Genomic DNA, 230,686 nt, shown 5'->3' with positions numbered 1-230,686 from the left:
TACGGCATCATTAACCAGATGATAACCGCCTTCGGCGGAGAACCCGTGAACTGGTATTCCAAGCCGGAGGCTTGGCCGTCCATTCTGGTCGGGATGAAAGTATGGAAAGAGGCGGGCATGAGTTCGATCATCTATCTTGCGGCAATCGCCGGCATCGACCAGTCTCTGTACGAATCCGCCGATATCGACGGAGCTACCAGGTGGCAGAAAATGTTTCGGATTACACTCCCGCTCATCGCTCCCGCGATCGTTATTCTCACGCTGCTCAATCTAGGAAAAATCTTTTACGGCGACTTCGGGATGATCTACGCGATCATCGGGGATAACGGGGTGTTATATCCCACGACGGACGTTATCGATACTTATGTATTCCGCTCTTTGCGCCAGATCGGCGACCCGTCCAATGCCGCAGCGGTCGGTTTATTCCAGTCGACTGTCGGGCTCGTGCTCGTATTCACGGCGAACTGGATAACGCGGAGATATTTCAAAGAGGGGGCGCTGTATTGATGCGTAATCGTCATAGCTCCCGTGCGGGTACGATCGTTATTTATACCATTTTGACATTGTTCTCGGTGGCCTGCTTGCTTCCTGTCCTGCTTACGCTGATCGTGTCATTCTCGGCTGAGGAAAGCATTATGAAGAACGGGTACAGCCTGTTTCCGGAAAAATGGTCGCTCGACGGCTACCGCACGATTTTTGTGAACAGCGCGATTATTTTCAAAGGTTATCTGGTTTCTATCACGGTTACCGTCGTCGGCACCCTATTGGCGTTGATCATAACGGCGCTCGCCGCTTACCCGTTGTCCAATCCGAATGTGAGGTACCGCAATTTCCTCGCGCTCTATTTCTTCATCACGATGCTTTTCCAAGGGGGGATTGTTCCCTGGTACTTAATGAACGTGCAATTGGGGCTGAAAGATAACTTGCTTGCTCTCATTGTGCCTATGCTCATGTTTAACGCCTTTAATATGTTTCTCGTCAAAAATTTCATGGAGAGCCTGCCGGGCGCACTTCGCGAATCGGCTTACATAGACGGAGCCAACGATCTGCGGATTGCGTTCCAGATTTATATGCCGCTCAGCATGCCCGTTCTGGCAACGGTGTCGCTTTTCTACGCGCTCAGTTATTGGAACGATTGGTTTAACGCCATCATGCTGGTGGACAACAAAAACCTGTATCCGCTGCAGTATATCCTGTTCCAGCTCCGTTCGAACATTCAGATGCTGGAGATGCTGCCGACCGGAGCGAACTCCGGTTATACGATGCCGGCCGAATCGGCCAAGATGGCTACGGTCATAATGACGATCGGTCCGATTGTGTTCCTTTACCCGTATCTGCAAAGGTACTTCGTCAAAGGTCTGGTTGTAGGCTCAGTTAAAGGCTAGAAATCATTTCAATCCATTATAAGGAGAGGGTCCATTTGAAAAAAAATATCGGTGCTTGTATTGTCCAGTTTTATGTTGATTGCGATGCTTTCAGGCTGCTATGGAGCGGTCGGGGACAACGGGGGAGCGGCTTCGGGAACGAGCAGCAGCGGCAGCGGGGAAGTCGTCACGATCAAATATGTGCTTCCGGGGACACAGCCGAAGGAATGGCCTACGGTTCAAAAAGCGGTCAACGAGAAATTGGTCGCGGATGGACTGAATATTAACATCGAGAAAGAGTACATCGACTGGGGCGCATGGGAGCAAAAAATCAATCTGAAGCTCTCGACCAAAGAAGACTTCGATATGTTCCATGTCATGAATGACCTTGTCGGACTGGCGAACTACGCCGGCCGGGGCGCGCTGAAAGACATTACGGCAGAGGTCGACCAATACGGCCCGAATTTGAAAAAGGTGATACCGGATTCCGTCTGGAGCAGCGTGAAAAAAGAAGGCAAGATTTACGGTGTGCCGGCATACTGGTACGAATCCGCGGTGGACGGCTCGCTCACTATCAATAAGTACCTGCTTAATAAAGCGGGTGTGACCGGTGATATAAAAAATCGCGATGATCTGATGAACGCCATGGAGCAAGTGAACAGCAAGCTGAACATGAAGCTTACCGTTCCGATTCGCGGAGGAGTCGGCGGCCCGGCGGATATTTTCCAGCGCACGTACGATACTTATCCGTTCACCGTTCGCGACAACATCGCATACATCGGCCAGGACGGCGTGGTCAAAAACTGGGTGGAAACGGACGAGTTCAAGCAGGATGCCTCCTGGTTCAAACAAGCTTACCAGAAGAAATTGATTCATCCGGATGTGCTCACCGTGAAGCAGGAGCAAGTGAAGCAGCAGATCGACGAAGGTAAATTCGTATTCATGCTGGGCACGCCGAACAAGTTTACCGGTATCCAGAAAACCTATCCGGATATCAAAGATGAAGACATTGAGCTCATTCGCCTGAATCCGGAAAAACCTCGCTATCGCATGGTCAACGCCAAAAATATCAATGTCGTGGCAGCCAACAGCAAACACCCGGCAGAATCCGTGAAATTCCTGAACTGGCTCTATGATAACCAGGAAAACTATGATCTCTTCATGTATGGAATTGAAGGCAAGACTTACAAAAAGGTCGGGGACAAAGGCGTGGAATCGGTAATCGACCCGGCGACGAATATGCCTTTATATATACAGGATGATTGGATGATCGGAAATCTCAACTTCATCCGGGTAGACCAGACGCTCACCGGCGCCAGCAAAAAGCTCTATGTAGCGGACACGGAAGCGAAAAACTTCTTCGCCGCCGACTTCTTCTTCGATCCGACACCGGTGAAGGCGGAGATGGGGAATGTGCAGGCTGTGTATGTGTCTGACGTACTGCCGATCTATCGCGGAGTCAAGGACTATGACAGCAGTATAAAAGGCGCTCTGGATAAGCTGAAAGCTGCGGGAATCGATAAAGTAATCCAGGAATATCAAAAACAACTCGATGCATATAAGGAATCATCAAAATGAGGATTTATCGATATGAGGAAAATCCGATCGTAACACCGGCGGATGTCAAACCGTTTCATGAGGGATTTGAAGTGATCGGAACTTTTAATGCGGGCATCGCCAAATATAAGGACGAAGTGCTGATGTTTCTTCGGGTCGCGGAACGTCCGATCAGCGATGATCCGAATATCGTGCAAGCGCCGATCTATAATCCCGACACGGGAACGCTCGAATTGATCCGTCTTCGCAAGGACGATGTGCGATACGAGTTTGCCGATCCGCGAGTCGTGAAAGACGTTACGCAAAATGTCGGCTTTGCCTATTTGACTTCCATCTCCTATATCCGCATAGCGCGAAGTAAGGATGGCAGACGATTCACTGTCGATGATCAGCCGTTTATTTATCCGTCGGACAAGTCGGAGGTATTCGGAATTGAAGATCCGCGAGTTACGCAAATCGGGGATACCTATTATATTTACTTTTCCGTTGTTTCTCCGAACGGAATCGGGGTATCGATGGTTTCCACCAAGGATTTTGAAAGTGCCCGGCGTCACGGCATGATTTTCTGTCCCGACAACAAGGATGTGCTCATCTTCCCGGAGAAGGTGAACGGCAAATATTACGCTCTCCACCGCCCAACGATGAAGAGCATCGGCTCGCCGGAAATATGGATTGCGGAGTCGGAAAATCTGATCCACTGGGGCAATCATAAGCATTTGATCGGCCTGCGGGAAGCGATGTGGGACTGGGGCAGAATCGGCGGGGGCGCCGTGCCGATCCGTACGGATAAAGGGTGGCTGGAGCTGTACCATGGAGCCTCGAAAGAGCATCGATACTGTATGGGAGCCGTTCTGCTCGATCTCGACGACCCTTCCCATGTCGTTGCGCGATCTCTCAAGCCGATACTGGAGCCGGAAGCTGAATATGAGAGGAACGGTTTCTTCGGGGATGTCGTGTTCTCTTGCGGCGCTTTGGTAGAAGGGGACATCGTCAAAATGTACTACGGGGTGGCGGATACGTCCATGGCTTGTGCGGAGCTTAGTCTGCAGGAGATTTTGGACAGTTTGACGGAGATTTGACAAGCGCCGTGAGTTATCCATAAAAGAATCCGTGAGACACATTACAAATGGGTCCTCGCGGGCTTTTTTATTTGTAACCGTTGGAAAATTATGCTTTAATTTAGGTGTAAATTTCTTGTAAATCCGACATGTTGCGATATGCTCCCAGGGGGTGCGACACTTGTGGAAAGACACGATGCTCCAGATTCTCATCGCTTTGTTTCCTGTATTTTTGTTCCTGGTTTGGCACGACAGGGCTGAGCGGACCCGTTATGCAAACGTATTTCTGGCTGTTTTGTGCGCCCTCTCCATGGTGCTGACCATGCATTACTCCACAGTAACAGAGCAAGGCCAGCATATTGATTTCCGGTTTGTTCCCCTGCTGATCGGTTCTCTGTACGGCGGCATTCCTTCTGCCGCTGCCCTCTCGATCGTGTATGTCATCCTTCGCACCGGCGAACTGTCCACTGAATTGGACTATATTATCTTTTATATCGATACAGCTATTTTTCTGCCCGTTTTATTTTCCCGCATCGCCGCGTTCCGACGAAGCTCACGCAGCGGTCGTATCAAACTTACATATACCCTGTGCATAATGATGCTGCTGTTGGCGTTTTTCTCCTATTTGTACAGCATTGCCGATTCCGAATTCAACACCATTTTATTTCATATTTTTCTGACGATGGTCTATGGACTCGCTGTTCTATTTGTATCCGGCACCGCCGTCCATTTCACCGAAATGGCTTTCGAGAGGGTGCAGATGCAGGCGGAGGTTCGCGACGTTTCATTAAGCTACGGCAATGAAGTTCGCAGACTTCAGCAGTTTATCGACAATACCCCTTTAATAGTCGTGTTCCTGAATGATAAAGGGCTCGTCACACATGTCAACGATCTCACTCTGAAGCTGATGTCGCCGGTTAACCGGATTGATGTGATCAATGAAAGCTTCGGGTATCTGGTAGAAAAAATCGATATGCAGTTTGAATCTTGTCCGGTCGGCAGGGTTATGCAAGGGGAAGAGCGGGTGACCGAAATGGTCACGACGCGCGGGCGAAGCTTCTACACCGTATGTTGTCCTGTGAAGGATGCTGCTGCCGGCAGTTCGGAAGGTATTTTGTTTATCGGGCACGACGTGACGGAGCTGCAGCTGCTGAAAGACGAAATCGGCCGGATGGAGAGACTCAGCCTCGTCGGCCAAATGGCGGCTAGCATCACGCACGAAATTCGCAATCCGATGGCCGTCATACGCGGGTTCGTGCAGCTCCTGAATGAACGCGGCTCGGAAGATCAACAGTATTATTTTCGCATCGTATTGGAAGAACTGGACCGGGCAAATGCCATTATTAACGACTTCTTGTCACTCGCTCAGAATCGTATTATCGAAAAAGAGCCGGCGAACCTTCATAATCTGCTCAGTGAGCTTCTGCCGTTAATTTGGGCAGACGCGAACATGAGGGGTCAAACCATTGAACTGCAGATGTGTCAGAACATAGACTGGTTGGACTTTAACTGTAAGGAAATCAAACAGTTAATTCTTAATTTGGCCCGCAACGGCATGGAAGCGATGAACGATAAAGGCGGCGTTCTGCGCATTGAGACACGGAATTTGGCGGATTCCGTAGAGCTGCGTGTTATAGATAATGGTGTAGGCATGCCGGCAGAGACTCTTGAGCGCCTGTTCGAGCCTTTCTATACGACGAAAGCGAGCGGTACGGGGCTGGGTTTGGCATTGTGCCTCAGCATCGTGGAACGCCATAACGGCAAAATCCGCGTAGAGTCGATGGTGGGTAAGGGCACTACTTTTATCGTATCCTTCAATAAACCGGAGGCCATCGCTGTGTAATTGGCTGCGATCCGGTGCACACTATAGGAAGATCCAACCAGATAAGGAGGGTGTTCCATGCCAGCCCGTCTGATCCGCGGTCCCCGGCATACGATAAGAAACTCGACGGACCGGTTAGTCCGAGAACATAATGGACAGGCAGAGGATGCCGTGTGATGACTAACGATCCGAACAGGTATGATGCCGGCAATGAACCTGCCCAAGGCCGCGACGACCCGCAATTGGATCCGTTCGAGATCGACTTTCGAGCGGATTTCCGCGACAAGCCGGGACCGCGTGAGCCGTTCGTCAACGATTACGGTGTATGGATCGGCGATCACGATTACGCGTCGCCTGATTCGCCGTTGGAACAGTGGAGCCGAGATACGGATCCTTCCATCATGTCCGGCGATCAATGGGTGCATCCCTATAAGGACGTGGGCTTTCGCACACAGGAGAATCGCGATCTGTTCGAGCGTGGAATAGCTCCGGCCTCTGCGATATTCATGCATCCCGTCCGTCAGACATCGATAGACTCGGATCCGGACGACGATGAATTTTTCCCTGTGCCCGAAGTACATGACGAGCCATAGATGAATGCCCGGTGACGGCGGAGATGCAGGGGGTTAACTGCAGATGCTCCGAAGTCAATCGCCGGGCTTCCTTTTTTTGACGGAGCTTGCAGCGCGGCGTATAATAATAAGAAGCGGAAACACCGCGAATAAAGAACTCCTGAAAGCGAGGGCACTATATGTCGATGTCTTTCGAAAGATATATGCTGGACATGGTTCAACCGATGCGTGATGAACTGACCCGGCTGGGTATTAAAGAATTGAGAACTCCTGAGGAAGTGGAAGAGACTCTTCCTACGGCTTCGGGCACTTCGCTGCTTGTCGTCAACTCCGTATGCGGCTGCGCTGCAGGCCAAGCGCGCCCAGGCGTTGCACAAGCGCTGCAGCACGATGTATTGCCGGATCACGGGTTCACCGTATTCGCCGGACAAGATAAGGAAGCAACTGCCAAGGCCCGCGAATATCTCGCACCTTATCCTCCTTCCTCACCGTCCATTGCCTTGATCAAGGACGGCGAGCTTGTCCATTTTATCGAAAGACACCAGATCGAGAACCGCAGCGCTGCCGACATTGCCGCCGACCTCACGGCTGCTTTTGACCGCTTCTGCCGGTAAGACTCTCACATCCCGGACGTTCGGTCAGTATGACCGAGCCCACGGGATGTTTTTATAAGGCGGACAAGCCGGGTTGCTGCCAGGCCGGTGCGAATGCGCCTGCGGATTGCGCTGTAAAGCTGACGACCGGACTTACAGGGATGCAAACCGCTCGCGACCGAGCTGTAAGGCTAACTATCAGCCTTACAGGATGCAAACCGCTCGCGAACCGAGCTGTAAGGCTGCAAAACCGCCTTACATACGTAAATATAAGAGGGGCTCAACAGCATCTTGCCCCCGCAACCATAGGAGGAATGAGAGATGTCTTTGCAGCAGGAAATTATTGCAAAGCTGGGTGTCAAGCCGACGATCGATGTGGATGAGGAGATCAAGCGGCGGGTGGACTTCCTTAAGGATTATATCAAGCAATCAGGTACATCAGGGCTGCTGATTGCGATAAGCGGAGGCCTCGACAGCGCTGTGGCCACCGGATTATGCAAGCGGGCGACGGACGAGCTGTCGCAGGAAACCGGTAAGGAATATATGACGCTCGGTGTCTTCCAGCCCTATGAAGAGCAAGAGGATATCGAACATAGCTATGCCGTCGCGGATGCGTTCGATCTGAAATATAAAGTGGAAACGAACATCGCTGAAGCGGTGGATGAGATTGTGCTGGAAACGGAGTACGCATTCAAAGCAATGGATATGTCGCGCCACCTAAGCCGTGGAGGCAAGGGCAATGTAAAAGCGCGCACTCGGATGGTCGTTCAATATGCGCTGGCTTTTGACCTGAATCTGCTGGTAGTGGGCACCGACCATGCATCTGAAGCGTTGACCGGTTTCTTCACCAAATGGGGTGACGGAGCTGTCGACATCACGCCGCTGAGCAGCTTGAACAAACGTCAAATCAGCCAGATCGGCAAGCGCCTTGGCGTTCCCGAGTCAGTACTCAATAAAGCGCCGACTGCCGGGTTGTGGGAAGGCCAAACGGATGAAGGCGAATTGGGAGTCAGCTATGACGACAACAGCGATTATTTGGAAGGTAAAGAAATCGATCCGAAGGCGCGCGAAACTTTGGAGAAACATTACCGACGTACACAGCATAAGCGCGTGCCTATCCCCGGCATTTAAGACGGTATGATTGTCGGAGTCGGGTTGGACGTCGTCGAGTTGGAGCGCATCGCGGGCATAATGGCAGGGCCAAGCAAGGAACGCTTCGCGGCCAGAATACTGACGGTGCAGGAACGTTCCAGATGGTCGGCGCTGCCTGCGCGCCGCGCATTGGAGTTTATCGCCGGCAGGTTCGCCGCCAAAGAAGCTGCCGCTAAAGCTTTAGGATGCGGCATTGGCAGAGTCGTCGGTTTTCAAGACATTGAGTTGTTATCTGATCGTCAAGGTAAACCGCACTGCACCTTGTCCGAAGCAGCCGTCAGCAGGCTGCAATGGACGGACAAAACATTTCATATACACGTAGCCATCAGTCACGAACGCTCTTTGGCCGCGGCCACCGCGATCATCGAGTCATAGTCTCGCCAGCCCGCATAGAGAGCCAACCAATCGGGCTTTTTGTATATACATAATTTGGATAACAAAATATCTTTTTGCAAATTTACGCTTGTAGGTCTACTAACGTATAATGGATGGTATATGGGAAACGTTATTTCTCGCAAGAACACGGGGAGCACTCTACATGACGACGACTTATTTGACTATCATGATGAAACATTTGGAGCACATGCAGATTGAAGTTGCAGCTGCTTCTGAAACGCAGGTCAGCCGCTCCTCTCTGAAAGAACGCGAAATTACATATGATTGCGACCGGTTTCTTTTCGTCAGAGAAGGAGAAGGGCGCTTGATCGTGCAGGGTAAGGAGATTCCTCTCGTGAAGGGAATGTTCTGTATTCTGCTGTCCGGAATGTCACATCGAATTTCCGTAGAACCGGATGCTTCGCTGACGATACAATGGTGTCATTTTCGGGGAACATACGGGGATCGCGACTTGTACCGCACGCTGAAGATTCCATTTTACCTTCAGGTGTCCGATTTTCAATCAACTTCGGCGCTCTTCGACCAGTTAATCGAGCAGATGGCGCGGGATCACTTAACTTCAAGGCTGCGTATCAAAGCCTGCATGCTGGAGCTGGTCAGCGTGTTTTTGGAGCATTTGCCCGGTATTATTCAGGAAGGATCTCCGACCCAGGATTTGCAAAAGATTGATATTGTACTTAAATATATAGACGAGCATTTGGCGGATAACATTACGGTGGAAGATTTGGCTAAACAGGTTTTTCTGCATCCGAACTACTTCATCGTGTTCTTCAAGGGGATTTTGGGCTGCTCACCGATACAGTATGTGAACCAGCGGCGGATGGAAACAGCCAAGGCTCTGCTTTTGCAGCCGGAGTGTAATGTGTCTGACGTCGCGTGTCGGGTGGGTATGCAAATCTATTATTTTTCGCGCATGTTCAAAGCCCAGACCGGATTGACACCCAGCCGATACCGCAAACAGGCGGCAGCCGGCTCTTCCGGCGCTCAGCTTAAGGGAGGGAGCGGCCTTAAGTGAGTAACAACAAGCATTATTTCAGCAGCGAGCTCGTTCGTTGGTACGAGAAGGAGCGCCGGGATCTGCCTTGGCGGCGGACACGGGACCCATACCATATCTGGGTGTCCGAAATCATGCTGCAACAGACTCGTGTGGATACGGTCATTCCTTATTTCAACCGTTTTGTCGACCGGTTTCCTTCCGTCCGGCAATTGGCCGAAGCGCCCGAAGAAGAGGTGCTCAAGCATTGGGAAGGATTGGGCTACTACTCCCGGGCGCGCAACCTGCAATCTGCCGTGCGGGAAGTGGTGGACCGGTACGGAGGCGAAGTTCCCAGACTGAAAGAAGAAGTATCGGGTTTAAAAGGGGTCGGACCTTACACCGCGGGCGCGATTTTAAGCATTGCATTTGATCAGCCGGAGCCTGCGGTGGATGGGAATGTGATGCGGGTTCTTTCCAGGTTTTTTGGACTGGAAGATGACATCGCCCGCCCGGCCACGCGCGTCCGCATCGAGGGGGTGGCAAAAGAGCTTATTCCCCATGGCAAAGCTGCGGATTTCAACCAAGCCTTGATGGAACTAGGAGCCATGATCTGTACTCCGAAGTCTCCAGCATGCCCGACCTGCCCTGTACGGGAAATGTGCTCGGCGAGATTGCAGGGGCGCCAGTCGGAACTGCCGGTAAAAACAAAAGCGAAGCCGCCTAAATTCGTACTTAGACTAGCTGCGTTAGTGGAGGGAACGGGCATCCGATCCGGTAAAGTTCTTGTCAGGCAGCGTCCTAAGACCGGACTTTTAGCACGGATGTGGGAATTGCCTCATCTGGAAGCTCCCGGTCAGTCCGTGTGGGACTCGGTGGAATCCGGCTGTTCGTGGCTTGAGCAGGAATTCGCGCAGGAAGGCTTAATGATAAAGGCTGTGGATCATATAGGCGATGCGCAGCATACGTTCACTCACCTGCACTGGAACATCCGGGTGATGAGTGCCGTGCTTCAGGCTGAAGAGAGTGCGATCTTGCCGCCGCATTATCAATGGGTCGGACCGGATGATTTTGAAAACTATGTGTGGCCGAATGTTTTTCGCAAAGTGTTAACGCAATACTTTATTGGCATGTACAAGCCATCTAAACCGTGACAGTGCGCCGTTTTTTTTGCAGCCGCTGACGCGGTTTTTTATTTTGGAAAGACGGACAGCTAGAGGAGGGGGAGATAGGAGGGGCAGATGGCGGAAATAATACAAAAAATAGACTAACGCGGGTCTAGAGTAAGGGAAAATGGCGGAGATAGTCTAAAAAATAGACTAACTGAGGGCTAGAGGAGGGGCAGACGGCGGAGATAGTATGGAAAATAGACTAACTGAGGGCTAGAGTGGGAGCAAAAGGCGGAGATAGTACGGAAAGTAGACTAACGCGGGGCTGGAGTAGGCTTCGAATGGTTAGAGGGGGTCAATGTGCTGCAGGAGTGTCAAATGGCTAGAGAGAGCCACAAAAGTGTTACCACACACATAAAAAAACACCGCTCGCATCCCACGTTCGGGATTCGAGCGGTGTTTACAATTACTTCGCTGCTTCGAAACGTCTGCTTACTTCGTTCCAGTTGACGACGTTCCAGAACGCTGCGATGTAATCAGGGCGTTTGTTCTGATATTTCAGGTAGTAGGAATGTTCCCATACATCCAGACCCAGAAGCGGCGTGTCGCCTTCCATGATCGGGTTGTCTTGGTTCGGCAGGCTGTAAATCTTCAGCTTGCCGTTCTTGGCAGCCAGCCATCCCCAGCCGGAGCCGAAGCGGGTTGTCGCTGCTGCTGCGAATTGTTCCTTGAACTTATCAAAGCTTCCGAACTCGCTGTTAATCGCATCCGCCAAAGCGCCGGATGGCTGTCCGCCGCCGTTCGGGCTCATGATCTGCCAGAACAACGTGTGTTGGCATGACCGCCGCCGTTGTTGCGAACGGCAGTGCGGATGTTTTCAGGAACTGCGTTAAGGTCGGAAATGAGATCTTCAACGCTCTTGTCCAGCAAATTCGGAGCGGAATCCTGAAGTGCTTTGTTCAAGTTTGTTACGTAAGTGTTGTGGTGACGGTCGTGATGGATCTCCATCGTCTGAGCGTCGATGTGCGGCTCCAATGCATTGAACGGATACGGGAGCGCTGGTAATTCATGTGCCATTAAAGAAAACCTCCTAAATTGATTTTTCTTATGTAGCTCTCAATGTATTATCCCTTATTTTTTATAGTAAATCAACGAGGATGTTTCTAAAGTCGAATCGTGCGCCTGTTTCGACAAATCCACGTTTGGGTACAACTTTTTTATTATTACCCAAAAAGTTTTTGCGCTAAACGAATCGAAGGAGGAACAAGCCAAAATTCACGAAAAAAAGCGATAATCATCCATTAAGTATCAGGATCATGCCATAATCACCACTTTAAAGCGTTTTCATAGTAATATCTAATATTTACATAAAATAAATTTAGATTTTTGTTAAAAAAGAACTAGATATTTCAATAAATTGTCGTAAAATTAAACATACGTTAAGCGAATGTAAACTTTCTGCTTGGGGGACTTCTGACATGCAAATTCGTTCTTTTCAATTATCGGACTACCGGTCCGTTTCCGAACTTCTGAAAGAAGTGTTATCGGAGGAGTGCTGCGAGGAGACGATGGGTCCATTTGCGCGGCAGCTTTCTTGGGACAGTGATCTGGTCCTGGTCGCGGAACAGGCCGGTACACTTGCCGGCGTCCTAATCGGAACGATTGATCAGCAGAAGGGTTATGTATATCGCATTGCCGTGAAGGAGCAATTTCAGCGCCAAGGTGTTGGACGAGCATTGGTAGCCAACATGGACAACCGCTTCCGTCAACGCAATGTGCTGAAGGTCATGATCGCAGGGGACAAGCATAACGAATTGCTTCGTCCGTTCTATGAATCGCTCGGTTCAAGACAGCTCGATTTCGCTCGTATGTCGCAGCCGTTGTCGATTGTGGCAGGCTAAGCAATGCGATTGTAAGGACTCATTGAAGGCATATCTTGTGCGCCATTGCTTTTGGCGGGGAGATATGCTTTTCTTATAGTAAATGTGCACTGCCGCACGCCTTACGCGGCAACATCTTGAAGGATTACACCGGAGGCATGCCGTCATGGCCAATGCAGATCAGTCGTACCAGCGTTGTATAATCAAAAGCTTCAAGCATGACGGCTCTCTCCATCGGATGTGGCTGGAAAATTGGCAGGTGCCTGAGGGAAGGTTATACCCGCAGCATGCATCGGAATCGATGTGGGTTTTTTTGAACGACCAAACCACGATTGTTGAAGCAGACGGCAAGCAGTGGGTCAGCCGCATACCCGCCGTATCCTTTTTCATGCAGGATCAATGGTTTAATGTCGTTGCTTTGCTCGAAGACAAGGGTATCCGGTATTACTGTAACCTGGCGTCACCTCCGTACCGTTACGCAGATGTGTTGACTTATATCGATTATGACCTGGATGTCGTCCTCTTGCCGAACGGCACTGTGCTTGAACTTGACCGGGATGAGTTTCTCCGCCACAAGGACACGTATCGCTACAGCGAAGCCGTGCAGGCTCAAGTGGAAGCGGGTCTTGCGACCCTGCAGGACACGATAGCCAGACAGAGTTCTCCTTTCGGTGATGATGCCATAAGAAGCTATTATGAGCAGTGGAAACAACAGCTGAGCCGTGAAGGAGAGAGACAGCACCCATGATCAATCAAACGGATTCCTCCTCCCCTCCGAGGGGAAGAGCGCGCGGGACCGACAAACCGCGGATGACCGGTTGGCGCAAGGAATTGTGGGATTGGGCCATAGCGTTAATTGTGGCTCTCGTAATCGTACTGCTTTTAAGGGCGTTCGTATTCCAGCTGTCCACGGTGAAAAGCTACTCCATGGAACCTACGTTGTACGAGAAAGAATGGCTGTTCATTAATAAAATCGTATACGAATTCGGCAAGCCAGAGCGCGGAGACATTGTTATTTTCAAAGATCCGGGTCCTGACGACAAGCAATATCTCGTGAAAAGGATTATCGGAGTGCCCGGGGACACGCTGGAGATCCGGAACGGGCAGCTCTATCGCAATGGGCAGCTTACAATTGAGCCTTATACCGATTCGAAGATCGAATATGAAGATGTTCCGGCTTTCAAGGTAAGTCCCGGACACTATTTTGTAATGGGAGACAACCGCCGCCAAGGCGCGAGCAGGGACAGTCGCCATTTCAAAGAAATATCGGAAAATATCATCAAAGGCCGCGCGGATGTGATCTTATGGCCGATTACGCGCTGGGCATGGCTGTAGCTGGGAAAGAGGGAATCCGCAGTGAAAGAAGTTATCGTCTACACAGATGGAGCCTGCTCCGGTAATCCGGGTCCGGGCGGCTGGGGCGCGGTGCTCATGTTCGGAGATAAGCGCAAGGACATTTCAGGCGCCGAGACATTAACTACGAATAACCGCATGGAGCTTACGGCAGCGATCGAAGCGTTGAAGCGGCTGAAAGAACCTTGCAAGGTGAAGCTGCACAGCGACTCGGCTTACTTGGTCAACTGCTTTCAACAGGGCTGGATGAAAGGGTGGATCCGCAACGGATGGCGGAACAGCCAGAACAAGCCTGTCGAGAATCGGGATCTTTGGGAAAAACTCGCCGAGCTGATGAACATGCATCAAGTGGAATACATTAAAGTAAAAGGGCACAGCGACAACGAACTCAACAATCATTGCGACCTTATGGCGCGCGAAGCGATTGCCCGGTTGTCGTAATCGACAGCCCGGGAGGGATCTAATATGGCCGTTGCGGTGAATGAACGAGACACCGCTTATTGGCGGGAGTTAAAAGAAGAAATGATCGCCGCAGCACCGATGCTCGGCATTGACAAAATCAGAGTGACGACGGCGGACCCTTTCATGGAGCTGAAGGATCGCCTTATTCGTCATCGGGAGCTGGGACGCGAATCGGGCTTTGAAGAGCCGGATCTGGACAAAAGGACAGATCCGGCCTTGCTGTTCTCCGAGCCGCGTTCCATTATCGCCATTGCCGTCGCGTATCCTTCTAAATTGAAAGGCGCGCCGGTCTCCGAACCCGGCAAGCGGCGGGGGATTCTTTCGCGTTCCGCGTGGGGCCAGGATTACCATGATGCATTAAGGGCTCGTCTGGATAAGCTCGCCCGCTGGCTTTATGACAGGGTGCCGGATGCGCGGCTGTTATCCATGGTGGATACGGGAGCTCTATCCGACCGCGCAGTGGCGGAACGTGCGGGTATCGGCTGGAGCGGCAAGAACGCCGCAATCATCACGCCAGAATGGGGTTCATGGGTATACCTCGGCGAAATGATCACCAACCTGCCGCTGCCGGCGGACAAGCCGGTGGAAGAGGGCTGTGGAGACTGTACCATTTGCATCGATGCCTGTCCTACCGGGGCGTTGGTTGGTCCCGGGGAGCTGAATGCGCAAAGATGTATCTCTTACGTCACCCAGACCAAAGGTATCGTTGAAGACGAGCTGATGGTCAAAATCGGAAACCGTCTGTATGGCTGCGATACTTGTCAAATCGTATGTCCTCATAACCGGGGAGTCGATGTGAGACACCACGTGGAGCTGCTTCCAGATCCCGAAACGGCAAAGCCGCTTCTGCGGCCGCTTCTGACCATGGGAAATCGAGAATTCAAAGAGAAGTTCGGGGAAAGTTCAGCATCCTGGCGCGGGCGCAAACCCATTCAGCGAAATGCGCTCATTGCGCTCGGCAACTTCCGCGATACCGAATCCGTTCCGGATATAAACCGCATGCTGCGGGAGGATCCACGGCCGGTGTTGCGTGCAACCGCCGCGTGGGCGCTCGGACGGATCGGCGGTGAACAGGCAGAGCAATGTCTACAATCCGCATCGTTATCTGAAGAGGATGACGAGGTTAAAGCTGCGATTGAGCGCGCTCTATTATCGATTGCCGAGAAACGACAGCAAGGGGGAGGTCAATGAGGCACAATGAATCGCCTCTTCAAGCTCCGACGGAGCTGAAGTGGACGGAAATGGAAAGTGCTGTCGGCACCCTAAGCATTTGCCGAAGCCAGCGAGGGATCGCTCGAATTGATTTCGGCAGCTCGCAAGTTCGCGATACGGCACTTTTTAAATGGGGAAACAAATGGTGGCCCAAAGCCGGATTCGTAAGAGATGACAATGACGAATTGCTTATTGAGGCGGTGCGGCAGCTGAATGAGTATTTCCAAGGAAATACGACAACCTTCAGCCTTCCTCTGGAGCTAAAAGGAACGCCGTTTCAACTTAAGGTTTGGAAAGCGCTGCTGGATGTCCCTTACGGTCAGACAGCGGCGTACCAGGATATTGCTGTTGCAATCGGCGAACCTAAAGCGGCAAGAGCGGTCGGCGGGGCCAATAATAAAAACCCCGTTCCTATCGTTGTTCCATGTCATCGAGTGATCGGGGCAAATGGAAGTATGGTCGGTTACTCGCCCGGATTATCAAGGAAACGCTGCTGGCACTTGAAAGAACGCCTCTTTTGAGTAAATATGCCTAATCGGCTCGAATCTGCTATATTTTATTTATCTTCTCCGCTTCAATTGCATTCATTTCCACCTCATAATTTCCGAAATACTAGTAGGACAATGAGATGTTACTCGGGAGAGATCATATATGAAATTGGTAGACATAGAGACTGTGGAACCGGGACAAACGCTCGGCAGGACGATTTTTTCGGCGAACGGTACGGTTTTGTTGTCTATGGGAGTGCAGCTGACCGTTTATATGATCAGTACGTTAAAACGCCTTGGCGTTACTACAGTATATCTGGATGATCCGATGTTTCGCGATATCACAGTGGATGAAGTGCTCTCCGATGATACGAAGCGGGCGGTGATCCGCCAAATGTCCGAGACATTCGAAACCCTTCGCTCCGGCAAACAGTTCAGCACGAAGTCCATCGGTCAGACAATCGATCAACTGCTGGACGATGTTCTGAAAAACCAGGGCGTTCTCGTACAGCTGTCGGACATCCGTACTGAGGATAACGCCATGTTCATCCACGCGATGAACGTATGCATGATGTCTTCTCTTTTGGGTCTTGAGTTCGGCTTGAATATGGTTCAATTAAAAGAATTGGCCATCGGCACCTTGCTGCATGACATCGGGAAGCTGAACGCCCCGGAAATACAAGAAGGAAAGATGCATCACTCTTGGCGGGGATTCGAGCTTCTCAAGAACAAGCGGGAGTACAGCCTGCTCATCGCTCACATTGCGTTTCAACATCATGAGGCTGTAGATGGCTCGGGATTTCCCCGCGGACTGACCGGTGAAGAGATTCATCTCTATGCCAAAATCGCTGCGGCAGCAAACACCTATGACAATCTGCTGTTTAATGCTGAGGATCTTAAACCGTTATTGCCGCATGAGGCATGCGAACGAATGAATGCGATGTCCGGCAGGGAGCTGGATCACGAGGTGCTCGTTCATTTTATGCGTATCGTGTCGGTGTATCCTAACGGAATTTCCGTGCGTCTCTCCAACCGCCAGACCGGCGTTGTCGTCGGCCAGCACAGAGGGCTGCCGGGCCGCCCGATCGTTCGCGTAATCGACAAACAAGGCGAGGAAGTCGTGGCTGCCAAAGAAATCGATTTGGCGCAGCATCCTACTCTTTTCATCGATGCCGTTTTATCGTAGTCAGGGAGTGCGCGAAGCGGTTTGCGCCTCCATTTCGGTCATGCTATCATAGTACAACAGCCCTGTTCTAACGCACTGAGGCGTAGACAGGGTATTATTATGAAATTCTCGGAGGGACTTGCAGATGTGGAGTTGGTTAATTCCGATCCTGACGCTGATCGTCGGCCTGATTGTTGGTTTTATCGTCGGGGTATTTTACTTGCGTAATCAAATGACGAAAATGCAGAACGATCCTGACATGATGGCAAAGATGGCGAAGCAGATGGGCTACAACATGAACAAGCAGCAGCTGCAGCGCGCACAGCAAATGATGAAAAACCAAAATCCGGGCAATAAACCTAAATCTCGTAGATAATAATGCGACTGATTGCCGGCGATCTCTGATCGCGCACAGTCGTCATAGCAGGGTTTGAGCGAGGGGGCAATACGGTGGCGGGTACCAAGGATTACGTAAATACGCAGGTTGGACAGAATCGCGAAAAGATTGAGCATCATGTTCGGGAAATTCTTAAGCTGATCGGCGAAAATGTAGAGCGCGAAGGCTTGCTGGAAACGCCTGCCCGCGTGACACGGATGTACGAAGAAATATTCGGCGGGTATGACGTAGATCCGAGGTCGGTGCTGGGTGTAACCTTCGATGAGCAGCATGAAGAGCTCGTTATCGTTAAGGACATCGTTTACTATAGTCAGTGCGAGCACCATATGGCGCCTTTCTTCGGCAAGGCTCATGTCGGCTACATACCGAGCGGCAAAGTTGCCGGCTTGAGCAAGCTTGCCCGTCTTGTAGACGCGGTTACCCGGCGCTTGCAGGTGCAAGAGCGGATCACTTCGCAAATTGCCGACACTTTGGAAGAGGTGCTTCGGCCTCACGGAGTTATGGTGGTTGTCGAAGGAGAGCATCTCTGCATGTGCGCACGCGGAGTGAAGAAGTATGGCAGCAACACGGTCACGTCGGCCGTGCGGGGCCAATTCCGCCAAAACCCGGCATTGCGTTCGGAGTTTTTGGAGCTGCTGAACCGATAATTTCGATAATAGTTGCAGCCGATCCTTTCAAGGATGGCTGTTTTTTTATTTGCGACAAATATGCAGAGAAACTAGACTAGATCGGTCATCGTCTATCTATGGGTAATGAACTAATATAGCGTTATCAGTTAAATTCCAGGAGACGATGATTGGAGGTCTTTGAAATATGAGTTCCAAGGAGAAAATACGCATCGGTCTGATCGGCGCCGGCAATATCGGGAATGTTCACCTCCAAGAGTTCGGTGCGTTAAAGGATCAATGCGAATTCGTGGCGGTGACGGACGCTTATCTGCCTCTTGCCGAGCAGAGAGCGCAGCAGTACGGTATTCCGGTCGTTGCCGCGACACCCGATGAGCTGATCCGCCGAGAAGATGTGGATGCGGTAATCGTCGCAGTGCCGAATCAGGCGCACGCTTCATTGGCGATATTGGCTTTGGATCACGGCAAGCACGTGCTTGTGGAGAAACCGATGGGATTGAACTCCGAGGCTGCCAAAGAGATCGTAAGAGCGCAGCGGCGCACGGGTTTGACGGTTATGGTCGCCCATCAAATGCGGTGGGAGCCCTTGTCACTGCAAGTGAAAGAGCAGATTGACCGCGGCGAGCTCGGCAAGATCTACACGGCCAAAACAGGGTGGTACCGCCGTAAGGGATTCCGGCTGGGGAACGTGGTTCACCCAGCATGCGCAATCCGGGGGCGGCCCGCTGATCGATATCGGTGTGCATATGTTGGATTTGGCGTTCTTCCTCATGGGAGAGCCGAAGCCGGTGTCGGTATACGGATCGACCTATGCGGAATTCGGTCCCCGCAAGAAAGGGATCGGCACGTGGGGTAAACCCGATTGGAACGGCATCTATGACGTCGAGGATTTGGCTACGGCCATTATCAAGATGGAGGACGGCAGCTCTTTAACTCTGGAAGTCAGTTGGGCTGTCCATATGGACACCGACAGCGTGCCGTTCTTGCACCTGATGGGCTCGGACGGCGGTGCGGTGCTGCGCGGCGGACAGGGGAAATACCTGACTGAGCGCTTCGATCAGCCCGTTGACATCCCGTTGGAGGCTCCGGAGGATCCAGAAAACTCCCGCATCCGGCTAAGCCGTCATTTCCTGGAGTGTATCCGCGAAGGCAAAACTCCATGGACCTCTGCGGAAACCGGCCTGCGCAGCAACCTCATCATCGACGCAATCTATGAATCTTCCCGCATCGGCGGCGAAGTGAAGCTGGATTGGAGCTTGTAAAATGTATATGCAGCCAGCCATGCCCCCGTTGGGCTTGGCTGGCTGCTTTATTGTCTCAATGAGGTGCCCACTTCAGAGTACGGGCTTTGGCGAAGCGGTCAGCGACGTACGGCCAATTGACGACGTTCCACCAATCGCGCGTGTAGGCGGGGCGTTCGTTCTGATGCTTGAGATAATAGGCGTGTTCCCAAACGTCCAGCGGGAGCAGGGGCACGACGTCCCATTGCGACCAATTCTGGTGCTTCTCGGCCGTTAGAATTTCGAGACGATGGCTTCGAGGGGACCAGACCAATATCGCCCAGCCGCCGCCCTCGACGTTGTTGGCAGCCTCAGTAAACTGCTTCTTGAAAGCATTATAGCTCCCGAAGCTGCGGTTAATTTCATTCAGCAATCCGCCGCTTGTCTGACCGCCGCCTCTTGGGGACATAGCCTCCCAGAAAATCGTATGAAGGTAATGCCCCGCCCCGTGAAAAGCCAATTCCCGCTCCCAATGCTTCACCAGCTCGAAATCACCGGAGCGCCGGGCTTCCTCCAGCTTTTTTTCCGCTTTATTCAAGCCGTCTACATAGCTTTGGTGGTGTTTGTCGTGGTGAATGCGCATTGTTTTCTCATCTATCCAAGGTTCCAATGCTTTGTATGAGTATGGAAGCGGGGGAAGCCGATGACCTCCGATCGGGACGGCGCTTTGGGAAGCGGATCCCAACCATAAGTCGCCCATAGGCTCAGACCATGTTCCTTCCGGTCGAAGGGGTTGATCAGAATCCGATTCGCTGCCGGGATTATCCTGATCCTCTTGCACTTGATCCGAAGGAGCCCGATCCGCTTGAGGTTGGTTCCACTGTCCCTCATCGGCTGGATCCGGCTGCACTTTAAAGCTGTGCATCTGCCCCCATATCGTCGTCGTGTGCTCGCCTTGTTCGCGCCCCTGCTCCGCCTGCTGGGCAAGCTGAGGCTCAACAGGCAGCATCCCGCTTGTCGGCTGAACCTCGCTCGATTCAACCTCGTCCGACCGATCCTGCCGCATAGCCCCATCCGCCGGTTCGGGGCCGCCATAGCTTTCCGGGCTGTCATCCGGGTCCTCGGAGAGCCTCATCCAAGGTAATGCTGCGGAAGATTGCAGATCTTCGATCACCGATATGAAATACTCCGATTCCCGGCGGATGTGAGACAATACCATCGGCGCCGCCGAAAGGTCATGTACGGCCGGACTCTGTTCCTGCAAAAGCTGAAGCTGGCGAATGAATTCATGCGATTGCAACAGAGATTCATTGACCAGCCGCGGCATGAAAGCCGACCACTCCGGCGGCAGCGGGTATCCGGGAACGGTCGATGCTGCACGCATGCCGGCTTGCGCCAGCTCCGACGTTTTAACGAAAACATTTTGCCAATCCAGCATCAGCTGCACATAAGGCGGCTCTAATTGCGGAATCAAATCTCTAATGACAACGGTGTGCTCCATCTCTTGCGTTTTCCGGAATACGATTTCCTCTAACAATCTCAGCGGCATCATCGCACCATATACAGGCAGCATAATAAAAACCCTCCCGGTCGCTTGCATCAGGTAACCTTCGTACCCAACGTATGCGAGAGAGGGTTTGTTCTATAACCGCGATCAAATTTGAACCCATTCCGTTGATAAATTTTTTGCTGTAAAATCTTCGTCAACATGCTTAAGGAATGCTGTCGTGCGCTGTACGTATTCTTCCGGATGAGTGCGGAAAATCATTTCATGTATCGCGTCGGGTACGACCCAGAGATTAGATAAAGCATTCTTCTGTGATTTGGCGACATTCTCCGAGAGATAGGCCGGGGCTTTGTTGTCCGCAGTACCGTGGATTAGCAAGATCGGAAAGTCAAAGGATGTATGCTGCACTTTGGCAGAAGGAATCTGCTCCATCCGTGTGCCGCTCATCATAGGGAAAAACCAGCGAATGAGAGAGACGGAAGGGTATTTCGGAAGCTTCACCTGCTGGCTGATATTGTAATAGACAGTATTGTCATCCGGTAAAAAAGTGCTGTCCAGAATCATTGCGTCGATCGGCTCCGATTGTAAAGCGGCCTGCAGCGCCGTGCCCGCCCCCATGGAGAATCCCCATACGATAAGCTGCTCGCTGCCCTGCTGACGTGCAAACTTCAGCGCGCCGACAAGCTGCTTCGATTCGGTCCGGCCGCCGGTGGCAGGAACGGGGCGTTTGTTGTTGGCAAATCCATAATCAAACATAAGCACGTTATATTTGAGGCCGTGCAAGAGGTCTGCCAGATCATACATAGGAACCCAGGCTTCTTCGCGATTCGCTCCGTAACCGTGGCTGAGTACAACCGTCTTGTGACTTCCGATAGCGGGAATCCACCAGCCGTCCACTAATGTGCGGCGATCAGCGCTGGGAAAAGTGACTTCGGAGTAATCGAGATTTTTGGCGAGTTTCGGATTGGAGCTGAGCGCAGCGACTTTGGGATGAGAGAGCGACCAAGCGATATAGCCATGAAAGGCCAAGAAGATTGCGACGAGTAAGGAGGCGGCGGCTAGAGACAGATGCAGAACGAGCCGTCCGAGCGACTGGGCTGTGCTAGATTCAGAGTTTTCGACTGTTGTCGGAATTGTGCCTGAACCGCCGAGTGGAAGAGGGGTCGACAACGTTGTCAATCAATGATCGCCTCGCTTTTTTGCAACTCTGGTAAAGTATTGATTCTTATAGTAGAGCCCAAGACCTATAGCGTCAATGTTTCAAAACGAATTGTAAAGGGTATGTAATCGAATTGTAATAAAGCGCTTCCAAAGTTTACGAGAGAGACAGATTGCGTTATACTGTGTGTAACAGGGTTTCATGGAGTGAAACTTACACGCAAAGGGGGGACCGTTGATGGAAGAGGAGAAGCGGACGGTTCGAGCCGTGGAAAGAGCGCTCGATGTGCTGCTTTGTTTTGCCTCAGGAGGCGAGTGGGGCTTAACGGAATTGGCCGGGAGGGTCGGCTTGCACAAAAGCACAGTACACCGTCTTCTAGCCACGTTGGAAAATAAGGCTTTTGTCATACGGGATCCAGGAACGGACAAATACAGACTCGGACTCAGCGTGCTCGAACTGTCCGCACATCTGTCTCGCTCGGATGATCCCTCTGTTGCTCTGCTTCCTGAAATGGAACGGCTGCGCGACCAGTTGAGCGAAACGATTAGTTATATATAAGAGACCGCAGTGAGAGGGTTAGAATACAAGCGGTCCAAAGCACGCAGGCGATCCGAAGGGTAGCCGCCGTCGGAGCGCGAATGCCTTTGTTCGTCGGGGCGTCCAGCAAGGTGTTATTGGCTTTCGCGGATGCGGTTGAACGGGATGCTGTGATGAACGATCCGGAATGGCCGCAGACGGTGGACCGGGATGCCTTCCAAAGCCAGTTGGATGAGATCGTCGCCGCCGGTTACGCCACAAGCTTCGAAGAGCGCGAGCCGGGAGCCGCGGCAGTGTCCGCCCCAATCTTTAATCGGGCTGGGAAGCTTGTTGCCGCATTGTCGGTATCAGGCCCTTCCAATCGGCTGACGCCCGACCGCATGCATGAACATGCGCCCGCTATTGTGGAAGCCGCTCGCAGGATGGGCGCAATGCTAGGATAAATTGATGGTAGTAAATCTATCAAGGAAGCTGCTTCGGCGGCTTCTTTTTTTGTGGTAATTTATGCGCAAGGTTATAGTTCTAAAGACTTAAATTATACAAAATACAACAAAATTATGTAAAAATTGATTCTATTAGACTAGTCAATTGTTATAATAAGGAATATAAATTACATATTTTTCTTGATCGAACAAAAATAATACCGAAAAAGGCAAACCTATCGCGAGATAGGGGCGCAAAGTCATGGGTCCCACGTCGGATCGCCAGACCGCCGAAGTAGTGAGAAGCACGCAATTTTTTGCGTTGCCGCACGCTTAGGCGCTGCGGTTTTTTGCTTTTTTTTCGGGGGATATGGGGTGCATGATGAAAGGAAGAGTTTGGTCTAGAAGCTTGGCTTTCATGTTGTTGGGTTCTTTAATGCTCGGATTAGCCCCGGCTGCAGTATGGGCCGAGGCGGCAGACCGGGTAGGCACCGCTCTTGTTGAGGGTGGGAAAGCGTTGCAGGTGAAGGTGGCCGCAGCAGTACAAGATCTTAAGGAAGAACCATGGGTGGACGATCCCAATAAGACGGAGACTCCTCAATATTACTCTTTTTCAGGGGATCAGGTGCTAGAGGAGCGTCCCGATATGGGGGCTGACCGGCTTGGTTATGCCAGCTCTTATTTCAGCATGAATGAAACATCCAATATATTCCCTGTAGCTCAGAAGCAGATGACGCTGTCATGGACCGATATGCTGGCTACATGGATTAGCGAGCAAGAGGGAACGCCGAAGGCGGATCGCCGACCCGGTATTCCGTAACCGTGAAACTTAAGGAAGTCACTACGAAGAAAGAATATACGCTTCTTAGCGACTCGCACGCCAGCTCCTTTGTTTGGAAAGGTACGGATGGCAGCAACGCTCCATTGCCTGACGGCTTCTATTACTGGACATTAGAAGCGGACGCGCCGACTATTACTTTCATTGTGGAAGAGGGGAAGGAACCAGTACCGAAGACCGCACCTGCTTATAACGGACAATCCCAAATGGTGCTGCTCGACCGTACTGCGCCCGAAGTGCTGGGCGTTCACCCGCTGGGTAACAACCGGCTTGCGATAGAAACACGGGATATGGTGGGTGGATTGAAGAAAGTCACCACCATTGGCTCCGCACAAGGCTCGGAAAGCTGGACGACCAGCCCGATCAGGACTGCCGTTGCCGTTCCAGCCGGGTGAGGCGGAACAGTTAAACATAACGGTGGAAGACGTGGCAGGCAACAAGAAGGAAGAAACTCTCCCGCTGTACCCTTATATCACAGGAACGGGAGCTGAAGCTTACGTTCCCAACGCGGAAGCCGTAGTGGCCGGTCAAACAACGCGTATTAACTTAACGACCGGTAACGGGATGCAGTCGTTTAAAGCATTCACTCAAGAAGGGCCTGGTATCGACCTCGACATTTTCCTTACATATAACCACCAAAACCGGGTCAAGGGACAGCTCGGCTACGGATGGAACTTCAGCCTGGATTCCCGTTTGAACAAATGGGTTGACGGCAACATCACTTGGCAAGGCTTTGACGGCACGGTCTATTGGTTCAAACCGGAAGACGGCGGTTATGCCACCTATGCGAACGGACAGAGGCAGCACTTTCCGAAGCTCACTCTCGACCCCATAGAGGGGAATCCGGAAAATACCGACGTCTTCATCATGGAATGGCCGGACCAGCTTCTCTACCGGTTTTACGAGGATGGCCGTTTCTGGTTGGTTCAGGATCGCCATGTCAACGGACTCCATGTCAGATGGGAGCAATGGCGCAATTATCATGGCTTGGAATACCGCATCAAGAAGGCTGAAGACACCAACAATCATGAGGTGGAATTCGGCTACGACGAAGCGACGGGCGATTTGAAATCGACGATTATTACGGATTTGAACGGAATCGGCAGCCAAACGGGCAGTCCGAAACGAAAACTTTTCTTCATGTATAACCAGAAAGGCGATTTCGTCGGGTATCGGGAGCCATCCCAGAAAATGACTCGTTTTGTTTACGATGATCTGCACCGGATTACGAAAGTCATCGATAACGGCAATAACGAAAGGGAACAGGAAGGCGAAACCGACGAATCAGTCACGACTCTGTGGACGTATGACGACCATAATCGTGTGACTCGGATGAGTGCGATGCGCAAACAGGATCATGTCGAGGAGTTCGTTGGTGCTGAGTACGGAACGCGTCAAGCAACTGTGTTAAACCCCCTTGGCAAGTATACGCTGCGTTGGAATGATGCCGACCGTCTCACTGAAAAAGTGGAGCAGGTGGACACGCCGGACGGTACGGCAGAAGCGAAGACATCGTTCGAGTACAGCGCGAATAATCTGGTGCGATCGGTCGATGCGCTTAACCGTGAAGTACGCTATCGATATGACGACTTCGATAACATAATTGCTCAGCAGAGCGCCTCAGGTCGTATCATGCGATACACCTATAATGATTTACACGATTTAGTAAGCGAGACAGGCCCGTTGGGCTATAATGCCGAGTATGAGTATACGTACGATCCGGATCACCCACGCAGATTTTGGAGCAGAAAGACGACGCAAGTTGTGGTGCACCCTGCGGGAGTGAACGACGAACAGACTCTTATTACGGAGGAACATTTTAACGATAAAGGGCTGCTTGAAAAGAGGATCGATGCCAACGGGAACACGTTCGACTACACGTATGACGAAACAGGTTTTCTTACCTCTGACGGCACACGTGTGTCCTACGAGAACGATCTGCACGGCAACGTATTGAGGGAAACGACGGATGCGGGTACGCCGGATGAGGCAGTGACTTCATCGCAGTTTAATGAGGTTAGCTGGCTGCTGCACCGAGAAGGCCCGACAGGGCTTGTAGAAGATTATGAATATGATCCATGGGGCAGAGTGACCAAAGCCGTTCAGAAAGACAAGAATGACGAGTCCCAATCCATTACTCGTACCTACAAATATGACGATGGTGGGAACCTGATTGAAGAGTCGGATGGCTTGACCAAAACGACTTATAAGTTGGACGGTATGGGGAATGTCTTGTCCAAAGTCACGATTCCTCTTGAAGAAGACACAGCTGGAAAATTGGAAGAATCCTATCTTTACGACAGCCGTGGTCTTCTTGTCAAACAAACCGATTCTCGAGGAGAGACGAAAGAGACACAGTATAACAAAGCCGGGCAGCACGTGAAGACCATTGTAACGCCGGGCAACTATGCGACAACAATTGAGTACGATGATGCGGGCCGCCAGAAAGCTGTCATTGCAGCCGACGGCGGACGAACCGAGTATGTTTACGATCTGTTGGATCGCATCGTTGAACAAAAGCAGTTTGTTAAGCCGGTATTCCCAAGTAATATCTCGATAAGCGCCAATGGTATATCGGAGCAAGCGGCTGTCACCACCAATCGTTACGATAGTGCAGGGCGCCTCATTGAGGAGAAACGTCCGAACGATTCGTGGATGAGATATGTCTATGACGGCATCGGCCAAGTATTGGAAGCCTCAGTAGGCGGTCCGATCCCGCAGTGGAACGGGACCCCGCTGGCTTCGGGCAGCGCGGACAGCCTGTACGAAGGCCATGAGACGCTGCAGAAACAGCAATATTCGTTCGACAAGCTGGGGCGTATGCTTAGCTTCACCGACGGTAATGACGATAAGACAGAGTATCGCTATACCGGACGTACGGTTGAAACGATGACTCCTGCGTTGGATGAGACCGGGAAATCAGTGGTCTATACTCGCAAGGAATCTTTTGACCCTGCGGGGCATTTAATACTTGCTGTGTCAGAATCCGACGAGGAGAGTACGACGACCTATGACGCCTTCGGTCACGAAGTGAAATCGGTGAAAGAAGAAGGACAAGTCATCGAAACGAAAACCGATGCCTATGGCCGCGTCTCCGAGAGGATCGAAGCTGTAGACCAGTCTGGCGCCGTGCAAAAGTTCCTCTATAAAGTGGATGCTTGGGGCAATATGCTGGAAGAGCGGCGACAGTTAAACGACAGTGAATGGGCGACGACGACCTATCGCTATTCTCCGGAAGGTGATCTGGAACAGCAGACTTCTTCCACGGGGCTTGTGACGGAGTATGCATATGATGAGCATGGCCTTTTAAAGCAGATAACGGAACAAAACGCTCTCGGCAATGGCTCTATTGAGGTGCGGGTTACAGCTTACTCCTATGACTCTATGGGCCGCCAAATCAAGGTTGTGCAGCCGGATGGCGGTCAGCAGCAAACGGTGTACGACACGCTCGGAAACCAGGTGCTTTCTTTTGACGCGTTGAACAACATTACGGAATACCGTTACGATCTCGCGGGGCAGACAACCGATATCATCAATTACAAAGAAGGCACAGCCGACTTAAGCTCGGGCAATATCAGTGCCTTAATCCATTATGTTTACGACGGCTCGGGTAACGTTGTGCTGGAGAAAGATCCGAACGGAAACATCATTCGTTCCGTATTCGATGCCGGCAGCAATCTTCTTCAAGAGATTCATTACGCGAACCCATCCATGTCCGGCGATCAAATTGTGAATGACTACAAGTATGATCCGCGCGGGCTGATGGTGGCTTCCGTAGACGGCAATGGTCATGCAACGACGTATGCTTATGATACCGAAGGTCAGCAGACGATGCAGACCGATCCGGTCGGGCAGTGGGTGAAATTCGAGTACAGCGATGCAGGGTTCGTCACAGCCGAGCGCCGCCCGCTGGCCCGTGATACAGAGTGGCTCTATGACTATCGCGGCAATATGACGCAAGAGAAAGATGCGCTCGGGCACATTCAGCGTTTCAGCCTGGATCTGGATGGACGGATGGAGACCCAGTTTAACCGCTTAGGGGAAGCAACTCAATACGGTTACGATACCGTGGGACATATGACTCACAAGCAAACTCCGAGTGAAGGCATTTTCTCCTATCGCTATGATTCTGCAGGAAACAAACTGGAAGAAGATCGCCCGGTATATGGAGCTGTCAGATATGACTACGATACACGGGATAGTCTGACTTCCGTCATCGAACCACAGGCGGCCGTCGGTGAACTGAAGACGGATTACACCTACGATGCTGAACTGAATCGTACGAGCCAAAAGGACGGTAATTCGCAGACGACGAATTACGATTATGACGAACTCGGCCGCCGTCTTCAGAAAGTGGTGGTTCGCGGGGAGTCAGGACAAGATGTTTTCGAATATCAGTATGATCCGAATGGCAATGTTGTGTTCGAAAGCAAACCGGGCGGCCTGACGACGAGGTACCAATACGACTATATGAATCGCAAAACCCGTGAGGATTTCAATGACGGCACTTGGTATGCCTATACGTTTGACAATGCCGGCAACATGCTTACCCGCACGGACAAGAACGGCACGATTGAATACGACTACTACGACAACAACCAATTGAAGCAAACCACTTACCCGAACGGCGATACGGTGGTCGTTGAATATAACGAAAACGGGGAAAAAGTCGCTGAAACTATAAACGGCGAGCGTACCGAGTTTGAACTTGATGCGAGTGGCCGACCGAAGAGTTATACCGACAGCAAAGGGTATAAGTACGAGTATCAATACGATGCCGACGGTTATGTGAAGTCAATTCAGTATCCGAATGGTACTGTTACTTCGGTTGATTATAAACCGGGCCATCTGATCGGAACCCAAAAGACCACGAAAGTAGATGTACCGCTGCATTCCAGTGTGTACGACTATAATGCGCGGGAATTCATTACCGGCGTTCAAGATGAGGGCCATTCTTCCGGCTATGCCTATAACGATCGCGAGCAGCTCAGCCGGGTGGAGACAGTAGACGGCGATGTCATGCTCTACGAGTACGACGGGGCCGGCAACAGGATCGTTCGGAAGACCATTATCCAGGGCACGAAGGAAGATCTGCAGAAGGTGATCACGACGGACGAGCTGGTCGAGATGGTGCTGGCCTCTTTCGGTATGAAGAAACCGAAGCCTAAAGATCCATCCGAACCGGGTGAAGCACCGGTATGCGGACCGAAGGACAAAGGAAATAACGGCAACGCGAACGGACACGACAAAGATAATGGGAACGGAAATGGCAACGGCAAAGACAAGAGCGCAGCCACCCCCTCTGTTAAAGTAGCCGCACCTACAACGGATTTAATCGCCAAAAACGACAACAGTAATGGCGGTGGAAATGGTAACGACAACGCCGGAGGTAACGGCAATGGCGGTGGCAATGTAGGCGGTGCAGATAGTGGCAATGCCGGTGGCAATGGCGGTGACGGAAACGGAAATGGTCACGGCAATGGACATGACAAAGGAAATGGAAACGGCAATGGTAACGGCAACGGCGGCGCGTCAGGCGACTGCAGCAAAGGTTGGCAGAAGGCGCTGGAGAAAGGCAATGGCAAGAAACTCGGTTTGTGGAAGAAACTCGGTGAGCAATTCGGCGACATTGATATTGAAACGATGTTTGAGACGGGGCAAATCGAGCACATTCTTGCTGCCATCGACAATATCGTCAACGGTGAAGTCAACCTGCCGCCGGGCGGACATGACAAGCTTTTCGAGCGGATTCGCGAGGTCGGCAAAGGATATACGATTATCGGCACGAATTACAAATACAACGACCGTAACCAGCTCGTCCACCGGGAGAACTTGATCCGCTACGAGGACTACGATTACGAGTACGACGACCAAGGAAACTTGCTTACAGACGGACGCAGCAAGTTCGTATGGAATGCCCTTGGACAACTGACCAAAGTCACTTTCCCGGACGGCTTCGGCGAGCAATACACGTACGATATGCTCGGCCGCCGCAGCAGCAAAACGCAGATCAACCACAACGGCAATGCGCAGGACACGACGAACTACAAATACAAAGGCGACACCTGGGTCATCACCGAAGAAAGCAATGCAGCCGGCGAAGTAACGAAGTCGTATACCTACGATGCCAATGAACGCCCGCTTTCTATCACGTTCAAAGGCGAAACGTTCTGGTACGTATACAACGGTCACGGAGACGTCATGGCTCTCACGGACAAAGACGGCAACGTCGCAGCCCGCTATGAGTATGACGCATGGGGCGTTGTAACCCGCATGTACAACCGCTACGGCGAACGCGTCCGCGAAGGCATCGGCTGGATGGGCGATCTTGGCACAGGCAACGGCAGCCCCGGCTCCGTTCAAGGACCGGAAGACGACAGCGGCAACATCGTACCGGACTACCATCCGGGTAACGGCAAGGGCAATGGCAACGCAAAAGGTAAAGAGTCCAAAGGAGGAGCAACAACAGAAAGCACGGCTCCAATAGAAGAGGAATCTACTGAAACTGTAACCCTAGATCTCTCTACCGTCCTGACCGAAGAAACCGAACCAACCGAAGACATCACAACCGAACTCGTCAAAGAAAACCCAATCCGCTATGCAGGCTACTATTGGGATCGGAAGACGCAGTACTATTACTTGCAAGCTCGTTACTATGATCCGCGTCCTGCTCGGTTTATCTCTGAGGATACCTATGAGGGTGAGATTGAGCAGCCGCAGACGCTTAATCTGTATGCGTATGTCCAGAATAATCCCAATTCATATTCTGATCCTACTGGCCATTGTTTTTGGGATGCATGTATCTTAGAGGGGGTTGCTGTTGCTGCTTTATATTCGGCGGCAGCTGCGGCAACGGTCTACGTAGCAAGCAAAACTGCTGCGGCATTGAATGAAGGGGGCTACAACATTTGGGAAATGGGGGCACCTAAAAAAGCGCCTGTTGTCAATCCCAATGCTATCAGAACAAAACCATATGTCTTACAAAGTGAAAAAGGAAGTATTACTAATAAACCTAAAGAGAAACCAAAAGAAATACCTTGGCCATTACCAAATGAAGATAAAAACAGAAAGAAAAAACGACTAGTATTATTCCATTACACTAGTCAACAAGGATACCAAGGTATTCTTAGCTCAAAAGTAATTCGGCCATCATTAAAAGCAGTTAGACCTAAAGATGCAAGGGATGGTGATGGGCAATATTTTGTTGACATACCTCCGTTTTCAATGGATGCTAGAAAGTTATCTACAGTCTTGTTTGCAAGTCCAAATGAAACAAATAAGGTTCAATATTATTTTGCTATTGATCTTACGGGGCTTCCGGTAAAAAAAAAGCACTGATCCCAAACGTCCTCATAACTATGTAGTATTAAATAAAAATAATTTGTACGTCGGAAATCGAATACTAAGCCATGGGAAACAATATTAAACTTAGAGGTGAACCTATGAAGTACATTTGCATTGAGTGGTTGTGGTATAGGCTCCCAAAAGGTAAGTATAATATTTCGTTTGAGAGCCCAGTAAAAATTTATTCTGAAATTGATGAAAATCGTTACGAGACTCGGAAAATTGAATTTTTTCTGAATGGGAAAGTGGGATACGTCTCAGACAATTTGAATTATTGTGAAATGATACCGGGATTTACAGATTTATCTGATCAACCAACTCCTAGTTTTGAATTTATCAATGCTGATCCAGAATTTGTACTAAATGAAATTCCCAAAGAAAGTTTCGAGAAAATATGGAATATTGTTGTAGGCAGTGAATTATTAGAATAACTAAGTTTCATTTATGTAAAGTACTGTTGAATACCACATGCGAGTGTAGCAACTCCGTGTGGTTTTTCTTTTTTTACCCCCACCCAGTGCCGAATAAAGCGGGTGGCTAAGACAAAATGAACTTAAAGCTCACTATCCCAAATAGAAAAACCGTCCGAGATGGAAGGTTAAGGTTCTTCGATGAGATCGATGATGTCGCGAATGTCTTTAATATCAAGTGCCTCGGCGATTTTCTCTATATGCTGGAAGTTGATGTTCTGACGTTTTGAATTGGAAAGTTCACTAAGCGCGGCGTGGCGAATGTCGGTAAGCCGGGAAAGTTCTCTCAAGGACATTCCTCTGCGGCTCGTTTGTTCTTTTATCTTAATCTTTACTCTCTTCGATAGTGCTCCTTCGAGGAAAAAGGTATTGGTTGACTATACGCAAAAATGAACATGAACGGCTAACATGAAGTTATACGGGCTGTGACCAACGAGAAATGGGTGCGCTGACGTTCGCAGCGGTGAGCAGTACAAGTTAACCGAGACGGACAGAGAACGGTACAGAAGAAAGATTTGCCGACCTCGCGGATTTCGCTCGAAAAGCTTGTCATGTCCGCCCGGCCCCGGCTCCGTTCAAGGACCGGAAGACGACAGCGGCAACACCGAACCGGACTACCATCCGGGTAACGGCAAGGGAAATGGCAATGGAAAAGAAAAGGGGCCCAAGGGAGGAACAACGACAGAAAGCACGGCTCCAATAGAAGAGGAATCTACTGAAACTGTAACCCTAGATCTCTCTACCGTCCTGACCGAAGAAACCGAACCAACCGAAGACATCACAACCGAGCTTGTCAAAGAAAACCCAATCCGCTACGCCGGCTACTATTGGGATAGGAAGACGCAGTACTATTACTTGCAAGCACGATACTATGATCCGCGCCCTGCTCGGTTTATATCTGAGGATACGTATGAGGGTGAGATTGAGAATCCTCAGAGTTTAAACCAATATGTGTATGTGGAGAATAACCCGCTAATATATATGGATCCTACAGGGTTCGCTACAGGCTATATTAATGATGATGGTCATTTTGCTAGAGATGACTCTGAAAATGAAAAGTATAAGAACCTTGCGTTAGCTTACGCTAAACAATATCTTGATAGGATTGCAGGAGTAAGTCTTACCAAGAGAGAAAAAGAAGACATTTCTTCAGCATTGTATCTATTTGCATGTCTTGACAAAGTACCATGCAAAGCAGAACCTATTATCTTTCCCGAGGACCAAGATTTTGCACTACATTTAGCACAGACTCGGATTTACTACTCAAATCTTTTTGAAGAAGGCTTTAAACGAGAAGAAGGATTTAATGATCTTAAGGCAAGAGGAGATTGGATACTCAATTATTACGTTCAAGCTTTAGATATGAAGGGGAGAAATGGATCAGAATGTCTTTGTATATAAGCACAACGGTTGCAGCTACTCCGTCTTACAGTGGCCCTATAGGGGGCATTAAGGGGCCGTCCTTCAGAGGTAAGATTTCCACTTTTAGTTCAAAAATGCGACAAGCTATGATGAGACCGATTAAGGTATCGGGAAATCTCTCAACAAGGGATCAATTGCAGCAATTAGCTACAAAAGCAAGTAACTCTGTGGATGGAAGTGGAACTGTACCTGGAACACTAAAACACACTCAATTTGCTAACGATATAAGAAAACTAAACAATCCACTATTGCAAGCTGAAGTAACGTATAAAAATGGTCAAATTGTGCCATATGGAACAAAAGGTGGTGTTCGTTTAGACGCTGTCGAGTATAATTCAGATGGTACCATTAAAGCAGTATTTGATCTAAAAACAGGTAAGGCAGGATTGACGGATAAAAGGATTCAAGATATTAATAGTCATTTACCAAATTCCGCACCAGTATATGAACTAAGACCATGATGAAAGGAGATTAGAAGTGGAAAAAAAACAAATTATCACGTTGATTAAAAAAACATATGCAGAATTTGCAAAAGAGCATGGCTTTACGTTTTACAAACCGACTATACTTGTTCGAATTTCCGAAGATACACTGCATATAATTAACTTTGATGTTTATGCTCACGGATTTGATTGCAAAGTTGCCATTCAACCATTGTTCGTCCCGGGTGAAGCTATAAGTCTATCACTTGGGAACAGGCTAAGTCATCTTGGCGAGCACTCACCAGGAATCTGGGGACAAGGGAATGAAATCGAGGTTGCAGAGGATTTTGAACAGGTAAAGGTATTACTTGAAAATAATGCACTACCATGGTTCGAAAAGGTCGGTCATCCTGAAGGATTAATAAATTTCCTGAGCGATGGAAATTTTGAAAGAAACAAAGATATGATTGTAGGTCTTCCACCATTCATGAGACGGCTAATTTTGGCAATGGGTTATTTGAATTGTGGGAACACCAGAAAAGCAGCATCAGAAGTTGGGATTTTTCATGAATTAACCAAAGATGAGACGAAACCATGGATGTTAGAACTAAAAAAACTTGCTCACCAAATTAATGAATTAATTATCAAAGGTGATAGTGGTGAAATAGTCCAGCATTTGAATAGAATTATTCAAGAAACAAAAAGTAACTTAAAAATAAAGATCAGTTAACTTTTTATGAAACCTTGATCGAGTGTAATTCACTCAATCAAGGTTTTTCTTTTACCCTATATTCTCCTATTCCCTAATCATCAGAACGCGTTAAAATCGAAACTCGTGCGCTGAAAAGGCATACTGAATCAGGCGAACTGCGTGCAGTCTTATTTGAAATACTACTACCTCATGTACGTTATTTGGAACTGAAAAACGGACCTCATGTAAATAAATTGGAAACCCCTCTTGTCAGCAAACAACCGTTCTCATACAATCTCACAGAAGCAGATTTCAGAAGCTTAAATGCAAAAGTTACAGCAAGTAAAAACGCTGTAACCGGGAATGTATTATCGAAAATCAGAGCTAGAGTTCCAAAGAGCTTTTATTCCTTATTTGCAAACTTACTTAGATGTAATATTTGGGGATGAGTAACCTTCTAAGCATGCTGCACTGGCCGGCAAGCATTAAAAATGCCTTCACGAGATTTTGCTCGCAAGGGCATTTTGCTTTTTACAACCCGCTTAACGCTTAGGCTGCAGCTTCTCCAGAAACTCCATTGCCTGGGCAAGGTCGGCGACGGGGACCAGCTTGGGCTTGAGCTCCAGTTCCTTAACCGTCTCCTGTGCCTGCTTCCAATTGACTAACCCATTCTCCTCATCATAAGGGACGAGGAAATAATCCGCTTTCTCCCTGTCGGCTGCCATCAGCTTGTATTGGATACCGCCGATTTGGCCGACTTTGCCTTCGGCGTCGATGGTGCCGGTACCGGCGATACGGTAGCCTCGCGTTAGATCCTCGCCGGTCAATTGAGCGACAATCTCAAGTGTCATCATTAATCCGGCAGACGGGCCGCCTGTGTCCTCGAAATCAAATTTGACGGGATCAGGAGGTGTAACATTCAGTACGGTGTCATTCTGAAAACCGATTCCGGTCCGATTGGTCTGCGGCATCAATATGAGCGGGACGGTAGCGCTAAAAGATTCTTTTCCCCGCTTGCCTGCCACTTTGACTTTATCCCCCGGTTTTTTACTTGAAATAAAAGTGACAAGCTCTTGAACAGTCTTAGCTTGCTTACCGTCAATACTGGTAATGATGTCGCCTTCCTGCAAACCGCTCTCTCGCGCTTTGGTCTCAGGGAGGAAACGCACCACAATAACGCCTTGCTCTTTCACGTCAATCGGCCTCTTCATGGCGTTATAGGCGGCGATAAGCGCATTGGCTTCCGAACTGTCGCGCATCCAGGCCAAAAGGTTGCGATAAGCACCCAGATTGGTCGCACCGCCTGTTGCTTTCTCCTGCGTTTCGATATCCATTCGAGGGTCCCACCAGGCATATATGATGGCAAATAAGTTTGGCCGCGAGTAGGTGGATACCGTCGTAAACAATAACTGGCCTTTCTCATCCAGCTTATGGCCGGTTTCAACCCGCGGGTGCACCGGCTCGGCCGAACCGGGCCCGTACAAGACATAAGGCCAGGAAATGTAGTTCATAAACAAAAATACAAGGACCATGAACCCAATTAGGAGGGCCGTCCTGTAACGGCGGAACGTAAATTTGCGGGGCAAAGGCGGGTACCTCCATTTCATCGTGCAAGAACATTCGCTTACATTATAACCCATAGGCACAACTCTACCCAAGCGGCATTCGTACCGTTGAATGCACTGATGAGGCCGAGCTCTCATAAGCTAAGGAAAACGGATAAGGAGGGCAACAAGCTGTGGAAATTCCGATTTCCGGTTTCCTGTACGAGCCCGAGGGAGATGATCCGACTCATACTCATAAGCTGTATATTACTTCTTGGAATCGCCAACCGGTTCACTCCCATGACTTAGCAGGGACCACTTCCTTTGATGTCGGCCACGATCATCGATACGCGGGCAGGACGGCTCCGGCGCCGAGCGGTGTCCCGCACATTCATGCCTATGCTGCGGTGACAACATTTAATTCAGGTCATTTGCATTACATTCGCGGCGTCACAGGTCCTGCTATTCCTGTACCCGGAGGAGGCCATATTCATCAATTCGACGGCTATACGACGGTTAGCGGAGCTACTCCGCATCGGCATCATTACGGCGGAGAAACCGATAAGGCATTGTAATTGTGCAAAAACCCTTCATTCTCATTTGGCGAGAATGAAGGGTTTTTGAAGATGCGAAATGATTAGTTCTGTCCGGCCAGCATTTGGCGCAGTACAGTCTGCAGAATACCGCTGTTGCGGAAGTAATCAACATCAACCATAGAGTCGAGGCGGACGATTACCGGGAATTCGAAGGTAGTACCGTCTTCGCGTTTCGCCGTTACCGTAATCGTCTGGCCTGGGGTGACATCGTTGGACAAACCGCTGAATTCGAATGTTTCGCGGCCGGTAATTCCGAGAGTCTTCCAGCCTTGGCCCGGTTGGAATTGAAGCGGCAGGACGCCCATGCCGACCAGGTTGGAGCGGTGAATCCGTTCGAAGCTTTCTGCGATTACGGCTTTAACGCCGAGCAGATAAGTTCCTTTCGCCGCCCAGTCACGGGAGCTTCCCGTTCCGTATTCTTTACCGGCGATTACAACCAGGTTCGTACGGTTCTTCTGATATTTCATGGAAGCATCGTAGATGGACATCACTTCGTCGGTAGGGAGGTAAGTCGTAACGCCGCCTTCAGTGCCAGGAGCCACTTGGTTCCGGATACGGATGTTAGCGAACGTTCCTCTCATCATGACTTCGTGGTTACCACGGCGCGATCCGTAGGAGTTGAAGTCTTTCTTGTCTACGCCATGCTCGAGCAAGTATTTGCCTGCAGGGCTGTCGGTCTTGATGTTACCCGCCGGCGAGATGTGGTCCGTCGTAACGGAGTCGCTGAGCAGAGCCAGCACGCGGGCGTTCTTGATGTCGCCGATGTCGCCTGCATTTGGAGCAAGATCCGAGAAGAAAGGCGGGTTTTGGATGTAGGTCGAGTTATCATCCCACTCGTAAATCTCGCCTTGAGGGACATGAATCTTGTTCCACTGCTCGTTCTGCGTAAACACGTTCTCGTACTTATCGCGGAACTGGTTAGGCGACAGGGAAGTGGTGATTGCTTGATGAATCTCTTCGCTTGTCGGCCAAATGTCTTTCAAATATACAGGCTGGTTGTCATTATCAAAGCCGATCGGATCGTTCGCGAGGTCGATGTTGACCGTACCTGCCAGAGCGTAAGCAACGACCAGCGGCGGCGAAGCGAGATAGTTGGCTTTGACTTGAGCGTGAACGCGGCCTTCGAAGTTCCGGTTACCGGAAAGTACGGCAGCCACGGTCATGTCGTTGTCCGCAACCGCCAGGCTGACTTCATCCGGCAGCGGACCGGAGTTACCGATACAAGTCGCGCAGCCGTATCCGGCGACATAGAAGCCGAGCTTCTCAAGGTAAGGCAGCAGTCCGGATTTGGTCAAATAGTCGGTAACGACGAGCGAGCCCGGTGTGAGCGAGCTTTTCACGTAGCCCGGCTTTTTGAGTCCTTTTTCCACAGCTTTCTTGGCAACGAGACCTGCTCCCAGCATAACGCTTGGGTTGGAGGTGTTCGTGCAGCTCGTGATTGCTGCGATAACGACAGCGCCCGTGCCCATGCGGCTCATCGCGCCGTTCGGATGTTTAACTTCGACCGTTTGCTCGATTTTGGCGTCGGACAAGCCGTAGCCGCCTTTGTCGATCGGCGTGCGGATGATATCGTTGAAAGACTTTTTCATGGCGGTCAATTCGACGCGGTCTTGCGGACGCTTCGGACCGGCCAAGCTTGGAACGATGGTGGACAAGTCGAGCTCGATCACGTCGGTGAATACCGGGTCCTCCGTATCATCGGAGCGGAACATGCCTTGTGCTTTATAGTAAGCTTCTACAAGCTCGATTTGAGTGTCTTCGCGGCCGGTCAATCTCAAGTAGTTCAGCGTCTCGTTGTCTACAGGGAAGAAACCGACGGTTGCGCCGTACTCAGGAGCCATGTTGGCCACTGTTGCGCGGTCAGCCAAGCCGATGCTGGAAAGGCCGGGGCCGAAAAACTCGACGAATTTGCCGACGACGCCTTTTTTACGAAGAATTTCAGTTACAGTCAGAGCAAGGTCGGTTGCAGTCGCGCCTTCCGACAGGCTGCCCGTCAATTTGAAGCCGACAACTTCAGGCATGACAAAGTAAAGAGGCTGACCAAGCATACCGGCTTCGGCTTCGATCCCGCCTACGCCCCAGCCGACAACACCCAGACCGTTGATCATCGTCGTATGGGAGTCCGTACCGACGAGGGAATCCGGGAATACTTCGGTAACGCCGTCTTTGATTTTCGTAGCTGCAACGTTCGCAAGGTACTCCAGGTTAACTTGGTGAACGATACCTGTTCCCGGAGGCACAGCGCGGAAGTTATCAAACGCCGTTTGCGCCCAGCGCAGGAAGCGGTAACGCTCTTCATTCCGTTCAAATTCAATGTCCGTGTTAAATTTCAGCGCATCCGGCGTACCGAATGCATCTACCATTACGGAGTGATCGATAACCAAATCCACGGGGACGAGAGGGTTGATGCTTTTAGGGTCTCCGCCTGATTTCTTCACCGTATCACGCATTGCAGCCAGGTCGACTACAACAGGTACTCCGGTGAAATCCTGCAGTACGATACGTGCAGGGATGAACGGAATCTCTTTATCTACGCGGCCTTCTGTCCAGGTCGCTAATTGTTTAACATGTTCTTCCGTGATGGCACGGCCGTCAAACTGACGAATGGCGGCTTCGAGCAGCACCTTCATGGAGAACGGTAATTTGGATATGGGGCCCAAGCCTTGTTGTTCTAACGCCGGCAGACTGTAGTACCGGTAAGATAAACCGGACGACTGCAGGTCGGCTTGAACTTTGTACGGAAAAGTGGACAAGTGGGTCAGCCTCCTTGGCAAGTTTCGAGTTTCACTCTGTGAAACACGATTTCAAAAATGAAACCTATGCTCTAAGTATACTCTGTCACAGGCATTCCGTAAAGACGTGTAACGCCTCTGCAGAGCGGAAAAAAGTATTATTTTGCGAACAATTCATGATTAGAACTGAACTCCCCGGCATAGGATGAACCGACGCAATCTGTGCCCATTGGGGCGTGTGAAACCGTTCACTGGGGAGGGATGTCCCGTGCCGAGCACGAAGTCCGATTGGAAGGACGCCTTATTCGGTTATGTAAATATGATTAATGAAGCCGCGCTGCTTTTCGACGAGCGGAAGCTGAAGGAAATACCCGATGAAGAGCATCGGAGGCGCATGACCCGGCGGATTCATAACACAGCGCAAAGAGACCCTAAAATCCCACTGAAGCCGATCAGAAGCGAAATGCGTGCCCGCATTGAACGCCACAAGCTCAAAGGCGCAGAGGCTGTTGCAGATGTATCCATTCATCTCGTGCGCTCTTATGAACAACGCAGTCAGCCTTGGCTGGAGGAAAGGGTTGAACGGGAAAGGTTACGGTTCGTTCGAATCGGCAAAAGCTGGCGGTTGGATTCGGTGCAGCCGCTTGACCCGGAACGGGCCTCTGAGGTAGCTGTGCCGCTGGAAGAAGAGGTGACGAGTGATGATTACGGCAGAATATCGGTGATGCCCTCTATACCTTATATGAACCCGAAAGCCTTGTACAATGCCAAATCGAGGGTGTACCCAGGTTCGGCAACCGGATCTCATTACGGGTACGGCAGATTAAGCCGGGGGATCCCTTACCGGCGCGAGTCGGCGGTCGCCTATGCGGAACGATGGTGGAACGAAGGCAACCCGAACTATGAAACTTTTGACGTGAACTGTACGAATTACGTCTCCCAGTGTCTCTTTGCAGGGGGCGCGGCGATGAATTATACTGGGAGAAGGGAATCCGGCTGGTGGTATAAAGGCCGGAGCAAAGACCAGGAGCTGTGGAGTTACAGCTGGGCTGTGGCCAACGCCTTGCAGCACTATCTGGCCGCGCCGCGCGCTGCCGGTTTTCGTGCCGAAGCGGTGGACTCACCCGAACAGCTTCATCTGGGTGATCTCATCTGCTACGATTTTGACGGCAACGGGCGATTCCAGCATAACACAATCGTGACCGCCTTTACGCCTGATGGCATGCCTCTGGTTAACGCGAATACAGTCAGCTCCCGGCATCGGTATTGGGATTACCGCGATTCGTATGCCTGGACCGAGCAGACCCGCTACCGGTTTTTTCACATTGCCGATGAATTCTAAAAGCTTCGGACACAACATTGCGGAGGTACGTTATGGGAAACAAAATACGCGTCGGTCTCGTTTACGGCGGACGCTCCGGCGAACACGAGGTGTCGCTGCAGACTGCACTGGCTGTATCCAAGGCTTTCGATTATGACAAATATGAACTTATTCCTTTTTATATCACGCCTAAGGGTCAGTGGAGGTCCGGGCCGCTTCTGGCTGCGCCGCCTGCTTCGGTAGCCCAGCTTCAATATACGCCGCAATCCGACTCGGCATCTTCAACGGATAATGCGATTCTGCCGGTTTTGCAGGGGATTACCGAAAGTGAGCTGGTACAGACATCGGGCAACCGCGGTGATGCCGGCACGATCGACGTCATGTTTCCGCTGCTTCACGGCACGTTCGGTGAGGACGGCACCATTCAAGGCTTGTTCGAGATGGCGGGCCTGCCCTACGTCGGTGCGGGCGTTCTCGCCTCTTCCGTCGGAATGGACAAGGTCATGATGAAGAAGATGTTCGCTCAGGCGGGGCTGCCGCAAGTCGGGTATCGTTATTTTATTAAGCATCATTGGCAAAAGAACCGCGAGCAGTGTGTGGAAAATGTGGAGGAGCTGGGCTATCCGTGCTTCGTGAAGCCGGCGAATTTAGGATCCAGCGTCGGCGTGTCGAAGGCGCGCAACCGCGAGGAGCTCATTGCTGCAGTGGATGAGGCGCTTCGATATGACCGCAAAGTCATCGTGGAAGAGTTCATCGATGCGCGTGAAATTGAAGTCAGCGTACTCGGCAACGATGAACCTCGGGCTTCCGTTCCTGGCGAGGTTCGGACATCGAGTGAATTTTACGATTATAAAGCCAAATACACAGACGGCAAATCGGAGATGGTCATCCCTGCGGACATTCCGCCGGAGACGGCTGAAGCCGTGCGCTTCATGGCAGTGGAAGCTTTCCGGTCCATCGACGGGTCGGGGCTGTGCCGGGCGGACTTTTTCCTTCGCCGCAGCGACGGCGCGCTGTTCATTAATGAGGTCAATACGCTGCCGGGCTTTACGCCTTACAGTATGTATCCGCTCATGTGGAAGGAATCGGGGCTGTCTTATCGCGAGCTGCTCGATACGTTGATCCAGCTGGCGGTTGAACGCCATGCCGAACGGCAATCGCTTGAGTACGGCGGCGAGTAAAGATATTTGGGGCTGACGGAGTTGATGCTCCGCTGGTCCCATTTTTATATGATGTTAGAGGAGGAAAGGCTATGGGTTTTCAAACCGAATTCAATTCCGTATGCAAGTTCAAATCCGATCAAGAGCTGTACGAGCTGCTCGAATACGGACGCGGCAAAATGGTGAAGAAAAGCTTTCGCGTGTTCCCCACAGGCCAGAAGGTAATTGCTTACGATCCGAACAATCAGGCGGTGGCCATCGTGAAGATTGTGGCATCCATCGCTGAAATCAATTTTCAAGGCGAAGAAGTGACACAGGTCGAAATGGAACTCGTTCGCCGCTTGACCGACGAGGAGGCGCGAATCCAGACTTCGCTTGCGCATGAAATGTTTTTCGGCGCACAGGAGCAAACTACATAGTAATAAACCGTGTTCCGCTTCCAGGAGGTTAGCAGACAGCATGATTGTGCGGTTCGGTTATGTGGCGATGTCGATGGAGCTGCAGAATGCGTCCCCATCCAAGACGATGACCATGACGACGTTTTCCAAGCTGAACGACAGGGACGCCGCATTGCGCCGCCTCGAGCGCCTCGCGGCAGAAAATTTGCATAATACGCTCCGGCTGCTGAAGCATAACCGGTACATGGATGTAAAAGTGTACCGGTTCACCTCCAAGCTGATACCTTTAGTTACACATGAACTGCTGAATGACTGGGATCCTTACCCTGTGCTGGCTGAGGGGTTTGCGGATGTCGGTTCTTTTGTGCGCGAGCATCATATGCGGGTTTCTTTCCATCCGGATCATTTTACGGTGCTCAGCACCCCGAGGGCAGACGTTTTTCGCAAATCCGTCACGGACTTGCACCACCACGTCATGATGCTTGAAGCGATGGGCCTGGATGAGAGGGCCACGTGCAACATCCATGTAGGCGGCAGCTACGGCAATAAAGAAACGGCAGTAAGAAGGTTTATCGAAAATTTCGGTTCGTTGGAGAAACGAATTGCGCAGCGAATCACACTTGAAAATGACGACAAAACGTTCACAGCGGAGGAGACGCTGAACATCGCTGAAGAGGTCGGCGCTCCGATGGTGCTTGATCTTCACCATGATGCCGTGAACCCGAGCGACAAGCCGGCTGAACAGCTGTGGCCAAGGATCATGGACACGTGGAATAAATTTGGTTGGAATGGAATTGCTGAATCGTCCGATCGGCTGCCGCCCAAGATGCATATCTCCAGTCCCAAAAGCGAAAAAGACCCGAGAGGCCATGCCGATTACGTAGATCCGGAGCCGCTGCTGCGGTTTTTATATGCCATTGCGGGCTTGACGCCTGCGGTCGATATCATGATTGAAGCGAAGCAAAAGGATGCTGCGCTGCTGAAGCTAATGGAGGATATGCGCGCTGCGGAAGCATCGGGTCAACCGGTGCGTGTTATTGACGGCGCGACTGTTGAAGTGCTCGGATGACCGTTCAAATCTGTTGCAATCGTCGGGAAAATGGGTTACGTTGGACAAACAGGGGATACCGGCCAAATTTTGGGTATGCGCCTGTTTCCCAACGTGACGAGGAGGATTCCAACGATGGACGGATTGTTGCAAGGCAAGAATATTGTGGTCATGGGTGTCGCCAACGAGCGGAGCATCGCATGGGCCATCGCGCAATCTTTGGCGTCGCAAGGGGCGCGGCTGATTTTCACGTATGAGAGTGAGCGGGTCGAGGAACGGGTGCGCAAGCTCACCGATACGATTCCCGGTTCGGTCACCATGCTTTGCAACGTTGCCTCCGATGAGGATCTCGATGCTTTAGCTGCGCGTCTGAAAGATGAGGTCGGTGTTCTGCACGGACTGGCACATTGTATCGCTTTTGCGAAAGCTGAGGAGCTGGAAGGCATGTACGTGGATACGTCCAGGGCCGGCTTCGCGCTCGCGCATGACATCAGCGTCTACTCGCTTACCGCGGTAGCGCAGCGGTTGCATCCTCTCATGACCGAGGGCGGCAGCATCGTGACGATGACATATCTTGGTGCGGAAAAAGCGCTTAGAAACTACAACGTCATGGGAGTTGCCAAAGCGGCTTTGGAAGCATCGGTACGCTACCTCGCGAACGATTTGGGACCGCAGTCCATCCGCGTTAACGCGATTTCCGCCGGTCCGATCCGTACGCTTGCGGCTAAGGGCATTGCCGGGTTCAACTCGATCCTGAAGCAGGTGGAAGAGAGAGCGCCGCTGCGCCGCACCACAGAGGCTGCCGATGTAGGGGATACCGCGCTGTTCCTCATGAGCCCTTGGGCAAGAGGGATCACCGGAGAAGTTCTGCACGTGGACAACGGCTACAACATTGTAGGAGTTTGAGCATCTTATCGTCTTCGGCCTTTTAATGCGCGGAGCCGCCTTTGTCCACAAGGATGAAGGTCGGCTCCGTTTTCGCTGAATGGCGCGGCCGGTCGTGCATATGAAGGAGGCATCGCCATGTGGATTGCGTTGATCGTTTTATTGCTTGTCGGCATCATCTCGGCGGTATTCGGCAGCATTGTCGGTCTCGGCGGGGGGATTATTATCGTTCCCGTTCTCGTACTTATGGGAGAGCCGTTATTAGGTAACCCGGTTACTTCTCAAACCGCGGTGGGCACTTCGTTGGCTGTACTTATTTTCACGGCCTTATCCGCTACGATTACATATCGAAAACAAGGTAAAGTCGATTTTCGGACCGGCTGGCTGTTCTTCGCGACGAGCGGGCCCGCGGCCATGATCGGCGCTCAGTTGACGAACGGGATCGCGCGTGGGCCGTTTCAGCTTTCTTTCGGGTTGTTCATGTTGTTCATGTTCACGCTCATGGTGGCGAGAGAGCGAATGAAGCCGCTGGGTATCGACTGGCCGATAAAGCGCAGCTTCACAGACGGCCAAGGGAATGTTCACAACTACGGCTATAATCTGTGGCTTGCTCTTTTAATAGGCTGCGGCGTCGGATTATGTTCCGGATTGTTCGGTATCGGCGGAGGCTCGTTGTTCGTGCCGCTGATGGTATTGCTTTTTGCGTTTCCGCCGCATGTCGCCACCGCCACGTCGATGTTTGTCATTCTGCTATCATCCATTCTCGGGAGCGGAGTTCATCTCTGGCACGGCAACATTGACTGGCTGCTGTTTGCGGCTCTGGCGCCGGGGGCAATAATAGGTGGTCGTATCGGAGCGCTCATCGCGTCCCGATTGAGCGGGGGGCAGCTGCTATGGCTTTTACGGGCGACCTTGCTTGCGATGGCTGTCTACCTGATCATCCAAGGCGGGCGGGAAATGTGACGTATTTCGCAGCTCGCTGCGAAATCGTCGCAACCCGCGCAGCTCTGTTCGGAAATGTGACGTATTTCTGAGTCGTCCGGGAAATAGCCGCAACCCGCGCAGTTCCGTTATCGTATAGCTAAGAGTGAGGTTTTATACAGTTAGGTTGTACATAGATAACAAGGATTTGAGGGATGACTGATGGACTTGAATGAGCCGGACAACATAATCGGGGGCAAAAGCTTTACGGCGGTTGCCGTCAACAGCGCATCAAAGGCCGGGGAATGGATCAAAAGCAAACTCGGCAGCGTCACGCAGCTAAGTACCAAATATTCCATGCATGATCTCGTCACTGAAGTAGATAAAGGCTCGGAGCGCATGATCCGGAATCTGATCGCGACTCACTTTCCGGAGCACTCCTTTCTCGGGGAGGAAGGTGTGGAGCCGGGGCCGGAAGCGTCGGTCAAAGCACTTCAAGATATGAGCGATGCCGAGTACTTGTGGATAGTAGATCCGGTGGACGGTACAACCAACTATGTGCATGGATTTCCTTTTTTCTCGGTTTCAATTGCGCTCGCTCATCGCGGGGAAGTGATTGTCGGTGTCGTCTACGACCCGATGCGGGATGAATTGTTCGTCGCGGAACGGGGTAAAGGAGCATATGTGCACGGTCGTAAAATGCAAGTTGCCAAAGAGGCGAGCTTATGCCAGAGCTTGATTGCAACGGGCTTTCCAGCCGACCATCTGGTGGCCCTTCCGGCGAACTTGAAAGAGATCCAGGCGATCGCGCCGAAAGTCCGCAACTTGCGGGTAGCCGGGTCAGCCGCGCTGCATCTGGCTTATGTTGCGGCGGGGAGATTAAGTGGGTTTTGGGAGCATAACCTGAGCTCATGGGACATCGCCGCGGGCTCTTTGCTGATACAGGAGGCGGGCGGCACGATTTCCGATTTGTCGGGTGAAGCATACCATCTCGGAGTGCGTAACGTAACGGCCACTAACGGACTTATCCATAATGATCTTCTTGCAGATTTGCATGCTGCGCACTCGGCGCACTGAGTCACGACCTCCTGTCCATCTACGGCTTAGGACACAGGCACATGAGATACACGGCTTTCGATAATCCTATGGTAAAAGGGGGCGAGGACACTGGAACGCGAGCGTGACAACGACAACAAGACGGGAAAGCTGGAGGATATCCGGGACATTCCAGCTTCCGATGAATACGCCGGCGATGGCACCGGCTGGGCCGGCGTTGCGGAGAATGGCGATGGCACCGCTATCGAAGATCCAGACTTGCTGCTTACCGAGGCTGAGGAGCTGCTGATCCAGCGTTTAACTGAAGGAGATCCGGAATCATCGGATCCGGCCGAAGCAGCAGTACGCGCCTTGCCGCCCCGCTGGGAAATCCGCATCCAGACAGAATACGACCCGGTAGCCGAAGAAACCAAACTTTACCGCTCCATGGCCCGTGAGGTCGACGACCGATACGGTAAAGACGAATAAAAGGAGCTCCCACATCCAGATCCCTGGACTACGGGAGCTCCTTTTGACGGTATCCCGGTAACTCAGGCAGTGGCTGGTGAGCTCCATTTGTCGGTATCCCCGTAACTCAGGCATTGGCTGGTGAGCTCCTTTTCACGGTATCCCCGTTACTCAGGCGGACGATCCGAGCGTTCGAGAAAATTGCTGCCTAGGGGCTAATGGTTTCTGAGCGAACGGGGTATCGGCAAAAGGCGTGCTGACTGTGTGTGTGCTGAGCGAAGGGGATATCGAACAAAGGTACCAAGAGTGGTGTGTCTGAACGAAGGGGATACCGAGCAAAGGGTGCCGAGAGTTAAGCGAGTCTGAGCGAAGGGGATATTGGCAAAAGGCGCGCACGGCACCACAAATGAAAATTGAGGCCTCTAACGAGAGACCTCAATTTGAACAATTTATTTTCTAGCCATTTCGCGGAAAGATTCTTCTGCGGCCATTAATGTGGCGTCGATGTCGGCGTCGGTGTGAGCGGTGGTGAGGAACCAGGCTTCGTACTTTGACGGTGCGAGGTAGATGCCGCGCTCGAGCATGAGCCGGAAGAACTGAGCGAACTGCTCGCCGTCCGTGTCCTGTGCTTCTTCGTAGTTGGTGACCGGATGATCGCAAAAATGCGTTGAGAACGCGCCGACGATGCGATTAACCGTGAGCGGGACGCCGTAGCCGTCTGCCGATGCTTTGAGCCCGGCGGCCAGCTTGGCGGCCATGTCGTCCATGCGCTCATACGTCCCGGGCTGCCTCAGCACCTCCAAGCAGGCTAGGCCCGCCAACATGGAAGCGGGATTTCCGGCCATGGTGCCGGCCTGATAGGCCGGTCCGAGCGGAGCGACCTTACTCATTACGGCTGCGCTTCCGCCGTAGGCCCCGATGGGCAGTCCGCCGCCGATGATTTTGCCGAGCGCGGTCAGGTCCGGACGGATCGCGTTCTGATCTGGGAAAGCAGAGAAGGTCTGCGCGGATCCATAGTGGAAACGGAACGCGCTGATAACTTCATCATAGATAACAAGCGCTCCCGCGTCGCGTGCCATGCGGCAAAGCCCTTCAAGAAATCCCGGCTTAGGCATGACCATGCCGAAGTTGCCGACAATCGGCTCGACCATTACAGCCGCAACCTCATCACCCCAGCGTTCAAGCGCGAGCTTTAAACCATCCAGCTCGTTAAATGGCACTGTAATCACTTCGCTTGCGATACCTGCGGGAACCCCGGCGCTGTCTGGTATGCCCAATGTGGAGGGACCGGAGCCGGCTGCCACAAGTACGAGGTCGGAGTGTCCGTGGTAGCAACCCGCAAACTTGATGATTTTGTCGCGGCCGGTATAAGCGCGAGCCACCCGAATCGTCGTCATAACCGCTTCCGTGCCGGAATTTGTAAAGCGCACCTTATCCATCGACGGGATGGCGGCCTTCAATGCTTCTGCAAGCCGGATCTCATGCTCGGTGGCCGTGCCATAGAGCGTGCCTTCTTTAGCGGCTCGAATAATCGCTTCCGTCACATGCGGATGCGCATGCCCGGTGATGATAGGGCCGAACGCTGCCAAATAATCGATGTAACGGTTGCCGTCCACATCCCACATGTACGCGCCTTCGCCCCGCTTCATAAAAACAGGGGCGCCGCCCCCCACCGCCTTGAAAGAGCGGGAAGGGCTGTTCACCCCGCCGACAATGTGCTGCTGTGCTTCATCGTATAGCTGTGCTGATTTATTCCGTTGCATTTTATCGTTTATCCTCCCGGGATTTTACTTGTAGACTTAACAGTGTTGTCTCCGGCTAATGTCTCCGCCACATAATCACGGAGCGCATCAACGTCACGGATACCTAGTACGGAGGAGCCACCGACATTCTGATCATAGATCAGTTCCATAGGAGGAATCTGCGCGGAACCGGCCTGCTGGGACTGATATGCCAGCCACGCCAGCTTTCTCATATCCTCCGTCGACATATTCGTCTCCACATGAGGAGTTACCTTGCTGAGAATTTCGGGCAGCCGGATCAGGTTCCAGCCGGACTGCATTTTATCCGCGATAGCTTTCAAGAACGCACGCTGACGCTCGGTGCGCGTGAAATCGGACATTTTATCATGCCGGAAACGAACGTACTGCAACGCCTTTTCGCCGTCAAGATGCTGGTAGCCTTTTTTCAGATCGATATCGAACCGGTGACCGTCAGCGGCGTCCGTCCAGCGCATGTTTTTCTCAACAAAATAATCTACTCCGCCTATCGCGTCGACAAGGTTAATGAATCCTTGGAAATCAGCGTACACGTAATACTGAATGTCCAGACCGGTCAGGTTGCCGATCGTTTTCATCGCGACATTCGGTCCGTGCGTGATGGCGGTGTTGGCCCGATTGCTCCTGTACCCCGGAATTTCCACATATGTATCGCGGAGCACGGAAAATAAATGTGTTTTCTTACGCGCGGGATCGAACGAAACGACCAGCATCGTGTCCGACCGCGCAACCTCGCCTTCGCGTAACCCTCTCTCGTCCGCACCGAGCAGCAGAACATTCACCCGCTCCGAGCCTTGCCATTCCGGAGGCTTCTCTTCCGGCTTGTCTTTGAAATCGCCGAAACGAGACTCTTCCTTCGGCTTCTGGGCGTGAGCCAGCTCCTGTTCCACACCGTATGCCCACCAAGCGGTAAAACCCAAGAAGCCGGCTAAAACAACGAGAACGCCGAAAAGCGTCCACAACTTCCATCTTTTTTTTGCGCATAAATCCAAAATCCTCTCCGGTTGGTGTTTGGCGGGCCGAACGAAGAATGAAGGGGTTATTTTACGCAGATCGTTTGTTGAGGTAAGATTACATATTATAAAATTATAAAGTTTAAGCGCCTGTAATATCAAGTTTCTTTCGCATCATGGGAGGTTATTATGCTAGCTATTGATGTACATCAACTGCGCAAACAGTTCAAAGTGCAGAAAAACCGCGAAGGCCTCAAAGGCGCGCTTCAAGACTTGTTCAAGCGTGAACATACCGAAGTGGCGGCGGTCAAGGATATCAGCTTTCAAATTCCCCAAGGGGAAATATGCGGGTATATCGGTGAGAACGGCGCCGGCAAATCGACCACGATCAAGATGCTTACCGGAATTCTTGTGCCGACTTCAGGCAAGCTTGTGGTGAACGGCTTGGTGCCGTATCAGGATCGGGAACGGTTCGTAAAAGATATCGGAGTCGTATTCGGGCAGCGCAGCCAGCTTTGGTGGGATATCGGCGTCATTGAATCTTTCCGGCTGCTGAAAAAAGTGTACCGGGTGAGTGAAGCGGATTTCCGCAAAAGGCTCGATGATCTGGTGGAGACGCTCCAGCTTCAGGACCTGCTGAATCGTCCCGTACGAAAGCTTAGTTTAGGTCAGCGCATGCGCTGCGAGCTGGTGGCGGCATTGCTGCATAATCCGGCCATTTTGTTTTTGGACGAGCCGACCATCGGGCTGGATATTGTCGTCAAAACGGAAATACGCGAATTCCTAAAACGCCTCAATCGCGAGCAAGGCACCACCATACTGCTGACGACACATGATCTTCAAGACATTGAAGCGCTCTGTTCACGAGTGATCATGCTGGATGACGGCAGCATCATCTACGATGGCGGACTGGATGAACTGAAAGACCGTTGGGGCAAAGGGCGCGAGGTTCAGTTCCAATTTACCGAATCCGTTGCACTATCCGCTGTGTCAGCTCTAACACAGGGCCTGGATGTTCGCTGGACGTTGGAAAACGACATTACCGCCAAAGTCTGGATTCCCCGAGAAATGAACGTGTCCGAAGTGCTGTCGCGTGTCGTAGGGGCGCGGGATATTAGTGATATCAAGATTTTCGAGACGAACACCGACCAGATTGTGCGGGAAATCTATCAATCGGGAAGTGCCGAGTCTCCGCTCGCGGACGGACTTGCCGGTGAGCAAGGGACTGCGTCGGACGAAGCTGCCGCGACGGCCGTTGGAGCGGGGGCGGGCAACCGTGGCTAGCGCTTATCTGGAATTAATCCGCATGCGGTTTCTCATGATGCTTGCTTATCGGGTGAATTACTACAGCGGCATTATCATTTATGCGATCAACATCGGCGCGTACTACTTCATGTGGAAAGCGATCTACGGAGATGTGCCTTCATTGTCCGGCTTCACCGTGCTCCAAATGACCACGTATGTCGCGATCTCCTGGATGGCGCGCGCGTTTTTATTTTAACAATCTCGATCGTGAAATCTCCAATGAAATCCGCGACGGCAGCGTAGCGGTGCAGATGACCCGGCCTTATAATTATCTGCTTGTGAAAATGATGCAGGGGTTCGGCGAAGGCTTGTTCCGGCTCGTTCTGTTCATGGTTCCCGGGATGGTCGTGGTATCGTTTATTTTTCCCATATCTCTGCCGACTGACCCGGTACGCTGGGGTATATTTTTCGTCATGATCTGGTTCAGTTTTCTGATCAATTCACAGATCAATATTCTGACCGGTTTGTTTGCTTTTTTCGTGGAAAATAACGAGGGACTGATGCGGATGAAGCGCGTCACGATGGATTTGCTGTCGGGACTTATCGTGCCGATCGCCTTTTTTCCGTTATGGGCGAAGTCGGTCTTGGAGTGGACTCCGTTCCCGGCCATTACGTACTTGCCGAGCTCGGTGTTTACCGGACGACTCAACGGCACCGAGGTTGTACAAGCGGTGGCAGTTCAATTCATCTGGTTTGCGGTGCTGATTCTGCCGATCTGGGCCATGTGGCGGGCGGCGCGGCGACGGTTGTTCGTGCAGGGAGGGTGAACGGGCGATGAAATTTACACTATCTTTGTTTCGTGAATATATGGCTAACTATCTGAAAGTGAAACTGACTTATCGCGCGGACTTCTGGGTGGAAGTGGTGTCCGACTTGCTTTTCTCGGCCGTGAATCTGATTTTTATATTTGTCGTGTTTCAGCATACGAATTCGCTCGGGGACTGGAATCAAGCGGAGGTCATTTTCGTGTACGGCTATTTTATGATCCCGTCTGCGATATTCGGCACTTTCTTTAATTTGTGGAATTTCAGCGACCGGTACATCGTCAAAGGGGAAATGGACCGGGTGCTTACCCGCCCTGCTCATTCGCTGGCGCAAGTGATGCTGGAGAACGTGGATCCGCCGTCCTTGATCGGCGCTTTCGTCGGACTTGCGATCATGGGCTCGGCGTGGTCGACGCTGGGGCTGCCGTTTTCCTGGTACGATCCGCTTGTGCTGGTGGTGATGGTGATCGGCTCGGTGCTGATCTATGCCGGAATCTACACGGCGCTGGCGGCAATCTCGTTCTATTCGGATGCGCCGACGGGCATTGTGCCGCTCATGTTCAACATCCAGAATTATGGACGCTACCCTATTCAAATCTATAACAAGGGCATCCGCTTTCTGCTGACCTGGCTGCTGCCTTTTGCCTTCGTCGGCGTGTATCCGGCGTCGTTCTTCCTCGAGCGGCATAAAGATCTCGTCATGTCGCTGCTGACGCCGGTTGTCGGCATCGTCGTCGCGGGCATCGGCCTGCTCTTCTGGAACCACGGAGTCCGCCGATACCGGGGCGCGGGCTCTTGAGTAGCACAGAATCGGATCAGGAAGGGTTGTTACGCATGGAGAAAATTGAAGTGGGGAAGCCGGTGCCGGATTTTGAGCTGCCCGCGACGAACGGGGGAACCGTGCGGCTGGGTGATTTTCGCGGACGGAAGGTCGTATTGTACTTTTATCCGAAGGACATGACGCCGACGTGCACACAGCAATCGTGTGACTTCCGGGATGCGAATGACGCCATCACAGAAGCGAATGCCGTCATTCTCGGAATCAGCACGAACGATTTGAAATCCCATTATAAATTCATAGAAAAGTATGATCTGCCCTTCTTGCTGCTCGCCGATCCGGAACATCGGGTATGCGATCTGTACGGAGTATGGCAGGAAAAGAAGCTGTACGGCAGAACGTACATGGGCATCGTCCGCTCAACTTTCCTGATTGACGAGTCGGGCAAGCTGCTCAAGGAATGGCGCAACGTGAGAGTGAAGGGACATTCCCAGGACGTTCTAAACGCAGTCACCTCCTCCTAAACTTCAAATCTAGCAAAATAATAGTCATATAAACGGCCGGCCGCTCATATATTCATCGTATACGTCAATAGACGATACGGGGGATGCGACATGGGAGAACGGAGGCACACACGCAGACGCCGCACGAAAGTGCTGGTGTCTATTTTGTTGGCTGCGTTGATCGGCTGTGCGGGCGGGGAAAATGATGCGGCTGCGGCGGATACGCCTCGGAAGCCTACGGTTTACCTCACTTTCGACGATGGACCAAGTCCGGTGACGGACCGGGTTTTAGCTATTTTGCGTGAAGAGGAAGTTAAAGCGACTTTCTTCGTGGTCGGAGCACAAGCCGAGAAATATCCGGAACGGCTGCGCCAAATCGCAGAGCAAGGCCATGCGATCGGGAATCATAGCTATAACCATAAGTACGAAGAGCTTTATGGGGACTTCAAGTCTTTTGCGGCGCAGGTTGTAAGAACGAATCAGATTCTGCAAAAGAAGGCGAACGTGACGACGCGGCTCGTGAGAGCGCCGGGAGGGACTTTCGGCAACTTCGATTCCGTGTATTTCAATGCGCTGCAGGCTGCCGGCTACATCGTCTTTGATTGGCATGTGGACAGCGGCGATGCGAAAAGGCTGAACGTACCGGCCAAAGAAATTGCAGCGAACGTATTAAACGCCAAGCTGCTTCCGGAAATGATCGTGCTGCTGCATGACGGCGGCAGCCATAAGGAAACGGCCGCTGCACTGCCGCAAATTATCAAGCATTATAAAAAGCACGGATACCAATTCGCCGTACTTTCCGATAAGGTGAAGCCGCACACATTCCGCCTCGCGCCGACTTTGAAGTGGAAACGCGCCAAGCCTTCTCCGGAGCAGGCCGTCGCCTGGCTGGGCGGAAAGAACGCGGCTTTACCGAAACAAGCGGCGGGCACACAGCCGCAGCCCCCGAACGAGCCGGCACAGCCGACCGAGCCGGCACAGCCGACCGAGCCGGCACAACCGGAACCAGCCGAAGCCTCGACCAATATCACCTTGCGTGAATGGGTTACGGATACGGGCGGATCAGTCAGCTGGGATCCCAATCAAGGGATCGTATTTGCCTTCGTGCAAGGCTTCGAGCTTCATTTGATCCCGCAATCAACGCAAGTGGAGGTCATCGATCCGGATGGCGCAGCACGTATTTTGAACGTTCAGCTCACCTGGCAGAACGGCGTTGTAAAGCTTCCGGCGGACGCTCTTGACCAGCTGCTCGCCCCTTCCGCGGGGTAGCCGTTCGGCTGTCCGGCTTCCTTGACGCTGCCGCAGCGGGATGGCTATAATAGCCTCAATTGATTGAGGGAGGCTCGGCAAGCACAGTGAATAATAATCAACATGAGATGATTGTCGTATTGGATTTCGGCGGCCAATATAACCAATTGATCGCGCGCCGCATCCGCGATCTGGGCGTATACAGCGAGCTGCTGCCTTATAACACATCCGTAGAGAAGCTCCGCGAACTCAATCCCAAAGGGATTGTTTTCTCAGGCGGACCGGCAAGCGTGTATGCGGACAATGCGCCGACGGTAGATCCGGACATTTACTCCCTCGGCATCCCGATCCTGGGCATCTGCTACGGCATGCAGTTGATCACCCACCAGCAAGGCGGGAAAGTAGAACCGGCGAATAAACGCGAGTACGGGAAATCGGATGTGGATTTCGTCGACGGCTGCCGCCTGGTCTACGGATTGGATGCTCGTCAGACCGTATGGATGAGTCACGGTGACCATGTCACGGAGCTGCCGGAAGGGTTCACGATCGACGCCAGTACCGCGCACGCCCCGGTCGCGGCGATGAGCCACCCGGAGCGTAAAATTTTCGCAGTGCAGTTCCATCCCGAAGTCCGCCACTCGGTCTACGGCAATGATATGATCCGGAACTTCCTGTACCGCATCTGCGAATGCAAAGGCGACTGGAGCATGGAATCGTTCATCGAAGACACGGTTCGCGACATCCGTAACGAAGTCGGCGAAAAGAAGGTGCTGTGCGCTCTTTCGGGCGGCGTGGATTCCTCCGTTGTAGCGGCGCTCCTTCACCGTGCGATCGGCGATCAGCTGACATGCATGTTCATCGACCACGGGCTGCTTCGCAAAGACGAGGCGGAGAGCGTCACGGACACGTTCGTCGGCAAATTCGATATGAATGTGGTGAAAATCGACGCCAGCGAACGGTTTCTGAGCAAGCTTAAAGGTGTCGAAGATCCCGAGCAAAAGCGTAAAATCATCGGAACCGAGTTCATCCGGGTGTTCGAGGAGGAATCGGCGCGATTCGACGATTTTGCATTTTTGGCTCAAGGCACGCTGTACACCGATATCGTTGAGAGCGGCACGGCTACAGCGCAGACGATCAAGTCACACCACAATGTAGGCGGTCTTCCGAAGGATATCAAATTCAAGCTTATTGAGCCTCTGAAGGCTTTGTTCAAGGACGAGGTCCGCAAGGTTGGCGAAGAGTGCGGACTGCCCGACGCCATTGTGTGGCGGCAGCCTTTCCCCGGTCCGGGTCTAGCGATCCGGGTGCTGGGCGAGGTTACTGAAGAGAAGCTCACCATTGTACGCGAGTCCGACGCGATCCTGCGCGATGAAATCGCGAAAGCCGGACTCGACCGTGAAATTTGGCAGTATTTCACGGCGCTGCCCAACATGAAAAGCGTCGGTGTTATGGGTGACGGCCGTACCTACTCTTACACGGTAGGCCTTCGCGCAGTCACTTCCATCGATGGAATGACGGCCGACTGGGCGCGTATCCCTTATGACGTGCTCGAACGAATTTCTACTCGTATCGTCAACGAGGTCGACAACGTCAATCGGATCGTGTATGACATCACATCCAAGCCTCCCGCCACGATCGAGTGGGAGTAAGGGATTTGCCGATTTTCCGAACAATGCTTGCAGAAAAAACTCGAATATTCGCAAAAACCGTTGACACAGGGTGCCTCTAGTCCTAGAATGAGAAAGGACAAACAACTGAATAGCTCTTTTCGTATAATCCCGGGAATTGGCCCGGGAGTCTCTACGAGGTCACCGCAAATGATCTGTCTACGGAAAGTGAAAATACATACCGGGCGAGGTGCGCACCTCCGTCTCGCAGTATGAATTTTCCTTGAATAGCGGAACCTAGAAGAGATTTTTTCTTCTAGGTTTTTTGTATGTTTTGTCTTGTTTGACACTAATAACGAACAGACACTGAGGGGAGAGCTTGCTGAAATCATGGAAAGATTCTTTAAGCTGAAAGAACTGGGATCGAACGTCCGCACGGAGATTATGGCCGGTATCACCACTTTCATGACAATGGCCTACATCTTATCCGTAAATCCGAATACACTGACTGCGTTCGGATCGGGAGCCACCGGCGGAGAATGGTATCCCGTATTTCTCGCAACGGCTTTAGCGGCAGGTATTTTCACAATTGCAATGGGCCTTTTCGTTAATTTCCCTGTAGCACTTGCTCCAGGTATGGGCTTGAACGCTTACTTCGCATCCGTCATCTTGAGTTCATCCGCTACGGGTCATCCGGTAACGTTTGAAATTGCGCTGACTGCCGTCTTTATCTCAGGTCTGATCTTTATTCTCCTGACGGTCACGCACATCCGCCAAATGCTTCTTGTGGCCGTACCTGACGGCTTGAAGCATGCGATAACGGTCGGTATCGGATTGTTCATCACAATCATCGGTTTGAAGAACAGCGGTCTTCTTACGGTCGGAGTTGAGGCGCTAAACGATATTCCAAAAGGCAAGTTTACTGACGTAGCGTTTTTTGAAACGATTTTCCATATGGGTTCGCTCGACAATCCCGGTGTGCAGCTTGCGTTAATCGGACTGTTCCTGATCGGGGTGCTCATGGTTCTCCGTGTAAAAGGCGCGATTCTGTTCGGAATTTTGGGTACGACGCTGATCGGTATGCTGCTCGGATCTAACTATGTACCCACTACCATCAATACGGCCGATACGCCATGGATTCCGAACTTGAGCGAGCTTCAGTTCATGAATTTTGACTGGGAAGGCGTCTTATCAACGGGACTCATCTCCATTGTTGCTACTTTTACGTTCGTCGAACTATTCGACACGTTCGGGACACTCGTCGGAACTGCGAACCGTACAGGAGTCATGAAAGACGAGCAAAAAGGCAAAAAAATCGTCGGCAAGGCCATGCTTGTGGATGCGGTAGCTGTCACAGGCGGCGCAATGCTCGGAACCAGCACCACAACAGCTTACATTGAAAGTGCTGCAGGCGTTGCTGCAGGCGGCCGCAGCGGCTTAACTTCCGTAACGACCGGCGTATTGTTCCTGCTCGCTCTGTTCCTTGCTCCGATTGTCGCCTTGATTCCGGGATCCGCTACTGCGGCGGCCTTGATCATTGTCGGCCTGCTGATGATGCAAGCAGTCAAAGCAATTGATTTCGAAGACTACACGATCGCAATCCCGGCTTTCCTTACGATCGTCTTCATGCCTTTCACCTATAACATCGCCAATGGTATTTCGTTAGGAATCTTCTCGTATGTCATATTGGCTACGGCAGCGAATGTCTTCGGTAAAGGAAAATACAAAGTTCACTGGCTGATGTGGCTGCTCGCGATCTTAATCGTGCTGCGTTACGCTTTTATCGGCTCCCAAGGCTAATATCTTAGCGCAAACCCCCGTTCTATTTCCGCATGGCGGCGATGGAGCGGGGTTTTCTATTTTTGTCTAAATCCGAACATTATTATTTGTTTAATCAAAAAGTGTTCGTGTTTGTTTGACATTGCTCTTTCTGCTAAGGTAAACTTAAAGGCATGAAGAAGCTTGTTCTTGTCGAATGCTTGGCAAGTTGTCACGCGCGTATATACTCGGGAATCGGCCCGAACGTCTCTACCCGGAAACCTTAATTTCCGGACTACGCGGCAATCACCAATGACAGTGAGATAGGGAGCGCGAATGGTTCGCCAATTCGAGCTTTTCTATTGTGTGATCGGCTGATTCGCTGTCGCTGCAGAGAGATTATGGGTCGATTGGGGGATACTTACGGTACTCCCATCGGCCCTTTTTTGTTCTTTTTGCTTGAGAGAATCGGTTATCGGACAAAAGATTGTATCAGGGAAGGGTGGGGCTATGTCATCGCTCGTGGGCGTTATTATGGGCAGTACATCGGACTGGGAAACGATGAAAAAAGCTTGCGAGGTACTGGATGAGCTCGGCATCCCATACGAGAAAAAAGTCGTTTCCGCGCATCGGACGCCGGATCTGATGTTCGAATATGCAGCAACCGCTGCTTCCCGCGGATTGAAAGTCATTATCGCCGGAGCGGGCGGCGCAGCGCACCTCCCGGGAATGGTTGCGGCGAAGACTGTACTGCCCGTAATCGGCGTCCCCGTGAAGTCTGCCAGTTTGAACGGCCTGGATTCATTGCTGTCCATCGTGCAAATGCCGGGCGGCGTCCCCGTCGCAACTGTTGCAATCGGAGCGGCGGGCGCCACCAATGCAGGCCTGCTTGCGGCGCAGATCCTTGGAGCCTTTGATCATGACGTGCAAGCCCGGGTAACCGCCCGCCGGGATCGAATCACACAAGAAGTGTTGGACAACGGAGAACTGCCATGAGTGAGCAAATAAAGCTGGTGAGTTTGTTTGAAGAGGGGCTGTCCTGCGGTCCTCTGGGGTGCGAGTCCCCGGTTCCCGAAAGAACGATCTTGCCCGGAGCTACGATCGGTGTACTCGGCGGAGGTCAATTGGGCCGAATGCTGGCACATGCAGGTAACAGACTGGGGTACCGATTCATCACACTTGATCCGACTCCGGATTCACCCTGCGGTCAGACAGCTGAGCAAATTGTCGCGAAGTATGACGATCGTGAGGCTGCGAGGGAGCTTGCCAGGCGCTCGGATGTGATCACCTATGAGTTTGAAAATGTAGACGCGGGTGTGGCAGCAATGCTGGAGGCAGAATCGTATGTTCCGCAGGGAAGCAAACTCCTGCACACGACCCAGCACCGCCTGCGGGAAAAACGGGCGGTCGAGGCCGCCGGCGCACAGGTTGCTCCTTACATGGAGATCACCGGATTGGACGAGCTGCGTAACGCGGTGCGTTCACTCGGATTGCCTGCGGTATTGAAGACCGCGACCGGCGGCTATGACGGCAAAGGGCAATGGGTTTTGCGGACCGACGCCGAACTCGAGCCGGCCTGGAAAGAGGCGGGTGCTGCGGGCGCAGAGCTCGTGCTTGAGAAATTCATTCCATTCGAAAAAGAGATATCCGTTATTGCCGCGCGGCGGCCCTCCGGCGAGATTCGCACCTTCACTCCGGCAGAGAATGTGCACATTCATAATATATTGCATTTATCTATCGTTCCTGCACGTATCACCGAAGACGTTCGAGCTAAGGCCGAAAGGCTGGCGCTCTCCATTGCAGAGACGCTCGAAGTTGTCGGACTCATCGCCGTTGAGATGTTCGTCACGGCAGACGGAGAGCTATACGTCAATGAGCTCGCGCCAAGACCGCACAATTCCGGCCACTATACGATGGAAGCGTGCCGGACGTCACAGTTCGAGCAGCATATCCGCGCGATTTGCGATTTGCCGCTGGGCGATCCGGCGTTGCTGACGCCGGTTGTCATGGTTAACGTGCTGGGAGAGCACATGCCGGCGCTTCTGAGCTGGATGCGGTCAGCCGACGAAACGGCTGTGCGCCTCGGCGTGGAACCGAAGGTTCACCTTTACGGCAAAGCCGAAGTGAAACACAAACGTAAAATGGGTCACGTCAACGTGCTCGCCCCCACAGTGGAAGCGGCGCTTGAGTGGGTGTCCCAATCCGATATATGGAGGCCTTGAACAACCGATGATTGAACGCTACAGCCGGCCCGAGATGCGGGCGATCTGGACGGAAGAGAACAAATTCAAAGCTTGGCTGGAAGTGGAGTTGTGCGCTTGCGAAGCGTGGGCGGAGCTGGGGCACATCCCGCATGAAGACACGGCGGCGCTTCGTCGCAACGCGAAGTTCGATATCGATCGGATCTACGAGATCGAACAGGAGACACGCCATGACGTCATTGCGTTCACCCGCGCCGTCTCCGAAAGTCTCGGCCCCGAGCGCAAATGGGTGCACTACGGATTAACTTCCACCGATGTGGTCGATACGGCTATGGGCTATCTGCTGCTGCAAGCCAATCGAATTTTGAAAAAAGATATCGAGAACTTCATCGCCATCCTTCGCGAGCAAGCGATCCGCTATAAAGATACGCCGATGATGGGCCGCACGCATGGGGTGCACGCGGAACCGACGACCTTCGGCTTGAAGCTTGCCCTGTGGCATGAGGAAATGAAGCGCAATCTGGAGCGGTTTCTGCGTGCAGCGGATAACGTTCAATTCGGCAAAATGTCCGGAGCCGTCGGTACCTACGCCAACATCGATCCGGCGGTGGAGCAGTTCGTGTGCCGCAAGCTGGGCATCTCTCCGGCTCCGATCTCGACACAGACGCTGCAGCGTGACCGTCATGCGGAGTATATGGCAACACTCGCGTTGATCGCAACCTCGCTGGACAAGTTTGCGACGGAAATCCGAGCTCTGCAGAAGAGCGAGTTCCGCGAAGTGGAGGAGCCTTTCGGCAAAGGGCAAAAAGGCTCCTCCGCCATGCCGCATAAGCGGAATCCGATCGGCAGCGAGAACATCAGCGGCCTGTCCCGCGTCATTCGCGGGCATATGATCACCGCCTATGAGAACGTCACGCTGTGGCACGAACGCGATATCTCGCATTCTTCCGCCGAAAGAGTCATTTTGCCGGATGCCACCATGCTCCTCAACTATATGTTGAACCGTTTCGGCAATATCGTGAAGAACCTGACGGTATTCCCGGACAATATGAAGCGAAACATGAGCCGTACCTATAACGTGCCGTTTTCCGGCCGGGTCATGACGAAGCTGATCGACAAAGGCATGAGCCGCGAGCAAGCATACGACACGGTTCAACCGCGTGCCATGCAGGCATGGGAGGAACAGCGCGATTTCCGGGATATTGTGAGTGCCACGCCTGAAATCACTGCTCTGCTGTCTGCTGGTGAAATCGCCGATTGCTTTGATCCGACTTGGCATCTGAAGCACGTAAATACGATTTTCGATCGACTGGGATTGAAGTAAAAACCGGTCTGGTCCGAGGCGCCGGGAGAAGGAGACACAGATGACCACTCATGCATTGGCTACGGCCCAAGGGCTCGTTAACGCCCCGCTCATTCATAAAGGTAAAGTCCGGGAGCTGTACGATCTCGGCGACGAGCTGTTGATCGTCGTCACGGATCGGATCTCGGCATTCGATTATGTGCTGGATCCTCCCGTGCCGGGCAAAGGTACGGTGCTGAACGGGCTCAGTTCCTTTTGGTTCAAGCAGACGGCGGCACTTCAGCCGAACCATGTCATTCATACGGATGTCTCCAAGTTGGGAGATTTGATATCGGATCCCGAGAAGCTGGCCGGACGCGTCATGATCAGCCGTAAAGCGAAACGCATCGATGTCGAGTGCGTGGTACGCGGCTATATTACAGGCGGCGGATGGCGGCAATATGAAAAAAACGGACAGGTAAACGGGATAATGCTCCCGTCAGGCCTGCGCAAGAACGCCAAGCTGGCAAAACCCATTTTCACACCGGCAGGCAAAAACGACGTCGGCCATGACGAGGACATCTCGTTCGGGGAACTGGTGAGGCGGATCGGCCCTAAGCTGGCGGACGAGCTGTGGGACCGAAGCTTGAAGCTTTATCACTTCGGCCGGGACTTCTGCGCGAAACGCGGCATCATTCTCGCCGATTGCAAGTTTGAATTCGGACTCATTGGTTCAGAGATGATTCTAATAGACGAACTGTTCACCCCGGATTCCTCGCGATTCTGGGCACAGGAAAACTACGCGCTCGACATCGAAATCGACAGCATGGACAAGGAACCGGTGCGCGCATACCTGGCGGGTTCGGACTGGGACAAGAACAGCCCGCCGCCAACGCTTCCTCCGGAAGTCGTCGCCGCTGCCACGTCTAGATACCAGGAAATCTATCGCCGGTTGACCGGCCGGGAGGAGAACTCATGAAGGCAAAGGTTTTTGTGACGATCAAAGAAAACGTGCTGGACCCGCAGGGCAACGCGGTGCAAGGCGCGCTGCATACGATGGGCTTCGCTGAAGTCGGCAAAGTGAGAATCGGTAAATATATGGAAATCGAACTGGATACGGCCGATCGGAACGAAGGGGAACAACGCCTGATCGCCATGTGCGAGAAGCTGCTGGCGAACACGGTCATCGAAGACTATCGCTATGAATTGGAGGGCTGATGGCTGATGAATTTTGCGGTTCTGGTATTCCCGGCGTCCAACTGCGACATCGACTGCTTCAAAGCGGTGGAAGATACGATCGGACAGCCTGTTGACTATGTTTTTCACACGGCCACCGATTTGTCTCAATATGATGCGATTCTCATACCCGGGGGATTCTCCTATGGGGATTACTTGCGCTGCGGCGCGATCGCCCAGTTCGCTCCTGTGATGGCTGAAGTTAGGAAGGCGGCAGAGGCGGGCAAATTCATTCTCGGCATCTGCAACGGATTTCAGATTCTAACGGAAGCACGGCTCCTGCCTGGGGCGCTTATTCGTAACAACTCGCTCAAATTCCGGTGCCACTCCGCTGACTTGATCGTCGAGAACAATTCTACTGCGTTTACGCGCGCTTACCGTGCGGGTGAAATGATCGATATCCCCATCGCTCATGGCGAAGGCAGCTATTATGTAGATGATGAGACGCTGGCGCAGTTAAAAGCCGATAACCAGATCGTTTTCCGCTATGCAGGTGAAAATCCGAACGGTTCGGTCGATAACATCGCCGGTGTCTGCAATAAAGAGGGTAACGTGGTCGGCATGATGCCGCATCCGGAGCGGGCTGTGCATGAGCTGCTCGGTTCCGAGGACGGCGCGCGTATGTTCACGTCAGTACTCAATGCTTGGAGGGAACGTCATGGCGCAGCTAGTGTCCGCTAAAGAACCGACTGCAGAGCAGATTGCCGAGCAGAAGATATACAAGCAATTCGGCGTATCCGACAAAGAATACGAGCTGATCTGCGGCTTTATGGGACGTCTTCCGAACTACACGGAAATCGGAGTATTCAGCGTCATGTGGTCGGAGCATTGTGCGTACAAAAACTCGAAACCGCTGCTTAGACGTTTTCCGGTTACAGGTCCTCGCGTGTTGATGGGTCCCGGTGAGGGAGCAGGGATCGTCGATATCGGCGATAACCAAGCCGTTGTTTTCAAAATCGAATCTCACAACCACCCGTCGGCGGTAGAGCCGTACCAAGGCGCGGCAACCGGTGTAGGCGGCATCATTCGCGATATTTTCTCCATGGGTGCGCGCCCCGTGGCATTGCTCAATTCCCTGCGTTTCGGCCGTCTGGAAAATGAGCGGGTACGTTACTTGTTCGAGCATGTGGTCAGCGGGATCGCGGGCTACGGCAATTGTATCGGCATACCGACGGTTGCCGGCGAAGTGATGTTCGATGAGGCTTATGAGGGAAATCCTCTCGTTAACGCCATGTGCGTCGGGCTCATCGACCATGACAAAATCCAACGCGGCGTCGCCAAAGGTATCGGCAATCCGGTGTTCTACGTCGGTCCGGCAACGGGCCGAGACGGAATTCACGGTGCCACATTTGCATCTGAGGATTTAACCGCGGAATCGGAAGCCAGGCGCTCGGCTGTACAGGTCGGCGATGCGTTCATGGAGAAGCTTGTAATGGAAGCGACGCTGGAACTGATCGACTCCGGCATCGTTCTAGGCATTCAGGATATGGGAGCAGCGGGTCTTACGTGCTCCAGCGCCGAGATGGCGAGCAAAGCGGGCAACGGCATGGAGCTTTATCTCGACGAGGTTCCGCAGCGGGAAGAGGGCATGACGGCGTATGAGATGATGCTTTCCGAGTCGCAGGAGCGGATGCTGTTCGTTTGCGAACCGCAGCATGAAGCGCAAGCCAAGGCCATCTTTGAGCGATGGGGACTGCACTGTGCGAAGGTGGGCAAAGTGTCCGATGACGGACGGCTGAAGCTGTTCCACAAAGGCGAGATGGTCGGCGACATGCCGGTGCATGCGCTGGTCGACGACTGCCCGGTGTACCATAAACCTTCCCAAGTGCCGGAATACTATTTGAAAAATCGTTCGATCGATACGAACAGCTACGAGCAAGTGCTCGACTTGAACGATGCGCTGAAAAAAGTGCTCGGTTCACCGTCGCTTGCGAGCAAAGAGTGGGTTTACAACCAATATGACTACATGGTCCGGACATCAACGGCGGTGCGCCCGGGCTCCGATGCGGCCGTCGTTACGATTCGCGGAACCCGCAAAGCTTTGGCTATGACTACGGATTGCAACGGACGTTATGTGTACTTGGATCCCGAAGTGGGCGGCCGCATAGCGGTAGCTGAAGCGGGACGCAACATCGTCTGCTCCGGAGGCGAGCCTCTGGCGATCACGGACAATCTGAACTTCGGAAGTCCCGAGAAACCGGAAGTGTTCTGGCAAATGGAAAAAGCGGTAGACGGCATGGCTGAAGCGTGCCGCGTAATGGAAACTCCGGTCATCGGCGGCAACGTGTCCCTTTACAATGAGAATGCCAAAGGCGCCATCTATCCGACGCCGGTTGTCGGCATGGTCGGCCTTGTTCACGATATCGATCATATTACGACGCAAGAGTTCAAAGCCGAGGGAGACGTTATTTTCCTCCTTGGAGAAACAAAAGCGGAAATCGGTGGCAGTGAGCTGCAGCATGTGATGTTCCATGTTGCGGAAGGCCGGCCTCCGGAATTGGATCTTGAAACCGAGCTTCAGCTGCAAAAAACGGTCCTTAACGTAATCCAGCAGGGGCTCGCAGCCTCCGCGCACGATTTATCCGAAGGCGGCTTGGCGGCTGCGCTCGCCGAATCCTGTTTCGGACGTGGGCTTGGTGCGGATGTCAACTTTACGACCAATCTGCGCGCGGATCTCGCACTGTTCAGCGAATCGCAATCGCGTATCCTGCTGACAGCCAAGCCGGATCAAGCGGATGCGCTGTTCTCGGCGGTGTCTGCCGCAGGGGTTCCCGTACAGCGGATGGGCACGGTGGGCGGTGACCGGCTGAACATTACGGTCGGCGGGCACACCGAGATTGATGCTTCGGTTGCCGAGCTGCGCCATGAGTGGAAGAACGCAATTGCCAGCCGAATGAACGGTAACGGGTAATGACAGCGAGATCAGCGAACGGGGGGATGGCAGTGGAACGCTTCTGGACCGGAGACTATTACAACGAGGGCGCCGGCGGCCGCGACTCTATATTTGACAAATTAAAAGAGGAGTGCGGCGTGTTCGGCGTGTTCGGCCATCCCGATGCCGCCAGCTTGTCTTACTACGGTTTGCATGCGCTGCAGCATCGGGGTGAGGAAAGCTGCGGAATCTGCACGTCGGACAAGGAAGCGTTCCACTATCATCGCGGAATGGGCCTTGTGAAAGAAGTGTTCGAGCGCGACCGCCTGGAAGCATTGACGGGCGATCGGGCGATCGGCCACGTCCGGTATTCGACGTCCGGCGCAAGCCAGCTTGCGAATGCGCAGCCGCTCGTCTTCAAATACCGCGGCGGCGACCTGGCGGTTGCCACGAACGGCAATCTCGTGAACGAGCCTTCTATACGCAAGGAGCTGGAGGACAGCGGCTCGATTTTTTCAGACGAGCAGCGACACCGAAGTCATTGCGCATCTGATCGCGCGCTCGCCGAAGGATTTGGTCGAGGCGGTGAAGGATGCTTTCTCAAGGCTGATCGGGGGCTTCGCTTTTTTGATTCTGACCAAAGACCGGCTGATTGCAGCCTGTGACCCGCACGGCCTTCGTCCGCTTGTCATGGGCCGGCTGGGTGAAGCATACATTTTCGCATCCGAATCGTGCGCGCTTGAGACGATCGGTGCGCAATATGTGCGCGATGTACAGCCTGGCGAGCTGCTGGTGCTCGATCAGAACGGACTGCATGAAGAGAGGTTTGCGCAGATGGAACGCCGGGCTGTGTGCGCGATGGAATACATTTATTTTGCCCGCCCGGACAGCGACATCAACGGAATCAACCTGCACTCTTCGCGCAAAAGGATGGGCCAGCGACTGGCTCAGGAGTCTTTTATCGATGCGGATATTGTTACGGGTGTGCCGGATTCCAGCATCTCGGCCGCGATCGGCTACGCGGAGCAAACAGGCATTCCGTACGAGCTCGGACTTATTAAGAACAAGTATACTGGCCGTACTTTCATCCAGCCCTCCCAAGAGCTGCGTGAAAAAGGGGTCAAAATGAAGCTGTCCGCCGTGCGCAAAGTCGTGGAAGGGAAAAAAGTCGTCATGATCGACGATTCCATCGTGCGCGGAACGACTTCGCTGCGGATCGTGAATCTGCTACGCGAAGCCGGCGCCCTCGAGGTGCATGTGCGCATCACGTCGCCTCCGTTCATGAATCCCTGCTACTACGGCATCGACACGCCGAACACGGATGACCTGATTGCATCCAGCAAGACAGTCGAGCAAATCCGCCAAGCCATCAACGCGGACTCTCTCTACTTCCTGAGCAAGCCAGGTCTAGTCGAAGCAATCGGCGGTCACGATGGCGAAATCAACCGCGGCCTATGTATGGGCTGCTTCGACCGTGACTACCCGACCCCCGTAGATTTCCCAGACGCCAAAATCACCTGCGGCTGCGACTAACGAATATAAAATTAACGAGTTGCCAATCTTGGCGACGCCGTTTATGCGTGTGGTTTTACAATGAGATGATGTGCCAGCAAGCGGCGGAGGGAGCACCATCGGGTGGAAAGTGAAACGGCCGCCTTTGTATTCACGTGACCCCCTCCAGCCAATCAATCAGGTCACGTGAATACAACAGCGGTGGAAGCCGATGGTGCTCACGGAGCCGCATTTACAGCGCAACGGAAAAGGGAGTTGATCCGTAAAATGTCCGAAGCATACAAACAAGCCGGCGTCGACATAGCCGCAGGCAACGAAGCCGTCGACCGGATGAAAAAACACGTCCAAAAGACCTTCCGCCCCGAAGTGCTCACAGGGCTCGGCGGTTTCGGCGGGCTTTTCAGCCTGAACAAGGACAAGTATGAGGAGCCTGTGCTGGTCAGCGGCACGGACGGTGTCGGCACCAAGCTGAAGCTCGCGTTCGCCATGGACAAGCACGACACCATCGGCATCGACGCCGTCGCCATGTGCGTGAACGATGTCGTCGTAACCGGAGCCGAGCCGCTCTTTTTCCTCGACTATCTGGCTTGCGGCAAGCTCGTGCCTGAGAAAATCGAAGCCATCGTCAAAGGTGTGGCCGACGGGTGCGAACAAGCCGGCTGCGCGTTGATCGGCGGAGAAACGGCCGAGATGCCGGGCATGTACCAGGACGGTGAGTACGATATCGCCGGATTTACGGTAGGCATCGTAGACCGTCCCAAAGTGATCGACGGGTCCTCGATTCAGCGAGGAGATGCGGTTATCGGCTTGGCTTCAAGCGGCGTTCACTCCAATGGATTTTCCCTGGTGCGCAAGCTGCTGCTGGAACAGAAAGGGTATGCTTTGACGGAGACGCCTGCCGAGCTTAAAGGCAAGACATTAGGCGACACTTTGCTCGAGCCGACCCGCATCTATGTGAAGCAAATTCTCCGGCTTCTGGAGAAGGTTACGGTAAAAGGAATGGCGCATATTACAGGCGGCGGCTTTATCGAAAATATACCACGCGTGCTGCCCGAAGGCGTGAACGTGGACATCAAACGCGGCGCATGGCCGGTCCTTCCGATCTTCAGCCTGATGCAGCAAGCCGGCGGCATCTCCGATCGGGACATGTTTACGACTTTCAACATGGGCATCGGCATGGTGCTTGTCGTTCCTGAAGAGCAAGCTGAGCAAGTATTGACAGCAGCCCGGGAGCAGGGAGAGCAGGCATATCGGATCGGTACGGTTACAGACGGCAGCCGAGTTGTGACATTCGAGGGTGTGGAATTGCCATGACCGCATCTTTGCGGATTGCTGTGTTCGCTTCCGGCAGCGGAAGCAACTTTCAAGCGCTTGCCGAGGCCATACGAGATACGGGCATCAACGCGTCGATTGAACTCGTCGTGTGCGACAAACCGTCCGCGTACGTGCTGGAGCGTGCGAAACATTTTAACATCGAAACCTATACGTTCCGCCCCAAAGACTATTCATCGCGTGAAGACTATGAGCGGGAAATTGTCGCTAAGCTTGAACGTGAGCGAATCGATCTCATTGTTTTGGCAGGTTATATGCGAATTATCACCGACGTCCTGGTGGAGCCTTACTGCGGGCGCATGATTAATATTCATCCCTCATTACTTCCTGTTTTTCCGGGCATCAATGGTATCGGACAGGCTTTGGAATATGGTGTGAAAATAACCGGTGTCACCGTTCATTTCGTGGATGGAGGCATGGATACGGGACCGATTATCGCGCAACACGCTGTTGAAGTTGAGGAAAATGATTCAGAGGAAACATTGGCAGCACGCATTCATCGAGTGGAGCACGAGCTTTTGCCCAAGGTGGTAGGCTGGATTGCCGAAGGACAGGTGTCCGTCACCGGACGCAAGGTAACGATCACAAATTGATAGCGAACGGAGTGGGATTTGTGGCAATCAAAAGAGCTTTGGTCAGCGTATCGGACAAGACCGGGATTGTAGAGTTTTGCCGGGAGCTGGCGCAGCAGGGTGTACAAATCATTTCAACCGGCGGCACCAAGACGCTGCTGGAAAAGGAAAACGTGCCGGTCATCGGCATTTCCGAGGTTACCGGATTTCCAGAAATTCTCGATGGACGCGTCAAAACGCTGCATCCGGCCGTACACAGCGGCCTGCTCGCCGTTCGTAACGAACCCGAGCATGTGAAGCAAATGCAGCAACTTGGCCTTGACTATATCGACCTTGTGGTCGTGAACTTATATCCTTTTAAAGAAACGGTATCGAAACCGGATGTGAGCTATGAACATGCAATCGAGAATATCGACATCGGCGGGCCGACCATGCTCCGTTCCGCGGCCAAAAACCACGCGTTCGTAACTGTAGTGGTAGACGCGGGCGATTATGCCGGTGTGCTCGAAGAATTGCGGCGGGATGGGGATACCGGTTTGGACACCCGGAAACGGCTGGCCGCCAAAGTGTTCCGTCACACTTCCGCGTATGATGCGCTGATCTCGGATTATTTTGCCGAGCAGTTGGAGAACCCGCTGCCTGAGAGCTTGACCGTCACTTACGAGAAAGTGCAGGATCTCCGCTATGGAGAGAACCCGCATCAGAAAGCGGCGTTTTACCGGAAGCCTCTGGCCTCTGCGGGAAACATTACGACAGCGGAGCAGCTCCACGGCAAGGAGCTTTCCTACAATAACATCAATGACGCGAATGCGGCGCTGGCAATCGTTAAAGAGTTTGACGAGCCGGCGGTGGTCGCGGTCAAGCATATGAATCCCTGCGGCGTCGGCATTGGCCGGGACATTGACGAAGCGTATGTGAAAGCCTATGAGGCTGATCCCACTTCGATCTTCGGCGGCATCGTTGCTGCCAATCGGACGATCGGAGCGGAGACTGCCGCACGCTTGAACGATATTTTCCTCGAAATCGTCATTGCGCCGGACTTCGAGCCGGCTGCTTTGGAAATCTTGCAGCGCAAAAAGAATATCCGCCTGCTGCGTATCGGCGATCTGGCATCCGCGGGGCAGCGCCGTTCCGAGTGGCTGATCACCAGCGTTGAAGGCGGCATGCTCGTACAGCAAAGCGATGTGCACAGCTTGACCGCTGCCGACCTGAAGGTTGTAACGAACCGCGCTCCGAGCGAGGAAGAGCTGAAGCAGCTGCTGTTCAGCTGGAAGGTCGTTAAGCATGTGAAGTCAAACGCGATCCTTCTTGCCCGGGACAACATGACGATCGGCGTGGGTGCAGGACAGATGAACCGCGTCGGCGCAGCCCGCATCGCCATCGAGCAGGCGGGAGACAAAGCGCGAGGCGCAGTGCTCGCTTCCGACGCATTCTTCCCCATGGGCGACACGCTCGAGTTGGCCGCCAAAGCGGGCATCACGGCTGTCATTCAGCCGGGCGGCTCCATCAAAGACGAAGAATCCATCGCAGTCGCGAACGCCAACAACATCGCTATGGTGCTCACCGGTGTGCGCCACTTCAAACACTAACTCGTGTTTTTGCGGCCTTTGCTCGATATCCCCTTCGCTCAGCCGCGGCAGAGCGTGCGGGATTCTGAGCGACAGGGATATCGGCAAAAGAGCATCGGCAGAGTGTGCGGAATTCTGAGCGACTTAATTTTGTAAGCCATCAAGACAGTGAAAGCAAGGGAGGAAGCCATCTTGAACATACTCGTCATCGGGCGGGGCGGGCGCGAGCATGCGATTATCTGGGCGCTGAAACGGAGTGAGAAGGTGCGGCGGATTTATTGTGCGCCCGGCAATGCCGGAACGGCTCAGCTGGCTGAAAATGTAGATATCGGCGAGATGGAATTCGGCAGGTTGGTACAATTTGCGAAGGATACGGCGATCGATCTCGTGGTTGTAGGACCCGACGATCCGTTGGCGGCGGGTATTGTGGACGAGTTCGAGCTGCGCACATTCCCATCTATGGCCCGCGCAAGAATGCCGCGGAGATCGAAGGCAGCAAAATCTTCATGAAGAACCTGCTACGCAAATACAATATTCCGACTGCTCAATACGAGACGTTCACAGACTACCAAGCGGCGCAAAAGTATCTGGATCGGCAAACGCTGCCTATCGTCATTAAAGCGGACGGGTTGGCCGCCGGCAAAGGAGTAACGGTATGCTATACCCGGGAGGAAGCCAATAAGGCCTTGCAGGAAACAATGGTGGACAAGTCCTTTGGCGCCGCAGGGGATAAAGTGGTGATCGAACAATTCCTGGAGGGGCAGGAGATGTCCATTCTGGCCTTCGTTGATGGGGAAACGGTTCGGGCGATGGCACCGGCGCAGGATCATAAGCCGGTATTCGACGGAGACAAAGGCCCGAATACAGGCGGCATGGGCACCTATTCGCCGCTACCACACATTCCGCAATCGATCATCGACGAGTCCACAGAGAACATCATTAAACCGACGGCACGCGCAATGGTGGCCGAAGGCCGTCCGTTCCGCGGAGTGCTTTTTGCCGGGTTGATGATAACCAAAGAAGGACCGAGAACGATCGAATTCAATGCGCGTTTCGGAGATCCGGAAACCCAGGTGGTACTGCCGCGACTCAAGACGGACCTGCTGGATATCATCCTAGCCTCATTACACGGAACTCTTAACGAAATCGATATTACTTGGAGTGAGGAAGCTGCCGTGTGCGTGGTGCTCGCCTCCGAAGGCTATCCCGGTAGTTACCCTAAAGGCCGCGTAATCGAAGGGCTGCAACAAGTGAACGATGCTCTCATTTTCCACGCTGGAACGGCAGTGGCCAACGGGAACATCGTGACTAACGGCGGACGCGTGCTGGGAATTGTCGGCCTCGGTGCCGACCTGACCGAAGCTCGCAAGCAAGCCTATCGCGCCGCTGAACGCATCGTGTTCCTTGGAAAGCAAAATCGTACCGACATTGCCGCGAAGGCTCTGCAATAACCAATGCCCGCCCGGATCTAACCACCGATAATCCTGTCACTTACCAGGCAGGCACCCAAGTTGACAGAAGCCTCCCACCGATGTTATTCTTAATTCATACTAATTACATCGGAATTAATGGGAATAACATCTTGAGGGGGGCCTTGCCATGGAAAGACCATTCACGATCAGACACGAGGACTTAGCCCTTGCAGCCACCATTCACTATCCTTCGCAGGAAGGTCATACACCGGAACAAAAAATGCCGTTGATCGTCATTTGCCATGGGTTTGTGGGCAGCCGGGTCGGGGTTAATCGACTTTTTGTGCTTGCGGCCAGACAAATGGCAGAACAAGGCTATCTCGTGATCCGCTTCGACTACGCGGGTTGCGGCGAGAGTCAAGGGGTGTACGGCGATCATGGCATAGATTCGATGATGGCACAGACGCGTTCAGTGCTCGATTATGGATTGAGTCTGGACTGTGTTGATCCGTGCAGAGTTACGCTGCTGGGACACAGTTTGGGCGGGGCGGTTGCTCTGCTGACGGCGGCGAAGGATCGGCGGGTAAAATCGCTGGCGTTGTGGTCGCCGGTAGGGTATCCTTTTGCGGATCTCGTAAGAATTGTAGGCCGCGATATCTATGATGAGACGATTAGCAAAGGCGAGGCCGATTACCAGGGGTACCGGTTGAAGCCTCCGTTTTTCGAGTCTCTGCAAGAGCATCAGCCGTTCCAACAAGCTTCGAAGTTTCTTGGAGACGTGTTTATCGCTCACGGCACATCGGATGATGCGGTACCTCCGGATTACAGCTTCTTATTAGAAAAAACGTTCTGGCAGCGGGGCGAGGGACATTGTGATAAGAACATCATTTTTCAAGCGGACCATACCTACACCCACGGCAAACATAAAGAAGAATTGATACAATCGACGCTGGAGTGGCTGGGCAGCCACCGGCAACGGCAGCAAGACTGGCAGCATTGGAGCATCTAAATGCCGAATAAGCGCACAATAATCCGCTAGAGCCCGGGCTTTGGCGGTTTTTTGCTGTGTGCTTTTACATATGTCGAAGGTACCAAGACAAGCTGTACAACATGTGTTTTAATGGGAGAGAATATATGAAAGTTTACGGAGGGATTGTCGTATTGAAGCAATACTCGAGTTTTAAGAAGTTAGCTGTATTTACGTTAGCGCTCAGTTTAACCGCAGTGACCGCATGCGGTTCCGAATCTCAGAACAGGCCCGCTCAGGCATCTTCTAGTCCATCTTCCACTCCGAGCAGTTCCGCATCCCATAGTGAAACACCCGCGCCGACAGTATCTTTCCTCGCTCCATTAACCGGACAGCCCGTCGAGCAAGAAGTGAACAACCGGCCATTTTCCGTCATGATCAACAACTTTTCCAAAGCGCGCCCGCAGTCAGGCATGACGCAGGCCGATACCGTGTGGGAGCTGCTTGCCGAGGGCGGTATAACGCGTTTTGTCGCGGTTTTCCAGAGCAAGGAATTCACGGACCCGATCGGACCGATTCGCAGCATTCGTCCCTATTTCATTGAAGTAGGCGAGTTCTACAGCGGGGTGCTCGTTCATGCGGGTGCAAGCAACGACGCTTCGCCATCCTGCAGCGGCAGCACAAGGAAGACCTGGATGAAATCACGAATGCCGGGCAGTTTTTTTATAGAGACAAGTCGCGCAAGGCTCCGCACAATGTTTATTCCACTTTGGAGAAACTGCGGGCCGGAGCGGAGAAACGCAAATACGCGAACACAGCCGTCATGCCGGAGCTGAACTTTGACAAGCAGCCGCCGGAATTGATGAATGCGCCTGCGGCGACCCAAGTCGAAATCAAATTTTTGCAGGCCGATTACAAGGTATCCTACACGTACGACAGCTCCAAAGCCGTATACGCGAGATCCATCAACGGAAAGCCTCACATCGACAAGAACAATAACGAGCAGCTGACTGCCGCTAATCTCGTCGTTTTGTCGACCAAACACGTCATACAAGATGACAAGGGCCGTCTGGAAGTCGATATGAAGAGCGGCGGCGAAGCGGTTCTGATGCAGAACGGTAAAGCGATCCCATGTCAGTGGGAGCATCGTGAAGGCGACGTCGTCCGTCTGATGAAGAACGGGAAGGAACTGCCTTTCCTGCCGGGCGTCACTTACTATCATGTGGTGCCGGATTCGGAGCCGTTGACCGAGCATCTCACGTATCATTAACATCAATATTGGTTATCAAATATACGCTGCGGGTACATTAAAAAAATGTTGCATGTGAGATCTGGCACCTATACCATAGTTGTCCTGCCTGTGATAATATAGGATGGTTCGAAAGTCAGGGTTTTCTGTAAACAAGTCATCTAATCGGGAAAGAAGGGCTATCCGTGTTCCGAAAAAAAGACATTTTTTTTAAAACGCTCGAACAGATGGCAGATGTCATCACAGAAGCGGTAGACCGCTTTGCAACGGCTGTGAACGCCGACTTGCCGGATGTCGCTGCATTCACCAAAGAAATGAAGGAGTTCGAGCATCAGGGCGACAGGTTTACTCATGTTATTTTGACAGAGCTTAACAAAACTTTCATAACCCCGATCGAACGGGAAGATATAATGGATCTCATCAAGAAGCTGGATGACGTTCTGGACGGAATAGAGGCTTGTGCATCGCGGTTCGATATGTACCAACTTACAAAGACAGATCCTATTATCCGTAAATTCGGTGATGTGCTGCGCCGCAGTGCCATTGAAATCAAATCCGCGGTGTACTTGCTGACGCAGAAGAAGCTGCTCGCTATTCAGCCGCACTGCGTGAAGCTCAACGAGCTTGAGAACGAAGGCGACGATCTGCTGCGCCAAGGTATCAAGAGTTTGTTCCAGAACGTTAAGGATCCGATCGAGTTGATCAAATACAAAGAAGTGTATGAAAGACTTGAAGAAACGACAGACTCCTGTGAGGATGTCGCCAACACGCTGCAATCCATAATCATGCGCAATTCTTAATCGGCGCGGGCGGGGACTGAACAGAATACAATGGATTATATCATGTGGTTAGTTGTTGTTATCGTAGTGCTTGCGCTCGGCTTTGACTTCATTAACGGGTTTCACGATACGGCTAACGCCATCGCCACGTCGGTGTCGACGCGCGCGCTTACGCCTCGCAGAGCCATTATCCTTGCGGCGGTCATGAACCTGGTCGGAGCGCTTATGTTCACCGGCGTAGCCAAGACAGTCGGCGAGAAGATCGTGAATCCTTTCAAGCTTGAAGTGCCTGAACAAGGCTTGACGATCGTTATCGCGACTTTGTGTGCGGCCATTATTTGGAACCTGATCACGTGGTGGTTCGGGATTCCTTCTTCATCGTCCCATGCTCTCATTGGGGCGCTGGCAGGAGCAGGCGTTGCCGCTCTAGGCTGGGGAGGCATCGATCCTGAAGGTTTTACAAGTGTCGTTAAAGGGCTCATTCTTTCACCGTTTATCGCTTTTGCGATCGGCTTCGTTATCATGTTTATTCTCAAGCAGATATTTGCCAATGCAAGCCCCCATCAATTGAACAAAGCGTTCCGCGGCGGGCAGGTTCTGACGGCAGCTTTCCAAGCGTTCTCGCATGGAACGAACGACGCGCAAAAGGCGATGGGAATCATTACGCTCGCGCTGGTGGCGGCCAAGGTTCAGACGGACATGGATATTCCTCTCTGGGTTAAGATTGCTGCCGCTCTTGCAATGGCTTTGGGAACTTCCGTAGGCGGATGGAAAATCATTAAAACGATGGGAACCAAAATATTCAAAATAGAACCGATTAACGGCTTTTCCGCGGATTTGGGATCGGCTTCCGTTATTCTGGGCGCTACGCTCACCGGGCTTCCGGTTAGTACCACGCACGTCATCACATCGTCCATTCTCGGCGTGGGATCCGCCAAGAAATTTTCCGCTGTCAGGTGGGGTATGGCAGGAAGAATCGTTCTGACCTGGGTCATTACGATTCCCGCGGTTTCCATTCTGGCTGCGCTATGCTATTACGTCCTCAGTTTGTTCCTTCTCTAAAAAGGGTACATTTTTTTAAGGAAAAATGGTCGCTTGTACCTATAGTCATCACGGTCCGTGAAAGTTATTTTGGAGTAGCGGATTTGCGATTTTCTTTTTAGTTTGGAGGGCATACATGCTTACATTTTCGCAACAGGCGAAATCATGCGTCGATCTGTTGAAGGAATTTGAATTGTCGGACTACCGGTCCCGCGGAAAAAAAAATGATTTTCACAGGCGTCGGAACACGCGATGTTTATAATATTACGGCACCGTTCATGGATAATGGGGAATGGGTGATTGCCGGGCGAGTCGAAGACCGGGACAAGGAAGCTTCCGAAGTGATGTTCTTCGTCGAACGAGGCGGCAAATGGGTGCCAAGAGAAGGCGCACCGGTGTTCGAGCTCCAAGACCCTTTCTTCGCCTTCATCGGCGGAGAACTGGTATTCGGCGGCGTGCAAGTGTATTTCGACGAAGAAGACGTTCATTTCGTAACCGGCTGGAGCACGATATTCTATCGGGGCTCTTCGATTGCCGAGCTCAAGCCGTTCGCCAAAGGTCCCATGACGATGAAGGATATCCGGATGGTTGATCTTAAGAATGGGCGCATCGGGGTGTTCACCCGTCCGATGATGGTCGATGATGCCCGCGCCATGATCGGTTATGTGGAGATCGGGTCGCTGGATGAATTAACAGAGGACAAGATCGATTCGGCGCAGCTGTTACGGCATCAATTTCTGCCCGACGAATGGGGCGGCGCCAACGAAGCGCATATGCTCGCAGACGGCAGGATCGGCGTGTTGGGTCATATCGCCCGCATGGAAAACAATAATATCCGGCATTATTATCCGATGACATTCGCATATGACCCGGTGGAGCACCGTTACAGTCCGATCAAATTGATTGCGTCGCGGAGAATGTTTCCCGACGGCCCGGCCAAACGTCCCGACTTGGAGGATGTCATCTTCAGCGGAGGACTTGTCAGGCACAACGACGGAACGGCATCTATGTACGTCGGTGTGAGTGATGCGGAAGCGCATCTCATCCGCATACCGGACCCTTTTCTAGAGTACGAGAGATAAAAAGCGAGGCCTGAAGCGGAAAAACGTCCGCTTTCAGGCCTTTATTTTGTGTCAACGTCTCCTCCTCGATGCCGCTCCGTGGCTGCGCGAGCGTACCTTGGGGCTGACATGGGGTCTTGATTTGCGGTGCCGCACCTGCTTGGAGGGGGATTTGACCGAAGACACCTTGCTTTTGCCCTTGCTCATGAACAGCTTGATGATTGGTCCGAATTGCTGCATGGTCGTCACGAACTTGTGGAATTTTGTCATACCGGTTATTACTCCGTCGATACCGCCCATGCGGTCAATAAAAACTTTCACATCGGCGAGTTTGCCCGGCAGGGAGGCTGCGACACCTCCGGCTCCTCCGGCCCCCCCGGCTCCGGAAGCTGGTATTACGGTCGGGTTAACCAAAGCAGGGGGACCGGCGAACGAGCCCCCAAAGCCGGAAGGACCGCCTCCGAACGGATCCCCAAAGCCGGAAAACCCGCCGGGCCCGCCGCCGACTCCGGGGTAAGTACCCTGTCCGGGTCCCGGATTCCAGCCATGCAGCGCAGGAGAATGTTGTTCGTCCATGTAAAGTCACACCCTTTCTCCCAATAGGGTATGAGAGGAGCCTGCACGGAGTATGGACGAATGCCCTATATCAACACATTTTACCCCGGTGATGCGTGAATACGGTAATGCTTGAAGTATTCGCTGACTCGAAGTACAATAAAGTCACAGAGTTACGGAGTTAGGAAGGGATGGGAACCTCCATGCAGTTGAAGAAGCTGAACGATAAGTCGATCGATCAATTATTCCAAGCCATCCTTACTTTGAAAAATGTTGAAGAGTGCTACGTGTTTTTCGACGATCTGTGTACGGTGAATGAGATTCAATCTTTGTCGCAACGACTCGAGGTTGCCCGGATGCTGGGTAAGAACCAGACGTATAACCAGATCGAGACGGAGACGGGTGCGAGCACGGCAACAATCTCACGTGTGAAACGCTGCTTGAATTACGGTAATGACGGATACAAGCTTGCGTTGGAGCGGCTCGGTCGTTTCGGTAATGAAATTACGCAAAACGATAAGTAAGGCATTCATCATAGGGTAAGCGTCCGTGCCGTCAGGGGGGTACCCCGGCGGTTTTTGTTTTGCGGATATAGGTGGTTTCGCCGCCGTTGACATTGGCTTGCGGTTTCGCTAGCATGAATGATAAAGCGTGAACGGATGCACAAGACAGGAGGAACGGGTGTGCGGAAGCCAGGCATTCTGGTTATCAGCCACGGCTCGCGGGAACCGGGCTGGGTGTCACTCGTTGATGAGACGGTCGGCGCCGCTCATTCGGCATTGTCTGCTGCTAAACATATAGTGCCGGGTGCTGACAGCATCCCTGTTGAAGCTGCTTTCCTCGAGCTGGTTGAAGGCCGGCTAATCCAGGACGGGATCGACCGGCTTGAGGCCGCCGGTGTTACTCACATACTGGCAGTCCCGTTATTCTCGTCCTCAGGCAGCACTCATGTGGATGAAATCGGGTGGGCGCTGGGCGCTTCCGCGCGTTCGAATACGGATACGGATTTGCAGCGGTTCAGAGTGCAAGTGCCGTTAACCTACGGTAAGCCGATGGACGATTCGCCTGAAGTTGTGGATGTATTGTCGGAACGAATACAAGAGCTGTCGCGCAATCCTTCTGACGAGAGCTTGCTGCTCATCGGACACGGGAGCGAAGAACCGGGTTTTCATGAAGCTTGGAAGCAGGGAATGACTGTGCTTGCGGATAAGCTGCGGGAACGGGGAGGCTTCGCATTCGCTGAGACAGCAATGCTGCTGCCGAACCAGGTGCCGGAGCGTTGGCGGCAGTTGCGGGAAAAACGTCCACAGAGTGATATAATTGTCGTACCTTTGTTTTTGAGCGAAGGGTATTTTACTAAGGAAGTCATTCCCCGCCGGTTGCAAGGCTTGGATTGCAGATACAGCGGCAGAGCTTTCATGCCCCATCCGCGGGTGGCAGACTGGATTTGCAGGCAAGCTTCGGATTGGTTAAAGGGATTCGTGATATAGATACGCAGTGAAAGATAAAGAGGGGATCAGGTTTGGAAATAACAAGAGCCCGGCTTATATATAATCCCACTTCCGGCCGGGAGGAAGTGAAGCGCAGGCTTGCGGCGATATTGCAGCGGCTTGAGCGGGGCGGTATCGAGACGTCATGCCATGCGACGGAACAAGAAGGGGATGCCATCCGGGCAGCGTCCGAGGCCGTAGAGCGCGGATTCGATATGGTCATTTCCGCGGGCGGAGACGGCACGTTGAACGAAGTCGTGAACGGAATGTCCGTTCACGCGAACAGGCCTGCACTCGGAATATTGCCTTTGGGTACGACGAACGATTTTGCCCGGGCACATGGTATCCCGCGACGGTGGGAGGACGCTTGTGACCTGCTGATTCGGCGTTATACGGTACCCGTGGATGTCGGTCAGGCTAATAACCGGTATTTCATCAACATTGCCGGCGGCGGGTCAATGACGGAGCTCACCTACGAAGTGCCCAGCAAGCTTAAAACCATGGTCGGCCAGCTCGCTTATTATATGAAAGGTCTGGAGAAGATCACGAGTCTTCACCCAACCCGGATGAAGATCACCGCTGAGGGCATCGGAGAATTCGATGAGGAATTCATGCTGTTCCTGATCGCCAACAGCAACTCCGTTGCCGGCTTCGATCGTCTTGCTCCGAATGCGAGCACTAGCGACGGTCTATTCGATGTGCTTGCTCTGCGCAAATGCAATCTGGCGGAATTCATTCGCCTTGCAACAATGGTCATGCGCGGCGAGCCGATATTGGATGATCCGCATGTTATGCATTTCCTGTGCAGCAAGATTCACGTGGAAACCGACAGCCGTGTACAGTTGAACCTGGACGGCGAATTCGGCGGAACCTTGCCATGTACATTCGCTGTTCTGCCTTCGCATCTGCAGGTTATTGTGGATGAGCATGGGGAGTCGAGCTATCGACATGGCACCGGGAATGTCAGCAGCATTGCAAATGCGAACGGTCATAACGGCAACGGCAATGGGCGGGGCACGCCCTAATGAGCGGGCGCAGACCGAAACCGCAGTCGCGCCGTCCAAGTTCTTCAGCCGGTTCAGGCAAACAGCGGGGCGGCGGCTCGTCGTTAGCAGGCCTTCCTGTTGCACCCGGGCAGCGCGCGGTATGTGAGATCGTCGGATTAACACATGAGGGCGAAGGGGTAGGCCGGATAGAAGGCTATACCCTTTTTGTATGTGGTGCGCTTCCGGGAGAACGGGTTCATGTGGAAGTAATGAGTGTAGGCAAGTCGTTCGGACGCGCGCGGATGACGGAGCTGCTAAGCCCGAGTGCCGATCGGGTAGCTGCGCCTTGCCCCATCTATGAAGCATGCGGAGGCTGCCAGCTGCAGCATCTTGACTATGCGGCTCAGCTTAAGTGGAAAAGGCAACTGGTCGTGGACAACCTGGCTCGAATCGGCAAGCTGCCGGTGGCGGGCGAGAGCTCGGCTGATGAGAAGATGGAGGGGCATCCGGCGGTTGTCGTTCATCCCACTGTGGGAATGTCGGAGCCTTGGCGCTATCGCAATAAAGCACAGGTTCCGATCGGCTCCATGGAAGGCGGCTTGGTCGGCGGCTTCTACGAGCATGGGAGCCATAACATCGTTGAGATGGATGCCTGCCTTATTCAACAGGATGCGAACGATGAAACGGTGCGTGCGGTCAAAGATGCTGCACGCGCGTTGGGAATATCTGCGTATAATCGGGTGACCGGAAGAGGCCTGTTGCGCCATGTCGTCGTTCGACATGCGGAAGTGACCGGCCAGCGCATGGTTGTGCTCGTCACCAACGGGCGCGATATCCCTCACACCCAGGAGCTAGTGGGCTTGATACGAGAGAGTGTACCCGGTGTCACAAGTATCTGCCAGAACATTAACACTTCGGCGACTCCGGTTGTTTTCGGCGACGAAACCATGGTGTTATGTGGCGAAGAAGTAATCTATGACGAGATCGGCGACATCCGCTTTGCGATTTCACCGCGTTCTTTCTTCCAGGTGAATCCGGAGCAGACGAAACGACTGTATAGCGCCGCGGTTGATTATGCAGGTCTGACAGGCGAAGAGACAGTAATCGACGCCTACTGCGGCATCGGCACGATTTCACTGTTCCTGGCCCGTCACGCCGGCCGGGTCTATGGAGTGGAAATCGTGCCGGAAGCAATCGAGGATGCCCGCCGCAACGCTTTGCTTAACGGCATCCACAATGTGGAGTTCGCAGTCGGTGCTGCGGAGGTCGTTATGCCTCAATGGCAGAAGGACGGCATCTCACCGGACGTCATTGTGGTAGATCCTCCGCGCAAAGGCTGCGACGCCGCGTTGATCGCAACAATGCTGGAGCTGCGGCCGCCGAGGATTGTTTATGTATCGTGCAACCCATCTACGTTGGCAAGGGATTTAAGGCTGCTTGAGGATGGCGGCTACCGCACCGTTGAGGTGCAGCCGGTGGACATGTTCCCGCATACGGGGCATGTTGAATGTGTAGCAAGGATACAGAGGACTGAAGTTTAGCTTGTTTTCTGTTTGTACTATAGGTCTTTTAAGTGATTCAATGCGCTGTAACGGTGCTCCATACGGGGAGTGCCGTTTTGTTTTACCTCTAATCTCTTTTATTAGGATTGTTACTAGTCGTACGGTGAGTTCATGGCTCACTTAAACCCTCATTTTTTGTTGTTATGTAAATTTATATACAGTGTCAAATTATTATCAAGTGTTATAATAAAATGGTCATTCGTGAGTGTGAGAAAAGGTGAAAGGCGTCATTAGAGTTAGGACTTGGATGGTTATTGATAACCACAATTTAAGCAGCAACAAGGATGTGAAAACTTCATGTTTAATCCAGTAGCATTGGCTATCGGACCTCTACAGATCCATTGGTACGGCATTATCATCGGGGGTGGTGCCCTGCTTGGACTTATCCTTGCGATAAGTGAAGGCAAGCGCTTCGGTATTTCTTCGGATTTCTTCTTTGATCTGTTGTTGATTGGGCTGCCATCGGCTCTAGTCGGTGCTCGTATCTACTATGTGGCCTTTGAGTGGGAACAATACCGGCATAATCCTATAGAAATCTTTAAAATATGGCATGGTGGTATTGCGATCTACGGGGCGCTGATTGGAGCAATTGTGGCGGCAGTTATGTATACCCGCCGCAAAGGGTATCCGTTTCTGCGAATTGCTGATATCTGCGCACCTGGCCTCATTGTGGGGCAGATGATAGGACGATGGGGCAACTTTATGAATCAAGAAGCACACGGTGGGCCGGTATCGGAAACTTTTCTCCGCCAGACGCTTCACTTGCCCATTTTCATTGTGAATCAAATGAAAATACAGGGAGTGTATTATCACCCAACGTTTTTGTATGAGTCGTTGTGGAGTTTGTTGGGACTTGGTGTGCTGCTGATTCTAAGGAGACGGCCATTCCTTCGTGCCGGTGAATTATTTATGAGCTATTTCATCTGGTATTCATTAGGCCGATTCTATGTGGAGGGAGTCCGGACGGATAGTCTTGTCTTTTCAGGGCCAGACTGGCTTGCGGCTTTCTTGAAGACGGTTTGGTCGCCCATGTCGTCCTTTGGATGGGGTGCGATGGAGGTCGGGAAGAACATAAGAATTTCTCAGCTCTTGGCGGTATGTATCATTCTTGCGGCAATTGTGATCATTGTGGTGCGAAGGCGTAGCGCAAATCAAGCAGCGTATTATAAAGATCCTATCTCGAAAAATGAACGAATAAATGCACTTCCGCAAGAAGCTCAGGGCTAATAGATAAACGACAAAAACACTTTCCCCTTCTAGAGAAAGTGTTTTTGTCGTTTATGAAGCCGTTTGGCACTTATCGATTCTAAGGATCTGATTGACAGGGCAATAACGCAAAGAACCCGTGAGAAGAGGACCGAGACCAAGCAATCCCCACCAACTGCGATAAGCCAGACCAAGAAGAAGAATAGTTGTTCCAGCAGAAATCCTGATTGAAATGATCACCAACTACTCATTAAATCAACCGTAGAAATACGTGGGAATTCGGCTCAAGCCAATGATGGTTAAGTCTGAATAGTTTAGAAATTGTTTTGGGACATAGATGGCAACGTTGACAAGTTGTTCATTGTTATGTACTATACCCATAGGGGTATATGTATTTAACTTTATATATTAAAATAACAATCGATTGGAGGTCGAAGAATTGTCTACCCAAATCCAAGCGAACAAGACCTTGGACTGTAAAGGACTCGCATGCCCCATGCCCATTGTGAAAACCAAGAAGGCAATGGACCAAATGCATCCCGGTGAGGTCATAGAAGTTCAAGCGACCGATAAAGGATCGCTGGCTGATATTCAAGGCTGGGCCAAAAACACAGGACATCAATACCTTGGAACGATCACGGAAGGAGAGGTCTTGAAGCACTATCTTCGGAAATCCAGCCCGGATGAAACCAAAGAGGAAAAAAAGTACCCCATTACCGTAACAACTGACGAACTGGAGCAAAAGCTAAAGGCAGGCGACAAGACTACAGTCTTGGATGTTCGTGAACCTGCAGAGTACGCTTTTCAACGTATTCCCGGTGCCAAATCAATCCCGCTCAGCGAGTTGGAGAATCGACTCCACGAACTGAATCCGGAAGATGACATTCATGTGGTATGCCGCACTGGTAACCGCAGCGATATGGCTTGCCAACTGCTTGCCGACAAAGGGTTCAAAAACGTGAAAAATGTCGTATCCGGCATCTCGGGTTGGACCGGTCCGGTGGATAGAACCCATTAAATCTACTACAACATTAGGGAGGAACCATAATGTCCACAAAAGTAGCGATTATCGCAAGCAATGGCGGACTTTTCGATGCCTACAAAGTCTTTAATATTGCCACAGCTTCCGCTGCGACGGATGCAGAAGTAGGCATTTTCTTTACCTTTGAAGGACTCAATTTGATCCACAAACAAGCTCATCACCAATTGCCGTTGCCGGCAGGAAGAGAACATTTTGCCGAGGGCTTCAAGAACGCCAACATTCCATCGATTCCGGAACTGGTTGCGATGGCGCAGGAAATGGGCGTAAAAATCATCGCTTGCCAAATGACGATGGACGTGATGAATCTCACCAGAGAAGACTTTATTGAAGGCATCGAAGTGGGGGGCGCCGTAACTTTCCTCGACTTCGCCAAGGATGCCAATGTAACGTTAGCTTTCTAAACTAGGGGAGGAGAATGTATGGCTACAGCAACCAGATTATCACCGATGACCGCCGGGGAGTTAACCCGGCTGGTTCTGGGTCAAGAAGAGATGTTTATCCTGGACGTCCGCAACGAAAGCGATTTTAACGATTGGAAAATTGAAGGGAAACGGATGGAAGTCATCAATGTTCCGTACTTCGATTTACTTGATGGCGTTGACGCCGCTTTGGATCGAATCCCGGACGGAAAAAAAGTATTGGTGGTATGCGCCAAAGAAGGCTCTTCCAAGTTTGTTGCCGAACAATTGGTTCAAGCCGGTCAAACGAATGTATTTTACCTCGAAGGCGGCATGAGGTCGTGGAGCGAGCATTTGGAACCAGTTAAAATCGGCGATCTCCACGATGGCGGCTCCATTTATCAGTTCGTGCGGATTGGGAAAGGGTGTTTATCCTACATGATCATTTCGGGCGGGGAAGCGGCTGTCGTCGATGCCGTTCGAATGACGAATGTGTTTGAGGATTTCGCCAAACAACACGGGGCTCAAATCGTGCATACGATCGATACCCACCTGCATGCCGATCATATTTCGGGTGGTAGAAAACTAGCCGATGAAACAGGAGCGAATTACTGGCTACCGCCAAAAGATGCTCACGACGTTACTTTTGATTATTCAAAGTTGGAGAGTGGGCAGACGATCGCTATAGGCAATACAACGATTCAGATTCAACCGGTTTACTCACCCGGTCACACCATTGGAAGCACGTCACTGATCGTGAATGATCGTTATCTGCTCACGGGAGATATTTTGTTCATCGAGTCGATTGGGCGTCCCGATTTGGCCGGCAAAGCAGAGGATTGGGTTGGGGATCTGCGTGAGACCTTGTATAGCCGTTATAAAGAACTGTCGGAGGATCTGATTGCACTCCCGGCACACTTTGGGAAGTTGTCAGAACTGGGGGCTGGAGGCAAGGTTTCGGCTCGACTTTCTGATCTGTATGGCAGCAATCCGGGGTTAAACATCGAAGATGAAACCAAGTTCCGACGGGTAGTGACCGAAAAGCTGCCGCCACAGCCGAATGCTTATCAGGAAATTCGTCAGACGAATATGGGCAAGATCCAGCCCGCCGAGGAGGAGCAACGAGAGATGGAGATAGGTCCAAATCGTTGTGCGGTACATGATCGATAAAAGGCTCGGTCAACGACTTTCAAGCTTGGGGTGAAGCAAACGAAGCACGAATTAATCAAGTATGAAGAATCATGAAAAAGCGAACACGATATCATTATCGTGTTCGCCTATTTCATCGGTTGTATACAATTCTAACCCCTAGTGAACAGTAGCTTTCTTCTCTATAATGTCCTCGAGGACAAATTTTTATGCAGCACAGCGTATCGTTAGTAGCCGATAAGGGTCCATGACAGGTAGGACACTTATCTTCTAATAACTTTTTTATCACGCCGAACATGAATATCACCTATCTCCGATTAACTTACTAGGATTTATTATACCCACATCTCATTGCTTTAACAAGGAGGGATTTATGGATATCCTATATTTTATTGTCATGGTGGTCGTGGGGTTTGTCGGATCCTTCCTGTCGGGATTATTGGGTATAGGCGGAGCATCATCAACTATCCTCTGCTCCTTTTTGTTCCACCTGCTTTCAGGTTTACTCCGTTCACAGCACACGACGTGGCTGAAATCAGCATGTTTCAAGTACTTTTTTCATCGCTGGCCGGTGTACTGTCTTATCGGATAAAGGGTAAAAGCATGGGGCTTGTGAACAAGGCGTTGGTCACTTATATGGGAACGAGCATTTTGTTTGGTAGTTTGATCGGCGGACTCGGATCCGGTTATTTGCACGGCAACGTCATTAACATCTCCTATGGCGTGTTGGCGATTATCGCTGTCGTTTTGATGTTGATCCCAAACAGAGGGACAGAAGCGCAATGCTTTGGAGACCTCACGTTCAATAAATGGATTGCCGTCATATCTGCTTTCGTCGTCGGTTTGGTAGCGGGTGTGGTTGGCGCCGGCGGGGCATTTATTTTGATACCCATTATGTTGACAGTATTAAAAATTCCAACACGGGTGACAATCGCATCTTCACTAGCCATCGTATTCATATCTGCCATAGGCGGTGTCATGGGTAAGCTTGCGGCCGGGATATCCCCTATGTTCCGATTTTTTTTACGGTGTTGGGGGCATTGTTGGGAGCTCCTCTTGGATCCAAGGTTAGTGCAAAAATGAATCTCAGCGTGCTGCGGTATGCCTTGGTATTGCTGATTGCATTGACTGCGATAAAGGTATGGTCTTCGATTTTATGATTCGATCGTAATACGGCAAAGTTGAAAAAAGAACGCTGTTTAAGCGCGGTAAACCTGTTTAAATACACAGTTGCATTGTATAATATACCCATACACGTATGAGTTTAAATGAATGGGAGGTTGCCATAATGGCATACCACTATACCGACGAGATGAAGACACGTTTGCGAAGAATAGAGGGACAGATTCGGGGAGTTCTTAGACTGATGGACGAGGAAAAACCCTGTAAAGATGTGGTGAGTCAACTGTCAGCGGTTCGAAATGCAGCAGATAAGGCATTGGCACAAATCGTCGCAGAAAATTTACAGCAATGTATTTTGGAAGAGCAATCAGCAGGTGGAGATACGGAAAAACTTGTCCAAGAAGCCATTCAATTATTGGTTAAAAGCCGCTGATACAAGTTTGACGCAAACGGCGAGCAGCGAACCTCAGGAGTGGGCTGGCGGGCACATTCCCGCTGCCAAGCATATCCCGCTGGGACAGCTTTTTCAGCGATTGGACGAACTGGATTCCAAGCGAGAAATCATTATGGTCTGACGGAGCGGTAATCGCAGTTCGCTGGCATGCGAATTTCTCAGCGAGAAAGGTTTTAATGTGGTGAACATGACAGGCGGAATGAACGCATGGGAGAGAAATGGATGAGCATCAATACTCTAATCAATATTGCTTTTGTTGTGATTATTACTTGGTTTCTGTACAGTCGATTTCGGCCGATCAAGGGTTTAAAAAATTTAAAACCCTACGAATTTCAAAGCGAGTTTCAAACCGGAAAGAATGTTTTTCTCGTGGATGTCCGGGAACCGTCTGAGTTTCAAGGGGGCTATATTCCCGGTGCCAGGAACATCCCATTAAGCCAATTAAACGGCCGGATCTCGGAAATCCCCAAAGATAAACGCCTGATGCTTTATTGCCGAAGCGGCATGAAAAGCAAAACCGCAGCACGTCTCCTGCTCAAAAGCGGTTTTAAGAATCTTGCCCATTTGCAGGGTGGAATTGGAGCATGGCAGGGTAACATATCCAAGTGAGGATACCGCAACAAATCAAAGTGCAATGAGGTGAAGTGTATCATGCAGGAGCACGAGCGAAGATTCAATCCCGAGCATTTGGCCAAATTGGACAACCCGGAAAGAAGAGCGATGCTCCCGCCCGAACCCCTGATTGCCAAACTTGGTGTAAAAGGAGAGGTGGCGGTGTTGGATTTGGGAGCCGGTACAGGTTATTTCACACTGCCGATAGCCCAAATAACTGATGGAACCGTCTATGCTCTTGATGTGGAACCGAAAATGCTCGAAACGATTAAAAACAAGGCTGAAGAAAAAGGTATGGAGAATATCCGGTATGTTGAAGGTACACTTGAGCAAATCCCGATGGAGGATGCCACGATCGACCGGGTTGTTGCCTCTCTAGTGCTGCATGAAACCGAACCATAACAACAGGCGCTTCGAGAAATCTTTCGGCTATTACGCAGCGGAGGACGTTGCTTGTGTGTAGAGTGGGAAAAGAAAGAGTCGAGGCAAGGGCCCCTCTTCATCATCGTATCGATGCCGAATCAATGAAGAACGCTATGCTAGAGCTCGACTTTAAGCTGCTTTGGCTGGAGCATCCGACTGACTCACACTATACCATGATGGTTGAAAAATAAGCTGTGCGGAAGGAGAGAGCTCACGTGTTTCACTATACAGTGGAGACGGCCAAATCACCGGAGCAGGCCATTGCCGATTTGCAAGAAAATCTGAAGGAAAAGAAGTTTGGCGTCCTCTGGCACCTTAATTTACAAGAAAAGCTGGAGGAAAAGGGAGTGGACTTTCATGAGAAGTATCACATTCTGGAAGTGTGTAATCCGGTAGAAGCCAAACGGGTCCTTACCGAGAATTCGCTCGTCGGTTATTTCCTGCCTTGCAAAATTGTCGTCTTCGCTGAAAATGGCGGCACCAAAATAGGTCTTCCGAAACCAACCGCACTAATCGGGCTGCTTGAGAACGAAAACTTGATGGATATCGCCGAAGATATTGAGAAACGGTTGATCGCCTGCATAGAGAAAAGCCGTTGATGCATTAGCTAATGATAGCACTAGCGGGATACTATAGTTTGTGTGAATTCACTGACACAAAAGTGGGGAGATAATTCGACGCGCGGAAGCTTGAGAAATCAAGCTTTTTTTGTTTAATGTCGCAATGGTTGATGGTTGCTCTTTTACTCAGGAATAAAGCGAAGCAGACGTCACGGACGATCTAAGTTAACATCATTGTTGATGGCAGGAGGGCTGTGATTTCTTTTATAATCAATACATAAGACATGTCCGAAGGGAAGCGGCAAAAATAACGAAGCACATACTAATTGTGGATGACGATCCTTCCATCGTAAAAATAATGAAACTGTATTTGATTAAAAACGGTTATGAGGTCGATGAGGCGTTTGACGGGGAAAAAGCAGCGGAAAAAATGGAGCATTACGCTTATGATTTAGCGGTGCTTGATCTGATGCTTCCAAGGAAAGATGGTTTGGCCGTTTGTCGCGGGTTGAGGGAATCGGGCAATCAAACGCCAATCATTATGCTTACAGCGAGAGGAGAAGTAAACGAACGAGTCCAAGGGCTTAAGATGGGGGCGGATGATTACCTGGTCAAACCGTTCGATCCTAATGAGCTCTTGGCACGAATCGAGTCGGTGATAAGACGATCGGAGTTAGTATCCGCTTCCTCTAGGTCAACTGACCAACAAGAGACCTTAAATGATGCAATTATGATCGGAAACCTGTCTTTGTTACCGGCTTCTTACTCCCTTTTCTTAGATGGCAGAAGTATTTCAATAACCCGTCGAGAATTTGAACTTCTCGCCTTTTTTGTGCAGCGTCCAGGTAAAGTTTTTACAAGGGAAGATTTGATATCCCATGTTTGGGGTTGGGACTTCAATGGGGAGGATCGGGTGGTTGACCTGTATGTACAGCGGATCCGACGAAAATTAAAAGCTGGCAAAGGTTGGAGTCTGTCGACGGTTTGGGGCATCGGGTACAAATTTGAGGTGAATCCTTGATGTTTACCTCCATGTTCCGCAAATGGGTTGCCGCTTATCTTGTCATAATGTTCGCCGGAATCCTCATTCTAATCTCCGTCATCAGTTGGTTGGTGCAAAGAGATTTTTACCGGCAAGGGCTTAATCAATTAAACAATCGGGCCATAGCCGTGGAACATGAATTTATTCAATATCAACTTGGTGATATACCGTTTTCAGACTTCCGGAGATCATTAAAGAGAATCGAACAAGAGTATGGGGTCCAAATCAGCATTGTGGGACAAGCGGTCAAATATTTGCGAAAAGATCTCTTGGAAGTGGGAGTACGACCGGATGTCCGCGACTGGATCAATTCCGTAAGTGAAGGCGATCGGATAGAGCGAATCAAGAAATTCCATCAACAAGACAACGAAAAAATGCTGATCGTGGGTTTTCCTTTGAAATCGGAAGGGGAAGTCGTTGCAGCTGCTTTCGTCTACACCCCCATGACTAATATTGACCAATTAGCCAAGCCGGTTCTAAAAAGTATTTGGCTGGTTGCGCTTATAAGCGCCGGTCCATTCATCTTATTGCTATGGTTTGCCACAGGACGCTTTGTGAGGCCCATCAAAGAAATGAGCCAAGCAGCGGGGTTGGTCGCAGACGGGAATTTCTCAAGCCGAGTCAAAGTTTCCGGGAAAGATGAAATAGCCAACCTTGGCTCCTCATTCAATAGGATGGCGGAACGGATCCAACGGGTTGAAGTACAAAGGAGACAACTGATTACGGAACTTTCACACGAGTTAAGAACGCCTTTAACCAGCATTCGGGCGACTTTGCAAGCGTTGTCGGATGGCATCATCTCGCAAGAAGAGCAGAAGGAATATGCCGATCTCTCCTTGGTTGAAGCGATAAGGTTAGGCAAATTGATTGATAATCTTCAGGAATTGTCCGCCTTCGAGGAGCATCAAATTGAATATCACTTCAAACCGTTAGATCTAATAGAGCTAGTGGAATCGACCATTGCGCAATACCAGTTGCATGCAGAACAATTAGGAATGCATCTTCTCATGCACAAAACCCGAGATCGACAACCGGTTTGGGTGAATGGTGATCCCGAAAAATTAAAACAAGTGCTCATCAATGTAATCGGTAATGCTCTTCACCATAATGACAAAGATACTAGGGTTGTTATCCGGTTAAGCCGTGAGAAAGACAAAGTGATTATTATGGTAAAAGATGATGGGAAAGGAGTATCTCAAGACCATTTGCCTCATCTTTTTGAGCGGTTTTACAAAGCGGAGACGAGTCGATCTACCAAGGATCAGGTATTGGGCTTACCATCTCCCGATTAATCGTTAAAGCACATGGAGGTACGATTCGAGCGCTTTCGGTACTTGGTAAGGGCACAGAAATCCAAATTGAACTGCCGCCCATAGGCAAATGACAAACTTTTGATACATTTAACCTGTACACTTAGAAATGTAAGATCACTATATTAAGAGGAGGGAAAATATCATGTTCAACAAGAAAGTCGCCGCGGTAGTATTGGGAGTTGCTTTATCGGTTACTGCTGCACAATCGGTTTTTGCGGCATCGCCAGGGTCCGCAAGCAACGTTTCTGTGAAAAAGGCGCAGCACTCGGCTTGGACAGAGCAGACAACGGTACTTAAAACGCAATTGGAATCCTTGAGAACTCAGCAAAAGTCTTTGGCGGTAGACATTAAGGCGCTTCACGTATCGAACAAGTCAGCGCGTAAAGGGATAGCCAAGGAGCAAAAGGCAGCGATTAAGGCATCACTTCGTGATCTTGCCCAGCAAATGAAAACAATCCATGCCTCGATCGAATCGCTTCGTGCTCAAAAACAAGCGCAATGGCTGCAGTTGAAGGAAGCCAAAAAAGCCGGTCAGACAGAAGTGGGCGTTGCTGCCCTGGAACAAATTGTTTCCTTGAAGGGACAAATCATTCAGGCAAAACAGTCCGTTCTTTCGCTTCAACAAACTCTACAACAAGCTCTTCAAGCTAAAATATAATCGTCAGACGTCAAAAAGCAATCTGGAGGTCATATCCAGATTGCTTTTTTTTTCCTATTAATCAAACATTGTCGGAGGACAAGAAATCAGTTTTTGTCTCAATTATAACCGTTACATACACAGCGCGCGTAATTTTCATATTTCTATAACTTAAAGTCGCTCAGTTTCGATTTACTTCCTGAATTGAAAGGCGTATGCTTGTCTTGAAATAACGCGAATTCAATGGACAAGGGGAAGAATGAACGAATGTCAGACGCGGAAAAGGCGGGCTATAAATCCATAGCACTTGATATTGCCCAAAGAATCGTAAGCGGAGAGATGCCTGTTAACAGTAAGATTTCCGGACGATCTTTGTTAGCCGGACAGTACCATGTTTCTCCGGAAACAATCCGTAAAGCCATGGGACTTCTTAAAGAAGAGAAAATTGTCTCCGTATCGCAAGGCAAAGAGATCACAATCATATCTAGTAGTAAGGCCTACGAATATATCACCAAAAACAATTATCTAAAATCCGTTTATTCCCTTAAACAGGATTTGCAAATGTTATTGCATGAAAAACAAACAATTGACCGGCGTTTTGAGTCGCTGTTGGTAGAAATTATCGATGCATCTGACCGTTTGCAGAACCTGAGGCCATATAATCCTGTTGAATTAAAAAATTAAACCACAATCACACGTGATAGGTAATACGATTGGTAACCTTCAATTTTGGCAAAACACAGGAGCAACCATCATCGCTCTGCGTCGCGGAACGAACGTTTCAATTTCTCCAGGTCCACATGTTGTCATAAGAGAAGATGATGTCTTGGTTGTTGTGGGCGATGAGAAAGTATTCGATAAAACACAAGAATTTATAAACAAAGCACGTTCATAACGATAATTTATTCGAGCTGCTAAGGGTCCCCTTGGCGGCTTTCTTATTTTAGATACATTTTTATACAAACAATTTTATTATAATATTAGGTTGTTAGTCAGGTGCGAGTCTGATATACTAATAAAAATTAATAATTTTTTATCCGGTGGAGCCTGTCAACAAGGGCTCCATCTGTCTATTTTGGTCAAGATAAGGGGTTATGAAAAAGTGTCTTTAACAAAAGAATTCAGTTATCGTTACAACTTATATTTAAGTCATGCATGGAACGATAACAATGCTTACAAAGAGTTGGACTCTTTGTTGGGGTCGAGGGATGATTTTGACTATGTTTGGAATTCACTTTCCAGTCACCATCCTATAAATAAATCTAAGGATGAAAGAAAACTTTATGAAGCAATTAAAAACAAAATGAAGTTTTGCGACGCCGTGATCCTGATATGCGGAGTCTACTCCACATACAGCCGATGGGTCAATAAAGAGTTGATCGCATGTAAAGATGAGTTGAATAAACCGCTAATTGCCGTTGAGCGATTCGAGGCTGACCGAAGTTCCTTCATCGTCAAACAAAATGCTGACATCATCGTGGAGTGGAATGCAGAGGCCATTATTAACGCAGTAAAGAACTATGCAAAGATGAAATGATTTATAATACAATTATTTACAAACAACCTTATTAAAATTTTAAAGTTGTCAGATATTCGTTATTTTGTTATAGTTGCTATTAATAATGGTACTAAATAACTTGCTTGCTATACTTTGTATTAATCTTAAGGCTTAATTTCCGGTATAGCCGGAAAGCGGGGGAACCAAATTTCAGGGGCGAGTCGGTCCGAAAGGGCCATAGGGATCCATCTATCCCGAGCCCGTCAGCTAACCTCGTCAGTCGTTAGGTGGGTCAACTTGATTCAGGCGGAGCTGCGCTTCCGCTTGTCCTCGGACCCTTGTATGGGTCTTTTTTTATTTTTTTTGTATAAGTACAGGAGGATGACATGTCCATTATTGAAGTAAGACAGCTTACCAAAATATTTGGCCAAGAACCGAATCGCGCCGAGCAACTGCTAAGGGAAGGATGGTCCAAAGAGAAAATTTATAAGGAGACCAAATTGACGGTTGGCGTCAATAAGGCAAACTTTTCCATTCAACAGGGGGAAATATTCGTCATTATGGGGTTGTCCGGAAGCGGGAAGTCCACATTGGTTCGCTTGTTGAACCGGTTGATTGAACCGTCGTCGGGGCAAGTGCTGTTCAATGGTAAAGATATCGTGCAAATGAGCCCCAACGAGCTGCGTCAGCTTCGGAGAAAAAACATCGGCATGGTTTTTCAAAAGTTCGCTTTGTTTCCCCACCGAACTGTGCTTGGCAATGTGGAATACGGATTGGAAGTGCAGGATATCGACAAAAAGAACAGGCAAGAGCTTGCACAAAATGCACTCAAATTGGTCGGATTGGAAGGTTGGGAGAGCAGCCGCCCGGATCAACTGAGTGGCGGCATGCAGCAGAGAGTAGGATTGGCCCGAGGTCTCGCCAACGATCCTGACATCTTACTTATGGATGAAGCCTTTAGTGCACTGGACCCGCTTATACGGAAGGATATGCAGCAAGAACTTCTGTTGCTGCAAGCAAGGATGAAAAAGACGATCGTTTTCATCACACATGACCTGGACGAAGCATTGCGGATTGGAGATCGCATCGCACTAATGAAAGACGGTTCAATTGTCCAAATCGGAACGCCTGAAGAAATTCTGATCCAGCCGGCAGATAAATACGTCGAGCGTTTCGTTGAGGATGTGGATTTGTCTAAAGTGCTCACGGCTGCGCATGTCATGCTTCAACCGGAAACCATTACACCTGAGCGGGGTCCGCGGGTGGCCTTGCAGTTAATGAGAGACAATGGGGTTTCCAGTTTGTATGTAACGGACAAGGAAAAGAAACTTTTGGGCGTTGTTACGGCAGATGACGCACCTTGGCTGTTAGACAAAACAAAACTATCGAAGAAATCATGCAAGTCAATGTCCCGTGGGTGATGCCGGAAACGCTGCTGAACGAATTGTTTGAGATCATGGCTGAAGCGAGACTTCCTTTGGCGGTAGTGGATCAGCATGACAAATTGAAAGGTATTATTATCAAAGGCGCCGTTCTCTCGGCACTTGCCGGCAATACCGTTCCGGAAGCCGGTGCTGCGCGATGAACATACCCAAACTGCCTCTTGGCGATTGGATCGAAACATTAGAGGATTGGCTTACCGGAAATTTTGAACCGTTGTTTGACTTTATACGTGCCGTCATAGGTACGATGGTCGACGCAATAGAAACAGTACTGTTGTCTGTTCCAGCCATTGTGCTTATTATTCTATTTTCGATTTTGGCTTATTGGATCGGCAAGTGGAGAATTGCGCTGTTTGCATTTATAGGGTTGATGCTGATCGATAACCTGGGGTTGTGGGAACCCTCTATGCAATCGCTATCCTTGGTATTAACGGCGTCTATTCTTTCTGTTGTGGCAGGAGTGCCGATCGGAATCATGTGTGCACGCAGCAATAGTGTTCAAAATATATTTACCCCGGTCTTGGATTTCATGCAGACGATGCCGGCCTTTGTCTATTTGCTGCCAGCTGTTTCCTTCTTTTCTCTTGGAGTGGTGCCTGGCGTCATCGCCTCTATTATATTTGCTATCCCACCCACGATCCGGTTGACGAATCTCGGAATCCGGCAGGTTCCTTCTGATCTGGTGGAGGCCGCCGACGCTTTCGGATCTACGCCAATGCAAAAATTAGTGAAACTGCAGCTGCCGCTGGCGTTGCCAACTATTATGGCCGGCATTAATCAGACGATTATGCTCTCGCTGTCGATGGTTGTCATTTCCTCCATGATTGGCGCACAGGGTGTCGGCGCTTTAGTTTACCGTGCGGTGACCCAAGCCAAAACGGGAATCGGTTTCGAAGCAGGCATCGCAATCGTAATCATGGCAATTCTGCTTGATCGCTTGACGCAAAGTGCGTTCAAGAAAAAATAAGAGAGGGAGTGTATTTTTTTGAAGAAATGGAGTTTGTTCATATCGATTGTATTTGTGGTTGCGTTGCTTGCGGGCTGTTCCGATAAGGCGGGAGACAAAACGATTAAACTCGCTTACGTTGCATGGGACTCTGAGATAGCCAGCACCAATGTGGTTAAGGAAGTGCTTGAATCTAAACTCGGTTACAAGGTGGAGATGCTTCAAGTGGATGCCGGTCCTATGTGGACGGGAGTCGCGGATGGAAGCGCCGATGCCATGGTGGCCGCTTGGCTTCCGAGTACGCACGCCTCTTATCTGGAAAAATATAAGCCGGATATCGAAGACTTAGGCGCGAATCTGGACGGTACCAAGATTGGTCTTACAGTACCGGCCTATATGGATATTAAGTCCATCGAAGACTTGAATAATGCCGACATCGCTTCATCGCTTAAAAAACAGATTATCGGCATTGAACCTGGGGCTGGAATTATGATGGCTACGGAAAAGGCCATGACGGAATATGCATTAAAAGACTATACGCTTGTCGAGAGTTCTTCCGCCGCCATGGCCCAGGAGCTGCAAAATGCGTACGACAAAAAACTGCCGATCGTGATCACCGGATGGACACCTCACTGGATGTTCGCGAAGATGGAATTAAAATACTTGGACGATCCAAAGGCGATTTATGGCGGAGATGAGCAGATTCATACGTTGGTTCGCAAAGATTTGAAGGAGGACAAGAAGGACGCGTATACAGTCCTTGACCAGTTCCAGTGGTCCCCAGAGGAGATGGCAAATGTAATGATAGCCATCCAGGAAGGCAAAACCCCCGAAGACGCTGCCAAGGATTGGGTGCAGGCAAATGCGGATAAAGTCGATGCTTGGATCAAAGGTGCAAAATAAGTAATGGTACGAAATGATAAATGAAATATATTTAAAAAACCGTCAGGCGGGGTGTGCTTGACGGTCTTTTCACATAGCATTACGATTGCCAAGGTGAAACAGTTACGAGCAGAGGTGACGGTTCGCCTTCGCCTCCTGCGGTTTTCAGAGCCAAATCGGTGTCACTCAATTTGTAGTTATGAGAGTTCATTATGCCAAGCGGGAACTTGCCGGATGCAATGCATTGAATGGCCATTTCCACCGATTCGTAGCTGTGGCCGCGCACGCCTTTTATGTTTAAAGTTTTGTTAATCGCCATATCGATATCGAAGTCTGAAATCTTCTGGTATTTATGGGCTCCGAAGATGACGGTTGCTCCCATGCCTGCCGAAGCCATGGAGGACTGAACCGGCTCGCTGCCGCCGGAAGTTACGTCAATGACCAGATCCGCCATTTTGCCGCCGGTAATTTCGCGGACTCTCGTTTCCAGATCCTCGGTTTGCACATTGATTGTGTAATCCGCTCCCAGCTTTAGGGCAAGCTCCAATCGCTTTTCGCTGCTGGAGCGGCCGGTCACGATGACGCATTCGGCGCCCGCATATTTAGCGGCTAAGGCACAAGCAAGACCTTGCTGTCCGGGGCCTTGAATGACCACGGTTTTACCCGGTCCAACGCCCCCTTCGATACACATCCACTCGAAACCATTGGCGAGCGGCAAAGTTAAGGCTGCCTCAACGGCAGGTACATGATCCGGCATCTTATGGAATACAGCGTTCGGATGGAGGTACATATACTGGCTGAAACCGCCCCAAAGCGAAGGCGACACGGTGATCGGCGTAACGCCGTATCGCAGAGCTCCCTTGTTAGGGTCGGTCTGTTTGCACAAACGAAACAGTCCTGTACGGCACATTTGGCACAGTCCGCATGGAATATACTCTTCCATGGCCACACGGTCGCCGATTTTTACGCCCCACCGCTCCGCCGCGGCGTCTCCGATTTTTTCGATATGACCCACGATATGGTGGCCCAATACTCTTTGAATCGGTGATTTTTTGTAATAGGTGACATCCGTTCCGCATACACCGACTACTTCGACCTTCAATAATCCGGCGTCCGGATGTATTTCAGGCATATCGAATTCCCGCAGTTCCGTCTCACTAGGCTGAACTGCAACCGCTGCCAAAATTTTATTTCCCATGACCTCGACTCCCTTTAGTTTCGTTCTAAAACATTCCGAAAACATCGAATGGATGAACAATGTATGCTCATCCATTTCGATTTTGAGAAATTATATTGGTATTAAACGACTTCTTCCTCCGCCATACCGTGCTCCAGTTGTTCCATTGTGAAATGCAGATGTTTCTGCGCGCCCACTTGGAAAGCAACGTTATTCGGAAGGAGCACCGAGGCTGAGCGAACTCTATGAGTTTCCGGATTTAAGCCGGGAGGTTCTATGCCGTTCATCAGATTCTTGCAGGCATTCAGAACGACTCTTCGCGCTTTAATAATCGCCGCGTCACTAGTACCCAGACGCTCTGCCGAACGGTCGGCAATTGTGCCTTGGCTTTCTTGAACAGCCTGATCTTCCGCAGAAACTCCGATGATACCGGCGGTCGATAACCCATTCTTCTGCGCCTCGCGGTCAATCATATAGTCATTATCCTTATTAGCGATTGTACGTTTCGTTCCCTCAATCAGCTTCAGGTGCAATCCGAGGCCGGACAGTTCCCTCTTCATATCCTGTTCTGTAAGAGGCTGATCCGGACGCCAGCTCCAGCTCCAAGTCATACAACTATCATCATCTACCGGCACCCAGGCATGACCTCCTCTTGGAGCGCCTCCGAAAGGTGGAATCATGGTATACCAGGGCATCAGAAACTGGGTAATACGCCAGTAGTTTTCTTCTTCATTGGCTTTTCTTTTCGCGCCGATCAGCAAACCGTATTCCTCTTCCGCAACTTCAAACTTTGGTGAAGTGTCCTTGGCCAAAAGATCTTTACTTTTGCCCTTCGATACACCCAGTCCTAATACGGAGCCGGCGTGAAGGATGGAAACGTGGCTGGAATCGATGCCTCCTTCCAGAGCTTGAAAGTAGTTGCATTCCTGAAGTCTTCTGGAGACTAAGCGGTGGGAATCCGGTACCAGCATCCATTCCTGCTCAGGCAGCTCGGGTTTTAGTTCGGGGGGGCCCATGTAAGTCCATATAACCCCGCCGCGCTCTTCGCACGGATAGGACTTAATCGTTACTTTATCTTTAAAATTGCTTTCCGGCGGTTCGGACGGCATATCTACACAGTGTCCGGTAGTGTCGAATTTCCAGCCATGGTATGCGCAGCGTAAACCGCAATTTTCGTTGAGGCCGAAAAACAAGGAAACTTTACGGTGCGGGCAGAATTCATCGACCAGACCAATCGCGCCGTTCGTATCGCGAAACGCGAGAAGTTGTTCGCCAAGCAGCGTTACTCTTACAGGAGGGCAATCCGGTTCAGGCAGCTCTCCTGATTCTAAAGCCGGAATCCAGTATCTTCTGAACAAATCGCCCATCGGAGTTCCAGAACCCGTTCGTGTCAGCAATTCGTTATCTTCATGTGATAACATGAACGCATTTCCCCTTCCATCATAACCGGCATTCTAACTCAGATTTTAAATCGCTTACATATGTAAATACAAATTGTATGTTTCAATGCGACCCATATGTAAAGTTAATACGTTATTTAATTTTCCAAATTTGCAAATAGGGCTTTGGTCGATTCTATCGTGATCTCTTTAAGATGATCTGAGAACGACGATTTGAAGACGAGATAAATCGGAGTGGGCGGCAAAGGTTTGGCCAAGGGAAGCTCGATTAATTGTCCGCTTTTCAGTTCGTCGATTACGATCATCTTCTGTAAAAAGGCTACGCCCAGTTCTCTGCGGAGCATCAGTTTAATCCAGCCCAGATGATTGATCTCGGCATATTGGTAGTTGTGCAAGCCTTGTTTTTGCAAAGACTGCTCGACGATTTTGGTCGTCGGAAATATACGGTTATAAATAATGATTCGCTCATTTTTTAGATCCGCCAAGGATAGAGGGTCGCAGTTTGCCAAAGGATGGGCCGGACTGCAAACGAGTATATTTTTCTCCTTCGTGACTTGAACAGTATCGAGATCGTCGTAGTCATGCTGGCTGGAAAGATAGGCGAGTGCAATGTCGATCTCGCCGTTTCGCATTTTTTCAATGATATCGTCGGTAATCATCACTTTTACATCAAACTCGATGTCAGGCATGGCTTCGTATAATGTTTTGAGCAATTCGGGCAAAATTGCCTCTCCTATATAATTTGGACAGGATATGATTACTTTCTTTTGTACTTTCTGACCCGCCTGCAGAGCACCGGCGCCTTCTTGAATCAAGTCATACGCGTTCTTAAAATAGGGGAGAATGATTTCGCCGGCCTCGGTCAAGATGACTTTTTTTCCGCTGATCCTTTTAAACAGCTTTGCATTCAACGATTGTTCAAGATGTTGAATCCGCAGGCTGATCGTCGGTTGAGTGGTGTATAACGCTTCTGCTGCTAGCGAGAAGCTTTCTTTCTCTACGATCATCAAGAAAGCCTGGATATGTTTAAGTTCCATGCGAACAACCCGCCTTATTGTATTAAGATTTCATATGGGTCACATTGAATATATCTATTTGAAGGAACTTACAGCCATAAGTTAATATTAACGTAATTAACTTTTCAATACTACCGACAATTACTAGGGGGATAAGGATGAAGAAGAAATCAATACTTATACTGATGCTAATTTTTATTATTGCGGTTGTAAGCGCTTGCGGAAATAAACAGACCTCTGGCGTCAAAGGGGAAGCTAATGCGGCGTCTAAGAATACAGCAGCTAATGCATCGGACAAGCCAAGTTATACTTTTAAACTGACTACCATCGTACAAGCGGATCATCCGTGGGTGAAAACTGCCGAGAAGTTCAATGAGGAACTAAACCAGCGCTCTGGCGGAAGAATGAAGCTGGAAATCTTCCCGGCCAGCCAATTGGGCAAAGAGGCCGATATGATTCAGCAGATCGGTGCAGGTGTAGTTGATTTCGGTTATATCACAACTGCTTATATGTCAACTCGCGCTAAATCCTTGAATGCATGGTTCATGCCTATGTTGTTCCCCAATACAGAAGCGGCAAGCAAAATGAGAGGTACCGATTCAGCAACGAAAATGCTGGCGTTATTAGAGCCGCAAGGAATTATTGGTTTGGATTGGCTGCAAACGGGAAATCACAGCATTCTGATGAAGAGCGGTTCCATGGAAACGCCTGAAGCATTCGCAGGCAAGAAAATCCGTGCCCCGGGCGGAACTGTCATCAATGATTTCTATTCTGCTTTGAAAGCGAGCGCTGCTCCAATGCCTCTGCCTGAGGTTTATCCGGCACTGCAAACCGGAGTCGTTGACGGCGTTAATGCAAGCGTGGACTCTGCTTGGACAGAGAAATACTATGAGGTTGCAAAAGAATTCACGTTATTAAATCAATTTTCCTTTAACGCTATGGTTGTGGTGAGCAAGGCTAAACTTGACAAGCTTTCCCCAGAAGACCAACAAATTGTAAAAGACGCGTCGAAGGCTGCCATTGATTGGGGTAATAAGTATGTGCTCGACAACGAAAAAGAAGTATTGAAGAAGCTTCAGGATGGCGGCGTGAAAGTGTATGAAGCAGACAACAAGGATGCATTCAAAAGCGTGACGGATGAAATCTGGGCCAAATATTCAAGCGATCCGTTAATTAAAGCCTTCATTGATGATGCAACTAAGAAATAACAGCTAAGGAGGCAATTCTGTGAATTTGGTCGCCAAGTTAAGTGACGCCGTGTTCCGGATCGAGAAAGTAATTGTTTCTATTGCGGTGCTGATTATGAGTTTATCACTCATAGCTGGTGTGATATTTCGTTACTTTTTCAATTCCCCTTTGGTTTGGTCCGATGAGATTGCTATGTACAGTTTCATATGGATTTCCTTTGTAGGGGGGAGCATGGCTCTTAAGAAAGATCAGCTAGCGAGTGTGTCTATTCTGATGGATCGACTGAATGGTAAGATCCGCATGATATTGCTTTCCGTTGGGTTTGCTATCGTTTTAGGTTTTTTAATCTATTTCTTGGTCTACTCCATTCCGTGGATTTTATCGCCGGATATTTCGTTCCAACAATCGACGGCGATGATGCTGCCGATGATCTATCCCTATTTAAGCGTGCCTGTTGGAATTGCGGGTATGACAATCCATGCTTTGGATCTGTTCCTCAAGAGTTTGACGACGCGCGAAAAAGCGTGAACACATTTATTCCGATACCTAAACCATAAATTCCGGGTATCGGATTTCTTCTTTCAAATACAACTTAGATAAATTAAACAAAAAAGGAAATGGTAGAATGGTAGAGATAGTATTAATCGGATTTGTTGTTTTATTGTTCCTTCAGATACCGATTCCGCTTATTTTGGGGATTACCACAATCATTTATATTTTCGTAAGCCATAATATGGACTTGCTTCCAACCGCGCCTCAACGTCTTTATTCCGGTCTGGAAAATTTCGGGCTGCTGGCAATCCCGCTCTTCATGCTTGCGGGGGAATTAATGAATTCAAGCGGTTTAACAACCAGACTGATCCGGTTTGCGAAAGTGTTCGTGGGCCATTTTAGAGGCGGCTTGGCGTACGTTAATGTAGTCGCAAACATGTTTCTTGCTGCGATTTTAGGTTCGGCCATTGCGCAAACTGCGGTAATGAGCAAAGTCATGGTACCTGCCATGGAGGAAGAAGGATATAAGCGTGAATTTGCAGCGGCCACTACCGCTTCGGCTGCTTTATTGGGTCCTATCATTCCTCCAAGTATGTTATTTGTTATTTATGCTGTAGGTAGTGGAACCTCTGTTGGTAGAATGTTTCTAGCCGGGATTATGCCAGGTCTTTTGCTGGCAGGTGCCCTGATGGGTTTAATTGCGTACTTGGGTTATAAACATAACTTTCCAAGGTCAAAAAAGGAATCGTTCAGAACGAGAGCAACCGTATTTGTACAAGTGCTGCCCGCTTTATCCGTTCCAGTAATTATCATAGGCGGAATAACAAGTGGTGTGTTTACGGCTACTGAATCCGCTGCCATCGCCTGTGCGATAGCCGCGATAGCCGGATTTTTCATATACAAAGAGTTGAAAATCTCATACTTCCCCAAAATTTTAGTCAACACAGCCATTTCTACTGCTGCGGTAACCTTGTTAATCGCGATGGCCACTCTATTCGGTTGGGTTCTTACTTTTGAACAAATTCCGCAGCATATTGTGGAATGGATGGCATCCATTACGGATAGTCCTTGGGTATTTTTACTTTTAATCAATATCTTCCTTTTAATTAACGGCATTTGGATGGATGAATTGGCTACATTGGTCATTTTGCTTCCAATCTTCATGCCGCTGGTGGATAAATTCGGAATTGATCCGGTTCATTTCGGAATCATCGTATGTATAAACAGTACGATTGGATTGCTTACGCCGCCGGTTGGGGCCGGACTCTTCATAGCCTCGTCTGTGGGTAAAGTCAAACTTGAAACGCTCATTAAAGAAATATGGCCATTTGTCGCCGTTTCCATTGTAGTGCTTATGATTATCACGTACTGGCCGCAATTCGTGTTATGGATACCAAACATGTTCGGGCCGCTTTAATTTGTGCTCAACCCTCAGGGAAACCTGAGGGTTTCATTTTTAAGCCAAGGAGAGACACTCGATGGGATTCCTCTTTGCTTTTTTAACAGCGCTTTTTTTTTACGGTCAACAGTATGTTCCTGAAAAAAGGAATGCGCGCATCCGAGAAAGACAACGGCGTATTCATGTCGATTATCGTCAATGTAGCGGTGTTAGGTCTCGCATGGGCAATTTACCGGTTGGTTTCGGAAGATTTATCCTCGCCAACCGCTCTCGGTATTCTTTTTTTCGTGCTGGCGGGTATTTTCAGTACCTTTTTCGGCAGAGCTACGTTGTTTGCAGGCATCCGGAGAGTCGGCCCTTCCAGGGCAGTGGCCTTAAAAAACACCGCCCCTGTGTTTACCTTGTTATTTGCCGTCTTAGTATTGAATGAAGCCTACGGAGTTTGGCCGTGGGTCGGCCTTTTTTTAATTTTCGCGGGTCTCGGGCTGCAGGGACTTCAATTTTTCAGTAACTCGGAAAGTAACATAAATAAACTGGGTTTGATTTTCTCGATTTTGGCAGCGGTTGGTTTCGGAATTGGGCAAGGTTTAAGAAAACAGGCGATGTTCCATTATTCGGATCCATTTGCAGGGGCGTTTATCGGGGCGGCGGTCGCGTTTATCAGCTTTTCTATCAGTGAGGCCATTAAAGGAAATTTCACTGAACTTGTTAAAACAAACCTTCAATTTAAGAACAAATTTTACATATTGTCCGGGATCATGACAAGTATGGCGGTATTGTCTTTTTTTATTTCCATTCAATATATTCATGTTGCTTATGCGGGCGCAATTGCCGCAGTGGAACCGGTGCTTACGGTTATCTTCAGTAAAATATTTTTAAAAGAAGAAGAGGAGATATCGCCCGTTGTGATAGCCATAGCCTTGTTGATATTTTTGGGGGCGGGTGTAATCGCGTTTACGGCATAGGAAGGTGTGTACAATGGCGGATTCATGGATTTCGTCTTTGCGAACTTGGGTTTTTTCACTCTCCATTATATTTTTCTTAATTTATACCATCGGTCAAGTTGAACAACTGGACATCGTCATTTCCGCTCTATCCCTATTGTCTATTTTATTGGCTTTGCCGACGGTCGGCCCTGTTGTCAAAGGGATGACATTGTTTTTTCTGGCGGTAGGCACTTGGCTCGTTTGGAATCAAGGGACCACCATTTATGAATATATTTTGATTTATGGCGATATGCTCTACCTGCTCACATTGTTTGCGATGCTTCCTGTACTCGCGCTCCTATTCGAATAGGCGACTATACTCGGGCAATCGATCATGTGTTCAGCAATAACGTGCGGTCGACCATCAAATTTTATACTTTGGTCTCGTCCGTTTCCTATATCATGGGCGTACTGCTCAACTTGGCCGCAGTTCCGATGATGTATCACAGCATCAAGTCTTCCGTGGAACGGCTTTTGTCCAGCAACCGGTCAAAGTTTTTGTCAGTCGCCATCATCCATGGTTATGTTTTGCCCGTCATCTGGACCCCTCTTTCCGGTGTAGTCGGCGTGTTTATAGCTCTCACCAACGTGGACTGGCTGAGCATTGCCGCCGAGTTGTTCTTGATCAGCATCTGCGGGCTTTTGTTTAATTGGATCTTCTTTTATTTCACCGCGTTTAAATCGAATGTTTACCCGGTGCGGACGAACGACGAGAATCATGAAATGGCCGATGAGATCGCGGCTGCGGCAGAACCTATCACGAACCGGGAAACCAAAAAAAAGCTGACGCAAGTCGGAATCGCCGTCGTCTGTTTGATTTTACTCATTGTCGGCATAGATCATTTTTCTTCGATCGGACTCGTGCTCACCGCCACGTTAATAGCCGTACCATTCGCGTGGATATGGTCTCTCATGATCGGCAAGGGAAAAGAGTGTGCAAAGGGGACATCCGCCCACTTCAAGAAATTCATTCCTACGATGAGCGAGCAGTTCGCCATATTTTTAAGCGCCGCATTTTTTGCCCAGTCCATCAAATATTCGCATGTTGACGTTCAGATCAATGATTTTATACTGAGCTTTAACCACTGGATTGGCGAGGGTATCTTTCTGATGTTTCTGCCTTTAGTCCCGCTTGTGTTCTCTTTTCTGGGTTTTCATCCGATCGTCTCCGCCACATTACTGGCTCAGGCGCTGAATCCCGCTTTAATGGGGATATCACCTGAACATATGACCGTTGCGCTTCTAGGTGGAGCCGTATTAACGTTTTATATCGGACCTTTCAGCGGTACACTCGGCGTCATGTCGTCCTTGATTCGAGTTTCCTCGTTTAAGATTTTGACCTGGAACCTATGGCAATGCTTAGGGTTTTATTTGATTGTCGTATTTTTCTTGATCTGTGTATAAGTCCTGTTAGGCCTCGAATATGAGTATATAAAGCAACAGCAGGTCGTCGCGACCTGCTGTTTTTGGTGAAACTAACAAATATTTAGTTGAAAGCGGAATAGAAACATCTTACTACCATACTTGAACGACTTGCGATTTATCGACTGCTTCATAGATGGATACGATCTCAAAGCCTTCATCGGTCCACATGGTGGTGGGGGATTTGACGCCTTCCCGTAAAGACACCAACACAGGTATCCCGTTATTTCTAAGACGTTTCGCTTGCTCTAATCCCTCAATTCCAGTTCCGAAAATGGCCACTGTTTTACCTTTGAGATATGAGTAATCCGTATCTTGATAATTTGTCATTTTTGATTCTCCTCTCTGATGTCTTATTTGTCGCAAATACGTTAAGGAGTATATTAAAGCTGGTTCATTCAAGTTCAGTTGTTATATTAAAAAAATCTAGGCTTACTAAGACAATTTGTCAACTCATATGGATCTTATATAGGTAAGATTAAAAAAATCAATTTGATTTTTACTTAAATCCGTTCATTATTAATATATGATTCTATTCATTTTTATCCATATTATCCTTAAGAATGTAATGTGAGGTTTTAAATGGATAGATCAGTAGAACAGAGTAACTTTTATTTTATGTAATTTTGAAAAGGCTTTCAGAATAAGAGGAAAGGGTGTTATATAACTGAACCATACACGTATTCATTTGTTAATTAACAATCAGGACGTGCCCACAGATTCTTATGCTGAAGTAAGAGATCCGGGTCGTTTAACTGATGTAGTCGGGGAAGTGGCACAGGGTACTGCCCAGCATGTGGAACAAGCGGTCCAGGCAGCCCATCAGGCATACCAGACTTGGCATAAAACTGATCTTACAGAACGTTCCGAGCTTTTGTTGAAAGCGGCTTCATTGTTGGAAGCCGAGGCTTCCACATTTGCGCCCCTCATTGCGAGAGAGTCGGGGATGATTCCTTCTGTGACGCTTGCGGAGATTGGAGGGGCAGTAGCCGGAATAAGACATACGGTTGAAGCCGCGAAGGTATTTTTTGAGGAAAAACAATTTGAAGACGAACATAGCTGGGTGAGTGTCGAAAAAAGACCGATCGGTGTCATTGTAGGTATCGTGCCATGGAATGCGCCTGTCATTTTGACTATGCAAAAGTTGGCTCCGGCCTTGGTATGCGGGAATACGATTGTGTTTAAGCCTTCGCCAAATGCCCCGCTGGGCATCTCCTCTATATTGATGAAGATAGCGGAACTGTTTCCACCGGGAGTGATCAATGTGGTGCATGGCGGAGGGGATGTGGGTTCTGCATTAACTGCTCATCCGCTCGTGCGCAAAATATCATTTACCGGCGGCGGCACAGTAGCCAAGTACGTCATGCAAGATGCGGCGAATTCCTTGAAAAACGTGCATTTTGAATTAGGCGGCAACGATCCTGCCATCGTTTTGGATGATGCTGACATGCAGGAGGTGCTGCCCAAAATCGTAACTTCTGTTTTCCGCCGGTCAGGCCAGTACTGCTATGCCACTAAAAGAGTGTATGTGCCGCAAAATATGTATGAAAAGTTTTTTGATGAGATGTGCCAGATCGTGGATCAGTATCAGATTGGGCATCAAATGGATCCCAAGGTTACATTCGGACCTCTGAACAATAAGGTCCAATTCAATTATGTTAACGAACTGATTGAGCGAACTAAACAAAGCGGAGCTCAAACGGTGATATTGGGCGAAAAGGTTGAACCTGATAACTGGGATAACGGTTATTATTTGCAACCAGTGATTGTAAAGAACCCTCATCCGAATCAAGAGATCGTCACTTGCGAGCAGTTTGGGCCGATCATTCCTTTGATCCCGTACAGTACGGAAGAAGAAGTACTTCAAATGGCCAATAGTACGGATTACGGTCTTGGATCGACGATATGGTCTTCAGATTTTGATCGCGCTGTTCGTCTATCCAGGCAAATCGAAGCCGGCATGACATTTATCAACCAGAACGGTCAGTCACGGCTTGGCTTAAGGCACATTCCTTTCGGCGGTGTAAAACAGAGTGGAATTGGAAGAGAGAATTCCGAGATTGGTCTGGCGGAATATATCGAATATCATTCAATCAACTACCATAAGTAAACGACAACATGATGCCAGAGCACGTATGACTACTCGTGGTTCCTTTTTTGTAACATTCAAAATTAGTTAAAGGCGGCGCTATCATGTCAAAGAGGAAAATCGTATCTATTGTATTGTCATTTTGTCTTGTCGCTGCAGTCATTTCGGCTTGTGGTTCAAAACAAGGAAGCTCCGGAAATTCGACATTAAAAATTGGTACAAACAGCGTAGGTTCCGTATATTACACTTTGGCAGTAGGTATTTCCGAATTGTTGTTGAAGCATGCTGAAATTAATTCTTCCGTAGAAGCTGTGGGCGGCTCGGATGCAAATATGTTCGCTATGGCTGATAACGATATTGATCTAGCGGTTGCAGACTCTCCTTCTGCTTATAATGCGATGAACACGATCGCACCTTTTAAAGAGAAGGTGGATGTTTCTTTAGTTGCAGTCGGACAGACGAGTTTCCGCCCTATCGTTGTGCGTAAAAATTCCGGGATAAAGTCTGTTGAGGATTTGGCTGGGAAAAAATTAATTGGTATTCGTCCGGCACTATTTGAGTTTGAGTTAATCACGGATAACTTACTGCAGACCTACGGGATCGATAAAAGCAAAGTAAATATTATAAAAACAGTTGAGACGAATGAAACGGTTGAAGCTCTGAGAACAGGCACGGTCGATGCGGCTATATTCCCGGTGTCTCTCGGCAACGCGCTTCTGTCGGAACTCATGCGTGACAATGTCGTGGAATTTCTTCCTATGGAGGAAGCCAAGGTTGATCAAGTGATTTCATCATTACCGAAGTCTTTATATAAAAGCGTTATTCCAAAAGGAAGCTTCCCGAACCAGGATCAGGATGTCACCACATTCGCTCTTGCTACCTATTTCGTAGCGGACAGCTCTGTTCCGGAGGAGAAAATTTACCAAATTACTAAAACCTTCTTTGATAATAATAAGGAATTTGTATCTTTCCATAATGCTGCTAAAGAATGGACATTAGAACGTACAACGAAAAGCAAGCCGATCATTCCTTTTCACCCGGGTACAATAAAATACTTAAAGGAAACCGGAAACTGGAGTAGTGAACTTCAGTCTGCGCAAGATGCGCTTACTACGAAATAGGGGTGACCTCATGAAACGATCAACTTTTTTACTTTGGGTTACCTCTGCCGTAGCGCTCTTTCACATCATCGCAGCTGGCGGAATGCTGACTTGGTTCGGCTATTTTATGCCGGCCCAGGTCATCCGCGGAATTTCTTTGCTTGCAGGTTTGGTGCTGGTATTCTTCTTGCACCGTGCTCGTCCTGGAAAAGAGATTGGAGAAAAGGTACCTTGGTATGATTATTTACTTATGGCATCCGCTCTAACAGGAGCAGGCTACATCATCTTTTTTAATGATAATGTCGTTGCCTATGGTATGTTCGGCAGGCTGGATACAACAGGCATGATCTTGGCGATTTTACTGTGTATACCGCTGATCGAAGCTGTGAGACGCCAGACGGGATGGGCGCTTCCCATTATCACCCTGTTCTTTTTATGCATCACATTATTCCAAAATTATTTACCGGGCATTCTAAATGGTCAAGGATTTTCTCTTGAAAAACTGTTCTATGCTACGTATGTGGGCACGAGTGGAATTTTCGGCATGTCGCTTGGTGTCGCGTCCACCATACTCATTATCTATTTGATTTTTGGTGCTCTATTCCAACGTGCGGGAGCCGGTCAATGGTTTATGGACATTGCCATGTCCATAACCGGATGGACTCGAGGCGGTCCTGCCAAGGTTGCCGTTCTTTCCAGTGCTCTGTTTGGCTCTATTTCCGGGTCACCGGCCAGTAATGTGGCTACAACCGGTGCGGTTACGATTCCGTTAATGATCAAATCAGGTTATAGTCCCAAAACTGCGGCAGCTACGGAGGCGGTAGCGGCAACGGGCGGACAAATCTTGCCTCCCGTCATGGGAGCCATTGCCTTTGTTATGGCTGAGTGGATCGGCGTGCCCTATGCGGAAGTTGCCCTTGCGGCAATAATTCCAGCATTGCTGTACTATTTGACAGCATTCATCACCGTTCACCTGATTGCACACAAAGAAGGGATTGAACGCACGCCTTTGGCAGCTCTGCCCCGTTTCTGGAAGGTTATGAAGCAGGGTTGGTTTTACTTGATTCCTTTGTTCATGCTCATTTACTTCTTAATTATTAAAGCGCTTCCGGCGCATGTGGCAGGAATCTATTCTTTACCGTTCTTGATCGGATGCAGCTTCCTGTCAAAAGACCGTGCAAATTGGTTAACACCTAAGAATATCTTCCTTTCTTTCCAGAGTGCTGTTTTCAGTTGGCTGATGGTTGTGGTCATCACCGGAGCGGTCGGCATCATGACAGGAGCTCTTGAACTTAGCGGTCTTGGCATTAAATTTTCCCGCTTCATTACTGATGTTGCTGGAGGAGATTTGTTATTGACGTTGGTTCTGGTGGGGATTGCTAGTTTGATTCTGGGAACAGCTTTAGATGCCCTACCCTCGTATATTACCTTGGCTACTTTGCTGGTTCCAGCCCTTATCAGTTTAGGTATATCGGATATGGCGGCCCATTTGTTCGTCGTATATTGGGGATTAGCTTCTTTTCTAACACCACCTACCTGTGTCTCGGTCTTTGTGGCTATAGGTATTAGCGGCAGTAAAATATGGGAGACGGGTTGGGAAGCGATGCGGATTGGTATTGCCGCATATATCGTCCCTTTCGCCTTTGTGTACAGTCAAGGATTGCTCCTGCAAGGAGATATCTATGAAATCTCCTGGGCTGTGGTTACCGCTATAATAGGAGTTCTGTTGGTAGCTTGCGGTACGCAAGGGTTCTCTTTTGCGCCTATGAATATGCTCCAGCGAGCGGCCGTTATTGTAGCCGGATGTATGATTATAGCACCGGGAATTTTGATGCCGGCTATCGGGGCTGTCATTGCGATCATCGTATTATTTTCACAGAAAGTTATACAAAAAAGAGAGACTGCCACGGCTGTATCAAATAGGATACAGGAGGAATTGATATGAAGGATGAACTTATGATTGACAGTTTTCCGGAATTAATCGCGCGTCCCAGTATAAAAATAGAACGCTATACGGCCGCCGACGCATTCATGGAAGCTTTTGAAGAAGCGGGAGTCAACTTTATATTTTCAAATCTGGGCAGCGATCATCCGACTATAATCGAAAGTCTGGCAAAAGCCGAAGTTCTGGACCTTCCTATGCCTGAAATTATTCTTTGTCCTCATGAATCGGTAGCTTTATCAGCCGCTCAGGGTTATACGCAAGTTACAGGAAAGCCGCAGGCGGTATTTGTCCATCTGGATGTAGGAACGCAAAATCTCGGCGGCGCCGTGCATAATGTTTTTCGCGCCCGGATACCGGTGCTGATCTTCGCGGGTGATACTCCATACACCGTTGAAGGCGAATTGCAAGGCAGCCGTAATACACCGATTAACTTCCTGCAGGACATTTTTGATCAACGCAGCATCGTAAGGCCTTATGTGAAGTGGGAATACGAACTCCGCACAGGGCAAAATGTGAAGCAGCTTCTTTACAGAGCGTTGCAGATCGCTCAAAGTGACCCGAAGGGACCCGTCTATTTGATGGGAGCGAGAGAAGTATTAGAGGAAGAAATCTCACCTGCTGATATTCCATACAATGGATGGTCACCGATTGAACCGACAGCTCTATCTAACACTGATGTCAAACAGTTGGCCGAAGATTTAGTGAATGCGAACAATCCGATCATCATCACATCCTATCTCGGAAGAAATCATGAAGCGGTTGCGGAGCTCATCAAATTGTCCGATAAGCTGGGCATACCTGTACTCGAAGTTAACCGCAGCTATGTGAACTTCCCTTCAGACCACCCGCTTCATCTCGGCTTTGTACCGGATGCTTTTGTGAAGGATGCTGATCTGATATTGGTTCTGGACTGCGATGTACCGTGGATTCCTTCCAAGATCAGTCCGGCCGATAACAGTAAGATATACTACGTGGATATCGATCCGTTGAAAGAAAAAATACCGGTATGGTATACGCCGTCCGAAAAGTTTTTAAGAGTTGATTCCCTGGTCGCTTTACAGCAAATCAACGCCCAGATCAGTGAGGCGGATATCGATAAAAATAAGAAAGATGAACGTTATGGCCGTATACATCAGATTCATAAAAGCCAGCGTCTGGAGTGGAAGCAAAAGGAAACTCTCACCGATAAAGTGATCACTCCAGAGTGGCTGACGGCCTGTTTAAATGAAGTTATTGATGAAGATACGATTGTATTGAATGAGACAATTACGAATGACTTGGCCGTATTCCAGCACCTTCCAAGGTCCAAACCCGGAACGTTGTTTACCAGCGGAGCGACATCGTTGGGCTGGCATGGAGGAGCGGCAATTGGGGCTAAATTGGCAAAACCGGATAAGACAGTTGTAGCATTAACCGGGGACGGCACTTATTTATTCAGTGTTCCTGCTTCTGTGCATTGGATTGCCCAAAAATACAACACACCGTTTTTGACGATCATTTATGATAACCAAGGTTGGAACGCAACTAAGCAAAATGTGTTAAGGCTGCATCCGAATGGTGTCGCTAATCAAATTAACCGTTTCTGGGTGAACTTTGATTCGCCTTCAGATTTAGCTGGAATTGCCGCAGCCGCAGGCGGCGCGTATGCAAGAACAGTTAAGGAACCCGACGAGTTAAAAGAGGCATTACTTGAAGGGCTGAATGCCGTAAGTGAAGGGCGCTGTGCCGTTATTGATGTTCGTATTAAGCCGATTTCGCAAAAATAATAGATAATCGAGTGTACAATGTTACTTAAATAGGCGGGTGCCAGAGCAATAAGGCACCCGATTTTTGTTGTTTAATTCCGTTGCCCGATTTACTCCTTTGCAGCGCATGTTTTCGTAAAATGGAGTGCTGCCCTAGCTTGGTATAACAATTACAAGTACATTAGCTCGGCCCTGTTCTTTAATAGCACCGGCATACCGCTCAACAAAGCAGTTTACCTTTCCTCATATTGCACGGACCAGATCCGTTCTCCACCTTGGTGTACTGCCAAAGGACCGTCCTCGATCTCCTGGATCAGCCGATCAAGCCACGCTTTCTCTGCTTCCAAAAGTGCCAACTCATATTCTGTTTCGATTACGAACAGCCGGTCGATGCCCATCCGCAAAGTCTCATTCATCGATGCACGAGTCTCATCTATTCGCTTCGCTAACGTAATTTCGCGCTCGCGCAGCAAATGGCATGCTTCGCCGGGTGAAAGATGTGCCAGAAACGAGAGACTTGCGGCAAACTGCGGGTATTCCTTCAATGGCGTGCGCAGCAAGGATCGCAGCCAGTCGGAGAACTCATGACCGCCGGCCGCCGTCGGACGATAGATGGTCCGCTCCGGGTGTTTGCCCTCCTTCAATGTTTCTACCGGCTCGATCAGCCCGTTCTTCAGCAAGTGATCGATTACGGCATAGAGAGAACCCGTATTCAGCTTAATGGTATCCGACATGCCTCGCTGTTTCATTTTAACCCCGATCTCGTAAGGATGCATCGGCTTTTCGTGAAGTAAGGATAAGACTGCTAACGCCAGCAAGTTGCTTCGTTTCGGTTTGGGCATACGTTTCCGACTCCCTTCATTTCCATTATAGATAGTAAACCAAGCTTTTAAAATAATAGTTGACTAAATTTATTCGACTTAATATAGTTTAAATAAACTATATATTTACTTTATTTGGAACCTAGAAGAAATAACTAGTTCTGCATGATGAATGAGAGTTCATTAATTGAACCAGAAAGAGAATGAGCACATGAATCCCAAAAACTATACAACCAACTCCATCACCTCGAAAGACGGCACCAACATCAGCTACCGGCAGCTCGGCCGCGGCCCGGGTTTAGTGGTCGTTCATGGCACGATGGAGTCGGCTCAAAGCCATATGCAGCTTGCCGAAGCACTGGACGATACTTACACTGTCTATTTGCCCGACCGCCGCGGCCGCGGCCTAAGCGGCCCGTACAGCAAAGACCATAACCTACGCAAGGAAGTTGAGGATATGGACGCTCTCCTTACCCAAACGGGCGCCCGCTTATGTATTCGGTGTCAGCGCAGGCGCTATTATTTGCCTCCAAGCAGCACTCACTCTGCCCGCTATTCAGAAAGCCGCCTTCTTCGAACCGCCTTTGATCATTAACGGCTCTGTATCCACTGCATTCTTGGCGCGTTATGACAAGGAGATCACAGAGGGAAAGGTGGCCTCAGCACTTGTTACAGCTATGTTGGGAGCGCAGATGGGGCCGCCGATATTCAACGCTGTTCCCCGGTGGCTGCTGGAGCCGCTCACTAAAATGATGATGGCAGGAGAGGAAAAGAAGGCCGACGGTGACTACGTTACGATGAGGATGCTGGCTCCGACCATTCACTATGACCATCATTTGTCCGTCGAGACGGAAGGGATGCTGGAGAGCTTCGGGGGTATACGAGCCGAGGTGCTGTTGCTTGGGAGCAGCAAGAGTCCGTCTTATTTCAAAATTGCCCTCGATGGCCTGAACAAAGTCTTGCCGCATGTCGAACGTATCGAGTTCGCCGGACTCAACCATGGAGCCTCAGGCAATACCGACAGAGGCGGCAAGCCGGAACGGGTGGCCCAAGAGCTTCGCCGATTTTTTGGCTAACCGTGTATGGCGATTGGCAGGAGTATAAGAGACAGCCAAGAGGGTCAAGTTAAATATGCAAATTGGAAAATTTTCCACATGTATTATGGCGTCTGATATTGCATCGAGAGGCTGAAAATGCGCATGGAAGTTCATTTACAGCGAGTTGCTCAGGAAGAGAGAAAGATTCTTGAGAATGTGGCGGAATATTATGTGTATGATTTCAGCGAGTATCTGGATCTCGAGATTCGGCCGGATGGACGATTCGGATTTCATTCTTTAATTCCGTATTGGAATTGGAACGATCCGGCGCGGCACCATCCTTTTTTTCATCAAGATAGGCGGAAATATCGCAGGATTTGTGTTGGTGGAAAATATGGGATCGGAGACGTCAAGCTTACATTCTATAGCGGAGTTTTTCGTCACTAAAAAATACCGCCGACACGGCGTCGGCAAAGTGGCTGCGATGAAGGCTTTCGATTTGTTCGGCGGACGATGGGAAGTTATGCAGATCGAGAAAAACGCCCGTGCCCGGGCTTTTTGGCGCAATGTGATCGGAGAATACACCAATGGGCGATTCGAGGAAAGATTTTATGATGGCAAATATTATCAGCGATTTTTCGCTCGTGTGTAGAAAATGAAAAGCAGCGAAGGATTTATCCAAGTGCCCGGCGGCAGGGTGTGGTTCACGATGATGGGGGAAGGAGACAGAACGCCACTGCTCATACTCCACGGAGGACCGGGCAATACGCACGATCCGTTCAAGGCGGCATTGGGCATCATGGCGAACGAGAGGCCCGTCATTTTTTATGATCAGCTGGGATCCGGAAATTCCGACAGACCTCAGGATGTCTCGTTATGGCTGCTGGAGCGGTTTGTGGAAGAGCTGTCGTGTGTGCGGGAGGCGCTTCGTCTGAACCCGGTCCACATTTTAGGCCATTCCTGGGGAACGATGCTTGCTGCATCATACCTTATCGATCGCAAACCAGCGGGCGTACGGAGCGTCGTTTTTTCCAGTCCTTGCCTCGATGCCGAAAGGTGGAAACAAGACGCGGATCGTTTGCTGGTGCAGTTGCCTCATAGCGTGCAGCAGACGATAAAACGACACGAGGAAAAAGGAACTACGGATTCGGACGAGTATTGGGAAGCGATGATGGAATATTACAACAAGCATGTGTGCCGGCTCGACCCGAATCTGCCCGTCTTGAGCGTCAGCCGGGCGAAAGCGAATGACGACGTCTACCTGACGATGTGGGGATCTTCCGAATTTTTTCCGACGGGAAACCTGAAAAAGTACGACTGCACGCCTCATTTGCCTCACATCGCACTCCCGTCGCTTTTCCTGTGCGGCCGTTACGACGAGGCGTCTCCGGAGTCCACCCGATATTATCAGTCCCTCGTACCCGGCGCGCAGCTGCACGTTTTCGAGAACAGCTCGCACATGAGCTACTTGGAAGAAACGAATGCATATGTGGCGGTCGTTCGATCGTTTTTCAGCAGAGTGGAAGGCCGGTAATGCCTCTCAGGGTATGTTCGTGAACAAGAAACGACCGAGTCTAGCTGCCATTTGCCCTTTTCTTTCAGGCTTGGACAGACATACAGACCTTCAACTCCTTTTCTCCATATGCTGTAGGACAAACAATCGGTAACGCGTTTTGACTGCGTAGACTATAAAAAAATCCCCCATTAAGCCCGGATGCGCTTAATGAAGGATCGAGAAAACCGGTTCATTCGCAGATTACCAAATTCCGGCTCTCAAGATGATGACCAGAAGGATAAAAAGCACAAGAGCGAATGCGGCAGTGCTTCCATAGCCGCCGCAGCTGTAACCTACCCCTCCATAAGGATAGCCCATATTATCACCACCGATTACTAAAGTGTGTCATTTTGATTACCAGATCCCTGCCCTCAAAATGATTACCAGCAGGATAAAAAGCACAAGGGCGAACGCAGCCGTACGACCGCCGCCATAGCCTGCACAGGTGTAACCAACTCCAGCACTCACATTATCACCACCGTCAATTTGATTGTGATGAATCATCACCTTGCTAGTTTATGTGTAGTTGAATACTCGGTCAGTACATTAGCACAGCTTATGCAAAAATCCACATTCATCTAGTTACTGCCTCAGATTACAGCTTGAAACCGCCCATCAACGGCATGACAGCTCTGACGATATTCCAGCCGATCCGGATTCCGGGCAGAACCTGCTTCATAGCACCCATAAATCCTCCGAATCCTCCGAATCCTGCGTCCCCGCCGACCGGGGCTCCTGCACCAATCGGGGCTCCTTGTGCGATAGGAGAAAATCCGAATGGGTCCGGCCAACCTCCAACTCCCGCGACGTTAAAAGTTGGATTGCCGGGTAAAAAAGCGGATATTTTTGCCTTTCCCTTACGCGGAAGAGGTGATTTTTTCATTTTGCCTGATCCTTTTTGGCCAGATATAGTCAACGTTTCCTCATTCAAGTCTGTAACCCAACCTACATAAAAACTCCCGTCGTGCAGAACTACAGCTACCGGCTGACGACCCCATTTCATACGGCCTTCACTCAACACGGTCTTAGGCTTTGTTCGCATTTCGATCGCCCACCTCCCGTCTCAATTATTTAATAATCTATTCATCCATGAATGATCTGCCTGTACGGGTATCTCTAGCATTGTCCTGAATGTCACGATTTTTATGAATTGCCATATGATAAAAAGACTGAGGGAGTGGTTACATGCCTACCGTGAACAACATTTTTAACATTAAAATTTTGAATGTAGCCAACAACGGTTCAGTAAATTTTGGCAATACACTGCACAAAGGCCATACAGCTAACCAAAAACGAGTTGGGGGGAATTACCCCATTGGTGACGCTAACCTCAACTTGAGTAAACAAGTGAACCCGACCAGTGATCCTGACTTTAACGATCAGCCCACTAATCAAGTGTAAGGAGGGCAGCATGAACATAAGCATTGGAATCATAAAGGTAAACTATATAAATAATCTTGGATCCATGAATATCGGAAAACGATCATTTGCAGGAATCAAGTTATCCAGTCTTCGGAGCAGGTATCGGAAACAATTGATGATAACAAAACGAATGTTGAGGCTGCACAGCCGGGCGGGGAGTGATTAAGAGGTGCACAACTTCCATACTTATTTACAAATGATAGAGCAGCGAATCCGGAGACTTGAAGAACGGGCGATGATGCTGGAGAATGAAACGAGAGAATTCAAAGCCGCACTTCAAAATATCAAGCCGGTTCATATAGAAAACATTAATTACAAAGTACAGGAGCTGATCGTGCACGATCTTTCCGGAACTCTCCATGTCGGCTTGACCGCGTTAACGGATGCGGCCCAACTCGAAAAATGGACTCAACAGCAAGAATCCGGCGAGGAAATCAAGCTTGAAAATTTACAAAGTGAAGAGAGGGGAGTGTAAAAGTTGGCATCGGACAACAAAGAGAAACCTGGTAACTGCATTCGCTGTGGATACAGTTACAAGAAAGGCAGCCAATATTGTGCCGAATGCGGTGCGCCGGTCGTCAACAAATGCCTGGATGAAGGAGATCTGCTGAGGGACCCGTGCGGATGTGTGAACGGGGAGGATGCCGCCTTTTGTTCCCAATGCGGATGTGCCACTGCCTTTAATAGAGCCGGTTTAGTAACTTCTCCTTATCCGGAGAATAAAGTGCTTCAAACAGACGAGATGGGCGAAATGAAATGGTTTTATCATCCGTTTTTTTCAGGTTAAGTTAAAAGAATTGACGGCAACTTTGTTCGATTTTATTCGGGAGCAGAGTGCCGTTTACCTTAACCTTTACGTTGACGTTAAGGTTAAGGTAAAGGTATATTATTACATAGGATAATCATTGTGACGGGAGGTACAGATGAACCTTTTCAAAATTGAGGATGTGGCCAGGCAGTCCGGTTTAACCAAAAGGACGATCCGATACTACGAAGAGATCGGGCTGCTTTTTCCACCGGATAGAAGCGATGGAGGATACCGCCTGTATTCCGAGAAACATATCGAACGTCTTAAGCAGATCACCAACGCGCGGGATGTGCTGGGCATCTCGCTGCAAGAGCTGCAAGAGTATATTTCGATCAATGAACAATTCGAAGCGCAGCGGGAAGGCTTTCGGCAGATGGAGGACAAGCAATCGAAGCTGGTGAAAATAACTGAGATCGAGCAAACCATAGGCCGACAGCTGCTCATGATCGATCAAAAGCTTGAGAAATTAACCGAGATCCGAAGAGAGTTCAGCGAATTGTTCGATCGGATTCTCGAAGCGAAAAGCAAAATAAAATCAAATCAGGAGTGAACATACTTGGCAAAAACATCTCAGATTGAATTGGCAGCCGCTCCGGTTGACTCGGTCTCAGAAGCTAAGGCAAGTCTTCTGAATCAACCTCGGGCGGTGTGGGCGGTATTTTTCGCGGGCATCATCGCTTTTATGGGGATCGGCTTGGTTGATCCTATTTTGCCGGCTATCGGCGACAACCTGGGTGCGTCCCGAAGTGAGGTAAGCCTGTTGTTCTCGAGCTACAACGCCGTGATGGCGGTGGCTATGCTGGTGACCGGCGCAATATCATCCCGAATTGGGATCAAGGTAACTCTGCTGGTCGGTATTATAGTCATTGCCATATTTTCAGGTCTCGGAGGACTTTCCAACGGTATCTGGATATTGATCGGTCTGCGGGGCGGCTGGGGGCTTGGCAATGCGTTATTCGTCGCCACGGCTTTGACCGCTATCGTATCTCTATCGAAAAGCGGTGTGACCAAAGCGATCATTCTCTACGAAGCAGCCATCGGACTTGGGATATCCGTAGGTCCGCTGCTAGGCGGAGAGCTGGGCGCCATTTCGTGGAGAGGCCCCTTTCTTGGCGTCGCTGCACTCATGATCGTTGCGTTTATTGCCCTTATAACCCTCATGCCTAAACCCGATAGCCGTCAAGCAGCCAGGAGGAGCACTTCTTTACTCGACCCGTTTCGTGCGATGAGGCACCGTTCACTTCTCGTTTTCGGCCTCACAGCCGGCATGTATAATTTCGGGTTTTTCACTCTAATGGCGTATGCCCCTTTTGTTCTGGAACTTGACGAACATGGGCTGGGTTACGTTTTCCTCGGATGGGGGGTATTGCTCGCTCTCACTTCCGTGTTCATGGCACCGAAACTCCAGCAAAAATTCGGCACAGTCAAATCAATGTCCGTCATGCTGACCTTATTCGGTCTCGTGCTGCTCGCGATGGGAGTCTGGACCTCTACGCAATGGGTGATCATTGCCGCAGTCATTATTGCCGGCGCACTGCTTGGGAATAACAACACTTTAATAACCACCGCTGTTATGAACGCTGCTCCCATCGAGCGCTCAACGGCATCTGCGGCATACAGCTTCCTAAGATTCATTGGAGCGGCCATCGCCCCCTATCTGGCGTTAAAGCTCGCGGACTGGTTTAATCCACATGTTCCATTTATCGTCGGAGCGGCATTTGTGCTTCTCTCCGTGGTCTTCATTTTATTAAACCGAAACCATGTGAAGCATGTGGACCAGGTAGCAATCGGCCACTAATTACGGTGAGCGGATAACGTAACGCAATGAGACAGAGAGCGGACATTCGCGTCGGACTCTGTCTTTTTTGTTTGCACAAAATGAGGTTGACAATTAATTCCTGTTTCAGTAACATCTAATTTAACGATTATCTAATTAGATGTTTGTTAAATTAATGAAAGAGGTGATGATGACCTCATGCAGTTGGATAAAGTCGTCAATTATCATAAGGCTCTTGCAGACGCAACAAGAATAAAAATATTGATACTGCTCGCCGATGGAGAGCTTAACGGTCAGATTTTGGCGGAAAAACTGGGCGTAACGCCTGCGACCATAACTCACCATGCCGCGAAACTGCGGGAAGCGAGCCTCATTAACGAGCGAAGGGATAAGAATACGATCTATTTTTCGCTCAATCATTATTTCATCAAGAACAACGCTAACGCTGCAGAAAACCTTATTTACCGGAAAACCAAAGGAGATGTGGACATTTTGCAAGAAGAAAATAAACGTATGAAGGAATCCGTCATTAAAAACTTTTTTACAAACGAAGGCAAATTGAAAAGCGTTCCCGCTCAATATAAGAAGAAGCTTATTGTGTTAGAGCATCTGGTATCCAAGTTGGAATTGGGCCGCAAGTATAATGAGAAGGAAATCAATGAGTTCATCAAGAACTTCCATGAAGATTATGCAACGATTCGCCGGGAATTTATCATGCATCAATTCATGTTCCGGGAGAACGAAATCTACGAGCTGAATCCACGGGAAATGTGGACCCAATGGGAGGCTATATCGTGACAGTAAAGGCCGGACCGGTCAAAACGACGAAACGAGCGCTGCGGCGCTTTTTGCTGGAGACGCAGATGCTGCTTCATCCGCCGGAGGAATCTCCAAGCTCAGACGAGGCGATGCATCGGCATGTGATGGATATGATCCGGAAGTTGGAATGCGTTCAGATCGACCCGGTGAATGCCGTGCGTCCGAATCAGCATTTGACGCTGGCTGCGAGAATCCCCGGTTATCGGGCGGAGACTCTGAATGAGCTGCTGCGGGGCAATGAAATCTTCGAATATTTGGCGAATGCGGCATGTATTATTCCTATGCAGGATTACGCGATTTTCGAGCCGACCCGCCGGCGGTTCCGGCAGCATGTGCAATCCGGTATCGATGAGCTTGGCGAGATTGTCGGCCAAGTGCTGGAGAAGCTGGCAAGCGAAGGCCCGCTGCCGTCAAAGGCGTTCGAATCCGATCAGAAGGTACATGGGTATTGGGATAACGTAAACGCAAAGACGAAAGCGACATCCCATGCACTGAACTTGTTGACGGACGGGGCGCAAATTAGAATCGTCGGAAGACAAGGGAACCAACGGCTATTCGATCTTGTGGAGCGAACGGTCCCAGCCGAGCTGTTGGCATTGGCGGATCAGATCAGCACTGCCGATGCGCTTGAAGCGATGCTGCACAAGTATTTCCGCGCGTATCGGGTATTCGAGCCAAGCGATGCGCGTTTCGGCTGGCAGCGATTAGGCGCAGGCGAGCGGCGGGAGGCCATTGATCGGCATATGAAGTCAGGACACGTTGCTCAGGTGGAAGTTGAGGGCTTAACCAAGCCGTATTACATATTAGCTTCGGATGTTGGGCTTCTGGAGGGACAGACCGACGCAGACGAAATTGAACCGGGGCAGCCCGTTCGTTTCCTCCCGCCGCTGGACAATTTGTTATGGAGCCGCAAACGTTTGGAAGACTTATTCGATTTCGAATATCGCTGGGAGATTTACACTCCTGCAGTGAAGCGCAAGTACGGCTACTACGCCATGCCGATTCTTGCCGGCGACCGGCTGATCGGCCGAATGGATCCGCGTCTGGATACCAAGCGAAGCCACCTGACGGTGCAGCTGCTACAGATCGAACCGGAAATACAGTTAACGGACGGTCTTCACGAAAGTGTGCAGACTGCGCTCGAGTCGTTTGCGCGAACACATGGAGCGGAGACGGTATCGATTGAGAAAAGTACTGTCATTTAAACCATCAGTTGAGTTGGGACTCGCAGAACTCTACCAATAAGTGCTACCTTTGCAGAAGAATATTCCATACAATGAGCTCATCAGAGTATGAAGGGCGGTATGCGAATGATTAATGTCAATTACAGCAAAGGCCTATGCGAACGGATCGGTAAGCTTAGAAAACAAAAAGGTTTAACTCAAGAACAGCTGGCGAGCCGGTTAGGCGTAACTTCTCAGGCTGTGAGCAAGTGGGAGAATGAGCTTTCTTGCCCGGACGTGTCCCTGCTGCCGGCGCTGGCTGATGTGTTTCGAGTATCTATGGATGAGCTGTTCGGTTTAAGCAAGAAAGATGTTGAATTGCGGCGCGGACTAACGGCGGAGTATCGGTTTAACGGGAATGCTCAGGACAGCAGCGGAAACGATCGTCATGGCAAAGTAACTGGCGCGGTGCTGTGTGAGAATCGGTTCGGTCGTCCGAACAGCGCTTATTATTTCGACGGCAAAGACGATTACATCATCATCGAACCGGCTCCCTATGTGAATCAGAATGCATTCTCGTTGTCCATCTGGTGCAACTATGACGTTAACGCGGTATTGGATGGATGGAATCATGCTATCGTCTCCCAGGATGGACATTGCCGGCGTCGTGTCTTCCAACTAAGTACGATGGATGCTCATATCACCTTCCACCGTTTCCTTAGCGAGCGGGATCTTTATGTCGACTCACCGCTGCACAAAGGTTATTGGTACCACATTGTCGTCTCTTATGAAGAGGGGATGTCCAAGCTTTATCAGAACGGGCTGCTGGTTTGTGAACAACCGGGAAGTTTCACCCCGGATCCTGAAGAACCGCTGTATATCGGCAGAAAGTGTACGGATGAACCTTATTTCTTTTTCCACGGAATGATCGATGATTTAAGGATGTATGATTGTGCTTTGTCGGCCGATGAGGTGCAAGAGTTATTTCTGGAGGACGGCTGGCAGCCGCAAAATGTGCCCCATGTGCCGGTGAATGAAGAGAAGGATCTACCCGTGCTGGAGTGTGTGGACGATATCCAGATTGCCGTAGCGAAAGACAACATCCACGCGGCATCGTTGTGGTATATCAAGTACCTTGGTTTCAAGCTGCTTATGGAGCATCATCAAGAGTTTTATTTGTTGAGTTTGTACAAAGAGCCTAATCTGCTTCTGCGCAGTACATCGTCGGAGAACGTAGCTGATCATTTGCTCCCTCCCGTTATTTTCAAAACAAAACGAGCTGTTGAGGGATTAATAGAACATTTAAAGGCCGCTGGTGCTGTTGTCAAAAAAGTAGAGGATGAGGGCTTTGCGCATTTCATCAGCTTCCAAGATCCTTTTGGGCACAACTGGGTTGTTATGCGGGAAAAGCGATAAATAAAGATACAGAAGGTACTTTGAGAAACAACTGGAACATGACTTGAAATAGTGCAAATGGACAGGTTTGGCTATATTAAAAATTTGAAGTGAAGTTTCTACTGTAAAAGTCCTTATTCTCTGTATTCAGCTGAGATGAGGACTTTATTCTTCGTCTTTACAACGTAACAATGTTATGTTACGTTAGTATCCAACAGGGGGTATGCCTGATGGAAGAAGAGCTGATATCCAAAAAAAGAACTGCTGGAGCTTACCGGTATATCTTATGGGCAGTTGTACAGGTGGAAGCGCAAAAGCCTCGTACCCGAAGAGTGGTTTATCCGAAAATCGGCGTTTACGGGGCAGGAGACTTATTTTCCAAAACAGCGGATGCTCGCCCGAATCGATAAAATCAAGAATATGAAGGATGATTTATCTTTAGACGAATTGGCCGATATGTTCTCGCCTATGCCCACGGACGTGCGGATTAATAAAAATGAACTTGTGAAACGAAACATTGTTACGAAAATTGCGGCGGATTATGCGGAACAGTACTTAGGCCAGTCGGAAAGCTATACTTTTGAGCAGGCGCTGTACGTCTTCATGCTGGATCATTGTTTGCAGACAGGTGAAATGAATCTGGATGAAGGTAAATTTCTGCTTAAAACGTTTACCGAGCATTATAAAAAATTTGATGGGAAAAATTGCGATTTGATTTTCAGCCGTAAAATGGGTGTTTCCGCTTTTATGCTCCTATCGGCAGGCAGTGATATTTATTTCGAGCCCGCTGTGAAAATGATTCTTCGAGTGAGTGTGGCCAAGAGCATCGAGGAACTGAAGCTGAAAATAACGACAATGTGAGGTGAATGGATGGATGGAGGCACATAAAAAAGGCAATCTCACCATATCCGGTGTAGGCTCTTCCAGCGGGGGCACCGTGCGCATTGCCAAAATTGACGGAATCGGGAAACTGGACGGTGATGTCATCTGCTCTGAATTCATCGTGAACGGCAAAGCGGAGGTTCATGGCAACGTTAAAGCCTCGACGGCCGAGATTAACGGAACGGCTGTCGTTCAAGGAAACCTGCACTCCGAGCGGCTAAGAACGCAGGGAAAAACGATTGTTAACGGAGACTTGATCGGTGATCGCATAGATATAACCGGCCTGCTCTCGGTCGCGGGCAAGTGTGAAGCGGAAAGATTCAACGCCAACGGCAAATTGCAGATGGAGATGCTTAACGCGGGAAATATCCAAATCACGCTGCACGGCAACAGCAGCATTACTGAAATCGGCGGGGAGCTTATCAAGATCCGCAGAGAACCCGGCATCGATTTTGCCAAGTGGCTGAAGGTGCTTCCGATTGCTCTCGGCAATAAGCTGACCGCCCAAACGATCGAAGGCGATGACGTGTATGTGGAGTGTATAACAGCCGAGGTCGTAAGGGGGACGAATGTGGCGATCGGCCCTGGATGCGAGATTGGCTTGGTTGAATATAAGGAGAAGTTCGATCAAGATAAGGCTTCGAAAGTAAAAAGAATAGAACAAATGTAACCGGAGCAAGAAGGGAGGCGAGAAAACGATGGGAAACTTATCGATTAGAGGCAGCTCGGCAGCGACTGGCGGTATATATGATAAGGTACGCATTATCGGAGAAGGTACGATTGACGGAGATGTGGAATGCAGCGAGCTGAAGTGCATCGGTACGCTGGATATGGTCGGCCGTTTGAAGGCGAATCGGGCAATGGTTGTGGGAACTTCCTCATTTTCCGGAGATGTTCAAGCGAATTCAATGAAAGTGTCGGGCACGGCAGCTATCGGCGGTGATGCCAGACTCAAAGAACTCCGCTGCTCGGGTACAGTTGAAGTAAAGGGCAGCGTTTACGGTGAACAACTGGAGCTGAAAGGGCAGTTGAATACGAAAGGTGACTGCGAGGCGGAAGTTTTTACGGTCCGGGGAATTTTTGAGATCGGCGGCCTGCTCAATGCAGTTCACTGGACATGAAGCTTTACCGGGATTGTCATGCAAAGGAAATCGGCGGCGGAAAAATCAACGTAAGAAAAGCAAGCACGCTGAATCCTTTTAATCTCTTTTTCAAGCCGTCTGCATACGCTCAATTATTCGCTTCAGTGATTGAAGGGGATGAGGTATATTTGGAGAACACGAAAGCCGATATTGTACGCGGCAACCGTGTTACAATCGGCAAGGGATGCGATATCGGGATCGTGGAATACAAAGAAGATTTTAAACAACTGAAGGGCGCCGCTGTCATCGATAGCTGCAAATTATAGAGAGGAATTAACATCACATGAAATCAAAACAAACCCATATAGGCATGGTTTTGGCCGGTCTATTACTTAGTATCTTGATGTCGTCCATGGACAACACCATCGTGACTACGGCCATGGGGACAATCGTCAACAAGCTTGGTGATTTCGATAAATTCGTCTGGGTCACTTCCGCTTACATGGTGGCTGAAATGGCGGGCATGCCGATTTTCGGCAAGCTGTCCGATATGTTCGGGCGCAAAAGGTTTTTATCTTCGGCATGATCGTCTTCTTGCTTGGATCCATCTTGTGCGGTACGGCGGAAAGCATTGTGCAGCTCAGCATTTACCGTGCGATTCAGGGTATCGGCGGCGGGGCGCTTATTCCGATTGCGTTCACCATCATGTTCGACACCGTTCCGGTTGAACAAAGGGGCAAATTGGGCGGATTGTTCGGCGCCGTATTCGGACTGTCCAGCATATTCGGTCCATTGCTTGGCGCGTACATTACGGATTATATCGGCTGGCAATGGGTGTTCTACGTGAATATTCCGCTCGGCATATTGGCGTTTATCTTTATTGCCGTTTACTATAAGGAATCACCGGTGCACACGAAGCAAAAGATCGACTGGTGGGGTGCGACTGCGCTCGTTGGCGCCATCGTCAGCGTCATGTTTGCACTCGAACTTGGTGGCAATGAATATGCTTGGGATTCCGATGTGATCTTAGGTCTGTTCGCCATTTTCGCCGTATTGTTCTTTGCATTTATTTTCATTGAAAGAAGAGTGGCTGAGCCGATCATATCGTTCCCGATGTTCAACGTCCGGCTGTTCTCGACAAGCAATGTATTAGGGCTGTTCAGCGGCATGGGGTTCATTACGGCTTCCCTCTATATTCCGATCTACATTCAGGGAGTGCTTGGCGGTACCGCGACCAATTCCGGTCTTGTGCTGCTGCCGATGATGCTCGGTTCCGTTGTGTCGGCTACCGGCGGCGGTTTCCTAATGAGCAAATGGAACTACCGTCAAATCATGATTCTCGCTACCTCGGTTCTCACATTGGGCATGGTGTTACTCACAACATTAACGCCGGACTCAGGCCGGTTCCTGGTTACTGTCTATATGATAATTACGGGGCTGGGCATCGGCGCGAGCTTCTCTGTACTAAGCAACTCGGCGATCCATCACTTTAGTCCGTCGCAGCGAGGTTCCGTTAACTCTACCGTTGCTTTTATCCGTTCGCTTGGGATGACGCTGGGCATTACCATTTCGGAATCATTCAGCGGAATGATTTTACGGCTAAATTGAAGGAAATGTTCGCAACGTTCGGCGGAGGACAGGGGCAGAGCAGCACCGTGTTCAACGATCCTCGAGTACTGCTTGCGCCCGAAACTCGTGAAAACATTCCCGCACCCGTCCTGGATGAGATCACAAAGGTACTGTCCTCGTCCATCACGCATACGTTCATGTGGGCGCTGATTCCTACAATTCTCGCTTTCGTCGCGGCAATATGGATGTCCAAGGAACGGCTGAGTTCGTCCGTCGAGCATCAACAGGCGATGGGCGCATAATATCGCAAAAGACAATGTAAAAGCGGCCGGTCAGGAGCAGAACTCCTGACCGGCCGCTTTTTGTTTTCGCTATGAATAAAAAGAAACCGCAGTAAACATAATACGAGTTAACTAATTTGGGTTTATCTCCCAATTCGGTAAATCGGAGGTATATATGCGGTTTCTGCGCAAGCGATCGAATGACGGCAAGAAGTCCCCCGCATTACCCGATCAGTTATCGCCGGATAAGGTGTTGGAACAATATAAAGACCGCACGATCAGTACCAACCTTGAAGAAAACATTAAATTAATCAATTCATTGCTGGAAGCAAACCCGGATCTTGTTACCCGCAGATTTCATGTGTTCGGCAAGTATCCGGCAGTGATGTTCTATTTCTCCAATATGGTTGATCAGACGATGATTAATTTTGATATATTAAAGCCTTTTATATACATGCCCCCTCACCTTGAAGGACGGAAGATCGGAGATGGTCAATTAAAGAACATATTGATAAATGAGACGATCATTCATTCCGGAGCAAGGCTGCAATCCAATATTGTAAGGGTAATTGACGCCATATTGGAAGCTGACTCCGTTGTACTGATAGAGGGAGTTGACGAAGCTTTTTTATTCAGTACCCGCAATGTGGAATCTAGGGCTGTAGGTCAGCCGCAAACAGAGCAAGTCATCCGGGGACCTCGAGAGGGGTTTGTTGAATCACTAAGTACGAATACAGCATTAATGCGCTATCGTTTAAAGACACCAAGTTTTCAGATTAGGAACATGGTAATAGGCAAGTACACAAAGTCAAACATTTCTATTTGTTACATTAAGGGGATCGCGAACCCGGATCTAGTTAAAGAAGTTGAGAATCGTCTTTCCAAAATTAAAATTGACGGTGTGCTGGACACCGGATACCTTGAACAGTTTATTGAAGACAACCATATTTCTCCCTTTCCTCAGGTGCTGTATACGGAACGGCCGGATAAGGCTGTAGCGCAATTATTGGAGGGCAGGGTGGCGATCTTGATGGATGGATCACCTTTTGCTCTAATCGTACCCACGGTATTTACCCAATTTTATCAAGTTACTGAGGATTATTACGAACGACCCGTTATGGGGAGTTTCATACGGCTTTCCCGACTGTTAGCTTTGATATTTGCGCTAATCGTCCCGTCGCTGTATGTTGCCGTCATATCGTTTAACCCGGAGTTGCTTCCTACCGAGTTCGCTGTGGCGGTGGCAGGCGGAAGAGCCAGCGTTCCCTATCCGACAGTCGTTGAAGTCTTTATGATGGAAACCGCGATGGAGGTGCTTCGCGAAGCCACAGTACGCTTGCCGAAACAAGTCGGCGGCGCATTGTCTATCGTCGGCGTACTTATCATCGGACAAGCCGCAGTCGCAGCAGGGTTTGCAAGCCCAATCACTGTGGTCGTCATTGCACTCACGACAATAGGTTCTTTTGCCACACCGGCTTACAATGCAGCGCTTGCCCTAAGGCTTCTGAGGTTTTTTCTCATCATTATGGCCGGGATCTTCGGCTTATACGGAGTAATGATCGGTTTGATACTCATCTCCAATCATTTGCTTTCGTTAAGATCATTCGGAATACCTTATATGAGCCCGATCGCTCCCGGCAACTTGCAGGGGGTTAAGGATACATTAATCCGCGCTCCGTTGTGGTGGATGAAGAAAAGGCCGGAATCTTCACAACCTGTGAATGAAGATCGTGTGTCCGGCCAGACGGTCCAAGCGACGAAGGAACCTCCCGATAATCCATTGGGACCAAAACGCAGCAATTGAAAGGCAGGTCATCTGAATGGACAATACCCGAAAAATTACTGTCATCCAAGCCACGGCTGTACTCATCAGCACCATTATCGGGGTTGGGATTCTGGCTCTGCCAAGGTTCGCCGTCCAAACTGCTGAAACGGGAGCGCCGTTAGTTACTTTATTAGGCATTCTCGTGGCGTCAGCAGGGCTTTGGTTGATCACGGTTCTCGGTGTACGTTTTCCGAGCAAAACTATAGTCCAGTACAGTGAAGAGATTATCGGTAAATGGCTCGCTCGATTCGGCAGTTTGCTGATTATAGGCTTCTTTGCGATATTAACATCGCTGGCCGCTCGAGAATTTGGAGAAGTGGTTGTAACTACGGTGTTAAGGAACACACCCTTAGAGGTGACGGTTATCGTTATGCTGCTTTTGGCTGCGGTCTCCTCGCGCCATGGGTTAGAAACGTTTGTTTACATTCACTATTTTTATTTACCACTGATCCTGGCACCTGCGTTGATGATTGTCGTCCTGTCACTGAAAAATGCTGAATTGCTGAATTTGCTGCCGGTGATGGGAAATGAACACAAAGAGCTGTTAGGCGGTGTGCTCACAATTGCAGCCCTGTTCCAAGGTTCTTTCATTATTTCTATCGTCATCCCGCATATGCGCCGACCAGGCCAGGCGTATAAGGCCAGTTTTATGGGGATGTCTGTCGCCGGAGTTCTCTATTTTTTGATCGTGGTGGCGACTGTTGCCGTGTTTGGTCCGGAAGAAATTAAGCGCCTGCTTTGGCCGACACTGGAGTTAGCCAAGACGACAAGTTTGCCTGCGAATATTCTTGAGCGCTTAGATGCGGCTTTTCTTGCCGTCTGGGTTACAGCGGTGTTTACAACCCTGTATTCGAGTTACTTTTTGACAATCCATTGCATGAGCAAACTGTTTCGGTTACGTGACCATAAGCTTTTTTCTTTTTTTGTGATGCCGTTCGTGTTTTTTTATTGCGATGGTGCCGCAAAACATTCTGGAACTTTACCAAATCATTCGGATTGTAGGACAGATAGGTCTGATTGTGACCATTGGTTATCCGTCTCTGCTGTTGGTGGTTTCCATCATACGAAAAAAAAGGGGTACACCTGATGGGCAACAAAAAGTGCACCAAAACGGGTAATAAGGCCAAGCTTCTTATCCTCCTGTTGCTGATGCCTCTAATCGCCGGATGTTGGGACAGAAGTGAGCTTGATGAACGAGCCCTTGTTCTCGGGATATCGATTGATAAGGCCGATCCGGAAACCGAAAAGGAAGAACCCGATGTTTCCCACCTGCCAGGACAGGAACCTTTGCCGGCGAAAGATATGATCCGTCTCACAGCCCAGCTTGCGGTACCCGGCCGTATACCTCTAGGCCCTGGAGGTCAAGGCGGTGGTGCGAGTCCTGGTGGATCTCAAACGATATGGCCTCTATCTGTGGTGGGCCATTCCATGTCTGATGCGATCGCTAATCTTCAGCAGCAGATCTCCTCCCCTTTATTTCTAGGCCATTTACGAACCATTGTTGTATCGGAAGAGATTGCAAGAAAAGAACTCAAGGATATTAACGATTACTTTCGGCGCAACCCGGAAGTACGAAGAACCACTTGGATGATGGTTTCAAGCGGAAAGGCTGAACCCTTAATGAGATCGGCTCCGGAAATAGAGAGAGTTCCAACGCTGTATTTAATGATGACGCTCGAACAAGCCGTTAAATTGGGTAAATTTCCACAAGATTTTATCGGTGTTTTTTGGAGCCGGTCGGTGAAGAAGGGCCAGGAAGGATTTCTCCCTTATGTTGAGGTTCAGAAAAAAGACAACATCCTGATTCAAGGTATGGCTTATTTTAAAGGAACGAAAATGGTCGGCAAACCATCACCGCTTGAAATCGCCGCTTATATGGGCATTAAAGGAGAAAGCCCCGGGGGATACCAACTTGTCAAAATACCGGGCACCAAGTCACAAGCTGTTTTTGCCGCTACGCAGCGAAAGTCAAAGATTGATTTTAAAATCGTACACGGGCGTCCGGATTTTTCGGTTAAAGTATGGATTGAAGGAAATATAAACGAAATAAATGCGGATGCACATTTAAATGATGACAACATAAAAGATATTGAAAGAGCGGAAGCAAAACGGGTCCAAAAAATATATGGAGATCTTGTAAGCAATACACAGAAAGATGGCTCCGACATTTTTGGTTTTGGGGAATATGTGCGGGCTAAAGCGCCGAAATATTGGAACAGGGAGATTCGAACGGTAGAACAATGGCAAAATATGTACAAAGATGTTTCTGTACATATTCAAACGATGGTTAGGGTAAGGCGTGTCGGCATGACAACATCATGATCAAGGGGTACGGAGGTTAACACGGATGATCTATGGAACGTTTAGCGGCTACCTGTATTACGTTGTGGCAATTTCGATAGCATCCGGAATTTTGTTATTGATCTTTGATAGAACCGAGTATGATATCCAGAATCTTACAAAGGAAAAAAAGGCAGCCATTTATTTAGGGCGGTTCAATATCGCGCTTGGGGTGGTCAGCGGGGTAGGTATGTGGATTTACTCACGGTGGTTTATTTAAAATTTATTATTTATAGGACCGGAGCTTACCCATTTAAAAAACAGCAGCATCAGAAAACTAAAGGCGATATAACCGAAAAAAGAATAAATATGCTGCCATTGTTCACTGTAAGTGATCCATTCGAGTTTGCCTAGAAGCTTCTCCGTAATGGTCATAACTGCGCTAACGATGGTGATAAACAGGAGCTTGTACACGAATCCCATACTTTTCGTTATGTATAAAATAAATAGAGCAAACAAAGGGATGCCTAAAAGCGTAAACCGAATATCAATGGTAAAAATATCGGCAAAAGGCCTTTTTTCAAACGTATACAATTGTTTACCTGTCAGGAATAGTTCCAAGTAAGTGCCCAGCCATGAAGAGAAAACCATAGTTATCAAAGAAGGCCGCAAAGATTTCTTAGCGGTTCGAATGATGAAGCGCTTTTTTTGCGAAAAAGGCAAGCTCGAGTTTTTCGATACTTTTACAATACTCATCCCTGATCTCTCCATTTACACTCGTATAAGAATTTTGAAAGTAGTCAATTATTCTCCAATCTTCAAACCAGTCGCCTGTTTCCGCCTCGTTATGCTCAACGTTTTTCCAGGCATTTTCTAAGACGGGACTGTACAAACGACGGCCGTTTTTCGTCAATGTGCAGTCCTTGATCTGAGGTATGTATAAGCTGCCCGGCAGTGATTCTCTGATATTGTTAAATAAATGAGGCCAAAAATCTTTGCGAGACCCCGTATGCGGCGTTGAACCGGCCCATGCGCACAGCTTTTGTTCATGATCTAGGAGGAGTGAGAATAGTCGTTTTCCGAGGTTGATCCGTTCCTCAAGCGAGGCAAAATGACGAAGGGTTTGTCCCAGAAGTTTCGTATGTCCACTGGTTGTCATCTCATACGGAAATAGAATATGGCTTAAGCCCAGCAGGTCTTGAAGCTTGAAATGAATCGTATCCAGCACCGTCTGTTGATAGTACTTGTTCCGGATCACTCTTTTTTCAAGATAGCTTTGTTCATTAATAATAAGAGCAATCGTTATAATCCGCTGGTCTCCCGTCATCCAATAACGGTTCCATAAGGTTTCCATAAAAGTGGACACATGCAGGAAGCGGAGAAGGTGGAATAGGGGGGTTTTGGTTCTTAAGCTCTCCTCGTAAAGAAGAAATTGAGGGTATGCATCTTGAAAGATAAGCCAATTTCCTCTCTCTAAAAAGGTAAAAAATTGTTGTTGTTCCGCCAAGGACAGCAGCTTCGAAAGAAATTCCCCTTGCAAATCCGTCATATTCCATCCGCCGTTGCGTGAAACCATATGACCAAGCAGAGCCCACTTGATATCCGGGTGTTTCCGGTAGAATGCATAGTAGGCTTGGGTGCGTGTCACATTGTTGCGGTTAAGTTCGTTAGTGCGTGTTTGTATTTTTTGGACGAGTTGTTTTTCCGCAAATGTTAAATTTGCCTTTGGCCAGGAACCTTGTGAGCTGCTTTTCTTTTTCAACTCTTTTTTGATTTCAAGCAAATCTTCGGGAAAGTCTCTGTCCAAATCGCCGGTCACTCCCTCCGGAATTTGCTGCTGATTTATCATTTTATTAAATCCATGGGCGGTTCATGATAAATTGCTATAACTCCTATTAAATGGTACAATTTGTATGATTTTATAGGGTTTATTGTTGAAAGGAGGAGAGAATTTGACACTTTCATGGAAGCCCGAAGGATATTCGAATGTCTCGCCTTACTTAATCGTCACCGGTGCACAGAGCGTAGTCGATTTTCTAAAGCAGACGTTCGATGCAGCCGAACTCCGCCGTTACGACAGGCCGGACGGCTCAATCATGCACGGTGAACTGCGGATCGGCGACTCGGTCGTCATGATTGCCGAGGCTAACGAGGGATGGCCTGCGGTTACTACGAACGTGCATGTCTATGTGGAAGACGTAAATGTCGTCTATAAGCGTGCGCTTGCAGCGGGCGGCGAATCGGTGCAGGAGCCTCAGGTTCAAGAAGGCGATCCGGATCGACGCGGCGGAGTCAAAGACCCGTCGGGAAATTACTGGTGGATTTCAACTCAGATTGGGTAACTACATATTGGATCATCACGATAAAACTCAGGCTGGTTAGGCTTGAGTTTTATTTGTGTGTATGTCAGAACCGGAAGCCGAATAGGGATTCCAACGCCGAGCATACAATGGTTATCGAGTGAGCAAAACAGTTTATAAGAATTATGTAAAGGGGGGTTGTCATGAAAAAGATTCGGATTGGAGCGGGACAGGGGTTCTACGGGGATTCCATTATGCCGGCAATAGAGACTGCGAAGCGGGGCGGCGTTCAATACATATGCTTCGATTGTCTCGCGGAATTAACGTTAGCCATCCTTCAGAAGGACCGGAACAAGGACCCGTCCAAAGGATATGCGAAAGACATTTCCACAACGATGAGAGAACTGCTGCCCTACGTGAAAGAGAAAGGGCTTAAGATCCTGACGAACGCCGGCGGTATGAACCCGCTTGGAGCGCAGCAGGAGACGCTTCGAATCGCCGCGGAGCTCGGCATTGAAGGGCTTAAGGTGGCGGTGGTCACCGGGGACGATGTGATAGACAAACTGCAAGACTGGGACCGGCAAGGAATACCGCTGAATCACATGGAAGACGGAAGAAGCATCGAATCTATTAGGGATCACATTGTTTTTGCAAACGCATATGTAGGAATGGGGCCAATTGTGAAAGCGCTTCAACAAGAGGCCGACATCGTCATCACGGGACGAACGACGGATTCGGCCTTGTTCCTTGCACCGCTGGTCTATGAATTCGGCTGGCAACCGGATGACTGGGGCCGGCTGGCTCAAGGCATACTGATGGGTCATCTGATGGAATGCTCGGGGCAGGCGGCCGGCGGCAACTTCAGCGGCGATTGGCAATCCGTCGAAGACTTGCACAACATCGGCTTTCCCGTGGCGGAGGTGCAGGAAGACGGAGAGTTTGTTCTGACCAAGACGGAAGGAACCGGCGGGCTTGTGTCCGTAGACACGGTAAAAGAGCAGCTGCTTTACGAGATTCACGATCCTTCATCATATACGACCCCTGATGTGGTATTGGACGTCAGCGAAGTTCAGCTTCAGGATGCAGGTGCCAACCAGGTACGCGTTACCGGTGCCCGAGGATCGCAGCGTCCCGATACGCTGAAAGTGGTTATGGGGTATTCGGACGGCTGGCTCGGGCAAGGGATATGCGGATATTCATGGCCCGACGCATTAGCCAAGGTGAAAGCCGCCGACCGCATCATACGCAAGCAAATAGAGCGGATCGGACTACAATATGAAGAGATCCGCACGGATTACCTCGGCTACAATTCATTGCACGGTCCGCTCGCGACAGAGCCGGCGGATGACTTGAATGAAGTGTATTTGCGTATCGCCGTGCGCACACGCAGCAAAACGCAGGCAGAGAAGCTTGGCCGGCTGTTCCCGCCGCTGATGCTGAGCGGTCCCCCTGCGCTGGGCGGGTTCCTCGGCATGATGAAGCCGCGCGAGCTGCTCGGCATGTGGTCCTGTCTCGTACCGCGGGAAATCGTTGAGGACGGCCTTCAAGTGACCGTCGCGGAGGTGTGATCTATGGCTCGAGTACAGCTTAGGCATATCGCGCAAGCACGTTCGGGAGACAAAGGAAACACGGTCAATATTGCTTTATTTGCGCCTACAACCGAGATCTATGACGTATTCCTGAAAGAAGTAACTGCAGAGCGCGTGAAAGAGCATTTTACCGGAATGGTAGAGGGTGAAGTGACCCGTTATTTAGTCCCTAATCTCAAAGCTATGAATTTTGTGTGCAGGGGGGCATTAGGCGGGGGAGGCTCTAGAACTCTGAGAGTGGATAATCTCGGGAAGTGCTATGGGTCTAATTTAATGCGGATGGAAATTGAACTAGGGCGACACGGTTAATCTCTCCAAAAATTAAGCAGAGAGGTTGTGGATTATGCATTTCGATTTAACGCAAGAACAAACGATGATCAGAGATTTGATCCATGATTTCGCAGACTTTGAGGTTGCCCCGGGGGCGATTGATAGAGACCGAACCGGCACATTTCCCACTGAAATATTCGATAAAATGGCAAAGCTCGGACTGATGGGACTTCCTTTTTCGGAGCAATATGGCGGCGGTGGAGCGGATACGATCAGCTTCGCAATTGTTGTGGAAGAGTTGAGCCGGGTGTGCGCCTCTACAGGGATCACTTACTCTGCGCATATTTCGCTGGGCGGATCTCCTCTCGATCTATTCGGAACAGAGGAGCAGAAGCTGAAATACTTAGCCCCGCTGTGCAGAGGCGAATACTTGGGAGCTTTCGGGCTGACGGAACCGGACGCCGGCTCCGATGCGGGCGGAACCCGGACGACAGCTGTTCTGAACGGCGATCAATGGGTGATCAACGGCTCGAAATGTTTCATCACAAATGCGAGCTATGCGAAGAACCTCGTGCTGACGGCGGTAACGGATAAGGCCAAAGGAACGAACGGAATCAGCGCCTTTATCGTGCCAACGGATGCGCCGGGTTTTACCGTGCTCGACAACTACGAAAAAATGGGGCTGCACGCCTCCAACACGACAGAGCTTGTCATGGATCAGGTGGCCGTACCGAAAGAGAACCTCCTGGGCACGCAAGGCAACGGCTACAAACAGTTTCTGGCTGTGCTAGACGGCGGAAGAATCGGCATCGGCGCCATGGCTGTCGGAGTGGCTCATGGAGCATACGATAAGGCGCTCCAATATGCCAAGCAAAGAAAGCAGTTCGGCAATCCTCTCTCTACTTTTCAAGCGATTCAGTTCAAACTGGCCGACATGGCGATGAATATCGAACTGGCCCGGAACATGGTATATAAGGCGGCATGGCTGAAGGATCAAGGACGGAAGTTCAAGAAGGAAGCGGCTATGGCCAAGTTGTTCGCTTCGGAAATGTGCATGAAAGTATGCGACCAAGCGGTCCAGATTCACGGCGGCTACGGCTATATGAAAGAGTACGAGGTGGAGCGCTATATGCGTGACGCCAAGCTTTTGGAAATCGGGGAAGGGACCTCGGAGATTCAGCGGATGGTGATTGCAGGCCAAATCGGATGTTAGCCTTCAAAGGGGAGTACTAGAAGATGTCGAATGAATTCCAGCCGGAGCAAGATCTTCTCCAAGTACGGATTGACCAGATCAAAAGGGGAGGCGCCGCCAAATACCACGAGAAAAACGCGGAGCAGGAAAACTGTTCGTGCGTGATCGGTTAAAGCTGCTGTTCGATATCGGTTTCGAGCTGGAGGACGCCTTGTTCGCCAACAGTGCAGAGCCCGATCTGCCTGCGGATGGAGTCGTAACGGCCATAGGCAAAATACACGGACAGACGGTGTGTGTCATCGCCAACGATTCGACGGTCAAAGCGGGCTCATGGGGTGCGAGGACGGTAGAGAAAATCATTCGCATGCAGGAAAGCGCGGATAAAATGAGGGTGCCGCTGCTGTATCTGGTAGATTCGGCGGGCGCCCGTATTACCGACCAGGTATTGATGTATCCGGGACGGCGGGGCGCAGGGAGAATTTTTTACAATGAGGTGAAGCTTTCGGGTAAAATCCCGCAAGTCTGTATTCTTTTCGGTCCGTCCGCGGCAGGAGGGGCTTATATTCCTGCGTTCTGCGACATCGTCATTATGGTCGAGGGCAATGGCTCCATGTATCTCGGCTCGCCGAGGATTGTAGAGATGGTTACAGGGGAAAAAGCAACGTTGGAGCAGCTGGGCGGCGCGAAAATGCACTGCTCCATATCCGGCTGCGGTGACGTATTGGCGGCGAACGAGGAAGAAGCGATTGAGATGGCCAGAGATTATCTCGCTTATTTTCCCGCTAATTATACGGAGAAGCCTCCGGTTCGGGATCCACTGCTCCCTAAGCTGGCGGAACTAACGCTGGAGGAAATTATCCCCGACAATCAGTACACGCCATTCGATATGTATGAGCTCATCGATCGGATTATCGATGAGGATTCCTTTTTTGAAATCAAGAAGCTGTTCGCGAAGGAGCTCATTACCGGATTGGCGCGGTTCGACGGGAAGCCGGTCGGGATCATCGCCAATCAGCCTCGCGTAAAGGGCGGCATTCTGTTCCACGATTCCGCCGACAAAGCGGCCAAATTTATTAGTCTATGCGACGCCTTTCATATTCCTCTTCTGTTTCTGGCCGATGTTCCGGGCTTTATGGTCGGCACAGCTGTCGAACAGGCGGGGATTATCCGGCATGGCGCGAAAATGATTGCCGCCGTCTCCGAAGCGACGGTGACCAAAATCTCCATTATCGTGCGCAAAGCGTACGGAGCAGGCTTATATGCAATGGCCGGACCCGCGTTCGAGCCTGACTGCTGCTTGGCTTTACCTTCCGCACAAATCGCGGTGATGGGACCTGAAGCGGCGGTGAATGCCGTATATGCGAACAAAATCGCGGATCTTCCGGAATCGGAAAGGGCCGAGTTCATCACGAACAAGCGGGAAGAGTACGGCAAAGATATCGATCTCTACCATCTCGCCTCAGACATGGTGATCGACGGAATAGTGCCTCCTCATTCTCTGCGCGATGAATTGGTCAAACGGTTTGAAGCTTATTCCTCGAAAAACGTTGTTTTCACAGATCGGAAGCATCCGGTTTATCCGGTGTAGGGGAGGAGGCCGAAGATGAGCAAGCCGGTGCATTGGGAACAGAGCGGACATATCGGATATATCAGGTTTAATCGTCCGGAGGCGATGAACGCTCTTAATTATGAGACACTCACGGCTTTGGGTGAAATAATCGAAACGATAGAGCAAAATCCGCGCGACATTCGTGCGGTCATCGTGACAGGTGAAGGCCGGGCGTTCTGCGCGGGTGCGGACTTGAAGGAGCGCGGCTTGCTGAGCGAACAGCAGGTGCGCCGGAGCGTGAAGAAGATTCAACAAGTGTTCTCCGCGTTGGAGCGGCTCCCTCAGCCCACGATTGCAGCTATCAATGGCTTTGCTTTCGGCGGAGGGTTGGAGCTGGCGCTCGCTTGTGATTTCCGTTACGCGATCCGTGATGCGAAGATGGGGCTGACGGAAGTGAGCCTCGGCATCATTCCCGGCGCAGGAGGCACACAGCGATTGCCGCGCCTTATCGGGCAGGCCAAGGCGAAGGAGCTCATTCTAACCGCCCGGAAGATCAATGCGGCGCAGGCGTATGAGCTCGGTATGCTGAACGGAGTTGCTGACTATCAGGAACAGCTTAAACAAATGACCGAAGGCTTGGCGGGCGAAATACTCGCCAACGCGCCTTTGGCCGTCTATCAAGCCAAGTTTGCGATCAGCAAAGGATTGAACACGGATCTCCAAACCGGCATGGACATCGAGTCCAAAGCCTATGAAGTGATTATACCTACCAAAGATCGGCTGGAGGCGCTCCAGGCGTTCCGCGAAAAGCGTCCTCCTCAGTTCACCGGGGAATAACCCATAATATGAAGATTTTCAGCTCTGCCCAGATCGAGGAACCTTCCGTTGACGCGAACCAGCGGTCTGAAAGGATCTGAGGGGTTGAGCGCTACGATAACTGCGGTTTTCCCGTTGCTCAGCACGACTTCAGTACCGATCAAGGTTTCCATCATCTTAGACAGGAACACGAGTGTGAAATCAGGGTCAAATTGCCCGAAGGCGCTCGCATGCATTTCCCGAATGACGTGGTAGAACGGTATCCGGTCTTTGTACGATCTGTTCGAAGACATGGCATGGAAAACGTCTGTCACCGCGATCAATCTGCTGAACTTGTCGATGGCGTCGCCGGTGAGCCGGTTGGGATAACCGGTGCCGTTCAAACGTTCGTGATGCCTGAGCGCCGGCAAGGCGCAAAGCTCCTTAATGTCCGGGCTGTTGCGCAGCATCTCATAACCGTATACGGTATGCTTTTTGATTTCTTCGTACTCCCCCACCGTGAGTTTGCCCGGCTTGTTAAGCAAGTGTCGCTCAATTCGCAGCTTCCCTATATCATGCAGGAGGGCTGCGACGGCCAAATCGGTCAACTCTTCCGAAGACAGGTTCAGCCACCGGCCGAGCATAATGGATAACGCGGCGACACCGATGCTGTGAGTCAACGTTATGTCGTCCTTACGCCGCAAATGGACCAGAAACTGGATAAGGGAGCCTGTCGACAATGTCTCGATTAACATGGGCAAGGCGGTCTGTCTTAGATCTTTAATCATTACGCTGCCGGTCTCGCCAGCTTCGCGAAAAACAGTGTCCAGCTCGTCGAATGTCGCGTCGGCAGCCATTATCAAGGTATCACCGGCCGATTCGCAATCTTCTTTGGTTAAGCGAATGCCAAGATTTGAGGCTTGCTCCAGCAGCTTGGGCGTCACAGGCGTGTAGGCGGGCCAGATCAAGAGATTACGGCGGTCGTAAATGTTTTTTGTCAGACATGACCGCCGCTAATCATTGTTGTGTCAGAGTCAACTAGCAACACTTCGCTTCACCCCACTGATAGATTGATTGAATCGACCGACAACCGGTTTTCTTTAATCTCGAAGCAAGCCTGCTCGATCGGCGCAAGAACTTCCTGAGCGAAGGGGCCGACCTGTACTTTGCCTTCATATATCAGAGCAGCCATGACTTTCTTGCCTGCCTTAAGGGAAGTGCATCCACCGGACACCCCGCCTACGATCATTACCGATATCGTGTTACCTGCCTCGAGCTCCGAACCCCTGCACACTGCGTCATCTTGATAAAAAATGATATTTTCTTTCGAATACAATTTGCTCTGGAGAACCCCTTGCTTGCGAACGAAGATGTTACCGTTGGACATAATCTCCGTCAGATGGCATTGCTGGATGTCGGTAACGACACCACTCTCCTCGCTGAGCCGTATATTTTCGATCGTCGTCACCAGTTCAGACTGTAAATTGTGAAGAAACGCCTTAATGTCTGTCTCTACAAGAAAGGCCTTGTTCAGCATCATCTGCAGTTTGCTTTTGAGACTGCTCATAAGATGATTCTCAATGCTCTGGATATTTGCTATACAGGCAAGACTAGCATGACATAGCGGCGGTATGTCACGAAATTTGCTCTCCAGCAGTAATTGGTAAAGTTGGCGATCGGTAACCGACTGTCCCCGATCGTCCGCCATATGCGTCAGTTGTTCTGCAACTTGACGCAACAAGGCCAGCTGTTCGTTCAGCTTGGTGGAATGAGTGTACAATCTGTTGAACAGAACGCCGAAATGCCCGGAGTATAGTTGGCTGCCGACGGTGTTGCCCTTTATGTAAATGCTTCCGGTAGCTGAAATGGTGGCCCTGTACACATTACCGCTCACATATACGTCTCCGAGTGCTTCCACGATCATGCCGTCCGTCACGTTCCCGTATATGTGGACATCGCCTGAAAAGACAATGTTGCCGGTCTTCAAATCCACATCGCCGGTAAGAATGTGGGTTGTCGAAATGTCGATCATTTTGATCACATCTCCGGTAATCCTCGGCCGTCCATCATTCAATGCGAATACTTCGTTTTGCGCGACACGTACACCTTTCCTCGGCAATATGATAATATCTTTCGGCCGTGGCGCCGCGACGGGGTGACCGAAGACATCGATTCCCTGTTCGCTCTCTTTTAGCGGAATTTTGCGGGCAATCATCTCACCCTTGCGGACAGATGGAATTTTTAAATGGTTGCGGTAGTCAATAACCCCATCGATTTCTTCATAGGTGCTCTGGATTTGCTCGCTAAAAAATAGTTGCAAAGATGCGTCTTTCCCGTATACAGGTTTCTTTCCACTAGCGATCACAACGGGATTGAACGTTGGCTGCGACAATTCGGCGGCGATAGCCCCGAGATCATAGTTCACCAAACCCAGACGGCGAATCTCTTCCAGTATCGTTTGAAGAGAAGGAAGCTCAAGCGGCGAACACTGATCCTCCACAGCCTGCAAAATAAGACGGCTTGTTTTCTCCTGAGCCGCCGGCTTCAATACAAATTTGCCATCTGGCAGCAATAGCAGATGAACTTTCATTTTGTCCGACGAAACATCGATTCTTAGTTTTTGTTGCTCGGCCTTCCAGCCAACAATGTCATTCGGCTTAATCCGGTGTGCGCCCTTAACTTCTTTGCCTTTTAAGACCAGTTGCAGCGGCGGCATTGCTTCTGCTGTCGGCCAATCGCCGGTTGCTTCGGAGTCCGAATCAACGAGCGATATTTGACCGTCCTTTACCTGGAGCCAACCTTTCGGTGAGGATTCCGCATTGGAAACCGGTTGAAGCGGATCATTGTTGTGGTGGTCCAATTCTTTCATAAAGTTCAACAGTTGATGGTCCGACACCCAAGCAGACATGTTCATTCTCCTTTCTAAACAAAATAAAAGCCGTCCCAAAAAACAAGGGACGGCTTGTTAGGCTGTAGCACCCCTGTCTTCGGTAACTCGGCCGCCGTGGAATGATACCTCATTCTTTAGGCCCGGAGCTTTGCGTCCCCGCTTTCGCCGGGTTTGCCTTTATCGAACAGTATATAATTGTAATTATATCGACAAAAAACGACGAATATCTAAATAAAACGACATATTAAACGTGATTTGATTATAGTCCTCAGGTCTTAAAATTGTCAAGAACAGGTAAAAAAGATGCGTCTATTAGACTGTATGCTGTATGAGTCTATTAGACTGTATATGAAAGGCGAGATTGCATAACGCCTTTTCAGCATGTCGGAAAGGGTTATTGTTGGTGCTCATACTGCCGATAAAAAGAAGTGTAACTTCAAACATCGGGGAGAAAACATCGAATGAAATACATAAAACGTTTAAAAAACCGCAAGTGGATCGTTATTTTCGTATTATTCATTTTAGTAGAGTTGATCATAGAAGCCGCCTATACGCTGTCCGCGCTTAGCACAATAGACCGTCTGTTCCTGCAGGTCACTACGGGGTTCGCTGGCTTGGTGACACTGCTCATCATGCAGCGGGGCATGACTAACACGCAGCAGGAACTCGCGAAGAACAGACAGAGGCTGCAAAATATTTTCGAAACGCTGGATGTCGCAATCTGGTCCCACGATATGCTGTCGGATACTCTATTAGTTACTCCAGGCATTGAAAAGCTCTACGGCTATTCATTGGAAGAGTTCTACAAGGATAAAACCCTATGGAAAAAAATGATTCTCCCCGAGGATCTGCACATTATCGCCGAGAGAATGCAGACATTAGCTTTAGGCCAGCCGGCTACAAGCATATACCGGATTATACGTCCTGACGGGGAAGTGCGCTGGATCCAGGACCGGGGCTTTCCGACGTATGATGAGAGCGGCATTTTCGTTGATTTCACGAGCGTATTGTTCGATATCACGGACCGCAAAGAAAGTGAAGACCGCTATCGCACGTTAGTGGAGATGTCGCCGGATATCATCGCAGTGATCAGTAAAGGCAAGATCGACTATATCAATAAAGCGGGCTGGGACCTTGTCGGAGCCGCGAATCCGGAACAATTGGTCGGCCGCCCGATTCAGGAATTTTACCCGAGCCATGCGCTTGAGGATATGAAAATTCTCGAAACGACGATCATGGAAGATGAAGATGCCCTGAGAACTTTCGAGATTCAAGTGCTGCGTGTGGACGGCAATATTATCGATGTGGAAATGTCCGCCGCGCCTATTCTGTATGAAGGCCGGGTCGCGCAGCAGGTGGTCGGCAGAGATATTACCCAGCGCAAGAAAGCGGAGAGAACGATCCAATATATGGCCTATAACGATACGCTGACGGAGCTTCCGAACCGCTATAAGTTCAGGCAGCATCTGAACAAAGTGTTAGCGCATAGAGAGCATCAGATGGCGGCCGTGCTGTTCCTGGACCTCGACAGGTTCAAGATCATCAATGATACGAAAGGGCACACTGTCGGTGATCTGATTCTGCAAAAGGTGGCCAAACGGCTGCAGCAAACCGTTCAGCATCATGGGCTGGTATCGCGGCAAGGCGGAGACGAGTTTATTATTTCCCTGCAGGATACAGACAAGGATAAAGCGGCTGTGATCGCACAACAATTGCTTGATGGATTTGCCGATCCGATCGACGTCAACGGCCAGGAGTATTTCGTTACGCCGAGCATCGGCATCAGTCTCTATCCTGCGGACGGATCGGATGAGGACACGCTGATCAAGAACGCCGACACCGCGATGTACCTGGCCAAAGACCGGGGCAAAAACAATTTTCAATTCTACACACCCCATCTCCTTGGCGTTTCATCCCGTAAGATGGAATTGGAGAACGGCCTGAGAAAAGCAATGGAACAGAATGAAATGACGATATACTATCAGCCGCAAGTGGAGCTGGCTACAGGAAAGCTTGTCGGAATCGAAGCCTTGATCCGCTGGAAGCATCCTTCGTACGGCTTCGTTAGTCCTTGCGAATTCATTCCGCTGGCCGAGGAGACAGGCCTGATCCTGCCGCTGGGCAAATGGGTGCTGAGAACGGCTTGCGAGCAGAACAAAGCATGGCAGGATGCCGGGTTCCCAGCCGTACAGATGGCGGTCAATATCTCGGTTCGCCAGATGGATGACGACCTTTTCGTCGAGTCGGTGACGGAAGCTCTGAATGCGGCGGGGCTGGATCCGCAATACCTCGAGCTGGAAATTACGGAAAGCATTATGCAGAACATAACAAGATCCACATCCATCCTGAAACAATTGAAAGAGTTGGGCGTGAAATTATCGATTGACGATTTCGGAACAGGCTACTCATCCTTAAGCTATCTGACGCATCTGCCGATTGACAAAATCAAGATCGACAAGTCTTTCATTGACGATATTATCCATCATTCCAATCAAGGCGCCATGGTGAAGACGATTATCGATATGGGACATAATTTGAACTTCACGGTTATTGCGGAAGGGATCGAAAAAGAGGAGCAAGTGAACTTCTTGATCCGGAATGCCTGCACGATCGGACAAGGTTATTTCTTCAGCCGGCCGTTGGAGGCGGACAACATGGGGGAGTTTCTTAGAAAAGGAAATATTTTACCGATTTTGGGCGATTGCCCCAGTATGCTATTGGGTAAAGAATAGTAATAATTACTAGGGAGGGCAGAAAAAATGAATTTATATACGGCTGATGGCCCCGAAAAATCAGAGTCGCTGTCGCTCGCTGAAAGACTGGTGCTGAATGCTGTATTGAAGCAAAAGGCGAACTTTGACGATGTTCCGAGTATCGCCAAAGCTTGCAGTATGTCGGAAACTCAGGCCGGCGTGGCTGTGCAGCTTCTCACGCACAAGAAACTCTTTCCCCAACAATAATAACGGTGAACCAGCCGTGTGCCAAGTATAATAGATCGTGCTCAGGCACACTTGTTTATCGACAATCCGTTCAGGATTGTCTTTTTATTTGGATTCTGGCGGTTGTGCCTTTATCGACTTCCGATTCAACAATGATGCTGCCATTGTGATTTTCGATGATTTGCTTGCAGATGGCGAGACCGAGCCCGGTGCCGGTGACTTTGGTTGTGAAGAACGGGTCGAAGATCTTATCCATAATATCCTTGGGCACTCCGGTTCCATTATCGATAAATTGAATGATAACCTGCTGCTCCGAAGGGTCGGCTGCTGCAGCAATCGTTAAAGTGCCGCCACTCTTCAGCGCATCCACGCTATTTTTGACAATGTTTAAAAAAACTTGCTCCAGCTGAGAGGCTACCCCGTAAACATATAGGTCAGCTTGCGGTACTTCCGTGCGAAGGGTGATATTGCTCTCGATCATCATCTGTCTGGTCAGGGCTGAAACTTTGTCGATAATCGCTTTGAGGTCGACCCTGGATTCGATGTTTGCGGAGTTTTCATTCTTGCGGGCGAGAAGGAGAAAGTCGGATACGAGTCCGTTAATGGAATCGATCTCGTCGATGCTTAATTCCAGATATTGAATCAATTCGTTCACATTGATCTCGCGATCGTTTGCTTGCAATTTATTCTTGATAAGCTGAGCGAAGCCTTTGACGGTTGAGAGCGGATTTCGGATTTCGTGTGCCATTCCGGCAGCCATTTGGCCCATTACGGATATTTTTTGCGCATGCAGGTAGTCGATTTTCTCGTCTTTATGGGCAATATAACCGCTTACAAATCCCACGAAACGCGTCCAATCACACTCAACCACACGCTCGAACAGCGCCAGGCGAAACGCTCGATTCTCCTCGGTTTCTTCAATAATCCTGAACATCGTTTGCTGCATGCTCAGGTGCAAATTCTTACTGAGCTCCATAACGAAATGCACGTTCTGTCCCAGCAGATCTGCGGTGATTATTCCTTGGTGATAACCGCTCTGCTCATTTGTCATCAGATACTGACGGTAGTCTGACGAATCCAAGAACAAGGATTCAACCAGCTCTTTCAGAATAACCTCGAAGCCGGTATGAAGCAGTAATTTATTTTTCCCGACAAATTCCTCGTACTCTTTGCTTTGCTTCGAAATGGAACTAAAATGGGTTTCCAGGATTACAGGAACCGATTCCAGCAACTTCACACGTGATCGATCTCGCGAAGCCGACATCGTTGACCGCCTTATTAACCAGATTTCCGAATAAATTCGCTAAAAAAGTCGAAATACCTGCTAATTTTCTTCCAATAATCTACTAAACCATTTGATATATGTTACATGTTACAATCTTTTATAGACTTGTAGATATACGGATTTGATATCCGTTGTATAAATACACGAGCGTACATTTTGAAGAATCACTTCATCATCTTCAGCATTCGCATCCAAAACCCGCTCTCCCCTGCGTGCCAAGGCCACAGGCCGGCCGGCATGTAGGCCGCGTACACGTTTTGGTAATACGAGCTCGTTGCTGCCTTGTCGCCCATGAGGATCGACACATAACCTGCGGCCGCCCAAGGAAAGGAATCGGACGTGTCGAGGCGAGTCCATCCGGAATGGTGCTTGTTGAACCCCGACCAGAGCCGCTTTGCACGTACAGAGTCAGGCGCGATCACACCATTCGCAATCGGGAACAGTTGTGCCGTCGCGTCGGGATAAAAAACGTCCCATTGCGGCGGGTGCCCTTTGTGAGGCTGGTACGCGCCCGCCGCCTCATCCCACAGGCTTTCAATGCCGTCGCGTACGCGTGCGGCTTTTTCTTTGAAGCTGCGGCTCTTGAGGTCGTCGCCGAACACGGTCTGCTCCAACTCGGCCATATCCTTAAGACCTTCGTACACTTCGCAATTATCCATCAGATAAGCGATCGGATAATTGGGTTTGGCGCGCGTGAGGCCGTCTTTCCCTTGCGTGGCGACAACGGAGGCGGCGACTATTTCCAGGTCGGCGCGAATGCTTCGCAGAAAAGCTTCGCTGCCTCCGGCCTTATAGTATTTGGCGGCGACCGACAGAAACGTCGCCCCGTAGGAGTCGGAAGAATCGTAATCGTCGAGAGACTTCTCCAGTCCGGAGGCGTCAACCTCGTGAACGTAGACGGTGCCGGGCAGTCCGAACTTGTCCGGCTTGTTCAGATGCGAGACGTACCAGGACATCCACTTCTCGGCAGCGGCTTTGGCTGACGGTTCGGGGCTTTCCAGCAATCCGATCACCGCCAGATTCGCGAAGTACGGTTCGATCCTGCGCAGGCCGTCGCCTGGCGTCATTGGGATCGCGCCGCTGTCAAGCTGCAGGGATATGATGCGCTCGCTTTCCGTCTGCAAGCCTGCTTGCGCATTTTTGACGGTCAGGGACCAGGGAAGTGTAAGGAACAATGCAGATAGAACCAGTTGTTTGAACATGGGGCACCGCCATATGAGGAAAGTTGAAGACATCGGTCTTAGGCAGTTTATCGGTATTGCGCCGGGGAAAATGGAGAGCCGAACCCATTCTTGTTCCACATTTTGACCGTTGAACGAAACATAGCCGGGGCGTAACCTTAACAAAAGTTAAAAATGAATTTTTGCAGGAGGAAATAATGGACACTGTAGTGGATTTATCGACAGACCTCGCGACAATAATATTGCAAGTCATGTTTGTTATCGTCCAAGTGATCTCGCTTGTACTCATAATCTACCCGACTGTGATCGGTTTTCTGGGAATGGGAAGAAAGAAAGCTTCCACCCTCGCGGCACCGCAAAAGAGATTTGCCGTTCTGGTATGTGCGCATAACGAAGAACAGGTGGTCGGACAAATCGTCAGAAATATTCTGAAGCTCGATTATCCGAAAGAGTTGTACGACCTTTATGTGATTTGCGATAACTGCACCGATCACACGGCGGACGTTGTTCGTGAGAACGGCGGCATCGCGATGGAGCGGCACGACGTGACCAAAAAAGGCAAGGGTCATGGTCTGGAATGGATGTTCAGACAGCTGTGGAAGTTTGAAAAAGAAGGAACAGTCTATGATGCGGTAGTTATGTTCGATGCCGACAATCTCGTAAGCAAAAATTTCCTTCAGGTGATGAATTCGAAGCTGCTGGAAGGACATGAAGTCGTTCAAGGGTACTTGGATTCCAAAAACCCGGCAGACTCATGGATCACCAAAAGCTACGCATTCGCTTACTGGTCTACCAACAGGGTGTACCAACTGGCTAGAGACAACATGAATCTCAGTGCGCAAATCGGAGGAACGGGCGTCGTCGTCACGACAGACGTGCTCAAGACGATCGGATGGGGTGCGACGTCGCTGACGGAAGATCTGGAATTCACCCAGCGCTACATCATCCAGACCGGCAAGCGCGTGGCATGGGCTCACGAAGCCAAAATCTATGATGAAAAGCCGCTGGACATGAAAGCTTCTTGGAAGCAGCGTGTCAGATGGATGCAGGGGCATGCGGCCTGTATGATGAAATACGGCCTCCCGCTGCTGAAAGAAACATTAAGAACGAGAAGCCTGCTTCACTTTGACGCGCTCGTGTATCTGATATCTCCTTCACGCATCATTTTGACGGTGCTGTTGGTCGTGTTCATGGCCGCGTCGCTGTCGGGCATCAAGATTGCCGATTACGGACTGAATAATATATGGGTGTACGCCGCAACCACTTTTATGTATGTTGCGCTTCCCTTCGCGGGATTGCTTTACGAGAAAAAGGCGGGCAAAATGTTGTGGTTCTTCCCGACTTTCATATATTCCCTAACCTGGTATCCGATTATTCTGCTTGGCTTTATCAAAAGAAATCAAAATGTCTGGAGCCACACGGAGCACACCAGAGCGATATCAGAGGTCGATGTGGAACGCTTGGAAAAAGAAGCGATGGCATAACAGTTAACCGATCCCTTGGCCGCCGTGCCAGGGGATATTCTATGATGGAGGGAGGTGAAAGAGATGAAACAACCAAAACAGCTTTGGTTTGAAGCCGCGGAAATCATCGGCCTCAATGTGCTGCTGACGATCAAGCTGCTTATATTCAATGCGATCAACGGGTTCACGTCCGGCATGCTGTTTCCGTTAACGGCAACGCTGCCGCTGTTTATCGTAATTACAGCGTGGTTTTCGGCTTTCTCACGTAAAATGAAATATACACTGTACGTGATATTCAATCTGCTCATCACATTCGTATTGGTTGCCGATTCTCTCTTCTACTCTTTCTTCCACACGATCATACCGCTGCCCATCCTGTCCCAGATTGGACAAGTGGGCGGCGTGAAGAGCAGTGTCGGCTCAGCATTGTCACCGGCTTTGGGACTGCTTTTGATCGACTTGATCCCGCTTGCCGTATATTTGATAGTGCGGAAGAAAAAAGCCGAACAAAGCACAATGACTTTTAAAAGCCGCCTTGCAGTAAGCTTTGCCGTTGCGTTCATCGGCGTGATCGCCGTCACCGGTCAATTTGCCGTTGTACGGGCTTCCGCCGGAAGTGAAGCATTCAGCAATCTTTACGAGAACAATACGGTGTTAAAGAAGCTTGGGGTATTTAACTATCATGTCGTCGATGCTTACAATGTGAAAATAAGAAACGCGTCTGCCGAAATGCCCGTATCGGATTTCAAGACGTGGATGGAAGTCCATCGCCAGAGCGGTACCGAGCTGAATGGCGCGGTGCAAGGCAAAAACCTGATTATGATCCAAATGGAAGCTTTACAGCAAGCTTTCGTAAATCGTTCCGTCGACGGTCAGGAGATTACGCCGAACCTGAACCGGTTCATTGAACGCAGCCGTTATTTCGATAACATCTCTTCCCCGATCGGGCAGGGAAACACGGTTGACGCCGAGTTCATGACCATGAACTCCATGTACCCGCTGCCAGCGGGCGCGGTGTACAATCTGAAAAACCAAAATCATTTTCATTCGCTGCCGACGATCCTGAAAGAACAAGGCTACACGACAGCCGCTTTCCATGGATATGTTCCAACCTACTATCAAAGAGACAAGATGTATGTGAGTGAAGGCTTTGACAGCTTTACGAGTGCCTCTGATTATACGCTTGATGAGAGCATCGGCTTGGGTCTCTCAGACGAGTCGTTCTATAAACAAACGATGCCCAAGTTGATCGAGCTTAACAAATCCGGCAAGCCGTTCCTCAGCTTCCTGGTTACTCTGTCCGGACATCATCCTTATCAGATCCCGGAGAACAAGCAGTCGATGAAGATTCCGGCTTCTTACAGTAAAACGCTAGGCGATTACATTCAAGCCCAGCATTATGCCGACCAAGCGTTAGGCGAATTCCTGCAGCAGTTAGAAAATGAAGGAATTATGGATAAATCGCTTGTCGTCATTTACGGGGACCACTTCGCGCCAGGTGTTCAATTGTCGGATCTTAAGACGTTCCTTGGCTTGGATCACGATTTATCCATCTATGAAAGTGCCGAGCTGATGAAAGTACCGTTGGTAATGCACTTCCCAGGAGACGAGAATGCCGGAACCGACCATGTTCACGGCAGTCAGATGGATACTTTCCCGACATTACTCAATCTGTTCGGCGTCGACAAGTCCAACCTGTTCTATTTCGGACAGGATTTAATCAATCCGAATGATCACATGACGATCTACCGTTACTACCTGCCGAGCGGTTCTTTCGGTACGCAAGATTACTTCTACGTTGCGAGCGACGACGGTGTGTTCGATCACGGACATGCATTCGATCGTAAGAGCGGTAAAGAAGTGGCGCTGAGTAAGGTCGCAGCATCGCATAAGCAAGCCCGTTGGCAGCTTCAAGTGTCGGATTCGATTCTTAATCAGGACGGACTGCCTTCTCTCATGAAAAAATAAGATTTACCCGGTCACCTGTTCTCTAGAACAGGTGACTTTTCTATATTCCCTGCGATATATCCAGAGAATAGTTTTACGGATATAATGGTTCACAGACTGTATTATGACAAAAAGGCGGATAGCTCTGTGAACGTGAAAAGTTGGCATTGGTTCGATTATGTACTGATCGGGATTCGGACGATTTGGTTCATCAGTCGTCTTGCAGATGTACAAACCCATACCGGGAATTTGAATGTGGAGAATCGGTTCGCTGTATTCGGAATCATATGGCTGGATGTATTCCTGCTGTCGGTTGCTTTTGCTGTGCCTCTTATGGTGTTTGCGTTTAAAAAGGTACCTCGTACCGTCATGATTCTCACGGAAATCATCGTAAGCGGCGGTGTATTGCTTTATTTCCTTTCCGATTTCGGTTTGGAAGCTGGGTTCGCTTTCTACGGTGTGCCGATGTTTATGATCGGTTATCTAAGCTTCGGATGGGCCTCTGCCTGGAGCCTGCCGGTCGCCTTACTCCCGCTTATCGGTAAATTAATGTGGGATCAATCCTTTCCGGAATTTCTGCCGGCGCTGTCGTCCGATCTCGTGCTGCTATTCTTTTTAGGCTTTTGTTTTGGGAAAATGAAGGATTCTTTCATCAAAGTTAAACAGATGAACAGCATCATACAGCGGCAAAATCAGACTTTGGAGAACTATGCAGAACAGATTGAAAGGCTGACACTGGTGGAGGAGCGGAACCGGCTGTCACGTGATTTGCATGACACAGTGGGTCACACGTTGACAACATCGATTATCGGGATGAATGCCGCTCGTATTCTGATCGACGTGTCTCCGGAGGAAGCAAAGAAAAACCTTAATGAACTGGTGGAAGTGACGCGAAACGGCTTGCAGGAAGTGAGAAACCATATTCATCAGATCGCTCCTGAGAAAGAGGAACGGCCGCTGTCTATCATTCTTTCGGACATAGCCGATGAATTTGCGCTGCATACGGGAACTGAAGTGAACATGCGAGTCGAGGGCAAGGAAACCCATGTTTCTGAAAATATAAGAATGGCGCTTGTGCGGTGTTTACAGGAGTCAATGACCAATGCCAAAAAAGCATGGAGCCGCCGACAAGGTCGAAATCCTGCTTTCTTGCTCGCAGAGCGCGGTGACGTTGAAGGTGTGGAACAACGGGGAAGTGACGGAAGGCATTGTCCAAGGATTCGGGCTTCACGCGATGACGGAAAGAATGGCCAACGTGAACGGCACCTTGCATGTGGAATCGGATCAAGCCTCGGGGACAACGATTATGTGTACGGTTCCTTTGTTGAAGCTCACCGTGAACGCACCGTCGGCATTTGCTTCAGGGGGATATTCCATATGAAAGAAATAAAGATATTAATTGCGGAGGATCAAGAGTTAATTCGCAAAAGTCTGCGTATCATTCTTAACCTGACACCGGACATTGAGGTCGTCGGTACGGCCGAGAACGGTGAGGATGCGGTGCAGCAAGCAGGTGAGCTTCAGCCTGACCTCGTCCTGATGGATATACATATGCCGGTCATGAACGGCGTCCGCGCAACGGCTCAGATCAAACAGCGTTGGCCGGCGGTCAAGGTGATGATTCTAACAACTTTTCAGGAAGTTGAGTATGTCGTAGAAGCCTTGAATTCGGGGGCCGAAGGATACATTCTTAAGGATATCGATCCGGATGATCTTGCCAGCGCCATCCGATTAGTGCACCGCGGTGAGACGATGATTACCCAGGAGATAGCCAAAACGTTGTTTTCACGTTCCTTTCAGGGCGGGATCGCTTCTTCGGGCAATCCCAAGGAGACGGATTACGGTTTAACCGAGAAAGAAATCAAGGTGCTGCAACTCATTGCGGAGGGCTTGGCCAACCGTCAAATCGCGGAGCGACTGTTTTTGTCGGAAGGTACGGTTAAGAACCATGTATCCACGATTTACTCCAAGTTAAACGTAAATAATCGGGCATCTGCGATGAAGAAAGCGTCGGATGAACGGTTGTTGTAAAGCGAGCAGGGAAATCTTTGCGTTGACACATGGGTTGTCCCAAGTCATGTTTATGACTTGCCGGACAGCCCTTTTTTTGTCCGAAAGTCATGGTCACGATTACCCGAACGCCACTGCGTCACCATGACCTTTGTTTGTTACCTTTATCCCATAGGAAATAGCGACCACCAAATTTGAAGATAAAAGAGGTATGGCAAAATGAAGAACAAACGTCTGATGAACTATGTGCACGTGGCAATGGTGTGTGTGATCAATGTGGTCATTCTTTTTCTGCTGTTTGTTCCGTTCGGTGTCAAAAAATATTTAGAGTCTACCGACCTGTACACTTACGGAGTCACTTCGATCGCCGGCAGTGTGCTGCTTATCCTGGGAACCATGTTGTACTACAAATTCGTGAATAAGAAGCCGCTTAAGGGCATGGGCTTTGGGTTCAATCGTCGTGACATCGGGTTCTCCGTTGCCGCTATTGTACTTTTGCCCTCCGCTTTGATTGCTTATATGGCTCTGTTGTCGTCGCAGGGGTTGGTATCGGCCGAATTTAACGCCAACTTATTCTCGGATTTCCAGCTTATTCCCTTGTTTCTGATGATCGTGGTTGCGTGGATTTTAGCGGCATTTAGTGAAGAACTGTTGTACCGGGGTTACATGGTAGCCATGCTGAAACATCTCACAATAGGGCGGTTATTTGTGGTAACGAGTCTGTTCTTTATGTTGTCTCACGTGTTTAAAGGGATGAGCCCGGTATACAGCTTTTTTCTAGTCATTGGTGCAGTCACGCTTCTTTATGTGTACCTCAAAAGCGGATCGCTGCTGACGGCCACGCTTGTTCATGCGGTCTACAACTTGACCACCACCCATTTAATCGGTAAAAGCGAAATCGCGATCGTACAGCTTCATCAGGATCCGGAGCTGCAATATGTATTCATCGCAGATCTGTTAGTTTATATCGTTCTATTCCTGCTCACGACTGTTTTCTATCGTAATAATAGGGCGCGTAAGTCTCATTCTCGAAGCTCTATCCATGTCTAAAATTTCTGTTCTCCGCTCAATATTGAAGAGTCACCTGTTCTTTGAGCAGGTGGCTTTACTTTATTTTTAGAGGTAATATGTTTTTACATATAGGGCGGCATCTTTGCACTCGGGGGAAAAAAGGCATGCACTTTATGAAAAAATATATTCGCAAGTTCGGCAAGCTGTTTAGTCTATCGGTGTTTCTGGTAACGGTCGAAGCGCTGTGCGATTTGCTGCAACCAACCATTATGGCCCGGATTATCGATACCGGTGTTGCCGCGAATCGCATGGATGTCGTGCTCCGGCTGGGCGGCCTGATGCTGCTCGTTACGGCATTCGGAGCCGCAGCCGCGGCCGCCCGGAATATCGTGTCCAGCCGGGTGTCGCAGCAATTCGGTACGGAGCTGAGATCCGATCTGTTCACGAAAATCCAAAGCCTTTCTTTTGAAAATATAGATTCCTTCGAAAGAGCCTCTCTCGTCACCAGGCTGACCAACGATGTTACACAGGTGCAGTTCTTCTCGCTCGGGCTGATGCGGATTTTTGTGAAAGCGCCTTTGCTGTGTATCGGGAGCTTCATCATGGCTGTCCGCCTGAATCCGCACTTGGCACTGGTGCTTGCTATCGTGGTGCCGATTGTCGCACTGCTAATCTTCATTAACATGAAGGTCGGGTTTCCGCGGTTTATGAAGCTGCAGCAGATGCTCGACCGGATCAACGGAGCGACGAGGGAGTATTTGTCGGGAGTCAGAGTCGTTAAGGCGTTCAACCGTTATGATTACGAGACGGAAAAATTCGATAAGGCGAATATGGAATATCAAGGCCACTCGATCAAGGTCATGCGGGTCATGTCCTTCTTCAATCCCGCGATCATGCTGGCGGTCAACTTCGGCATCGTGGGGGTCATCTGGCTCGGAGGACTAGGCGTGAGTGAAGGACGGACGCCGGTGGGGCACATTATTGCATTCATCAACTACATGACCCAGATTCTGTTCGCGTTAATGGTCATTTCCTGGGTGATGACGTTATTTGTCCGCGCCAAAGCTTCAACGACACGGATCGGTGAAGTATTCGCGCAGAACAGCACGATGGAATGGAAGGAAGACGCGCAATTTCATCCGGGTACGAAAGGCAGGATCGATTTCGAAGGGGTTTCTTTCAGCTATAAAGGCTCTTCAGGCACCCCCGTCATTCGGCAAGTGACATTCAGCTGTCTGCCCGGCCAAACCGTCGGAATCATCGGCTCTACCGGTTCGGGAAAAAGCAGCCTGGTCGGATTGATTCCCCGTTATTATGACGCGGATTCCGGTGTTATCCGTGTAGACGGTGTCGATGTCAGAGATGTGGATCCTCGGAAGCTGAGGGAGAAGATCGCAGTGGTGCCTCAGAAAACGGTGCTTTTCACAGGAACGATCCTGGAAAATATCCGGTGGGGGAAAGACGGAGCTGCTGAGGAAGAGGTGCGGGAGGCGGCGCAGATTGCTCAGGCTGACGGCTTTATTTCCGGCTTGCCGGAAGGTTATCTGAGCGAACTGGGCCAGCGGGGCGTTAATTTGTCCGGGGGACAAAAGCAGCGCATCGCCATCGCGCGGGCGCTGGTGAGAAAACCGGAAATTCTTATTCTGGACGATTGCACAAGCGCGTTGGATGTCGACACGGAGGCTCGGATCAAGCAAGGGTTGAAGGCCTATGCGGCTGATCTCACCTGCATTCTGATCGCACAGCGGGTTATCTCCGTGATGGACACGGATCAAATCGTGGTACTCGATCACGGTGAAGTGGCAGGCATCGGAGACCATGACACTCTCTTGCAGGATTGCCGCGTATATCGTGAGATCTATCAATCCCAGGTCGGAAAGGAGCTGCAGCCGAATGTCGAGGTCAACTGAACCCATCGGCCGCAGAGGCCGGGGAGGCCAGGTTCGCAAGCCGAAAAACGTCAAGGGAACACTCGCCAAGCTGTGGAGCTACGTAGGAAAAGAGAAGAAGCTGCTGCTCACGATTTTCCTCTTTATTTTGATTGATGCCGGTGTGATCCTGCTTGGCCCTTATCTCATTGGCGCAGCCATCGATGCGATGGCAGGCGATTCGTTCAATTCCAGCTTGTTTCACATCATGATCGGCGTTCTCGCGGCGGCTTATCTGGCAGGCGGGCTGCTGACTTTTCTGCAAAACTGGTTGATGGCCGGTGTCGCCCAAAGGATCGTCTCGAAGCTCCGCAGCACGCTGTTCGACAAGCTGCACAAGCTGCCGCTCGCGTATTTCGATTCCCGTCCGAATGGCGAAACGATGAGCCGGATGTCCAACGATATCGACAATATCAGCAATACGATTTCGCAATCGACGGTGCAGCTCATGACCGGTGTGATCGCGATCGTCGGCTCGCTCGTGATGATGATCATTCTGAGCCCGTTGTTGACGCTGGCCACTCTCATTACGGTACCGATGGTTTATTTCTTGGCCCGCACGATTACGCGAAGAACGCAGGCGCTGTTCAGGGAGCAGCAGGCGGAGCTCGGAAGGCTGAACGGACATATCGAGGAAACGATTTCGGGGCTTCAGGTCGTGAAGTCGTTCAATCGCGAGGAGCGCGCAATCCAGGAATTCGACGCGGTGAACGCCAGGCTGTACGAGGTCGGATTGAAGGCGCAAATCTGGTCGGGCTTTCTCATGCCGCTGCTCGGCGTCATCAACAACATCGGCTTCACAGCGGTCGCGCTTGTCGGTGGAATCCTTGCGGTGAAAGGCTCGATTACCGTCGGGGTGATCGCCAGCTTTTTGAGCTATTCGCGTCAGTTTGTCCGGCCGTTGAACGATTTGGCTAACATCTACAACGTCCTCCAGTCTGGCCTCGCAGGCGCCGAAAGAGCATTGGAGGTCATCGACGAACCGGAGGAGGCGGCCGACCGGCCAGGTGCCGTCGACCTTGTCAATCCCAGGGGAGACATTGTGTTCGATCGCGTCAGTTTCGGATACCGCCCAGACGTTCCTATTTTACAAGAGATCAGCTTTACCTCTCCGCAAGGCAGCAGCACGGCGCTCATTGGCCCGACCGGAGCGGGTAAGACGACGATCGTCAATCTGCTGACCCGATTCTATGACGTCACTTCCGGAACGATCTTCATCGATGGCCGGGATATCCGGGACTACACTAGAGAGAGCTTGCGGCAATGCTTCGGGATCGTGCTCCAGGACACTTATCTGTTCAACGGCACGATCGCGGACAATATCAAGTACGGCAAACCGGAAGCGACGGATGAAGAAGTGAAGGCCGCCGCCGATCTGGCGAACGCGGCTGAATTTATCCAAAGTCTCCCGGACGGCTATGATACAATGCTCGCTGAGAACGGCGGCAATCTGAGCCAAGGGCAGCGGCAGCTGTTGGAGATCGCGCGGGTTCTGTTGGCCGATCCGGCAATCCTCATCTTGGACGAGGCGACCAGCAGCATCGACACGCGTACCGAGCTGCACATTCAAGACGCCCTGCTGAGGATGATGAAGGGACGCACCACTTTTATCATCGCTCATAGACTTAACACCATAAGGGACGCCGACACCATCATGGTCATCGATGATGGGCGAATCGTCGAACAAGGTAGCCATCATGAGCTGATCGGGGCCAAGGGAAGTTATCATAAAATGTTCTATAGTCAGTTTAAAAATTTGCAGCCTGCGGGGGATTCCATCTGAAATTAGACTCTGAACTGTTTAATCCAGGTTCAGGAAGTCTATATTGCCTTTAACTCCACCGGAATAAGTGCTGGCCGATTCTTGTCTGTAAAAATGGTTTTTTGTTGATGTGGAAATCCAGTTGAATATGGCAGAGGACCTCGTACAAGTCGAAAGAAGGTGTATACTTTAAGTAACTGGGAGATAAAACCAGCAAAGGTGGTCGAAAGACATGTCTAACGCGAATGACAACGGCAAAATGGATAAAGAGAAAATGATTTCTGCCCTTTCAATGCTAAATGAAAAACTCGGGAACAGCGATGAGACCGGGGAGATTATCCTGTTCGGAGGAGCGGTAATGTGTCTTGTATTCGGCAGTCGGGGTTATACGCGGGATATCGAAGCAGTGTTTGAGCCGAAAGGCAGTATTTACGCTTATGCCCGAGAAATTGCCGAAGAGGCCGGCTTACCGCTGAATTGGTTGAATGATGGCGTAAAGGTTTGGCTTTATACTGAACCCGAGACCGAGTTGGTTATGCAGCTTAACAATCTCAGAGTGCTTGCGGCTAAGCCCGAATATATTTTAGCGATGAAGTGTTATGCTGCGAGACTTGACACCGATGATCTCAATGATGCTAGGGTATTGGCTAATCATTTAGGACTTAAAGACCGAAATCAGGTATTGGATATTGTTGAGAAGTATATCCCATCAAAGTTGTTAAGCGTCAAAACTGCAGCATTTGCGGAGGCGTTGTTTGTATGACAATAAATGAGATTTTTGAAGAAGAATTCTCTGGGGGACGCGATTTTAGCTTCGCATGGCGTATTTTTTTGGATCGCTTTTATGCCTCCACGAAGGAACAAAGGAGCGATCTAATCAGGACCGCTCCTGAATGTCTTGATGATCCTCGTCATTTATCTTACTGTGCTGCAGGGATTCATAAGTTATGCAGAGAGTATAGCTTGGACTTGCCAGAATGGGTGAGCGACAAATCATTGATATTGGACGAGCCCTATTTTCCTGGGGCTAGTACGGATCTGCTTAAACTAGTTTGCCTGGTCGAAAGCCCACCTGAGTTTAAAATGCGAAATATTTTCACGACTGATAATGTTCTAACTAGAACATAAACAAGGAAACGGGCTTTCCAGCGCAGCCAAGTTTCTGATGGACCCTTATTTTTCGGGGTTATTGTATGGTTTATTGGTCAACTGAGTAAAGTGCATATATAAGTGCCGACGCAGAGGTCGGTGCTTTTTTTGATTTTATAACTAAGCCGCATTTTCCATATTTTGCTCACAGAGGTGTTGAAATTATGTGGAGGTGAATAGCAGCTAAGGAAAGGAACGACAATAAGCGCAAAATGTTGGAGGTGACCACGATGCCGCCAAGCAGTCCATCCAGTACTCCCGTGCCGCCCAGACCGACGTCACTTGTGTCCGACAACCCGGACACTTACACAACAGGTGAGGCAGCGCTCAACGCGCTCTCGACTCCAACTGTGCTCATTGTGACGCTTGTGGCTCTTATTGCCATTGTGGCGGTCATTTATTATGTGACGCTTCGGAAGCCCAATTAATCGCAATCCTATTGTCCGACAGAATGGCCGGGCATCTGTTGAAAATAATCTACAATAAACTGCTGAAGCCGCTGAGCAGCGAGCGATAAGTAGCGGCGTTTGGACCAGGCCATACCGATCGTTCGCTGACATACGGGAGATGTTATGCGCAGCCGTTCCGGTGAAGGTGTAACTCCCGAAGCGGACAAGGCCGGGACAAAGGCGACACCCAGTCCTTGTCTGACCAGGCTGCCGATAATATCGGGCTGGTCACCTTCGAATGCAATGTTCGGCGTGAATCCGGCTTCCCGGCAGAATCCGTCCGTTAAGTTACGGAACCCGTATCCCGCGTTCATGGTGATGAAGGGTTCGTCTTTCACCTCGCGCAGAGGAATGCTCTGAGATCCAGATAACCGGTGCCCTGGAGGAATCAGCAGAAATATTTCCTCTGTGATCAGCGGCTTCCATTCGATATCGGGTCCTTCGGGAGCGGCCGAGGAAATGCATAAATCGATGTTTCCGCTCTCTAGCTGCCGCGTCATTGAAGAGGTGGATTCAATCCGCTGACGGATCCGCACATTCGGATACTGAGCTAAAAACGAACCTAGCAGCTCCGGCAGAATACGTGGAATGGTGACAGCCAGTGTGATCGTTCCTTCATGGAGCCCTGCCAAGTCCTTAATCTCTCTTCTACCTTCGTTCAGTTCAAGGAACGCGCGTTCCACTCGGGCAAGAAAGGTTTTACCGAACGGGTTCAAGCGGATTTGGCGGCCATGCCGGTCGAACAGGGGGACACCTAAATCCTCTTCCAGGCGTGCGATCGTTTTGCTTAATGAGGGCTGAGCGATCTGAAGCTCCTCGGCTGCTTTCGTCATATGCTGCAATCGGGCCACCGTCTGAAAATACTGAAGCTGGAGCAACTCCATGAGTTCATCATTCCTTTTTCATAGATCAAAAGCTATCTACTTATAGTTAATTATATATTATACATTATGACTCCTTGTCGATAAAATGGAGGTTATGACAATACAGACAAGGAAGTGAATTGAAGAGTTTATGAAGGGGATCGGACTTGTTTTTAAGGATTGGAAAGCTCTGCTGCATCATAAGCACGGGCGTATCGCACTCGGATTTTTGGTTCTCGTCCCTTTGATTTACGCGGGTTTCTTCTTAGCGGGTTACTGGGATCCGTATGACCGATTGGATCAATTGCCTGTCGCAGTCGTCAATATGGACAAAGGATCCGCGCTTGAAGGTAAAGCCATTCATGCGGGGGAGGACTTTGTAGGGGAGCTTCAGAAGAATAGGGACTTGGATTTTCATTTCGTATCCGCTCAAGAAGCGGAAGATGGCTTACAGAACGGACGATATTACATGACGATCATCGTGCCTGAATCGTTCTCGCGAGAGGTCGGTACGCTGATGGATGAACATCCGACGCCGGCACAGCTCATCTATAAGACGAACGCGGGCAAAAATTTCGTCGCCTCCCAAGTCGGTGCTACTGCCGTCAAAGAGATGAGGGCGAGAATCGATGCCGGTATTACGAAGTCTTACGCGGACGGCGTGTTCAGTAAGATGCAGGAGCTGGCCCAAGGGTTCAGCGCTGCAGGTGATGGTGCGAAATCTCTTAATGAAGGAACCGTCGCGGCAAAAGATGGACTTTCCCAGCTGGCGAACGGGATTCACCGGGTTACCGGAGGAGCCTCGGAGCTGGAGTCGGGCGGCAGGAAGCTTGCGGCAGGTGAACATAAGCTTCAGCAAGCAGCAGGCACTCTTGCGGATGGCACGGCAAAGTTTGCGGGCAGCATGCAGCAGTTTGCCGCAGGGCATCAAAAGATTGAAGCAGGCTCTTCCCGCGTAGCTGAAGGCATGAAAGCCTGGGTAGACGGAAGCAAGCGAACTGCACAGGGTGAAGAGCAGGCAGCGCTGGCCGCCAAGAGCCTGAGTAAGGAGCTGGCAGCTTATGTGAATGAGCATCCGGATGCCGCTAACGACGAGAAGCTGCGAAGTCTTATAAAAGAATCTGAAGGTCTGGCCTCGGCGGTTGATGAGCTTGCCGCAGGTCAATCGAAACTGACCGCTAGTGCAGAAGCATTGAGCGACGGACAGAAGCAGGCGGTCGAAGGCATGCAAACCTTCGGCAGCCAATTGAAGCTGGCAGCTAATGGCGCGAAGCAGTTGTCAAGCGGTTCCACTGCGTTGAAAGATGGATTTGCCAAGTGGGACAACGGATTTCAACAGTTTGCCGGGGGAGTGGGAACGCTGGCAAACGGGGGCCAGCGGCTCGATAGCGGAGCCGAAGAGCTGATGAACGGTCTCGTCCGGTTGTCGGACGGCAGCGGCGAGCTTTCCGGTAAATTGAACGATGCCGCCAAGAAAACATCCGGCATTCATTCAAACGACAGCTTGACGAGCATGTTCGCGGAGCCGGTACAGCTGGTCGAGTCGAAGGTCACCGACGTGCCGAATTACGGCAGCGGGATTGCTCCGTATTTCCTTTGCCTCGCGTTCTGGGTCGGGGGCATCATGGCAGCCAATATCCTTCCTCTCGGCCGTAAGCCGGAGCTGCAAATCGGCGGAACAACTCATTTTGTCAACAAGCTGGGTTTGTTCTATTCGGTCGGATTGATTCAGACGGCGATCGTGGACACGATTGTTCTCTGCGTGTTTAAACTGCACGTCACTAGTGTGCCGCGATTTTTGTTATTCACTTTGCTGGTATCTTTCACTTTCCTGACCCTGGTTCATATGCTCGTGAGCGTACTTGGAATGGTCGGCAAATTCGCCGCGGTTACGCTGCTTATACTGCAGCTTGCGACATGCGGCGGAACATTCCCGATGGAGCTGAACGCACCGATCATGAGAGCCATCGGCGAATGCTTGCCTATGACTTACGCATTGCGAGGCCTTCAGCACGTGATTGCTCTGGGCAACGGCAGCGAAATTGGAGTCCATGCACTGATTCTGCTCGGATATCTGGCCGGTGCAGCAATGCTCGGACTGATCGCGAATTTGGTGCAAAGCCAGAAGCATGGAGTTGCGGCTGCTGCGCATTAAGCATTAAGCATTATGGAGGAAGGGACTATTGCCGAGGCAATAGTCCTTTTTGCATGTCGAACGTCCTTGTTTCGACGTAATTAATGTATCGATTAACTCATGCACAATAACTAACTGCGATGGTATTATTTAGTGGGCATTTTTGCAGCTTGTACATAACCGTATATGGGGGAATGGGAAAGTGAACTGGACAAAACGTTTGATGCTTACCGGAGGATTACTGTGCGTTATTTTACTCTTAACCGCGACTTTTGCAGCAGCAGAAGATCCGGGAAAAAGCATCGCACAGCGAGTATTGAAATTGGAGCAATTTGTGACGGATATTCAAGGAGTTTTCACAGGACAGCAGCAAGACATAGACTCTATCCATACCACAAACCAGCAGCAAACAGCTGAAATCACCGAAATAAAACGATTGTTAGCCGAGCAACAGGAATTGACGGCATCACTTCAATCTAAGGTTAATAATGACGTGGCTGCCCTGCAACAACAATTAGCCGAACAACAGGGCATCACGGGTGGTTTGCAAGCCCAAATAAGCGAACTGCAGGCGAGGATCAGCCAGCTGGAAAAGCCCAACGTTCCAGTAGAGAAGCACCGTGTATCGGGCACCATGGTGGACGTTAACGGGAAAACGTTTTTCTCGGGCTTTGAGTTAATTAGCAGCAACGGTACTCATTATCCCCGCACCACAGGCAATACCGAGACAGGCGCGTTTACATTTGAGCAGATACCGAACGGTACCTATGATGTGCACTTTTATTACAACGGTTACAAGGTAGATTCGCCTAAACAGATTACGATTAACGGTTCGGATATCACCGACTTACAAGTAAAATTATCTGTCCCGACATTCACTGTATCCGGGAAAGCGACCTTTGCCGATGGCACTGCGATGGCTCACCAAGGGATTTCGCTAATAGATCCGCATAATATCGGCGGTTACTGGCAGGGTACCAATGAGCAGGGCGAATTCACGATCTCCGGCATTGCTCCTGGGGAATATACACTGCAAATCGGCCAGTCTAATGGCGCAGTCGCTCAGACGACAATCAGAGTCACAGATAGCGATTTAACCGGAGTGGAACTGAAGTCCGATTCCAATAAACCGCAGTTGAACGTTCAAGGGGAAGTGACTCTCGAAAATGAGCTCATAGCGAATGCAACGGTTAGGCTGATGGATCGCGGCGGCTATTATGGCGATATGACCAACGCACAAGGCGCTTATAATATTGCCGTTAGAGAAGCTGGTTCGTATCCGTTAGTCGTAGCCGAACAAGGCTATAAATTTGGTTATAAGTCCAACTTAACCGTAACTAACGGAACGCCAACCATTGCCGACATCGTGATGGCAGAAGGCGGAATAATAGACGGCAGAATTCAGCGAGCAGACGGATCCGGTATACCTAATGTTTCCGCTAAAGTGCTGGATGGCAGCGGGAATATGATCAATCGGATTTATACCAATAACAATGGTACGTACCAACTCAATGCGCCTGCAGGTTCCTATACTCTATTGATAGAAGCCGACGGCAGGCAGCCAATTGACGAGACACTGAACGTCACGCCGGGACAGACGATAACGCGAGATTTTACTTTGTGATTACTTAAAAGGACGGTCCACCGACAACAGTCGGTCAGATCGTCTTTTTTTGAGCGCTGTTGTCGGAGCACGATGGCGGAACAAAGAGGAAATTGACGTTTTTCGTAGAATACCTTGTCGAACACTAGTCTCAGCTGACGAAGCCTGTCCCTCCAGGAGAAACGCTTGAGCCGGGTGTCTTTTTTGCTGGAGGGAAAAAACGATGTTAAACAGCAACCAAAGACGGTTCCGCAAAGAAATGATGAAAGCCCAAAAGGAAGCAAACAGGAAAAAGGCAAATCCGTATTATAGCTATGTGGAGGACCGGGTCATAACGGATTATTATTCGGTTCCTAATAAGAAGAAAGCAAGAGGATTTGTCCGAGCCACAATGCGGTGGCTGTTCACACTTGTGGTGTGCGGACTCATTGTAATCGGAGCAGTGACATACTTTTCGTCTCAGCCGACGAACTTGGATTTAAAGCAGGTTTCACCCAAGCAAAAAGCTGTCTTTGACTACCTATCCAGCTTTGACAGCAGCGACGCTGAGCTCCAAAAAATGATGAACTACGCGGTTACCTCCTTTCCCAAGAAGATGAAAAGGGATCCTAAGTATGAAGCCAATCTAAAACAATACCTCAACCGATTACACGAAATGGTGAAGGAGTTAAGCGGTCGTGACGTTCCGGAAGCCGTGGCAAAACTGCATGATATCAAGATTCAGGCTTTAACCGTTTATCATGAACAGCTCACGTACCTGCTATCAAGCGTAGAAAACAAGAATCCTGCACTCGTAGATAACTTTAATGTCCTGAATCAGAAGGTTAATCTGTTGAACACACAAAGCCGCGCCGAAATGATTCGTGCCATTACATCAGTAGGCATGCAATACAGTCTCTTGGAAGACGGCACGATACAATACCAAACGACCAAATAAAATTCCGCCTAATGACATTTGTCATGTCCTCGATGTGACGCTTATGACTACATTGAACAGTACGCTTCTTCTATAGTTAAGTTAGAAAGCTGCGTCTAAGTTCGACAACGTAGTCTGCGCGTCATTTTGAGGAGGAAACATCCAATGACCCACGCCAACAACATCTCAGAACTGAAAAAGAATGTCTCCCCTTATGAAAAAACCGACACCAAAGCGAGTATCAGACAGATTATCAACACTGTCGTACCGTTATTCGTATTATGGTATGCCGCCTATTTGAGCCTTGACGTATCCTACTGGCTGACAATCCCCATCTCGATCGTAACCGCAGGGTTTGTCGTGCGGACTTTTATCCTTTTCCATGACTGCTGTCATCAATCGTTCTTCCGAAGCCGCTTGGCTAACGATATACTGGGCACCATAACCGGCGTCCTGACACTCGTTCCTTACCGGCAGTGGAAATATAGCCATTCGGTTCATCATGCAACAAGCAGCAACCTCGACAAACGGGGCGTAGGAGATATGTGGGTTCTGACGGTGGACGAATACGCCGAGGCTTCCGTGTGGCGCCGACTCGCTTACCGCATTTACCGCAATCCGCTCATGATGTTCGGAGTGGGACCGATATTCGTATTTCTTTTCCAATACCGGTTCAACCGCAAAGGGGCGAAGCGCAAAGAGCGCATCAACACTTACATCACCAATGTCTCCATCGTCGCTCTGTATGCGGTAATGATTTGGGCAATCGGCTGGCAGGCTTTTCTGATGGTTCAAGGTCCGATCTTCTTCGTGTCCGGTCTGATGGGCATTTGGCTGTTCTATGTACAGCATCAGTTTGAGGATTCCTATTTTGAAAATGAAGACGAGTGGAGTTACGTAAAAGCGGCGGTCGACGGAAGTTCGTACTATAAGCTTCCCAAGCTGCTGCAGTGGATCACCGGCAATATCGGATTCCATCATGTGCATCACTTAAGCCCGAAGGTTCCGAATTATAACCTGGAGAAGGCGCACAACGCGACGCCGCCACTCCATCAAGCAACGACGATCACGATTCGCGGCAGCCTGAAGTCGCTTCGTTTCCGTCTGTGGGACGAGCGCAACAAAGCGTTTGTCGGCTTTAGAGACATCGAGCGTGTACCAGGCAAAGTAGAATCCAATATATAACGCACGCCGGCAGGGGGAAGAAACCCTGCCTTTTTCAATTATTTTCATATACAATGAAGGGTATCAGCGAGAAGGGTGGGCGGCTATGCAGAAGTGGTATCAGATTTTTCACAGAAGCACGGGCCTAAGCCCGTATGTATGGGTGGTTTTCTACATCCTTCCGTTCTATTTTATATTCCGGTCGTCGTCCACTAACGAGGTGGTTGTCGGCATTGTCATGATCATTACTTTCTTTATTTGCTATGTGCTGTCCTTTGTCTCCAAAGGGTGGCTGATCTACTTCTGGACGAGTCTGCAAATCGTGATCTCGATCGCCATGACCCTAATGTTCGGCTATGTGTACTTCGCTCTGTTCTTGGCGTTCTTCATCGGGAACATTCAGCATAAAGCCGGATTTATCACGTTGTATACCATTCATATTGTCGGCACGGTTGTGACGATTAACTGGGGCTTTATTTCCAAGAACCCGGTGTTCGTGTCGCAGCTGCCTTTTGTGCTGGTCAGCCTGATTGCGGTTATTCTCCTTCCCGTCACGACCTATAACCGGAACAAGAGAGAAAAGCTGCAGGGCCAGCTGGAGGATGCCAACAAAAAAAATTTCCGAGCTCGTCAAGCTCGAAGAACGCCAAAGAATTGCCCGGGATCTGCACGACACCCTCGGTCAGAAGCTGTCTTTAATCGGTTTAAAAAGCGATCTCGCCGGGAAATTAATCGGTAAAGATCCGGCACAAGCCAGATCGAGATAGACGAAGTCCGCCAGACCGCCAGAACCGCACTGAAGGAAGTTCGTGAACTGGTCACTGAAATGCGTGGCACGAGGCTGGAAGATGAAATGTTCCGTATCTCGCAGATCCTGAAAGCCGCTCAGATCGATTTCACCTTGGAAGGGGACCCTAAGCTGGCGGACACCTCCCTGATGACGGAAAATGTGCTGAGTATGTGCGTGAAGGAAGCTGTTACGAACATCGTCAAACACAGCAGCGCTACCGCCTGTTCGATTGTGATCGAGCCTTCTTCGACTGATCTTATTGTGACTGTGAAGGACAATGGGATCGGGATGGGCGGAGAATCCATGTACTCGAGAGGCCATGGGCTGAGGGGAATTAGAGAGCGTCTGGAATTCGTGAACGGGAGTATGCAAATTATTTCGGAGATTGGGACGATAATTAGGATGAAGGTACCGAACGTCTTCAGATCACAGGAAAAGGAGGCAGGGATATGATTCGAATCGTGATTGCAGAGGACCAGCGGATGCTGCTCGGCGCTCTTGCGTCCCTGCTTGACCTTGAAGAGGATATGAAGGTCGTCGGCACAGCAAGCAACGGCGAGGATGCTGTGAAATTGGTACACTTGCATAAGCCGGACATCGTCATCATGGATATCGAGATGCCGCGGAAGAGCGGACTGGATGCAGCCGAGGCGTTAAAAGGTTTCGGGTGCAAGGTCATGATATTGACGACATTTGCTCGGACGGGGTATTTTGAGCGGGCTGTGAAGGCAGGAGCACACGGATATTTGTTAAAAGACAGCCCGAGTGAGGAGCTAGCCGGGGCGATCCGCAGCATCATGGACGGCCGGCGCATCTATGCGTCGGAGCTGGTGGATGGCGCATACGGTGACGAAAATCCTCTGACGGAGCGGGAGACGGAAGTATTGGGACTCATCGCCGACGGCAAGAATACAAAGGAAATCGCCGGGCAATTGTATCTTACAACGGGCACAGTGAGGAATTATATCTCTGTTATCCTTGATAAGTTGGGTGTCAGCAACCGGATCGAAGCCATTACCCGTTTCAAAGACAAGGGATGGTTCAAGTAAAATTTTGGGGTGATTCATGATGGAAGATAACAATAAACCGGGCACCGAGGAACAACCAGTGCTCAAGAAAGTAAGCCTGGCGGATGCCATGAAAGCGATGCTGGAGAAGAAGAAGCAGGCGCAGAAGCAAGGTGGGGCAAGACAGGACCACTTCAGCACAGACACGAAAAAGATGAAAAGCCAGATCAAGAAGAAGCCGAACAATCAGAAGAAGCGGACTGGGGTTTGATCACTTCCTTTGTAAACCTGATGAAAATCGATTCTATCGATCACTTTGGACAGGGGTTCGACGCTCCTCGCCTCTACCATGAGAGACCATAACCACGTGAGGTTGTGGTTTTTCTTTATCTCCTGGAGCAGTGCTTTAAAAATTTAAGATGACTTCAATATGTTTGGAGTAAACAAGAATTTTTTCAACATAACTGCCAGTAACGCTTTTTACTCTAGTACGCTGTCGCGATGTCCGGATTGTAATAGTATAGCGGACCGTTGGTCCGATCCGAACCATGTATCAGCTAACCGTCCGTCGCCAGAAAAATTTATTTCAGCAGCCGGCCTAATAAAACATAGAATGAATCAGCAGCGCAGCGTAAATGCTTACCATAATATTGAAAACGGCGAAGCCGATATTCCAGCTTGATATTTTATAAGGATTTATCTTCAGCTCGTCGGAAAGTAAAGATACGGACAGATTAAAGGGGCTGTACATAACGGTCGACAAACTGCAAGTAATCAGCACAATCGTAAAGGGTACGATCGCTATTTCATTCAGCATGGAATAAATAATTTCGGAAAAAAGGGAAATGGCGATTAAAGGATGAAACCCGATTAAAGACATCAATAGAAAAAAGGCTGCCGTTAAAAGATAAAAAACCGAGGGCGCATTTATGTATTCACGGAAAAAGCTTTCCAGCATGAGGAGCCAGCCGGTTTCGGACAGCATATTCACAAAAAGTCCGGCGCTTAGAAACATAAAGAAGTAATTGGAAAGCCCCGATGTATGTTTTTTCCAACTTTTTGTCAATAACATAAAATATCGTTTTCTTTTTTTAAGTAATTGCGACCAGACGGCTGCGTAAAAGGGCAGAACCAGCACAACGGAAAGAAGAAAGCTTAAATGAAGCGCCATTTGCACCGCGGATAAAATCCCTATAAAAAACAACAAAAAAAAGAGCGAGCAGCATAATTTTCAGTTAGTGTTTTTCGCGTCGGACTCCTGCAGTTCAAATTTCGGCAAATAAGCAATCGTCCTATAACGAAAAGAAGATAGTTTAACGTCAACAAAAACCACAATCACCGTTAACCCGAGCATAATCGGGAAAATGACCAGAAACTTGGCGCCCGTGATATCAATGCTTTTGCTGACCATAACCTCCATCGGGCTCCAGGTCAGAGCGAGCGCATAGGACCGCAGCAAGCAGCGACTCAGGAACGGATGGATTTGCGGTTCCGAGAGCCCGTTGAGCGAAGCACGCAAAGCTTTGGCCAATAATGGTATTGTCGCGATGTTCAAAAAGTTGCCGAGCAGCTGCGATGCGGCCGTGCCCCGTCCATATAGTTGATCCCAACGGCTTACTTTCTTTTGGAACAATTGCTTGACGGTTTTATCGAAGCGTCCGATATAAATAAGCCAATTGATAGAAGGCAACACCATAAACAAACCCAGCAGTCCCAGCATCGATTGAAACTGAACCAAAAATTGAACCGGCGGCAGTCCGTTATATAAAAAAAGGACAACCCCGACTATTAAAAAAACAAGGCCCGTGTAAAAATACAAGCCCCTCGCCCGCAGCGAGGAAATAAGCAGCGCTGCAACCGCTAGCGTTCCCGATGCATAACTCAGAGGTTGTGCTGGCATAAAAACACTCAATAAATACAATACGGTCAGAGAGGTATAGACCACAGCGTACAGCATAGACTCTCACTCATTCTTTTAAGTTTTTGTCTTTTTTATTGTCATAGAAAAAAGCACCCCCAAAATAGATTAGAATTCCTATATCTATTTAAAGGGTGCATTCAATTTAGCGGCTTCTCAGCGCAAACAGCCCGTTTTTAAGCTTTTTATAAATAGGGGTTTGCGTAATGACGGATCACAATCACGAGAAGGGATAAGATAAGACTGATCGGATGCGTAAATAGGCTGGTAAAGAAGCCCGGTAAGCTTCCTTCCTCCGAAATAATCGCCCTTCTTAAATTCACGTCTATCTGCGGCCCCAAAATAATGCCCAGCACCATCGGGCCAAGCGGAAATTTATACAGCTTCAGGAAGTACCCGACCACCCCGAAGGCGATCATCCAATATACATCCGTCACGCTGTTGCTGGTTCCGTAAGAGCCTATAACGGTAAAGAAAATAATAATCGGCAGCAAAATGTGCTTCGGAATCGCGATCACCTTTGCAAAAAAGGAAAGCGCGGACAAGCCCCACAAGGCAACAAACAACAAGGAAACCATTCCTGTCCCGACAATGATCCAGAACAATTCGGGCGTTTCGACGAGCAGCATCGGGCCCGGAGTCAACCCGTGAATGGTCAACGCTCCGATAATGACCGCGGTAACCGCGTCTCCCGGTATGCCCAAGGTCAGCATAGGGATCATATCGCCGCCGATGGAGGACATAACCGCAGTTTCCGGAGCGACCAATCCTTCATAGGCCCCTTTGCCGAACGGACGCGTCGGTTTTTTCACCGTCCGTTTCGCATGATCGTAGGCCAGCAAGGAGCCCACCTCGCCGCCGGCTCCTGGAAGGGCACCGACGACGACGCCGATGATCGCGGTCCGGATGGTCAGCGGAAGAAATCTTATATAATAGTTTAATGGCGGCAACAGTTTTCCGATGACGACATCCACTTTTCTTTTCCCCAGATTATGCATTTGAATTAAAACTTCAGACAGCCCGAACAAACCCAATAAACAGGAAATGTAGTTTATTCCGCTCTTAAGCTCAAGATTTCCAAATGTAAACCGCTCTGCCGCAGTTAAGGTGTCAATTCCTACCAATCCGAGGATAATGCCCACTCCCGCGACAAAAAATCGATTTCGGCATATAATCGGTGCTCAAACTTCCCACCAGCAGAAGACCCAGAAACATGATCAGGAAGTAATCCCGCGGCGCGAAGCCTAGCGCAAGCGACGCCAAGTAAGGCGCGGTTGTCGACAATACCAACAGCCCAATGAGCCCGCCGATGATCGCATAAATCGTCGAGATCCCGATGGCCATTCCCGCCTCGCCTCTTTTGGTCAGCGGGTATCCGTCAAAAGTCGCCGCCAGGGAAGACGCAGAGCCCGGAATATTGAGCAAAATAGCGGATCGGGCTCCGCCGTAAACGCCGCCGAAATAAACGCTGATCATCAGTACAATGGCGGGAATAGTATCCCACGTGTAAGTAAAAGAAACGAGCAGTGTAACGGCCATGGTGACCGAAAGGCCGGGCAGCGCTCCTTTCAGTACACCGAAAAGCGTGCCGACGGCGACAAGCAGAAGCAGCTTTATGTCTAATAAGGGGGTTAAAATTTCATTTAACATTTTATTCTCTCCTTACGAAGGAAACACAATATGGAACACATGAGCAAAAACGTAGTAAAAAATTACGGAGAAAATGACCGATACGATCAGGCTCACGATCATTTTTTGCCTGCTCAGCAAAATCATCGAAACAAGCAAAAACAAAAAAGAAACGATCAAAAAATTCAGATAATTCATCAGAATGGCGAACAGCAAGACCGCCCCGATAAAAAGCATAATTCGTTGATTGATCTGCTTCTTTGAAATGATTTCCTTCTCCAGAACGTTGTCGTCGTCGGAATCAATTTCTGCTTCAGCGTGTTCGGCTGCAGGGCCCTTCCCATCGGCAGAGGCGTCATGAAGCCCTCTTATGGCGATTAAAATCGAGCAAATGATCATAATCACCGCAATGACTCCGGGAAAAAACGCTGCCGATGTAGGGTCCGTAACCTTCTGGTCCTTTATGTTAAGGGATAAGTAGAATACGGCAAGGCTTATCAAACAAGTGTTGGAGGTATGATTCTACCTAAAAGCATCTCGTTCACCTATTTCTTAATTAATAGCCCGAAAGAGAGGAAGAAACCTCTCTTTCGGCTTTGAAACTATACGTTTACTTCTTCCTCGGAATGTTTAACTGTTCAGGACTAGCTTTGGCAACACCGGCATCCTGGAGTAGCCAGGCGCTGGTTGATTGCCAGTCGCGCCAAAACTTATCGGCCTCATCGCCTGAAATTCCCAAGGATACCGCGCCCATTCTCGTTAAGAAGTCTTGGAATTCCGGCTCTTTTTGGGCTTCCGCGAACGCTTTGACCAAGGTTTTCTTGACATCGTCCGGCGCATCTTTTTTAACCCAGACGCCATAGAACGGTCCCCACGGAAGGAATTTTTTCACTTCAGGCAGTGCTTCCGTAATTGCAGGCACATCCGGAAAATCTTTTAACTTCTCGTCGTTGACTACGGCAAGAATACGGACTTTCCCGGCTTTCGCGTTTTCTGCGGCTGCCGTCAAACCGACAACAAGCACATCAACATGTTTTCCTAGCAAAGCTGTCATGCCCGGGCCTTCGCCGTCAAACGGCACCATGTTGAATTTGGTTTTGGCAACCGATTCGATCATCGTGGTCACCATGAACGGAAGGCCGCCGGGACCGGTGGAGCCCATCTTGATTTTACCCTGATTCGCTTGCGTATCCTTAATCAGATCGCTCATTGTTTGATATTTCGAGTCATTAGGAACAACGACCGTGGCAACGCCGCGGGCCATAATGTTAATCGGATAAAAATCCTCGAAGGATTGATTGGAAATTTGCAGCACACCGTACAACGCAGGATTCTCCGCCGAGAACAGCAGATTGTATCCATCCGCCTTTTTTTCATGGACATACTGCATGGCTATAGAACCGGTTGCACCAGGCTTGTTCGTGATAACGATTGACTGCCCTAAACTTTTTTCGGCAAGTGGAGCTATCGCTCTCGATACGTTATCCATCGCACCGCCCGCTCCCCACTGGACTACGCCTGTGATGGATTGCTCCGGATATTTTTTCTTGGAACCGCTTTCACCACAGGCGGCAAGCAAGACCAAACTTGCTGTAAGAGCAGCCGTAACGCCCCATTTCAAAAATTTCCCCTTGCTTCTCAACTTCATGCTTACAAGCCTCCCTTGAAATTACAATAGGTGGAATAAAAAAACTATTGTATGGAATATGATTACGATTTTAGAGTTGAAAAAATAGGTTGTCAACAATAATTTCCAAAGTGTTTCTTATTAGCGTTGCTCTAGATTACTCGTGGATTTATTTGAACTCGTTTAAAAATAGCTCTTGAAAACGCCGGAGGCCAAATGTAAGATAAAACCAAAATAAATACCATTAAACAAATACCAATTCCATTGAATGGAACTTATAGAGAGGTGGATCAAAGAATGCCGGGCACAAGTCATAAAGAAAATGAATCGTTACGTACAGTTCAGCGAGCTTTGGATATTTTGAACTGCTTTTCTCTTGAACAGCCCGAACTATCTCTTACCGAAATTTCCAATCAGATTAATTTAGCAAAATCCACGACAACGAGACTGCTCGCAACCCTGGAGCATAATCAGATGATTTCCAAAAATTCCAGCACCCTGAAGTATAAACTTGGACAGCGGCTTTATTATCTTGGCTATATTACCGGAAAATCGACCAAAATTCGGGAAGCGGCAAAACCTGTTATGGATCAATTGCGCGATCTGATAAAGGAAACGGTAAATCTCTATGTTTTGGAAAATGATTATCGCGTTTGCTTTGAACAAAGCGAAGGCTTGGAGTCCATTCGCCATTCGGCAAAAATAGGGGAGCCGATTCCATTATGGGACGGAGCCAGCGGCCATGTCTTGTTGGCTTACCAAGACGACGAGTTTAAAGACACCATATTCAAAAAAAATCGACGATAGCTTGAAATCCATGAGATTGATGAGCGAATTAACAGCGATTCGCGCGGAAGCGTTTGCAAGTACGCATGACGAGAAAGGAGTCGGCTGCGTCGCGTCGCCGATATTCGACGTTAACGGGGAAGTGAGAGCCGCCTTGTCCGTTTCCGGTCCTTCCATCCGGTTTACCGAGGAGAAAATTTCGCTGCTGAAGGACCACATCAAACGCGCAGCGTTGGAAATATCGTCATTGGTAGGATACATAAGACAGGCGAAATAAAGGGCCCGAACAAGGGGAGGATGCTTAAGTGAAATACATCACGATATCTAATCTTGACAAACCTTTATCCAACCTAATCTTTGGAACCTCAAGGCGAGACCAAAATGTGATGGATATGATCCCGCTGCTGGACGAATACGTTCGCCTTGGCGGCAATGTTCTGGACACAGCCATGTTTTACGGAAACGGAGAAAGCGAAAAGGCTGTAGGGATCTGGATGCAACAGCGTCGCAATCGCGATCAGGTTATTGTGCTGACGAAGGGCTGCCACCATACCGAACAGGAAAGCAGGCGGGTAAGCCCCGAGCATATCACCCGCGATTTTCTGGGCAGCTGGAACGGCTTGGCACCGATTATGTAGACATTTACATGCTGCACAGGGACGATCCTTCCCAGCCTGTCGGTCCGCTTATGGAAAAACTGAATGAATATATTGCCTCCGGCCACATCAAAACGATCGGAACTTCCAATTGGTCCTGGCAAAGAATTGAAGAGGCTAACGAATATGCGGACAAGCACGGGCTGCAAGGATTTGCCGCGAGCAGCATAAATTTAAGCCTGGCCAAGCCGCTTGAACCGTTATGGCCGGGCTGCGTCTCCGCAGACGAAAGCATTTCTTCTTGGCACCAGGGAACCGGCCATCCTCTCCTGTCCTGGTCTGCGCTGGCCCGCGGTTTTTTATCCGGCAGCTTCACGCAGGAGGATCGTTCCGATTCCTATATGGTAAAGGTTTATTACAGTGAAGAAAACTGGGATAGACTGCGCCGGGCCAAGTCGCTGTCCGCGAAGAAGGGCGTTACGCTTCCCCAGATCGCCCTGGCATATGTGTTAAATCAGCCGTTTCCCGCCTGCTGCGTTGTCGGTTCATTCGACGCGGAGGAGCTTAGAAGCAATATGGAAGCTGCGTCTATCCGGCTTACACCAGGTGAAATCAGCTGGCTTGACCTCAAGGACGACAAACCAACTACTTAGAAATGGCCAGGCTATCGATGGACAAGACACCATGCAGACCGGAATAGGATTCCCTATCGGACATTCCCTCTCTGCGCTCATTTAGATCAACTGGTGCCTGGGACGGCCCAAATTGGTTGACTAAATACATTCATAGTCGGACAAAGGAGGATCCAGTTGTGAAAACAAGCATATGCACATCCGGTTTTAAAGAGTGGTCCTTAGAGGAAGTATTCGACTGGGTGAAGCCGCTGGAATTAGACGGAATCGAGTTGTGGATGGGTCATATCGAAAGATTCCAGGAGGAACATGGCCCTTTAGACAAATTAAAAGCAAAACTGCAGGAATATGGGCTGGAAGTTCCCGCTATTAGCGGATATACAACATTTTCAGGCGGTTTTTCCGGTGAGCGGGATTTGCAGCAGGAATTCAAATCCTTGAACCACTTGCTGGATGTGGCCAGACAGCTCAATTGCCCTCTTATACGCACATTTGTAGGCCATAAATCCTCGAGACTCGCATCCCCCGAGCAGTGGGGGCAAGTCGTCAGCGACATGATGAAGGTTATGAGCAAGGCCGATCAATACGAAATCAACATTGCGATCGAAATTCATTACGATACATTTGTCGACAACACGGAATCGTTACAGGATCTTGTTCGTGAAGTGAATCATCCCCGTGTAAAGGTTGTTTTTGACGGAGCGAACCTGAATGTGGAGCGAATCGATCAGATGGAGGCATTGCCCACAGTCTATTCTTTGGTTGAGCATGTGCATCTTAAAAACTACAAATGGGACCACGACAATTTTTATAAAACTATACCGGTTCCCGTGTTCGATGGCGACATTGATAATCGGGCTCTGCTCCACGAGCTGCAAAAACGCAATTACAAGGGCTACATTTCCGTTGAATATTTCGGCGAAAAGAAGGAAGCGAATATTCTTCAATCCCTCAAAAGCTTGAAAGAGTTAATAAAGTAAGCGAGCTTTAACCTTAGCGGCAATCAAAAAATCCTCACTGTTTAGAAACCAGTGACTTTTTTCGGTTTCCACATCAGAAATAGATAATCGGCGAATTGTGGATTTGCTACACCCCGGTTCGCCTCCACCATGTAAATCCACAATCGCATGAGGTTGTGGATGTTTGCTTTCAAACTATAAAGTGATGTCTAATAGCCCAGTATGCCATAACACTACTGTAGCCAAGTTGCCGTCAAGGACAACTGGAACTTCGCTTGCACCTACAACAATCGGCAATTATGATACAAGTAGTAGATTTAGCAGGGGGACCATATGAAAAAAAACATCCATGTTGTCGGTGCTGTAATCGAGAAAAATGGGAAAATCCTATGCGCGCAAAGGGGCGAAAGTAAGTCCTTGCCCCTGAAGTGGGAGTTTCCTGGCGGGAAAATCGAATCAGGTGAAACGCCGCAAGAAGCGCTATATCGGGAAATAAAAGAGGAAATGCATTGTGAAATCGAAATTGGTGAATGGGTAGAGACTACCATACACGAATACGATTTCGGGATTGTTCACTTGACGACCTATTACTGCAACCTAATGGGGGGTAGTCCTTTGTTAACAGAACATGTTGCTATTCAATGGCTGCCCAGATCCGAATTAGGTTTACTGGACTGGGCACCTGCCGATATTCCGGCGGTTGAGAAGATTATTAAGTCAGTCCTATAATTCTAGACTAAAGAACTTCTTGCTTCGATTGCGGGCAGTTCTTTTTTTCTTGTCAAATGTTATTTTCTGCTTTTAATATTAAATAATCCTAGTCAATTGGAGTGAGTTCCTCACGTGTCCAACTCAGTGACTCATATTAACGAGACCTTTAACCTCACGGCTGTACCTCAGATTAACTCTGTTCTTGAGAAGTATTCTCCTAAATTATTAATCAATAATCCAATTACAAAGGAGAACGTATTATCTTCAGTGGTAGAAGGGTTAACATCCTGTCAAGCTTTTAGGTTTGTCGTCGCTTTTGTTACAGAAAGTGGATTAGCCATGTTGAAATCTCACTTGATCGATTTAAAGCGCAAAGGAATAGCAGGTAAATTGTTAACTTCTACGTATTTATTTTTTAATAATCCAAAAGTATTCCGTGAGTTGCTCAAAATTGACAATTTAGAAGTACGATTGACGGATCTCGAAGGGTTCCACTCCAAAGGTTATATTTTTGATTACAACGATGATTTCTTTTTAATCATTGGTAGTGCCAACCTTACAGCTCAAGCATTAAAAATAAACTATGAGTGGAATGTTAGCCTCACAGTAAATGCAAACACTAAGTTCATTCTAGAAGTCAATGATCAGTTTGAAGAGATATGGAATCGTTCCGAGTCATTAACGGAAACATGGATAAAGAACTACGAGATATTATATGTGCAACATACTGCTAAGCAAATTATGAAAGAAGAATTAACTAAAGTAGAGCCAATTGACTTGCCTAACCAGAGTGCTGGTAATTCAATTACCCCGAATAAAATGCAAAATTATGCTTTAGCTGGGATTCAAGAAGTAAGGGATGCAGGTCATCAGAGAGCGTTAATTGTTTCGGCTACAGGTACGGGAAAAACTTATCTATCTGCCTTTGACGTAAAAAATTTCAATCCTAAGAGAATGCTATTTATCGCACATAGGGAACAAATTCTCCTGAAAGCGAAATCGGACTTCGAAGGGCTGGTTAGCGGGAGTCCAGATGAATACGGATTGTTGTCGGGAACGGGCAAACACATAGGCGCCAAATATTTGTTTGCGACCGTACAAACGATATCCAAGCCTGAAGTACTATCTCAGTTTGATCCTCGTGATTTCGATTATATACTCATCGATGAGGTACATAAGGCAGGGGCGGCTTCATATCGCAGAGTCATCGATTACTTTGCCCCCGAATTTATGATGGGTATGACAGCGACCCCCGAACGTACGGACGACTTTAATATTTATGAATTATTCAATTATAATGTCGCCTACGAGATCCGACTGCAGGAAGCGCTGGAAGAGGATATGCTTTGTCCATTCCATTACTTTGGCGTTACGGATCTTGAATTGAATGGCGAAACTATAGATGATACAACGATCTTATCAAAGCTCGTGACGGAAGAACGGGTAAGCCATTTAATCGAAAAAATTGAATATTACGGGTACTCCGGGCAGAAGGTAAAGGGCTTAATTTTCTGCAGCCGTAAAGACGAGGCCATTGAGTTATCCGTGAAGATGAATGGAAGAGGCTACGAGACGGTTGCACTCACGGGGGAAGACTCCATCGAACAAAGAGAGTTGCAAGTGCAAAAACTTGAGCATGGCGATTTAGATTACATTATTACGGTCGACATCTTTAACGAAGGCATTGATATTCCGACGGTAAACCAAGTAGTCATGTTAAGACAAACGCAGTCGAGCATTGTTTTTATTCAACAGTTAGGTCGCGGATTACGAAAGCATAAGGCTAAAGAATTCGTCACGATTATCGACTTCATCGGGAATTATAAAAACAACTATTTAATTCCCATAGCCTTATCCGGGGATAGATCATTAAACAAAGATAATATTAGAAGAAAAATGAAGGATACAAGTTACATCAATGGCCTCTCATCCATTAACTTCGAAGAAGTGGCGAAAGAGCAAATCTATAAATCTATTAACAATACTAATTTGACAGAGCTAAAGAAGTTAAAAGAGGCGTATCAAGAATTAAAAAACAGAATCGGCCGGATGCCCTTCTTGATCGATTTCATTCAACATAATTTAATTGATCCTGGTGTAATTACTGATACACATAAGAGCTATCATCATTTTCTGCTTAGGATAAGAGAAGATGTACCTTCTTTGACGAATTACGAAGCACAAGTCATGGAGATGATATCAAAAGAGATTCTGAACGGCAAAAGAAGACACGAGATCGTATTACTTGATTTATTAATTAACCAAGGCGTTGTTTCTCATGACCGATACGTAACGAAGTTAATGGAATTGAATTGCCCAACGGACGAAAGAACAATCAGTTCGATAAGGAGAATAATGGATTTGTCCTTCTTCGTCGCGTCTGATCGGGAGAAATATGGTAATGTTCCAATTTGTACATTGGACGAGGACAACTACTATAGATTAAATGAAACAATGAAACACAGTTTGGCGACAAACCATTTTTTCAAAAAGCTATTTCGAGATGTTGTTGACAGCGCTGCTGAAAAATCGAGAATGTATGATCCTAAGCTGCCTTTGACTGTGTATCAAAAATATACACGAAAAGATTTCTGTAGGCTTCTTGGTTGGGAAAACGACGAAAAGGGGACAATATTCGGTTATGCGATAAAGAATGATATGTGTCCGATCTTTGTTACTTATCATAAAAAGGAAAGTGTTGCCTCAAGTACTAATTATGGGGACGAGTTTTTATCCCCGACGACATTGAAATGGTTTACCAGAAGTAAACGGACATTACGTTCTGAAGAAGTTCGAAAAATTGTTGAAGCAAATGAAAATGATTTACACATTCAAATCTTTGTTAAGAAGGACGATGATGAAGGTGGTAGTGATTTCTATTATTTAGGAAAGGCAAAACCTGATCCGAGTTCAGTACAGCAAACAACGATGTCGGACGATGGTTCCCCCGTTGTCTGCATGAACTTGATCTTGGAGCATGCAGTAGATCCAAAGCTGTACCGCTATATTATTACGGATTATAAGAATTAGTTTGTTGAGAATTGGTTTGCACAAAAAGTGGCTTGGGGATTGACCGCTTGATGCCTAGGAAATCCACAACTCGCCGCTATGGAGAAATTTATGAATGACGCTCCGTCAATACCGACGCTTCAACGGTGCCGTAAGCATAGTATTGTAATTATATGGAAATTAGTTTATGGAGGATTTCTGTCGATTGATAGCGAATCAACACACTTACTGAAAAAAAATTTTTACTTCTCTACTTTTATAAGTTCCTGGATCTTTCCATCCAGGAACTTTTTTGTGCTATAATTGTGTTAATAGGCGAATGTATATTCTCATTGTTACATGGAGGGCTGAATATGAAATATGGACAGCACGAGACATTTCATTTGCGATTGAATTGGCTTCGTAAGGGCATTAAGATGATACAACAAAATCCTCGTTTTTTCTTTGAAAAAGATGCCGCTGAAAAAATAGGCTCGGAAAAAACATGGTTCAGTCTTTACGTTTTTGGATCACTGCCACTAACATCGCTAAGGAAGAGAAAGATCAAACAAACAAAAGTGTACATATATTGACAAAAATCGGGGAGATAATTAACACCTACGATCCCTATCTCGATTTACCGGACTCGTTATCTTTGCTGCATTATTCACTAGTGAATATGGATGGCTCCAAAGAACGCTTAATAGTGTGGCATGGTTTCTTTAATATCATTACAAGGGGAGCAATTACAAAAGAGGAGATTGTTTCTGAAACCTCAGTTTGGGCTGCGAAGGAGGGACAGCTAACTTCAGACAAGTCCCTAAAACGTGATGTCGACTGCTTGTGCCGCCTTTACCTAAAAGATAACAGCATAAAGGACCCTGAAGACGTAACTCAAAGTCCCCTTGGAAAACTCGGTCTATTATCTACATCAAGCGAAAACTCAAACATTGTAATGAAAAATCAGCTGGCATATCAAACTGTAGGGCTTACATCCTTGTTGTACATTTTGCTGAAGTATGGGGAGCAGCATGAAACAGATAATGTTTCTGTAGAAGAGATAACGCTGAAGGCAGATTTATGGGGGAAACTTTTTTAATATGCAGCGTTCGGAAGTCGTAAATGCCCTAGAGAAACTTTCTGAACATCAGTTTTATCCTATTCATTTCAATAGAACGAATAGGTTAGACACTGTTCTGCTTCCTAAGGTAGCAGCGGATGATTTTCTTCAGGAAGAATATCACAGAAGGTTGGGAGAGAATCATTTTGAGCAAACAGTCGTCAGCTAATTTCCAGCCGAGCATAAATCTTCGTTTTGACTTTGGCAAAGCAGACTTTGTGGATAGGTTTATTCCTACTGCTGCTCACGTCAACCCATTTCAAGAGATTCTTAAAGGATTTATTGAGGACGGCCCAAAATCTCATATTATTTCAGGTCCTTATGGATCTGGGAAATCCCTGATGGGTGTTGTTATCGCTAGTCTCTTATCTAAAAAATTAGATCAATCTACGATAGATAAACTCTCTGCTAAATTTAATTTGGTTGATGCTAAGGTTAGTAATTTGATCAATAAAGTTGCTAATTCTAAAATCTCTTATATTCCTGTAATACTAGAAGGTAACGTGCATAATCTGCATCGTGCATTAATCTCATCAATATATAAAGCGTTGAAGAGCGACGGCACGAATATAATTATGCCAAATTTAATTTCGGAGATTTTAGGTACCATAAAGACGTGGGAGCTCAACTACCCAGCTACATATTCTCTTTTTGAAAAGAAACTGAGTGAGAATAAGCAGCATTTAAAGACTTGGATTAACCAAGTTGAAAGTTATGATGATCAGGCAATTACATGGTTTACGAATATATATCCAGAATTAACTTCAGGGGCACATTTTGTACCCAAGTATTCAGGAGAATTAGTTACACAAATACTGTACCTATTGAATGAGCTCAATAAACTCGGTAAGGGTTTATTTGTTGTGCATGACGAATTTGGTCGATTCCTTCAGTCAATGAATCCAAATGAAATTAATGAAGCTATGCAGGATTTACAGGACTTAGCGGAGTTAGCGAGTCATAATGATTATCACAATTTTAACTATTTATTGATCAGTCATAAAAACATGAGGCAGTATGCTTACCGCCTAAGTGAAGATATGCAGAAAGAGTTTCAACGAATTGAGAAAAGATTCGCGATACATCATATAGAAAGCGATCAATCAACCTTTGTTCGCATAGCTAATATAGTTACCGAAGACATGCGTGCCCAATGGAATCCAAATCAATTTCGCAACCATATACAAGATGGATTGCTTAAATACAATCTTTTTCCAGAGCTGTCGCACGCTGAACAGAGATCCTTGATCATAGAACAGGGGTATCCATTACATCCAAGTAGTCTATTTTCCATGCCAAAATTGGCCAATCTCGTAGCTCAGAACGAACGAACGCTATTTACTTTCTTAGAGAGTAATGATGCGGGTGGTTTAAGATATCATTTTGATAAGTTCAATGACTGGTACACTCCAGATAAATTGTTTGACTACTTCGAGCCTTCTTTTGATGAATTTGAGCATGAATCCAACGTTAAAAGAAGCTATCTACTCTATAAGAGACTTCAAAAACGTTTAGTTCCATCAGAGGATTTAGAGGATCAGTTAAAAATTTTAAAATTAATTACTTTATGGGATATAACAAATTTAAATACTAAGATAATTTTAAGCAGAGATTTCTTGGCATTTTCTTTGATGTTTACCGAAGAGAAAGTTCAGGGTTTGCTAGATCAATTGTATGAAACAAAAATCATTCGGTACCTTAACGATGAAGATAGGTTTATCTTATACGAAGGCAGTATAGTTGATGTCAACAAAGAGATAGAGCATCTATTGGTGACATCAAGTTTTTCGGTAAAACAAAAATTAGATCTAGCTGAACAGTTACTGGAGGTTAAGAGCTACTTACCTAAGTTATATAACGATGAAAAAAGTATAACTAGGTTTGCTCAAGTTAAGTTTATTGACGAATCTGAGATAGGCGAGGAAACATTATCAATTCAATCAAACAAGAACTTAGATTTTCAGATTGTATTTGTCATCTCAGATGATGCTTCAAAACATGGTGCGTTGACGGCACGGATAGATTCATATTCGAGGAGGCACGAGAAGGTTATATTTGTAGTCTATAACCAAACCTTCAACCACTTTTATAAAGATCTTGAAACACTGCTCGTAATTGAGAAACTACAACAAGACAAGGTATTTCTGATCCAGGACCGTTTTTTAATCGATGAACTGAACTTTATGAAACGATCCTTACATTACCGTGTTAAAGATGAGATAAGTCCCTTTATTAACTTCTCACCAGATGCTTCTTGGCTATACAAAGGCGAACAGTTAGTCGTAAGTGACGAACGAACATTAAGTAATAACTTGTCAAATATCATGTTTGATTTATATCCGGATACACCAGAAATCCGTAACGAGGCTTTTAACAGAAGATTCATAGCCAAAGTACAAGAAAAAAATGCTTATAAAGTGATTGATAAAATACTTGAAAAAATAAAAACTAACAGTGAGGAAATCAGCATTTCCGGCTTTGGGCCAGATTACTTGATCTACGCTACTGTTCTTAAAAACCATGAACTTGATCCGATAAGGCCACATCTCTTGAAGGATAAATCACTTCTTAATTTACGCAAATCTTTATTGAACGTACTAAAAAAAGAAAATGCCCCCTTGGCAGACTTAGTAGCCGTTTTCCGTGAGAGTCCTTTTGCTGTGAGATTGCCTGTAATACCAGTCCTATTACCAGCATTATTGGGCAAGGAATGGAAATACCTGCTTTTTTATAACAATGGGATGTTTATGCAATCTGTAGATGGCGCAACTCTTTGGAAAATGGTACATGATCCTGAGAACTACTCGTTCGCGTTTCAGTCTATAGAGGATAGATATGGACCATTGATAACGCTGATTGAGGAATGCTTCGCTTCCTACATTTACGACGAAGACAGAGGTCTACAAACGGCGGTTTACTTAAGTAAAGTGTTATTGCGTTGGTATAACTCTCTACCACGTTTGGCACGCGTAACCCACAAACAATCTGCTGCATCGAATATGTTTAGACAAATCGTTAGATCGAGTGAGATGAGACCTCTAGAGGCTATTCAACAGCTGTACAGTTTCACGAACATGGGTGAAGACAAATTGAAACTTGAAGCTGCCAAAAATGAAAGTGAAGATTATTTAGAGAAGCATAATGAATACCTAGAGTCAGTGGTTCTTTCTACTATGAACCTAGCTGCTTACTCTGATATTCAAAGCTGGACCGAGAGCCAAAGCAGCCTTCTTAAAAAGACATCTAAATTATTATCAAGTATTTTAGTATCAAATGACGATAATTATGTTGATAGCATCAGCCAAGCTATAGTTGGCGTAAGCAGAAATGATTGGTCTGATGCTACCGATGAAGTTTTTCAAACTGAGCTATGGAACGAACTTAGTCACCTGCAAAATCCTGATAATAACATGAATTACATTGAAATTAACGACGGAGGCGCTTCCTTAGTTTTGCCTAAAGTAGACCTCTCGTCGAAATCGAAGATAATTTATGATGATATAAGTAGAAAGCTCAAGTATACAGGGCGAACCGTCACTAAAGATGAGTTACTTATGGTGTTATGGAACTTAATACAAGACATTTCCGATACAAACAGTGCTAACGAAAATCAACAGACTCTAAGTAAAGAGGGATAATCTTATGACTAGAAAAACTGTACATGTATCGATGTTTAGTGGTGGCGCTGCTAGCGCTTATGTTGCATACCAAATGGTACAAACCTATGGTAAAGAGAATTGCTATCTATTCTTTACTAATACATTGTGGGAAGACGAAGACAATTATCGTTTTATGTATGAAATAGCCGACTATATAGGGGTTCCTATAACAGAGTACGTAGATGGTAGAACTCCGGAAGAAGTTTTTGAGCAAACACGCTTTTTGGGTAATTCGAGGCTTGCTAAGTGCTCGTCGGAGTTAAAGGTACGACAAACTGTAATTTTTATCGAAGATCTAAGAGATCAGGGGCTAGAGCCTATCTTATATTTTGGTATCGGAGCTCATGAAAAGCAACGTGCAGATAATCTTAAGGAATTTTACGGACATCAGGCTTTAGAGCCAGTAGAAACAAGATTTCCTCTGTTCGAATCAAATATTAAAGATGTCAATGCCAAGGAAATCATTGAGAAGCAATGGGGTATTAAACTTCCCCGAATGTATGAGTTAGGGTTTGCACACGCAAATTGCGGGGGGCGATGTGTAAGAGGTGGATTCAATCATTACAAGGATTTATATCGAATTTGGCCGGACAGATACATGGAGCAAGAAGAAATGGAAGAAAAAATGAGAGCAATGCTGGGCGATGTGAGTATTTTAAAGTTAAGAGATGACGGCAGCCCGTATACATTAAAAGAATATAGGAATTACCTCGATAGTTTAAATGATCAGATTTCAGAAGTGGCTGCTTCACTAGAAATACCTGCAGAAGATGACACCGTGCCATGTGTCTGTGTGTTTTGATCAAAAACTACAAGTATAATAAGCGCACCTGTTTGCTTGGTGCGCTTTTATTATCCCAGATAGATTTTATATACACGGGGTTATGGAGGAAATAGAGGCCACTTGTCGAATTTGTAGCTTAAGGTATATAACAATGTCAACATTTGTATTTATAATAGTACTTATGTCTCAGTTACTTTTGCTTTAGAATAGTGTGTAGATAACGCAATGCTGCGAGGAAGTGAAGCTGTGAGTTTTAAAGATCTTAGTATAAATAAAGAATATCGCTCATTTTCAGATGACATTGTTAACACTTTTTATTTACCATTATTAAAAAAATGCGGTGATTTATCAGAGGGCAGTAGGGTTTTTCTCTTCTTCTGCATTAATTGAGATCTCATACGGTATAACCGAATTATTGAAGAATGGGGGTAAGATTCAATTAATTGCCTCTCCCCGTCTTCAAAAAGAGGATATTGACGCTATTGAAAAAGGGTATGAAGAACGAAGCGCCATCATAGAACGAGCAATAATTCAATCATTTAGCGAACCTAAAAACTATTTTGAAGAACAACGACTTAATTTACTAGCTACTCTTGTTGCCCAAGGCCGTTTAGATATAAAGATTGCTTTTATTGAAGACAAGTCCGGTATAGGAATGTACCACGAAAAAGTCGGGCTGATACACGACGCAGATGGTAATGTAGTTGCCTTTACTGGCTCTATGAACGAAACAAGCACTGCTTTTTCCCATAACTATGAGACAATCGATGTCTTCTGTTCTTGGACAGAAGATTCCGAGCGAGTAAGTACAAAGCAGTCAGCATTTAATGCCTTATGGAATGACTATGAACCAAGAATGAAGACAATCGAGTTTCCTCGTTTGGCTCGTGAAAAGCTTCAATCATACAAAAACGATCAGTTGGACTTAAATATCGATATTCAAGAACGTAGGACAGAGTATGTCATAGCGACATCCCCTTCTGGGCCGCAAGTCCCGGAAGGTGTCGATCTACACTCTTATCAACTTGAAGCCATTGACCAATGGGCAAAGCAAGACTTTCGAGGGATTTTTGATATGGCAACAGGAACCGGTAAAACTTTTACTGGACTAGGTGCTATCTGCCGGTTGTTCAAAGCTTGTAAGAATGAGCTGGCTGTTATTATCGTCTGTCCTTACCAACATCTTGTTGAGCAATGGGTAGAAGACATAGTCAAGTTTAACATGAAGCCCATTATCGGTTATTCTGCTTCTACTCAAAAAGATTGGAAAAAAAGATTAAAAGAAACTACTATCGCTTTTAACCTTGGTGTGAAAAAACATTTCTGTTTTATAACAACAAATGCCACTTTCAGTTCCGAATATGTACGCCAACAAATAAATATGATGGATGGAAATGTTGTACTTGTTGTAGATGAAGCTCACAATTTTGGAGCTGCTAATCTTAGTAAAACAATGAACCCTAAAATACCTTATCGGCTAGCCTTGTCAGCTACATTAGAAAGGCATGGTGATGAAGACGGCACTGAAAAGCTGTTTCAGTATTTTGGTGAAAAATGCATTGAATATACATTGGAAATGGCCATCAAAGAGGAGAAACTTACCCCATACTATTATCATCCAGTGGTTGTTTACCTTTGTGACGAAGAGTTAGAAGAATATAAGAAGTTATCTAGAGAGCTGATCAAACATTGTAGCAAAAGTGCTAGCGGAAAACTAGTTATTGATGAATACGGGAAGATGATACTTATTAAGCGCGCAAGAATTGTAGCGGCAGCTCGTTATAAAATCTCTAAACTTGAAGAGTTTATTGAACCATACAAAGAAGACAAACATATATTAGTATATTGCGGGGCAGCTACAATTCGAGATCTAGGCTACGAAGAAGGAGTTGCTGACGAAGCCGAAATACGACAAATTGACGCAGTGTCTGATTTGTTAGGAAATAAAATGAATATTCGTATCTCGCAGTTTACCTCCGCAGAATCTGCTCAGGTAAGAGAGCAATTAAAGGAAGAGTTTTCCGAAGGAAAACATATCCAGGCCTTAGTCGCAATCCGATGCCTGGACGAAGGTGTAAACATTCCAAGTATAAAATTGGCTTTTATTCTTGCTAGTAGTACTAACCCGAAGGAATATGTGCAACGAAGGGGTAGGGTTTTACGAAAATCAATTGGAAAAACGCACGCTGTCATCTATGATTTCATTACATTGCCGAGACCATTAGATCAGGTGAAAAACCTGCCAACTGATGAGACAAGAATAGACATATCCCTCGTTAAAAAGGAAATAACGAGAATGAAAGATTTTGCCTCAATTGCTGAAAACCCTTCCGAAGCCGATAAATTAATAAACATGATTGAAGAGAGCTATGATCTTTTGACTATTGGAGGAGACGAATATGTCTAAAAATCTTGAGGATATTGATATCGATAAAAAAAAGCTGGATAGATTAAAATTTTATATATTAAAAGCCGAGAGAGAAAACTTACGAACTAGACAAGACACAAACGAACAAATGGTGGAAAAGGTTAGAAAGTTAATCGAGGAGGAAGTTAAGAAATGCTATTAAGGTCTATTAAACTTAAGAATTTTAGACAGTATAAGGGTATCCAAAATATGACCTTTTCTAGTGATAATCAACAGAATGTCACAGTAATCTTAGGAGATAATACAAGCGGCAAAACTACCTTAGTGCAAGCATTTAATTGGACTTTATATGGAACGTCGACATTTACTACAAAAGATTTCTTGTTAAATATGGACGTATCGAGAGAAATGGATATAGGTGACAATGAAACTGTTGAAGTTGAAATATGCCTTAATCACGACAATACGGAATATATAATCACTAGAACTCAGGAATATACGTGCGATTATAAAGGTGTCCGGCCTAACAAGTCTGATATAAAGGTTTCCTATAAGGAAAGCGATGGTCAAATAGAAACAATACGAAAATCAGTCATTGATAGTACGATAAATAAGATACTACCTAGTGATTTGTCTAACTATTTCTTCTTTGATGGTGAGCGAATAGGGAATATTAGTAGCAAACAGGATGTTGCAGAGTCGGTAAAAGGCTTATTAGGATTAGCGGCACTTGATAATACCATGAAACATTTAGATCCAAGCAAAAAAAAGCTCTGTTATCGGAAAATTTAATAGCAGCTTGGATACTGTAGGGAACAGAAAGGCTGCTGAGGCCGCTCAACGCATTCAAAGCGAACAGGATCGTCTCCAAGTTATTATTAGGGATTTGGAAAATGTTAGGAATGAGATTAGTCACTACGAGCAGCGTAAGGAGCAACTCGAAGATGTACTAAGAGATAATCAACCTACAGCTGAGTTGCAGAAGAATAAAGAACATTTAGAAAACTCTATCAAAGCAGAAGAAAAAGCAATGGAATTAGCTTACAGCAGATTAATGTCGGACTTTAACACAAACACCTCAGCTTTTTTTGCAAAGCCTCTCATGAACAGAGCAATTAGTTTTTTAAAGTCTGCAAAAATAGACGATAAAGGCGTACCCAACATGAACTCAACTTCTATTGATTTCATAATTGAGAGAGGTCATTGTATTTGCGGCGCAACAATATGTGAGGGTAATGAAGTTCATTTGAACCTTATTAAAGAACGGAATTATCTCCCCCCTCAATCAATTGGAACAATGATAAGAACTTTCATTGATCAGATAAACACATATAACAGCACAAATGAGAATTACTATACGAATATCAAAATGAGTTATGAAGATATCTATCGTTATAAAACTCGTATACAGGATTGGGCTGAAGAAGTTGATGAGATTAGTCAAAAGATAAAAGGTAAAGGTGACGTTAAGAAGTACGAAGAAGAGTTGGTCGATGTAAAGAAAAGACTAAAAGACTTCAATGTAAAAAAAAGATAAGCTAATAGCAGACGAAGGGGCATGTAGGAACGATCTTGATAGATTGCAGAAAGTCTATAGTGGCTCTATTACAGCGTCAGAAAAAAATAAACAAATTATGCTATACAACAAATATGCTGAGGCAATCTATTATTGGGTCAAAGATACCTACGAAGTGAAGGAAATTGAAATTAAAGACCAGCTCGAAAAAAAGGTTAACGATATTTTTTCAAGGATGTATCACGGTAAGAGACAAGTTGTGATCGACAGTAAATACAGGGTATCTTTACTTACCGCTTATGGGGATTCTTCTGTACAGACTGATGAATCTCGAGGTCTCGAAACAGTCAAGAATTTCGCGTTTATTGCTGGTTTAGTGGATCTTGCTCGGGGGAAAATCAACAGTAATACCGGCGATGAGGATCTAGCGTTGAGCTCTGAGCCTTATCCATTGGTTATGGATGCTCCCTTTTCTAATGCTGATGAAAAACACGTAAGTACAATTTCCAAAATTTTGCCTGAAATTGCTGAACAAGTAATTATGGTAGTTATGGCAAAAGATTGGGGTTATGCAGAAACAGTGATGGGTGGCAAAGTGGGGAAAAAGTACATGTTGGTAAAAGAGTCGGAAACTTTGACATACATCAAGGAGGTTGGCTAATGTTTGAAAGAGATTACGACTTAAAGGGTAAACACGCATCTTACGTTAAGTACCTTGTGAATAATGCGAAGGTTTTTAAACGATATATAGATGTTTATATGGTTGGTTCAGTCATGGGAATATTGCACGGAAGAAAAGCTACAAAGGATTCCTCAGTATCAGATGAAGCTAGCATCTTCGCAGGCGCTTTTAACACTGAAAGACTTAAATGCGAGTTTTTGTATCGTCTTATAATGCTATTAGATGAAACACCAGGATTGACTGAGGAACAAAGAGTAGATCGAGCTTTCAGAGTAGATGATTCAATGCCTGATGCTTTAAAAGAGAATATGGATTTATTTCATTCTTATGTGTTTGGCGGTATCGAAGTATTGTACGAGAAGTATGAGGATTGTACAACAACTGATGATATATAAATCGAATTTATGACATAGTTGCATCCTTTAACAATGATACTGAAGGTTCATCTTATGATGACCTAATTAAAGCTATTATATAGACGATAAAATCTCTACTAAGGATAAGAATAATGGAAAATGCGTTAAACATATTTGTTGATATTGATGATGCTCTGCAAACATTCAACCATCAAGATTTATATATGGCTGGCGTTACCTTGTTCAAATCATTGCGCTTTCCTGTTGAAGTAATTAAAGAAACTTTAAAAACAACAAATGTTGATGCCTGGAAGTTCATTAACGAATTTACTCCTAACCGTATACATCTCACAAATAACGAAGTTAATTATCTCCAACATGTACAGGGTATTTCATATTTGTTTAATCTCAGTAATGAATGTAAGGGACTTGATGCAATCAGGTCTTGCAAAATCAAAGGTAAAAGGATTAGCTCCTTAGTTTTTCTGGCAGTAGAATTAAACGGTTTCTTGAATGAACGAAGTTATTATGTACACTTTCTTACGCAAATATTAAGCAAGTGTTATACCTCGCCGGTGGTTTTACTTTGGAAATTTGATAACGATATAGCGATATCAGCCCTTGATAACTACCATGATGGACCAATGAGTGAAAATGTATTTTTATCTGATTGGCACTCTTGTGCAAGAACAGATATTGCTGTTATACAAAAACTATCAGAGTTGCGTTTTGATAACCTCAACGCACGTAATATACTTGATCTTTTTTACGACATTTTGTGGGCTTCTTCAAGAGATTATTATATCTACCCTGAATCGCAAGAATATTTAAAATTCGGTTTGTTATTGAACAGGTACATTAGTTACGATAAGTCGAAATATGGAACACCTATATATCTACTTGACGATAGGCTGGAGGAAGAGGTCAGTCAAAGGAGATCGTACTATCCAGATTTATATGGGGATGACTATATTGTAGAATATCAGCAACTAGAAATTAAAATTGATGAAGATATCGACGATATTTCAATAGATGAACTACTCATAATGGAGCAATACTATGATGATGTTTCCGATGAGGAGGACATTGAGGACAACTTTTATGATGATGAAGAGCATCAAAATGAAGAAGTTGACGAAATTGATGAGGTGTTTTTTGATGATCCTATTAAATTGCTAGAATTATTAAACCAAAAATAATATTCACGTTCATGCATCGTAAAACATTGCTTGAAAGTTCAAGTGGAGTGTATCTAATCTAAATGGGGTTGTTGTTATGAAATTAAGGGAATTATTTGAGAAGAATGATACAGATAAGCTGGTGCTTCCGGATTTCCAGAGAGAGTTTGAGTGGAAAGTTGATAAACAAAAAAAGTTTGATCGCTTCTTTTTTTAACATCGCTACCAATAGGCAGCATCCTCATTTTGCAGGGAACTAAGGATGATTTTGCAGCAAAGAAAATCGGGTTTCCAAGTGGTAATGTGGAGCCTAAGGACGAATGCCTATACTTATTGGATGGCCAACAAAGAATTTCGAGTCTAAAGGGTATTTTCTCAGACTTCTTTACTGACTCGGCCAAATGGGAAGAAACGTGGGGCAACTTGTACAGTGGACTAAGGCACAGATGGTTCTTACGGATTAAACCAAGTTCCGGTGACGAAGATGTCTTTGGTTATCTCGATATGCAGTTTAGGAATTTTAAGGAATTTGAGCCAAGCCAGGTTATAGAATTTATAGAGAGAAAACAAATTTTTAAGAAGAATATTAATGAATGGTACAATCCTGGGTTTTCTCCTAAAGATGATAACACCGGGAAAGTTTTTACAGGCTCCAAATTGCGGAATCATATCGCAAAAATGGCCTCTGATGACGGCCTTGTTCCTTTATACTCTATTTATAGAAGGTCAACAAATGCTAATGAAAAACAACTTCATGAGTATGTCATTAGAAGAATTGCTAATGAGCGAGTTGCCGATCTTAAGGCTGAGGTGGAAGATGGTACCAGAGATATTGTAGCTCTCCTAGCGCCTATTGAGCCGGATATCGTAGAGATTATAGACAGTGATGATGAAGACAGGTTAAGAGATGCTTGGTCTCAGTTAGCAGCTACTTGGAGTGAAAAGGTTATAAAATTTTTAAGTGACATCCTTGAACAAGATATCTCGATCATAGAACTTCCGGCAAGCGAGATCAACCGTGCCATCGCAATTTTTGAAAATATTAACTCAAATCCCACCGATCTTGATACTTTCGACTTAATTGTTGCCAAAGCAGCTAGAAACAGAGATGCGGGCTCACTTTCTCAGAGATTGATAAGCGAATTACAAACATCAATGGTATTACCTCCCTCATTGCAACATGGAATATTGGGAAATTGCCCTAGTACCTGGTGCGCAACGCAATTCGATGTTTTAGATGAAAACAAATTATCTAAACCAATCAAAGATCAATACTTAAGTATCTTATCAATGTTCTCTCATATTACATATGGGGCTGTTGATCACATTAAAGTTGATCATACCAAAAGAGCTAAATTTTTACACTTAACACACGCTCAGATAAATCATAATACAAATGCTGCGATAAATGCTTTGAAACGTGCATGTGCTTTCTTGCAATTTAGGTGTGGGTTAATAAATGTAAAATCATTACCTTATGATCTTATGCTTTTGCCTATAGCCTACGTACTTCACGATGAGGAAATTTGGAACAGTAAGGAGGCATTAAACAAGGTAGAGTATTGGTATTGGAGCGCATTATTTGGTGGTGCATATAGAGAAGGTCAAAACAACCAATGTGTCAGTGATGTTCAACACTTGTATACATGGATCAAGACAGGTAATAACCCATTTTTAAAGTGGTATGATAATATACTCAAAGAGGGCGGTTATTCCGACGAAGAAGTGTTACTTTTGAAAGACGACAAGTATGATATCCCTGGAGCTATACACAAAGCCTTATTGCAGTTTGTCCTAAGTAAGCAACCATTAGATTTTTTGGCTGCAGATGGAGAACAGGTTCGATTAAATACATGGGATATAAGTGATAAAAAGCAATTTACGTATAAGGGATCGACTTATGCACTCTCAATACAAGATCACCACATTGTGCCACTAGCTAGCGCAGCGACTATAGGCGATTCAACAAAAGATATCAGAAGGGACAAAAGACATATATTGAATAGTCCGTTAAATAGAACCTATATCTCTTCTTTGTCAAATTCAAAAATTAGTGACAAAAAACCAGTGGATTATTTACACTTTGTTGAAGAATCATCGCAATGGGGTCACTGTATACCGTCTCCTTTTAAAGATGTCTACACTAAAGGCGATAGTGAGAATATGGATGACTACTATGAAAGACTCCAAAAACGGCGATTTCAAGAGCTATATAAAGAAATAAAAAACGAGTTGATTAGTTTATTAAATTGAATATCTTAGCTGACACGATCTGATTATAAAAAAGAGATCGTGTCTTATTATTTGGAAACTATGAGTAGTACACTAGAGGTTTAAGGGGAGTATGGAAGGTATTGCAAACGCGAGACAGAGTGTAAGACTGTTCCGTTTTTATTTAACTTATTGATGATAAGTCTCAGGGGGTGATGAACTTGATCACGCAAGCGGAAGCAATTATCGAGGCTTTTGAGAGTCTGGGAAGAGAGATACCTAGAAGCATAAAAGAAGTCGAAGACTGGGTAGCTGAGAAATATCCTGGACGGTGGAAGGACTTCGGTACTCGAATGGCTGATATGGTACCCAGCTCTGAAGGTGGTAATCAATCATCTACGGTTCCTGAACATATGAAGGTATTCATTAGGACAGAAAAAGGCATTTATCGAATGAGGTAAAGGCCTAGGGGGGACCAGAGCATGTTGAAAAAATTGCTAGGCATATTCAGTTCCAACCAAAGCACCGTTACAACGAGCAAGAGTGCCAAAAAGGGAGAACATAAGAAACCCAAAATCGAGACTACCAGAATAGGGGAACTAGGAGAATACAAAATCAACATCCAGCTAGATCAACTTCCCAAGGGCTGCAAATACTTATCCGATATAATGGTGCGAAATGCAAAGTCGCGCTCAGGTTACTCACAAATAGATCACATCGTCATTTCTCCCTATGGCCTGTTTGTTATTGAGACAAAGAATTACAACGGTGAAATTAAGGGTGGCCGGAAGGATAGGAAGTGGCGGGTAAGTAATCGTTTTAATATGTATAACCCTTTGATGCAAAATTATGGTCATATTAAGGCAATCCAGAGTGTTCTAAATGGATTTCCTACATTGTCCTACATATCTATGGTTTCATTCACAATGCGCTGCCGATTCAGTATTGATCCTGACCTGCGAAAAATTGATTCAGATGAGTTGGTCGTATACGACACAGAGCTTTCTGAATTCATACAACGCAAAATCAACCGAATAAAAGCGACATCAGACAAGCCTTTACTTGGCGAAACAGAAATAAATCAGATCTACAATGTCATTGATTCCGCGAATATCAAAGACGTTGTCATACGAGCCGAACACAATAGAAATGCCAAAACAAAATAAGCACAATTAAGTGACCTGAAAAGAAGGGTTCTCATATGCCAATTTACAATAAATTAGTTCGTGATCGAATACCTGAGATCATCGCTCAATCAGGCAAATCCTCGAGCCTACGTACTTTGGAGCAAGATGAATACGTCCTAGAATTACAACGAAAACTCGGGGAAGAAACAACTGAGTATCTTGCGGCAGCCAACGACCAGGCGGCATTGGAGGAGTTGGCGGACATTCTAGAGGTGCTTCACTCGCTGACGGAGTCGCATGGCTTTACCGTTGAAGAACTTGAACGTGTACGAGCAGCAAAAGCGGAGCAACGAGGAAGATTTAATGATCGTATGTATTTAGTCGAAGTTCATGATGCATAAGATATTACATATTGAAGTGAGCCCTGGCCGTGCAAGGGCTTTTTGTTGTTCCTACCCGAACATAGCGCTATACTTAAGTTAGTATGTAACGAAAGCCCATTAGAAACAAAGGGGTCTTGGGAGTGGAACAAATCGGTCTAGTACTTGAGGGCGGAGGCATGCGCGGGATTTACACCGGGGGCGTGCTGGAGTATTTTGCTGAGCAGAATTTGTATTTCCCCTACAACATCGGTGTGTCGGCGGGGGCTTGTATGTCGGTGAGTTACTTGTCTAGGCAGAATGGCCGGAACAAGGTCGTCAATATCGATTATGTCAAAGATCCTCGCTATATATCGTGGAGGAATCTCATCCGCAAACGCGAAATGTTTGGGATGGACTTTATCTTCGATGAAATCCCGAATACCCTTGTTCCATTTGACTATAAAGCGTTCCAAGCAAGTCCGGAGGAGCTTGTGGTAGGCACAACGGACTTGCAAACCGGCGAGCCTTTATACTATTACAAGAGCGAGTCGGATTTTGATATGTTAAAAGTGTTGCGGGCGTCCAGTTCGCTGCCGGTCATTGCTCCGGTTATGGAGTATAAGGACAGGCTGCTGATGGACGGGGGCATCTCGGATCCGATCCCGCTGCGGAAAGCGGAGCAGGACGGGAATCAACGCAATGTCCTGATCCTGACGAGAAACCAAGAGTACAGAAAATCCCCAACCTCATTCTCTTGGCTCATCCGGCGTTCTTATCGCCGTTTTCCCGAGTTCGTGAACACGCTTCTGCGCCGGCACGAGGTCTACAATGAAACGATGAGCTATATCGACCGGCAGGAGAGTAACGGATCGGCATTTGTCATCCGGCCTCAAATCCCTTTAACGGTGGGACGGATGGAGCGGGACCCCAAAAAACTTGAAGCGTTGTACCGGCAAGGCTACGAGGATGCGCAACGGTTATACCCCGCATTAAAGGAATGGATTGGCAAATCATCAAAGTAGGAACAACCACGGATGGGACGAGAGGGAAGAAGGATTAGCCATGTTCTTTTATGTCATTGCTATATTCGTAGTAATTATCGATCAAATCTCTAAAAACCTGATCCGCGCCTACGTTGATATCGGCGAGACAACATCGTTTTGGGGAATACCCATCACCCACTACGAAAACAGCGGAATGGCCAGCAGCTTATTTCAAGGCTATGGACGACTTTTTGGTGTTGTTGCCGTCGTGTTTGTTATAGTTATCCATCATTACCGCAGAAAAGGCGACATCAAGGGACCCTTACTGGACATCAGCTTCGGCTTTCTTGTTGGCGGGGCGGTGGGAAACGGCATCGACAGGCTGTTATTTGGACAAGTGACGGACTTTCTCATTTCTTTTCCGAGTAAGGGCATTCTCAATTTATCAGATCACGCGATTCAGATCGGCGTATTACTCCTAATCCTCCATGGCGCCATCCGCCTATTAAAATCCCTAAACAACAAAGCAAAAGCGATCAAGGACGAGAGCCCTTGACCGCTTTTTTTATCACTGTACAGTATCTAACAAATGATGTTTCACATACTCTTGGATTACGTTGACAAAGGACGAGATAGCCGCATTCGTGTGTTTACGGCGTTTGTAAACCAGGAATGTCTCGCGGGTAAATTGGTGCTGTTCGCAAAAGGGTATTTCCACCAACTCCCCGGTTTTTATTTCACTCATCACCGCCATCTGCGGAAGAAATGTAACACCGACTTTCTTTGAGGCCAGCCGCTTCATTGCTTCAATATTATCCACCGAAATGTACTGTTTAGGGACGACCTGCTGATTCCGCAGCCATTCAGCTAAAGGACGGAAGTAGGCGGAGGGATTTTTGGCATTGATGATGGACACGCCATGCAGGGAGTCAATAGAAAATTGTTGATTACGGCAATATTGCCATATAGAGGATGATCGGGAGAAGATATAAGTAAGATGCGATCCCGAAACAGCAGGAGCTTGTCCCAGCGTTCGTCTTCTGGAGGATCATTAATCAAAGCAATATGAATGGTGTAATCGTGCAGCATTTCCAACACCTCTTCCGACAAACCCGTTTGAATGGAAATATCGACCTGAGGCATTACGTTTTGAAATTGTTCCAGAAGACTTGGCAGCAAATAAGTTGCGATTCGACTGGTCGTACCGATGTGTAAATGTAGTTTTTCTTCGTTCATTGCTTGATGGAGCATCATCTTCGATTCCTGCGTGAGCGCAAGAATGCGTTGAACAAAGGGTAGGTACAATTCCCCGTATTTAGACAATCGGATGGTGCGTCCGTCTCTTATGAATAGGTCGGTTTCGATTTCCGCTTCCAGCTTCGATATTCGGATGCTTAATGCGGATTGGGTCAAATGCATCATTTCCGCAGCTTTACTGAAGCTTTTCTCACGTACGATTACCGAAAACGCTTCCAATTGATCTAAGTTCAAGCCGCTCACGCTCCCCCTTAATCCATCCGACAATCAATGCATGTATAAAACTTATTTATGATTCGATTGATAACATGAATTTATTATACAGGAAACTTGAAATACAATGTCCCTATAATCCAAAAATACTGGAGGGGAAGCAGATGAGCCGCTACAGAGTAACAGTCGATACCGGTGGAACATTCTCAGATTTTGTGTACTACAACGAAGATTCCAAAGAAATCGCGATAACCAAAATCCCTTCCACGCCTGAAGATCCATCTGAGGCAATTATGAAGGGAATAGAAGTGTTGTTCTCACAAGGTGCTTCGTCTGCGGATATCAACTATTTCTGCCACGGCACGACTGTCGGCACCAACGCGCTCTTGGAAGGGAAGGGAGCCGTTACCGGTTTGCTGGTGACCAAAGGCTTCCGCGGTGTTTATGAAGTGATGGAGCAGGCAAGACCTTATGGTGCGGCGTTATTCGATGTCATGTATGACAAGCCTGCCATGCTCGTACCGCAAAGCCGTACCGGCGAAATACAAGAGCGTATCGATTTTCAAGGCCAAATTCTATTGCCTATGGATGAAAGCGCTCTCCGATCGACGTTAAGTGAATGGCGTGGAAAAGGGATCGAGTCGGTGGCCGTCTGTCTCCTTTTCTCCTTTCTGCATCCTGAACATGAACAGCGGGTCAAGCAAATCATTGAGGAAGAACTGCCGAACTGCAGCGTTTCCTTGTCATCGGAAGTTCTGCCGCAAATTCGCGAGTACTACCGCCTTAGCACCACAGTGATCAATGCTTATTTGCAGCCCATATTGGAGCACTACATTCGCAACCTGAAAGAAAGGTTTGAGCAATCCGAAATCACAACACGCCAAACCTATATCATGCAGTCGAACGGAGGAACTTCTACTTTTGAAGCCACCGCGAAAAAGGCCGTCACCACAGTACTTTCGGGTCCAGCCGGCGGAGTGACCGCTGGAGCCTGCCTCAGTCAAACGACGGGTTACAGCAACCTGATTACGTTTGATATGGGTGGCACTTCCTGCGATGTCGCTTTAATTAAGGATGGAAAGCCCGCCTTGTTCAACCGCAGCAAAATCGGAAACCGTGATATCGCCGTGCCGATGATGGATATTAACACGGTCAGCGCGGGTGGGGGTACGATTGCCCGGGTAGACGAGATGGGTATTTTGGAGGTTGGTCCGGATAGTGCAGGTGCGGTGCCAGGACCGGTAAGCTACCGGAAGGGTGGGACGCTTCCGACGGTCACGGACGCCAATTTAGTACTCAGATATCTAAGCGAGTCCAACTTTTTAGGGGGCAGGATGCTTCTTGACAGGGATCAAGCCGTGCAATCGATTAAGAGCAAAGTGGCTGAGCCTCTAGGTTTGGACCCGGTGGATGCTGCAGAGGGGATTATCAGCATCGTCAACGTCAAAATGGAAGAAGCGATCAAAGCGATTTCCACGGCAAGAGGCTACGACCTCCGTGATTTTATGCTGGTGGCGTTCGGCGGCGCGGGTCCTTTGCATGGAGCCAAGATGGCGCGCGATCTCGGAATGGCAGGTGTGATTGTCCCGTTTCACCCCGGTGTTTACTCGGCGATTGGCTTGCTGATGTCCAATGTTAAACACGATTATGTCCAATCGAAGCTGAGTCCATTGCACTTGCTTAGAGCAGATGAAGTCAACCATATCCTGTCCAAAATGGGCGTTCAGGCGAAACAGGAGCTACTGCACGAAGGGTTCAGCGAAGACGAAATCGTTTTGGAATATTCTTTGGATATGCGTTACGCCGGACAGGGGTACGAGATTAATATTCCTGCGGGGGAACGGCTGACATCGGATGATTTAACCGCAATTCGTGAAAAGTTTGATCAGACGCATCACCAGTTGTTTGCACATATGGCTCCTGAGGAGCCAGTGGAGGTCGTGTCTTACCGGGTAAGCGGCATCGGTTTAGTGCCCAAGGTTGAAGTGCCCTCATACGAACCGTCCGGAGGAACTCTGGAGGACGCTTTTCGGGAACAACGAGAAGCACGTTTCGACGGTAAGGATCTCTCTTGTCCCGTCTATCAAAGAGAGAAGTTGGATGTCGGGCTGGTCATACATGGTCCGGCTATTATCGAACAGTTGGATTCCACCACGATCGTCAATCCGGGGCAGCAGGCCCGAATTGACGGTTGGAAAAACATCATTATTACATAGAAAGGAGAGTGGAAGGGATGATTGCCAATCATCGCACGTTAACGCGTGAGTTGGATGCAGTTCTTTTTCAAGTAATCAAGGCCAGTCTCAGCGGAATCGTACAGGAAATGCAGAATTCGCTTTTCCGTACCGGTTTTTCTACCATCATTCGTGAATCGCAAGATGCCTCTTGCGCGATCATGAACGCAGGCGGCGATGTCGTTGCTCAACATGTTGTGCTTCCGCTGCACATCGGCTGCTTTCCGGCTTGCTGTAATGCCGTAATGAAAGCCTATGGCGGAAGCATCCGGGAAGGGGATGCGTTCCTCATCAATCATCCCTATGAAGGCGGCAGTCCGCATGCCCCGGATATTGCCGTCATCACCCCCATTTTTGCGGAACAGGAGCTGGTAGGCTTCTGTGGAAGTATCGCCCACAAAAGTGATATCGGCGGCCCGGTTCCGGGAAGCTGCTCCGGTCAAGCCAAGGAGATTTTCAATGAAGGCCTGCATTTGCCGGCAGTCCGCTATCAGCAAGGATTCGTAACCAATGAAGAAGTGGAAAAAATCATCGCTTCCAACAGCCGTACCCCGGAACTGGTTCTTGGCGATATACGTGGACAGCTGGGGGCCGATCGTCTGGGGGAAAACAGGTTGAAAAACCTCATCGTTAAATACGGCAAAGATGCGGTTTTGGCCTGTTACAGTCAATTGATGGACGTCGCAGAGAATCGCGTCAGACAAGCCATTTCCCAATGGAGAGACGGCACATATACAGCGGAACGTTTCGTGGATGACGACGGCATCGAATTGAACAAACCGGTGCGCATCTTCGTTACGGTGGAGAAAAAAGGAGAAATGCTGCACATTGATTTCACGGAATCGGCGGATCAAACGAAAGGTCCGGCGAATATCCGTTTTCCGCTCGTGCAAGCGGCATGCGCGTACTGCCTGATCTCCCTGATCGATCCGCAAATGTATGTGTGCAGCGGGCTGTTCCGGACTTTTGATCTTGCAGTCCGCGACGGAAGTGTATTGAGCCCCCGCTTTCCGGCTCCCGTCAATACCTACAACCCGACAGTACATGCCGTCATCGACGCTTTGTTTGATGCGCTGAGCCACATCGTGCCTGACAAAGTTCGGGCCGACGGCTGTGGAAGCCGTTCCATTGTGATCGGCGGGCGTAATACCCATACCGGCAAAAGCTATGTGCAGTATGAGATTGTCGGCGGAGGTACGGGTGCGCGATCCAACAAAGACGGCTTGTCCGGATCGACGAACAACCAGGGCAATGCCCGAATCGCACCGGTGGAGATCATCGAGAGCGAATTTCCGACGCGGATTCTTCGTATGGAGCTGATTAAGGACTCCGGAGGTGCCGGCCGATATCAGGGTGGACTGGGAATTTGCCGGGAGTATGTGAACTTGAAAGATGCTCGTTTCTCGTTAAGATCGGCCAAACATAACATTCCGGCGAATGGCATGCATGGCGGACTCCCTGGACGAACAGGAGCCTGATCATCAATCCGGGCACAGACGGGGAAGTACGATTGCCGAACCGATATGCCGATTATCCGCTGAAAGAGGGGGATGTTTTCCGTTTTGAGACACCCGGAGGAGGCGGTTATGGGGATCCATTAACCCGCGAACCACAGTCAGTGCTGCGTGACGTGCTGGAAGGGTATGTGTCGGTGGAAAGAGCAGAGTCGTGCTACGGTGTTGTTATTGACCGGTTTGAAGGAAAGTATCGGATCCATGAGATGCAAACGGACGAGAAGCGTAAAGAAATGAGGGAAACCAATGGAGACACAGCAATTGCAAAAAGTTGAAAGTGTCGTGGTTATCGGTTTAGGAGCGATGGGGCTGCCCATGGCCGGTCATTTGGTCAACGGCGGATTGAAAGTGTGGGGTTACGATGTCAATCCGGAAGCTTTGTCCAAGGCGGCTGACTTGGGTGTGTACGGATGCACGTCATTACAAGAAATCGCCGGGCAGGTTGATGGGGTACTCATTATGGTGCAGTCGGATCAGCAGGTGGACAACATCATCCGCCACAGCGGCCTCGTTCAGGCCATGAAGCCCGAATCGGTCATCTGCGTGGCCAGCTCAACTTCACCGTATACCTGCCGCGAATTGGCGGAATTCACGGATGCTCACGGCATCGGATTGCTGGACACTCCCGTTGTTTTGGGGCAGGAAGCCTGCAATAACGGGACACTGACGGTTTTCGTCGGCGGCGAGGAACGATGGCTGGAAAAAGCGATGCCCATGTTAACAGCCTTCGGCAAGCATGTCATCCATGTTGGTGATGTAGGAGCCGGGCAGATTGCCAAGACTGCTAACAATATGCTGCTGTGGGCTTGCATGACTGCGAATTTCGAGGTGCTGACATTAGCAAAAAGCCTCGGAATGGACGTGCAGCGTCTGGTTGACGCCCTGGCGTACAGCAGCGGGGCCAACTGGTCTCTATCGCGATGGGGTAAAAGCACGGGCAAGTGGTCCGAAAAAGATATGGACGTCGCGCTGGATCTCGCCCAACAGGTGAAGACGCCTGTACCGCTTTCCGGCTTGGTGGATCAACTTGTGAAAAACATCAACCAAGAAAAAAATGCGTGCACTTTTATCCTAATAAATACTTAACAAAATGGTATGACGCGTTGAAATCTAAATTCATGGAGGTGTCGATTTAGATGAAAACATCGGTGTTTCAAATGCAGACGAAAGTCGTACACGGCTTGGGAAGCCTGCAACAGCTGCCCAAGGAACTGAAAGCGCTCGCAGGTACTAGGCCGTGGATCGTCACTGACCCCGGGATCGCCGGCTCGGCATTCTGGATGAAGTGAGGGAAGTTTTGGAGGCTGCAGGCATGCCGACAGGCGTCTTTACTGACGTGACGCATATTGCCAAAGTGTCAGCCATTGACGAAAGCTGGCGTCAAGCCCAGGAGCATGGAGCCGACTGCATCGTGGCGTTGGGCGGCGGATCGGCGCTGGTGGTGGGAAAAGCGACAGGCGTGTTGGGTGGAGCGGCTAAGGAGGCGAAACTTACAGGCCAACGAACCCCTTCGATCCGCGAGTTTGCATTTAATCCGCCGGTGTATGTCATGCCTGTCGTGGCGATACCGACGACTGCCGGTTCCGGCGCGGAGGTTAGTCCCCACCAGCCGATGGTAGACGAAGAGAACAACCGCAAAATCACGGTCAGCAGCGCTGTGTGCTATCCGCGAGTAGCCATTCTAGACGCTAATTTGATGCGGACGCTGCCGTTCGTTCAGGCAACGCGTTCCGGGGTCGATGCGCTGACCCATGCGATTGAGGCTTGCCTGACGGACCAATCGACAGAGATCACGAACAGCCTTGCTTTACATGCCATGCAGATGCTGATACAGAACCTTCGTAAATCCTGCATGACGGATGATCTTCAAGCGAAGCAGGCTTGCCTTGAAGCCAGTTGTATTGCCAATATGGCATGCGGCAACGCTAAGCTGGGTTACGTACACGGGCTTGCACGCAACGTGCAGACGCTTTTCCCTGTGCCGTACGGAGAGACGATCGGTGTGTTTCTGCCACCCGTCATGGAGTTCAATATGCCGGCGGCACTGGACCGTTATGTAATGATGGCGCCTTACCTGGGTGTAGATTCGGCCGGAAAAAATAGTATTGAGATTGGTGAGGCGGTTATTTATCAAGTGAAAAAATTGCTCGCCGATCTGAATTTCCCCCGTAAATTCTCAGAAGAGGTCGTAGACCGCAAATCTATTCCAATTATGGCAAAGATGGTTTTCGTCCGGAAGCTGGAAAAAAATCTATCACTCGAAGAACTGGATAAAATGGAGCTGCCGCTGTATGGTCCCAATCCCAACATCCGTAAAGCGACTTACGATGACTTTGTCAAGCTATATGAGAAGTCATTCGAGGGGTGGGAACTATGATGAGCTATCGCCTGTTCCTGCGCTTAGGCTGCCTCATGGCTGCTTCCTTGATGCTCTGGGGATGCTCGTCTCAAGGTACAAGCACTTCTGCAGCCGAACCCTCTCAGGGAGCGACGACCATTGCCGAATTAGCCGCTAATGAAGGGAAAGATCGACTGCAAATTCTGACGGACGGAGCCCAGAAAGAAAAGACTCTCATTGTGTACACCTCCCGGACAAATGAAGATATTGAGCGGATAAAAGCCGGATTTGAAAAGAAATACGGCATCACAGTGACCGTCTGGCGTGCCGGATCCGATGTCGTGCTTCAGAAAGTGATCACGGAAGCGAAAGCCGGACGAAATGAGTTTGATATGGTGGATATCAGCGGAACGGAATTGGAAGCGCTTCATCAAGAGGGACTGCTACAGGCAGTCAAATCACCCTATCACGCCGATCTCATACCCCAAGCGCTTCCAGAGCATCGGGAATGGGTAACGACCAGTCTTAATCTGTTTGTTCAGACATACAACACGAATCTAGTAAAAAAAGAAGATTTGCCGAAGAAGTATGAGGACTTGCTGGATCCCAAATGGAAAGGCCGCCTGGGGATTGAGCTTGAAGACTCCGATTATTTTTCCATCATTGTCAAGAAGATGGGAGAAGAAAAGGGGCTCAAGTTCTGGCGGGACTTGGTGGCTGCCAACGGTTTGGACGTGCGCAAAGGACACACTTTGATAACGAATCTGGTTCGTTCCGGTGAAATTCCACTTGGGCTCACCGTCTACAATTTCACGGCCGAGCAGTATAAAAAGGAAGGTTCGCCGCTCGATTGGTTCGTAATCGATCCAGCGGTGGCTCGTCCAAACGGCATCGGTGTTTCCAAAAAAGCTCCTCATCCGTACGCCTCGCTGTTGTTTTACGATTACATGCTAAACGAAGGTCAGCAGGAAATGGCCAATCTAAGCTTTATACCGTCCAGCACAAAAGTGGAATCCCCCTACAGCAAGATCAAGATAGAAGTCATTGATCCGGCTGTCCTTTTAAAAGAGAGGAACAAGTGGGCCGACTTATACGATGAAATCATTATTAAGAGAGAGAAATGAGGAATTTGGGTGATACGAAAACTTTGGTTTCTCTTATTAATCGTAGCCTGCGCCTCCATGACAGCATGCGGAGCGACGGAAACTTCCGGCAGTCAGCAGACTGACAAAAATCCCGCCTTGACGAAGGTCAAGGTGGGGTATGACGGTTATTCGATGACCACGGCTCCGTTGTACTATGCCTATGAAAAAGGAATTTTCAAAAAGTATGGGCTGGATGTGGAATTGGTCTTCGTTAGCGGGGGATCCACACTAAGCCAGGCGGCTATTGGAGGAAGCGTCGATATCGCACAAAATGGCTACACACCTTCAATGGAGTCCATCGTATCCGGTGCTGATCTGGTATTGGTCGGCGGCATCTCGAACAAGCTGCCGTTTCAGTTGGTCGTGAAAGACAACATTACCACTGCGGAGCAGTTGAAAGGGAAATCAATCGCGATCAGCAAGTTTGGTTCTTCTTCCGCGAAAGCAGCTGACATGGCTTTACAGTCTTTAGGGATGACAACAACCGATGTCTCGCTCCTTCAGCTTGGAGGATCAAATGACCGAATCGCAGCTGCGTTAAGCGGCAATATCGACGGTACTATTGAGCAGTATCCGTCTACCGGACAACTTCTGAAGCAAGGATTCCGGGTTATGGTTGACTTGACGGATATTGCCGGTGAATATCCGAATACGGCTTATGCCGTCAAACGAGATTACGCCAAGAATAATGCCGAGGTGTTGAAAAATTTCTTCAGGGGAATTTCAGAAGGCGTTAAAGAATACAAGAAAAACAAAGATGAGGCTATCAAAATCACAGCGCAGTTTTTAAAAATGGATAATCCGGCCGAATTGACGGAAGCTTACGAATTTTATTCCACTAAAATTTTTCCGGACATTCCAAAACCGTCTATGACCGGTATCGATCTGGTACTCAAGGAAATTGCCAAGCAAAAACCGAAGGCAGCGCAGATGACGGCGGAGCAGATCGTCGACGTATCGGCCATCGAAGCGCTCGAGAAAGAGGGATTTTTCAAAAACCTCAAATAGGGGGCGGTGAAGATGAACGACAGACGTAAAGTGAAGCTGCAGGTTCAAAAGGTTTATATGGAGTATTACAACGAACGTCGGAGACAATATTTGCTGGCGCTAAGCGACATTAACCTGAACATATACGAAGGCGAACTCGTGTCCATTGTCGGTCCGAGCGGATGCGGTAAATCTACCTTTTTGAACGCGGTGGATGGCCTGCTCTCTATTAATTCGGGACGTATTTTATTGGACAATAAAGAAATTAAAAAACCCGGACCGGAAAGATCCATGGTATTTCAACACGATTCCTTATTTCCCTGGCGCACGGTGGAGCAGAATGTGATGTACGGAATGGAAATTCAGAAACGTTTTTCAAATAAGGAAATGAAAGAGCGGGCAGAACACTTCATACACTTGGTCGGATTAAAGGGGTTTGAACAACAATTTCCGAATGAATTGTCGGGGGGGATGAGGCAGCGGGTGAATATCGCCCGAGCACTTGTAACCGAGCCGGAGCTGCTGCTGCTGGATGAACCGTTTGCCGCTCTTGACGCCCAGACCCGGGAATTTATGCAAGTTGAATTGATGAAAATTTTAGAAAAAGCTCAAAAAACCGCACTGTTCATCACTCATCAAATTAACGAGGCCGTTTTTCTGTCTAATCGTGTAGTTGTATTTACAGCGCGACCTGGTTCGATTAAAGCGGATATTCCGATTGATCTGCCGGACGCCCGTACACTCAAGCTGAAGCATCATCCGCGTTTTATCGAATTGGAAGAACAAATTTGGAGATTGATTGAGGAAGAATCGGCCAATACGGGAATGGTTACCCTGGGAGGACAGTAACATGGAGACCATATACACGAACGTTTCCCGATTGGAACGTAAAGAGCAATCTAAGCTGAAGTTAGCTTACCTGAAAAACGAGAAATGGCTTCTCGGCACCATCGCCGTCATCATTTTTTTGGCTATCTTGGGAAATGGTGATCCGTTTAGGATATATAAACCCGCTGTTCACCAGTTCACCTACCCGGATTATATCGACGGGTATAGATCTATTCTCATCGGGCGCCATTTACAAAGATTTAAGAGTCAGTGGGATCGAATTCATATGGGGCTTTGGACTGGCCATCTTTGTTGGAGTACCCTTAGGCATTTTGATGGGATGGTATTATCGGGTAAACGCCATATTGGAACCTTTTGTATCCGCTTTGTATGCGACTCCTCGAATCGCGCTGCTTCCGTTGATTATCATTTGGTTCGGAATAGGGGTATTCAGTAAAATTGCGATTATCTTTTTAGGAGCGGTCTTTCCGATCTTGGTCAATACGATAACCGGGATGCGTACGGTGGATGCACATTTTATTAAAACCGCTCGTTCCTTCGGGGCGAGCGATCTGCAAATCTTCAGAACCGTTGCGCTCCCCGCCTCCGTTCCCTTAATCTTGACAGGTTTAAGACTTGGATTGGGTCATGCGCTCATTGGTATTGTGGTGGGTGAACTTTATGCGGCGACGGCGGGTATCGGCTTTTTCATCACCGTAGCCGGTGCCACTTTCCAGACCGATAAAGTGATGGTGGGTATCATTATTATCGCGGCAGGCGGGGTGCTGTTGGCGGAATGCATCCGCTTGATTGAAAGACGGTTTGAAAGTTGGCGGCCCAATATAAAGGAATAGCCGGTAAACAACAAAGCAAAAGCGATCAAGGACGAGAGCCCTTGACCGCTTTTTTATTACTGTACCACTTCCTCATCACTTGTATAATGCCCCTGATACGTCTCGCGCAGTGCGCGCTTCAGGAACTTGCCGACTGAAGTCTTCGGAATCTCGGTTAAGAAAATCACGTCGTCGGGAACCCACCATTTTGCAAACCTTCGGCCGACGAATTCGAGCAGCTCTTCCTTGCTCACCGGTTGATTGACGGCATCCTTGAGCACGACGCAGGCGAGCGGGCGCTCGGACCATTTGGCATGCGGAATGCCTACGACACAAGCCTCGAAAACAGCGTGATGCGCCATGAACTCATTTTCCAAATCCACGGAAGAAATCCACTCGCCGCCGCTCTTGACGACATCCTTCGAGCGGTCCACCAGCTTCACATAGCCTTCCGAATCGACGACGGCAATATCGCCGGTGTGGAACCAGCCGTCCTTGAAAGAGTCCTGCGTGCGCTCGTCTTTGTAATACTCATCGACAATCCAAGGACCCCGCAGCAGCAGCTCGCCCATCTCTTTACCGTCCCAAGCGGCCGGGCCGTTGGCGCCGACAACCTTCATTTCCAGGCCGGGAACGAGCAGCCCTTGCGTAGCGCGAATGTCCAATAATTCATCTTTCGTTAAGGTCTCCAGATCGCTCTTGACGCGCGAACAGGTAACAAGCGGACTCGTTTCGGTCAAGCCGTAAGCATGGTAGAAAGGTATCCCGTGATGATATTCGAATTTCTCGATGATGCTTCGCGGTGCCGCAGATCCACCGCAGATGAGTGCCCTGACGTGGGACAGGTCGAACGTTTTCTGCTCCATGATCTTCAATGCGGCGATCCATACGGTCGGCACACCTGCCGAGATGGTAACCTTCTCTTCTGCAATCAGATTGAGCAGCAGCTCCGGTGTAGGCATCGGTCCGGGAAGAACCTGCTTGCTGCCGAACCAGACGGAGGCAAACGGCAATCCCCACGCATTCACATGGAACATCGGCACAATCGGCATGACCGTATCCTTTTCCGATAATCCAAGGGTATCCGCAAGCCCCAAAGTCATGCAATGCAGATAGATCGCCCGATGCGAATAGACGACGCCTTTCGGATTGCCGGTCGTTGCTGACGTATAGCACATACCTGCGGGAGCGCTTTCATCAATGTCCAGCGGATAATCATAAGAAGGATCTGCGTCCGCCACCAGCTGCTCATAGGAATACACAGGGTACAAGTCGGTGGAGGGGAGGGCATCCCGGTCAGTCATTATAATAAAGCCTTCGATGGTTGTCAGCTTTGTCTGAATTCTTTGGATGATGGGCAGCAGTGTTTCGTCGATGAGGAGGAAGCGGTCTTCGGCGTGATTGAGGATGTGGATGATATGTTCGTCGGGAAGGCGGATGTTGACCGTGTGCAGAACTGCGCCCATACAAGGGATGGCGAAGTAAGCTTCGAGATGCCGGTGGTCATTCCATGCGAATGTGGCTACGCGATCCCCGCGCTGCACGCCGAGTGCCTGCAAGCTGGAGGAGAGCCGTCTCGTTCTTCGGGCGAAATCCCCGTAAGTATAGCGAACGTACTTGGTGGCGGTTCGGGAGAGAATTTCTTTCTTCGGAAACAACATTTCGGCTCTTTCCAGAATGGATCGCAACGTCAGCTGATACTCTTTCATCGTACATTCCCCCTTCATCCCATCAACGGTAATGGCCGTACTATTATTAATATAGAATATTTCGCCCGGTTAAGGGTACTGAAATCGTTCGACAAAAAAAGCGCTCCAGGACGCGAATCCCGGAACGCTTCTCTATGTAGTTACTGATGCTGATGATTGATGACCTTGAGCAAACTATTAATGATTGCTGAATGCATGCTTTCATGGATTACTGCAAAGCCGACGACATCACCGACGGTTGCCAGATTAAAAGGGCCGAATACTAGGGGTTCAGCAAGCCTTTCATCCGCTCTGGGCGCGACAAGTTCATTCAGATCGTTAAGCTGCTTCTTTAGAAGGTCGAGCAACTCGGCTTTGCTGGGAGGGGTTGTCGTCCATTCGGATGGTCTCGTGCCGCTTTTGAACATCGCAACGAAGTTCTCGTTAAGCTTTGGCGTTCCTGTAACTTTCTTCATGACCAATCCATCTTGAACCGTGACGATATGCCCGATGTTCCATCTAATGGTGTTATTGAACTGCGGCGGCTGAACATCGAAGAGAGCTTCATCCATCGCTTCAATTCTGCCAATGATCATTCGGCGAAGCGTGTTGAGGGTGCTGATCATCGCGTTTTCGCTCATTTTTCCAACCTCCATTACAATAATGGCGTACTTCCAAATTGTACCTGTTCGGAGTGGAAAAACAAAGCTGATCGCTGAAATCAAATGAAGGCGCACGGGTTACCCATGCGCCTCTCATTTGATTCATCAAAGCTTCAGTCCTGCTTATTCTGTTCGCTCTCGTTGGCTTGCTTGTCGCCACCTTCGGCGGCATCACCCATCGCATTACCCAACGCGCCGCCTGCCACGGCTCCTGCGACTGTGCCAAGCGGCCCGGCAACGGAGCCCAGGGCGCCACCTACAACAGCGCCGCCGGCTGTTCCTGCAGCTTCGCCCGCGTCAACGCCGGCACCGTTGTTGCCTCCTGCGTTCCGATTGCGATTGTTGTTGTTATTGTCGACCATTCAATCCACTCCCTCGCTTAAATTGGGAAATTGTATCTCGTTTGTCGAGAAGCCCCAAAGACTATCTTGCCCGACCCGCAGGATTCCATGTGGATTATTTTCCCGCAAAAAAATACAGCCCTGGACTTATGCCCATATGTATCGCTGCCGACAACCCTTAACAATTTGTCGGCAGTTCGCAATAATAGGATTGATTAAGTTACAATAAACTCAACTAAAATTGGGGTTGCTGGATCAAGAACGTCACCACCTGGGATGGTAATTTCCGTGGTGGTAACTGTTGAAGTATCGGAAGTCTGAAGCATAGCGTTAATGTAAAGATTGTAATATGCGGGGGAAGCTGGGAATACTGTCGCTGCCGCACCGGTGTCAGTTGTGAATGCTGTAGCTGCAATCGCAAACGCGGCACCTGTACCTGTCCCGACTCCTATTGTGGAAGCAAACCTTCTACTAGCAATAAAGGGCTTCGTTATTGGCATCTTCTATCACCTCTCTTATTTTATTTATTAGATGCTCAAGATATAAAAAGGGGAAGGGTGAATCCATTGAATCAGTTAACACATTTTTAAGAGACCTGAGCAATGAACTGTATGGTCTCAAGAGTAATCGGCGTGCCAGAATAAATAGTGCTGCCTTCGAGGTTCAAGGTCAATGTATCAGGGCTTACGCTATATGCGTTTCCCTGTTGCAATATCCCGTTAATGAAAAGATTATTTAAACCATTTGGACCCAGGCCTGAAAAGACGGAAATTATATTTCCCGAATCGTCTATAAACAGATTGGCCGGTAAAGATACAGAGGACGTCGAGACTAAGTCTGAGCTAGGAATATAAGAATATCTAGTAACCGCTGGTATAATGGTGACGTCAGGGAGGGGGCCTGGTGGGCCTTGCTCCCCTTGAGGACCTGGAGAACCTTGTAATCCTGGTAATCCCTGTATCCCCTGAGGACCCGGAATACCTTGCTCTCCACGAAGACCTGCAGGTCCTTGATCTCCTTGAGGACCTGGTGGCCCTTGTAATCCTGGAAGTCCTTGTTCCCCTTGTGGACCAGAACGGCCTTGTTTTCCTGGTAATCCATGTGATCCCTTAGGACCCGGAATTCCTTGCTCTCCACAATGACCAGCAGGTCCCTGTTCTCCGCTCGGACCAGGAATATAAACACAATAAACGGCTTTCTTACCTAGACATATCCTTCTGATGACCTTAAGCTTTTTACGTTTATGTTTCCTGCTGAGAGCAGAAATTTTCCTGACGCACGCCACTTTTTTTTCCTTTTAGCAGGAGAATTTTGGATTGTCTTTTTTTTCCGCGTTTTACGGTTCCTCAAATAAGTTCCCCCCTGAACGTCAGAAATCTGCGGTAATACCTTCGTTTACTCTCCATTTTTATCCTAAGCGTATTGTATGTCATCAAACACTTTTAGAATGGTCATAAAACTAATAGGTTAGTAGACTGAAGTCTATTTTTCCGAAAATAGGCATTCAGATATACGTATAACATTTTGCTAATTGGCTCGTATAGTCCGTGGCTGTCACGGATTCAGGATATAATTTCATGCAAAAAAAACCCCGGACTAATCGTCCAGGGCTTTGACACGATCTATTAAACTCCTTGCGGTACAGGCAGTCCCAGTCCTTCGGCGATGCGCTGTCCGAGCTCGAGATCCGCTTTGAACCAGTGGCCGATCTGACGGACTTTGATCTCGTCCTTCTCGACCGGCATCATGGCGCCGACGATGTTCTCGACGAGACGGGTGCGCTCATCCGGTGTCAGCAAGCGGTATAAGTCACCCGGCTGCGTGTAATGATCATTATGATCATATGCCGCCGAGTCTGCGAGGCCGGATACGACGAACGGGCTGGGCTTGTCCTGCGGAGATTCGGTTGGACCGCCGTAGCTGTTCGGCTCATAATAGACGGAGCCGCCGCCGTTGCCGTCTGCGCGCATGGAGCCGTCACGCTGGTTGTTGTTCACTTCCGCAACCGGACGGTTGACGGGCAGCGTATTGTGGTTCGCGCCTACGCGGTAGCGATGGGCGTCGGAGTATGCGAACAGGCGTCCTTGGAGCATTTTGTCCGGTGATGCTTCGATACCCGGTACGAAGGATCCTGGAGAGAAAGTCGCTTGCTCAACCTCCGCAAAATAGTTCTCCGGATTCCGGTTCAGCACCATCCGGCCGACTTCGATCAGCGGATAATCTTTTTGCGACCAGACCTTCGTAACATCGAAAGGATCGAACCGGTACGTATTTGCGTCCTCGATCGGCATGATCTGTACGCACAGCTTCCAGGCGGGGAAGTCTCCATTTTCGATGGCATTGAACAGATCTTCGGTATGATAGTCGGGGTTTTCCCCTGCAAGCTTCGTTGCCAGGTCAACATCCAGGTTCTTGACGCCTTGCTCTGTCTTGAAATGATATTTCACCCACACAGCGTCACCTTGAGCGTTAACCCATTTGAAAGTGTGGCTGCCGAATCCGTGCATGTGACGGAATGTAGCAGGAATTCCCCGGTCCGACATCAAAATAGTTACTTGATGCAAAGACTCGGGAGACAAAGACCAGAAATCCCAAATGGCGTTCGGATTTTTCAGGTGCGTCTGGGGATGGCGTTTCTGCGTATGAATGAAGTCCGGGAACTTGATGGCATCGCGTATGAAAAATACTGGGGTGTTGTTACCGACGAGGTCGTAATTGCCTTCTTCAGTGTAGAACTTGACTGCGAATCCGCGGGGATCACGTACCGTATCGGCTGAACCGCTCTCACCGGCGACGGTCGAGAAACGGATGAACATAGGAGTCTCTTTGCCTGCTGCCGATAAGAACGCCGCTTTCGTGTACTTGGCGATTTCCGGGTTGGTTACCGTGAATACACCATGCGCTCCGGCGCCTTTGGCATGAACGACACGCTCGGGAACGCGTTCCCTGTTGAAGTGTGCGAGCTTCTCCAGGAGGTGCACGTCCTGGATCAATGTCGGCCCGCGATGGCCCGCTGTCATGGAGTTCTGGTTGTCTCCAACCGGAGCTCCCCAACTCGTAGTAAGTTTCTTGTTACTCATGAAATGTAATCACCCCATAGATTAGAATTTGTACGATATCTTAATGATAATGATTTTCAATATAAAATCAATAGTTTTTTAGAATAACTATAAACAAGGAAGATTTTGTCGAAAGGAGTCACAGAACAGCTATGAAAATAAACCGGTTAGGTTCTTCGGATCTCAGAGTCAGTGAAGTCGGTCTTGGCTGCATGTCGGTCGGTACGGAGGAAAAGAAGGCGGTATCTCTCATTCAAGAGGCGCTGGATCGGGGCATTAATTATCTCGATACCTCGGATCTCTATGACGCGGGGCGAAATGAAGAGCTGGTGGGAAAAGCGATTCAGGGGCGAAGAGCGCAGGTCGTGCTGGCGACAAAAGTGGGCAATCGGCGCATTCCCGGGCAGGAAGGGTGGACGTGGGATCCATCGAAAAAGTACATCCTGTCTGCGGTCAAGGACAGCTTGCGCCGGCTGGGGACCGACTACATCGACCTGTACCAGCTGCATGGGGGGACGACAGGCGACCCGATCGACGAGACGATTGAAGCGTTCGAGCAGCTCAAAAAGGAAGGGATTATCCGGCATTACGGAATCTCTTCGATCCGGCCCAATGTGATACGGGAGTATGCGGCCCGGTCATCGATCGTCAGCGTGATGAACCAATACAGTATTCTGGATCGCCGTGCGGAAGAGGAAGTGCTGCCGTTGCTCGCGGATCATGGGATCAGTCTCATTGCTCGGGGACCGGTGGCGAGCGGGGCGTTGGCGGAGAACAAGACTGTGCAAAAAGGATACCTGGATCATAGCGTGGAGGAAATCAATGCGCTTCGGCGGCAGCTGCAGTCGATGGTGACGGATGAGCGAAGCATGTCGCAGCTGGCGATACGCTACTCGCTCAGCCACCCGGCGGTGGCGGTCGTTGTCCCGGGAGCAAGCTCGCGCGAGCAGCTGCTGCAGAACATCGCGGCGGCGAACGTGCCTCCGTTGACGCAGGACGAGGTGGACGCGATTCGCCGCATGAGCAAAGCCAATCGGTATGAGATACACAGGTGAGCCTCACTACGGGAGGTAGAATCCATAAGCGGCTTGGATTTCTTCCCGGATGTATGCGCCGCTCTGCTGGAGATCGTGGTCGCCGAACAGGATTTCCGCCACCCTCAGAATCAAGGACAACTGGAACGGTGTGAACGCACTGTAATTTTGCTGAGAGATTCTGCACAAAATGCTGATATCTTTGAAATTTACGGCTCCTGTCATAAGCCTTCGGTGTATGTCGAGAACGATTTGTTTGTGGCCGTCCATTAACTTGTCTATGGGTGCTTCCTTCAAAGTCTCCACCGCTGACACCGCCTTTTGCTGTTTTTAAAATTTATATGCGGAAGGCGGTATCTCTCATTCTGGAGGCCATGAGAAAAGCTCAAGCCGAAAAGCGGCCTGAGCTTTCTTTAATGCAGCTGTGTAAAGTAATTTACAGCCTCAGCTTGATCACAAATGTATAGTAGGGGTGGGAAGCTTAAGAGATATCATGCTCGATATATTCTGTTAACTTCACCATATCCTCGATGATATAGATGCCATTAGCTTTAGAGATCACACCTGCATTTTGCAGCAAGTTAATGGTATTGGCTACGGTCACCCTCGATGTTCCGACGAGATTAGCCATCTCTTGGTGGGTGAATTGGAGCTGGACAAAGAATCTATCGCCCTGTTGTTCCCCGTAGGTGAGAGCTAGCTGCATCAAACTCAATGAAATACGCTGCATGGCGGAGGTGAAGCTAAGCTGCAAGATATGCATAGCCATAATGCGGAATTTGATTGCGCCAATCGATAAAACCTGTTCGGTCATCTCCGCATTCTTGCTTAACAGGTTGTGAAATTGCCGTGAAGGTACTTTAATCAACTTAGATGCACTGGAAGCGGTAGCGCTGCAGCTATACGTATTATCCGAAGGAAGCCGCGACTCGCCAATGAGACCGTTCTTTCCGATGATCGCAATATGCTTTTCCTCTCCTAAAGGGGAGCTGAGAAATAATCGGATCCGTCCTTCGACAATGATATAAACATAGTCATTAGAATGCTCTTGTAGAAAGATAGGTTGATCTTTGGCAACACTGATTTGCGATCCTATGGTCGAGAATGGCTCCCAATCGAAGGACAAATTTTCAACCCAAGGGGAGACTGATTTATAGTAAGCGGCATCGATGTTCATAGACTCACCTTTCTGCCATTCCATCAATGAGAGGATGATTAATCATGGAGTTCCCGTTTATCAGAGAAAGAGAGAATTTCCCCCTCTTAAAGGAAAAAAATTCAGCTGTCGAGCTGCTCCCAAAGTGCCCTCAGCCATCAAGTCAGCGGCGCCATTCAAAGCTATCTTACTACGCTGCGGTTTGGCGGCATGGACTGGCAGCAATGGATGAGCCGCGTGGGGGAGGCGAAAGCCGCTTTTGCCAAGCTGATCAACGCTTCGCCGCATGAAATTGCGGTTCTGGGATCGGTGTCGGATGCGGCTTCGAGCGTTGCCTCAGCCATGGATTTCTCGGGTAAACGCAATAAAGTGGTGACGACGGAAATTGATTTTCCAACGATAGGTCATGTCTGGCTGGCACAGCAAAAACGGGGGGCTCGAGTGGAGTTTATTCCGACCGAGAACCATATCGTGCCGATCGACTACTACGATCGTTATGTAGATGAAACAACACGTATCACATCGATACCGCACGTCTCTTATTATAATGGATTTAAGCAGGATTTGAATACGATTTCAGCCATCGTTCATGCCAAAGGGTCTTATCTGTTTATTGATGCCTATCAATCTGCAGGCAACGTCGCTATTGATGTTAAGGCCATGGATATCGATTTTCTGGCGGCAGGTACACAGAAATATTTGATCGGCATTCCGGGCATATCGTTTTTATATGTACGTGGAGATCTTGCGCAGCAGCTGGAGCCGGCAACCACAGGGTGGTTCGGCCGGGTGAATCCATTTGAGTTTGACGTGAAAAAGCTCGATTTCGCTGCGGGCGCGAGGCGATTTGATACGGGCACCCCCGCTATCGTCAATGCATACGCCGCGCACGCCGCCATTGGGATGATCAATGAGATCGGGGTTCCGCGAATCGAAGGCTATTTGAATCAGCTCTCTTCTGCCGCCGTCTCGTATGCCAAGTCAAAGGGCCTAAAAGTAATGAGTCCCGAGGATCTCACGATCAAGGCATCCAACACGGCGATTCAAGTTCCTAATGCTTCAGAGATGGAACGGCTGATGAAGGAACAGGACATCATTGTGTCCGCGCGTAATGACGTCATCCGTATCGCTCCTCATTTTTACAATACGGAGGAGGAGGTAGTCAAAGCGATTGACACCTTGGTCTACCTTCAGAATAACAAGTAAAGGCTGGCTATGAGGATGAAAATAAAGAGTCTACGATTGCTGGAGATTTTCGTTATCGTATGTGGCACTGCAATCACTGCCCTCACTTATTACCTGTTCTTACAGCCGAATGAAATCATGGCGCCCGGACTTGGCGGAGTGGTCATTCTAATCGGTCATTTTCTGCCGATCTCGTTAGGAATCATTTATTTTGTGTTAAATATCCCGCTGTTCGGGATTGGTTTTTACTACGTAGGGTCGCGATTCATCTTATACAGCTTTCTAGGAATGGCGTCACTATCGTTTTTTCTTTGGCTATTTGCTCAAGTACCGGGGATTCACCAGCCGCTCGTCGGCTGCTTGTTAGGCGGTTTGATCAGCGGTGCGGCGATTTCATTTGTGCTGTTCGTGGGTGGCTCGACAGGCGGGATGGATATCGTGTGTGTCATTGTTAACAGGAGATGGCCGCAATTTACACTGGGAAAAGTGATGTTTGTCATGAACGCCGCAGTTGTTTTATTTACAGGTTTTATTTTTGGTGTGGAGAAGCTTGTTTTAACAACCCTGTCCATATATTTGGCGGGAAAATCGCTTGATCTGTGCTACGGCTACCTGCAAAACAAAAAACAGCCAAAGGAGATTTACGGATGATTATCGGTGTGCCGAAGGAAATCAAAAATAACGAAAACCGCGTTGCCATTACCCCGGCAGGTGTGGAAACCTTACAGCTTGGCGGGCATGAGATTTATATTGAAACCTCAGCCGGCCTCGGGAGCGGTTTTACGGATGAAGACTATGGGCAAAAAGGTGCTGTGATTCTGGGTAGTGCCGCAGAAGTGTGGAATAAAGCGGATATGATCATGAAAGTGAAAGAGCCCCTGCCGCAGGAACACCGCCATTTTCGTCCGGGATTAGTCTTGTTTACCTATCTGCATCTGGCGCCGGAACCGGAATTGACGAAGGCTCTGGTGGAAAATGAAGTGACTGCAATAGCTTATGAAACGATACAACTGGAAAACGGATCTCTGCCGCTGTTGACTCCCATGAGCGAAGTGGCGGGACGGATGGCTGTTCAAATTGGTGCTCAGTTTCTGGAAAACCCATACGGCGGGAAAGGAATCCTGCTGGGCGGCGTTCCGGGAGTCAAACCGGCAGAAGTGGTGATTATCGGCGGTGGAATTGTGGGTACGAATGCTGCGAAAATGGCGCTGGGGTCAGGAGCTCACGTTACTATCGTGGATGTGAATCCGGATCGCCTTCGTTATTTGGATGATATTTTTGACGGCAGGCTTACTACGATTATGTCCAACTCCTATAATATCGAGCAAGCTGTATGCAAGGCGGATCTCGTGATCGGTGCGGTCTTAATTCCGGGAGCAAGAGCGCCGAAGCTTGTAAAGGAATACATGATTCGAAAAATGTCCAAAGGTTCCGTTGTTGTGGATGTTGCAATTGACCAGGGCGGTTCTATCGAAACTATTGATCGCATTACAACTCATTCGGAACCTACATATGAGAAACATGGAGTTGTTCATTATGCCGTTGCTAACATGCCGGGAGCCGTTGCAAGAACCTCAACACTGGCTTTGACGAATGTAACGATTCAATATGCTCTGCAGATCGCTAACAAAGGGGTGCTGGGAGCCATACTGGATAACAAAGCCTTGTACCGGGGAGTGAATGTGGCAGGCGGCTCTGTGACATACGAAGTGATCGCCAATGAACTAGGTTACGCTCATGTACCGGTTGAAGAAGCCCTTCATCTTCCTACTCCCGCATAACAAAAACGGATGAGAAAATTTACAGTGTAAAATAGTTTACACCCTTTTCTCAGAGACCAATTGTATAATCTCCTTAGTATTATTCGAAAACGCTTTCACATTATCCCAAAGGAGAGCCTGATGAATGAAACACGATGAACTGATGGAAAGGGAAGCCGGCCTGCATAGAGGGTTGACCCAAAGACAGCTGACTATGATTGGTCTTGGAGGAGCGATCGGAACCGGGCTGTTCATGGGCAGTGCCATTGCGATCAGTTATGCGGGTCCGGCAGTTATATTAAGCTATGTCATCGCGGCTTTCATTGCAGTCATCATGATGTTCAGCCTTTCGGAAATGGCTGTTGCGCATCCTACAGCAGGCTCGTTCGGCGTATATGCCGAGAAGTATGTGAGCGGTTGGGCAGGATTTACGTCACGATGGACCTATTGGGCTGCCCAGGTCGTAGCGGTAGGGGGCGAGTCGGTTGCAGTCGGGATCTACATGACCTACTGGTTTCCGGGTATACCTGTATGGGTGTGGACATTGGCCTTTGGAGCTGTGCTCATCTATGTCAACTCAAGATCGATCGAAAACTTCGGAACGTTCGAATATTGGTTTGCTCTTATTAAAGTGGTGGCAATCGTCGCGTTCATTATATTTGGTATAGCTGCTGTTATGGGGGTCGGTACGCCTGCTGTCGGATTTGAGAATTATACGAAGCACGGCGGATTCATGCCGAACGGTTTCGGCGGCATGTGGATGGCTGTGTTGATGGCAATCTTCAGCTTCGTCGGTGTAGAAGTCATAGCCGTTACCGCCGGAGAAGCACAGGAACCTAGGAAAGCCGTTCCGCGTGCGATGAAGACCATGGTATTTCGTTTAGTGGCATTCTACTTCTTGGCAATGGGAATTATGCTGGCTGTAGTTCCTTGGATCAATGCGGGAGCCAAGGAGGTTACACAAAGTCCTTTCGTTCAGGTATTCGACCATGTGGGCATTGTCTACGCTGCCGGTATTATGAACTTTGTCGTGATGACCGCAGCATTATCAAGTATGAATACAAATTTATATTTAACTTCCCGGATGATCTTCTCGCTGTCTCGTGGTAATTATGCACCGCAAGCGCTGGGTAAATTAAGCAAAAAAGGCACACCGGTAAACGCGTTGCTGTTGTCGAGCTTAGGTGTTGTCATTGCCGGCTTGATCGCCAAGCTGAGTCCATTGGCGTACAACTACCTCTTCGGTATCGCTTTATTCGGCGCGTTATATGTGTGGGTCCTTATATTGATTAGCCATATGCGGTTCAGAAGCATATGGAAGGCGAGCGGAGGAGAAGAATTACCTGTTAGAGCTCCCCTTTTCCCTTATCTGCAAATCATCGGGATCGGTTTGTTAGCTGCTATTTTAATCACCATGGGATTGGACCAAGATTTTTGGAATATTTCATGGAAGGTAGGCGTTCCTTGGTTAATTTTCCTCACAGTTATTTACTACGCCGTTTATAAAAGGAAGTTAGTTGCTGCCAAAGCTGAAATCGAAACCAACGTATAAGGTCACTATAAGTTTGAAACACCTCCCTTCGGGGAGTTCAGACTGTCGAGAAAGTCTCGGCAGTCTTATTTTTGTCATGCTTCCCGGATCCTGAGTAATAGAAAATTGATTAAGCGTCTTTAGAATACTTGCTGTATTTCGCTTTATAACCGAGCAATATCCCAATAGGTCTCAACACAGAAAACATAAATCTTTGTACCGGTATAGGGGGTTTTGCGAGCCATGCATGCTCTTTCAGCTCAGTGGCGATCACAGCTAATCGAACAAGATTGGGCAAACCCTTTGAGAAAGCTGCTGTAAGGGGAAAGACCGAATTGATAAAGAAATTGATGAGCTGAATGAATGAGGTATATGGGGGAGTTTACAAAGTGAAAGGGAATTGACGGGTGCTGCTCAATAGTGCTAAATTAAATATGCTGAAAGCGTTTACAAGTGTATCTGCGCGGACAGCAGACACGCTTGATATGAATATGATGGAATTACAGGTGGTGACGCGATTGCTCAGTCCGTCCGGCGCACCCATGCCGATCGGCAAGCTGTCCATTCTTCTTGCGGTGCTTCAGGATCATGAGTGGAGACAGGTTGTGGAACAGGAGCTTACTGCGAAAGGATTTCGTTTTACTATCGGCCGTGTGGGCGCCATGGACATGAACAAAGTGGTGGCGGCGATCGAGACGGCTGCAAAGAACAACCGGATCATCGACGGTGACAAATATCGCGAGGTTCACGCACTGTACCATGCCATTATAGAGGCGATTCAGAGTGTAGGGCGGGGTGGTGGTGCAGTTCGGCGAGATTTTGCGGACTGTGGGGTTGACCTTTTCGATCGTGCGGGGCCGCATGACCGGCACAGTGGAGCATGAAGGCGAATGGATCGCGGTGTGCGTATACGGTACGATCGCGCGCCGAAAAAAGGCTTCGAGCATGAAACGATAGGCTTCGGTTTTAACCATATTTAAAGCTTTTGTTGTCGGTTGGTTTGGTGCATAGGCCCTTTAGCGACTAGTGATTAGACAGCCGGTACCCTTCATTTGGTATGGGCTTTTTGTCATTCTCGGGAAAGCGGGTGGGATTATGCAGCAAACGATGGAACGGACGGTAACGGTGAACGGGAGTTCATTGACGATCGAAGATGTGGTTCAGGTGGCGCGATTCGGACTGAAGGTGGACATTAGCGGGGAAAGCCTTGAAAAGGTGAAGCGTACGCGTGAGTATGTGGAAAAGCTGCTGCTAGAGAAAAAAGCGGTCTACGGACTGACAACCGGGTTCGGAAAATTCAGTGATACCTATATCTCCAGCGAGGACGCCAAATCGCTGCAGCTCAATCTGATACGCAGTCACTCCTGCGGGATCGGGGATCCTTTTCCGGAAGAAGTCGTGCGAGCGATTTTGCTGCTTCGGATCAATGCTTTGTCGCTCGGCTATTCCGGCATTCGTCCGGAAACGTTGGAGACGATGGTCGACATGCTCAACGAGAGAGTCGTGCCGGTCATTCCGGAGAAAGGCTCGCTCGGAGCAAGCGGAGACTTGGCTCCGCTGTCGCATTTGGCGCTCGTTCTGATCGGCGAAGGCGAGGCTTATTATGAAGGAGTAAGGATGACGGGCGCTGAAGCGATGGCTGCTGCGGGCATTCAGCCGATCACGCTGGAGGCCAAAGAGGGGCTGGCGCTGATCAACGGCACGCAGGTCATGACCGCGGTAGGCACGCTCGCCTGCTGGGACGCTCAGCAGCTTGCCCGATGGGCCGATTGTGCGGCGGCTTTGACATGCGAAGCGCTACTGGCTGTGCGGGATGCGTTCGATCCCTTGACGCATCGTATCCGTCCCCATCAGGGACAGCTGCAGGTTGCCGATAACATCAGTCGACTCACTCTCGGCAGCAGGCTCATGACGCGTCAGGGAGAGCTTCGGGTGCAGGACGCGTATTCTCTCCGCTGCATCCCGCAAGTGCATGGCGCGAGCCGGGACGCACTGGGCTATATCGCGGATAAGCTGGAAATCGAGATCAACTCGGCGACTGACAACCCGCTTATTTTTGCAGAGGAAGGGCGTGTCATCTCGGGCGGCAATTTCCACGGGCAGCCGATTGCGCTGGCGATGGACCATCTGTCCGTCTGTGCGTCAGAGCTTGCTAACATTTCGGAGCGGCGCATCGAGCGGCTGGTGAATCCCCATTTGAACGAGAAGCTGCCCGCTTTTCTCACGAAAAAAGGGGGGCTGCAATCCGGGCTGATGATCGCTCAATATGCGGCTGCGGCCGTTGTGTCCGAGAATAAATCGCTGGCCCATCCGGCGAGCGTCGATTCGATTCCGTCTTCCGGGAATCAAGAGGATCATGTGAGCATGGGGACAATCGCGGCGCGTAAAGCGAAGCAAATCGTAGACAACGCATACTCGGTGCTGGCGATCGAGCTCATTTGCGCCGCCCAGGCGATCGACTTCCGCGATCCGCGGCAGCTCGGCAAAGGAACGAAACTGCTGTACAACCGCTGCCGGGAAAAGGTGGCGTTCGTGGATGACGACCGGGTGCTCTCGAATGATTTTCACAATGTTGCGGAATGGATGAAAAGCGCGGAAATGCTGGATCAATTGCATGCGCTCGTTACTCTTCAATAAATTTTCCTGTAGGAGGTCGTTCCGATGATCGATAGAACGGACACCAAGATCCGCGCACCTAGAGGCACCGCACTGAACACGAAAGGCTGGATTCAGGAAGCCGCGCTGCGTATGCTGATGAACAATCTGGATCCGGAAGTCGCCGAGCACCCGGATAAGCTGGTCGTGTACGGCGGGATCGGCAAAGCCGCACGCAACTGGGAAAGCTTCGATGCGATTGTGAGCTCACTCAAGGATTTGGAGAATAACGAAACGCTGTTGATCCAGTCCGGCAAACCCGTTGCGGTATTCCGCACGCACAAGGACGCGCCGCGTATCCTGCTGGCCAATTCCAATCTGGTTCCCGCTTGGGCCAATTGGGAGCATTTTCGCGAGCTGGACCGTAAAGGGCTGATCATGTACGGGCAAATGACCGCCGGCAGCTGGATTTACATCGGCAGCCAAGGGATCGTTCAGGCACGTACGAGACGTTCGCCGAATGTGCGCGACAGCATTTTGGCGGTAGCTTGCAAGGCACGATTACGGTTACTTCAGGGCTTGGCGGAATGGGCGGCGCGCAGCCGCTGGCGGTGACGATGAACGAAGGTGTGCTGATCGGCATCGAGGTGGACCGCAGCCGCATCGAGAAGCGGCTGGAATCCCGCTATTGCGACACGTTGGTGGAGTCGCTTGACGACGCGATTGCGCTGGCCGCTGAAGCCAAGGCGGAAGGCCGGGCGCTGTCGATCGGCCTGCTCGGCAATGCTGCGGAAGTGCTTCCGGCAATGATACGGCAAGGCTTTATTCCGGATATCATCACGGATCAGACTTCCTCCCACGATCCGCTTAACGGCTATTTGCCGATCGGTTATTCGCTGGAGGCCGGCGCGAAGCTGAGGGAGGAAGATTCGGAAGCGTACATCAGGCTCGCCAAGGCGAGCATCGTCCGTCACGTGGAGGCGATGCTCGAGATGAAGCGTCAGGGCGCGGTGGCTTTCGACTATGGCAACAACATCCGGCAGGTGGCGTTCGATGAGGGCGTGGCGGATGCATTTGATTTCCCCGGCTTTGTGCGGCGTACATTCGTCCGCAGTTTTGCACAGGCAAAGGGCCGTTCCGCTGGGCGGCGTTGTCCGGCGATCCGGAAGATATTTATAAAACCGATGAAGTGATCCTGCGTGAGTTCGCGGACAACGAGAGCTTATGCAAGTGGATCCGAATGGCACGTGACAAAATCGCGTTCCAAGGCCTGCCTGCCCGGATCTGCTGGCTCGGCTACGGCGACCGGGCGAAATTCGGACGGATCATTAATGATATGGTCGCTTCAGGCGAGCTTTCGGCTCCGATCGTCATCGGCCGAGATCATTTGGACGCGGGCTCCGTCGCATCGCCTAACCGGGAGACCGAAGCGATGAAGGACGGCAGCGATGCCGTCGCGGATTGGCCGATCTTGAACGCGCTGCTCAACACGGCTTCCGGTGCAAGCTGGGTGTCGTTTCATCATGGCGGCGGCGTCGGCATGGGATATTCGCTGCACGCCGGCATGGTCGTTGTCGCCGACGGGACCGAGGATGCGGCGCAGCGGCTGGAGCGTGTATTGACGACTGATCCGGGGCTGGGCGTTGTGCGGCACGCGGATGCGGGCTATGAGCTGGCCGTCGAGACGGCGCGCGGCCAAGGAATCCGGATGCCGATGCTCGGCTGACCGGGGAAAGGAAGTTGCGCATGATCCACATTCGAAATGCGTCCCAAGTCGTGACCGTCAGCGGAGCGAGCGCCGCCCCCAAACGGGGTAAGGAAATGGAGCAGCTGGATATCATCGAGGGCGGCGGAGTTGTCATTGAAGAAGGTGTAATCGTATTCGTCGGCGAAGAAGAAGAAGCCGGAAAATATGTTGAGCTCCACGGGGGCAATGGCAAGGAAGTGACCGTCATTCCCGCCGAAGGGAAAATCGTCACGCCGGGATTGATCGATCCGCACACCCATCTCGTATTCGCAGGTTCGAGGGAATTCGAGCTCAACCTTCGCTTGCAGGGTGCGAGCTACATGGATATTTTGAACGCGGGCGGCGGGATTTTGCATTCCACCTTGCAAACACGCGAGGCGGATGAAGAACAGCTGCTGATGGAGGCCGGAAAACGGCTGGACCGTTTTCTTACGCATGGTGTAACGACGATTGAAGCCAAGAGCGGCTACGGGCTGCGGCTGGAAGACGAATTGAAGCAGCTTCGAGTTGCCCGCACGCTGGACAGTACGCATCCGGTCGATGTCGTGTCCACGTTTATGGGAGCGCATGCCGTACCCGCAGAGTATAAGCACGACCCGGAAGCTTACGTGCGATCAGTCATTGAAGACATGATCCCTGTTGTCGCGCAGGCGGGATTGGCGGAGTTCTGCGACGTGTTCTGCGAGGAAGGCGTGTTTACGGTCGAGCAGTCACGGCGTATTTTGCAAGCGGGGCGTGAGCAGGGTCTGAAGCCGAAAATCCACGCGGATGAAATTGTTCCGTTCGGGGGCGCGGAGCTGGCCGCTGAGGTCGGCGCTGTATCTGCGGATCATCTGCTTCACGCATCCGAAGCCGGCATTCGGGCGATGGCGCGGAGCGGCGTCATTGCCGTTCTCCTTCCCGGCACGGCGTTCTTCCTCATGGCCAAGCCGGCCGATGCGCGGGCCATGATCGCAGCCGGGGTGCCCGTCGCCTTATCGACGGACCGCAATCCGGGCTCTTCTCCCACGGAGTCGCTGCCTTTTATGATGAATCTGGCTTGTCTCACGATGAGAATGACGCCAGCAGAGGTGCTCACCGCCTGCACCATCAATGCCGCGCACGCCATTGGCCGGGGCGATCGGATCGGCAGCATCGAAGTCGGCAAACAAGCCGATCTTGTCCTGTTTGACGCTCCTAACTATATGTATTTACAGTACCATTACGCCGTGAATCTGGTGGACACTGTAATCAAGAAGGGAAGACCCGTCTATGAACAATCTGCGCATCAATTCCGCCCGACTCAATCTTAATATTCGTCTGCTGAGTCAATTCGGCATGAATACCGCCGGCGGGTTGGATCGCACCACATTCACTCCCGCCGAACTGGCGCCCGCGAATGGCTGAAGCACCGGCTGTATGAGCAGCGGCTCCAAGTACGGGTGGACGAAGCGGCTAACATTTGGGCGGTACGCAGCGGGCAGGACGACAAGCTGCCGTCGATCGTGTTCGGTTCCCACATCGACACCGTTCCGAACGGCGGCAAATACGATGGAGCGCTAGGGGTGCTGCTTGCCCTTGAAGTGATGACCGTTTTCAAAGAGAACGGAGTGTCCACCCGGCATCCGCTAGAACTTGTATCGTTCAGCGCCGAAGAGCCGAACCCGTTCGGATTATCGACATTCGGAAGCAGGGCCGTATCGGGAAAAATCGGCTGGGAACAGTTGAAAGGTGTGCGGGACGACAAAGGACAGCTGTTAACGGAAGCGCTTCGGCTGGCAGGAGGAGATCCGGAACGTTTCGAACACGCCCGTCGTAAGCCGCAGGATTTTGCCGCGTTTCTGGAGGTTCACATCGAGCAGGGGAAACGCTTGTTGACAAGAGATATACCTATAGGCATCGTTACCGCGATTAAAGGCATTTATCGTGAAGAGGTGACGGTGAAAGGAGAAGCCAACCACGCCGGAACGACGCTCATGCACGATCGCAAAGACGCTCTGATGGCGGCCTCCGAGATGATGCTGGCTTTGGAATCGGTGTGCATGAACCAGCCTGCCGATGAGACGGTCGGCACCGTCGGCAAGATAACGAATTATCCCAATGCCGCGAATATCATCCCCGGTAAAGTCCAATTCAGTTTGGAAATCAGGGGGAGTTCAACGGAAGAGATTCAGCAAATGATCGGCGAGTGGGAGAAACGTGCGGCTGAAGTGGCGGAGCGAAGAGGGATTCATCTCGAGAGACGGCTGGTTCTCGATCAGGCGCCGGTGCAGATGAACCCGCTTGTAAGGAGTGTTTGCACTGCGCAAGCGGAGCAGTTGGGGTATGCGACCTACGGGCTCGGCAGCATGGCCGGCCACGATGCCGCACACATGGCGGCGCTGACCCGCGCAGGTATGCTGTTCGTGCCCAGTCTCGACGGGAAGAGTCATTGTCCTGAAGAGGAAAGCCGATTGGAAGATATCGAAAAGGCCGGCAACGTGCTGCTCCATTCTATTTTAGCGTTGGACTCAGAACTGGACGGTTAGGGGGCGCAAAGATGCGTCAGCTGTATTCGGCGGATTATGTATACGCAAAAAATGGATTTCAACGAGACAGTGGGCTGTTGATCGAAGACGGGATGATCCTCGATGTGGGCGAAACGGAGGATCTCCTTCGCCGGTATCCGGATGCCGAACATGTAAGGTGGCAAGGGAAAGCGATCGTACCGGGAACGGTGAACGCCCACAACCATTCTTTTCAAAGTCTGCTGCGCGGCATTGCCATCGACAAGCCGTTCCTGGAGTGGCGGGATCAAGCGTTGTACCGGTATACCCCTCTGCTCGATGAGGAGGCCATCTATACCGGGGCGTTGCTGGCTTTTGGCGAAATGCTCCGTTACGGTGTGACGACTGTGAGTGATTTCTTCTATGTACATAACGGGGGAACCGCCTTCGACGAAGCCGTCATTCGGGCAGCGCGGGATCTGGGCATTCGGCTTGTGTTCGCACGCACGATGTACGACTGGTCTGGCGCGCCCTTCGCCTACCGCGAAACGGTTGATGAGGCCACGGAGAGAACCCGTACGCTTGCGATGAAATACCAGGGCAACCCGATGGTGACCGTTCACCCCGCCCCTCACAGTCCGCATGCCGCATCGCCTGAAATGATCCGAGCCGGGCATCGGCTGGCTTTGGATCTGGATACGCCTTTTCACATTCATGTGGCTGAGGAAATGTTCGAGGTGGAGGAAACGCTGAGGGATTACGGGCTGCGACCGATCCACTACCTCGATTCGCTTGGCGTACTCGACGAACGGATGATTGCCATCCATCTCGTGTGGCTGGATGATACCGAGGTCGAGCTGATCGGAAGAAGGCAGGGGTCGCTGGCGTACTGCCCATCCAGCAACATGTTTTTGGCCGACGGTGTCACGCGGATTCCTGATCTGGTCAAATCGGGCGTCAAGGTGGCGTTTGGAACGGACGGGGCATGCAGCAACAACCGGACCAGCGTGTTCGAGGAAATGCGGATGTGTGCGCTTTTGCAAAAGGTGAGCCGCCTGGACGGCACCTGTATCACGGCCGAGCAGGTGTACCGCATGGGCACCGCCAATGCCGGCGAGATACTGAGATTGCCGATAGGCTCTCTAGAGCCCGGCAAACATGCCGATTTTGTCTCGCTCGACATTCACGATTTATCGTTGGCTCCGGCGAATCAGCTGTTCGCAAATATGGTCTACGCCATGCAGCCCGGAGCGGTGACCCACACTGTTGTGGGAGGCAGAATCGTTTACGAGAAAGGCAGCATTCAGACAGTATCCGAGACAGACATCGGCAAGCGGGTGAATGAGCTGTTCGCTAAATGGTCTGGGATGCTGTGACTTTTGCAGACTGCCGGTACCACACCAGCATCACCAAAGAACAAAGACCGATCACGAATAAAATCATATATACATGCCGGTAAGCATTCACGAGCGGAACATTGTCCTGCAAAGCCAACATAATGCCGCACGCCGCAACCGAAATGGAACCGCCGAAAAATTGAATCAACTGGATGAGTCCCATACCGGAGCCGATCAATTCTTTTGGAAGAATGCGCGACGTCTCGTTGTTAATTGAAGCAATCGATGCGGAGATGGCCGGCGAGAAAAAGAGATACCCGCCAAGGATGATAACCGGCGATACGGAGAGCTCAAGCGAATAAACAGCAACCACCGTGATTAGAATGGCATGCCCGATCAGCAATAGTGGCACATTCCCATAACGGTCGATCCACCGGCCTATGAAACGTGTCATCACCGCAGAGACGATGGCGCCGGGCGCGATCATGAGGCCGACGTGAAGTGCGGACAGATGAAAAAGATTCGCGAGTACCAGCGGCATCATGAACAGATTGGCCAGGTTGAGGACCAAGACACAGAAGCCGATCACGGCTAGCTTTCGATAAGCAGACTTCTTGAGCAGCGTTGGATTGATAAACGATTCCTTCTTAACTCTCATATGCCACGCGTGAGCGATGAAAGACAGGATGCTGAACGCGAGCCACAGCGCTGAGCGATGGGTGACGGCCGTCAGCAATGTCGCTGCATTGACTACCGTCAAGATGGCCCCGACAATGTCGAAGCGAAATGGCTTCGGCTCCTCAACCGGTATAAGGCGGTACAGCACAGGCAGGAGCAGCAGCACGAGGCAAGTGACTGCGAACAGCCCGTTCCAGCCGAAGTAGTCGCTGATTACGCCTCCGACAATCGGTCCAAGCCCGAAGGCTATGGCGCTTCCCGCTGCGATCATCGCAATCGCCCGGCCTCTTCTTTCATACGGGATGTAACGGCTGGCGAGCACGAGTCCGAGACCCGCCATTGCTCCGGCGCCTGCAGATTGCAGAATCCGTGCCGTCAGCAAAGACTGAAAATCCCGCGCAAAAATGCCGAACACAGACGACAGCCCCAGCACCGTCAGACCGACTGCCAGCAGTCTCCGAATGGGCAGGGTGTCCGAAAGCCTGCTGTAAATCACCGTCGACAGCGCATAACCGATCGAGTAACTCGAAATAACCAATGAGGCCAAATCTGCCGAAATCCCAAGATCCGAGATGATGCTCGGAATTGAAACGTTAAACATCGTCGTGTTCATCAGCACGATGAAGAGGCCGATCATCCAGACCGGCATAACAACCTTGTCATTCATATGTCTGACCATCCTATCCGTCCGTGTTCAATAGTCTCATTATTATACTTTCCATCCGTTTTGACAAATTTGACTGGTGACGTTTTGTGGTAATACTTATATGGAGTTTAATGAAAGGCGGGATTATCGGATGAAAAAAAGAGTTCTAGGCGGAAAGCTGGAAGTGTCGGCGCTCGGGCTTGGTTGTATGGGAATGTCCGACTTCTACGCGGGACGCGACGAAGATGAATCCGTTCGCACGATTCATCGGGCGATTGAGCTTGGTGTTACGCTGTTCGACACGGCAGATATGTATGGCGTAGGCAAAAATGAGGAACTTCTCGGCCGGGCGCTCCAAGGACGGCGCAATGAAGTGGTCGTAGCCACCAAGTTCGGCAATGTTCGGGGTGAGGACGGCGCTTTTCTTGGTGTGAAAGGGGACCGTGGGTACGTAAAATCCGCATGCGAAGCCAGTCTGCGGCGGCTTGGCATGGATCACATCGACTTGTACTATCAACACCGGGTTGATCCGAACATCCCGATTGAAGAGACGGTCGGCGCGATGGCCGATCTCGTGCGGGAGGGCAAGGTTCGCTACATAGCGTTGTCCGAGGCGGCGCCGCAAACGATTCGACGCGCTCACGCCGTACACCCCATTACCGCGCTGCAGACGGAATATTCGCTATGGAGCCGCGATGTGGAAGACGAGATATTGCCGGCCTGCCGCGAGCTCGGTATCGGCTTCGTCCCATACAGCCCGCTTGGCCGCGGCTTTCTCACCGGTCACATTAAGAAGTTTGAGGACTTGGCGGAGGATGATTACCGCCGTTCCTCGCCCCGGTTCCAAGGGGACAATTTTCAGAAAAACCTCGACCTCGTACAGCGCATAGAAGAAATTGCGAAGGAAAAAGGCTGCAAGCCCTCACAGCTCGCCTTGGCCTGGCTGCTTGCGCAGGGCGACGACATCGTGCCGATTCCCGGTACGAAACGGCGCGTTTACCTTGAGGAAAACGTTGACGCCCTCAACATCGAGCTGACCAAACAAGATCTGGCACACATCGACGAAGCCGCCCCGAAAGGCGCCGCCTCAGGTGACCGCTATGCGGCTGCCGCAATGAAGAATGTCAATTTGTAGAAACTGACCATTAGGCTTTCAACCCTTTTGTCGGTATACCTTCCGCTCAGGCTGAACGAGCATTAGGCTTTTAAGCATCGGATTGCCTAGGCTCTGGGAACGTGCTCCAACTGCTCTAATGCTTAAGCGATTCTTGAACCTTGAATCTGCGCCTGATCCCTCAACTGTTGCTGGCCCGCTCCTGAACCGAGGGGATATCGACAAAAGGACCGTGAGCACCACATATTCTCCTGAACGGAGGGGATACCGTCAAAAGGAAATGCAAAACACCATAGCTCCCAAAGCTCAAGCCGTCAACCGGTTTGGGCTTTTTTCTTTCCAATAAAATCTTAACGGCGTTAAGATTCTTTTGCTGTCTAACTGTTTATTTATTTACATAACACTTTAGACAGACAAGAGGGTCGATCGCATTGCACTCGAAAGTGAATAAATCAGTTTACGGTTATTACTTCATCGCGCCGTTCTTTGTCGGATTTCTCGTATTCGGCCTGGCGCCGATCCTTTATACGTTCTACCTCAGCCTTACAAAATGGGAGGGGTTCAGCGATCCGACCTATGTTGGTTGGGCCAACTATTCGCATGTGCTGCATGACAGCTTTTTTTATGAGTCGGTGCTTAATACGCTGATCATATGGATTTTCTCGATTATTCCGCAGCTGACACTCGCGTTGGTCCTTGCCATTATCCTCAATGAGAAATTTATCCGCGGCAAACATTTTTTCAGGGCGGTGTAATATTTTCCTCACATCGTCACTCCGATTACACTGGGTGTCCTGTTCAGCCTCATGTTCGACTGGCAAACGGGAAGCGTCAACAAAATTCTGATGTCTCTAGGCGTCGTGTCTGAGCCGGTCAACTGGTTCAACAGCCCCTGGACAGGGAGTCAACGACAACGCGGACTACGAGAAGGTACTGAACGACTTCAAAAAAGAAGTGAAAGCCGCCTTCCCCGACATCCAGGTAGATTGAATTTAGCTGCATCGAAAGAGCCTCGTTCCCAAGTGGAACGAGGTTTTTTTGTTTGCGCCGTCTATCCTCTCAGAAGGGATTCACACTGCCGATATAGAAAGAAATGTAATTCACAATTCTAAGGAGCGGACAACGATGAGGCTGTTGCCTGGCAAAAGAGACTTTACAATTCCCGCAGGCGGTATTGATTCAGTAGAAAAGATAACATTGGGCGGTGTCGAGCAGACCGTTCTGATACAGGCTGAAGTTCCGACGAACCCTGTTCTGCTTTTTGTTCATGGCGGACCGTGCATGCCGGTTCCGGGAGTCGTGTCACGCGGACAGGATTACGCGGTATCGATTGCGACCAAAGAGCTTGTGAAACATTTCGTCGTTGTATTTTATGACCAACGCGGAGCAGGTAAATCCTACAACAAGCACGTTCCGGCGGAATCTATGCGGGTTGAGCAATATATTTCGGATTGCCGTGAGTTGATAGATATATTGAGGGCTCGTTTCACACAGGAGAAAGTTTTTCTAGCCGCTCATTCTTGGGGCTCTGTTATCGGCTTGTCCGTTGCAGCGAGATTTCCTGAGAAACTGCATGCATATGTCGGAATCTCGCAGATCTTAAGTTGGACCAACAACGACACGCTTGCTTACGAATGGGTAAAGGGTAAAGCTGAGCAAGCTGATGACCGTAAAACGCTGACAAAGCTGGAGCAGCTCGGGCGGCCGCCTTACGTCAAAAATGTTAAGCAGTGGACGGATTTTCGCCAGCCGTTAGTCAAATACAAATCAATGGTTTACTCGAGTGACACCGTGAAACTGAGTATGATGACAGGCATTAAACTGTTTTTTACAAGTAGTGAGTATTCGCTGAAAGATGTGTTCCACTGTT

Annotated in this window: 213 protein-coding genes, 20 pseudogenes and 5 riboswitches (2 of these 238 running past the window's edge); of the genes and pseudogenes, 189 read left to right on the top strand and 44 right to left on the bottom strand. The window is 49.2% G+C overall.

All coding sequences use genetic code 11. From position 1 onward, the window contains the following. The 11 genes from SD71_RS01930 to mutY all read left to right on the top strand — a co-directional run. On the top strand, positions 1 to 507 hold the 3' portion of the coding sequence (locus SD71_RS01930; RefSeq protein ID WP_082033987.1) for an ABC transporter permease. The gene continues 474 nt to the left of window position 1, outside the view; 507 of the gene's 981 nt are visible here — the last part of the coding sequence; the start codon falls outside the window, past its left edge; it ends in the stop codon at positions 505 to 507. Continuing rightward, positions 507 to 1,385 carry a carbohydrate ABC transporter permease gene (locus tag SD71_RS01925; RefSeq protein WP_041058855.1) on the top strand — a complete coding sequence of 293 codons (879 nt, stop codon included), beginning with the start codon at positions 507 to 509 and terminating at the stop codon, positions 1,383 to 1,385. Before SD71_RS01930 ends, SD71_RS01925 begins: the two co-directional genes overlap by 1 nt. A 60-nt stretch (positions 1,386 to 1,445) precedes the next feature. Next, on the top strand, positions 1,446 to 2,942 hold the full coding sequence (locus tag SD71_RS01920; protein ID WP_152619308.1) for an extracellular solute-binding protein: 1,497 nt from the start codon (positions 1,446 to 1,448) through the stop codon (positions 2,940 to 2,942). After that, positions 2,939 to 4,000: a BtaManbiosPhlase gene (locus tag SD71_RS01915; protein WP_041058851.1), complete on the top strand. Its 1,062-nt coding sequence runs from the start codon at positions 2,939 to 2,941 to the stop codon at positions 3,998 to 4,000. Before SD71_RS01920 ends, SD71_RS01915 begins: the two co-directional genes overlap by 4 nt. Positions 4,001 to 4,160: 160 nt before the next feature. Beyond that, positions 4,161 to 5,822, top strand: a complete 1,662-nt coding sequence (locus SD71_RS01910; RefSeq protein WP_052475855.1) for an ATP-binding protein — start codon at positions 4,161 to 4,163, stop codon at positions 5,820 to 5,822. 155 nt (positions 5,823 to 5,977) lie between these two features. After that, entirely contained in the window at positions 5,978 to 6,394 is a 417-nt protein-coding gene (locus SD71_RS01905) for a DUF3905 domain-containing protein (RefSeq protein WP_052475854.1), read from the top strand. Between the two features lie 158 nt (positions 6,395 to 6,552). Beyond that, positions 6,553 to 6,987 (top strand): BrxA/BrxB family bacilliredoxin, encoded by a 435-nt coding sequence (locus SD71_RS01900; RefSeq protein ID WP_041058848.1) that lies wholly within the window; start codon positions 6,553 to 6,555, stop codon positions 6,985 to 6,987. Positions 6,988 to 7,287: 300 nt separating this feature from the next. Continuing rightward, complete coding sequence (gene nadE / locus SD71_RS01895; protein WP_041058846.1) at positions 7,288 to 8,097, top strand: ammonia-dependent NAD(+) synthetase; 810 nt, start codon at positions 7,288 to 7,290, stop codon at positions 8,095 to 8,097. A 6-nt stretch (positions 8,098 to 8,103) separates the two neighbouring features. Further along, positions 8,104 to 8,493, top strand: coding sequence for a holo-ACP synthase (gene acpS, locus SD71_RS01890; RefSeq protein ID WP_041058843.1), 390 nt, complete (start codon positions 8,104 to 8,106; stop codon positions 8,491 to 8,493). A gap of 163 nt (positions 8,494 to 8,656) precedes the next feature. Beyond that, positions 8,657 to 9,529, top strand: a complete 873-nt coding sequence (locus SD71_RS21820; RefSeq protein ID WP_052475853.1) for a helix-turn-helix domain-containing protein — start codon at positions 8,657 to 8,659, stop codon at positions 9,527 to 9,529. Continuing rightward, on the top strand, positions 9,526 to 10,641 hold the full coding sequence (gene mutY, locus SD71_RS01880; RefSeq protein WP_041058838.1) for an A/G-specific adenine glycosylase: 1,116 nt from the start codon (positions 9,526 to 9,528) through the stop codon (positions 10,639 to 10,641). Before SD71_RS21820 ends, mutY begins: the two co-directional genes overlap by 4 nt. A 421-nt stretch (positions 10,642 to 11,062) precedes the next feature. On the opposite strand, the pseudogene SD71_RS01875 reads toward mutY, so the two are convergent. Further along, positions 11,063 to 11,673 (bottom strand): annotated as a pseudogene (locus SD71_RS01875) (superoxide dismutase). Between the two features lie 401 nt (positions 11,674 to 12,074). On the opposite strand from SD71_RS01875, the gene SD71_RS01870 reads away from it, so the two are divergent. The 11 genes and pseudogenes from SD71_RS01870 to SD71_RS25750 all read left to right on the top strand — a co-directional run bounded on the left by SD71_RS01870 (position 12,075) and on the right by SD71_RS25750 (position 19,441). Next, entirely contained in the window at positions 12,075 to 12,497 is a 423-nt protein-coding gene (locus tag SD71_RS01870; protein WP_041058836.1) for a GNAT family N-acetyltransferase, read from the top strand. Between the two features lie 145 nt (positions 12,498 to 12,642). Continuing rightward, positions 12,643 to 13,224, top strand: a complete 582-nt coding sequence (locus SD71_RS01865) for a DUF402 domain-containing protein (RefSeq protein WP_041058834.1) — start codon at positions 12,643 to 12,645, stop codon at positions 13,222 to 13,224. After that, a complete protein-coding gene (gene lepB / locus SD71_RS01860) occupies positions 13,221 to 13,811 on the top strand; it encodes a signal peptidase I (RefSeq protein ID WP_041058832.1) in 591 nt (196 codons plus the stop codon). The genes SD71_RS01865 and lepB overlap by 4 nt, the downstream gene beginning before the upstream one ends. A gap of 21 nt (positions 13,812 to 13,832) precedes the next feature. Beyond that, positions 13,833 to 14,270 carry a ribonuclease HI gene (gene rnhA, locus SD71_RS01855; protein ID WP_041058830.1) on the top strand — a complete coding sequence of 146 codons (438 nt, stop codon included), beginning with the start codon at positions 13,833 to 13,835 and terminating at the stop codon, positions 14,268 to 14,270. A gap of 24 nt (positions 14,271 to 14,294) precedes the next feature. Continuing rightward, on the top strand, positions 14,295 to 15,482 hold the full coding sequence (gene queG / locus SD71_RS01850) for a tRNA epoxyqueuosine(34) reductase QueG (RefSeq protein ID WP_041058827.1): 1,188 nt from the start codon (positions 14,295 to 14,297) through the stop codon (positions 15,480 to 15,482). After that, the gene (locus tag SD71_RS25760; RefSeq protein WP_041058825.1) at positions 15,479 to 16,024 is read left to right on the top strand and encodes a methylated-DNA--[protein]-cysteine S-methyltransferase; all 546 of its coding nucleotides are present in this window, start codon (positions 15,479 to 15,481) and stop codon (positions 16,022 to 16,024) included. The genes queG and SD71_RS25760 overlap by 4 nt, the downstream gene beginning before the upstream one ends. Positions 16,025 to 16,154: 130 nt before the next feature. Continuing rightward, positions 16,155 to 17,177: an HD-GYP domain-containing protein gene (locus SD71_RS01840; protein WP_041058822.1), complete on the top strand. Its 1,023-nt coding sequence runs from the start codon at positions 16,155 to 16,157 to the stop codon at positions 17,175 to 17,177. 124 nt (positions 17,178 to 17,301) lie between these two features. Beyond that, positions 17,302 to 17,532 (top strand): YneF family protein, encoded by a 231-nt coding sequence (locus SD71_RS01835; RefSeq protein ID WP_041058818.1) that lies wholly within the window; start codon positions 17,302 to 17,304, stop codon positions 17,530 to 17,532. Between the two features lie 74 nt (positions 17,533 to 17,606). Further along, positions 17,607 to 18,200, top strand: coding sequence for a GTP cyclohydrolase I FolE (gene folE, locus SD71_RS01830; protein WP_041058815.1), 594 nt, complete (start codon positions 17,607 to 17,609; stop codon positions 18,198 to 18,200). A 166-nt stretch (positions 18,201 to 18,366) separates the two neighbouring features. Next, positions 18,367 to 18,687, top strand: a pseudogene (locus SD71_RS25755) (Gfo/Idh/MocA family protein); the annotation flags it as partial. 103 nt (positions 18,688 to 18,790) lie between these two features. Continuing rightward, on the top strand, positions 18,791 to 19,441 hold the full coding sequence (locus tag SD71_RS25750; RefSeq protein WP_326998679.1) for a Gfo/Idh/MocA family protein: 651 nt from the start codon (positions 18,791 to 18,793) through the stop codon (positions 19,439 to 19,441). Positions 19,442 to 19,496: 55 nt separating this feature from the next. Here SD71_RS25750 and SD71_RS01820 read toward each other — a convergent pair whose 3' ends face one another. Both SD71_RS01820 and SD71_RS01815 read right to left on the bottom strand, forming a co-directional pair. Beyond that, entirely contained in the window at positions 19,497 to 20,972 is a 1,476-nt protein-coding gene (locus SD71_RS01820) for a Fe-Mn family superoxide dismutase (RefSeq protein WP_041058812.1), read from the bottom strand. Between the two features lie 81 nt (positions 20,973 to 21,053). Continuing rightward, positions 21,054 to 22,085, bottom strand: a complete 1,032-nt coding sequence (locus SD71_RS01815; protein ID WP_052475852.1) for an alpha/beta hydrolase — start codon at positions 22,083 to 22,085, stop codon at positions 21,054 to 21,056. 217 nt (positions 22,086 to 22,302) lie between these two features. On the opposite strand from SD71_RS01815, the pseudogene SD71_RS01810 reads away from it, so the two are divergent. The 5 genes and pseudogenes from SD71_RS01810 (at position 22,303) to SD71_RS01790 (ending at position 31,637) form a co-directional block, all read left to right on the top strand. Then, a pseudogene (locus SD71_RS01810) lies at positions 22,303 to 23,045 on the top strand (IclR family transcriptional regulator). Between the two features lie 198 nt (positions 23,046 to 23,243). Continuing rightward, positions 23,244 to 23,319: riboswitch (cyclic di-GMP riboswitch) on the top strand. A gap of 84 nt (positions 23,320 to 23,403) precedes the next feature. Then, a complete protein-coding gene (locus SD71_RS01805) occupies positions 23,404 to 23,844 on the top strand; it encodes a hypothetical protein (protein ID WP_041058809.1) in 441 nt (146 codons plus the stop codon). Positions 23,845 to 23,846: 2 nt separating this feature from the next. Further along, positions 23,847 to 24,257, top strand: a complete 411-nt coding sequence (locus SD71_RS01800) for a hypothetical protein (protein ID WP_041058806.1) — start codon at positions 23,847 to 23,849, stop codon at positions 24,255 to 24,257. Beyond that, positions 24,238 to 31,200 carry an RHS repeat-associated core domain-containing protein gene (locus SD71_RS21815; RefSeq protein ID WP_052475851.1) on the top strand — a complete coding sequence of 2,321 codons (6,963 nt, stop codon included), beginning with the start codon at positions 24,238 to 24,240 and terminating at the stop codon, positions 31,198 to 31,200. Before SD71_RS01800 ends, SD71_RS21815 begins: the two co-directional genes overlap by 20 nt. Positions 31,201 to 31,304: 104 nt before the next feature. Further along, positions 31,305 to 31,637 carry a DUF6881 domain-containing protein gene (locus SD71_RS01790; RefSeq protein ID WP_041058803.1) on the top strand — a complete coding sequence of 111 codons (333 nt, stop codon included), beginning with the start codon at positions 31,305 to 31,307 and terminating at the stop codon, positions 31,635 to 31,637. A gap of 167 nt (positions 31,638 to 31,804) precedes the next feature. Here the strand turns inward: SD71_RS01790 and SD71_RS01785 are convergent, their stop codons facing one another. Continuing rightward, a complete protein-coding gene (locus SD71_RS01785; RefSeq protein WP_041058799.1) occupies positions 31,805 to 32,005 on the bottom strand; it encodes a helix-turn-helix domain-containing protein in 201 nt (66 codons plus the stop codon). A gap of 217 nt (positions 32,006 to 32,222) precedes the next feature. Between SD71_RS01785 and SD71_RS01780 the strand changes: the two genes are divergently transcribed. The 3 genes from SD71_RS01780 to SD71_RS01770 are packed head-to-tail and all read left to right on the top strand — an operon-like array spanning position 32,223 to position 34,250. After that, complete coding sequence (locus SD71_RS01780; RefSeq protein ID WP_041058796.1) at positions 32,223 to 33,077, top strand: RHS repeat-associated core domain-containing protein; 855 nt, start codon at positions 32,223 to 32,225, stop codon at positions 33,075 to 33,077. Continuing rightward, a complete protein-coding gene (locus tag SD71_RS01775) occupies positions 33,062 to 33,559 on the top strand; it encodes a hypothetical protein (RefSeq protein ID WP_041058793.1) in 498 nt (165 codons plus the stop codon). Before SD71_RS01780 ends, SD71_RS01775 begins: the two co-directional genes overlap by 16 nt. A gap of 16 nt (positions 33,560 to 33,575) precedes the next feature. After that, positions 33,576 to 34,250: a hypothetical protein gene (locus SD71_RS01770; RefSeq protein WP_041058790.1), complete on the top strand. Its 675-nt coding sequence runs from the start codon at positions 33,576 to 33,578 to the stop codon at positions 34,248 to 34,250. Positions 34,251 to 34,753: 503 nt separating this feature from the next. Here SD71_RS01770 and SD71_RS01765 read toward each other — a convergent pair. Then, positions 34,754 to 35,797, bottom strand: a complete 1,044-nt coding sequence (locus tag SD71_RS01765; RefSeq protein WP_052475849.1) for a YlbL family protein — start codon at positions 35,795 to 35,797, stop codon at positions 34,754 to 34,756. A gap of 152 nt (positions 35,798 to 35,949) precedes the next feature. Between SD71_RS01765 and SD71_RS01760 the strand changes: the two genes are divergently transcribed. Next, positions 35,950 to 36,330 (top strand): YmaF family protein, encoded by a 381-nt coding sequence (locus tag SD71_RS01760; RefSeq protein ID WP_041058787.1) that lies wholly within the window; start codon positions 35,950 to 35,952, stop codon positions 36,328 to 36,330. A gap of 62 nt (positions 36,331 to 36,392) precedes the next feature. Here the strand turns inward: SD71_RS01760 and acnA are convergent, their stop codons facing one another. Then, on the bottom strand, positions 36,393 to 39,104 hold the full coding sequence (acnA, locus tag SD71_RS01755; RefSeq protein ID WP_041058785.1) for an aconitate hydratase AcnA: 2,712 nt from the start codon (positions 39,102 to 39,104) through the stop codon (positions 36,393 to 36,395). Positions 39,105 to 39,351: 247 nt separating this feature from the next. Between acnA and SD71_RS01750 the strand changes: the two genes are divergently transcribed. The 7 genes from SD71_RS01750 (at position 39,352) to SD71_RS01720 (ending at position 45,893) form a co-directional block, all read left to right on the top strand. Beyond that, positions 39,352 to 40,425, top strand: coding sequence for an amidase domain-containing protein (locus tag SD71_RS01750; protein WP_041058783.1), 1,074 nt, complete (start codon positions 39,352 to 39,354; stop codon positions 40,423 to 40,425). A gap of 32 nt (positions 40,426 to 40,457) precedes the next feature. Continuing rightward, positions 40,458 to 41,585 (top strand): D-alanine--D-alanine ligase, encoded by a 1,128-nt coding sequence (locus tag SD71_RS01745; RefSeq protein ID WP_041058780.1) that lies wholly within the window; start codon positions 40,458 to 40,460, stop codon positions 41,583 to 41,585. Between the two features lie 71 nt (positions 41,586 to 41,656). Further along, entirely contained in the window at positions 41,657 to 41,983 is a 327-nt protein-coding gene (locus SD71_RS01740; protein WP_041058778.1) for a hypothetical protein, read from the top strand. 40 nt (positions 41,984 to 42,023) lie between these two features. Beyond that, positions 42,024 to 43,031 (top strand): UV DNA damage repair endonuclease UvsE, encoded by a 1,008-nt coding sequence (uvsE, locus tag SD71_RS01735; RefSeq protein ID WP_041058776.1) that lies wholly within the window; start codon positions 42,024 to 42,026, stop codon positions 43,029 to 43,031. A 114-nt stretch (positions 43,032 to 43,145) separates the two neighbouring features. After that, on the top strand, positions 43,146 to 43,916 hold the full coding sequence (gene fabI, locus SD71_RS01730) for an enoyl-ACP reductase FabI (protein WP_041058773.1): 771 nt from the start codon (positions 43,146 to 43,148) through the stop codon (positions 43,914 to 43,916). A 117-nt stretch (positions 43,917 to 44,033) separates the two neighbouring features. Continuing rightward, positions 44,034 to 44,858 carry a sulfite exporter TauE/SafE family protein gene (locus SD71_RS01725; RefSeq protein WP_200889539.1) on the top strand — a complete coding sequence of 275 codons (825 nt, stop codon included), beginning with the start codon at positions 44,034 to 44,036 and terminating at the stop codon, positions 44,856 to 44,858. A 180-nt stretch (positions 44,859 to 45,038) separates the two neighbouring features. Beyond that, positions 45,039 to 45,893, top strand: coding sequence for an inositol monophosphatase family protein (locus SD71_RS01720; protein WP_041058770.1), 855 nt, complete (start codon positions 45,039 to 45,041; stop codon positions 45,891 to 45,893). Between the two features lie 297 nt (positions 45,894 to 46,190). Here SD71_RS01720 and SD71_RS25745 read toward each other — a convergent pair whose 3' ends face one another. The 3 genes from SD71_RS25745 to SD71_RS01705 all read right to left on the bottom strand — a co-directional run bounded on the left by SD71_RS25745 (position 46,191) and on the right by SD71_RS01705 (position 49,089). Continuing rightward, entirely contained in the window at positions 46,191 to 46,454 is a 264-nt protein-coding gene (locus tag SD71_RS25745) for a hypothetical protein (RefSeq protein ID WP_161793317.1), read from the bottom strand. A gap of 314 nt (positions 46,455 to 46,768) precedes the next feature. Then, entirely contained in the window at positions 46,769 to 48,082 is a 1,314-nt protein-coding gene (locus SD71_RS01710; protein ID WP_041058764.1) for a glutamate-1-semialdehyde 2,1-aminomutase, read from the bottom strand. 8 nt (positions 48,083 to 48,090) lie between these two features. Further along, entirely contained in the window at positions 48,091 to 49,089 is a 999-nt protein-coding gene (locus SD71_RS01705; RefSeq protein ID WP_082033982.1) for an LCP family protein, read from the bottom strand. Positions 49,090 to 49,239: 150 nt separating this feature from the next. Here SD71_RS01705 and SD71_RS01700 point away from each other — a divergent pair, with 150 nt between their 5' ends. From SD71_RS01700 to SD71_RS01585, 25 genes and pseudogenes are all read left to right on the top strand, one after another. Continuing rightward, positions 49,240 to 50,334 carry an ABC transporter ATP-binding protein gene (locus SD71_RS01700; protein ID WP_041058761.1) on the top strand — a complete coding sequence of 365 codons (1,095 nt, stop codon included), beginning with the start codon at positions 49,240 to 49,242 and terminating at the stop codon, positions 50,332 to 50,334. Further along, positions 50,327 to 51,122, top strand: a pseudogene (locus SD71_RS01695) (ABC transporter permease). The gene SD71_RS01700 and the pseudogene SD71_RS01695 overlap by 8 nt, the downstream one beginning before the upstream one ends. A gap of 7 nt (positions 51,123 to 51,129) precedes the next feature. Further along, complete coding sequence (locus SD71_RS01690; protein WP_041058758.1) at positions 51,130 to 51,918, top strand: ABC transporter permease; 789 nt, start codon at positions 51,130 to 51,132, stop codon at positions 51,916 to 51,918. 35 nt (positions 51,919 to 51,953) lie between these two features. Continuing rightward, positions 51,954 to 52,421, top strand: coding sequence for a thioredoxin-dependent thiol peroxidase (gene bcp, locus SD71_RS01685; protein WP_041058755.1), 468 nt, complete (start codon positions 51,954 to 51,956; stop codon positions 52,419 to 52,421). A 90-nt stretch (positions 52,422 to 52,511) separates the two neighbouring features. Then, positions 52,512 to 53,669: a polysaccharide deacetylase family protein gene (locus SD71_RS21810; RefSeq protein ID WP_052475848.1), complete on the top strand. Its 1,158-nt coding sequence runs from the start codon at positions 52,512 to 52,514 to the stop codon at positions 53,667 to 53,669. A 107-nt stretch (positions 53,670 to 53,776) separates the two neighbouring features. Continuing rightward, on the top strand, positions 53,777 to 55,297 hold the full coding sequence (gene guaA, locus SD71_RS01675; RefSeq protein WP_041059673.1) for a glutamine-hydrolyzing GMP synthase: 1,521 nt from the start codon (positions 53,777 to 53,779) through the stop codon (positions 55,295 to 55,297). A gap of 99 nt (positions 55,298 to 55,396) precedes the next feature. Then, positions 55,397 to 55,497: riboswitch (purine riboswitch) on the top strand. A gap of 148 nt (positions 55,498 to 55,645) precedes the next feature. Then, positions 55,646 to 57,055 carry an NCS2 family permease gene (locus tag SD71_RS01670; RefSeq protein ID WP_041058752.1) on the top strand — a complete coding sequence of 470 codons (1,410 nt, stop codon included), beginning with the start codon at positions 55,646 to 55,648 and terminating at the stop codon, positions 57,053 to 57,055. Positions 57,056 to 57,231: 176 nt separating this feature from the next. Then, positions 57,232 to 57,331, top strand: a riboswitch (purine riboswitch). 192 nt (positions 57,332 to 57,523) lie between these two features. Continuing rightward, positions 57,524 to 58,009 carry a 5-(carboxyamino)imidazole ribonucleotide mutase gene (purE, locus tag SD71_RS01665; RefSeq protein ID WP_041058748.1) on the top strand — a complete coding sequence of 162 codons (486 nt, stop codon included), beginning with the start codon at positions 57,524 to 57,526 and terminating at the stop codon, positions 58,007 to 58,009. Further along, entirely contained in the window at positions 58,006 to 59,235 is a 1,230-nt protein-coding gene (gene purK / locus SD71_RS01660) for a 5-(carboxyamino)imidazole ribonucleotide synthase (RefSeq protein ID WP_082033981.1), read from the top strand. The genes purE and purK overlap by 4 nt, the downstream gene beginning before the upstream one ends. Before the next feature lie 7 nt (positions 59,236 to 59,242). Then, positions 59,243 to 60,538 (top strand): adenylosuccinate lyase, encoded by a 1,296-nt coding sequence (purB, locus tag SD71_RS01655; protein WP_041058745.1) that lies wholly within the window; start codon positions 59,243 to 59,245, stop codon positions 60,536 to 60,538. Between the two features lie 40 nt (positions 60,539 to 60,578). Continuing rightward, positions 60,579 to 61,475 (top strand): phosphoribosylaminoimidazolesuccinocarboxamide synthase, encoded by an 897-nt coding sequence (locus tag SD71_RS01650; RefSeq protein ID WP_041058743.1) that lies wholly within the window; start codon positions 60,579 to 60,581, stop codon positions 61,473 to 61,475. Further along, positions 61,472 to 61,714 (top strand): phosphoribosylformylglycinamidine synthase subunit PurS, encoded by a 243-nt coding sequence (gene purS / locus SD71_RS01645; protein WP_041058740.1) that lies wholly within the window; start codon positions 61,472 to 61,474, stop codon positions 61,712 to 61,714. Before SD71_RS01650 ends, purS begins: the two co-directional genes overlap by 4 nt. 6 nt (positions 61,715 to 61,720) lie before the next feature. Next, on the top strand, positions 61,721 to 62,413 hold the full coding sequence (purQ, locus tag SD71_RS01640) for a phosphoribosylformylglycinamidine synthase subunit PurQ (protein ID WP_041058738.1): 693 nt from the start codon (positions 61,721 to 61,723) through the stop codon (positions 62,411 to 62,413). Continuing rightward, positions 62,391 to 64,643 (top strand): phosphoribosylformylglycinamidine synthase subunit PurL, encoded by a 2,253-nt coding sequence (purL, locus tag SD71_RS01635; RefSeq protein ID WP_041058736.1) that lies wholly within the window; start codon positions 62,391 to 62,393, stop codon positions 64,641 to 64,643. Before purQ ends, purL begins: the two co-directional genes overlap by 23 nt. Positions 64,644 to 64,669: 26 nt before the next feature. Next, positions 64,670 to 66,137 (top strand): annotated as a pseudogene (gene purF / locus SD71_RS01630) (amidophosphoribosyltransferase). 246 nt (positions 66,138 to 66,383) lie between these two features. Next, positions 66,384 to 67,430 (top strand): phosphoribosylformylglycinamidine cyclo-ligase, encoded by a 1,047-nt coding sequence (gene purM / locus SD71_RS01625; protein WP_041059667.1) that lies wholly within the window; start codon positions 66,384 to 66,386, stop codon positions 67,428 to 67,430. Continuing rightward, complete coding sequence (gene purN, locus SD71_RS01620; protein WP_041058733.1) at positions 67,427 to 68,041, top strand: phosphoribosylglycinamide formyltransferase; 615 nt, start codon at positions 67,427 to 67,429, stop codon at positions 68,039 to 68,041. The genes purM and purN overlap by 4 nt, the downstream gene beginning before the upstream one ends. Positions 68,042 to 68,061: 20 nt before the next feature. Next, positions 68,062 to 69,609, top strand: coding sequence for a bifunctional phosphoribosylaminoimidazolecarboxamide formyltransferase/IMP cyclohydrolase (purH, locus tag SD71_RS01615; RefSeq protein WP_041058732.1), 1,548 nt, complete (start codon positions 68,062 to 68,064; stop codon positions 69,607 to 69,609). A gap of 171 nt (positions 69,610 to 69,780) precedes the next feature. After that, a pseudogene (gene purD / locus SD71_RS01610) lies at positions 69,781 to 71,039 on the top strand (phosphoribosylamine--glycine ligase). A 148-nt stretch (positions 71,040 to 71,187) separates the two neighbouring features. Next, entirely contained in the window at positions 71,188 to 72,009 is an 822-nt protein-coding gene (locus tag SD71_RS01605) for an alpha/beta hydrolase (RefSeq protein ID WP_041058731.1), read from the top strand. Between the two features lie 101 nt (positions 72,010 to 72,110). Then, positions 72,111 to 72,715: pseudogene (locus tag SD71_RS25740) on the top strand (DUF3048 N-terminal domain-containing protein); the annotation flags it as partial. A 75-nt stretch (positions 72,716 to 72,790) separates the two neighbouring features. After that, positions 72,791 to 73,237, top strand: a complete 447-nt coding sequence (locus tag SD71_RS24560; RefSeq protein WP_235426954.1) for a DUF3048 C-terminal domain-containing protein — start codon at positions 72,791 to 72,793, stop codon at positions 73,235 to 73,237. 164 nt (positions 73,238 to 73,401) lie between these two features. After that, the gene (locus tag SD71_RS01595) at positions 73,402 to 74,016 is read left to right on the top strand and encodes a DUF47 domain-containing protein (RefSeq protein ID WP_041058730.1); all 615 of its coding nucleotides are present in this window, start codon (positions 73,402 to 73,404) and stop codon (positions 74,014 to 74,016) included. A 30-nt stretch (positions 74,017 to 74,046) separates the two neighbouring features. Then, entirely contained in the window at positions 74,047 to 75,057 is a 1,011-nt protein-coding gene (locus tag SD71_RS01590) for an inorganic phosphate transporter (protein WP_041058728.1), read from the top strand. Between the two features lie 115 nt (positions 75,058 to 75,172). Further along, a pseudogene (locus SD71_RS01585) lies at positions 75,173 to 76,118 on the top strand (DUF1861 family protein). A gap of 51 nt (positions 76,119 to 76,169) precedes the next feature. On the opposite strand, the gene SD71_RS01580 reads toward SD71_RS01585, so the two are convergent. Continuing rightward, positions 76,170 to 76,673: a hypothetical protein gene (locus tag SD71_RS01580; protein ID WP_041058724.1), complete on the bottom strand. Its 504-nt coding sequence runs from the start codon at positions 76,671 to 76,673 to the stop codon at positions 76,170 to 76,172. Between the two features lie 182 nt (positions 76,674 to 76,855). Here SD71_RS01580 and SD71_RS01575 point away from each other — a divergent pair, with 182 nt between their 5' ends. From SD71_RS01575 to lgt, 5 genes are all read left to right on the top strand, one after another. Continuing rightward, positions 76,856 to 77,176 carry a YerC/YecD family TrpR-related protein gene (locus SD71_RS01575; RefSeq protein WP_041059662.1) on the top strand — a complete coding sequence of 107 codons (321 nt, stop codon included), beginning with the start codon at positions 76,856 to 76,858 and terminating at the stop codon, positions 77,174 to 77,176. A gap of 159 nt (positions 77,177 to 77,335) precedes the next feature. Beyond that, positions 77,336 to 78,142, top strand: coding sequence for a sirohydrochlorin chelatase (locus tag SD71_RS01570; protein WP_041058721.1), 807 nt, complete (start codon positions 77,336 to 77,338; stop codon positions 78,140 to 78,142). A 32-nt stretch (positions 78,143 to 78,174) separates the two neighbouring features. Next, entirely contained in the window at positions 78,175 to 79,167 is a 993-nt protein-coding gene (locus SD71_RS01565) for a diacylglycerol kinase (RefSeq protein ID WP_052475847.1), read from the top strand. Beyond that, positions 79,167 to 80,669 carry a 23S rRNA (uracil(1939)-C(5))-methyltransferase RlmD gene (rlmD, locus tag SD71_RS01560; RefSeq protein WP_041058719.1) on the top strand — a complete coding sequence of 501 codons (1,503 nt, stop codon included), beginning with the start codon at positions 79,167 to 79,169 and terminating at the stop codon, positions 80,667 to 80,669. The genes SD71_RS01565 and rlmD overlap by 1 nt, the downstream gene beginning before the upstream one ends. 318 nt (positions 80,670 to 80,987) lie before the next feature. Further along, positions 80,988 to 81,917 carry a prolipoprotein diacylglyceryl transferase gene (gene lgt / locus SD71_RS01555; RefSeq protein WP_082033979.1) on the top strand — a complete coding sequence of 310 codons (930 nt, stop codon included), beginning with the start codon at positions 80,988 to 80,990 and terminating at the stop codon, positions 81,915 to 81,917. A 51-nt stretch (positions 81,918 to 81,968) separates the two neighbouring features. Here lgt and SD71_RS22785 read toward each other — a convergent pair whose 3' ends face one another. Continuing rightward, entirely contained in the window at positions 81,969 to 82,136 is a 168-nt protein-coding gene (locus SD71_RS22785) for a YgaP-like transmembrane domain (RefSeq protein ID WP_235426953.1), read from the bottom strand. Between the two features lie 199 nt (positions 82,137 to 82,335). Between SD71_RS22785 and SD71_RS01550 the strand changes: the two genes are divergently transcribed. The 18 genes and pseudogenes from SD71_RS01550 (at position 82,336) to SD71_RS01475 (ending at position 95,437) form a co-directional block, all read left to right on the top strand. Then, the gene (locus tag SD71_RS01550; protein ID WP_041058716.1) at positions 82,336 to 82,914 is read left to right on the top strand and encodes a sulfurtransferase TusA family protein; all 579 of its coding nucleotides are present in this window, start codon (positions 82,336 to 82,338) and stop codon (positions 82,912 to 82,914) included. 29 nt (positions 82,915 to 82,943) lie between these two features. Further along, positions 82,944 to 83,339, top strand: coding sequence for a DsrE/DsrF/DrsH-like family protein (locus tag SD71_RS01545; protein ID WP_041058715.1), 396 nt, complete (start codon positions 82,944 to 82,946; stop codon positions 83,337 to 83,339). An 18-nt stretch (positions 83,340 to 83,357) separates the two neighbouring features. Further along, a complete protein-coding gene (locus tag SD71_RS01540; protein ID WP_041058712.1) occupies positions 83,358 to 84,506 on the top strand; it encodes an MBL fold metallo-hydrolase in 1,149 nt (382 codons plus the stop codon). Positions 84,507 to 84,858: 352 nt separating this feature from the next. After that, positions 84,859 to 85,645: pseudogene (locus SD71_RS01535) on the top strand (sulfite exporter TauE/SafE family protein). Between the two features lie 128 nt (positions 85,646 to 85,773). Continuing rightward, entirely contained in the window at positions 85,774 to 86,040 is a 267-nt protein-coding gene (locus SD71_RS22780) for a metal-sensitive transcriptional regulator (RefSeq protein ID WP_082033977.1), read from the top strand. A 28-nt stretch (positions 86,041 to 86,068) separates the two neighbouring features. Then, positions 86,069 to 86,287, top strand: a pseudogene (locus SD71_RS24555) (rhodanese-like domain-containing protein); the annotation flags it as partial. After that, positions 86,284 to 86,670, top strand: coding sequence for a rhodanese-like domain-containing protein (locus SD71_RS01525; RefSeq protein WP_041058709.1), 387 nt, complete (start codon positions 86,284 to 86,286; stop codon positions 86,668 to 86,670). The pseudogene SD71_RS24555 and the gene SD71_RS01525, both read left to right, overlap by 4 nt. 42 nt (positions 86,671 to 86,712) lie before the next feature. Then, positions 86,713 to 87,075 (top strand): class I SAM-dependent methyltransferase, encoded by a 363-nt coding sequence (locus SD71_RS21805; RefSeq protein ID WP_052475845.1) that lies wholly within the window; start codon positions 86,713 to 86,715, stop codon positions 87,073 to 87,075. A gap of 236 nt (positions 87,076 to 87,311) precedes the next feature. Further along, positions 87,312 to 87,695: a DUF302 domain-containing protein gene (locus SD71_RS01515; RefSeq protein WP_041058706.1), complete on the top strand. Its 384-nt coding sequence runs from the start codon at positions 87,312 to 87,314 to the stop codon at positions 87,693 to 87,695. A 289-nt stretch (positions 87,696 to 87,984) separates the two neighbouring features. Then, the gene (locus SD71_RS01510) at positions 87,985 to 88,677 is read left to right on the top strand and encodes a response regulator transcription factor (protein ID WP_052475844.1); all 693 of its coding nucleotides are present in this window, start codon (positions 87,985 to 87,987) and stop codon (positions 88,675 to 88,677) included. Continuing rightward, positions 88,677 to 90,082: pseudogene (locus SD71_RS01505) on the top strand (sensor histidine kinase). Before SD71_RS01510 ends, SD71_RS01505 begins: the two are co-directional and overlap by 1 nt. A gap of 71 nt (positions 90,083 to 90,153) precedes the next feature. Then, entirely contained in the window at positions 90,154 to 90,669 is a 516-nt protein-coding gene (locus tag SD71_RS01500) for a hypothetical protein (RefSeq protein ID WP_041058697.1), read from the top strand. A gap of 246 nt (positions 90,670 to 90,915) precedes the next feature. Continuing rightward, positions 90,916 to 91,332, top strand: coding sequence for a GntR family transcriptional regulator (locus tag SD71_RS01495; RefSeq protein WP_235426952.1), 417 nt, complete (start codon positions 90,916 to 90,918; stop codon positions 91,330 to 91,332). A 13-nt stretch (positions 91,333 to 91,345) separates the two neighbouring features. Beyond that, positions 91,346 to 91,543, top strand: a complete 198-nt coding sequence (locus SD71_RS24550) for a cation:proton antiporter regulatory subunit (protein WP_235426951.1) — start codon at positions 91,346 to 91,348, stop codon at positions 91,541 to 91,543. 207 nt (positions 91,544 to 91,750) lie between these two features. Then, the gene (locus tag SD71_RS01490; protein ID WP_041058694.1) at positions 91,751 to 92,185 is read left to right on the top strand and encodes a TIR domain-containing protein; all 435 of its coding nucleotides are present in this window, start codon (positions 91,751 to 91,753) and stop codon (positions 92,183 to 92,185) included. 119 nt (positions 92,186 to 92,304) lie between these two features. Then, a riboswitch (cyclic di-AMP (ydaO/yuaA leader) is annotated at positions 92,305 to 92,443 on the top strand. Positions 92,444 to 92,532: 89 nt separating this feature from the next. After that, positions 92,533 to 93,731, top strand: a pseudogene (locus SD71_RS01485) (quaternary amine ABC transporter ATP-binding protein). Then, positions 93,728 to 94,555: an ABC transporter permease gene (locus SD71_RS01480; RefSeq protein ID WP_041058691.1), complete on the top strand. Its 828-nt coding sequence runs from the start codon at positions 93,728 to 93,730 to the stop codon at positions 94,553 to 94,555. Before SD71_RS01485 ends, SD71_RS01480 begins: the two are co-directional and overlap by 4 nt. A 12-nt stretch (positions 94,556 to 94,567) precedes the next feature. Beyond that, entirely contained in the window at positions 94,568 to 95,437 is an 870-nt protein-coding gene (locus tag SD71_RS01475) for a glycine betaine ABC transporter substrate-binding protein (protein ID WP_407637511.1), read from the top strand. Between the two features lie 79 nt (positions 95,438 to 95,516). Here SD71_RS01475 and SD71_RS01470 read toward each other — a convergent pair whose 3' ends face one another. From SD71_RS01470 to SD71_RS01460, 3 genes are all read right to left on the bottom strand, one after another. Then, complete coding sequence (locus SD71_RS01470) at positions 95,517 to 96,614, bottom strand: zinc-dependent alcohol dehydrogenase (RefSeq protein WP_041058684.1); 1,098 nt, start codon at positions 96,612 to 96,614, stop codon at positions 95,517 to 95,519. A gap of 101 nt (positions 96,615 to 96,715) precedes the next feature. After that, on the bottom strand, positions 96,716 to 98,014 hold the full coding sequence (locus SD71_RS01465) for a Rieske 2Fe-2S domain-containing protein (protein ID WP_041058680.1): 1,299 nt from the start codon (positions 98,012 to 98,014) through the stop codon (positions 96,716 to 96,718). 116 nt (positions 98,015 to 98,130) lie between these two features. After that, positions 98,131 to 99,030, bottom strand: a complete 900-nt coding sequence (locus SD71_RS01460) for a LysR family transcriptional regulator (protein WP_041058677.1) — start codon at positions 99,028 to 99,030, stop codon at positions 98,131 to 98,133. 137 nt (positions 99,031 to 99,167) lie between these two features. On the opposite strand from SD71_RS01460, the gene SD71_RS01455 reads away from it, so the two are divergent. The 7 genes and pseudogenes from SD71_RS01455 (at position 99,168) to SD71_RS01430 (ending at position 104,478) form a co-directional block, all read left to right on the top strand. Next, positions 99,168 to 100,217, top strand: coding sequence for a TRAP transporter substrate-binding protein (locus SD71_RS01455; protein WP_041058675.1), 1,050 nt, complete (start codon positions 99,168 to 99,170; stop codon positions 100,215 to 100,217). Between the two features lie 19 nt (positions 100,218 to 100,236). After that, entirely contained in the window at positions 100,237 to 100,725 is a 489-nt protein-coding gene (locus SD71_RS01450) for a TRAP transporter small permease (RefSeq protein WP_041058672.1), read from the top strand. A 97-nt stretch (positions 100,726 to 100,822) separates the two neighbouring features. After that, entirely contained in the window at positions 100,823 to 102,106 is a 1,284-nt protein-coding gene (locus tag SD71_RS01445) for a TRAP transporter large permease (RefSeq protein WP_041058669.1), read from the top strand. Positions 102,107 to 102,210: 104 nt separating this feature from the next. After that, positions 102,211 to 102,561: pseudogene (locus SD71_RS25390) on the top strand (EamA family transporter); the annotation flags it as partial. Between the two features lie 66 nt (positions 102,562 to 102,627). Then, the gene (locus SD71_RS25385; protein ID WP_268747701.1) at positions 102,628 to 103,053 is read left to right on the top strand and encodes an EamA family transporter; all 426 of its coding nucleotides are present in this window, start codon (positions 102,628 to 102,630) and stop codon (positions 103,051 to 103,053) included. 13 nt (positions 103,054 to 103,066) lie between these two features. Then, entirely contained in the window at positions 103,067 to 103,384 is a 318-nt protein-coding gene (locus SD71_RS01435) for a hypothetical protein (RefSeq protein ID WP_041058664.1), read from the top strand. A 26-nt stretch (positions 103,385 to 103,410) separates the two neighbouring features. Next, on the top strand, positions 103,411 to 104,478 hold the full coding sequence (locus tag SD71_RS01430; RefSeq protein WP_041058661.1) for a hypothetical protein: 1,068 nt from the start codon (positions 103,411 to 103,413) through the stop codon (positions 104,476 to 104,478). 111 nt (positions 104,479 to 104,589) lie between these two features. On the opposite strand, the gene SD71_RS01425 is transcribed toward SD71_RS01430, so the two are convergent. Then, positions 104,590 to 104,862, bottom strand: coding sequence for an NAD(P)-dependent oxidoreductase (locus SD71_RS01425; protein WP_268747700.1), 273 nt, complete (start codon positions 104,860 to 104,862; stop codon positions 104,590 to 104,592). 343 nt (positions 104,863 to 105,205) lie between these two features. Here SD71_RS01425 and SD71_RS01420 point away from each other — a divergent pair, with 343 nt between their 5' ends. From SD71_RS01420 to SD71_RS01405, 4 genes are all read left to right on the top strand, one after another. After that, positions 105,206 to 106,606 carry an aldehyde dehydrogenase family protein gene (locus SD71_RS01420; protein WP_200889538.1) on the top strand — a complete coding sequence of 467 codons (1,401 nt, stop codon included), beginning with the start codon at positions 105,206 to 105,208 and terminating at the stop codon, positions 106,604 to 106,606. A gap of 83 nt (positions 106,607 to 106,689) precedes the next feature. Beyond that, positions 106,690 to 107,706, top strand: coding sequence for a TAXI family TRAP transporter solute-binding subunit (locus tag SD71_RS01415; protein ID WP_041058652.1), 1,017 nt, complete (start codon positions 106,690 to 106,692; stop codon positions 107,704 to 107,706). 10 nt (positions 107,707 to 107,716) lie between these two features. Beyond that, positions 107,717 to 109,630 (top strand): TRAP transporter permease, encoded by a 1,914-nt coding sequence (locus SD71_RS01410; protein WP_041058650.1) that lies wholly within the window; start codon positions 107,717 to 107,719, stop codon positions 109,628 to 109,630. Further along, on the top strand, positions 109,627 to 111,396 hold the full coding sequence (locus tag SD71_RS01405) for a thiamine pyrophosphate-requiring protein (protein ID WP_235426950.1): 1,770 nt from the start codon (positions 109,627 to 109,629) through the stop codon (positions 111,394 to 111,396). Before SD71_RS01410 ends, SD71_RS01405 begins: the two co-directional genes overlap by 4 nt. A 212-nt stretch (positions 111,397 to 111,608) precedes the next feature. Here SD71_RS01405 and SD71_RS01400 read toward each other — a convergent pair whose 3' ends face one another. Further along, positions 111,609 to 112,217: a PadR family transcriptional regulator gene (locus SD71_RS01400; RefSeq protein WP_041058647.1), complete on the bottom strand. Its 609-nt coding sequence runs from the start codon at positions 112,215 to 112,217 to the stop codon at positions 111,609 to 111,611. 190 nt (positions 112,218 to 112,407) lie between these two features. Here SD71_RS01400 and SD71_RS21800 point away from each other — a divergent pair, with 190 nt between their 5' ends. From SD71_RS21800 to SD71_RS01385, 4 genes are all read left to right on the top strand, one after another. After that, the gene (locus tag SD71_RS21800) at positions 112,408 to 112,791 is read left to right on the top strand and encodes an alpha/beta fold hydrolase (RefSeq protein WP_052475843.1); all 384 of its coding nucleotides are present in this window, start codon (positions 112,408 to 112,410) and stop codon (positions 112,789 to 112,791) included. Positions 112,792 to 112,849: 58 nt separating this feature from the next. After that, positions 112,850 to 113,272: a hypothetical protein gene (locus SD71_RS21795; protein WP_152619307.1), complete on the top strand. Its 423-nt coding sequence runs from the start codon at positions 112,850 to 112,852 to the stop codon at positions 113,270 to 113,272. Between the two features lie 268 nt (positions 113,273 to 113,540). Then, positions 113,541 to 113,885, top strand: coding sequence for a GNAT family N-acetyltransferase (locus SD71_RS22765; protein WP_082033973.1), 345 nt, complete (start codon positions 113,541 to 113,543; stop codon positions 113,883 to 113,885). Positions 113,886 to 113,888: 3 nt separating this feature from the next. Continuing rightward, entirely contained in the window at positions 113,889 to 114,767 is an 879-nt protein-coding gene (locus SD71_RS01385) for a proline iminopeptidase-family hydrolase (protein WP_041058644.1), read from the top strand. Positions 114,768 to 114,989: 222 nt separating this feature from the next. On the opposite strand, the gene SD71_RS22760 is transcribed toward SD71_RS01385, so the two are convergent. From SD71_RS22760 to SD71_RS01380, 3 genes are all read right to left on the bottom strand, one after another. Beyond that, entirely contained in the window at positions 114,990 to 115,106 is a 117-nt protein-coding gene (locus SD71_RS22760; protein ID WP_082033972.1) for a YjcZ family sporulation protein, read from the bottom strand. A 36-nt stretch (positions 115,107 to 115,142) separates the two neighbouring features. Continuing rightward, entirely contained in the window at positions 115,143 to 115,256 is a 114-nt protein-coding gene (locus tag SD71_RS23435) for a sporulation protein YjcZ (RefSeq protein WP_152619306.1), read from the bottom strand. 127 nt (positions 115,257 to 115,383) lie between these two features. Next, positions 115,384 to 115,830: a hypothetical protein gene (locus SD71_RS01380; RefSeq protein WP_041058640.1), complete on the bottom strand. Its 447-nt coding sequence runs from the start codon at positions 115,828 to 115,830 to the stop codon at positions 115,384 to 115,386. A 143-nt stretch (positions 115,831 to 115,973) separates the two neighbouring features. Here SD71_RS01380 and SD71_RS01375 point away from each other — a divergent pair, with 143 nt between their 5' ends. From SD71_RS01375 to SD71_RS01300, 17 genes and pseudogenes are all read left to right on the top strand, one after another. Then, on the top strand, positions 115,974 to 116,189 hold the full coding sequence (locus SD71_RS01375) for a spore germination protein (RefSeq protein WP_041058637.1): 216 nt from the start codon (positions 115,974 to 115,976) through the stop codon (positions 116,187 to 116,189). Between the two features lie 190 nt (positions 116,190 to 116,379). Beyond that, entirely contained in the window at positions 116,380 to 116,685 is a 306-nt protein-coding gene (gene gerPC, locus SD71_RS01370) for a spore germination protein GerPC (RefSeq protein ID WP_152619305.1), read from the top strand. A 3-nt stretch (positions 116,686 to 116,688) separates the two neighbouring features. Further along, the gene (locus SD71_RS01365) at positions 116,689 to 116,997 is read left to right on the top strand and encodes a hypothetical protein (RefSeq protein ID WP_041058630.1); all 309 of its coding nucleotides are present in this window, start codon (positions 116,689 to 116,691) and stop codon (positions 116,995 to 116,997) included. Between the two features lie 136 nt (positions 116,998 to 117,133). Next, positions 117,134 to 117,568: a MerR family transcriptional regulator gene (locus tag SD71_RS01360; protein ID WP_041058627.1), complete on the top strand. Its 435-nt coding sequence runs from the start codon at positions 117,134 to 117,136 to the stop codon at positions 117,566 to 117,568. A 24-nt stretch (positions 117,569 to 117,592) separates the two neighbouring features. Further along, entirely contained in the window at positions 117,593 to 118,816 is a 1,224-nt protein-coding gene (locus SD71_RS01355; protein WP_052475906.1) for an MFS transporter, read from the top strand. 177 nt (positions 118,817 to 118,993) lie between these two features. Further along, positions 118,994 to 119,593: a DUF2087 domain-containing protein gene (locus tag SD71_RS01350; RefSeq protein WP_041058624.1), complete on the top strand. Its 600-nt coding sequence runs from the start codon at positions 118,994 to 118,996 to the stop codon at positions 119,591 to 119,593. After that, positions 119,590 to 120,819: a winged helix-turn-helix domain-containing protein gene (locus SD71_RS01345; protein WP_041058621.1), complete on the top strand. Its 1,230-nt coding sequence runs from the start codon at positions 119,590 to 119,592 to the stop codon at positions 120,817 to 120,819. The genes SD71_RS01350 and SD71_RS01345 overlap by 4 nt, the downstream gene beginning before the upstream one ends. A gap of 105 nt (positions 120,820 to 120,924) precedes the next feature. Beyond that, positions 120,925 to 122,193: a LamG-like jellyroll fold domain-containing protein gene (locus tag SD71_RS01340; protein WP_082033970.1), complete on the top strand. Its 1,269-nt coding sequence runs from the start codon at positions 120,925 to 120,927 to the stop codon at positions 122,191 to 122,193. 273 nt (positions 122,194 to 122,466) lie between these two features. After that, a complete protein-coding gene (locus SD71_RS01335; RefSeq protein WP_326998678.1) occupies positions 122,467 to 123,033 on the top strand; it encodes a YhbD family protein in 567 nt (188 codons plus the stop codon). Between the two features lie 13 nt (positions 123,034 to 123,046). Further along, positions 123,047 to 123,724, top strand: coding sequence for a polymer-forming cytoskeletal protein (locus SD71_RS01330; protein WP_041058616.1), 678 nt, complete (start codon positions 123,047 to 123,049; stop codon positions 123,722 to 123,724). 25 nt (positions 123,725 to 123,749) lie between these two features. Further along, positions 123,750 to 124,175: pseudogene (locus SD71_RS21785) on the top strand (polymer-forming cytoskeletal protein); the annotation flags it as partial. Further along, positions 124,172 to 124,462: a hypothetical protein gene (locus tag SD71_RS21780; RefSeq protein ID WP_052475838.1), complete on the top strand. Its 291-nt coding sequence runs from the start codon at positions 124,172 to 124,174 to the stop codon at positions 124,460 to 124,462. The pseudogene SD71_RS21785 and the gene SD71_RS21780, both read left to right, overlap by 4 nt. 17 nt (positions 124,463 to 124,479) lie before the next feature. Next, positions 124,480 to 126,007, top strand: a pseudogene (locus SD71_RS01320) (MDR family MFS transporter). Positions 126,008 to 126,161: 154 nt separating this feature from the next. After that, positions 126,162 to 127,790, top strand: coding sequence for a spore germination protein (locus SD71_RS01315; protein ID WP_041058613.1), 1,629 nt, complete (start codon positions 126,162 to 126,164; stop codon positions 127,788 to 127,790). Positions 127,791 to 127,806: 16 nt separating this feature from the next. Then, positions 127,807 to 128,898, top strand: a complete 1,092-nt coding sequence (locus SD71_RS01310; RefSeq protein ID WP_326998677.1) for a GerAB/ArcD/ProY family transporter — start codon at positions 127,807 to 127,809, stop codon at positions 128,896 to 128,898. Beyond that, positions 128,898 to 130,133, top strand: a complete 1,236-nt coding sequence (locus tag SD71_RS01305) for a Ger(x)C family spore germination protein (RefSeq protein WP_041058611.1) — start codon at positions 128,898 to 128,900, stop codon at positions 130,131 to 130,133. Before SD71_RS01310 ends, SD71_RS01305 begins: the two co-directional genes overlap by 1 nt. A 25-nt stretch (positions 130,134 to 130,158) precedes the next feature. Further along, entirely contained in the window at positions 130,159 to 130,371 is a 213-nt protein-coding gene (locus SD71_RS01300) for a CLC_0170 family protein (RefSeq protein WP_041058608.1), read from the top strand. Here the strand turns inward: SD71_RS01300 and SD71_RS01295 are convergent. Both SD71_RS01295 and SD71_RS01290 read right to left on the bottom strand, forming a co-directional pair. Then, positions 130,368 to 130,847, bottom strand: a complete 480-nt coding sequence (locus tag SD71_RS01295) for a CBO0543 family protein (RefSeq protein ID WP_041058606.1) — start codon at positions 130,845 to 130,847, stop codon at positions 130,368 to 130,370. The genes SD71_RS01300 and SD71_RS01295 overlap by 4 nt on opposite strands. Beyond that, on the bottom strand, positions 130,771 to 131,940 hold the full coding sequence (locus tag SD71_RS01290) for a DUF2515 family protein (RefSeq protein ID WP_052475836.1): 1,170 nt from the start codon (positions 131,938 to 131,940) through the stop codon (positions 130,771 to 130,773). The genes SD71_RS01295 and SD71_RS01290 overlap by 77 nt, the downstream gene beginning before the upstream one ends. A gap of 103 nt (positions 131,941 to 132,043) precedes the next feature. On the opposite strand from SD71_RS01290, the gene SD71_RS01285 reads away from it, so the two are divergent. From SD71_RS01285 to SD71_RS01260, 6 genes and pseudogenes are all read left to right on the top strand, one after another. Next, a complete protein-coding gene (locus tag SD71_RS01285) occupies positions 132,044 to 132,433 on the top strand; it encodes a VOC family protein (RefSeq protein ID WP_041058603.1) in 390 nt (129 codons plus the stop codon). Between the two features lie 161 nt (positions 132,434 to 132,594). After that, on the top strand, positions 132,595 to 133,959 hold the full coding sequence (locus SD71_RS01280; RefSeq protein WP_041058600.1) for an acyclic terpene utilization AtuA family protein: 1,365 nt from the start codon (positions 132,595 to 132,597) through the stop codon (positions 133,957 to 133,959). Between the two features lie 3 nt (positions 133,960 to 133,962). Next, the gene (locus tag SD71_RS01275; protein ID WP_041058597.1) at positions 133,963 to 134,289 is read left to right on the top strand and encodes an AtuA-related protein; all 327 of its coding nucleotides are present in this window, start codon (positions 133,963 to 133,965) and stop codon (positions 134,287 to 134,289) included. 34 nt (positions 134,290 to 134,323) lie between these two features. Continuing rightward, positions 134,324 to 135,463 carry an acyl-CoA dehydrogenase gene (locus SD71_RS01270; protein WP_041058594.1) on the top strand — a complete coding sequence of 380 codons (1,140 nt, stop codon included), beginning with the start codon at positions 134,324 to 134,326 and terminating at the stop codon, positions 135,461 to 135,463. A gap of 23 nt (positions 135,464 to 135,486) precedes the next feature. Continuing rightward, positions 135,487 to 137,030 (top strand): annotated as a pseudogene (locus SD71_RS01265) (acyl-CoA carboxylase subunit beta). A 15-nt stretch (positions 137,031 to 137,045) separates the two neighbouring features. After that, positions 137,046 to 137,828 carry an enoyl-CoA hydratase-related protein gene (locus tag SD71_RS01260; RefSeq protein ID WP_041058590.1) on the top strand — a complete coding sequence of 261 codons (783 nt, stop codon included), beginning with the start codon at positions 137,046 to 137,048 and terminating at the stop codon, positions 137,826 to 137,828. Here the strand turns inward: SD71_RS01260 and SD71_RS01255 are convergent. Then, on the bottom strand, positions 137,810 to 138,754 hold the full coding sequence (locus SD71_RS01255; protein ID WP_052475835.1) for an HD-GYP domain-containing protein: 945 nt from the start codon (positions 138,752 to 138,754) through the stop codon (positions 137,810 to 137,812). The genes SD71_RS01260 and SD71_RS01255 overlap by 19 nt on opposite strands. Before the next feature lie 86 nt (positions 138,755 to 138,840). Continuing rightward, a complete protein-coding gene (locus tag SD71_RS01250) occupies positions 138,841 to 140,694 on the bottom strand; it encodes a DUF342 domain-containing protein (RefSeq protein WP_041058587.1) in 1,854 nt (617 codons plus the stop codon). 78 nt (positions 140,695 to 140,772) lie between these two features. Continuing rightward, positions 140,773 to 140,862, bottom strand: a riboswitch (cyclic di-GMP riboswitch). A 275-nt stretch (positions 140,863 to 141,137) separates the two neighbouring features. On the opposite strand from SD71_RS01250, the gene SD71_RS01245 reads away from it, so the two are divergent. After that, complete coding sequence (locus SD71_RS01245; protein WP_052475834.1) at positions 141,138 to 143,408, top strand: sensor domain-containing protein; 2,271 nt, start codon at positions 141,138 to 141,140, stop codon at positions 143,406 to 143,408. Positions 143,409 to 143,435: 27 nt separating this feature from the next. Further along, a complete protein-coding gene (locus tag SD71_RS01240) occupies positions 143,436 to 143,636 on the top strand; it encodes a hypothetical protein (protein ID WP_041058585.1) in 201 nt (66 codons plus the stop codon). A 70-nt stretch (positions 143,637 to 143,706) separates the two neighbouring features. Here SD71_RS01240 and SD71_RS21775 read toward each other — a convergent pair whose 3' ends face one another. Both SD71_RS21775 and SD71_RS01230 read right to left on the bottom strand, forming a co-directional pair. Then, positions 143,707 to 144,879: a two-component system sensor histidine kinase NtrB gene (locus tag SD71_RS21775; protein WP_052475833.1), complete on the bottom strand. Its 1,173-nt coding sequence runs from the start codon at positions 144,877 to 144,879 to the stop codon at positions 143,707 to 143,709. Between the two features lie 185 nt (positions 144,880 to 145,064). Next, positions 145,065 to 146,102 carry a hypothetical protein gene (locus tag SD71_RS01230; RefSeq protein WP_041058583.1) on the bottom strand — a complete coding sequence of 346 codons (1,038 nt, stop codon included), beginning with the start codon at positions 146,100 to 146,102 and terminating at the stop codon, positions 145,065 to 145,067. Positions 146,103 to 146,278: 176 nt separating this feature from the next. Here SD71_RS01230 and SD71_RS01225 point away from each other — a divergent pair, with 176 nt between their 5' ends. The 9 genes from SD71_RS01225 to SD71_RS01185 all read left to right on the top strand — a co-directional run bounded on the left by SD71_RS01225 (position 146,279) and on the right by SD71_RS01185 (position 157,779). Next, positions 146,279 to 147,565 (top strand): glycosyltransferase family 2 protein, encoded by a 1,287-nt coding sequence (locus SD71_RS01225; protein WP_082033968.1) that lies wholly within the window; start codon positions 146,279 to 146,281, stop codon positions 147,563 to 147,565. 63 nt (positions 147,566 to 147,628) lie between these two features. After that, positions 147,629 to 149,512 carry an LTA synthase family protein gene (locus SD71_RS01220; protein ID WP_041058581.1) on the top strand — a complete coding sequence of 628 codons (1,884 nt, stop codon included), beginning with the start codon at positions 147,629 to 147,631 and terminating at the stop codon, positions 149,510 to 149,512. Positions 149,513 to 149,638: 126 nt separating this feature from the next. Then, complete coding sequence (locus SD71_RS01215; protein WP_041058579.1) at positions 149,639 to 151,522, top strand: helix-turn-helix transcriptional regulator; 1,884 nt, start codon at positions 149,639 to 149,641, stop codon at positions 151,520 to 151,522. 198 nt (positions 151,523 to 151,720) lie between these two features. After that, a complete protein-coding gene (locus SD71_RS01210) occupies positions 151,721 to 152,551 on the top strand; it encodes a CPBP family intramembrane glutamic endopeptidase (RefSeq protein WP_041058576.1) in 831 nt (276 codons plus the stop codon). A gap of 125 nt (positions 152,552 to 152,676) precedes the next feature. Continuing rightward, positions 152,677 to 154,422: an ABC transporter ATP-binding protein gene (locus SD71_RS01205; RefSeq protein ID WP_041058574.1), complete on the top strand. Its 1,746-nt coding sequence runs from the start codon at positions 152,677 to 152,679 to the stop codon at positions 154,420 to 154,422. Further along, positions 154,406 to 156,223 (top strand): ABC transporter ATP-binding protein, encoded by a 1,818-nt coding sequence (locus SD71_RS01200; protein WP_082033966.1) that lies wholly within the window; start codon positions 154,406 to 154,408, stop codon positions 156,221 to 156,223. The genes SD71_RS01205 and SD71_RS01200 overlap by 17 nt, the downstream gene beginning before the upstream one ends. 211 nt (positions 156,224 to 156,434) lie before the next feature. Then, a complete protein-coding gene (locus SD71_RS01195) occupies positions 156,435 to 156,965 on the top strand; it encodes a DUF6036 family nucleotidyltransferase (protein ID WP_052475832.1) in 531 nt (176 codons plus the stop codon). Continuing rightward, complete coding sequence (locus SD71_RS01190; RefSeq protein WP_041058572.1) at positions 156,962 to 157,330, top strand: hypothetical protein; 369 nt, start codon at positions 156,962 to 156,964, stop codon at positions 157,328 to 157,330. The genes SD71_RS01195 and SD71_RS01190 overlap by 4 nt, the downstream gene beginning before the upstream one ends. Before the next feature lie 251 nt (positions 157,331 to 157,581). Next, complete coding sequence (locus SD71_RS01185; RefSeq protein ID WP_041058570.1) at positions 157,582 to 157,779, top strand: hypothetical protein; 198 nt, start codon at positions 157,582 to 157,584, stop codon at positions 157,777 to 157,779. Positions 157,780 to 157,787: 8 nt separating this feature from the next. On the opposite strand, the gene SD71_RS01180 is transcribed toward SD71_RS01185, so the two are convergent. Continuing rightward, the gene (locus SD71_RS01180) at positions 157,788 to 158,684 is read right to left on the bottom strand and encodes a LysR family transcriptional regulator (protein WP_041058568.1); all 897 of its coding nucleotides are present in this window, start codon (positions 158,682 to 158,684) and stop codon (positions 157,788 to 157,790) included. Positions 158,685 to 158,814: 130 nt separating this feature from the next. Between SD71_RS01180 and SD71_RS01175 the strand changes: the two genes are divergently transcribed. The 7 genes and pseudogenes from SD71_RS01175 (at position 158,815) to SD71_RS01145 (ending at position 166,548) form a co-directional block, all read left to right on the top strand. Beyond that, positions 158,815 to 160,818, top strand: coding sequence for a YhgE/Pip family protein (locus tag SD71_RS01175; RefSeq protein WP_041058565.1), 2,004 nt, complete (start codon positions 158,815 to 158,817; stop codon positions 160,816 to 160,818). A 181-nt stretch (positions 160,819 to 160,999) separates the two neighbouring features. Beyond that, positions 161,000 to 162,421 carry a carboxypeptidase regulatory-like domain-containing protein gene (locus SD71_RS01170; protein WP_041058563.1) on the top strand — a complete coding sequence of 474 codons (1,422 nt, stop codon included), beginning with the start codon at positions 161,000 to 161,002 and terminating at the stop codon, positions 162,419 to 162,421. Positions 162,422 to 162,623: 202 nt separating this feature from the next. Beyond that, on the top strand, positions 162,624 to 163,337 hold the full coding sequence (locus SD71_RS01165) for a hypothetical protein (RefSeq protein WP_041058561.1): 714 nt from the start codon (positions 162,624 to 162,626) through the stop codon (positions 163,335 to 163,337). 144 nt (positions 163,338 to 163,481) lie between these two features. Next, a complete protein-coding gene (locus tag SD71_RS01160) occupies positions 163,482 to 164,501 on the top strand; it encodes a fatty acid desaturase (RefSeq protein ID WP_041058559.1) in 1,020 nt (339 codons plus the stop codon). An 85-nt stretch (positions 164,502 to 164,586) separates the two neighbouring features. Continuing rightward, a pseudogene (locus tag SD71_RS01155) lies at positions 164,587 to 165,723 on the top strand (sensor histidine kinase). Beyond that, positions 165,720 to 166,319, top strand: coding sequence for a response regulator transcription factor (locus SD71_RS01150; RefSeq protein WP_041058555.1), 600 nt, complete (start codon positions 165,720 to 165,722; stop codon positions 166,317 to 166,319). Before SD71_RS01155 ends, SD71_RS01150 begins: the two are co-directional and overlap by 4 nt. A 16-nt stretch (positions 166,320 to 166,335) precedes the next feature. Next, positions 166,336 to 166,548 carry a hypothetical protein gene (locus SD71_RS01145; RefSeq protein ID WP_326998676.1) on the top strand — a complete coding sequence of 71 codons (213 nt, stop codon included), beginning with the start codon at positions 166,336 to 166,338 and terminating at the stop codon, positions 166,546 to 166,548. Between the two features lie 327 nt (positions 166,549 to 166,875). On the opposite strand, the gene SD71_RS21770 is transcribed toward SD71_RS01145, so the two are convergent. The 6 genes from SD71_RS21770 to SD71_RS01125 form a co-directional block, all read right to left on the bottom strand. Beyond that, the gene (locus tag SD71_RS21770; RefSeq protein ID WP_152619303.1) at positions 166,876 to 167,349 is read right to left on the bottom strand and encodes a hypothetical protein; all 474 of its coding nucleotides are present in this window, start codon (positions 167,347 to 167,349) and stop codon (positions 166,876 to 166,878) included. A gap of 159 nt (positions 167,350 to 167,508) precedes the next feature. Further along, positions 167,509 to 168,177: a hypothetical protein gene (locus SD71_RS21765; RefSeq protein WP_152619302.1), complete on the bottom strand. Its 669-nt coding sequence runs from the start codon at positions 168,175 to 168,177 to the stop codon at positions 167,509 to 167,511. A gap of 203 nt (positions 168,178 to 168,380) precedes the next feature. Then, a complete protein-coding gene (locus SD71_RS24545; RefSeq protein WP_268747697.1) occupies positions 168,381 to 169,337 on the bottom strand; it encodes a tripartite tricarboxylate transporter permease in 957 nt (318 codons plus the stop codon). Then, on the bottom strand, positions 169,306 to 169,845 hold the full coding sequence (locus tag SD71_RS25380; protein ID WP_200889536.1) for a tripartite tricarboxylate transporter permease: 540 nt from the start codon (positions 169,843 to 169,845) through the stop codon (positions 169,306 to 169,308). Before SD71_RS25380 ends, SD71_RS24545 begins: the two co-directional genes overlap by 32 nt. A 12-nt stretch (positions 169,846 to 169,857) precedes the next feature. Further along, on the bottom strand, positions 169,858 to 170,325 hold the full coding sequence (locus SD71_RS01130) for a tripartite tricarboxylate transporter TctB family protein (protein WP_082033965.1): 468 nt from the start codon (positions 170,323 to 170,325) through the stop codon (positions 169,858 to 169,860). 109 nt (positions 170,326 to 170,434) lie between these two features. After that, complete coding sequence (locus SD71_RS01125) at positions 170,435 to 171,472, bottom strand: Bug family tripartite tricarboxylate transporter substrate binding protein (RefSeq protein WP_052475829.1); 1,038 nt, start codon at positions 171,470 to 171,472, stop codon at positions 170,435 to 170,437. A 276-nt stretch (positions 171,473 to 171,748) separates the two neighbouring features. Between SD71_RS01125 and SD71_RS01120 the strand changes: the two genes are divergently transcribed. The 23 genes and pseudogenes from SD71_RS01120 (at position 171,749) to lspA (ending at position 195,025) form a co-directional block, all read left to right on the top strand. After that, a complete protein-coding gene (locus tag SD71_RS01120; protein WP_235426948.1) occupies positions 171,749 to 172,258 on the top strand; it encodes an IclR family transcriptional regulator in 510 nt (169 codons plus the stop codon). Between the two features lie 19 nt (positions 172,259 to 172,277). Further along, positions 172,278 to 172,514 carry an IclR family transcriptional regulator domain-containing protein gene (locus SD71_RS24540; protein ID WP_235426947.1) on the top strand — a complete coding sequence of 79 codons (237 nt, stop codon included), beginning with the start codon at positions 172,278 to 172,280 and terminating at the stop codon, positions 172,512 to 172,514. A 28-nt stretch (positions 172,515 to 172,542) separates the two neighbouring features. Next, positions 172,543 to 173,486: pseudogene (locus SD71_RS01115) on the top strand (aldo/keto reductase). A gap of 158 nt (positions 173,487 to 173,644) precedes the next feature. Further along, positions 173,645 to 174,445: a sugar phosphate isomerase/epimerase family protein gene (locus SD71_RS01110; protein ID WP_041058546.1), complete on the top strand. Its 801-nt coding sequence runs from the start codon at positions 173,645 to 173,647 to the stop codon at positions 174,443 to 174,445. Between the two features lie 312 nt (positions 174,446 to 174,757). Further along, entirely contained in the window at positions 174,758 to 175,153 is a 396-nt protein-coding gene (locus SD71_RS01105) for a (deoxy)nucleoside triphosphate pyrophosphohydrolase (RefSeq protein WP_041058542.1), read from the top strand. Positions 175,154 to 175,288: 135 nt separating this feature from the next. Next, the gene (locus SD71_RS01100; RefSeq protein WP_041059625.1) at positions 175,289 to 178,165 is read left to right on the top strand and encodes a DEAD/DEAH box helicase; all 2,877 of its coding nucleotides are present in this window, start codon (positions 175,289 to 175,291) and stop codon (positions 178,163 to 178,165) included. Between the two features lie 332 nt (positions 178,166 to 178,497). After that, positions 178,498 to 178,716: a DUF4007 family protein gene (locus SD71_RS26105; RefSeq protein WP_041058539.1), complete on the top strand. Its 219-nt coding sequence runs from the start codon at positions 178,498 to 178,500 to the stop codon at positions 178,714 to 178,716. Next, a complete protein-coding gene (locus SD71_RS01090; protein WP_082033964.1) occupies positions 178,629 to 179,222 on the top strand; it encodes a DUF4007 family protein in 594 nt (197 codons plus the stop codon). The genes SD71_RS26105 and SD71_RS01090 overlap by 88 nt, the downstream gene beginning before the upstream one ends. Before the next feature lie 167 nt (positions 179,223 to 179,389). Continuing rightward, the gene (locus SD71_RS01080) at positions 179,390 to 182,881 is read left to right on the top strand and encodes a hypothetical protein (RefSeq protein ID WP_041058529.1); all 3,492 of its coding nucleotides are present in this window, start codon (positions 179,390 to 179,392) and stop codon (positions 182,879 to 182,881) included. A 4-nt stretch (positions 182,882 to 182,885) separates the two neighbouring features. Next, complete coding sequence (locus SD71_RS01075) at positions 182,886 to 183,704, top strand: adenine nucleotide alpha hydrolase family protein (protein ID WP_041058526.1); 819 nt, start codon at positions 182,886 to 182,888, stop codon at positions 183,702 to 183,704. 322 nt (positions 183,705 to 184,026) lie between these two features. Then, positions 184,027 to 186,093 (top strand): DEAD/DEAH box helicase family protein, encoded by a 2,067-nt coding sequence (locus tag SD71_RS01070; RefSeq protein WP_200889535.1) that lies wholly within the window; start codon positions 184,027 to 184,029, stop codon positions 186,091 to 186,093. Continuing rightward, a complete protein-coding gene (locus tag SD71_RS24120; RefSeq protein WP_165418303.1) occupies positions 186,086 to 186,256 on the top strand; it encodes a hypothetical protein in 171 nt (56 codons plus the stop codon). Before SD71_RS01070 ends, SD71_RS24120 begins: the two co-directional genes overlap by 8 nt. Then, positions 186,247 to 186,846, top strand: coding sequence for an AAA family ATPase (locus tag SD71_RS21760; protein WP_052475827.1), 600 nt, complete (start codon positions 186,247 to 186,249; stop codon positions 186,844 to 186,846). The genes SD71_RS24120 and SD71_RS21760 overlap by 10 nt, the downstream gene beginning before the upstream one ends. A 7-nt stretch (positions 186,847 to 186,853) precedes the next feature. Next, positions 186,854 to 187,591, top strand: a complete 738-nt coding sequence (locus tag SD71_RS21755) for a hypothetical protein (RefSeq protein WP_052475826.1) — start codon at positions 186,854 to 186,856, stop codon at positions 187,589 to 187,591. A 43-nt stretch (positions 187,592 to 187,634) separates the two neighbouring features. Further along, positions 187,635 to 188,231 carry a hypothetical protein gene (locus SD71_RS21750; protein WP_052475825.1) on the top strand — a complete coding sequence of 199 codons (597 nt, stop codon included), beginning with the start codon at positions 187,635 to 187,637 and terminating at the stop codon, positions 188,229 to 188,231. Then, positions 188,231 to 188,647 carry a hypothetical protein gene (locus tag SD71_RS01060; RefSeq protein ID WP_041058523.1) on the top strand — a complete coding sequence of 139 codons (417 nt, stop codon included), beginning with the start codon at positions 188,231 to 188,233 and terminating at the stop codon, positions 188,645 to 188,647. Before SD71_RS21750 ends, SD71_RS01060 begins: the two co-directional genes overlap by 1 nt. Before the next feature lie 113 nt (positions 188,648 to 188,760). After that, complete coding sequence (locus SD71_RS01055; protein ID WP_041058521.1) at positions 188,761 to 189,807, top strand: hypothetical protein; 1,047 nt, start codon at positions 188,761 to 188,763, stop codon at positions 189,805 to 189,807. Between the two features lie 207 nt (positions 189,808 to 190,014). Continuing rightward, on the top strand, positions 190,015 to 192,039 hold the full coding sequence (locus SD71_RS01050) for a GmrSD restriction endonuclease domain-containing protein (RefSeq protein WP_082033963.1): 2,025 nt from the start codon (positions 190,015 to 190,017) through the stop codon (positions 192,037 to 192,039). A 179-nt stretch (positions 192,040 to 192,218) separates the two neighbouring features. After that, positions 192,219 to 192,458 carry a hypothetical protein gene (locus SD71_RS01045; protein WP_041058518.1) on the top strand — a complete coding sequence of 80 codons (240 nt, stop codon included), beginning with the start codon at positions 192,219 to 192,221 and terminating at the stop codon, positions 192,456 to 192,458. A gap of 21 nt (positions 192,459 to 192,479) precedes the next feature. After that, positions 192,480 to 193,163 (top strand): nuclease-related domain-containing protein, encoded by a 684-nt coding sequence (locus SD71_RS01040; RefSeq protein WP_041058515.1) that lies wholly within the window; start codon positions 192,480 to 192,482, stop codon positions 193,161 to 193,163. Positions 193,164 to 193,198: 35 nt separating this feature from the next. Beyond that, positions 193,199 to 193,525, top strand: coding sequence for a nucleoside triphosphate pyrophosphohydrolase (locus SD71_RS01035; RefSeq protein WP_041058512.1), 327 nt, complete (start codon positions 193,199 to 193,201; stop codon positions 193,523 to 193,525). 122 nt (positions 193,526 to 193,647) lie between these two features. Beyond that, positions 193,648 to 194,508 (top strand): patatin-like phospholipase family protein, encoded by an 861-nt coding sequence (locus SD71_RS01030; protein WP_041058509.1) that lies wholly within the window; start codon positions 193,648 to 193,650, stop codon positions 194,506 to 194,508. Positions 194,509 to 194,548: 40 nt separating this feature from the next. After that, entirely contained in the window at positions 194,549 to 195,025 is a 477-nt protein-coding gene (lspA, locus tag SD71_RS01025) for a signal peptidase II (RefSeq protein WP_041058506.1), read from the top strand. 12 nt (positions 195,026 to 195,037) lie between these two features. Here the strand turns inward: lspA and SD71_RS25375 are convergent, their stop codons facing one another. Continuing rightward, positions 195,038 to 195,385, bottom strand: coding sequence for a substrate-binding domain-containing protein (locus SD71_RS25375; protein ID WP_161793313.1), 348 nt, complete (start codon positions 195,383 to 195,385; stop codon positions 195,038 to 195,040). Next, complete coding sequence (locus SD71_RS25370; protein WP_161793312.1) at positions 195,337 to 195,960, bottom strand: LysR family transcriptional regulator; 624 nt, start codon at positions 195,958 to 195,960, stop codon at positions 195,337 to 195,339. The genes SD71_RS25375 and SD71_RS25370 overlap by 49 nt, the downstream gene beginning before the upstream one ends. Before the next feature lie 143 nt (positions 195,961 to 196,103). On the opposite strand from SD71_RS25370, the gene SD71_RS01010 reads away from it, so the two are divergent. The 10 genes from SD71_RS01010 to SD71_RS00970 all read left to right on the top strand — a co-directional run bounded on the left by SD71_RS01010 (position 196,104) and on the right by SD71_RS00970 (position 205,839). Further along, positions 196,104 to 198,155, top strand: coding sequence for a hydantoinase/oxoprolinase family protein (locus SD71_RS01010; RefSeq protein WP_041058501.1), 2,052 nt, complete (start codon positions 196,104 to 196,106; stop codon positions 198,153 to 198,155). Positions 198,156 to 198,172: 17 nt separating this feature from the next. Then, entirely contained in the window at positions 198,173 to 199,651 is a 1,479-nt protein-coding gene (locus SD71_RS01005) for a hydantoinase B/oxoprolinase family protein (protein WP_041058498.1), read from the top strand. Positions 199,652 to 199,683: 32 nt separating this feature from the next. Then, positions 199,684 to 199,962 carry a hypothetical protein gene (locus tag SD71_RS01000; RefSeq protein WP_041058495.1) on the top strand — a complete coding sequence of 93 codons (279 nt, stop codon included), beginning with the start codon at positions 199,684 to 199,686 and terminating at the stop codon, positions 199,960 to 199,962. Next, positions 199,934 to 200,773, top strand: coding sequence for an NAD(P)-dependent oxidoreductase (locus SD71_RS00995; protein WP_052475823.1), 840 nt, complete (start codon positions 199,934 to 199,936; stop codon positions 200,771 to 200,773). Before SD71_RS01000 ends, SD71_RS00995 begins: the two co-directional genes overlap by 29 nt. Positions 200,774 to 200,823: 50 nt before the next feature. Beyond that, a complete protein-coding gene (locus SD71_RS23820) occupies positions 200,824 to 200,976 on the top strand; it encodes an iron-containing alcohol dehydrogenase (RefSeq protein ID WP_161793311.1) in 153 nt (50 codons plus the stop codon). A 23-nt stretch (positions 200,977 to 200,999) separates the two neighbouring features. Continuing rightward, a complete protein-coding gene (locus SD71_RS00990) occupies positions 201,000 to 202,064 on the top strand; it encodes an iron-containing alcohol dehydrogenase (RefSeq protein WP_041058493.1) in 1,065 nt (354 codons plus the stop codon). Then, positions 202,061 to 203,149: an extracellular solute-binding protein gene (locus SD71_RS00985; RefSeq protein WP_152619300.1), complete on the top strand. Its 1,089-nt coding sequence runs from the start codon at positions 202,061 to 202,063 to the stop codon at positions 203,147 to 203,149. The genes SD71_RS00990 and SD71_RS00985 overlap by 4 nt, the downstream gene beginning before the upstream one ends. Positions 203,150 to 203,158: 9 nt before the next feature. After that, on the top strand, positions 203,159 to 204,178 hold the full coding sequence (locus SD71_RS00980; protein ID WP_041058490.1) for an ABC transporter substrate-binding protein: 1,020 nt from the start codon (positions 203,159 to 203,161) through the stop codon (positions 204,176 to 204,178). 12 nt (positions 204,179 to 204,190) lie between these two features. Beyond that, positions 204,191 to 205,006 carry an ABC transporter ATP-binding protein gene (locus SD71_RS00975; RefSeq protein WP_041058488.1) on the top strand — a complete coding sequence of 272 codons (816 nt, stop codon included), beginning with the start codon at positions 204,191 to 204,193 and terminating at the stop codon, positions 205,004 to 205,006. Between the two features lie 134 nt (positions 205,007 to 205,140). Further along, a complete protein-coding gene (locus SD71_RS00970) occupies positions 205,141 to 205,839 on the top strand; it encodes an ABC transporter permease (RefSeq protein ID WP_082033958.1) in 699 nt (232 codons plus the stop codon). A 56-nt stretch (positions 205,840 to 205,895) separates the two neighbouring features. Here the strand turns inward: SD71_RS00970 and SD71_RS00965 are convergent, their stop codons facing one another. From SD71_RS00965 to katA, 7 genes are all read right to left on the bottom strand, one after another. Continuing rightward, complete coding sequence (locus tag SD71_RS00965; RefSeq protein ID WP_041058486.1) at positions 205,896 to 207,527, bottom strand: long-chain fatty acid--CoA ligase; 1,632 nt, start codon at positions 207,525 to 207,527, stop codon at positions 205,896 to 205,898. A gap of 140 nt (positions 207,528 to 207,667) precedes the next feature. Next, positions 207,668 to 208,147, bottom strand: a complete 480-nt coding sequence (locus SD71_RS00960) for a DinB family protein (protein WP_041058484.1) — start codon at positions 208,145 to 208,147, stop codon at positions 207,668 to 207,670. A gap of 134 nt (positions 208,148 to 208,281) precedes the next feature. Further along, complete coding sequence (locus tag SD71_RS00955) at positions 208,282 to 208,530, bottom strand: hypothetical protein (protein ID WP_041058481.1); 249 nt, start codon at positions 208,528 to 208,530, stop codon at positions 208,282 to 208,284. 194 nt (positions 208,531 to 208,724) lie between these two features. Beyond that, complete coding sequence (locus SD71_RS00950; protein ID WP_041058479.1) at positions 208,725 to 209,009, bottom strand: DUF4183 domain-containing protein; 285 nt, start codon at positions 209,007 to 209,009, stop codon at positions 208,725 to 208,727. Between the two features lie 86 nt (positions 209,010 to 209,095). Next, entirely contained in the window at positions 209,096 to 209,359 is a 264-nt protein-coding gene (locus tag SD71_RS26100; protein ID WP_407637510.1) for a DUF4183 domain-containing protein, read from the bottom strand. Further along, positions 209,341 to 209,694, bottom strand: a complete 354-nt coding sequence (locus tag SD71_RS24530; RefSeq protein WP_052475821.1) for a hypothetical protein — start codon at positions 209,692 to 209,694, stop codon at positions 209,341 to 209,343. The genes SD71_RS26100 and SD71_RS24530 overlap by 19 nt, the downstream gene beginning before the upstream one ends. A gap of 440 nt (positions 209,695 to 210,134) precedes the next feature. Then, entirely contained in the window at positions 210,135 to 211,589 is a 1,455-nt protein-coding gene (katA, locus tag SD71_RS00940; RefSeq protein ID WP_041058476.1) for a catalase KatA, read from the bottom strand. A 131-nt stretch (positions 211,590 to 211,720) separates the two neighbouring features. Here katA and SD71_RS00935 point away from each other — a divergent pair, with 131 nt between their 5' ends. Further along, on the top strand, positions 211,721 to 212,623 hold the full coding sequence (locus tag SD71_RS00935; RefSeq protein ID WP_041058474.1) for an aldo/keto reductase: 903 nt from the start codon (positions 211,721 to 211,723) through the stop codon (positions 212,621 to 212,623). A 6-nt stretch (positions 212,624 to 212,629) separates the two neighbouring features. Here SD71_RS00935 and SD71_RS00930 read toward each other — a convergent pair whose 3' ends face one another. After that, complete coding sequence (locus SD71_RS00930; protein WP_041058472.1) at positions 212,630 to 212,908, bottom strand: hypothetical protein; 279 nt, start codon at positions 212,906 to 212,908, stop codon at positions 212,630 to 212,632. A gap of 175 nt (positions 212,909 to 213,083) precedes the next feature. After that, a complete protein-coding gene (locus SD71_RS00925; protein WP_041058469.1) occupies positions 213,084 to 213,779 on the bottom strand; it encodes a Crp/Fnr family transcriptional regulator in 696 nt (231 codons plus the stop codon). Between the two features lie 189 nt (positions 213,780 to 213,968). Between SD71_RS00925 and SD71_RS00920 the strand changes: the two genes are divergently transcribed. The 10 genes and pseudogenes from SD71_RS00920 to SD71_RS00875 all read left to right on the top strand — a co-directional run bounded on the left by SD71_RS00920 (position 213,969) and on the right by SD71_RS00875 (position 226,417). Beyond that, entirely contained in the window at positions 213,969 to 214,964 is a 996-nt protein-coding gene (locus SD71_RS00920) for an aminotransferase class V-fold PLP-dependent enzyme (RefSeq protein WP_235426946.1), read from the top strand. A 15-nt stretch (positions 214,965 to 214,979) separates the two neighbouring features. Continuing rightward, on the top strand, positions 214,980 to 215,594 hold the full coding sequence (locus SD71_RS00915) for a YitT family protein (protein WP_161793308.1): 615 nt from the start codon (positions 214,980 to 214,982) through the stop codon (positions 215,592 to 215,594). Beyond that, complete coding sequence (gene ald / locus SD71_RS00910) at positions 215,591 to 216,724, top strand: alanine dehydrogenase (protein ID WP_041058465.1); 1,134 nt, start codon at positions 215,591 to 215,593, stop codon at positions 216,722 to 216,724. The genes SD71_RS00915 and ald overlap by 4 nt, the downstream gene beginning before the upstream one ends. Positions 216,725 to 216,848: 124 nt before the next feature. After that, positions 216,849 to 218,255: an amino acid permease gene (locus SD71_RS00905; RefSeq protein WP_041058463.1), complete on the top strand. Its 1,407-nt coding sequence runs from the start codon at positions 216,849 to 216,851 to the stop codon at positions 218,253 to 218,255. Between the two features lie 521 nt (positions 218,256 to 218,776). Then, a pseudogene (gene hutP, locus SD71_RS00900) lies at positions 218,777 to 219,214 on the top strand (hut operon transcriptional regulator HutP). Positions 219,215 to 219,329: 115 nt separating this feature from the next. Further along, complete coding sequence (hutH, locus tag SD71_RS00895; protein WP_041058461.1) at positions 219,330 to 220,871, top strand: histidine ammonia-lyase; 1,542 nt, start codon at positions 219,330 to 219,332, stop codon at positions 220,869 to 220,871. 24 nt (positions 220,872 to 220,895) lie between these two features. Next, positions 220,896 to 222,555: pseudogene (hutU, locus tag SD71_RS00890) on the top strand (urocanate hydratase). Between the two features lie 14 nt (positions 222,556 to 222,569). Beyond that, positions 222,570 to 223,868 carry an imidazolonepropionase gene (gene hutI, locus SD71_RS00885; RefSeq protein WP_052475820.1) on the top strand — a complete coding sequence of 433 codons (1,299 nt, stop codon included), beginning with the start codon at positions 222,570 to 222,572 and terminating at the stop codon, positions 223,866 to 223,868. 129 nt (positions 223,869 to 223,997) lie between these two features. Then, on the top strand, positions 223,998 to 225,083 hold the full coding sequence (locus tag SD71_RS00880) for a Zn-dependent hydrolase (RefSeq protein WP_235426945.1): 1,086 nt from the start codon (positions 223,998 to 224,000) through the stop codon (positions 225,081 to 225,083). 11 nt (positions 225,084 to 225,094) lie between these two features. Further along, a complete protein-coding gene (locus SD71_RS00875; protein WP_041058457.1) occupies positions 225,095 to 226,417 on the top strand; it encodes an amidohydrolase family protein in 1,323 nt (440 codons plus the stop codon). On the opposite strand, the gene SD71_RS00870 is transcribed toward SD71_RS00875, so the two are convergent. Next, a complete protein-coding gene (locus SD71_RS00870) occupies positions 226,395 to 227,723 on the bottom strand; it encodes an MFS transporter (RefSeq protein ID WP_041058455.1) in 1,329 nt (442 codons plus the stop codon). The genes SD71_RS00875 and SD71_RS00870 overlap by 23 nt on opposite strands. Before the next feature lie 130 nt (positions 227,724 to 227,853). Between SD71_RS00870 and SD71_RS00865 the strand changes: the two genes are divergently transcribed. From SD71_RS00865 to SD71_RS00855, 3 genes are all read left to right on the top strand, one after another. After that, a complete protein-coding gene (locus tag SD71_RS00865; RefSeq protein WP_041058453.1) occupies positions 227,854 to 228,837 on the top strand; it encodes an aldo/keto reductase in 984 nt (327 codons plus the stop codon). 410 nt (positions 228,838 to 229,247) lie between these two features. Further along, positions 229,248 to 229,571, top strand: a complete 324-nt coding sequence (locus SD71_RS00860; RefSeq protein WP_052475819.1) for a carbohydrate ABC transporter permease — start codon at positions 229,248 to 229,250, stop codon at positions 229,569 to 229,571. 370 nt (positions 229,572 to 229,941) lie between these two features. Further along, on the top strand, positions 229,942 to 230,686 hold the 5' portion of the coding sequence (locus tag SD71_RS00855) for an alpha/beta hydrolase (protein ID WP_041058451.1). Its footprint extends 296 nt past the window's final position; the window shows 745 of its 1,041 coding nt (coding positions 1-745); its start codon is at positions 229,942 to 229,944; its stop codon lies off the right edge, out of view.

Source organism: Cohnella kolymensis (genome assembly GCF_000829465.1).
Lineage (GTDB): Bacteria > Bacillota > Bacilli > Paenibacillales > Paenibacillaceae > Cohnella > Cohnella kolymensis.
Note: the sequence above shows the minus strand (reverse complement) of the source record. Positions and strands in the feature narration are given on the sequence as shown.

Bases quoted from the DNA above. Each gene is read 5' to 3' on its own strand.
- SD71_RS01925 (WP_041058855.1), top strand. From the start codon at position 507: ATGCGTAATCGTCATAGCTCCCGTGCGGGTACGATCGTTATTTATACC.
- SD71_RS01915 (WP_041058851.1), top strand. From the start codon at position 2,939: ATGAGGATTTATCGATATGAGGAAAATCCGATCGTAACACCGGCGGAT.
- SD71_RS01905 (WP_052475854.1), top strand. From the start codon at position 5,978: ATGACTAACGATCCGAACAGGTATGATGCCGGCAATGAACCTGCCCAA.
- SD71_RS01900 (WP_041058848.1), top strand. From the start codon at position 6,553: ATGTCGATGTCTTTCGAAAGATATATGCTGGACATGGTTCAACCGATG.
- nadE (WP_041058846.1), top strand. From the start codon at position 7,288: ATGTCTTTGCAGCAGGAAATTATTGCAAAGCTGGGTGTCAAGCCGACG.
- acpS (WP_041058843.1), top strand. From the start codon at position 8,104: ATGATTGTCGGAGTCGGGTTGGACGTCGTCGAGTTGGAGCGCATCGCG.
- SD71_RS21820 (WP_052475853.1), top strand. From the start codon at position 8,657: ATGACGACGACTTATTTGACTATCATGATGAAACATTTGGAGCACATG.
- SD71_RS01870 (WP_041058836.1), top strand. From the start codon at position 12,075: ATGCAAATTCGTTCTTTTCAATTATCGGACTACCGGTCCGTTTCCGAA.
- SD71_RS01865 (WP_041058834.1), top strand. From the start codon at position 12,643: ATGGCCAATGCAGATCAGTCGTACCAGCGTTGTATAATCAAAAGCTTC.
- lepB (WP_041058832.1), top strand. From the start codon at position 13,221: ATGATCAATCAAACGGATTCCTCCTCCCCTCCGAGGGGAAGAGCGCGC.
- queG (WP_041058827.1), top strand. From the start codon at position 14,295: ATGGCCGTTGCGGTGAATGAACGAGACACCGCTTATTGGCGGGAGTTA.
- SD71_RS25760 (WP_041058825.1), top strand. From the start codon at position 15,479: ATGAGGCACAATGAATCGCCTCTTCAAGCTCCGACGGAGCTGAAGTGG.
- SD71_RS01840 (WP_041058822.1), top strand. From the start codon at position 16,155: ATGAAATTGGTAGACATAGAGACTGTGGAACCGGGACAAACGCTCGGC.
- SD71_RS01835 (WP_041058818.1), top strand. From the start codon at position 17,302: ATGTGGAGTTGGTTAATTCCGATCCTGACGCTGATCGTCGGCCTGATT.
- SD71_RS01820 (WP_041058812.1), bottom strand. From the start codon at position 20,972: ATGCTGCCTGTATATGGTGCGATGATGCCGCTGAGATTGTTAGAGGAA.
- SD71_RS01805 (WP_041058809.1), top strand. From the start codon at position 23,404: ATGATGAAAGGAAGAGTTTGGTCTAGAAGCTTGGCTTTCATGTTGTTG.
- SD71_RS01790 (WP_041058803.1), top strand. From the start codon at position 31,305: ATGAAGTACATTTGCATTGAGTGGTTGTGGTATAGGCTCCCAAAAGGT.
- SD71_RS01775 (WP_041058793.1), top strand. From the start codon at position 33,062: ATGTCTTTGTATATAAGCACAACGGTTGCAGCTACTCCGTCTTACAGT.
- SD71_RS01745 (WP_041058780.1), top strand. From the start codon at position 40,458: ATGGGAAACAAAATACGCGTCGGTCTCGTTTACGGCGGACGCTCCGGC.
- SD71_RS01740 (WP_041058778.1), top strand. From the start codon at position 41,657: ATGGGTTTTCAAACCGAATTCAATTCCGTATGCAAGTTCAAATCCGAT.
- uvsE (WP_041058776.1), top strand. From the start codon at position 42,024: ATGATTGTGCGGTTCGGTTATGTGGCGATGTCGATGGAGCTGCAGAAT.
- fabI (WP_041058773.1), top strand. From the start codon at position 43,146: ATGGACGGATTGTTGCAAGGCAAGAATATTGTGGTCATGGGTGTCGCC.
- SD71_RS01725 (WP_200889539.1), top strand. From the start codon at position 44,034: ATGTGGATTGCGTTGATCGTTTTATTGCTTGTCGGCATCATCTCGGCG.
- SD71_RS01720 (WP_041058770.1), top strand. From the start codon at position 45,039: ATGGACTTGAATGAGCCGGACAACATAATCGGGGGCAAAAGCTTTACG.
- SD71_RS25745 (WP_161793317.1), bottom strand. From the start codon at position 46,454: ATGCCTGAGTTACGGGGATACCGACAAATGGAGCTCACCAGCCACTGC.
- SD71_RS01710 (WP_041058764.1), bottom strand. From the start codon at position 48,082: ATGCAACGGAATAAATCAGCACAGCTATACGATGAAGCACAGCAGCAC.
- SD71_RS01700 (WP_041058761.1), top strand. From the start codon at position 49,240: ATGCTAGCTATTGATGTACATCAACTGCGCAAACAGTTCAAAGTGCAG.
- SD71_RS01690 (WP_041058758.1), top strand. From the start codon at position 51,130: ATGAAATTTACACTATCTTTGTTTCGTGAATATATGGCTAACTATCTG.
- bcp (WP_041058755.1), top strand. From the start codon at position 51,954: ATGGAGAAAATTGAAGTGGGGAAGCCGGTGCCGGATTTTGAGCTGCCC.
- SD71_RS21810 (WP_052475848.1), top strand. From the start codon at position 52,512: ATGGGAGAACGGAGGCACACACGCAGACGCCGCACGAAAGTGCTGGTG.
- guaA (WP_041059673.1), top strand. From the start codon at position 53,777: ATGATTGTCGTATTGGATTTCGGCGGCCAATATAACCAATTGATCGCG.
- SD71_RS01670 (WP_041058752.1), top strand. From the start codon at position 55,646: ATGGAAAGATTCTTTAAGCTGAAAGAACTGGGATCGAACGTCCGCACG.
- purE (WP_041058748.1), top strand. From the start codon at position 57,524: ATGTCATCGCTCGTGGGCGTTATTATGGGCAGTACATCGGACTGGGAA.
- purK (WP_082033981.1), top strand. From the start codon at position 58,006: ATGAGTGAGCAAATAAAGCTGGTGAGTTTGTTTGAAGAGGGGCTGTCC.
- purB (WP_041058745.1), top strand. From the start codon at position 59,243: ATGATTGAACGCTACAGCCGGCCCGAGATGCGGGCGATCTGGACGGAA.
- SD71_RS01650 (WP_041058743.1), top strand. From the start codon at position 60,579: ATGACCACTCATGCATTGGCTACGGCCCAAGGGCTCGTTAACGCCCCG.
- purS (WP_041058740.1), top strand. From the start codon at position 61,472: ATGAAGGCAAAGGTTTTTGTGACGATCAAAGAAAACGTGCTGGACCCG.
- purQ (WP_041058738.1), top strand. From the start codon at position 61,721: ATGAATTTTGCGGTTCTGGTATTCCCGGCGTCCAACTGCGACATCGAC.
- purL (WP_041058736.1), top strand. From the start codon at position 62,391: ATGGCGCAGCTAGTGTCCGCTAAAGAACCGACTGCAGAGCAGATTGCC.
- purM (WP_041059667.1), top strand. From the start codon at position 66,384: ATGTCCGAAGCATACAAACAAGCCGGCGTCGACATAGCCGCAGGCAAC.
- purN (WP_041058733.1), top strand. From the start codon at position 67,427: ATGACCGCATCTTTGCGGATTGCTGTGTTCGCTTCCGGCAGCGGAAGC.
- SD71_RS01605 (WP_041058731.1), top strand. From the start codon at position 71,188: ATGGAAAGACCATTCACGATCAGACACGAGGACTTAGCCCTTGCAGCC.
- SD71_RS24560 (WP_235426954.1), top strand. From the start codon at position 72,791: ATGCCGGAGCTGAACTTTGACAAGCAGCCGCCGGAATTGATGAATGCG.
- SD71_RS01590 (WP_041058728.1), top strand. From the start codon at position 74,047: ATGGATTATATCATGTGGTTAGTTGTTGTTATCGTAGTGCTTGCGCTC.
- SD71_RS01580 (WP_041058724.1), bottom strand. From the start codon at position 76,673: ATGGACGAACAACATTCTCCTGCGCTGCATGGCTGGAATCCGGGACCC.
- SD71_RS01575 (WP_041059662.1), top strand. From the start codon at position 76,856: ATGCAGTTGAAGAAGCTGAACGATAAGTCGATCGATCAATTATTCCAA.
- rlmD (WP_041058719.1), top strand. From the start codon at position 79,167: ATGAGCGGGCGCAGACCGAAACCGCAGTCGCGCCGTCCAAGTTCTTCA.
- lgt (WP_082033979.1), top strand. From the start codon at position 80,988: ATGTTTAATCCAGTAGCATTGGCTATCGGACCTCTACAGATCCATTGG.
- SD71_RS01545 (WP_041058715.1), top strand. From the start codon at position 82,944: ATGTCCACAAAAGTAGCGATTATCGCAAGCAATGGCGGACTTTTCGAT.
- SD71_RS01540 (WP_041058712.1), top strand. From the start codon at position 83,358: ATGGCTACAGCAACCAGATTATCACCGATGACCGCCGGGGAGTTAACC.
- SD71_RS22780 (WP_082033977.1), top strand. From the start codon at position 85,774: ATGGCATACCACTATACCGACGAGATGAAGACACGTTTGCGAAGAATA.
- SD71_RS01525 (WP_041058709.1), top strand. From the start codon at position 86,284: ATGAGCATCAATACTCTAATCAATATTGCTTTTGTTGTGATTATTACT.
- SD71_RS21805 (WP_052475845.1), top strand. From the start codon at position 86,713: ATGCAGGAGCACGAGCGAAGATTCAATCCCGAGCATTTGGCCAAATTG.
- SD71_RS01500 (WP_041058697.1), top strand. From the start codon at position 90,154: ATGTTCAACAAGAAAGTCGCCGCGGTAGTATTGGGAGTTGCTTTATCG.
- SD71_RS01495 (WP_235426952.1), top strand. From the start codon at position 90,916: ATGTCAGACGCGGAAAAGGCGGGCTATAAATCCATAGCACTTGATATT.
- SD71_RS01480 (WP_041058691.1), top strand. From the start codon at position 93,728: ATGAACATACCCAAACTGCCTCTTGGCGATTGGATCGAAACATTAGAG.
- SD71_RS01470 (WP_041058684.1), bottom strand. From the start codon at position 96,614: ATGGGAAATAAAATTTTGGCAGCGGTTGCAGTTCAGCCTAGTGAGACG.
- SD71_RS01465 (WP_041058680.1), bottom strand. From the start codon at position 98,014: ATGTTATCACATGAAGATAACGAATTGCTGACACGAACGGGTTCTGGA.
- SD71_RS01460 (WP_041058677.1), bottom strand. From the start codon at position 99,030: ATGGAACTTAAACATATCCAGGCTTTCTTGATGATCGTAGAGAAAGAA.
- SD71_RS01455 (WP_041058675.1), top strand. From the start codon at position 99,168: ATGAAGAAGAAATCAATACTTATACTGATGCTAATTTTTATTATTGCG.
- SD71_RS01445 (WP_041058669.1), top strand. From the start codon at position 100,823: ATGGTAGAGATAGTATTAATCGGATTTGTTGTTTTATTGTTCCTTCAG.
- SD71_RS01435 (WP_041058664.1), top strand. From the start codon at position 103,067: ATGGCGGATTCATGGATTTCGTCTTTGCGAACTTGGGTTTTTTCACTC.
- SD71_RS01415 (WP_041058652.1), top strand. From the start codon at position 106,690: ATGTCAAAGAGGAAAATCGTATCTATTGTATTGTCATTTTGTCTTGTC.
- SD71_RS01410 (WP_041058650.1), top strand. From the start codon at position 107,717: ATGAAACGATCAACTTTTTTACTTTGGGTTACCTCTGCCGTAGCGCTC.
- SD71_RS01405 (WP_235426950.1), top strand. From the start codon at position 109,627: ATGAAGGATGAACTTATGATTGACAGTTTTCCGGAATTAATCGCGCGT.
- SD71_RS01400 (WP_041058647.1), bottom strand. From the start codon at position 112,217: ATGCCCAAACCGAAACGAAGCAACTTGCTGGCGTTAGCAGTCTTATCC.
- SD71_RS21800 (WP_052475843.1), top strand. From the start codon at position 112,408: ATGAATCCCAAAAACTATACAACCAACTCCATCACCTCGAAAGACGGC.
- SD71_RS01385 (WP_041058644.1), top strand. From the start codon at position 113,889: ATGAAAAGCAGCGAAGGATTTATCCAAGTGCCCGGCGGCAGGGTGTGG.
- SD71_RS22760 (WP_082033972.1), bottom strand. From the start codon at position 115,106: ATGGGCTATCCTTATGGAGGGGTAGGTTACAGCTGCGGCGGCTATGGA.
- SD71_RS01380 (WP_041058640.1), bottom strand. From the start codon at position 115,830: ATGCGAACAAAGCCTAAGACCGTGTTGAGTGAAGGCCGTATGAAATGG.
- SD71_RS01375 (WP_041058637.1), top strand. From the start codon at position 115,974: ATGCCTACCGTGAACAACATTTTTAACATTAAAATTTTGAATGTAGCC.
- SD71_RS01360 (WP_041058627.1), top strand. From the start codon at position 117,134: ATGAACCTTTTCAAAATTGAGGATGTGGCCAGGCAGTCCGGTTTAACC.
- SD71_RS01350 (WP_041058624.1), top strand. From the start codon at position 118,994: ATGCAGTTGGATAAAGTCGTCAATTATCATAAGGCTCTTGCAGACGCA.
- SD71_RS01340 (WP_082033970.1), top strand. From the start codon at position 120,925: ATGATTAATGTCAATTACAGCAAAGGCCTATGCGAACGGATCGGTAAG.
- SD71_RS01330 (WP_041058616.1), top strand. From the start codon at position 123,047: ATGGAGGCACATAAAAAAGGCAATCTCACCATATCCGGTGTAGGCTCT.
- SD71_RS21780 (WP_052475838.1), top strand. From the start codon at position 124,172: ATGAAGCTTTACCGGGATTGTCATGCAAAGGAAATCGGCGGCGGAAAA.
- SD71_RS01315 (WP_041058613.1), top strand. From the start codon at position 126,162: ATGCGGTTTCTGCGCAAGCGATCGAATGACGGCAAGAAGTCCCCCGCA.
- SD71_RS01310 (WP_326998677.1), top strand. From the start codon at position 127,807: ATGGACAATACCCGAAAAATTACTGTCATCCAAGCCACGGCTGTACTC.
- SD71_RS01305 (WP_041058611.1), top strand. From the start codon at position 128,898: ATGGGCAACAAAAAGTGCACCAAAACGGGTAATAAGGCCAAGCTTCTT.
- SD71_RS01300 (WP_041058608.1), top strand. From the start codon at position 130,159: ATGATCTATGGAACGTTTAGCGGCTACCTGTATTACGTTGTGGCAATT.
- SD71_RS01295 (WP_041058606.1), bottom strand. From the start codon at position 130,847: ATGAGTATTGTAAAAGTATCGAAAAACTCGAGCTTGCCTTTTTCGCAA.
- SD71_RS01290 (WP_052475836.1), bottom strand. From the start codon at position 131,940: ATGATAAATCAGCAGCAAATTCCGGAGGGAGTGACCGGCGATTTGGAC.
- SD71_RS01280 (WP_041058600.1), top strand. From the start codon at position 132,595: ATGAAAAAGATTCGGATTGGAGCGGGACAGGGGTTCTACGGGGATTCC.
- SD71_RS01275 (WP_041058597.1), top strand. From the start codon at position 133,963: ATGGCTCGAGTACAGCTTAGGCATATCGCGCAAGCACGTTCGGGAGAC.
- SD71_RS01270 (WP_041058594.1), top strand. From the start codon at position 134,324: ATGCATTTCGATTTAACGCAAGAACAAACGATGATCAGAGATTTGATC.
- SD71_RS01260 (WP_041058590.1), top strand. From the start codon at position 137,046: ATGAGCAAGCCGGTGCATTGGGAACAGAGCGGACATATCGGATATATC.
- SD71_RS01250 (WP_041058587.1), bottom strand. From the start codon at position 140,694: ATGTCTGCTTGGGTGTCGGACCATCAACTGTTGAACTTTATGAAAGAA.
- SD71_RS01245 (WP_052475834.1), top strand. From the start codon at position 141,138: ATGAAATACATAAAACGTTTAAAAAACCGCAAGTGGATCGTTATTTTC.
- SD71_RS01240 (WP_041058585.1), top strand. From the start codon at position 143,436: ATGAATTTATATACGGCTGATGGCCCCGAAAAATCAGAGTCGCTGTCG.
- SD71_RS21775 (WP_052475833.1), bottom strand. From the start codon at position 144,879: ATGTCGGCTTCGCGAGATCGATCACGTGTGAAGTTGCTGGAATCGGTT.
- SD71_RS01230 (WP_041058583.1), bottom strand. From the start codon at position 146,102: ATGTTCAAACAACTGGTTCTATCTGCATTGTTCCTTACACTTCCCTGG.
- SD71_RS01225 (WP_082033968.1), top strand. From the start codon at position 146,279: ATGGACACTGTAGTGGATTTATCGACAGACCTCGCGACAATAATATTG.
- SD71_RS01220 (WP_041058581.1), top strand. From the start codon at position 147,629: ATGAAACAACCAAAACAGCTTTGGTTTGAAGCCGCGGAAATCATCGGC.
- SD71_RS01210 (WP_041058576.1), top strand. From the start codon at position 151,721: ATGAAGAACAAACGTCTGATGAACTATGTGCACGTGGCAATGGTGTGT.
- SD71_RS01205 (WP_041058574.1), top strand. From the start codon at position 152,677: ATGCACTTTATGAAAAAATATATTCGCAAGTTCGGCAAGCTGTTTAGT.
- SD71_RS01200 (WP_082033966.1), top strand. From the start codon at position 154,406: ATGTCGAGGTCAACTGAACCCATCGGCCGCAGAGGCCGGGGAGGCCAG.
- SD71_RS01195 (WP_052475832.1), top strand. From the start codon at position 156,435: ATGTCTAACGCGAATGACAACGGCAAAATGGATAAAGAGAAAATGATT.
- SD71_RS01190 (WP_041058572.1), top strand. From the start codon at position 156,962: ATGACAATAAATGAGATTTTTGAAGAAGAATTCTCTGGGGGACGCGAT.
- SD71_RS01185 (WP_041058570.1), top strand. From the start codon at position 157,582: ATGCCGCCAAGCAGTCCATCCAGTACTCCCGTGCCGCCCAGACCGACG.
- SD71_RS01180 (WP_041058568.1), bottom strand. From the start codon at position 158,684: ATGGAGTTGCTCCAGCTTCAGTATTTTCAGACGGTGGCCCGATTGCAG.
- SD71_RS01175 (WP_041058565.1), top strand. From the start codon at position 158,815: ATGAAGGGGATCGGACTTGTTTTTAAGGATTGGAAAGCTCTGCTGCAT.
- SD71_RS01165 (WP_041058561.1), top strand. From the start codon at position 162,624: ATGTTAAACAGCAACCAAAGACGGTTCCGCAAAGAAATGATGAAAGCC.
- SD71_RS01160 (WP_041058559.1), top strand. From the start codon at position 163,482: ATGACCCACGCCAACAACATCTCAGAACTGAAAAAGAATGTCTCCCCT.
- SD71_RS01150 (WP_041058555.1), top strand. From the start codon at position 165,720: ATGATTCGAATCGTGATTGCAGAGGACCAGCGGATGCTGCTCGGCGCT.
- SD71_RS01145 (WP_326998676.1), top strand. From the start codon at position 166,336: ATGATGGAAGATAACAATAAACCGGGCACCGAGGAACAACCAGTGCTC.
- SD71_RS21770 (WP_152619303.1), bottom strand. From the start codon at position 167,349: ATGTTATTGACAAAAAGTTGGAAAAAACATACATCGGGGCTTTCCAAT.
- SD71_RS21765 (WP_152619302.1), bottom strand. From the start codon at position 168,177: ATGCCAGCACAACCTCTGAGTTATGCATCGGGAACGCTAGCGGTTGCA.
- SD71_RS25380 (WP_200889536.1), bottom strand. From the start codon at position 169,845: ATGTTAAATGAAATTTTAACCCCCTTATTAGACATAAAGCTGCTTCTG.
- SD71_RS01125 (WP_052475829.1), bottom strand. From the start codon at position 171,472: ATGAAGTTGAGAAGCAAGGGGAAATTTTTGAAATGGGGCGTTACGGCT.
- SD71_RS01120 (WP_235426948.1), top strand. From the start codon at position 171,749: ATGCCGGGCACAAGTCATAAAGAAAATGAATCGTTACGTACAGTTCAG.
- SD71_RS24540 (WP_235426947.1), top strand. From the start codon at position 172,278: ATGAGCGAATTAACAGCGATTCGCGCGGAAGCGTTTGCAAGTACGCAT.
- SD71_RS01105 (WP_041058542.1), top strand. From the start codon at position 174,758: ATGAAAAAAAACATCCATGTTGTCGGTGCTGTAATCGAGAAAAATGGG.
- SD71_RS26105 (WP_041058539.1), top strand. From the start codon at position 178,498: ATGAAATATGGACAGCACGAGACATTTCATTTGCGATTGAATTGGCTT.
- SD71_RS01090 (WP_082033964.1), top strand. From the start codon at position 178,629: ATGGTTCAGTCTTTACGTTTTTGGATCACTGCCACTAACATCGCTAAG.
- SD71_RS01075 (WP_041058526.1), top strand. From the start codon at position 182,886: ATGACTAGAAAAACTGTACATGTATCGATGTTTAGTGGTGGCGCTGCT.
- SD71_RS24120 (WP_165418303.1), top strand. From the start codon at position 186,086: ATGTCTAAAAATCTTGAGGATATTGATATCGATAAAAAAAAGCTGGAT.
- SD71_RS21760 (WP_052475827.1), top strand. From the start codon at position 186,247: ATGCTATTAAGGTCTATTAAACTTAAGAATTTTAGACAGTATAAGGGT.
- SD71_RS01060 (WP_041058523.1), top strand. From the start codon at position 188,231: ATGTTTGAAAGAGATTACGACTTAAAGGGTAAACACGCATCTTACGTT.
- SD71_RS01055 (WP_041058521.1), top strand. From the start codon at position 188,761: ATGGAAAATGCGTTAAACATATTTGTTGATATTGATGATGCTCTGCAA.
- SD71_RS01040 (WP_041058515.1), top strand. From the start codon at position 192,480: ATGTTGAAAAAATTGCTAGGCATATTCAGTTCCAACCAAAGCACCGTT.
- SD71_RS01035 (WP_041058512.1), top strand. From the start codon at position 193,199: ATGCCAATTTACAATAAATTAGTTCGTGATCGAATACCTGAGATCATC.
- lspA (WP_041058506.1), top strand. From the start codon at position 194,549: ATGTTCTTTTATGTCATTGCTATATTCGTAGTAATTATCGATCAAATC.
- SD71_RS01010 (WP_041058501.1), top strand. From the start codon at position 196,104: ATGAGCCGCTACAGAGTAACAGTCGATACCGGTGGAACATTCTCAGAT.
- SD71_RS01005 (WP_041058498.1), top strand. From the start codon at position 198,173: ATGATTGCCAATCATCGCACGTTAACGCGTGAGTTGGATGCAGTTCTT.
- SD71_RS00995 (WP_052475823.1), top strand. From the start codon at position 199,934: ATGGAGACACAGCAATTGCAAAAAGTTGAAAGTGTCGTGGTTATCGGT.
- SD71_RS23820 (WP_161793311.1), top strand. From the start codon at position 200,824: ATGAAAACATCGGTGTTTCAAATGCAGACGAAAGTCGTACACGGCTTG.
- SD71_RS00990 (WP_041058493.1), top strand. From the start codon at position 201,000: ATGCCGACAGGCGTCTTTACTGACGTGACGCATATTGCCAAAGTGTCA.
- SD71_RS00985 (WP_152619300.1), top strand. From the start codon at position 202,061: ATGATGAGCTATCGCCTGTTCCTGCGCTTAGGCTGCCTCATGGCTGCT.
- SD71_RS00975 (WP_041058488.1), top strand. From the start codon at position 204,191: ATGAACGACAGACGTAAAGTGAAGCTGCAGGTTCAAAAGGTTTATATG.
- SD71_RS00970 (WP_082033958.1), top strand. From the start codon at position 205,141: ATGGTGATCCGTTTAGGATATATAAACCCGCTGTTCACCAGTTCACCT.
- SD71_RS00965 (WP_041058486.1), bottom strand. From the start codon at position 207,527: ATGAAAGAGTATCAGCTGACGTTGCGATCCATTCTGGAAAGAGCCGAA.
- SD71_RS00960 (WP_041058484.1), bottom strand. From the start codon at position 208,147: ATGAGCGAAAACGCGATGATCAGCACCCTCAACACGCTTCGCCGAATG.
- SD71_RS00955 (WP_041058481.1), bottom strand. From the start codon at position 208,530: ATGGTCGACAATAACAACAACAATCGCAATCGGAACGCAGGAGGCAAC.
- SD71_RS00950 (WP_041058479.1), bottom strand. From the start codon at position 209,009: ATGCCAATAACGAAGCCCTTTATTGCTAGTAGAAGGTTTGCTTCCACA.
- katA (WP_041058476.1), bottom strand. From the start codon at position 211,589: ATGAGTAACAAGAAACTTACTACGAGTTGGGGAGCTCCGGTTGGAGAC.
- SD71_RS00935 (WP_041058474.1), top strand. From the start codon at position 211,721: ATGAAAATAAACCGGTTAGGTTCTTCGGATCTCAGAGTCAGTGAAGTC.
- SD71_RS00925 (WP_041058469.1), bottom strand. From the start codon at position 213,779: ATGAACATCGATGCCGCTTACTATAAATCAGTCTCCCCTTGGGTTGAA.
- SD71_RS00920 (WP_235426946.1), top strand. From the start codon at position 213,969: ATGGACTGGCAGCAATGGATGAGCCGCGTGGGGGAGGCGAAAGCCGCT.
- SD71_RS00915 (WP_161793308.1), top strand. From the start codon at position 214,980: ATGAAAATAAAGAGTCTACGATTGCTGGAGATTTTCGTTATCGTATGT.
- ald (WP_041058465.1), top strand. From the start codon at position 215,591: ATGATTATCGGTGTGCCGAAGGAAATCAAAAATAACGAAAACCGCGTT.
- SD71_RS00905 (WP_041058463.1), top strand. From the start codon at position 216,849: ATGAAACACGATGAACTGATGGAAAGGGAAGCCGGCCTGCATAGAGGG.
- hutH (WP_041058461.1), top strand. From the start codon at position 219,330: ATGCAGCAAACGATGGAACGGACGGTAACGGTGAACGGGAGTTCATTG.
- SD71_RS00875 (WP_041058457.1), top strand. From the start codon at position 225,095: ATGCGTCAGCTGTATTCGGCGGATTATGTATACGCAAAAAATGGATTT.
- SD71_RS00870 (WP_041058455.1), bottom strand. From the start codon at position 227,723: ATGAATGACAAGGTTGTTATGCCGGTCTGGATGATCGGCCTCTTCATC.
- SD71_RS00865 (WP_041058453.1), top strand. From the start codon at position 227,854: ATGAAAAAAAGAGTTCTAGGCGGAAAGCTGGAAGTGTCGGCGCTCGGG.